Source organism: Pirellulaceae bacterium (genome assembly GCA_019636385.1).
Lineage (GTDB): Bacteria > Planctomycetota > Planctomycetia > Pirellulales > Pirellulaceae > Aureliella.
The window spans coordinates 519042-749727 of the sequence record JAHBXT010000004.1 but is presented as its reverse complement, the minus strand read 5'-3'; the positions used below and the strand labels follow the sequence as shown (position 1 = coordinate 749727).

At 55.1% G+C, this 230686-nt stretch carries 174 protein-coding genes, 2 tRNA genes and 1 CRISPR repeat array (1 of these 177 running past the window's edge); of the genes, 88 read left to right on the top strand and 88 right to left on the bottom strand.

All coding sequences use genetic code 11. The annotated features are described in order from the left end of the window. Positions 1-45 precede the first annotated feature (45 nt). From arsD to KF752_17360, 5 genes are all read left to right on the top strand, one after another. Positions 46-414: an arsenite efflux transporter metallochaperone ArsD gene (gene arsD, locus KF752_17380; GenBank protein MBX3423333.1), complete on the top strand. Its 369-nt coding sequence runs from the start codon at positions 46-48 to the stop codon at positions 412-414. 67 nt (positions 415-481) lie between these two features. Then, the gene (gene arsA / locus KF752_17375; GenBank protein MBX3423332.1) at positions 482-2263 is read left to right on the top strand and encodes an arsenical pump-driving ATPase; all 1782 of its coding nucleotides are present in this window, start codon (positions 482-484) and stop codon (positions 2261-2263) included. 59 nt (positions 2264-2322) lie between these two features. Next, positions 2323-2973: a protein-tyrosine-phosphatase gene (locus tag KF752_17370; protein ID MBX3423331.1), complete on the top strand. Its 651-nt coding sequence runs from the start codon at positions 2323-2325 to the stop codon at positions 2971-2973. Between the two features lie 1430 nt (positions 2974-4403). Further along, a complete protein-coding gene (locus KF752_17365) occupies positions 4404-5168 on the top strand; it encodes a hypothetical protein (GenBank protein ID MBX3423330.1) in 765 nt (254 codons plus the stop codon). 54 nt (positions 5169-5222) lie between these two features. Further along, the gene (locus KF752_17360; protein ID MBX3423329.1) at positions 5223-6632 is read left to right on the top strand and encodes a DUF2252 domain-containing protein; all 1410 of its coding nucleotides are present in this window, start codon (positions 5223-5225) and stop codon (positions 6630-6632) included. Positions 6633-6872: 240 nt separating this feature from the next. Here KF752_17360 and KF752_17355 read toward each other — a convergent pair whose 3' ends face one another. The 8 genes from KF752_17355 to KF752_17320 form a co-directional block, all read right to left on the bottom strand. Further along, entirely contained in the window at positions 6873-7664 is a 792-nt protein-coding gene (locus KF752_17355; protein ID MBX3423328.1) for a hypothetical protein, read from the bottom strand. A gap of 301 nt (positions 7665-7965) precedes the next feature. After that, on the bottom strand, positions 7966-10098 hold the full coding sequence (locus KF752_17350) for an AAA family ATPase (GenBank protein MBX3423327.1): 2133 nt from the start codon (positions 10096-10098) through the stop codon (positions 7966-7968). Positions 10099-10313: 215 nt separating this feature from the next. Continuing rightward, positions 10314-10712 (bottom strand): hypothetical protein, encoded by a 399-nt coding sequence (locus KF752_17345; protein MBX3423326.1) that lies wholly within the window; start codon positions 10710-10712, stop codon positions 10314-10316. Then, on the bottom strand, positions 10712-11323 hold the full coding sequence (locus KF752_17340) for a zinc ribbon domain-containing protein (GenBank protein ID MBX3423325.1): 612 nt from the start codon (positions 11321-11323) through the stop codon (positions 10712-10714). The genes KF752_17345 and KF752_17340 overlap by 1 nt, the downstream gene beginning before the upstream one ends. After that, entirely contained in the window at positions 11296-12273 is a 978-nt protein-coding gene (locus KF752_17335) for a recombinase family protein (protein ID MBX3423324.1), read from the bottom strand. Before KF752_17335 ends, KF752_17340 begins: the two co-directional genes overlap by 28 nt. Beyond that, a complete protein-coding gene (locus KF752_17330) occupies positions 12270-12746 on the bottom strand; it encodes a DUF2924 domain-containing protein (protein MBX3423323.1) in 477 nt (158 codons plus the stop codon). The genes KF752_17335 and KF752_17330 overlap by 4 nt, the downstream gene beginning before the upstream one ends. Further along, a complete protein-coding gene (locus KF752_17325; protein ID MBX3423322.1) occupies positions 12743-13141 on the bottom strand; it encodes a hypothetical protein in 399 nt (132 codons plus the stop codon). Before KF752_17325 ends, KF752_17330 begins: the two co-directional genes overlap by 4 nt. Positions 13142-13565: 424 nt before the next feature. Next, positions 13566-13639: transfer RNA gene (locus KF752_17320), tRNA-Met, on the bottom strand. A 406-nt stretch (positions 13640-14045) separates the two neighbouring features. Between KF752_17320 and KF752_17315 the strand changes: the two genes are divergently transcribed. Further along, positions 14046-18146, top strand: coding sequence for a hypothetical protein (locus KF752_17315; protein ID MBX3423321.1), 4101 nt, complete (start codon positions 14046-14048; stop codon positions 18144-18146). Positions 18147-18155: 9 nt separating this feature from the next. On the opposite strand, the gene KF752_17310 is transcribed toward KF752_17315, so the two are convergent. Beyond that, positions 18156-21860: an SEC-C domain-containing protein gene (locus KF752_17310; protein MBX3423320.1), complete on the bottom strand. Its 3705-nt coding sequence runs from the start codon at positions 21858-21860 to the stop codon at positions 18156-18158. A gap of 439 nt (positions 21861-22299) precedes the next feature. On the opposite strand from KF752_17310, the gene KF752_17305 reads away from it, so the two are divergent. From KF752_17305 to KF752_17295, 3 genes are all read left to right on the top strand, one after another. Then, positions 22300-22905, top strand: coding sequence for a heme-copper oxidase subunit III (locus KF752_17305; protein MBX3423319.1), 606 nt, complete (start codon positions 22300-22302; stop codon positions 22903-22905). A gap of 263 nt (positions 22906-23168) precedes the next feature. Beyond that, complete coding sequence (locus tag KF752_17300; GenBank protein ID MBX3423318.1) at positions 23169-24908, top strand: potassium/proton antiporter; 1740 nt, start codon at positions 23169-23171, stop codon at positions 24906-24908. Between the two features lie 304 nt (positions 24909-25212). Continuing rightward, entirely contained in the window at positions 25213-25536 is a 324-nt protein-coding gene (locus KF752_17295) for a hypothetical protein (GenBank protein MBX3423317.1), read from the top strand. Between the two features lie 61 nt (positions 25537-25597). Here KF752_17295 and KF752_17290 read toward each other — a convergent pair whose 3' ends face one another. Continuing rightward, the gene (locus KF752_17290; GenBank protein ID MBX3423316.1) at positions 25598-26041 is read right to left on the bottom strand and encodes a TM2 domain-containing protein; all 444 of its coding nucleotides are present in this window, start codon (positions 26039-26041) and stop codon (positions 25598-25600) included. A gap of 427 nt (positions 26042-26468) precedes the next feature. On the opposite strand from KF752_17290, the gene KF752_17285 reads away from it, so the two are divergent. Next, a complete protein-coding gene (locus tag KF752_17285) occupies positions 26469-27215 on the top strand; it encodes a DUF480 domain-containing protein (GenBank protein ID MBX3423315.1) in 747 nt (248 codons plus the stop codon). A gap of 133 nt (positions 27216-27348) precedes the next feature. On the opposite strand, the gene KF752_17280 is transcribed toward KF752_17285, so the two are convergent. After that, the gene (locus tag KF752_17280) at positions 27349-28524 is read right to left on the bottom strand and encodes a TIGR03009 domain-containing protein (protein ID MBX3423314.1); all 1176 of its coding nucleotides are present in this window, start codon (positions 28522-28524) and stop codon (positions 27349-27351) included. 392 nt (positions 28525-28916) lie between these two features. Here KF752_17280 and KF752_17275 point away from each other — a divergent pair, with 392 nt between their 5' ends. After that, the gene (locus tag KF752_17275; GenBank protein MBX3423313.1) at positions 28917-35120 is read left to right on the top strand and encodes a hypothetical protein; all 6204 of its coding nucleotides are present in this window, start codon (positions 28917-28919) and stop codon (positions 35118-35120) included. A gap of 110 nt (positions 35121-35230) precedes the next feature. On the opposite strand, the gene KF752_17270 is transcribed toward KF752_17275, so the two are convergent. Both KF752_17270 and KF752_17265 read right to left on the bottom strand, forming a co-directional pair. Further along, positions 35231-37468 carry a hypothetical protein gene (locus KF752_17270; GenBank protein MBX3423312.1) on the bottom strand — a complete coding sequence of 746 codons (2238 nt, stop codon included), beginning with the start codon at positions 37466-37468 and terminating at the stop codon, positions 35231-35233. Then, positions 37461-37622, bottom strand: coding sequence for a hypothetical protein (locus tag KF752_17265; GenBank protein ID MBX3423311.1), 162 nt, complete (start codon positions 37620-37622; stop codon positions 37461-37463). The genes KF752_17270 and KF752_17265 overlap by 8 nt, the downstream gene beginning before the upstream one ends. Before the next feature lie 448 nt (positions 37623-38070). Between KF752_17265 and KF752_17260 the strand changes: the two genes are divergently transcribed. The 3 genes from KF752_17260 to ribD all read left to right on the top strand — a co-directional run bounded on the left by KF752_17260 (position 38071) and on the right by ribD (position 42253). Then, complete coding sequence (locus KF752_17260; protein MBX3423310.1) at positions 38071-38859, top strand: NRDE family protein; 789 nt, start codon at positions 38071-38073, stop codon at positions 38857-38859. A gap of 100 nt (positions 38860-38959) precedes the next feature. Beyond that, a complete protein-coding gene (locus tag KF752_17255) occupies positions 38960-41056 on the top strand; it encodes a hypothetical protein (GenBank protein MBX3423309.1) in 2097 nt (698 codons plus the stop codon). A gap of 72 nt (positions 41057-41128) precedes the next feature. Next, positions 41129-42253: a bifunctional diaminohydroxyphosphoribosylaminopyrimidine deaminase/5-amino-6-(5-phosphoribosylamino)uracil reductase RibD gene (ribD, locus tag KF752_17250; protein MBX3423308.1), complete on the top strand. Its 1125-nt coding sequence runs from the start codon at positions 41129-41131 to the stop codon at positions 42251-42253. A gap of 193 nt (positions 42254-42446) precedes the next feature. Here ribD and KF752_17245 read toward each other — a convergent pair whose 3' ends face one another. Beyond that, the gene (locus tag KF752_17245; protein ID MBX3423307.1) at positions 42447-43268 is read right to left on the bottom strand and encodes a leucine-rich repeat domain-containing protein; all 822 of its coding nucleotides are present in this window, start codon (positions 43266-43268) and stop codon (positions 42447-42449) included. 117 nt (positions 43269-43385) lie between these two features. Between KF752_17245 and KF752_17240 the strand changes: the two genes are divergently transcribed. After that, complete coding sequence (locus tag KF752_17240) at positions 43386-44156, top strand: pyroglutamyl-peptidase I (protein ID MBX3423306.1); 771 nt, start codon at positions 43386-43388, stop codon at positions 44154-44156. A gap of 44 nt (positions 44157-44200) precedes the next feature. Then, positions 44201-45433 carry a PD40 domain-containing protein gene (locus KF752_17235; protein MBX3423305.1) on the top strand — a complete coding sequence of 411 codons (1233 nt, stop codon included), beginning with the start codon at positions 44201-44203 and terminating at the stop codon, positions 45431-45433. Positions 45434-45658: 225 nt separating this feature from the next. Here KF752_17235 and KF752_17230 read toward each other — a convergent pair whose 3' ends face one another. Further along, the gene (locus KF752_17230) at positions 45659-46732 is read right to left on the bottom strand and encodes an exo-alpha-sialidase (GenBank protein ID MBX3423304.1); all 1074 of its coding nucleotides are present in this window, start codon (positions 46730-46732) and stop codon (positions 45659-45661) included. A 319-nt stretch (positions 46733-47051) separates the two neighbouring features. Here KF752_17230 and KF752_17225 point away from each other — a divergent pair, with 319 nt between their 5' ends. The 3 genes from KF752_17225 to cysC all read left to right on the top strand — a co-directional run bounded on the left by KF752_17225 (position 47052) and on the right by cysC (position 49373). Beyond that, complete coding sequence (locus tag KF752_17225) at positions 47052-48020, top strand: metallophosphoesterase (GenBank protein MBX3423303.1); 969 nt, start codon at positions 47052-47054, stop codon at positions 48018-48020. 71 nt (positions 48021-48091) lie between these two features. Then, a complete protein-coding gene (locus KF752_17220) occupies positions 48092-48502 on the top strand; it encodes a hypothetical protein (protein ID MBX3423302.1) in 411 nt (136 codons plus the stop codon). A 199-nt stretch (positions 48503-48701) separates the two neighbouring features. Next, positions 48702-49373: an adenylyl-sulfate kinase gene (cysC, locus tag KF752_17215; protein ID MBX3423301.1), complete on the top strand. Its 672-nt coding sequence runs from the start codon at positions 48702-48704 to the stop codon at positions 49371-49373. Positions 49374-49382: 9 nt separating this feature from the next. On the opposite strand, the gene KF752_17210 is transcribed toward cysC, so the two are convergent. Both KF752_17210 and ispD read right to left on the bottom strand, forming a co-directional pair. Next, complete coding sequence (locus tag KF752_17210) at positions 49383-50663, bottom strand: tyrosine--tRNA ligase (GenBank protein MBX3423300.1); 1281 nt, start codon at positions 50661-50663, stop codon at positions 49383-49385. A gap of 11 nt (positions 50664-50674) precedes the next feature. After that, positions 50675-51385, bottom strand: coding sequence for a 2-C-methyl-D-erythritol 4-phosphate cytidylyltransferase (gene ispD, locus KF752_17205; GenBank protein MBX3423299.1), 711 nt, complete (start codon positions 51383-51385; stop codon positions 50675-50677). A 164-nt stretch (positions 51386-51549) separates the two neighbouring features. Between ispD and KF752_17200 the strand changes: the two genes are divergently transcribed. Then, the gene (locus tag KF752_17200; GenBank protein MBX3423298.1) at positions 51550-53250 is read left to right on the top strand and encodes a hypothetical protein; all 1701 of its coding nucleotides are present in this window, start codon (positions 51550-51552) and stop codon (positions 53248-53250) included. A gap of 321 nt (positions 53251-53571) precedes the next feature. Here KF752_17200 and KF752_17195 read toward each other — a convergent pair whose 3' ends face one another. From KF752_17195 to KF752_17160, 8 genes are all read right to left on the bottom strand, one after another. Beyond that, on the bottom strand, positions 53572-54438 hold the full coding sequence (locus KF752_17195) for an esterase family protein (protein ID MBX3423297.1): 867 nt from the start codon (positions 54436-54438) through the stop codon (positions 53572-53574). A 33-nt stretch (positions 54439-54471) separates the two neighbouring features. Then, positions 54472-54744 carry a MoaD/ThiS family protein gene (locus tag KF752_17190; protein ID MBX3423296.1) on the bottom strand — a complete coding sequence of 91 codons (273 nt, stop codon included), beginning with the start codon at positions 54742-54744 and terminating at the stop codon, positions 54472-54474. Positions 54745-55069: 325 nt separating this feature from the next. Further along, a complete protein-coding gene (locus KF752_17185) occupies positions 55070-55867 on the bottom strand; it encodes a HesA/MoeB/ThiF family protein (GenBank protein ID MBX3423295.1) in 798 nt (265 codons plus the stop codon). Positions 55868-55871: 4 nt separating this feature from the next. After that, the gene (locus KF752_17180) at positions 55872-57323 is read right to left on the bottom strand and encodes a DUF1501 domain-containing protein (protein ID MBX3423294.1); all 1452 of its coding nucleotides are present in this window, start codon (positions 57321-57323) and stop codon (positions 55872-55874) included. Positions 57324-57559: 236 nt separating this feature from the next. Further along, entirely contained in the window at positions 57560-60799 is a 3240-nt protein-coding gene (locus KF752_17175) for a DUF1553 domain-containing protein (GenBank protein ID MBX3423293.1), read from the bottom strand. Between the two features lie 519 nt (positions 60800-61318). Then, complete coding sequence (locus KF752_17170; GenBank protein MBX3423292.1) at positions 61319-61489, bottom strand: hypothetical protein; 171 nt, start codon at positions 61487-61489, stop codon at positions 61319-61321. A gap of 113 nt (positions 61490-61602) precedes the next feature. Beyond that, positions 61603-63786 carry a DUF1080 domain-containing protein gene (locus tag KF752_17165; protein MBX3423291.1) on the bottom strand — a complete coding sequence of 728 codons (2184 nt, stop codon included), beginning with the start codon at positions 63784-63786 and terminating at the stop codon, positions 61603-61605. An 85-nt stretch (positions 63787-63871) separates the two neighbouring features. Continuing rightward, positions 63872-64735, bottom strand: a complete 864-nt coding sequence (locus tag KF752_17160) for a formyltetrahydrofolate deformylase (protein MBX3423290.1) — start codon at positions 64733-64735, stop codon at positions 63872-63874. Between the two features lie 238 nt (positions 64736-64973). On the opposite strand from KF752_17160, the gene KF752_17155 reads away from it, so the two are divergent. The 3 genes from KF752_17155 to KF752_17145 are packed head-to-tail and all read left to right on the top strand — an operon-like array spanning position 64974 to position 72331. Then, entirely contained in the window at positions 64974-65417 is a 444-nt protein-coding gene (locus KF752_17155; protein ID MBX3423289.1) for a YkgJ family cysteine cluster protein, read from the top strand. Positions 65418-65452: 35 nt separating this feature from the next. Next, positions 65453-66778 carry a histidine--tRNA ligase gene (gene hisS, locus KF752_17150; protein ID MBX3423288.1) on the top strand — a complete coding sequence of 442 codons (1326 nt, stop codon included), beginning with the start codon at positions 65453-65455 and terminating at the stop codon, positions 66776-66778. A gap of 24 nt (positions 66779-66802) precedes the next feature. Further along, positions 66803-72331 carry a UvrD-helicase domain-containing protein gene (locus KF752_17145; protein MBX3423287.1) on the top strand — a complete coding sequence of 1843 codons (5529 nt, stop codon included), beginning with the start codon at positions 66803-66805 and terminating at the stop codon, positions 72329-72331. 149 nt (positions 72332-72480) lie between these two features. On the opposite strand, the gene KF752_17140 is transcribed toward KF752_17145, so the two are convergent. Together KF752_17140 and KF752_17135 are read right to left on the bottom strand one after the other, a co-directional pair. Continuing rightward, positions 72481-72921, bottom strand: coding sequence for an acyl-CoA thioesterase (locus tag KF752_17140; GenBank protein ID MBX3423286.1), 441 nt, complete (start codon positions 72919-72921; stop codon positions 72481-72483). A gap of 59 nt (positions 72922-72980) precedes the next feature. Next, a complete protein-coding gene (locus tag KF752_17135; protein ID MBX3423285.1) occupies positions 72981-74369 on the bottom strand; it encodes a hypothetical protein in 1389 nt (462 codons plus the stop codon). Between the two features lie 470 nt (positions 74370-74839). Here KF752_17135 and KF752_17130 point away from each other — a divergent pair, with 470 nt between their 5' ends. Continuing rightward, positions 74840-75142 (top strand): hypothetical protein, encoded by a 303-nt coding sequence (locus tag KF752_17130; GenBank protein MBX3423284.1) that lies wholly within the window; start codon positions 74840-74842, stop codon positions 75140-75142. A gap of 163 nt (positions 75143-75305) precedes the next feature. After that, complete coding sequence (locus KF752_17125; protein MBX3423283.1) at positions 75306-76880, top strand: Ppx/GppA family phosphatase; 1575 nt, start codon at positions 75306-75308, stop codon at positions 76878-76880. Between the two features lie 75 nt (positions 76881-76955). On the opposite strand, the gene KF752_17120 is transcribed toward KF752_17125, so the two are convergent. Further along, positions 76956-77561 carry an HNH endonuclease gene (locus KF752_17120; GenBank protein MBX3423282.1) on the bottom strand — a complete coding sequence of 202 codons (606 nt, stop codon included), beginning with the start codon at positions 77559-77561 and terminating at the stop codon, positions 76956-76958. 167 nt (positions 77562-77728) lie between these two features. On the opposite strand from KF752_17120, the gene KF752_17115 reads away from it, so the two are divergent. Next, entirely contained in the window at positions 77729-79081 is a 1353-nt protein-coding gene (locus KF752_17115; protein ID MBX3423281.1) for a dynamin family protein, read from the top strand. Positions 79082-79280: 199 nt separating this feature from the next. On the opposite strand, the gene KF752_17110 is transcribed toward KF752_17115, so the two are convergent. Both KF752_17110 and KF752_17105 read right to left on the bottom strand, forming a co-directional pair. After that, on the bottom strand, positions 79281-80015 hold the full coding sequence (locus KF752_17110) for a YggS family pyridoxal phosphate-dependent enzyme (GenBank protein MBX3423280.1): 735 nt from the start codon (positions 80013-80015) through the stop codon (positions 79281-79283). Positions 80016-80213: 198 nt separating this feature from the next. Next, positions 80214-80786 (bottom strand): methylated-DNA--[protein]-cysteine S-methyltransferase, encoded by a 573-nt coding sequence (locus KF752_17105; protein MBX3423279.1) that lies wholly within the window; start codon positions 80784-80786, stop codon positions 80214-80216. A gap of 166 nt (positions 80787-80952) precedes the next feature. On the opposite strand from KF752_17105, the gene KF752_17100 reads away from it, so the two are divergent. The 4 genes from KF752_17100 (at position 80953) to KF752_17085 (ending at position 87161) form a co-directional block, all read left to right on the top strand. Further along, complete coding sequence (locus KF752_17100; GenBank protein ID MBX3423278.1) at positions 80953-82284, top strand: PQQ-binding-like beta-propeller repeat protein; 1332 nt, start codon at positions 80953-80955, stop codon at positions 82282-82284. A gap of 214 nt (positions 82285-82498) precedes the next feature. Further along, positions 82499-83887: a hypothetical protein gene (locus KF752_17095; GenBank protein MBX3423277.1), complete on the top strand. Its 1389-nt coding sequence runs from the start codon at positions 82499-82501 to the stop codon at positions 83885-83887. A 72-nt stretch (positions 83888-83959) separates the two neighbouring features. After that, positions 83960-85885 (top strand): uroporphyrinogen decarboxylase, encoded by a 1926-nt coding sequence (gene hemE / locus KF752_17090; protein MBX3423276.1) that lies wholly within the window; start codon positions 83960-83962, stop codon positions 85883-85885. A 190-nt stretch (positions 85886-86075) separates the two neighbouring features. Then, positions 86076-87161 carry an Mrp/NBP35 family ATP-binding protein gene (locus KF752_17085; GenBank protein MBX3423275.1) on the top strand — a complete coding sequence of 362 codons (1086 nt, stop codon included), beginning with the start codon at positions 86076-86078 and terminating at the stop codon, positions 87159-87161. A gap of 353 nt (positions 87162-87514) precedes the next feature. Here the strand turns inward: KF752_17085 and KF752_17080 are convergent, their stop codons facing one another. The 3 genes from KF752_17080 to purD form a co-directional block, all read right to left on the bottom strand. Continuing rightward, positions 87515-87853, bottom strand: coding sequence for a hypothetical protein (locus tag KF752_17080; GenBank protein ID MBX3423274.1), 339 nt, complete (start codon positions 87851-87853; stop codon positions 87515-87517). Positions 87854-88068: 215 nt separating this feature from the next. Next, positions 88069-90147 carry an acetylxylan esterase gene (locus KF752_17075; protein MBX3423273.1) on the bottom strand — a complete coding sequence of 693 codons (2079 nt, stop codon included), beginning with the start codon at positions 90145-90147 and terminating at the stop codon, positions 88069-88071. Between the two features lie 111 nt (positions 90148-90258). After that, the gene (gene purD / locus KF752_17070; protein MBX3423272.1) at positions 90259-91572 is read right to left on the bottom strand and encodes a phosphoribosylamine--glycine ligase; all 1314 of its coding nucleotides are present in this window, start codon (positions 91570-91572) and stop codon (positions 90259-90261) included. A gap of 284 nt (positions 91573-91856) precedes the next feature. Between purD and KF752_17065 the strand changes: the two genes are divergently transcribed. The 3 genes from KF752_17065 to KF752_17055 all read left to right on the top strand — a co-directional run bounded on the left by KF752_17065 (position 91857) and on the right by KF752_17055 (position 94984). After that, positions 91857-92309 carry a DUF1844 domain-containing protein gene (locus KF752_17065; GenBank protein ID MBX3423271.1) on the top strand — a complete coding sequence of 151 codons (453 nt, stop codon included), beginning with the start codon at positions 91857-91859 and terminating at the stop codon, positions 92307-92309. An 18-nt stretch (positions 92310-92327) separates the two neighbouring features. Then, positions 92328-94163 (top strand): TIGR03960 family B12-binding radical SAM protein, encoded by a 1836-nt coding sequence (locus KF752_17060; GenBank protein ID MBX3423270.1) that lies wholly within the window; start codon positions 92328-92330, stop codon positions 94161-94163. 113 nt (positions 94164-94276) lie between these two features. Then, entirely contained in the window at positions 94277-94984 is a 708-nt protein-coding gene (locus KF752_17055) for a hypothetical protein (GenBank protein MBX3423269.1), read from the top strand. 799 nt (positions 94985-95783) lie between these two features. Here KF752_17055 and KF752_17050 read toward each other — a convergent pair. Beyond that, positions 95784-96827 carry a PLP-dependent transferase gene (locus KF752_17050; GenBank protein MBX3423268.1) on the bottom strand — a complete coding sequence of 348 codons (1044 nt, stop codon included), beginning with the start codon at positions 96825-96827 and terminating at the stop codon, positions 95784-95786. A 331-nt stretch (positions 96828-97158) separates the two neighbouring features. Here KF752_17050 and hisD point away from each other — a divergent pair, with 331 nt between their 5' ends. The 3 genes from hisD to hisB are packed head-to-tail and all read left to right on the top strand — an operon-like array spanning position 97159 to position 100295. Further along, positions 97159-98520 carry a histidinol dehydrogenase gene (gene hisD, locus KF752_17045; GenBank protein ID MBX3423267.1) on the top strand — a complete coding sequence of 454 codons (1362 nt, stop codon included), beginning with the start codon at positions 97159-97161 and terminating at the stop codon, positions 98518-98520. Positions 98521-98564: 44 nt separating this feature from the next. Then, on the top strand, positions 98565-99671 hold the full coding sequence (hisC, locus tag KF752_17040; GenBank protein MBX3423266.1) for a histidinol-phosphate transaminase: 1107 nt from the start codon (positions 98565-98567) through the stop codon (positions 99669-99671). Between the two features lie 30 nt (positions 99672-99701). Continuing rightward, positions 99702-100295 carry an imidazoleglycerol-phosphate dehydratase HisB gene (gene hisB / locus KF752_17035; GenBank protein MBX3423265.1) on the top strand — a complete coding sequence of 198 codons (594 nt, stop codon included), beginning with the start codon at positions 99702-99704 and terminating at the stop codon, positions 100293-100295. 73 nt (positions 100296-100368) lie between these two features. Here the strand turns inward: hisB and KF752_17030 are convergent, their stop codons facing one another. Next, positions 100369-101334, bottom strand: a complete 966-nt coding sequence (locus KF752_17030; GenBank protein ID MBX3423264.1) for a hypothetical protein — start codon at positions 101332-101334, stop codon at positions 100369-100371. Between the two features lie 149 nt (positions 101335-101483). Between KF752_17030 and KF752_17025 the strand changes: the two genes are divergently transcribed. Further along, complete coding sequence (locus tag KF752_17025; GenBank protein ID MBX3423263.1) at positions 101484-102185, top strand: ABC transporter ATP-binding protein; 702 nt, start codon at positions 101484-101486, stop codon at positions 102183-102185. A gap of 15 nt (positions 102186-102200) precedes the next feature. Next, a complete protein-coding gene (locus tag KF752_17020; protein ID MBX3423262.1) occupies positions 102201-102530 on the top strand; it encodes a hypothetical protein in 330 nt (109 codons plus the stop codon). Positions 102531-102801: 271 nt separating this feature from the next. Here the strand turns inward: KF752_17020 and modA are convergent, their stop codons facing one another. Further along, positions 102802-104289 carry a molybdate ABC transporter substrate-binding protein gene (gene modA / locus KF752_17015; protein ID MBX3423261.1) on the bottom strand — a complete coding sequence of 496 codons (1488 nt, stop codon included), beginning with the start codon at positions 104287-104289 and terminating at the stop codon, positions 102802-102804. Positions 104290-104500: 211 nt separating this feature from the next. Here modA and KF752_17010 point away from each other — a divergent pair, with 211 nt between their 5' ends. The 4 genes from KF752_17010 (at position 104501) to KF752_16995 (ending at position 107687) form a co-directional block, all read left to right on the top strand. Then, positions 104501-105133: an HAD family phosphatase gene (locus KF752_17010; GenBank protein MBX3423260.1), complete on the top strand. Its 633-nt coding sequence runs from the start codon at positions 104501-104503 to the stop codon at positions 105131-105133. Between the two features lie 99 nt (positions 105134-105232). Beyond that, positions 105233-106255 carry a DUF3500 domain-containing protein gene (locus tag KF752_17005; protein MBX3423259.1) on the top strand — a complete coding sequence of 341 codons (1023 nt, stop codon included), beginning with the start codon at positions 105233-105235 and terminating at the stop codon, positions 106253-106255. A 77-nt stretch (positions 106256-106332) separates the two neighbouring features. Next, positions 106333-106926 (top strand): RNA polymerase sigma factor, encoded by a 594-nt coding sequence (locus KF752_17000; protein MBX3423258.1) that lies wholly within the window; start codon positions 106333-106335, stop codon positions 106924-106926. Further along, positions 106926-107687, top strand: coding sequence for a hypothetical protein (locus KF752_16995; GenBank protein ID MBX3423257.1), 762 nt, complete (start codon positions 106926-106928; stop codon positions 107685-107687). Before KF752_17000 ends, KF752_16995 begins: the two co-directional genes overlap by 1 nt. A gap of 80 nt (positions 107688-107767) precedes the next feature. Here the strand turns inward: KF752_16995 and lysA are convergent, their stop codons facing one another. Next, complete coding sequence (lysA, locus tag KF752_16990; GenBank protein MBX3423256.1) at positions 107768-109030, bottom strand: diaminopimelate decarboxylase; 1263 nt, start codon at positions 109028-109030, stop codon at positions 107768-107770. A 346-nt stretch (positions 109031-109376) separates the two neighbouring features. On the opposite strand from lysA, the gene KF752_16985 reads away from it, so the two are divergent. Beyond that, positions 109377-111578 carry a glycosyltransferase family 39 protein gene (locus tag KF752_16985; GenBank protein MBX3423255.1) on the top strand — a complete coding sequence of 734 codons (2202 nt, stop codon included), beginning with the start codon at positions 109377-109379 and terminating at the stop codon, positions 111576-111578. Positions 111579-111707: 129 nt separating this feature from the next. Here the strand turns inward: KF752_16985 and KF752_16980 are convergent, their stop codons facing one another. Beyond that, positions 111708-112295 (bottom strand): Uma2 family endonuclease, encoded by a 588-nt coding sequence (locus KF752_16980; GenBank protein ID MBX3423254.1) that lies wholly within the window; start codon positions 112293-112295, stop codon positions 111708-111710. 83 nt (positions 112296-112378) lie between these two features. Next, positions 112379-113707 (bottom strand): MFS transporter, encoded by a 1329-nt coding sequence (locus tag KF752_16975; protein ID MBX3423253.1) that lies wholly within the window; start codon positions 113705-113707, stop codon positions 112379-112381. A gap of 174 nt (positions 113708-113881) precedes the next feature. On the opposite strand from KF752_16975, the gene KF752_16970 reads away from it, so the two are divergent. The 3 genes from KF752_16970 to KF752_16960 all read left to right on the top strand — a co-directional run bounded on the left by KF752_16970 (position 113882) and on the right by KF752_16960 (position 117479). Next, positions 113882-115327 carry a sulfatase gene (locus KF752_16970; GenBank protein MBX3423252.1) on the top strand — a complete coding sequence of 482 codons (1446 nt, stop codon included), beginning with the start codon at positions 113882-113884 and terminating at the stop codon, positions 115325-115327. A 179-nt stretch (positions 115328-115506) separates the two neighbouring features. Beyond that, a complete protein-coding gene (locus tag KF752_16965) occupies positions 115507-116766 on the top strand; it encodes a competence/damage-inducible protein A (protein MBX3423251.1) in 1260 nt (419 codons plus the stop codon). Positions 116767-117167: 401 nt separating this feature from the next. Continuing rightward, positions 117168-117479, top strand: a complete 312-nt coding sequence (locus KF752_16960) for an RNA-binding protein (protein ID MBX3423250.1) — start codon at positions 117168-117170, stop codon at positions 117477-117479. Positions 117480-117573: 94 nt separating this feature from the next. On the opposite strand, the gene KF752_16955 is transcribed toward KF752_16960, so the two are convergent. After that, on the bottom strand, positions 117574-118287 hold the full coding sequence (locus KF752_16955) for an HD domain-containing protein (GenBank protein MBX3423249.1): 714 nt from the start codon (positions 118285-118287) through the stop codon (positions 117574-117576). A gap of 290 nt (positions 118288-118577) precedes the next feature. On the opposite strand from KF752_16955, the gene KF752_16950 reads away from it, so the two are divergent. Both KF752_16950 and KF752_16945 read left to right on the top strand, forming a co-directional pair. Continuing rightward, entirely contained in the window at positions 118578-120125 is a 1548-nt protein-coding gene (locus KF752_16950; GenBank protein MBX3423248.1) for a sodium/solute symporter, read from the top strand. Beyond that, positions 120112-120408, top strand: a complete 297-nt coding sequence (locus KF752_16945; GenBank protein MBX3423247.1) for a hypothetical protein — start codon at positions 120112-120114, stop codon at positions 120406-120408. The genes KF752_16950 and KF752_16945 overlap by 14 nt, the downstream gene beginning before the upstream one ends. Positions 120409-120523: 115 nt before the next feature. On the opposite strand, the gene KF752_16940 is transcribed toward KF752_16945, so the two are convergent. The 3 genes from KF752_16940 to KF752_16930 form a co-directional block, all read right to left on the bottom strand. After that, positions 120524-122575 (bottom strand): M3 family metallopeptidase, encoded by a 2052-nt coding sequence (locus tag KF752_16940; GenBank protein ID MBX3423246.1) that lies wholly within the window; start codon positions 122573-122575, stop codon positions 120524-120526. A gap of 347 nt (positions 122576-122922) precedes the next feature. Further along, positions 122923-123252, bottom strand: a complete 330-nt coding sequence (locus KF752_16935) for a hypothetical protein (protein ID MBX3423245.1) — start codon at positions 123250-123252, stop codon at positions 122923-122925. Beyond that, positions 123245-124234: a DUF1559 domain-containing protein gene (locus KF752_16930; protein ID MBX3423244.1), complete on the bottom strand. Its 990-nt coding sequence runs from the start codon at positions 124232-124234 to the stop codon at positions 123245-123247. Before KF752_16930 ends, KF752_16935 begins: the two co-directional genes overlap by 8 nt. Positions 124235-124392: 158 nt before the next feature. Here KF752_16930 and KF752_16925 point away from each other — a divergent pair, with 158 nt between their 5' ends. From KF752_16925 to KF752_16910, 4 genes are all read left to right on the top strand, one after another. Then, entirely contained in the window at positions 124393-124857 is a 465-nt protein-coding gene (locus tag KF752_16925) for a winged helix-turn-helix transcriptional regulator (GenBank protein MBX3423243.1), read from the top strand. 264 nt (positions 124858-125121) lie between these two features. Then, complete coding sequence (locus KF752_16920) at positions 125122-126885, top strand: OPT/YSL family transporter (protein MBX3423242.1); 1764 nt, start codon at positions 125122-125124, stop codon at positions 126883-126885. A gap of 7 nt (positions 126886-126892) precedes the next feature. Further along, positions 126893-127474, top strand: coding sequence for a hypothetical protein (locus tag KF752_16915; protein MBX3423241.1), 582 nt, complete (start codon positions 126893-126895; stop codon positions 127472-127474). Between the two features lie 137 nt (positions 127475-127611). After that, a complete protein-coding gene (locus tag KF752_16910) occupies positions 127612-128385 on the top strand; it encodes a hypothetical protein (protein MBX3423240.1) in 774 nt (257 codons plus the stop codon). Between the two features lie 306 nt (positions 128386-128691). Here the strand turns inward: KF752_16910 and KF752_16905 are convergent, their stop codons facing one another. Continuing rightward, the gene (locus KF752_16905; protein ID MBX3423239.1) at positions 128692-129975 is read right to left on the bottom strand and encodes a PQQ-binding-like beta-propeller repeat protein; all 1284 of its coding nucleotides are present in this window, start codon (positions 129973-129975) and stop codon (positions 128692-128694) included. 791 nt (positions 129976-130766) lie between these two features. Here KF752_16905 and KF752_16900 point away from each other — a divergent pair. From KF752_16900 to KF752_16885, 4 genes are all read left to right on the top strand, one after another. After that, positions 130767-132992 carry a sulfatase-like hydrolase/transferase gene (locus tag KF752_16900; protein MBX3423238.1) on the top strand — a complete coding sequence of 742 codons (2226 nt, stop codon included), beginning with the start codon at positions 130767-130769 and terminating at the stop codon, positions 132990-132992. Positions 132993-133104: 112 nt separating this feature from the next. Then, complete coding sequence (locus tag KF752_16895; protein ID MBX3423237.1) at positions 133105-133806, top strand: MBL fold metallo-hydrolase; 702 nt, start codon at positions 133105-133107, stop codon at positions 133804-133806. A gap of 184 nt (positions 133807-133990) precedes the next feature. Next, entirely contained in the window at positions 133991-134749 is a 759-nt protein-coding gene (locus KF752_16890) for a creatininase family protein (protein ID MBX3423236.1), read from the top strand. Between the two features lies 1 nt (position 134750). After that, on the top strand, positions 134751-136010 hold the full coding sequence (locus tag KF752_16885) for a hypothetical protein (protein MBX3423235.1): 1260 nt from the start codon (positions 134751-134753) through the stop codon (positions 136008-136010). On the opposite strand, the gene KF752_16880 is transcribed toward KF752_16885, so the two are convergent. Then, complete coding sequence (locus KF752_16880; protein MBX3423234.1) at positions 136011-136883, bottom strand: hypothetical protein; 873 nt, start codon at positions 136881-136883, stop codon at positions 136011-136013. Between the two features lie 421 nt (positions 136884-137304). Here KF752_16880 and KF752_16875 point away from each other — a divergent pair, with 421 nt between their 5' ends. Beyond that, complete coding sequence (locus tag KF752_16875; GenBank protein ID MBX3423233.1) at positions 137305-138165, top strand: metallophosphoesterase; 861 nt, start codon at positions 137305-137307, stop codon at positions 138163-138165. Between the two features lie 101 nt (positions 138166-138266). Here the strand turns inward: KF752_16875 and KF752_16870 are convergent, their stop codons facing one another. Further along, positions 138267-139586, bottom strand: a complete 1320-nt coding sequence (locus tag KF752_16870) for a cytochrome P450 (GenBank protein ID MBX3423232.1) — start codon at positions 139584-139586, stop codon at positions 138267-138269. A 267-nt stretch (positions 139587-139853) separates the two neighbouring features. Next, positions 139854-142475, bottom strand: coding sequence for a S9 family peptidase (locus tag KF752_16865; GenBank protein ID MBX3423231.1), 2622 nt, complete (start codon positions 142473-142475; stop codon positions 139854-139856). 516 nt (positions 142476-142991) lie between these two features. Here KF752_16865 and KF752_16860 point away from each other — a divergent pair. The 3 genes from KF752_16860 to KF752_16850 all read left to right on the top strand — a co-directional run bounded on the left by KF752_16860 (position 142992) and on the right by KF752_16850 (position 146374). Beyond that, the gene (locus KF752_16860; GenBank protein ID MBX3423230.1) at positions 142992-143510 is read left to right on the top strand and encodes a MarR family transcriptional regulator; all 519 of its coding nucleotides are present in this window, start codon (positions 142992-142994) and stop codon (positions 143508-143510) included. Positions 143511-143585: 75 nt separating this feature from the next. Further along, a complete protein-coding gene (locus KF752_16855) occupies positions 143586-144905 on the top strand; it encodes a tryptophan 7-halogenase (protein MBX3423229.1) in 1320 nt (439 codons plus the stop codon). A 41-nt stretch (positions 144906-144946) separates the two neighbouring features. Then, on the top strand, positions 144947-146374 hold the full coding sequence (locus KF752_16850) for a cation:proton antiporter (protein ID MBX3423228.1): 1428 nt from the start codon (positions 144947-144949) through the stop codon (positions 146372-146374). A gap of 636 nt (positions 146375-147010) precedes the next feature. Here the strand turns inward: KF752_16850 and KF752_16845 are convergent. The 8 genes from KF752_16845 to KF752_16810 form a co-directional block, all read right to left on the bottom strand. Continuing rightward, positions 147011-148132 (bottom strand): DNA alkylation repair protein, encoded by a 1122-nt coding sequence (locus KF752_16845; protein MBX3423227.1) that lies wholly within the window; start codon positions 148130-148132, stop codon positions 147011-147013. Positions 148133-148217: 85 nt separating this feature from the next. Beyond that, the gene (locus KF752_16840; GenBank protein ID MBX3423226.1) at positions 148218-150023 is read right to left on the bottom strand and encodes a V-type ATP synthase subunit A; all 1806 of its coding nucleotides are present in this window, start codon (positions 150021-150023) and stop codon (positions 148218-148220) included. Beyond that, positions 150010-150675: a DUF2764 family protein gene (locus KF752_16835; protein ID MBX3423225.1), complete on the bottom strand. Its 666-nt coding sequence runs from the start codon at positions 150673-150675 to the stop codon at positions 150010-150012. Before KF752_16835 ends, KF752_16840 begins: the two co-directional genes overlap by 14 nt. A 12-nt stretch (positions 150676-150687) precedes the next feature. Then, a complete protein-coding gene (locus KF752_16830) occupies positions 150688-151356 on the bottom strand; it encodes a hypothetical protein (GenBank protein ID MBX3423224.1) in 669 nt (222 codons plus the stop codon). Positions 151357-151378: 22 nt separating this feature from the next. Continuing rightward, positions 151379-151834 carry an ATP synthase subunit C gene (locus tag KF752_16825; GenBank protein MBX3423223.1) on the bottom strand — a complete coding sequence of 152 codons (456 nt, stop codon included), beginning with the start codon at positions 151832-151834 and terminating at the stop codon, positions 151379-151381. Positions 151835-151837: 3 nt separating this feature from the next. Further along, positions 151838-153688, bottom strand: coding sequence for a V-type ATP synthase subunit I (locus tag KF752_16820; protein ID MBX3423222.1), 1851 nt, complete (start codon positions 153686-153688; stop codon positions 151838-151840). Between the two features lie 24 nt (positions 153689-153712). Continuing rightward, on the bottom strand, positions 153713-154321 hold the full coding sequence (locus tag KF752_16815; protein ID MBX3423221.1) for a V-type ATP synthase subunit D: 609 nt from the start codon (positions 154319-154321) through the stop codon (positions 153713-153715). A gap of 22 nt (positions 154322-154343) precedes the next feature. After that, entirely contained in the window at positions 154344-155675 is a 1332-nt protein-coding gene (locus KF752_16810; GenBank protein ID MBX3423220.1) for a V-type ATP synthase subunit B, read from the bottom strand. A 332-nt stretch (positions 155676-156007) separates the two neighbouring features. Here KF752_16810 and hisA point away from each other — a divergent pair, with 332 nt between their 5' ends. The 4 genes from hisA (at position 156008) to KF752_16790 (ending at position 159964) form a co-directional block, all read left to right on the top strand. Beyond that, a complete protein-coding gene (gene hisA / locus KF752_16805; GenBank protein ID MBX3423219.1) occupies positions 156008-156733 on the top strand; it encodes a 1-(5-phosphoribosyl)-5-[(5-phosphoribosylamino)methylideneamino]imidazole-4-carboxamide isomerase in 726 nt (241 codons plus the stop codon). A gap of 110 nt (positions 156734-156843) precedes the next feature. Further along, complete coding sequence (locus KF752_16800) at positions 156844-157887, top strand: Gfo/Idh/MocA family oxidoreductase (GenBank protein MBX3423218.1); 1044 nt, start codon at positions 156844-156846, stop codon at positions 157885-157887. 50 nt (positions 157888-157937) lie between these two features. After that, positions 157938-158948: a phosphatidylserine decarboxylase family protein gene (locus KF752_16795; GenBank protein MBX3423217.1), complete on the top strand. Its 1011-nt coding sequence runs from the start codon at positions 157938-157940 to the stop codon at positions 158946-158948. 38 nt (positions 158949-158986) lie between these two features. Further along, positions 158987-159964: a CDP-alcohol phosphatidyltransferase family protein gene (locus KF752_16790; GenBank protein MBX3423216.1), complete on the top strand. Its 978-nt coding sequence runs from the start codon at positions 158987-158989 to the stop codon at positions 159962-159964. Positions 159965-160147: 183 nt separating this feature from the next. Here KF752_16790 and KF752_16785 read toward each other — a convergent pair whose 3' ends face one another. The 5 genes from KF752_16785 to cas3 form a co-directional block, all read right to left on the bottom strand. Next, positions 160148-160648, bottom strand: a complete 501-nt coding sequence (locus KF752_16785) for a four helix bundle suffix domain-containing protein (GenBank protein ID MBX3423215.1) — start codon at positions 160646-160648, stop codon at positions 160148-160150. A 185-nt stretch (positions 160649-160833) separates the two neighbouring features. Beyond that, on the bottom strand, positions 160834-162462 hold the full coding sequence (cas5u6u, locus tag KF752_16780; GenBank protein MBX3423214.1) for a type I-U CRISPR-associated protein Cas5/Cas6: 1629 nt from the start codon (positions 162460-162462) through the stop codon (positions 160834-160836). Position 162463: 1 nt separating this feature from the next. Beyond that, positions 162464-163486 carry a type I-U CRISPR-associated protein Cas7 gene (gene cas7u / locus KF752_16775; GenBank protein MBX3423213.1) on the bottom strand — a complete coding sequence of 341 codons (1023 nt, stop codon included), beginning with the start codon at positions 163484-163486 and terminating at the stop codon, positions 162464-162466. Beyond that, on the bottom strand, positions 163479-165911 hold the full coding sequence (gene csx17, locus KF752_16770; GenBank protein MBX3423212.1) for a type I-U CRISPR-associated protein Csx17: 2433 nt from the start codon (positions 165909-165911) through the stop codon (positions 163479-163481). The genes cas7u and csx17 overlap by 8 nt, the downstream gene beginning before the upstream one ends. After that, positions 165908-168580 carry a CRISPR-associated helicase Cas3' gene (gene cas3, locus KF752_16765; GenBank protein ID MBX3423211.1) on the bottom strand — a complete coding sequence of 891 codons (2673 nt, stop codon included), beginning with the start codon at positions 168578-168580 and terminating at the stop codon, positions 165908-165910. The genes csx17 and cas3 overlap by 4 nt, the downstream gene beginning before the upstream one ends. Before the next feature lie 433 nt (positions 168581-169013). Between cas3 and cas2 the strand changes: the two genes are divergently transcribed. From cas2 to KF752_16750, 3 genes are all read left to right on the top strand, one after another. Then, positions 169014-169304, top strand: a complete 291-nt coding sequence (gene cas2, locus KF752_16760; GenBank protein ID MBX3423210.1) for a CRISPR-associated endonuclease Cas2 — start codon at positions 169014-169016, stop codon at positions 169302-169304. A 48-nt stretch (positions 169305-169352) separates the two neighbouring features. Further along, complete coding sequence (cas1, locus tag KF752_16755; protein ID MBX3423209.1) at positions 169353-171170, top strand: CRISPR-associated endonuclease Cas1; 1818 nt, start codon at positions 169353-169355, stop codon at positions 171168-171170. 395 nt (positions 171171-171565) lie between these two features. Next, positions 171566-175284: a CRISPR direct-repeat array (repeat unit 36 nt; unit sequence ATTTCCGTGTCCAATTGGACGCGGCCTCATTGAAGC). A 198-nt stretch (positions 175285-175482) separates the two neighbouring features. Continuing rightward, the gene (locus KF752_16750) at positions 175483-176895 is read left to right on the top strand and encodes an SGNH/GDSL hydrolase family protein (GenBank protein ID MBX3423208.1); all 1413 of its coding nucleotides are present in this window, start codon (positions 175483-175485) and stop codon (positions 176893-176895) included. A 6-nt stretch (positions 176896-176901) separates the two neighbouring features. Here KF752_16750 and fae read toward each other — a convergent pair whose 3' ends face one another. From fae to raiA, 9 genes are all read right to left on the bottom strand, one after another. Continuing rightward, positions 176902-177447, bottom strand: coding sequence for a formaldehyde-activating enzyme (gene fae, locus KF752_16745; GenBank protein ID MBX3423207.1), 546 nt, complete (start codon positions 177445-177447; stop codon positions 176902-176904). A gap of 59 nt (positions 177448-177506) precedes the next feature. Then, complete coding sequence (locus KF752_16740) at positions 177507-178118, bottom strand: DUF1349 domain-containing protein (GenBank protein ID MBX3423206.1); 612 nt, start codon at positions 178116-178118, stop codon at positions 177507-177509. A gap of 96 nt (positions 178119-178214) precedes the next feature. Continuing rightward, complete coding sequence (nadC, locus tag KF752_16735) at positions 178215-179147, bottom strand: carboxylating nicotinate-nucleotide diphosphorylase (protein ID MBX3423205.1); 933 nt, start codon at positions 179145-179147, stop codon at positions 178215-178217. Between the two features lie 23 nt (positions 179148-179170). Continuing rightward, positions 179171-180790, bottom strand: coding sequence for an Rne/Rng family ribonuclease (locus KF752_16730; GenBank protein MBX3423204.1), 1620 nt, complete (start codon positions 180788-180790; stop codon positions 179171-179173). Between the two features lie 130 nt (positions 180791-180920). Further along, entirely contained in the window at positions 180921-181571 is a 651-nt protein-coding gene (locus tag KF752_16725; protein MBX3423203.1) for a TIGR03936 family radical SAM-associated protein, read from the bottom strand. Next, positions 181568-181783: a hypothetical protein gene (locus KF752_16720; GenBank protein MBX3423202.1), complete on the bottom strand. Its 216-nt coding sequence runs from the start codon at positions 181781-181783 to the stop codon at positions 181568-181570. Before KF752_16720 ends, KF752_16725 begins: the two co-directional genes overlap by 4 nt. 154 nt (positions 181784-181937) lie before the next feature. Next, positions 181938-182183 (bottom strand): HPr family phosphocarrier protein, encoded by a 246-nt coding sequence (locus KF752_16715; protein MBX3423201.1) that lies wholly within the window; start codon positions 182181-182183, stop codon positions 181938-181940. A gap of 96 nt (positions 182184-182279) precedes the next feature. Beyond that, on the bottom strand, positions 182280-182753 hold the full coding sequence (locus tag KF752_16710) for a PTS sugar transporter subunit IIA (protein ID MBX3423200.1): 474 nt from the start codon (positions 182751-182753) through the stop codon (positions 182280-182282). Positions 182754-182892: 139 nt separating this feature from the next. After that, the gene (gene raiA / locus KF752_16705; GenBank protein MBX3423199.1) at positions 182893-183231 is read right to left on the bottom strand and encodes a ribosome-associated translation inhibitor RaiA; all 339 of its coding nucleotides are present in this window, start codon (positions 183229-183231) and stop codon (positions 182893-182895) included. Between the two features lie 419 nt (positions 183232-183650). On the opposite strand from raiA, the gene KF752_16700 reads away from it, so the two are divergent. From KF752_16700 to KF752_16690, 3 genes are all read left to right on the top strand, one after another. Then, positions 183651-183962 (top strand): hypothetical protein, encoded by a 312-nt coding sequence (locus KF752_16700; GenBank protein ID MBX3423198.1) that lies wholly within the window; start codon positions 183651-183653, stop codon positions 183960-183962. 64 nt (positions 183963-184026) lie between these two features. After that, positions 184027-185487: a tRNA (N6-isopentenyl adenosine(37)-C2)-methylthiotransferase MiaB gene (gene miaB, locus KF752_16695; protein MBX3423197.1), complete on the top strand. Its 1461-nt coding sequence runs from the start codon at positions 184027-184029 to the stop codon at positions 185485-185487. 61 nt (positions 185488-185548) lie between these two features. Beyond that, on the top strand, positions 185549-186325 hold the full coding sequence (locus KF752_16690; GenBank protein ID MBX3423196.1) for a class I SAM-dependent methyltransferase: 777 nt from the start codon (positions 185549-185551) through the stop codon (positions 186323-186325). Between the two features lie 77 nt (positions 186326-186402). Here KF752_16690 and KF752_16685 read toward each other — a convergent pair whose 3' ends face one another. From KF752_16685 to KF752_16670, 4 genes are all read right to left on the bottom strand, one after another. After that, positions 186403-187287 carry an alpha/beta hydrolase gene (locus KF752_16685; protein MBX3423195.1) on the bottom strand — a complete coding sequence of 295 codons (885 nt, stop codon included), beginning with the start codon at positions 187285-187287 and terminating at the stop codon, positions 186403-186405. A gap of 41 nt (positions 187288-187328) precedes the next feature. Further along, on the bottom strand, positions 187329-188180 hold the full coding sequence (locus KF752_16680) for an alpha/beta hydrolase (GenBank protein ID MBX3423194.1): 852 nt from the start codon (positions 188178-188180) through the stop codon (positions 187329-187331). Positions 188181-188490: 310 nt separating this feature from the next. Next, positions 188491-189147 (bottom strand): BMC domain-containing protein, encoded by a 657-nt coding sequence (locus KF752_16675; protein ID MBX3423193.1) that lies wholly within the window; start codon positions 189145-189147, stop codon positions 188491-188493. A gap of 18 nt (positions 189148-189165) precedes the next feature. Continuing rightward, a complete protein-coding gene (locus tag KF752_16670; GenBank protein ID MBX3423192.1) occupies positions 189166-190269 on the bottom strand; it encodes a Gfo/Idh/MocA family oxidoreductase in 1104 nt (367 codons plus the stop codon). 264 nt (positions 190270-190533) lie between these two features. Between KF752_16670 and KF752_16665 the strand changes: the two genes are divergently transcribed. Together KF752_16665 and KF752_16660 are read left to right on the top strand one after the other, a co-directional pair. After that, on the top strand, positions 190534-191772 hold the full coding sequence (locus KF752_16665) for a hypothetical protein (GenBank protein MBX3423191.1): 1239 nt from the start codon (positions 190534-190536) through the stop codon (positions 191770-191772). Between the two features lie 15 nt (positions 191773-191787). Beyond that, positions 191788-193827: a molybdopterin-dependent oxidoreductase gene (locus KF752_16660; GenBank protein ID MBX3423190.1), complete on the top strand. Its 2040-nt coding sequence runs from the start codon at positions 191788-191790 to the stop codon at positions 193825-193827. A gap of 46 nt (positions 193828-193873) precedes the next feature. Here the strand turns inward: KF752_16660 and KF752_16655 are convergent, their stop codons facing one another. Beyond that, on the bottom strand, positions 193874-197077 hold the full coding sequence (locus KF752_16655) for a PSD1 domain-containing protein (GenBank protein MBX3423189.1): 3204 nt from the start codon (positions 197075-197077) through the stop codon (positions 193874-193876). A 291-nt stretch (positions 197078-197368) separates the two neighbouring features. On the opposite strand from KF752_16655, the gene KF752_16650 reads away from it, so the two are divergent. The 3 genes from KF752_16650 (at position 197369) to trpA (ending at position 201135) form a co-directional block, all read left to right on the top strand. Then, a complete protein-coding gene (locus KF752_16650; protein ID MBX3423188.1) occupies positions 197369-198694 on the top strand; it encodes a class I SAM-dependent rRNA methyltransferase in 1326 nt (441 codons plus the stop codon). 287 nt (positions 198695-198981) lie between these two features. Next, complete coding sequence (trpB, locus tag KF752_16645; protein MBX3423187.1) at positions 198982-200247, top strand: tryptophan synthase subunit beta; 1266 nt, start codon at positions 198982-198984, stop codon at positions 200245-200247. Positions 200248-200325: 78 nt separating this feature from the next. Further along, on the top strand, positions 200326-201135 hold the full coding sequence (gene trpA / locus KF752_16640) for a tryptophan synthase subunit alpha (GenBank protein MBX3423186.1): 810 nt from the start codon (positions 200326-200328) through the stop codon (positions 201133-201135). A gap of 103 nt (positions 201136-201238) precedes the next feature. Here the strand turns inward: trpA and KF752_16635 are convergent, their stop codons facing one another. The 6 genes from KF752_16635 to KF752_16610 form a co-directional block, all read right to left on the bottom strand. Then, entirely contained in the window at positions 201239-201985 is a 747-nt protein-coding gene (locus tag KF752_16635; GenBank protein ID MBX3423185.1) for a lysoplasmalogenase, read from the bottom strand. A 67-nt stretch (positions 201986-202052) separates the two neighbouring features. Next, positions 202053-203369 (bottom strand): hypothetical protein, encoded by a 1317-nt coding sequence (locus tag KF752_16630; GenBank protein MBX3423184.1) that lies wholly within the window; start codon positions 203367-203369, stop codon positions 202053-202055. A 20-nt stretch (positions 203370-203389) separates the two neighbouring features. Next, positions 203390-203887, bottom strand: coding sequence for a hypothetical protein (locus tag KF752_16625; GenBank protein MBX3423183.1), 498 nt, complete (start codon positions 203885-203887; stop codon positions 203390-203392). A 358-nt stretch (positions 203888-204245) separates the two neighbouring features. Then, the gene (locus tag KF752_16620) at positions 204246-205268 is read right to left on the bottom strand and encodes a YihY/virulence factor BrkB family protein (protein MBX3423182.1); all 1023 of its coding nucleotides are present in this window, start codon (positions 205266-205268) and stop codon (positions 204246-204248) included. A gap of 348 nt (positions 205269-205616) precedes the next feature. Beyond that, positions 205617-205934 (bottom strand): TraR/DksA family transcriptional regulator, encoded by a 318-nt coding sequence (locus KF752_16615; GenBank protein MBX3423181.1) that lies wholly within the window; start codon positions 205932-205934, stop codon positions 205617-205619. A 61-nt stretch (positions 205935-205995) separates the two neighbouring features. Then, complete coding sequence (locus KF752_16610) at positions 205996-206679, bottom strand: protein-L-isoaspartate(D-aspartate) O-methyltransferase (GenBank protein MBX3423180.1); 684 nt, start codon at positions 206677-206679, stop codon at positions 205996-205998. 240 nt (positions 206680-206919) lie between these two features. Between KF752_16610 and KF752_16605 the strand changes: the two genes are divergently transcribed. After that, positions 206920-207837, top strand: coding sequence for a CHAD domain-containing protein (locus tag KF752_16605; GenBank protein MBX3423179.1), 918 nt, complete (start codon positions 206920-206922; stop codon positions 207835-207837). Positions 207838-207991: 154 nt separating this feature from the next. Continuing rightward, on the top strand, positions 207992-208390 hold the full coding sequence (pth2, locus tag KF752_16600; GenBank protein ID MBX3423178.1) for an aminoacyl-tRNA hydrolase: 399 nt from the start codon (positions 207992-207994) through the stop codon (positions 208388-208390). A 128-nt stretch (positions 208391-208518) separates the two neighbouring features. On the opposite strand, the gene KF752_16595 is transcribed toward pth2, so the two are convergent. The 3 genes from KF752_16595 to KF752_16585 all read right to left on the bottom strand — a co-directional run bounded on the left by KF752_16595 (position 208519) and on the right by KF752_16585 (position 210961). Further along, positions 208519-208591, bottom strand: a tRNA-His gene (locus KF752_16595). Positions 208592-208825: 234 nt separating this feature from the next. After that, positions 208826-210109, bottom strand: a complete 1284-nt coding sequence (locus KF752_16590; protein ID MBX3423177.1) for a thymidine phosphorylase — start codon at positions 210107-210109, stop codon at positions 208826-208828. 6 nt (positions 210110-210115) lie between these two features. Then, positions 210116-210961: a hypothetical protein gene (locus KF752_16585; GenBank protein MBX3423176.1), complete on the bottom strand. Its 846-nt coding sequence runs from the start codon at positions 210959-210961 to the stop codon at positions 210116-210118. Between the two features lie 238 nt (positions 210962-211199). Here KF752_16585 and rpsO point away from each other — a divergent pair, with 238 nt between their 5' ends. Both rpsO and KF752_16575 read left to right on the top strand, forming a co-directional pair. Next, positions 211200-211469, top strand: coding sequence for a 30S ribosomal protein S15 (gene rpsO, locus KF752_16580; protein ID MBX3423175.1), 270 nt, complete (start codon positions 211200-211202; stop codon positions 211467-211469). Between the two features lie 199 nt (positions 211470-211668). Continuing rightward, positions 211669-213963, top strand: coding sequence for a polyribonucleotide nucleotidyltransferase (locus tag KF752_16575; GenBank protein MBX3423174.1), 2295 nt, complete (start codon positions 211669-211671; stop codon positions 213961-213963). Between the two features lie 91 nt (positions 213964-214054). On the opposite strand, the gene KF752_16570 is transcribed toward KF752_16575, so the two are convergent. Further along, complete coding sequence (locus KF752_16570; GenBank protein MBX3423173.1) at positions 214055-214945, bottom strand: hypothetical protein; 891 nt, start codon at positions 214943-214945, stop codon at positions 214055-214057. A gap of 93 nt (positions 214946-215038) precedes the next feature. Between KF752_16570 and KF752_16565 the strand changes: the two genes are divergently transcribed. Then, the gene (locus tag KF752_16565) at positions 215039-215821 is read left to right on the top strand and encodes a 16S rRNA (uracil(1498)-N(3))-methyltransferase (GenBank protein MBX3423172.1); all 783 of its coding nucleotides are present in this window, start codon (positions 215039-215041) and stop codon (positions 215819-215821) included. A 111-nt stretch (positions 215822-215932) separates the two neighbouring features. On the opposite strand, the gene KF752_16560 is transcribed toward KF752_16565, so the two are convergent. The 3 genes from KF752_16560 to ribA all read right to left on the bottom strand — a co-directional run bounded on the left by KF752_16560 (position 215933) and on the right by ribA (position 219682). Continuing rightward, positions 215933-217033, bottom strand: a complete 1101-nt coding sequence (locus KF752_16560) for an LOG family protein (GenBank protein ID MBX3423171.1) — start codon at positions 217031-217033, stop codon at positions 215933-215935. Between the two features lie 230 nt (positions 217034-217263). Next, positions 217264-218388, bottom strand: coding sequence for a tRNA-dihydrouridine synthase (locus KF752_16555; GenBank protein MBX3423170.1), 1125 nt, complete (start codon positions 218386-218388; stop codon positions 217264-217266). Between the two features lie 73 nt (positions 218389-218461). Next, the gene (gene ribA / locus KF752_16550; GenBank protein ID MBX3423169.1) at positions 218462-219682 is read right to left on the bottom strand and encodes a GTP cyclohydrolase II; all 1221 of its coding nucleotides are present in this window, start codon (positions 219680-219682) and stop codon (positions 218462-218464) included. Positions 219683-219907: 225 nt separating this feature from the next. Here ribA and speA point away from each other — a divergent pair, with 225 nt between their 5' ends. The 5 genes from speA (at position 219908) to truB (ending at position 225850) form a co-directional block, all read left to right on the top strand. Further along, positions 219908-221809, top strand: coding sequence for a biosynthetic arginine decarboxylase (speA, locus tag KF752_16545; GenBank protein ID MBX3423168.1), 1902 nt, complete (start codon positions 219908-219910; stop codon positions 221807-221809). Positions 221810-221989: 180 nt separating this feature from the next. After that, entirely contained in the window at positions 221990-222478 is a 489-nt protein-coding gene (locus KF752_16540) for a hypothetical protein (protein ID MBX3423167.1), read from the top strand. 101 nt (positions 222479-222579) lie between these two features. Continuing rightward, entirely contained in the window at positions 222580-223569 is a 990-nt protein-coding gene (locus tag KF752_16535; protein MBX3423166.1) for an NAD-dependent epimerase/dehydratase family protein, read from the top strand. 185 nt (positions 223570-223754) lie between these two features. Next, positions 223755-224912: an aminofutalosine synthase MqnE gene (gene mqnE, locus KF752_16530; protein ID MBX3423165.1), complete on the top strand. Its 1158-nt coding sequence runs from the start codon at positions 223755-223757 to the stop codon at positions 224910-224912. Beyond that, positions 224909-225850: a tRNA pseudouridine(55) synthase TruB gene (truB, locus tag KF752_16525; protein MBX3423164.1), complete on the top strand. Its 942-nt coding sequence runs from the start codon at positions 224909-224911 to the stop codon at positions 225848-225850. Before mqnE ends, truB begins: the two co-directional genes overlap by 4 nt. 11 nt (positions 225851-225861) lie before the next feature. On the opposite strand, the gene hemG is transcribed toward truB, so the two are convergent. Then, complete coding sequence (hemG, locus tag KF752_16520; GenBank protein MBX3423163.1) at positions 225862-227316, bottom strand: protoporphyrinogen oxidase; 1455 nt, start codon at positions 227314-227316, stop codon at positions 225862-225864. 92 nt (positions 227317-227408) lie between these two features. Between hemG and KF752_16515 the strand changes: the two genes are divergently transcribed. The 3 genes from KF752_16515 to KF752_16505 form a co-directional block, all read left to right on the top strand. Then, a complete protein-coding gene (locus KF752_16515; GenBank protein ID MBX3423162.1) occupies positions 227409-228698 on the top strand; it encodes a fatty acid desaturase in 1290 nt (429 codons plus the stop codon). Between the two features lie 180 nt (positions 228699-228878). Beyond that, positions 228879-230030 (top strand): tRNA lysidine(34) synthetase TilS, encoded by a 1152-nt coding sequence (gene tilS / locus KF752_16510; GenBank protein ID MBX3423161.1) that lies wholly within the window; start codon positions 228879-228881, stop codon positions 230028-230030. A 161-nt stretch (positions 230031-230191) separates the two neighbouring features. Further along, positions 230192-230686, top strand: partial view of a hypothetical protein gene (locus tag KF752_16505; GenBank protein MBX3423160.1) — the start only. 507 nt of this gene lie beyond the right edge of the window; the window shows 495 of its 1002 coding nt (coding positions 1-495); the start codon lies at positions 230192-230194; its stop codon lies beyond the right edge, outside the window.

The following is a 230686-nucleotide window of genomic DNA, read 5'->3' as shown; positions in this document are numbered from 1 at the left end:
GCCATTCCCGTTTTGAATTCTCAACCGATCTCCAAGGAGACAACTATGAAAACTGTACAAATCTATGACAAACCCATGTGCTGCTCGACAGGCGTCTGTGGTCCAGACGTTGATCCCGTGCTGCCAAGATTCGCAGCGGACCTCGACTGGCTAAAGAACCAAGGCCACAGCGTCGAGCGCTACAGCCTCGCACAGCAACCACAAGCCTTTATCGAAAACAAAGCCATTCACCATCTGCTGAGCACTGCGGGAACCGACTGCCTGCCAGTCGTAGTGGTTGAGGGGGAAATCGTCAGCCAAACCGTTTATCCATCGCGCGAAGATCTAGCACGCTTGGTTGCCGGTTCGCCAGCGAAACAACTTCTGCCTGTTAGCAATGCTGGCGGATGTTGTGGGACCAGCGGCTGTTGCTAGAGCCCAACCGCTGTCAAAACGCCGACAGTTCGCCGGCGATGAACGACCAATACAAAGAACAAGAATCATGAAGTTTTTAGAACATCCAACCCGCAACCTATTCTTCACAGGTAAAGGCGGGGTTGGCAAAACATCGGTGGCATGTGCGACCGCAGTAAAGCTCGCCGATGCTGGGAAGAAAGTCTTGCTCGTCTCGACTGACCCCGCGTCCAATCTTGATGAGGTGCTGGGTGTCACACTTGGAAACCACCCAACCGAGATCCCAGCAATAGCGACGCTATTCGCCATGAATCTTGATCCCGAGAAGTCGGCGGCTGAGTATCGCGAACGCATGGTCGGCCCTTACCGCGGCTTGTTGCCCGAAGCGGCTGTAAAGAGTATAGAGGAGCAATTCTCTGGATCGTGCACGCTAGAGATCGCAGCCTTCGATGAGTTCTCTCGCTTGCTTGGTGACCCAACTGCAACCGCTGAGTTCGACCATGTAATCTTCGATACGGCACCAACCGGTCACACCTTGCGCTTGCTCACACTACCATCGGCCTGGGATGGCTTCATGGAGCAGAACACTACAGGGACAAGTTGCTTGGGACCGTTGGCCGGCTTGCAGGCGCAGCAAAAATTGTATCAAGAGTCTGTCAAATCCCTTGGCGATCCGGCAGTAACAACGCTCGTGCTCGTAGCCCGCGCCGAAGCGAGTGCGCTTCGTGAAGCGGCTCGAACAAGTGGTGAGCTGGCTGAACTTGGAGTCCGCAATCAACACCTGGTAGTCAACGGTGTATTCACTGCAATCGACACAAGTGATCCTTACGCCGTCGCTCTGCAGCAGCGCGGCGCCTTGGCACTGGCTGCGACGCCTGCAAGCTTGCAAGCCTTTCCGCAAACCATTGTGCCGCTCAGCCCGGATGGCATTCTTGGAATTGACTCACTTCGTCGCCTCGGCTCGGTTGACTCCGCTTCCTTTGCCAATGCAAAAGTCGAGGTCGTTGAACATGTCGATGGCCTGCCGTTGCTTTCGGAATTGATCGATGGTTTGGTCGCCCAAGGTCATGGTGTCATTCTCGCGATGGGCAAAGGCGGTGTTGGTAAAACAACCGTCGCAGCGGCCGTTGCCGTGGCAATTGCAGAACGGGGATACGAAGTTCATTTGTCCACAACCGATCCTGCGGCACATATCGCAGCCGCGATGAATGATGAGAGCTTGCCGACGCTATGGGTCAGTCGCATCGATCCTGAAGTAGAAACCGCAAAGTATTCTGCTGAAGTCCTGCGTAATGCTGGTGCGAACCTTGATGCTCAGGGCAAGGCACTATTGGAAGAAGATCTTCGATCGCCGTGCACCGAAGAGATCGCTGTCTTTCGGGCCTTTGCCGATGCAGTTTCCGCTGGAACGAACAAGTTTGTAGTGCTCGATACAGCTCCCACTGGTCATACGGTTCTTTTGCTCGATTCGGCACTTGCCTACCACCGCGAGGTCACGCGCCAGTCAAGCGAAATGCCCGAGGCTGTTGAGAACCTGCTACCACGCTTGCGAGATCCAAACTTCACTCGCGTTTTGATCGTCACGCTGCCCGAAGCGACTCCGGTTCATGAAGCCGCTGCCTTGCAGCGTGACTTGCGACGCGCCGAGATCGAGCCCTATGCATGGGTCATCAATCAAGTGCTTAGCCCTTTGCCCATTACTGATCCGCTGATGAAGCAGCGTCAATCGCACGAGCAGAAGTATTTGCGAGAAGTCAAAGAAGTACAGGCCAGCCAAGTAGCGATCATTCCGTGGCAGATCGAGCCTCCGGTTGGTCTGAGTGCCCTCAGCCGACTGACTCAAGAGAACTTGCTTACCTCGAATGCGTAAGCTCTTCGAATTGACATAGAAGTAACATTGAACCTTTCAATCCTGTAGCAATATCAACAATGACTGTTAATCAAGACAACGCACCAGCTAACTCTATTTATCCAGAATTGGCCCGCTATTTGAATGAACGAGTAACGGAATTTGAAGCGATACCCAGCGATCGAAAGGCAGAATTGGCGAAGGTTTCTGACTACGTTCGAGATCGTTTGGCGAAGTCGGAGCCAGCCAAACTTACCTTCATCTGCACACACAATTCTCGACGTAGCCATCTCTCGCAGATCTGGGCACAGGTTGCTGCCGCATTCTACGGCCTGAACGGCGTTGAGACATTTTCAGGTGGCACCGAAGCAACGGCATTTAACCCGCGAGCAGTCGCTGCCATGCAACGATGCGGACTGAAGATCGTTGCCGACGATTCTGCCGCGACCAATCCACGCTATAGCGTCTATACCTCCGACTCTGCGACTCCGCAGGTCTGCTTCTCAAAGGCCTATGGCGATCCGCCGAATCCGAGCAAAGGATACTGTGCGGTGATGACATGTTCACAGGCCGACGATGCCTGTCCGCTTGTGATAGGTTGCGACCTACGCATACCGATCCGATACGAAGATCCGAAGGTTGCTGAAGACACAGAATTCGAAGCCCAACGATACGACGAACGCTCGGCCCAGATCTGTAGCGAAATGCTTTACATGATGTCCCTCGTTTAGAGCAGGCAGAGGACGCCCGGTGTTTGTTTCTCTGCAAGATGGCCGAAGCATGGACTCGGCATTTGAGTGGAGGGCTTGTGACAGCTTACAGCGCTGGCCTTTTACCCAGCGAAGTTCATCCACTGAGGATTCAAGTCATGGAAGAGGTAGGCGTGTCGATGGCCGGAGCACGTTCCAAGAGCATCACAGAGTTTTTTTGGGAAAAGTCGCAATCCGCCACGCGATCATCGTCTGTGCGCATGCCGAGAAGCACTGCCCCTTGCTGGGGCCGTTTTGCGGTGACGTTCTATCGTGGCCGTTTGACGATCCGGCTGCTTGTACCGGCTCCGTTGACGAGAGGCTCGACGAATTGCCGCCGCGTCCGCGACGAGATCTGCTCTCGAATCTCCGTTTGGCTTGCCGGTGATTGACGACCCGCATACTTGCGGCTTTGTTCGCCGGCGATCCTCTCGCTTCCCCGTCGTCCTGCTCCCGATTTGTCGCGCTTCTAACTACCCGCCCGGCAAAGTTCTCACTTTGATACCTCCTAGTGAGGCAGATCAATGCACAGAAAAGGAAGCTTTGTCAGGCAGACATTTCATAACCAGAGTCGTTAACCCAGCGGTTTTCATAACCCAGAGACTCTGAGAGTTTTTGTCTGACATCGGCCCCCACAGAGGGGCCGTTTCGGCGGAATTCGCGCGTCGCTGTGCTGCTTCCGTTCCGGCTGCGCCTCCACTCCAGCAGCACAGCGATCCATTACCTTTCACTCAATCATTACTCTCATAACAACTGGACAGAAATTGGGGGCAGCCGACCACGGCAAAGGCCCCGAGTTCCTAAGCCACAAACCGTTTGCTAACCTGATAACTTTCCATTAACCTTTACCCAGCGAGACCATCGCCAGTTTCAACAACCACCGGGACATCCCCTTGGACGCGGCCAACAAGTCGCGAATCTTCCGGTGCGAGGTTGCATGACATTTGTAGAATCAGGAGCAACGCGATGGGTGGTGAGCATCTCTCAAAATGCGATGCGACATATTCAATCCGGAAAAAAAGCGGAGGTGACTTTCAAGCATTACCCAGGTAAAACATTTTCGGCAACCCTTGAGTCAACCATTGACATTACTCCCGCCGCCCAACTGCAAGCGAGCGGAACGGTGTCCGCTGCCCCTTCTGCGGAAATGCGAGACATGCCGTTCGGCGTTGTGCTTGTGATTGATGATCCGCGACTGGATCCTTCATACCTACCCGGTGGCTCTGAAGGTCTAGCAACGTCTACACTAACAGCGCAACATTCGCTCACATCATACGTCGGGTTGAGATGCGTATGCACAGCTGGTTGAACTATGTTATCTCGTAAGTGCTGGGGCAGTACGCTCTCATTTTTTCGCATCGATTCACGGTTTCCATCAAGTCAAATACTAAATGCACACAGAAATATTGGACGTGATTCCACTTTGGTGTTTTCTGCCGACGCTGCTAGTCGTTTGCGGGTTGGCACTAGACTCGGGTTATCGCTTAGGTCGGTGGCGACATTCGCGCGCGCCTGACGAAAAAGAAGCCCCCGTGGCGGCAATGGTAGCGTCGGTACTGGGCCTACTAGCGTTTATTTTGGCCTTTACCTTCAGTATGGCAGCGTCCCGGTTCGACGCACGCCGTCAGGCGGTTTTGCAGGAAGCCAATGCGATCGGAACAACTTATCTAAGGACTCGTCTCCTGCCCGAACCCGCAGCGGACGAAATTGCGGTGCTCCTTGTCCGTTACACGGAGCTACGAACGTATGAGATGACTCCGGAGAATATCGGCGACTTGCTCGTTGAGTCCGAGCGACTCCACGATGAAATGTGGTCCAAAGCCGTTGAGGCAGCTGGAAAAGATACGGGGTCCATCATGGCAGGATTACTAGTAGAATCGATGAATGAGACGATCGACCTGCATTCGGAACGCGTATTTGTTGGACTGTATAGCCGGATCCCTACGGTCATCTGGTTGATGCTCCTGGGACTCACCGTGCTCGGTATGATTTCAGTTGGTTATCAATCAGGGCTTACCGCAACACGCCGCTCGCCTGAAATGCTTCTTTTTCTTGTGTCGTTTTCTTGTGTTCTGTATCTCATCATCGATCTCGACCGAGCTCATGAGGGGCTCTTGCGAATCAACCAACGAGCTATAGTAGAATTGTACGAAAACATGCAGAGAACAACACGATAAGCGCCTTACCGACATCGCTGTAGTAGTTGTATGCCGTTCACCCGTTAGCTTTTTATGAAAACTAAGACCAAAGAGGACACAACAGGCTCGACAAGCCCAGTCTTTCGTTCGCGCGACGAGCGGATTGCTGCTGGCAAAGCGCTGCGAGAGAATGTTCCACATCGATGTCACGCGGATTGGAATGCATCAACGAAACGCCGCGATCCGATCGAAGTACTCAGGCAATCTAACGAGGATCGTCTGCCGGAGCTGATTCCCATACGTTACGGTCGAATGTTGCCTAGTCCCTTTACATTTCTACGTGGCTCTGCTGGGCTGATGGCGTCAGATCTGGCCGATACGCCAACGACTGGGATTCAGGTACAGGCGTGTGGAGATTGCCACCTACTCAACTTTGGTTTGTTTGCGACCCCTGAGCGAAATCTGATTTTTGATATCAACGATTTCGACGAAACGCTCCCGGCGCCGTGGGAGTGGGATATAAAGCGACTAGCGGTCAGTTTTGCGGTGGCGGCACGCGACATAAAATTCAACGACAAGCGAGCAAAGGCGGCAGCCAGTGAATGTGTCCGCGCATATCGCGAACGTTTGCGGGAGTTCTCAAAGATGAGCCCTCTGGACGTCTGGTATGATCGATTAGATGCACAGACCATCATCGACATGGCCCCTGATTCGAAGATCAGAGAAATTAGGGAAGAACTCATCGCCAAGGCTAAGCTGCGCATCGGTGATTATCTCTATCCACAGATTAGCGAAGAGGTCGCTGGACGCCGACGTCTAATCGACCAACCGCCGGCTCTGTTTCATATCAACAAAGAACTTGATTCGGAGTATGAGACGATCGTGCAGGAGGCACTAGAGGATTACCGGTCGTCGTTACCCCACGAACGCCGTGTACTTTTTGATCGCTACAGCCTTCAAGATATCGTCGTCAAAGCGGTGGGCATTGGAAGCGTGGGCACACGCTGTTTTGTCGGGCTATTTTTCTCTGCGGAAAATCAGCCTCTACTACTACAGTTCAAGCAAGCCTGTCCGTCCGTGCTAGAACCCTATGCGGGTAAGAGCCTATTTGAAAACAACGGTCAACGCGTCGTCGTAGGCCAACGTCTTATTCAGTCCGCAAGCGATATCTTCCTTGGATGGATGAGAACTCGGCGTGGCCGGGATTTCTTCGTGCGTCAATTGAGAGACATGGAAATGTCGGCTCGCATCGAAGAAGGTGCATCAGCGACACAGGCCATGTTGTACGCAGAATTGTGCGGCCGGACTTTGGCGCACGCTCATGCTAAATCAGGAGACGCGGCTTTGATCAGTGGCTACCTCGGTAAATCAGAGAGCTTCGACGAGGCCATCGGGGAGTTTGCCTTAGCGTACGCGGACCAGAATGAGAAAGATCACGCTTCATTGGTGGATGCTGTGAAAGACGGTAGTGTCCAAGCGTTAGTGGAGGACGAATCCGTTTGAAAATAGTTGGCTTCTGCCAAGTTGACAAAAATCGGTCGTTGAAGAAACACAGCATGCGCCGCGACCAAACCGCTAGGGTGGGTCCAGCGCCAATCCAATAGATTTCCATGGATGTCGTCATGGAGCTCCAGAGTTGCTCCCTGTCTTAATCGACGTCTGCCCATGGTTCGAAACAGCTGCGACGGTTCCTTGGACAGTACGCTTCGATTCGAGGGAGCCGAAATCGTATCCCTCCCAGATCTATTCATGCAATCCGTCCGTCGCGTGATCTTTTATTTGCTCGCTGAACAAACGACAGTAGAACCGCCGTTCGCTGACCAGATCAGCACGAATACGCAGTTCACCAGTCTCAAGGTTGTAGACAACCAGGTCGTAGCCAACCGGACGACGGATGTCGGGTCGGCACTTATCGTTGTCCATGACCTCATCGCGTTTGAGTGAGCCTCCGAATCGAATCAGAAATGCCACTTCGTTACCGAACTCGTACATCCAAACCGCCGCGCCACCACCTCGTTGCCGATTGCGGTTGAATTGGTTGGTGCGTTCTTCAATCCTCTTCAGCACTCCTTCAGCCGGCATTTCAAACAACGGCGCTTCGAGTGTGCGATTCATGAAACAATAGAACGACTGAAAACGAAGTACGATGCGTTCGCAGTTTGCGCGACGCAACTGGTCCGGATCGTTCAACCAGATCAGCAGAGCGAGGTCGGCCGGAGTGAGATCGCCTTCAGGCAATTCGATACCGGTCTTAGAAGCAACCAACAAAAGGGCTTCCATTCCCTGGTCGTTGGAAACCTCGCTGATGTGAAACAGTGCCTCGATCATGTCGGCCGGCGTCGAACCATCGTGTGCGTTGAAGATGCCGATCAGTCGCTGCAAGTGAGCGTCTGTGAATTCTGCAGTCTCAGGGATCGAGAATCCTTGGCTGCGTAAGTAGTTGTCGAATCGCAAAAGAAATGTTCGGAAGCGATTAGGTTCGATCGATCGCAGAACTGCGATGTCGTTGAAATGGGGAAGATGAAAACTGGGCATAAAACACCTGATACAAAATGCGGCTCATTGTGTGCGTCCGTGAAGTCAGACCTGCCGCCAGCGATTGCTAGCTATTTTTCCTTTTGGCCCTATATCAGACGGTAGGCAAGTGACACCTTTGGTCAAAAGCCTCCGGAAAATCGGAAAAATCTACGCAATCGAAAAAGAAGTCAACAGATCGGATTTATCGATCGGACTAGCGATCTTGTCCATCATCTAATGCTGAGGCCAGAAGCATGTTCTTTTTTGCTTTGCACGACAAACACCATACCTGTGAGCAATTGTACAGCTATCAGCTAGCTCAACTCGACAGACCGTCATCTTTGAGAGTGTTGCCGTTATCCCTTTCGCTACAGTTATTCGCTTCGGAATCAATGGAACTGATTGTAAATGAAGTGGTCGCTAGTTGCGAATGATCCGGCAATTCAACTGCAGACGCCCCAATCTCGATAGCCGTTTCGCCAAACTCAAATGTTGGCGAGATTGTTATGTTTGTATCCATTGAATTACAGGTTTCTGTTGGTAAGGGCGTTTCGGACTGGACACTTACACCCAATAGATTTATTAAACGTTCAAATAGCATCTTGAAATTAACGAACTCCACCACGTTCAAGTTCTTCACAGTCTCGGCGAACGCAGTTTTCCTGTTTTTCGTAATACGAAATACTGCCGAGTCCGCAACAACAGGATCGCCTTTCATGCCGAATTGATCGAGCACTGAATCAGAATAGTAGTGTTCCATCGCCAAGAAGCAGGAGGAGATAGCAGTAGAAACAAAATTCCTTCGCTCTGTGGGCACAGGCAATAGCAGGGCCTGCACCGGTTGCCTTGTATGCTTCAAGTGAGTCAAGTCTGCGCCATCGCCAAAGTCATCTTTCTTCAAACTATTAAACTGCTCGGAGCCCTCTGTGTCATGGTCGAATAGACCAATAACGTTTCGCTCTACATGTAGGCAACAGGCGTGTAACATCGTCCTCAGCATTTTTGCTCCACCTCTATCGGCAGACGGAGGTCCGAACTCTCCACACGACAAAACGTCAAATGGTAATGGTTGTTCGCCGTAAAGCTTACGCCAAGCAACCTCAAGGTGAGTCACGTCAGTTTTTCCCTCTGTAATCACGACTGGTCTGGTTGCTTGCTGTATACGCTGAAGCACCTGCCGGTCATACGCACTAGTTTGACTAAACGCAGCGAGCGCGTGATTGAACTCACTGAACTCTTCGGTTTCGATTTGCTTGCCAGAAGGCATCTCTCGTACATGGAAGCCATCGTCTCCAAACACGCTTCGCATCCCCATAACAAGCAATGGAGAGTGTGCGGTAAGTATGAACTGAACCTTAGGGAATAACTTGATTAGCTCTGGAAGGACACGGTATTGGAGGTCAACGTGTAGGTGCAAGTCACCCTCATCGAAAATTACGATTCCTCTGATATCAGAAATATCGTCGAAAGGCGCGCCCGCCAAGTCAAAATCGCGGATCACATTGGTAAAGGCGCAAAACAGAGCTGCTTGGCCTGCAGAGAGACCAAGTAAACTGGGTATTGTCTCAGGCTTTCCGGAACGAACGTAATCGATAGAAATAATTCCCAGGTTACGATGCGAAAGTCGGAACTGGACCGCGTCGTTGTCGGCTCCAAGAATGCGGGCGAGTACTTTACTGACAAAGTCAATAATCCTACCGTCTTTGCTGACTGGCTCACTCATCGGCGCTGTGACGAAGCCAACTCCTGGTACAAACGTGACCGGCTTTGGATAATTATGTTCATGCAGCAGTTTGTCGAGAGCCACAGCCTTAATCCATTCCAATGTTGGCTTGAGTAAGGCTCTTGAAAAAATCTTACGAGGTGTTTGTCCCTCGAACTTGGTGGGTTCTGGAAAGTGCAGATCTTGCGCAAGTGATTGTTCGTTTAGCCAGTCAGGTAGTTCGAAGCGGTCTGACGGGAAAAAGAGGACCACGTTTTGTTCGAACATTTTTTGAATAGGCCGCGATAGTGTGCGTTGGATTGGATGAGCAGGCTGGGGAGTCAGTGCGAAGTGATTGAATTGGTCCTCCGGTATATTTTTCCAACTCTCGTCAACAGGGAGTGGGCTTACCTGGACCTCAAATTCCTTCCTTGGGCGATTCAGGGTCCATTCATCAAGCGAGAGGCCTCCTTCGAATTGGAGCTTTGCGTGATACCAGCAAGCACCATTGCGGATGAACTGAGCAGAACGCACTCGGTACACCTTATGAAGCTCTACTTCTGCGTGTTCATAGCCTTGTTGCTTGAAGCCAATTAGTGCGTTGACAATGAATGAAAGAAGCGTGGATTTTCCACTGCCGTTGGGGCCGACCAGAATAAGCGGCTTTGGTAGAACACCGTTGAATGGAAGGTCGAAGCTCAAGTGCTGAATTGGACCAGCATTTTCTATCACAACTTGTTTGAGGTACATCGTGAACTCTTCTGTGATCTTCGTAACCATCATGCCACAATTACTTAACAGGGTAAATCTCGCCAGTAATCCGTCGCTCGATTTTATCAACTAGCAAAGAGTAACAGTAGTTGAGATGGAACCGAACAACACGACTAGGCGGGCAGTCGAATGGCAATCCTGCTTTCGCATTTTGTTCCTAGGGGATTGAATGGTGGAATGATCTGACGAAAAGATTAATGTATCTCGATCAAACAACTAATTGCCATCTCTTTCCAAATTTTTCTCTGCTTGTCCCAATCATCGATCTTGGTAATTTTGCGGAGAGACTTTTCGGAGATCTCTGGCTTGCCTTCAGACAGGCGGGGCAAGAAGAGGAGCGTCTCTTGGATTTCAGGCGCTAGCATCGTCAAGCTGAGGATTTGTGAGATGCGTGGTTGGCTGACGTTGCCGATGGTGGCGAGGTGTTCGAGGTCGCGAACCTTGCCGGTTCGTAGCAGTTCGTCACAGCGAATTGCGAGGGCCATCAAGCGCGTGATCCGTGGCAACCGGCCCGGCAGTTCTGGTTCTTCGCACTGTTGACGTTCCTCCCGCGTGGTGCAGTTGAGGACGAGCTTCTTCTTAACGGTGTTCATTAAGCAGCCTCTTCGTCATTCTGGATTAGTGCAGAGATTGCGGTTGGATGATACGAAATCGATAGGGCTCCCTCGAATCGATCGTATTGAACTCGCGAGACCAGCAACTCCATCAGTTGAACGCGCTCTTTCGGGCGAAGGATAGCCCAGAGTCGATCGAAGTCGCTTACCGCTTCTTCAACGTCACTCCGACCGAAACGACATTGCTTCAAATGCTCGAAGTCTTTTTCAACCTCAGCTATCCGGGCTTGCGTCTTGGCGAGCCGCGTTTTTAGATCTTGGCGTCTCGCGTCGTTGAGATCGCCAGTTTCGCCTTCCGTGGCTATACGTTTTAGTTCGGCTTCATCCCGTGAGCGTTGACTGGTTAGTTGGCGCAATTGCAAGTCGTGCCGCTGTTGATGCTGCTGTAGAAGTTGCTCCGATTGTTCAAAAACGGCTCGTCGCACGCCCTCGTCGTCGACGATGCATTTCAGTGATTCGACGACAGCTGCCTCAATCGCCGGCGCGGGGATCGAACCCGTGCGACACTGGCTGTGCCCACGTTTGATGGCGGTTTGGCAAACATAGTAGCGATAGACTTTGCTTATCTTCTTGGTAGGGCAGTGCACCATGGCGTATCCACAGGTGGGCAATGAAGCAGACCCTTCAGCAACGCATTGTGGCGATTGACTAAACGATTACCGTTACCACGTCCGTGCTCTTTCAATTGAGTTTGCACTCTATCGAATACGCTCCGATCGATGATCGGCTCGTGCTGGCCATCGTAGATCTGGTCCTTGTGCCTGATCTTGCCAGCGTAAATGACGTTGGTTAGCAACGCGTGCAGCGAACACTTGTCGAATGGTCGACCGCCTTTGTAACGGCCTTTGCGAGTCAGCCAGGTCTTGTTGGCCCAGCCAAGCTGATCTAGTTTCTGGACCACCGGTAACAGCGACTGCAGACTTAGGTACGAATCAAAGATTTCTCGCACCATCTCCGCTTCTTGTGCGTTGACGACCAGTTTCGGGCTAGTCGAAGAGCGATCGACGTCGTAGCCGAGCACTTGTTGTCCACCGCACCACAAACCCTTCTGACGCTGAGCGGCGATCTTGTCGCTAATGCGTTCGCTGATGATTTCACGCTCGAACTGTGCGAACGACAGCAGAATATTCAGCGTCAATCGCCCCATCGAATTGGTCGTGTTGAACTGCTGAGTCACAGAGACAAAGGAAACTCCGGAGGCATCGAATGCTTTCATGGTTTGGGCGAAGTCGAATAGCGAGCGACTTAGTCGGTCGACCTTGTAAACAATGACACAGTCGATTTCTCCCGCCTCGATATCCTTCATCAACTCGTTGTAGGCCGGTCGATCTAGGTTGCCACCAGAGAACCCTCCGTCGTCATAGCGCTTGGGCAGGCAGACCCAGCCTTCGGACTTCTGGCTAGCGATGAATGACTCGGCCGCGTCTCGTTGAGCGTCAAGCGAGTTAAATTCGAGGTCCAGCCGCTCCTCGGTGGATTTGCGAGTGTAGATCGCACAACGGATGCGACTTCTATCTTCTTCTTGTTTCTTGCGATTCATTTGGATTGTCCTAGTTTGAAGAAATGGAAACCGTTGCAGTGCGATCCGGTGATGGCACGTGCGACTGCGGTCAGCGACTTGTAGCGTTCGCCCTCGAACTCAAAGCCATCGGTCATGACCATCACGATCAGAAGTTTGCCTTTGTAGTGACGCTCGATCACTTGGCCCGGAGGTGGGATGCGTTGGTCCCAATCTGCCGGAATGGACGCCGGGACTTCTTTCTTGGACTTGCGAGCATTGGGTGGTGTAACCCGAAGCAGCGATTCGCCGGCAATGACCGTGGCTCGCAGAATGGCACGTTCGCTCAAGCCGCCTTCGTCGTCGGCCTGCATCTTCCAAGCAACTCGGCGGTAGACATAGCGCCGGTTCCTCGATCGGCATTTCTCGCCGAACAGCTTTTCGTACTTGGCTGCAAGCTGGCCGATGGATAGCTCGGACAACTCCGCCAGCTTGATTTTCGTATCAGGACTCATCGTCGTCCCCCTTGTCGCGCTGCATCGTTGCGTCGCTTACTGGTGTGGCTGGCTCTTGAGATGCGATCACCTGTTGCTCGACCAGCTTGTTCGCGTGTCGCCAGATCGCTTCGACGATCAAGGCTGCGATCTTTGTTTGTTGCTCCTCGCACATGGTTGTTTGGATTTATCTCTGAGTCTGAACTGGTCTCTTCGAGGCCCGTTGCCTCGTCGTTTTGACCAGTCACAGAGAGCGAGGAAACCGGACTAAACTCAAGCCGTTTGGGTAGAGAGTCCGAGACGATTTCCGAGATTTCTGACGATTGTTCTTTTTCGCGTTTCCATCGCAGCACCGCTCGTCCCAACAGTGCTGCCACCCGCGTTACTTGCTCCACCGGCGAGATCATCTCAGCCATATAACCTCCTGAGGCATGTTTAAGCACATTCAACCTACCGAACCGGACCAAACCGCTTCTCAGGGATATCTATGCAATTTGTCCCGACGACGTCCCACAGAATGATTTTTTGCAGGCCAAAACGGCATTTTTGGGGTGGTCTCTGGAGAGTCTCTCGGCCTGGGAAAATCACATAAGCCGAAGGTCATTTAGACAAGAGAGTCGTGAGATTCGGGGGTACAAGCTGTCGCCGCGGTGGGCGGAGTCGACCGATAGAGAGTCTCTACTTGGAGACCCAGAGATCCACGTCAGATAGGGGCAAAGGGCGTTTGACTTTGTAAAAACCACGCGGAAAAACGAAAAAAGCCGGCGACAGTGGATTACACCATCGCCGGCTTAAATACTTAACCCGGAGGTCAAACAAAGTTTGACAGGGTTGGTAGAGTTGCGGGAGCCGGATTTGAACCGACGACCTCGAGGTTATGAGCCTCGCGAGCTACCGGGCTGCTCCATCCCGCGTGATAAATGTTAGCTTTGGTTCTGCGCTCGTCTAGGCCAAATATGGTCGATCATCCGCCATTTTCACTGGGTTTGGGGGTTTTACGGGCGGCTTCGGGGCCATCGGGTCGCTGGAACTGCAGAGGGTAGGGGACGGAGAAATCCGCCTGTGTCGCAAGTAGCAAGATCTGGCGGACATAGCTACCAAGCAGCCGACGGGGCGCGGGGAGGTGGTTGCTGTGAAGGGCGGGCAGGTCCCTAGACCCTTTGGGCGAATGGCTTTACGATTCTGTAACCATTTGAACCCCAGTGCGGTAGTCAATCCAAGGCTGGGGGGAATGTACGACGCGCAGTCTATGGCTGAATGTTTAGGACGATATGCATCCAGCAACCGAATTGAATCAATTGTCTGCCCAGGGATTTGCACGTGGGGAAGTTTAGAAGCGACACTCAGCGCGGCGAAGATTTGACGCAATTGCTGGGGTACATGAACTTCTCCTCCAGCACCATGGACGCTGCCCTGCTGTCGGCTTGCAACCGAATCTATGCCGATGCGCTGCCCGGTAATCCGTACGCGGGAATGCCAGCCTGGCTGAAGGTTCAGCAGTGGTTGCAGGATGCCTTGGCAACGCTGGCCGAGTCGCAGTCAGCTTTCAACGATCATTCCCAAGCCGCCAGCGTTTTGGAGTTGGTGTGGTTGAGATTGCTGCCAGATTACCTGGATTTCCACCGCGATCTGCTGTTCCACCAAGAGGCCGAAGGCGTTTTCAATGGCTTCTTCATAGGTAAGGCTATCGAGGCGATCGTGCTGCAGGGTAGTCCCTGGGATGAGCAGGAACGGATTATCCAGGGAGCTATTGCGCATCTGAACGATTTCGTAGGCTATCGACCGGTGGCCGTCTTGGAAGGCCGACGTCTGGAGCCGTATGACCACGAGTGGGTCCGGCCCATTCCCTTGTATATCGCCGGTGCTGGCGCGACGGCTGGCCCCTACCACGCGGTGATATCCGAGTGTTTGAGAATTCTTCAAGAGACGCCAGAAGAGATCCTCCGTCAGGCTAGCTTTCAGCTCGGCAATTTGGACGAGCTGGCGCTTGACTCGCGAGCCTATGACTTCGACCATCCGGTGAATCAACGCCCCAACTACCACTTCGGCCAGTGGGATCCGCATTGCATCGACAATGCCGGCAATTACCGGCGATTCGTGATCCAGCAGGTGACGCTGGACGCCCTGTTGGCTCGCACCCTGGACCAGCACATTGGTCCGCCCGACCAATTGCTCTTCGAGGCGGCGTCGGTGTTGGCCGGCACGATCCTGATGGCTTCAGGTATATCCGGATCAGGCCCTGGTGCCTTCCAGTCCACGACCACACTGGCCAGTCTGCTGGGACCAATCGCTCAGTATCGAGATCAATTCTACGAGTGTTTGTTGAGCAAAGTCACGGGCATTCACCGCCAGCGGCTGGAGGAGGAACAGCGCATACGGCGACAACCGTTGGGCGGCGCGCGGCAGCACCTCAATACTTACTTGGCAAAACATCGCGCCAGCCAATTGGAACACGTCCATTTGGCGCGATTGTTTGCGCGCATGGGCAACGCGCTGGCGGCGCGCGAGCAATCCGAATTCGTACAAGTTCCTTCGGCGCGCATCGTATCGCATATCGACTGCCTGATCACCGGCGCTGACCTGAACTTAAAAAATCGGCAGCTAGACGAAGCGGTGGCGGTGCTCCCGGAGATCATGGATTGGATTCACCGGGGCATCGAGTGTGGAGCCATCGTTGATCCCTGGAATATCCTCGGGTTTGCAGGGAATTTTGCGCGTTTTGATGGGCCCGATTCGGCTGTTCACGACCATCGCGTTGAGGATGTCGTGCATCTGATGGAAACGGTGCTCGCGTTGCAGTCGCGGTTGTGGCGTGAGTCGGCAGCCTCGGGGCGCGAGGACTTGTGCCAGCAGGTCGAGTCGCGGCTGCGCAGCACCGTAAAATGGTGGCGGCAGTTTGCGGCCCATGAAGTTGCCGAATTGGAAGCCACCGATCCCCACGACACCTTGCAATCGGCAATCCTGGTGGCCAAGGCGCTGCACCTGTGGCATGCTGGGGGCGCTAGTGCCGGCGACCTGCGCTTCTGGACCCCGCACTTGGAACTGTTCGATTCCCCCAAGGCTTATGCGCTGGTGATTGAATCGTTGCTGGACCGCCAGGACTTTGTGGCTTCCAAAGCGCTGCTCATTCACTGGCTTGGTCAAGCGGATCGCATTGGGCTGCAGAAGGGCGAAGCTTCATTTTCCGAGTTGGCGCGACGCTGGATGCAATGCCTGGAGCGTGCCCTGGACGATCAACAACAGACACAACTCAATTGGAGCGTGGCTCAGAAATTCTTTGACTATTTGGAAGCCAATGCTGAGCAATATTGGAAGCCTCCCAGCTTTGCGTTGGCAGAGGACGTCAAGAAGGCGAGTTCGCTGAGCGCTGACGATCTGAGCGATGAAATAGAAGAGGAGGACGACGATTCGACGGGGTTGTACCAAGCAGCCTACGAAGATGTCGTCTACAACGACTCAACGGACGATGGCATCGATAGCCATGTACCGGAAGAGCAGGGTAGCGATTCAGACACGGCGACCGAGCTGCTGGAAGAATCCAATCGGTTGAGCCGGCATTTAACGTTCCTGTCGGCCGTGGCTCAGATGTGGAAAGGAGCGGCGCTCAGTCGGCACTTGCGGCGTGAGTTGATGGGCCGGTGCGCCGAGCGGGCTTTGCGTCTGCCGGCGATGGAGTCTTGGGCATCTCAAGCGGCAGAGAATCGCCAGGGTCTGCTGAATTTGATGAAGAGCGTGGCCAGCTATCGGATTGGCGACTCCGGCACAACGCCCGACGCCATGACCCGCTACGACCGCACGCGATTGATCAAAGAGTCCTTGTTGGATCAAATCATCTCTACCGCAGTTGAAACGGCCGATGCGCGCCGCTTACTGCTGGCGAATCTACATGGCTGCAGCGACGACAGTCCCAGCGTCGTGGAGCAAATGACCAGTTTGTCCGATGATGATCGGCTGGCCGTGGAGACGATGGGTGGGTTGCTGTACGGTAATCGCGAACGCATTGAGCAGACGTTTTCGCGATTGTTAGTAGCGCTGCGGACCAAGAATTTGTTGTACATACCGCTGGCGCGAGGCGGCGAGCCGGCATCGATCTTCCAAGTGCGCCTGCGGCGCCGCATGTTGTCGCATCTGCTGTCTTGGTTGCCACGACAAGGCTTTTTTTATCAGACCTGTCACTTGATCGAGACGGCGCGTTTCATGGAGCATCATAATCCGATCGGTCCCGGCGCGGTCACCGAGTTTGACGACATGTTCAAACTGGGCTTCGTGTCGGTGATCCGCGCCATCGTCCAAAACTTTTTGAATGGTCGGCCAGCAACAATTACGTCCGCCACGACGCGCAAGCGGAAGTCGTCGTTGGTGGCCGTCAATCTGGACGCACACGACGGTGAGAATTTGGCGGACCTCGAACCCACCAGCGACGCGATGATTGCGGTACTGGAAACAGCTACCGAAGTCCTGTTAACCAGTTGGCTGGCTCACAGCCGCACCTTGCGGTTGAGCGTGTTGGAGACCGTCGATAATGCCCGTAAGTGGGCCAAGTTGGTCGAATTCATCCAAAAGTATGGTGGCCCGATATTCTCCCAAAGTTTCTTGCGCTTGGGCAACGTGCGTGCCATCCTGCACCAGGGAGTGGCTCGCTGGATAGATCAATTGCAACAGGAAAACAACAGTCCTGAGTTTGAAGATTTGTTGAATGATCTGTTCAGTGGCCAGGTGGAGCGTGCCGAAGCAGAAAAACTGTTGAGTGTGGTCTTGGAAGCGATCATCGATCATTACAGCGAATATCGCGACTACAACAGTACTACGACGCAATCGGATCGTGGCGAGATGTTGTATATGTTGTTGGATTTCTTGCGTCTGCGCGTGCGTTACGATCGCGTAAGTTGGAATCTAAAACCCATCTATTGGACGCACGAAGTTTTGGTGCGTGCCGGATGTCATCAAGCCGCTCAGCAGTGGCGGCGGGCGTTGGCCGAACGCATCAGTCGCGAAAGCGAAATCTACATTGAGCAACTGACGGAGTTGCAGGCCAAGTACGCTATGCGCATGCCTACCGTAGCCGATCGACTGCACGAACGATTTACGCGCCCGATGACGGTTGATCGCATGCGAGCCCTGGTGGGCCCGGCCATTCGCCAATATCGCCAGCAAGGCATTGAATCACCGCTGTTTGAGCTGCTGATCGAAGAGTGCAAATTGATGATGGAGCAGCCTACCGGCGTTGGCCTGGATGTGCCGCAATGGCTGTCCGCCTTGGAAGCCGAGGTCGAAGCGGTCCTGGAGGGCGAGCGAGGCTATTCGACGCAACCGCGCTACGACAGCTTGGTCGATTTTCAAACCATCCCCATCCAGCAGATTGGTGAACAGTTATCGGCTGCGGGCAAAGCGATGCAGAACTTTAACTTACCGGCGGAATAATTGCTCGATTTAGCGGCGACCGCAGCAGGTCTTGTACTTCTTGCCGCTGCCGCATGGACAGGGATCGTTGCGACCAACTTTTTGGCCGACGTTGCGAATGGGTTCTGGACGTCGCGTCGTATCTGTTCCGGCGCGATCGGCAGCCGCCAAGTCAGCCAGTTGGCGGCTGTCGGCAGGTGCAGCAGCGATGGGTGACGGGGCTGAGTCATGCCGCGCCACAGTCTCCGGCATGGTGCTGGCAATAAAGTTTTCGTCCAAGCCTTCCATTCGAAAGATCAGGTCGGTCATGCGCTCGCCAATGGCAAACCACATGTCGCCATACATCCGCATGCCCTCGCGCTTGTATTCGACTTTGGGGTCCATCTGCGCGTAACTCTTTAGGCTAATGGCGCTCCGCAAATGGTCCATGGCCAACAAGTGATCTTTCCACGAACTATCGACGATTTGCAGCAGCACCTGCCGCTCCATCCGACGAATCTCGGGATAGAAGCGATCGTCAACAGCTTGCATGACCGCCCGAGTTAGGGCGGCTTCATCCATTTCAGCCAGCTTGTCAGAATCCAGGCGGCAGTTCAGTCGCTGGTCCATCCAAGTTTGGAAGGCTTCGATAGCTCCGTTGTTGCCAGCCGCATACTTGACCGACGTATTGGGCTCGGCGTCGCCAAACAGTTCGCGAACTTGAGCCAGCGCCTCCTCTGTAGTGCCTTCGGCAGCTTGACAGCTTCGCTGACTATAGACCACCAGCCGATCACTCAGTTCATTCAGCGAATTAACCGCAAAGTCCTGTTCGGTAATCGAACGATCAAAGCGCTCTTGAACCCAGGATAGCACGGCAGGACGGTTGATTTCATACGACGTTTCCGACGTTCGCCGACCGAATCGAGTCAAGCCAGCCAGTACCGGATACTGAGACTCTTTCGTGCGATAGGCGGCCTCAGCAGATTTGATCAGTTCATCTGCGATGTCAGCAGGCTCGCGCAACCGCAATTCTTCGATTTCCAGCTCGATACCAAACTTCACTTTCATCCAATTGATCAGCATGCGCAGGCCGTAATCGCCATGCAGCAAACCGGTACCTTCACTGAGGTCGATCGCGGCCAGTCGCTCCTTCACGCGATTGAGCAAATGTTCGTCAATCTCGTCGCGAGGAATCTTTTTGAGGTCATTGAGGCTGTAGTTGGTTCCGTAGCGCGTGTTCAACCATTTGGCCAGCGCCCCCCAGTTCCAATCTTCCTGTGGTTCTTCGCTGGGCAGATTCTCTTCTACAGCGTCCAGGATCTGAGTTTCGGCGGCCCGCTCGGCGGCATCCGTGGCGTACACCGCAGCGGTGCCGGGATCGACGTTGCGAAAGTCGCGCGCGTCCAGTTCACAAGACAGCAACTTGCTGGCCCACTTGGTATACGATTCGGCTCCGAACGTCGGACTGGTGTAAACCCGAACGTAGTGGTCGATCTGCTGTCGGATTTGATTCAGCACTAGGTGGCGGCAACTGACGCCATCCAGGATCTCTTGGCGATACGCGTAGACTCGCTTGCGCTGCTGGTCCATGACTTCGTCGTATTCCAGCAGATTTTTGCGAATCTCGAAGTTGCGCTCTTCTACTTTCTTTTGGGCTGCGGTGATGCGGCGGCTAACGAAGCTGCTCTCGATCGGCTCGCCTTCGCCCATGCCCAGCTTGCTCATCATGTTCCGGACGAAGTCACCAGCAAAGATGCGCATCAAGTCATCTTCAAGCGACAAGTAGAAGCGGCTGCTGCCGGGATCTCCTTGGCGACCGCAGCGTCCGCGCAATTGCAAGTCGATGCGCCGCGACTCGTGCCGTTCGGTGCCGATGACGTACAAACCGCCGATCTTACGCACCTGCTCGCCCGCCGCTTTCATATTTTCGCGCTGTTCGATTTCGTGAACCAGAGCCTCCCACTCATCGCGAGGCACGTCCAGCCGCGTCGGATATTTGTGTTGCAATTGTGCCCAGGCCATCGTTTCCGGATTGCCACCCAAGATGATGTCGGTACCGCGGCCCGCCATGTTAGTGGCGATGGTCACGCCGCCCAGTCGCCCGGCTTGGGCCACAATTTCAGCTTCGCGCCCGTGATGCTTGGCGTTGAGCACTTGATGGGGGATACCGCGCATTTCCAGGAGTCGGCTCAGATGCTCGCTCTTCTCAATCGAAACGGTACCGATCAAAATCGGTCGCCCGCGTGGAATTCGTTCCTCAATCTCACTGTGACCAACTATGGACTCTTCGCGGTTTTTGGTTTTGACAGTCACCTCCGTGTCGGTTTCTTTGACGATGTGTCCGATCAGTTGCTGACCGTTTTTCAGCACCAGCGTGTCGTATTTGGAGGTCCGCTCGACGTCGTCGGCCACCGCATGAAACTTTTCTTTTTCAGTCAGGAAGATCACGTCGGCATGTTCGATTCTTTGCAATTCACGATTGGTGGGAATGGCGATCACGTCCAGCTTGTAAATCTTCCAGAACTCGTTAGCCTCGGTCATGGCGGTACCCGTCATGCCCGCGACCTTCTTGTAGAGCTTGAAGAAATTCTGCAGCGTGATGGTCGCCAGCGTCTGGGTCTCTTCTTTGATCTTGACCTTCTCTTTGGCTTCGACTGCCTGATGCAATCCGTCGCTCCACTGACGCCCCTCCATCAGCCGCCCGGTGAATTCGTCGACGATGATTACCGTTCCATCTTTGACGACGTAGTTGACGTCCAGCTTGTATAGATAGTGCGCCTTGAGTGCATTGTCGATCAGGTGCGGCCACTCCATGTTGCCTGCAGTGTAGAAACTCTCCACACCCGCCAGTCGCTCGGCCGTTCGGACTCCTTCGTCGGTCAGATTGACGTTGTGATCCTTCTCGTTGACGACAAAATGCGTATCCTTGGACAACTGTCGAGCCACTCGATCGGCCTCGGCGTATTTGCCGATATCCATGTGCGCCGGACCAGAAATAATCAGCGGCGTCCGGGCTTCGTCGATTAGGATGTTGTCCACTTCGTCCACAATGGCGTAGCTGAGCGGCCCCTGGACTTGTTGCAAGTGGGAAGGAAAGCGATTGTCACCACGCGCAGCTAAGCGCATGTTATCGCGCAGATAGTCAAAGCCTAATTCGTTGTTGGTGGCATAGGTAATGTCCTTGGCATACGCGGCTTGCCGTTCGTCATTCGACATGCCGCTTTGGATAGCACCGACCGTTAAGCCTAAGCCCATGTATAGCGGGGCCATCCATTCCATGTCACGCCGTGCCAAGTAGTCGTTCACAGTCACTACGTGGCAGCCTTGTCCGGCCAACGCGTTCAGGTAGCTGGGCAGCGTAGCTACCAGCGTCTTGCCTTCGCCAGTGACCATTTCGGCGATCATGCCATGGTGCAGAACGATGCCGCCGACCAATTGCACATCGTAATGGCGCATGTTCAAAAACCGGCGCCCACCTTCGCGACAGACCGCAAAGGCCTCAACCAAAACATCGTCCAGCGTTTGACCATCGCGCAGCCGTTGTTTGAACTGTTCGGTCAATTCACGAAGCTGCCCATCAGTCAGCTTCTTCAGCCCGTCCTCCAGCGCGTTGATGCGCTGAACGATCGACTCAAACCGCTTGACTTGCCGGGCGTTGGACGAACCAAACAGGCTGGTAACGCTTCGTTCGATGCCTTGGAGCGCGCTGGAAAAAAAGGTTCCAGTGCCCTCCCAAAGGCGTTCCAAAAGATCCATAGCCGATGATACTTTGCGAAGTTGAGATATATGATTAACGGAAAACGGCTGCCGTAGTTGTCCCCAGTCATTAAACGTCATTGTACGGCTGATACCGCTAGTGCCGAGTGGCATTATCAGTTCCAGCACACGATGGCAGCCGAGTGCCTAAGTCTTTAGTCTTCCAGAGGATAAATTCCCCATTGCCCCTGACAACCGCCAAGCGTGCCGATAGATTAGGCGATTCCCTGCGGCTGGTCAATCGCGAACCTTTGACTGTAAAATGCCTGCCTCGCGGGACTTAGAGCTGCTTTGGCCAGCCGCTTTCTGTCCGCCGAGACGGCCGGACACTTGGTAGGTTAGCCGGTCTTGAAGTCGCGTATTAGGCCAGTGGCCACAGTAACACGACGGTGGCTACGGCAAATTTTTTACCGCCCGCCCTGATGGTCAGGAATCGCAAATGTCAATCTCAACAGCCCAGGATCGTCGGTCGCTACAAGGCGTCATGTTGTTGTTTGTCTCGCTGGGCGTGTTCTTTTTCAGCAGCTTGATCCTGTACGCCATTTACGTGGTCATGCGAGTTGGCCCCGAAGCTGGCAGCATCCGCCCATTCTATTTGCCGCCAATCTTCGTGCTGACGACCGTGATCCTTGTTGCCATTAGCACGCTGCTGCATCTGGCGGTCCAGGCATCCCGTCAGCAGAAGTTAACCGATTTGGCGCGCTACATCGGCATTTCGTTTGTGTTATCGCTGCTGTTCTTTCTGGTTCAAGGAATCGCCTTGAACTGGATGATCCAGCAGCTCTTACAGCCCGCCGACACGATGTTGAACCTGTACGGTTTTACATTATTCCTAGTGTTGGTTCACGCTGCGCACGTCATTGGTGGAGTAGCCGGAATGATTTTTCTGTTATTTGGACTGGCGCGAGGCGCCTATGATCACGAAAGTCATTTCCCAGTCCGTTTCTGTGCGCTGTATTGGCACTTCTTGGACATCGTCTGGATCATCATGTTAGCCTGCTTCGCGCTGGCTGCGTACGTTTCCAAAGTGCCTGTCCCAACGTGAATGCTTGCCCGCACAGTCTTCGCGAATTTTGCTTGGCTTGTTCGGTGATTATTTTCGCTTCTGGTTGCAAGAGATCACCTGATGGCCCATTCGGTTTTCCATCCAACAGTTGTCTGCTAATCCGCTTCGCGTAGGGTTTGAGCCGAGTATCCGTTCTCAGATTGCTCTGTGTCTGCGATAATCAGCTTGATCGGAGCACGTGAAGGTGCCGTAACAAATAATGCGAAAAGCTAACTACTTCAGTGCACCAGATTGGTGAAGATGTGTTTTTAATTGATACTGTGATTCTCATTGCCGGCGTCTTGTTGCTGCTGGGCATTGCATCCAGCAAGATCTCGGCACGGTTAGGCGTACCTGTTCTGGTATTGTTTCTATTGCTGGGAATGTTGGCCGGTTCGGAAGGTATCGGCGGGCTGGACTTTGAGAATTACCGCCTGGCGCATGCCATTGGTACTTTGGCTTTGGCGATGATCCTCTTTGATGGGGGGCTGGGGACTTCGTTGCCAGCGATCCATTTGGCTTGGAAGCCATCGGTCATTCTGGCAACCTGGGGTGTGTTCGTTACGGCCGTCGTAACCGGGCTAGCTGCCGCCTGGATCTTACAGATTTCACTCTTGGAGGGTCTGCTGTTGGGCAGTATCGTTGGTTCGACAGATGCTTCCGCAGTATTCTCGGTCCTGCGTTCGGGCGGGGTCAGCTTACCCAAGCGAATAGCAGCCGTGCTGGAAGTCGAGAGCGCCTCCAACGACCCCATGGCCATTTTCCTGACCGTTGGCTGCATTGAGATTTTGCTAGGTAACGTAGGCCTTGGTCCGGGATTGTTGGGCTTATTCGTGTTGCAGATGTTGGTCGGAGCCGCATGCGGAGTTCTTGGAGGTTATGCGGCAGGTTGGCTGGTTAACAAGATTGAACTAGGTGCGGCTGGCATGTATCCGGTGCTGGTCACCGCCTTTGGCTTGTTGACATTTGGACTGGCATCCAAGCTTGGAGGAAGTGGCTTTCTGGCAGTTTATTTAGCCGGAGTGATTATCGGTAATCGGCCGCTGGTTTTCCAACGCGGCATCCGCTTATACCATGACGCTATCGCTTGGCTGTCACAGATTGTCATGTTCGTTGTATTGGGCTTGTTGTGCTTTCCGAGTCGCCTGTTGGATGTGGCCGGCAAGGCACTCCTTATTAGTATTGTGCTGATTTTCGTGGCGCGGCCACTTGCCGTACTGATTTCGGCATGGCCATTTCGGTTTTCCCGGAAGGAACTGGCCTTCATTTCATGGGTGGGGCTCAAAGGCGCGGTACCAATTACTCTGGCTACTTTTCCATTGATGTTGGGTACCGCCGAAAAGCCATTGCAAGCAGCCCTGTTGTTTGATGTGGTTTTCTTTATTGTCGTGGTGTCGGCGTTGATTCAGGGATCAACCTTGACCATTGTCGCTCGCTGGCTAGGCCTGGAGCGACCCCGCGAGCCAGAGCCACCATTGACGTTGGAGATTTCCTCACTGCGTCACGTCAACGGCGAAATCGTAGATTATGCGATCGGCGATAATTCGCGCGCGGCCGGGCGCAGAGTAAAGGACTTGGCATTGCCCGAGGGAGCGGTCATCGCACTAATTTCGCGCGGGGAACAGATCGTCCCCCCTCAAGGTAGCACCTATATTCAGTCGGGCGACCACGTAATCCTAGTGCTTCGCCTAGGAATTCAGCCTTTGGTGAACCAAGTCTTCGGTAGCAACTCCGATGTTCGCGGCAAAATTCCCAACACGCTAGAGTTTCCCTTGCGCGCGTCAACGACCGTCAAGGATATACAAGAGCTGTATGCGATTCAGATAGACGCCCCGCCTGAACACACGCTGGCCGAAGTCCTCTGCAATCATCTTGGACGTCGGCCTCCCAATGCAGACAGCGCTGTCCGCTTTGGTCAAGTGAGCTTTCGCATTCTCCGTCAATCCGCTGAAGGCCAGATCGAAATGATAGGCATGTCATTACTTCCACCAGAAGAAAAATAACAATGTGGGCTGCAGCAAGCCAAGTCCTTTGAGGTTTCGATGACTGCGGCCAGAGCATCCCGGACCCATGGCCAGCGTCTCTTGGACGGGCTCACGCTTTGAGACGAGTTCGGGCAACAGCCTCCAGGCCGCCGTATATCCACTCTCTGGCTGCGGAATCAAGTCGATAAAAGCTTGTACAGCATGGTCGCATCGACGACATGCAGCATCCACGAAATCCCTAGGTTCAAAGGGGTGATTGGGCAATCGGCGGCAATTTGCTGGGGACAGTGACGCTGATGGTGATTCCAGCTACATTACAGAGATGGAACGACTGCGAGCTTTACAACTACTGGCTGAATGTACGGGCGATGATATCTGGTCGCTGGAGTACTGCCGCCAAAAACGGATTCCAGATTCATGGATTGAGCGGTTGAGCGATTGTTTTGAGTCGGGGTTCGAGAGAGACTCGCAGACCATCTACGTAGGCGATCACGTTACCAATCAGTACTTAGGTATTCGCGACGTCGATCTGGCAATCGAGCTAGCTCGCGTGCTGGGATTGAACATCGATCGCCTGACAACCGGGGCGCTTTCACGCCGCGCTCTGGTGCTGGCCCTGCAAGAGGCTATCGAGGAGGGGCAGTAGGATATCGAATCGACGCTTTGATTATCCAAGTGAAGTTGAGAGAGTGTGTTCAGCCGCACAATCACGCCAGGTAATATTCCGAATTGGCGCGGTTGACTTGATCGTTGAGCGTAATCCAATCGTAGATAAAGCCGATGCCTAACAAGCCACCGGTCAGTAGCCAGATGATTCCAGTAACCCATTTGCCCAGGTAGAAGCGGTGCAATCCCAGCAGTCCAACCAGAAAGCAGGAGTGCAACAGCCAGGCCACATTGTGGTCAAAGGGACCGGCGACATGCTGACGGCGGGCGGTGCGAGCTAGCATCGGCATGAAGAACAGATCGAGTATCCAGCCTATCAAGAACAGTCCGAACGTAAAACAATAGATGATGCCGGTGATAGGTCGTCCGTAGTAAAAGCGGTGTGCTCCAAAAAAACCCAATAGCCAGAGTATATAACCTACTACCAGGGAATGGCTGGTCTCGGCGGGACGATAGTGAGCGTATTGGTGTTCGTCGTGTTGCATGGCGCTGGCGTACATGGTTAGCGTTCCCGCATTGGCTGGAGGATAGTGTAGTCCCACGCTTTGGCGAATGTAGATACCGGTTATGATTGAGTGCCAACCACGTTCTGGCGAACGTAGCTACAAGTCAAGACCGTAGCTCCGAGTGCAGATGGCTGAACGGCTAGCACTAAATTAGTTTTCGTTGGTAGCTCGGTTTTCTTGGCGTGGTTTAGGCAATTCGTGGTCGTTGAATTGGTATGTTCTGTCTGAGCACGGTGCAGCCACCCTATTCGCCCCATGATTGGCAGAGTATTTTACAGCTGTCCATTGGATACAAGCGGAAGGACTGGGCAGCGGTTGTGTTTCGAAAGCAGGCCAGTCCCCAGTGGCAGATACCCGGTGGCAGATGAGTGTCGTTAGCAACAGTTCGGCGTAAGGAATCAGGATCATGTCCGACTCACACAGCCCCGGCAACCAAGGCTCATCGGCAGGGTCAGGTGATTCGCCTGTCCCTGCACCAAAGGTCGCGCCGTTGTCCGCAATCGAGCGGCGAATTCTGGGAGTGCTGATGGAAAAGGCTCGGACGACGCCGGATGCCTATCCGCTGACGGCTAACAATTTGCTGGTGGGCTGCAATCAGAAAACCAGTCGCTCCCCAGTGATGAATCTGACCGCTGAGGAAATTGAAGACGCGCTGGACGACATGCGACAAAAGCAGTTGGTTACCGAATTGCACAGCGGCGGTCGTGTGCCCAAGTTTCGCCACCACGGATACGACTACATGGGAGTAAAAGGTGCCGAAGTTGCCGTGATGATCGAGTTGCTATTGCGCGGTGAACAGACGATCGGCGAATTGCGGACCCGGGCCAGCCGCATTGAACCCATCGCCGACCTGGATGCCTTGCAGCAGATTTTGGGTGGGTTGATCCAACGTGGTCTAGTCGTCGAATTGACACCGCCCGGCCGTGGACAATTGGTAACCCACAATCTGTATCAGCCCCAAGAAATGCAGTGGCTGTTGGAATCCGTCAGCCGCCAACAGCACACCACAAGTGGAGCGGATGGTGGCGCCATAGGTCGCAGCCGATCCGTCGGTTTGGAGAGTAGCTCGCAACTGGCTAGCCAAGTCGCTGAACTGCGCGCGCTTGTAAGTCAATTGCAGCAGCGTATCGAGGCGCTCGAGCAACGCATGTGAGCAACTTGCATGTGAGCAACTCGCATGAGCTTATCGAGTGACAGATACAAATCTATCGTGTGCACAGTCCCCAGAAGGTGGACCTCTAGCAGGACTACCGTCTGGCGACGGCTGCTACATTCCTGACGGTTGCCTAGCGACTTGCAGCAGGGATGCCGGGCGTCGCCAAGCGATCGGAGTTGGCGGGGTCATTGGTCACGACGGGAGCTTGCTCAGGTGGAATCCAACCTTCGCGAATGACTTGCCAATCTGAGCCGACTTTAGTGTCGATAAAGCTTTGCATAAACAGGTTCTGCTTGATTTTGTCTAGCAAACTGTTGACTTGGCGGCTAGAGAATTCATACAGCTCGCGGTGTCTGGCCTGCGGAGACCAGTTGGGCATAAACAGGATCATGGCTTTCGGCAGATTGTCGCTACGATCTAACACGATTTGTACTCGCGAGTAGTTGCCAGCATCATCGGATCGCTTGGGCCAAGCTTCCACCCATACGTCGCTATTGCCTGGCTGCGCAGGAATCTCACGAATGAAGTACCGAGCCTTGACTTCGTGGGCTTTTACGCCAAACATGAACGGCAGTGGGCTGAGAGGAATGTTGGTGCCGCGCAGTTCGGGAGGCAACTGCGTTTGAATGGCCTTCTTGGCGTTACGGTCCAATTGATGCACCCACTCGCCGTCGCACACCCACCAGTCGCCGTGCGGCAAGCGCGGATTGACTTTATAGTCCGGGGAGCCGTCGGGCTTGGTACCGGCCAAGGCAACGCGCGCATCTTCTTTGAAGCTGCCCATGTCGGGCGACTTGTAACGTATCGAGCCCTCTGCAATTGACTCAGGGTGCGTCTCATGGGAATTCGGGTTGTAAACCCACCGCTTGAACTTGCATTCAAAAGTGTTGATCTTGGCGGTACTTTGTTCCCAGACTTGCAGAATCTGATCCAGGCGATGCTGCTCCTCCTGGCTCAGTTGTGGAAACGGTGGCTCTGCAACGCGAGCTGCCCCCTGTGCCACTGCTGTAGCCGGATCGACGACGCGAAATTGATTGTTCGCGGGCTGTTGCAACTGTTGAGATTGTTGTTGGCCGGCAGAGGGTTGATTAGCAATCAGTTGCCCGGGTGGTTGTTGGACCGGAGCTTGCCGCAGCGTGGGCGATTGTCCGGTCGTAATTTGTCGTCCCGGCTGCTGGGCATTGATGGTTGTGAAGGACAGCGCGGTGATCAGCAGCGCCAGGGCGATTGAACGAAAGCTGGCGAGCGTAGCGACGGGAGTAATCAGTGAAGGTACAATTTCACGTTTGCCAGGTAGCCACAGCATGAGCATCTTCCATGACGCAAGGGTTTTCGGGGTGATCGGCAGAGCCAAAAGAACCGCCTGAAATCTAGCGGGCCGGTGGTTGCCGCGCCCAGACTGTAGCAGAGGCGGTACCGCCTTCCCAAGACCGATTGTGTGGCAATTTAGGCGAATTAGCCCCGTTTCTGCAGCTTAAAACTAGCAATTACCGCCCCAATCCACCAGAAAGTCTCGGGAAACGCTCAGAAAGTCCGGTTTTGGTCACCCTAGCAGTATCTGCAAAGGTATTTAAGAACCTGGGAGTCTAGACAATCTTGGAGGGTTTGGACTGAATCCCTGGTGCCGACGGATTGGCGAATTTATCGAATAATCAATAGCGGGGTGAGGGCATCCCAGCTCACTGAGCGAGGACCATCGTGGACTACATCTGCGGACTAATCGGCTTTATCGCGGTACTGGCTGCGATAGCAGTTGTCGGCCATCTTCTGTGGCTAATGGCCGCCGGTATTCTGCGTTGGCTGGGCGTACCCAGTTCTCAATCAACAACTGGGGAATTAGCTGGGGACACAGCACATTCAATGACCGCACATGGTGGCGAGGGCCAGGGCGGCGAGGGGGACACTGCACAACGCGTCGAGCGGGATTTGAGGGCGGCTGGACGTTTAGTAGCGTACGCTCACTTCCGAGGCTGGCTATCGGATTCACGGGCTCAGACGTTGCAAGAGTTGCTGGAGGATGTTCAGCTTCGGGCAGGAATGCCGCCTGAGGTCGCTGTGCCGCTGTCCGTCGAGCCGGTCCGTGACAGGCCGACGCCCGGACCGCTGTATACCACAGAACCAGTCCGCTCTGACAGCACAGCGTCACTGCCTCCAGTAGAAGAACCGGAACTGGTAGTTGCGTCGATAGAAGCGCCCAGTACTCAACCGTCGCTGATTGCAGCGTCGGCGACCGATGCCAGCCAGCCCAGGTCCATCGGCCAAGAGGTGGGAGCACATCTGCTTCGGTCGTTTATGGAACAGACCAATATCCGCTGGATCGAGCTGATCAGCGCAAGTTTGATTGTGGTCTGCTCGGTTGGCTTGGTGATCAGTCTGTGGAGTACGCTGTCGTCTACCAGTCGGTATTTTCCGTCGCTGGTATTCTTATTAGCGACCGTGGCTGTCCATGGAGCTGGGCAATATACGCTGCGAAAATGGAATCTGCGCAATACATCGCGCGGCATCCTGCATATCGGCTTGATGTTAATTCCTTTGGCTGTGTTAGTCGGCATTTTATTGTCATCCCGAGACAATCTGCCCGTGCAATGGGACATCACAACCTGGATAACCTTAGCCACTGGAGCCATCGTTTATGGAGTTGCCGCCATCACGGCCGGTCGGGCGCTGTTTGGCCGAAGATTCTGGCCTGTCTCGTTGGCTGTGATGGTTGGCTCATCCACATTGATTGCCATTCACGTTCTGGCTTCGGATCAGCAGTTGCAACGACCGCTGTCGGCAGTATGCCTCCTGCCGCTAGTGGCTATCAGCCTTTGGAATGCCTGGATCCTCAGCGTGCCGATCAATCCTGCAATTGGAATCGGCGGTGGCAGATCGAGACGACGGATGGCACAAGTGCTGCAAGTAATCTTCGCCGCCGGTGTACCGTACTATTTCTGGTGGCTTCGGTCGGGTCAAGAAAGCTTTCCTGGCCCCGAAGCACTGTCGACCCTAGGGCTAATACTGGCTGGTTGGGCCAGTTGGGGATGGTCGGAGAGCTTACCGAGATTGGCGAAGCGTTGGAGCGCAGGGGCGAAGCCTTCCGCCGGTTCGTTATACAGTTGGTATATCATCGCCGCCTGGAGTTTGGCCGGCATTTGTTCATTAGCACTGGCGGCAATCATTTGGCACATGTCTACAGACCGTGGGCTGTTCAGCCTGTTCTTGTTGGCAGTTGCCATTTGGTTATGGAGTCATGGACTGCGCAGCCAGCAGATGGTCAGCCTGTTGGTCGGCTCTGTGTCAGGCATCCTGGCCTGCGCGCTGGGATCCGAGCGTTGGGTCGGCGATGTCGCTGCACAACTGAGTCCGTCGCAATGGATTTCCTTACCGCGAATTGCGACGCTCAGTATTGTCAGCCTTTTGTTTGGACTGATCGGTATAGCACTCAAGCGCTGGTCGAGCACCGAGTATAAATTCAGGCGAGCGGCAGATCGTTTGTCGCTGTCAATGATTCTCGGCATGGCGGTCGTCTTGAGTGGAGCCGCTGCGCTGACTGTGGTAGCAAGCTTATTGCCTTGGAGCCAACCAGCCTTCGGCGGCAACTGGGCTCCGCTGTTGCTACTTGGTTATGGCAGCTTGATGATTGTCGCTAGTTTGATTTGCGCTGTGATTGCGCCAACTGATGCCGCCGAAAATGTGGGCCAATCGTCATCTTCTGCGCGGCAGTTGCGTTGGGCGCATTTACTGGTACCCGTCGGGCAATTGATGTTGATCTTGAGCGCCGTACGGTTGTGTCAGAATTCTTCGCTCATGCCGGAATGGATTGAACGACTGCGTCCCGAACATGCCTGGGCGGTCGGTACTGGATTGTTGGCAGTGTTGTGGTCGGGGTTGGCAGCCGGATTGCGAGGATGGAAGGAGCCGGACGGCCCTTCTATGCCGAATGCATCGGGTGGTGCCGAGTCGTTGAACGAGACAGCCTGGCGATTCTGGCAGCATTCCAGTTGGCTGTGCATCGGCGCCGGACTGTTAAGCTTCGCTTCTGGCGCTGCGTATTTCACGCGCGACGATCACTGGTCGTTGGCCAGTAGCCTAGGCTGGATAGTTCCCGCATCGCTGTTAGGCAGCTTTGTCGCTCGCCGTCTGGCAGTATGGCGCGAGCTGACTGTGGCGAGTTTGGTCTGCTGGGCGGGGTTAGTCGTGGCGAAACTCATGGCCAGGCAGTGGTTGGAGCCATTGGGGATCACTGCCGCCATGCTGCTGCATGTGGTAGCTGCTCTGGTCGTGCTAGCCGCGTATGAACTCTACTTGTCAGCCGGAGACAGCAGCACAGATTGGCGTCGTCGCGGACCGTACTGGGCATCCAGTGGTTGGTTGCACATCTTGTGGCCCATCAGTCTGCTGGCTATCGCCGTGCCGCTGCTGATTGATTTTGGACGTCAATGGCTAAGCGAAACGTACGAGCCATTGCAGTCGTTCTATGTCCCACAGATGACGCCACTGCGTTTGAGTGTGGTAGCCACGGGTTGGTTACTGCTAGGTGCAGTCGCATTGTGGCTCCGGCCGATCAGGAACCGGTCCGTGCGCGGCTGGCTGTCGACATGGCCGATTGGAGCTGCGCTGATCGTGGGCAGTCTCATGCCAGCGCCTTATGGCTTAGTCGCGGCGCTGTGGTTGGTTGCGGTGTGGGCGCTGGTGATGGAAGTGCTACCGCTGACCAAGCTACCCGGTGCTGCAGCGCTCCAGCAGGCGGCTTTCAGTGAATGCCTGGTAAAGCTGACAGTGCCCTGGCCGTTGCTGATGCAAGCGGTCTGTTTGTCGTCGTTAGTTATCGGAACAGTCGCTGTATTGGCAATACATCTATTGCATGGGTTGCCAGTGTCGCTTGGGCCGTCGCAAGATAATTTTGGTACTTGGTCTGGCTGGCTAGCCAACGTCGGCAGGTTGTTGATTGTGTTGGGCCCGCTCGTTTCGCTGTTGGCTGTGGGCTGGCTGGTTGCCGCTTGGTTGGTGCGATCACCAAATCTAATTGCAGGTCGAGGTTTGGCCACAGCCGGTGGTATCGCACTTATTTGCGGATTGGCGGGGACCGACCAGCCCATCGCCTTCGAGCTAGTCGCGGCGCAGAGCTTCGCACTAGCACTGGCAATATTGTCGTGGAAGACACTAAGCATGACCACGCTAACCAATTGGATCGCGTTGCGACACTTGGATAAGCAAAGTTCTCCATGGCAGCTACTGTCCAAAGCCAGTCGCGGAGCACGATGGCGCGGATCGGAGCAGGCTGCGTTCAGGCTGACGAACGTGGGCATGGGGATTGTAGCGATGTTGTGCGCGGTGGCTGCTGGGATGGTGATGTACTATCCGCAGCGAGCGCTACCGGAATTGGACCGGATGGGCGGCATGCCGGTAGCAGTAACCGTTTTGGCAACACTGGTGATGATGTGGGTTTTATGGCCGCGACGTAGTGCTTCGCCCGCTGGTCTACTGGCGATATCTTTGGGGCTGATGGCTCCAGTCGCAGCAGCCGGCTACGCCAGTTGGTTGGTGAAAAATCCGACCGGCCAATTTGCTTCGGCAGACGATTTCGAACCCTATCGACTGTTGGCCGTGCTGTGGCTAGCAGCGCTCGTGATCGGCTTGTTGTACAGAATTCGCTGCGCGATGACGGCTCGGCCGTTCACACTAAGCGGTGAGGTTGCCTGGATCGTGCTGGCCACGATTGTTGGAGTGATGTCGCTGGCTGCACTAGACGCTGATTCTATTTGGGCGTCAGCCCAATTGGCCGTGCTGGCGGCAATCATTACGATCAGCAGCGAGGCCAGTCGTCAAGGCTGGCGCGGCCATCTGGCGATGCTCATTGCGATTGCCGCCTGGGTACCATGGATGTCAGGTGGAACATCGACCACCTGGATTCATTATCCATGGCAGGTCTTGTGGGGAGCTACCGGAGTGGGGCTCGTTGCGATCGGTTCACGATTGGGACTAAAGGCGATCGGTCTTACGCAAGAGGCTTCCAAGCAAGAGAAATGGCCGACCGTCGACCACGTTGCCTGCCTGGGAGTTTCCGGCCTATCAATTGTACTCAGCGGCTGTTGGATTCTGTCGCAAGCGGAGGTCGTGGCGAATTGTACCACGGCGACTTGGGTGGTGTTCGGCCTGTTGATTGCGAACTTTTTATTGGCAGTCGCGCGATTGTGGGATCGCGGGCCCAGTCAGCGTGGTATGGGGGTCTACTTGGCGACGATCGCCTTGGTGGTGGTTGCGGTCAACACTGTAGCCGCGCATCAACAGCTGCTGAGATTGCATAGCGAACTGGCTTGGTTGATCGGGCTTTTAGGAGCACTGGCGGCACTGGCGGTTGTGTTGCGAGAGCTGATCTTGCAGCGTGCACCGCTGCAGCAATTGTTGCGACTGAATGAATTGGTAGAGCCTGACAAGCTACATCGGGCCAGCGGCTGGATGAGCAATTGGCACATGCTGGTAGCAGCGGTCTGTTTGGTGCCGAACGCCTGGCTGGTATTGAATATGCCCGACATGGTCACGCGCGTGATGGCCATGGTGGTGCCCATGTTGGGAGCGGCCGCTGTGCTGCCCTTGGCTGGGCAGCCAGATCGAAGTGTCCATCGCTACACCGTGATTTTGATCAGCAGTGTAACGTTGGTTCTGGCATGGTGGTCAGATTTGCCGCCAGCCTGGCCAACGCGGCAGCAACCTGAATCATGGTTGTACCTGCAGCGGGCGATGTTGGCCTGTGTTATTCTGGGCATTGCTTACCCGTTGCTGGCATCGCGGCGAGCTCCAAGCGATTTGTGGAGCAGGCCGCTGTTGGGTACAGGCTGGTGTAGCTTGGGCCTGGCCACAATGTTGGGTTGCAGCATGATCGTAGCCGCAGACTATTGGGCCGAATATACAGTGCAGGCGTCGGTCATTGGGCGGTCGTTGGTCGTGGTGGCTTGGAGTGCGATCTTTGCGAGGTTGCTACAGTTTGCGGCTCGACCGTTGCAACTTGAAAGTCGGGCCAGTGCTCCGGTGCGGTCGGCGGCCGTATACGCTGCCGAGCTGGTTTTAGCGGCAGGCTGTGTTGCGGCTCACAAGCTATTTCCGCACCTGTTCTCGGGTGTGTTGGCCAGTTGGTGGCCAATAGTCATATTCGCAATCGCTTTTGCGAGCGCAGCATTAGGGCACATCTTGCGCAAAATTGAGCAGCCAATTCTGGCTGACCCCATTCACCGCAGTAGTTTGTTATTGCCCTTGATTCCACTGGCTGGCGTCTGGTGGTTTCGTCCACAGCATGCCGGTTGGTTGTGGAACGACTGGGGAAGCTATTGGTTGCTGTTGCTGACCGCCGCTAGTCTATACGGGCTGCATGGTTGGCTGCGCAATTCGCTTTGGTGGCGGGCCACTTCTGTGCTGCTGGCGCTGGCCAGTTTCTGGGCTTACCTGCACAGTCAGCCGGAATTGCGATTCTTTCAACATCCACAGTTTTGGTTGCTGCCACCGACGCTGGCAACGCTGATATTTGTTGAATGGAATCGAGCTAAACTGCAGGAGGCGGCTGTGACCGGAGCCCGTTACGTCTGCATTTTGATCGCTTACTTCAGTAGTACCGCCGAGATTTTCATGCGGGCTTTGGCGGGCAATTTGTGGCAGCCGTTGTGGCTGTTGATCTTGGCCCTGAGCGGCGTCGCAGCCGGGATCGTGCTACGAGTTCGCGCGTTCCTATTCTGCGGAACACTGTTTGTGATGGTGGCGCTGGTGGCTATGGTATGGCAGGCCGCGCAAGCTGTCGATCAAGTTTGGCCCTGGTGGGTGTTTGGCATTGCCACCGGCATTGGGCTGATCGTCATGTTGGGTTACTTTGAAAAAAACCGCCCACGAGTCTTGAAGTACCTAGATGAATTAAAACGGTGGCAGAATTAATGGACGTAGTCTTCCGTAGCTGCGGTCGCCAAATAGCGGACTTGCCCGATGACCGCTCTGCGTCGAGACTGGCGTTCTGGCCAGGAGTCCCGATGCGCGTGTTGTCTGGTCTAGGCTGCCACAGCCTGTTTCGGTTTCGGGCTGATCGTTAGGCAGCCAGCATCTTCCAGCAGGGCATTCCACACGCGATCACTGGTCAATGCATAACGCTCGGCAGCGCGGTGAGTTTCCACAAACTCGCTGTTCATGAGAGCAAGCTGTTCCAGAGCTGGGCGATCCCAGCGGCTTAGGCGAATGGTAGGCTCAAAGGGTGGTGGTACACGCTCTTCCGCATTCTCGCAGGTGGACAATGTCTGGCGCGGAGAGCGCGTGATGCTCAGCCAGATATCCATCAGTTCCGCAAGTAAGTTGATTGATTGGATGCAGGCGATTTCGGTTCGAGAATCCTTGCCTCCGTAGATCGGTAATGCTCGCCCAACCTTGGCAGCAAAGTCGCGCAGCAAGAAGGTCGATAGCTCAAAGCACGATGCATGCATTTGCACCGGGAAAGCTAAAGAACCCACCGTCGGAAGCAGGCCGACTAGCAGCGCGTCCCGAAAATCGCTCACCGGGCGACCGCTGGCCGCAACCCGCCACAGTGTTAACGCGGTCCTCAGAATCGGCAATAGCATGAGCATTACTAAAAAATAGATCGGATTGCCCGACGCGACGCTGGCCGCCGCACCGGCAGCTTTGAGCGGAAGAACAAGCGGGATTAGAAGCTTTAGGCCGACATGTAGACCGAACCCGCGCACATACTCTTCGACAGCTGGATGATGCAGTTGATGGACCAACCGACTCGCTTCAGGTTCGCTGATTCGTTGAGCTTCGCGCCAGGTTTGAATTCGTCTGCCAATGATCAGGCGGCCAAATCCGGCTTGAAAACGCCGATTACAGAGCAGCAGTATGGCACGAGTCCAACGGTCGCGACGAAACCTGCTATCGGTTAGCCAGCGATGGAGCATGGTAGGCGTTGTTCGACTGAGTACCCAATGAGCAGCAAATCTGGTTGTGGTGCTAATCGGCGGTTGGCCAGCCGATAATCGTCCAGATTCCTGCCACCCTTGAGCCTTGTGTTCAGCATAGCGACCAAGCACACAGGTCCGATACGAAACATCGCTGAAGAATCGCCGTACCTGCCGACAATAGGCCCGATGAGCCACACATCGTTGCAAGAAACGTCCGAGGTGCCCAGGGATACAACCAAGCCAATAAACCGGGGACTGAAAGAGTGCTTGGGAAGACTGAATTAATCCAGCTCGGGTGGTCGAATCAATGATGTGTTGCCGCGACCAGGATTCTATCACTCTGTGACTATACGCATCCCGAAATCGCCGAGTTAGCAATCGCCACGGTTTGTGCGCTACCGTGGGTTCACTGGCTTTCCAGTTCGCCGAGCATTGAACTAATTGGTCGATGTCATTTGCTAGTTGGTCAAGCTGATCGGTTTCGAGTCGTTGGTCCAGTTGCTTATAGTTTTGTATGAACCATTGTTTGAGTCGATGAGCATCCAGGTCGTCGAACATCGGCAAACGCCCTAAACGCAGACCGGCGACGAGATACTTGGGGACGAGCATAGCAGGAATACCGGACTCTAAGTCCACTGCAGCGTACCCACGCTCCGTCCGCAACAAGTTGGCGGTGGAGACTAAAGAGCGCGTGCAAACTTGCCAGCCGCTTCCGACAAGGCCACAGTCAATTAGCAACTCTTCAAAACGATTCATCGTCGACAACAGTTGTGGCATGTCGTCGGTTTGGTCCTCGACCGTAGGATGGCCCGTGCGTGACCGTTGACCCAGCCACTGCCGGATCGTTTGTGTCTTGACTGCGGCGGGGATAATGCCACGCCCCTCAGCCAGCTCGCTGGCTAAGACCATAGCTTGAGTTTCACTATCCCAGCGAACATACAGCGGGTAGGCGACTTGAACCTGGGATAGAAAAGCCCGACAAATCGCCCATGCAACGCGGCGGCGATAAAAACAAGCCAGGATGGCGTCGACGTTTTCCTGATAGGCGAAGGGAGCTTGAAAACAGACTCGGTAGACAAATCTGGTCAGCCAATTAGGTCGAAATACCTTCTCGACACAGCGCGCACGGCGACCATCGGCAGTCTGAATTTCAACAAGGTATGCCTGAGCAGCCCGACCACTTCCAAGTCGGCGAACTCGAGCAATCGAAGTCGGCCGTAACCCACCATCCGTCCAAAGAGTCCCCGAACCGCTAGTCGGTGCGGCGCGGCTCATTGTAGTACCACCGAATATCGGATAAGAAGCGAACGTCGAATGCTCGCTCGTCTGTGGGTTATTCATCCACCTCTTCCTTGATTCGCCGACCACTAAAATCCATGTGCATCGCCTGCTGGAGCGATGACCGGCCCTGGAAGGAGGTGTGTCCCGCTGGGTTTCCCTCGCTGGGTTGCCCGTTGTGGGTTTTGAATGCTCCCACGACCATTGGTCTAGTCACGCTGGGTTGTCCCTCTCCCTGGGTTGCCCGTTGGGGGGATTCCATCTATATGCAAGACCGTGTGTGGTAAGCACAAGACGAGTTTCCGTACTTTCTGGCAATTTTAGACTAGGCCAGTACGCCAACGGCGGATTAGCGTTCTCAGGCAGCCTACAAGAGTTGGTTCAGGCAATCGACCAGATGTCCAGCCAATCTCCGAAAGCACCGTCGTTTTACAATGCGAGTTTTGAGTGGTGTGGGGCGATTGGGTAGTTGGGTTGGTTCGCTAAATATCCCTCGTGAGGGCGGTTTGGTGCTGATTTGCTTACTCGATCCCTCCATAAGAGGGTGTTTTGATCGAGGGGGTGGCGATAGATTGAAGGCATCACTTCCCTGTCGGTGTTTTGCCACCGGAAGCGGGAGAAAAATTTACTGATCGCTTACTCGTAGACAAGAAGATCGCATATCGATGTGTTTACTGGCAGTTCTCTACCGTTTAGTCCCAGAGAGCCCCATCCTAGTAGCTGCAAATCGAGAGGAGTATTACGATCGGCCTTCCCAGCCGCCTTCAATTCAGTCCGGTAAACCCCGCGTATTGTGCGGCATGGATCAACGTGCTGGAGGAACGTGGATGGGCGTTAATCAGCATGGGATGTTTGTCGGACTTTGCAACCGCCGCGCTGGTGGGGGGGCCGACAGTGTAGGGGCTCGCAGCCGAGGGCTTATCGCCCGTGAAGTACTTCGCTGTGGATCGGCTCGTGTCGCCATCGACAAGGCTGTCGACGAAATGGTGACTCATCGCTACCAGCCGTTTAATTTGATCGTTTGCGACTACGAAAGTGGATGGGTTGTATACAACGACGGCGAGCGGCACGACGTCATGCCTCTGGAGGATGGGTTGAACATCATTGGCAATTTGGATTTGAATGATCCGATTGACGATCGAGTTCAATTGGCTCACCGGCTTCTGACCCTTCAGAATCTGGATTCGCCTGTCAAATTCTTAGCCGTTGCCAGCAAGGTTTTCGCTCGTTCCCCGACGCCCAGCAGTCGGGCCAGTATGGTCATTCGCGGAGGCGACTACGGGACGATCAGCAGCACGTTGATCGCCCTTAGCCCCAAACCACGCGATGCGATCTTTCAATTTGCTGCTGGGGCTCCAGATCAATCCAAGTATGAGGACTTTTCGCCAATGCTTCGCGATATTCTGAGCCGCGGGCTACGGGAGGCACGTACCAAGGTCAAAGTCACCACTTAGGCGGCTGAGCGTCGATTCACTAACTGCGATACCGGGATAATCGCCTAGAGCGGCTGATTCCGATTTTTTTGCACGGTATCTTTACTCGGAAAGCCCCAGCATGACAACGATCGACCAATACCAGGCATGTGTTTGTGGAAGCGGAAAGAAAATCAAATTCTGCAAGTGCGGTGCTGCAGATCAACTGCCCGAGTTAGAGCGAATCATCCGCTTGATCGACGGTCAGCAGGATTTGGCGGCCGTCGATCGCATTAATAGCTTGTTGACCAAGTTGCCCAATGCCGCCTGGCTGCTGGCCGTCAAGGGTGAATTGGCGCTCAGCATGCAAGAGATGCCGATGTTGGTCGAAACCGCCCAGCGGTTCATCAAATTAAAGCCGGACAATCCGCTGGCGCTAATCTATTGCTCAATGGCGGCCGGCATCCAAGAGGAACCTATTCAGCAGCAGGCGCGCTATCTGCTGGACGGATTGGCTGAAGCTCGTGAAGCCATGCCGCGACCGGCCAGCTATGCCATTCAGATGCTCGTCCAGCGATTGCTGATGTCTGAAGACAGCGCGCTGCTGGGGTTCTGGGGTGAGTTGCAGGAGTTGGTCTCACGCCAGGTCGGTTTACAATCGGTTTCGATGGACCCTTCAATTCACTTGATTTGCAAGAGTCAAAATCGACTGGTGCATACTAAAGAGTTCTCGCAGTGGACCGAGCGACTGGATGAGGTCAACGCGCTGGTATCGATCTTCCGTTACGAGCAGGCCGAAAAAAAACTGAACGCGATTCTGCGGGATTTTCCCAATCAACCCGGCCCGCTGTCTCATTTACTGCGAGCCCAAGTAGCCCAACTGAATCGACCTGGCGCTATCGCTACTGCCAAGAAGCTAGCGGAGCATCCAAGTGTTTCTCTGGACGATCGCTTGTACTTCCGCGTGCTTGCCTGGGAGTTTGAGCGTAAGCCACTGCTGGCTCGAAGTTTTGTGCGTTTCGGTGAGATTCAATCGGAAGATAAAGTCATTGAAGCTCTTATCGACTTAGAAGAGTCCCGGCTGGATGAACTGGATGATTCACGCCACTTCATGGCTGCGATGATTGGCGACGAAGTTCCGGCCCGGCGCGTGTTCCAAATGTTTCAGCCGCGGTCGGACGCGGATGGTGACTTGCGGACGTTTGCCGGAATCGTAGCCGTCTTTGGCAAACAAACCGACAAACCAGCCCGGGCACTATTGCTGGCTGCCGACGTACCGACGCACCGACCGTTGCTGGAAAAGATTGAGTCGCTTCTGCAGATTACTCGTGCCGCAGACCAGCAGCCAGAGTATGCTCACAGCTACGACGAACTACTGGCACGCAACGCTTACATGCATGGGTCGGAGCGCCCCTGGGTTACCCTGGAGGCACGTGGCAGAATGCTCGTCGACGATTTTCTGAACATGCCGCAGCAGGTTTTGGGAGATTTGTCTCCGCTAGAAGCCGCGACCAGGCCAGAGCATCGCGAAAGCTTACAAGCCTTGCTGTTGCATCTGGAAGGTTGCCAAGCGATTCTTGCGCCGTCGTCAGCGATTCAAGAAATTTATCAGCGGTTAGCAATCGAGCGGCCTGCTCGATTGCCGTTGCCTGAAAGCGGCCAACCAATGGTCCTGCCCAGCATTATCGACTTGGTGCGCATCGACTGTGCCGGTGTCTCCGATAACGCCTTGCTAGGCATTACTCAGACGGCCGCCAGCAAGGGAGCGCATCGCTTAGAGCTGGAATTGGCGAAACAAATACTTGCCCGAGACACCCTATCGCAAAATCCCAGTGCCCAACTGATGGCACGAACGTTGATGATGGAGTTTGATCCGGACTTGGAAGCCAAGATCGAACATTCCAAGATTGCTGAGAGCCTGTTGGTTCAAGCCAACAGACCGGTTGGGCAATTGATCTTGCGGCGAATGAATTTGCTGGCCCGCTTAGGACGCGAACAAGCTGCTCAAGAGTGCATGATGGAAGCCGTTCGCAAATACCCCAGAGATCCCGAGCTGGCTGCCTTCTTGGAGCAGATTCAAACACTATCGGCAGCTCGTCGACAGTCGCCCATGGGGCCTGACGATCTAGCTCTGTCAACCGGCGCAGCGCCTGCGGGTCAACAGGCCAGCAGCTTGGTTTTACCCGGGGCGGCACCAGCTCAGCAACAAGAAAGCAAGCTATGGCTGCCTGGTTCTTAACGGAGGCAGTGCAGGGGGCCAGCCGTGACTAGCGGCGCAGCGCAGTCTAGTGATCCGATCGACCAGAGCTGGATGAACCGCGCCCTGGAGCTGGCCAAGCTTGGTCTGGGTTACGTTGAACCCAATCCGCTGGTTGGTTGCGTGCTGGCGCGCGGCGATCAATTGATTGCCGAAGGTTATCACGCTCGCTTTGGAGGACCCCACGCCGAACTAGCCGCTGTAACCAACGCGCGGCAGGCGGGCCGCGAGTCGCTGTTGAAGGGCTGCACCGCCTACGTGACGTTAGAACCCTGTTGCCACCACGGGAAAACTCCTCCCTGTGCTCAACTGCTGTTGGACGTTGGGGTGCAGCGAGTGGTCGTGGCTATGCAGGACCCGTTTGCGGCAGTCAATGGAGGCGGGCTTGCACAATTGCGAGCTGCAGGACTGCACGTCGCAGTTGGTCTTCAGGCGGATGCCGCCCAACAGCTCAACGCGCCCTATCTCAAGCGTATTCAGCAGCGGCGTCCCTGGATCATCGCCAAGTGGGCTATGAGTCTTGATGGTCGCATTGCTACCGCCAGCGGAGACAGCCAGTGGATTTCTGGCCCTGACAGCCGGCAACTGGTCCATCAGTTACGCAGTCGAGTGGATGCAATTTTGGTTGGCAGCGGTACGGTGTTGGCCGACGATCCGCTGCTGACGGCTCGCTTGCCCGAGAGCCAGCAGCCGGCCAGAATAGCTCTGCGCGTAGTGGTTGACTCGCAATTGTCCGTCGCCACCACAAGCCGACTCGTAAGAACCGCTCGCCAATTTCCAACATTGTTCTGGACCGGTCCTCAGGAGACTCGGCACAAAGCACAGGCGCTGCGAGAATTGGGGTGTCAAGTCGAGCACAGCCACGCCGAGGATCCTCAACAACGTTTGAATGAACTATTGGAATTGCTTGGCGATCGTTATTCAGCCACCAACGTATTGGTCGAAGGTGGCGGACAGTTGCTGGGTAGTCTCTTCGACCAACACCAAATCGACCAGTGTGAAGTCTTTATCGCGACCAAATTGATTGGCGGCTCTGGTGCTATATCGCCATTGGCCGGACGGGGTATCGATCAGATATCGCAGGGGCCACACGTCTACGCGGTGCAGCAAGCTTCGGTCGGCATGGACGTTCACGTTTCGTGTCGCCTGGACTGGATCAACAGGCAAGCGGCCGGTTAGCAGCCACCCTGGCCAGACAAAGTATTGCAAATACAGCCGCCAGACGTTGGAACGTAGCTACCTTGGTTAGACGGTGGAAATCCGGGTTGCCCACCATCAGATGATGGCGGCTACCGGTGTCTTCCTATTGGCCGCTCGCTCAACTCCAGGCTGCTACGCGTGGCAGTCGCTGCTACTAGGACGGTAGCCAGGCCTACTCAAAAGAAATTCGCGCTCCCAAAGCCTGCAGCTCGGTGACAGCTTGTGATTTAGGGTCCACGGAATTGCCTTTCAAATACAATCGCCAGAACATTGCAAACTGCCGCAACTCGTCAGCTTTCGCCATTTCTAGCAGAGGTGAGACGTCTTTGATCTGATTGTCTACCAAGACCACCGTCATCAGCCGCTTCAGCGGCTTCATGAACGAAAGATCTTCGATACCACAGTTGGACAAATTCAGAGAGCTGAGCCAGGGCAAATCACCAACTGGCTTCCAGTCGCCAATGCGATTGCCATTCAAGTACAAACTCCAAATTTTTGGCAGGCGACTAAGTACTTGGATATTTTCGAGGCGGTTGTTCGACAGGTATAGCGTCCGAAGGTTCGTCATCTTCTCTAGCGCGGTCAGGTCTTGCACCTGATTGTCTGACAAATCCAGCAGCTGCATTTTTTCTAAATCGCGCAGTGGCTCGATGGACTGGATACGGTTGTTCTTTAGCGACAGGGACTGCAACAGCTTCAAGCCTGCCAGCGGACTGAGATCTGAGATCTCGTTGTTTCCTAGGTCGATTTTTTGCACCGCCACGCAATGTTCCAGCCCCGACAGGTTGGAAATCTTGCGGCCCATGCCTTCGACTTGAGAAATGCGAGCTACATCCTCTTTGGTGATGGGCTCCTGATTGTGCCGTTTGGCAAATACCTGAGCCCGCACCGCAGCCTCCAGACCGGCATCGGGAAATATGGACTGTTCGGCCGCAGCCACGGAAATGCTCAGAATAAATGGTAGCCAAATCAGCAAAGAGATTTGAAGTTTCATTTTCGCTTGTAAAACCGGGTAAAATCTTCCAAGGTAAACGTGAGACCAATATCATAGCTGACGACTCGGCCGATCGCTACGAGCCAGCAGTTTGGGGTACCAACGGGTTCAAAGACGTTGGCAATACCAGTTCAGGCTATAATGGCGTATCGGCAGGCGGCGGCCGGCCTGATTAATCAGCCATTTCCGGGTCCCCAGTTCAGTGAGACAGCCAACGTGCGCGTGCTGCTGACCGCTTTTGAACCCTATGAAAAATGGATCGAAAATTCCAGTTGGCTAACGCTCGTTGAGTTGCTGCGGGGGCGGTTGGACCAAGTCGAACTGGTGACTCGGCGCTATCCTGTCGATTTGCCAGTTGTGCGTGAGCGCCTGTACAACGATCTGCTTCAGGGGTTCGACGCGGTTCTGCACTTGGGGCAGTGCCCCGGCAGTCCAGACATCAGACTGGAAATGTTGGCTGTCAATTTTGCAGGACGAATAGAAAATGAAGGCCAAGAGTTGGGTGTGGTGATCGAAGACGGACCGTTGGCCTATCGCTCGCAACTGCCGCTGGGACAATGGGTCGAACTGCTTCGCCAGCATTCGATTCCAACGTCAATTTCTTACCATGCTGGCACGTTTCTATGCAACGCTACCATGTATCTGAGTCTGCACTATGGTCGAGTGTTAGCCAAATGTCCGCAGGTAGCATTCATCCATTTGCCGTTAACATCACAACAGGTAGCCGCCGAGGGATTATCGATGCCCAGCTTGCCGGTTGAAACGTTGGCTCAAGCGATTCGTATCCTGATTGGGAATCTGGCAGAATCTTCCAACGCCGGACCTGCAGCCAAAGAAGTAGCCGACTTGGTCATGCATCCGCCTGAGAGTTACGAAATTCCCCTTTGATTCAATATCGCAGTCCGTCAACTGTAGGTCAGCTCGCCTCACTCATGAATCAACGAAAGTCAATCTGTCCACAACGCCATCACAGGCTATCTGGCGGCGTCCATCAAATGGTCTTTAGCCTATGTCTTCTGCTAGTAGGAGTCGTCGGCACTACCCAGGCAGACGATGGCGACGCATTACACGATTCCTGGATCGGATATACCGAAGGCAGAAACGACTTGCCTGAAGGTCAATACTTCAATTGGATCACGAACCGCGCTTGTATCGTGCGCGGCGACGGAAGAGATCGACAGGTGCTTGCGCAGGAACTGATTCAGAACCAGCACTCCTGGACGCAGTTTGCGGGCTGGTCGCCCAGTGGCGAACATGCGGTGATCAATAGTGCATGGGAGAGTCCCGAGAACGCGGCTTGGGAACGCGAACATCAGACATTTCGCATGACTGAAGGCTGGCTGATGGACTCGTATCTACTGGAATTGTCGACCGGTCAGATTGCTAACGTCACCGCTGTCGATCGTGTCAGTAATTACAACACGGCTAACTTCACTCCCGATGGCCGACAGATGCTAATGACTTCGCTGATTGGCGGCGTCTCCAAGCTCTTTACTATGGACTTAGATGGTCGTAATAAGCGCGACATCTCTGGCGGTGGAACCGGTTTTATTTATGGCGTCAGTCCATCGCCCGACAGTCGGTTGGTAGCCTACCACGAGAATTATCAAATCTACATCTCCCATGCGGACGGTCGCGAAAAAAGGCACATCGATACCGGCCATCCTTTCAACTTTGCGCCTCAGTGGTCGCCCGATGGTCAGTGGCTGCTGTTTGTCTCCGGCGAGCACTACAACTGTCACCCGCACATCGTCCGCAGCGACGGCAGTGGTCTAACCAAGCTTGCCGATCGCGGCGGCTATCGGGGCGTCGTAGAACCGCTCAAGCATCCCGACTTCCACAGCGCCAGCAGCGATATTCCAATCTGGTCGCGCGACGGCCAGTCAGTCTACTATACTGCTCAAGTCGACCAAAGCATCGAACTGATGCGCGTCACAACAGACGGGCAGTTACAGCAGCTTACGCATTCCGCTCCTGGCGTGCGTCACTACCATCCCAAGCCCTCTCCTGATGGCCGCTGGATCCTTTTCGGTTCCGATCGCAGCAGTGTCATGCAGCTCTACGTTGCCCGGCTCGACGGCACCCAAGTCAGGCCACTTACCGCCGTCTCGCCAGGCACCTGCGCCATGCACGGCCACTGGCATCCAAGGCGCAGCGCCCAGTGAATGGATAGGTCGGGCTCGACGCGTTCTTCCAAGCTCACTGAGGTATTCATCCAGATCCGCATGGAGGACGTCGCCGAGCCACTGATAGTGTGTTCATTGAACGCCTGAAGAGGTCTGTCGCCCCAAGCATGCCTCAAGCATTAGCTACCGGCCGCAGGCCCGTGGTCCGAATAATGGGTCCACTACAAAGTCACATCGTCCCCGGTTCTCGGACCACATCACCTGTCATCGCTTGTACTTCAGAATCGCTTGTTCGTCGAAAGAGATGTGGTCAATTTGTTCGCGATTGCCCGAGGTGTAGACGATGTGAATGCGTCCGTCTTGAGTCTGAATGGCTGAAGGATAGGCGGCGGTGTCGCCGGGCTTATTGACGACGTTGCGGCGATAGGGATAGCTGCGATCGTTGTCGGTGGAAATGGCGACGGTCAGCGGCATGCGGTCGTCGATGTTGGTGTCATTGAATACCAGCAGCAAATGGCCGTTGCGGAGCTTGATAAAATCGGCGGCAGAATTGGGATTCTTGAATTCGGTTGGCTCGCCAGGCGTCCATGTTTTGCCGCCATCGAGTGATTGACTGCGATACAAGAACCGATTCGGATCGGGCTCGAAGTCTCCGCCGGGGCGCAAATACGCGACCAAATAATGGTCGTCGATTTGCACAGGCGAGGCTTGCATGTTACCGGTCTTAGAATAGATGCGATTGGTTTCCGACCAACTCTTGGTGGCAACGTTATAACGCAGGAAGTAGCTGCATGTGTCCGCGGCTGTTTTTTCCGGGTCGTCGCCGGTTTCGTGGTACAACGGCAGCAGATAGTCGCCGTTGTTGAGTAAGATGGGGCGACTGCGAGCCATGCTGCCCTGCTCAAAAGCCAGCACGTCAGAATCGGACCACGAATGCGCGTTGTCGCGGGATACCTTGTATTTGACGCGCGCATGACACCAGGTTGGTCCGTAGTTGACCACATAAAACATCCACACCACGCCATCTGGAGCTTGCCACACCGCTACGTTGCCATCCGAACGTTCCGGCGTGTCAGCAATAACGGCCGGCTGAGTCCACTGATTGCTGCCTTTGGGCAGCCGCATGCCGTAGCAACGAGTGTCCTGTTCGTACTCGCCCGCGCCGCTGTAGTAGGCAATATACAGGTCGCCATTTTGCAATTCTGCCAGCGTGGCCGGATGTTTGTATTTGCCGGGAAACTCCGGTCCGATGACGCGTTCAAACGTAATGTCATCATCGGCTAACAGCGGTGCGTTGCTTACGCAGAGTGTAAATGTAACGATCCAGGCAAGTCGCATGTTGCAGTGCCTTAATGAGAGGGGCAATGGAGGGAGGAGCGTAATTAACAATGTCGGTATCGGTAGCTTCATAATAGTCGATCAAGTTTGCATTGCTTGCTTGAGCCCAACATTATAGCTGTCGCCACGGTGATCAGCTATGATTGAACTTTGGTATGAAACATCATCTGCCACCGCGTGAGCAAGAGGCTCGGAACCGTTCTCTGTTAACATAGCAAGTTGCTATGTGAATTGTCATTTGATAGCGTGTCAGCGAAATGTCGGTGCCAATTGGGCTCATTCGATTTTAGAACAGATTAGGACTGAAAAGAGGCACGCGATGATGCAGCGGCGCGAAGCAGTAAAGAGTCTGGTAGCCGGCGGAGCAACTGGACTTGTCGGATTGAGCGGTCCGGCCGCAGGTGCCGAAAGTGCGCCGGCGCGACAGCGGAGTGTGCGGCTGGTGCATCTGACGGATGTGCATGTTCAGCCCGCTCGGTCGGCACCGCAAGGGTTGGCTCAGGCTATCCGGCATATTCACTGGTTACCCGATCAGCCCGATTTTATACTCAATGGTGGCGACGCGATTGGTGATGCGCTGGAAGTTGGTGCCGATGAAGTTGCCGTTCAGTGGAAGTTATGGAAGGCAGCTTGGAAGGAACATGGAACGCTGCCCGTGCGGAATTGTCTGGGCAATCACGATATATGGGGTTGGAACAAGGCCAAGAGTAAGACTCAGGGCAACGAATCAGGCTGGGGCAAGCAGATCGCACTGGAACAATTGGAGCTGGAACGTGGCTACTACCGGTTCGATCACGGCGGATGGAGATTCCTGATCCTCGATAGCTTGACCTTTGACGAAGAAACGGCGTATCGCGCCGAACTGGATCCGGCGCAGTTTCAGTGGTTGACTGATGAACTGCAAGGCACGCCGCCAGAGATGCCCGTGGCTGTGGCTTCACATGTGCCCATTCTAACCGTTGGTACTGTCGGCTTCAGCCACGAATTGCGCAAGTACCCGCAGGCCACGCGCATGCTGTCGCATCTTGATGCTGCGGAACTACTGATGCTGCTGCGGCGATTTCCCAACGTCAAGCTGTGTCTGAGTGGACATACGCATTTGACCGAGCACGTCATGTTCGGTGGAATTGGCTTCGTCAACAGCGGAGCGGTCAGCGGATTGTGGTGGAAAGGAGATTTTCTGCACACCGACGAAGGTTACCACGTGATTGACTTGTATAGCGACGGTACTTACCAAATTCAGTACGTCAGTTATGGCTGGCAAGCCGATGGTCCAGGTCAGCGGTAATGTCTGTGGGTTCGGTGGCGAAGTCGACCGTTTGAAGCCTATAAATCCTTGCGAGACACAAGTCCAAAGACATGCAACACACAAATCCCAAACATCTTCTGGCTATTGATGCCGCTGGCGCGCTGACGACTTGCGCGATCACGGGGTTGGTTTTGGCACCTGAGCGACTGATGACCGGATTGCCGCCAACGCTGCTGTACTGGCTGGCCGGAATCGCTGGTGGTTTTTTTGTGTTGGGGATGTTCGGTTTGTCATGCGCACCTGACCCAAGAAGGCCGCTCAAGTTGCTAGCGATGCTCAATGGCGGCTATTGCATCACAACCCTTGTGTGTTGCGTCGCGTATTGGAATCAATTAACGATGTGGGGTGGTATCTATTTTGTGCTGGAAGCCATCGTCATCTCGGCGTTAGTGTTTTGGGAATGGCGAGTTGCAGGGATGCCATGGTTGCCTGCAGGGAATCACCATTTCGCCAATGATTGACCGCCTGCGGAGTCTTATGGGAGATTCAAAATTGAAATGCAATTTGCCGTGCAATTCCATAACACACTGCTGATCATTATTTTGGGCCACGATATAATCGTCGCCCGTAAACAATGCGAATGATTGCGGCCCACAGTCTACTTCTTGCACGGTCAGTCGATGACTTGTGCTAGTGCCAATCTGAATTTCAAAGGTCAACATGTCCAGCGCAGATCCCAAGGTTGTTTGGCACCAGCATAGCGTGGATCGTGCCAGTCGCCAGCGATTGGCGGGGCATCGCGGGTGCGTGGTGTGGTTTACTGGACTGAGCGGGTCAGGCAAGAGTACCATTGCCAACCTGGTGGACGGATTGCTGTACCAGCGCGGTGTGCATACCTATGTGTTGGATGGTGATAACATTCGACATGGCCTGTGTGCAGGTGCTAATCTGTTAGAACTCGAGCATGGCAGCGAGTTCGCCCGACGTTTCGGTCTGGGATTTGGCGCAGCGGACCGCGAAGAAAACATTCGCCGAATCGGTGCGGTGGCTCAACTGTTTGTGTCCGCGGCCCTGGTGACGTTGACCGCCTTTGTGAGTCCCTATCGTCGCGATCGGCAGCGCGTGCGCCAGTGGGTCGAGGGCCATGGTCAGGTGGGAGACTTCATCGAGGTCTTTGTGGATACTCCGCTGGAGATCTGTGAAAGTCGCGATCCCAAGGGGCTATATCAACAGGCTCGACAAGGGAAGATTCCACACTTCACAGGCATCAGCGATCCGTATGAGGCTCCTGAGAACCCCGAAATTCATCTGCTGGCCGGTCAACGACCTGCCGCAGAATTGGCGCAGCAAGTGGTTCAGGCTTTGGCAGATCGCGGCGTCATAAGGGCTTAAGCGCCCGATTTAACCTTCAACTCTTAGTACGGCAAACCGTTTCTTGCCGATCCGCAAGACCATGGCGGACTGGCTGGCTAAATCGGCAGAGGTCAGTAGTTTATCCACCGAGTCGATGCGCCGATTGTTGACGTACAGACCACCTTGTTCCAAGCTGCGCCGCGCTTCGCTCTTGCTCTTGCATAACCCAACACGGACGGGAGCATCCAAGATCGAAAAGCCATTGGACAATTCAGCAGGCGTCAACGTCCCGCTGGGCACATCGTAGAAAATCTCCATCAACTGCTGATCGGTCAGGTCCGCTATTTCAGCACCGAACAGATACTCCGAGGCTCGCTGCGCGGATTCCAGGCCTGATTGCCCGTGAATGAACTCGGTTAACCAACTAGCTAGGCGGCGCTGTGCGGCGCGATGTTCAGGCGATTGAGCTAACGATTGCTCCAGCGCGCGATATTCATCACAGTCAATCTCGGTCAAGAATCGCAAGCACAATAGCACATCGGCGTCGGAGACGTTCAACCAGTATTGATAAAAAGCGTATGGGCTGGTCCGCTGAGCGTCTAACCAAATAGCTCCACGCTCGGTCTTGCCCATCTTGCGGCCATCGCTGGTCAGCAGCAGCGGGCAGGTAAGTCCAAACAGAACGCTGCCGTGCATGCGCCGACCCAGGTCGATACCAGCGGTGATATTGCCCCACTGATCACTGCCACCGATTTGCAGCGTGCAGCCCTGATGTTGACTGAGGTAGACAAAATCATAGGCCTGCAGCAGCATGTAGCTGAACTCTGTGTAGCTCAAACCAGCGTCGTCGCGTTCCAATCGGCTCTTGACGCTATCTTTGGCCAACATCACGTTGACAGGAAAATTCTTACCGACATCGCGAAGAAACTGAATGTAGGACCACCCCGACATCCAATCCAAGTTGTTGACCAGAGTTGCCGCCGACGGTCCGGAGAAATCTAGGAATCGCTGCATTTGCTGCTGCATTCCGGCTACGTTTTCAGCCAAGATTTCTGACGATAGCAGCACACGCTCTTCGCTTTTACCGCTGGGATCACCGATCATGCCCGTAGCCCCACCCACGAGCGCGATGGGCCGATGGCCGGCGCGCTGAAAGCGCCGCAACATCATCAACGGCAATAGGCTACCGCAATGCAAGCTGGACGCAGTTGGATCGAAGCCGGCATAGACCGAACGCGACTGACTGAGGTGTTCGTGCAGTAGCGCCTCACCCGTGTTTTGATGGATCAAGCCGCGCCAAGCGAGTTCATCGAGGATGTGGTCCGCCATAGAATGAATTCTTAAAAGGGAAATGCTGTGGGTTGGGGAAGTGCCTTGAGCGCTACTTCGGCAAATTTTAAATCGCCTTTGGTGGTGACTTTGATGTTCAGCGGGCTGCCCTCAACTACGCTTACCGCGTGCCCACACTCTTGGACGATGCTAGCTTCGTCAGTTGCCTGGCTGGGGCTGGGATGTTGTTGGTAGCACTGTTGCAGCAGCTTGGTCTTGAAGCACTGTGGTGTTTGTGCCAGCCATAGACCGTCGCGGGGCACCGTCTGCTGGATGGTTTGTTGCGCCGTAACGCGTTTGAGGGTGCTGTGGCAGGGCGTGGCTAGAATGGCGGCACCGGTGCGCTGGGCCGCTTGGAATACTGAGTCGATGAGCGTCTTGGTCAGGCAGGGCCGCGCGGCATCGTGCACCGCCACCCACTGGCAATCAGCGTTGATCACGGCTAGAGCTTGCCGAACGCTATCGGCACGTTGCTCCCCACCCACCACGGTTTGAATGCCTAACATGGCAGCGTGGCCGGCGAACTTTTCATTGAACAATTCGCGGTCTTCGCCAGAAATGACCAATACCAGTTGCCCGACATCCGCGTGTTTCGCAAACAGTTCAGCCGAATGCATCCACAGTGGCTTGCCCGCCAACGTGACGAAAACCTTCTTTTGAAACGGATCGCCAAACCGGCTACTTCGACCAGCCGCAGCCAGGATCACGGCAAATTTGCTCACAGCACCCTCGGGGAAAATGGAGTAGGCGTTACAACCGGCATGATTGTTACGCGGATACATCAAAGGTCAATCGGCCTCTGCGATACAGACTACGCAGCAGTTTCATAAGCTAATCTTCAAGGTGAGTGCCAAACTCTTGATTTTGCAGGCGTATGAAAGCCTCAATGCGGAACGAAATGAACGAACTGCGCACGACAACTGTAACGCTGGATAGCCACGCTGCGCTCGCCTGCCGCATCATACGTGGACAGTTGGTCCCGCACGACTATCTTCAGTGGTTGGCCAAGCCAAGCCACAATTTCATTCCACAGCCGACACCGCATCCCGAGGTTCTGGAGGCCATAGAAAACCTGATTCGCCCGCTGAAGCTGGAAGCCAGCACGGAAGAGCAACGAAATTGGCACTCAACTAGCCGAAACATTGCCGCCATTTGTCAGTTCATTGCCGCCCGTCGCCGTGTTCAGGAACCGTCTTTCGTGTCACAACTACTGGCGGCCGGTCTGTTGCCGCTGTATCGCTCTCTGGCCACCGGACGATTGCACGAAGGGTTTTCTCAAACACGCCGCCGTCTCAGCGAAACGGTAATCCTTCTCGCGCTCAACGACTGCCTGGACTTGCAAAAATTGCTAGAGCAACAGGTCACGCCGAACGTTTCGCCGCATGAAGTCATAGTCCAGCATTTGAGGTTAAATCTAACCTGCATTGACTACTTGATTGCGACCGCGTTGCCGGGCTATCAGGTCAAGAAAGATCGCTTCCAATACAGCGCTGCGCAATCCCTGCGGAGTTTTCGAGAAACCGACAAGCTGCCTGTCAACTTTCAGACTCCAAATTGGGCGGATCCGCATGTCTTGTGGGCGCTGTCCAACGAATTGATTTCATCAAGTTCACAGTTAATGTTGCCGCGCTGTTGGCTAGATACGCCTGTGCCGTGGAACAAGATCTCGGCGCACTGGCAGACTTTAGAACAACTTCTGGCGACTACTGTTAATGCCAGTCCGGCGGGCCAACTATGGCCACACAGTGAATTGACCGGGTTCCTCAATCGCGATACTCAAACGGCCTCACATCAAGTTGAGTCGGACCGCGCATCCAGCATGACTGCACCTGACACTGCACAATGGGAAAGCCTATCGGCTCTCAGAGAAGCTGAAGAAGTCTTAGCAGAGGAGTTGGCACAAGCTGCATTGACAGGTGAAGAACAGTCCGCTCAACCTATCGCCCCACGATTAGCCAATCACCCGGTGGGCGTCGGCCAAAAAACATTGTCAAAGTCTGGCTCCGCATCGCGTTTGGCGTCTAGTCACGAAAACGCATTCAGCGGTTTACCCAAATTACTGGTCGGACAGGTCAACGGTTTGGACGATCCTGCGTTTGTCACAGTAGTTCGACGTCAGGTGTCGATCTGTCGCAGCGAAAGTCGCTCGGTGTGCCTGGCGTTGATTTTGGTCTTGGCTGACAACGAATCGGAGAACGAATCGTTATTAGAGCCTCAAGCAAATGGCCTCAGTCGCTGGCAACAAAAACTTGCACACTGGCTGTCTGAACAGCCAGATGTTCAACAGCCGCTAGCATTTTTGACCGGCACTAGCCAACTCGCGTTGATCGCGCTGGATTCGGACCGCAATCAAATGACTCAAGTCTTGCGGCAAGGGTTGATCCAAGTGCTGGCCGGTGCCAAGAAGGTAGCAGCCAATGACCTAAGCCACGTGCCGATTCCAGCTCGCTTTCACATTGGCATCGCATCGGCATCTACTCCAGGCCCCAATTTTGATCCCCAACAGCTCATTAACTCTGCCGATCGCTGCCTCGGAGTCGCCCAGCGGCTGGGGAAAGCGTCGATCAAGAGCATTGAAGTGTTCTAGTTTAGGACCGCTTCGTTGGTGTGCACGCCCTTAGGCTTTGCGAAAGGGGGTAGATGCTCCAATTAACTCTGGCCCAACAGCGTGCAAATCGTCCAAGGTGGGACCGTGGCGGGTTTCGCTGCTTTTTTATGGTTCGGCAATAGCCAGAGCCTACCTCATCATATCCAAAAATTGCACGCAGAAGAGGAATAGCCTTGAGGATGCAGCGTTGGTGAGATTCAACAATGCTCTCGCGCCACGAATGTACTAACTCTCTCTGGCCCTGCTGTTCCGATCCTACCAATTGCGTCAACGCATTTCGCTTTTCAAACGTTCGCAGAGTCACTCGGCAGCTGGTGGCTCAGCGGTGCGCCACAGCCAGCGTAATGAATCTGGCAAAATAGCGCCGCCATGCCGACCGTTGTGACGGCCCTCACCGAAAACAAATTGGTAATCGTACTTCTTGAACGCGAGCGCTTTGGCCATCTGTTGATTGCTCAGCGGCCAGTTGCCATGCACGTTGTCTAGGTCGTGGCTGCCATCCTGCAAAAATATGCGAATCGGCTTGTTTTCGCTCTTGCGTATCAGGCTGGGATAGTTGTGGCCACCGCGAATATCGACGAAGCTGCCGATATGGCTAAGTACCTTGCGAAAGGCATCGGGTCGCTCCCAGGCCACGGTCCAGGCACAGATGCCGCCAGAACTCATGCCCGCAATGGCCCGCTGGTCGGGATCGTCCGTCAACCGAAAATGTTTGCTGACTTCAGGCAATATCTCCTCCAATAGAAAACGCGCGTACTGATCCGACAGAGTGTCGTATTCAAAACTGCGGTTCGAAGGTGTTGGCACCCAGCCACGTTGGGCAGGCAGTTCGCCGCTATGACCTGGATCGATGAATATGCCAATGGTCACCGGCATGTCGCCGGCGTGAATCAAATTGTCCATCACGATCGTAGACTTAAAATCGCCATGCGGATTAACGTAGGCATGGCCATCTTGAAATACCATCACGGCAGCCGGCTTTTGCTCGTCATATTGCGCCGGAACATAGACGCAATAGCGGCGCTTGGTTCCCGCGAAGATCTGGCTCTGCCATTCATACTCCAGAATCTTGCCCTGCGGCACGTCCGGCTTGACTAGCGAATCGGGGTGCTCCGGATAGCGTTCGATTTGCGACCAGCAGTTGCTGCTGAACACAATAGTGAGCACTGCGAGTAAATAAACGAAACTTCTCACGGCAATTTAACCTCCAGCCAGCGCGGGCACGATCAACACAACTTGTCGCTGGCCAACCGCTGTGTTCAATTGATCCCGGTCGCGAATGTTGTGACCGTCGACGAAGATGTTCACAAAGGCATGCACATGCCGCGAGTCATCCCACAGACTGCCGCTCAAATCAGGAAACTGTTCTGTCAACCGTGCGAGCGCTTCACCGACTGTCTGTCCGTCAACTTCGACGATAGCTTGGTCATTCGCCTTGGGACGCATCATGGCTGGAATATGGATTTGTGGCATGGCGGTGGATTATAGCCGGGTTGTTAACCCGCTGGGTTCGTGCTGTGAAATTGGTAACATTTCAGCGGCCTGAAGTAGCGTGTGTGGAGTCGACATGCGCAAAAGGTGTGTTGCGCAAGTCGGCTGGCAGGCAGTTCATGTACGGCCAAGTATCGCAAACGTTTTGCCGACGGAACACACCCTTTTTGGCTTAGCGAAGCGATTCTTGTGATCGTACTCGAAACGCATCGGTCGCGTAGGAGTGCGAGTACCGCCAAGGGCCGAGTACGAGTACGAAAAGCCAAGTCATGGGAGATGCTCCGAAACTTTGGATCATTGGTTAGGATTAGGCCTGTACCGAATGACAAATCGGACAATCCGCTCTTCGCGCAAGCTGGAGTTGGTGAAACGACATGGTTCGCAAGTCGTAGCGTAACATTTTAGCCAACAGCGGCGTTCCCAGTTCGCAGGCTAATTTGATGACCTCCATAGCCGCCAAGCAGGCGACTGAGCCAGCTACCGCGCCGAATACTGGAAACTGTCGAGTCCAGGTGGGTGGTGCTGTCGGATAGATGCATTGCAGGCAGGGGGTTATCCCAGGGACGATGGTGGTGAGCTGTGCTTCCAATTCGTACATGGCGCATTCGACCAACGGCTTGCGCTGCTTCACGGCAGCGGCGTTCATAGCGAATCGTTCGGGGAACAACGGTGCACAGTCGACGACGATATCGGCCTGGTTGAGCAACTCTTCAGCATTTCCAGCATCAACATTTTCACCAACGGCTACGATCTCCAGGCGCGGATTCAACTCCAACAAGCGCCGTCGCACCGATTCGATGCGCGGCCGGCCCAGCCAATCATGCGTCATCAATAACTGGCGATTCAGATCGCTGGGCTGCAAGTTCCCGGCGTGCGCCAAAACCAATTTGCCGACACCGGCTGCCGCCAACTGATAGGCCACGGTACCTCCGACTCCACCCAGTCGCGAGATCATCACCGATGTGCCCTTGAGTCGCCGCTGGCCGGACTGGCCAACACCGGGTACCCACATTTGCCACTCGTAGACCGCGCGCTCCTGGTCGGTCAATTCGGGTAGCGGCCCGCCAGTATCGGCTGCAGGCGTCGGTTGAGGTTCTGCAGTCACCGAATCACGCAATCAATTCTGGAATGACTTTGGCAGGCAATACGCCGGTCAGCCGCTGATCCAGGCCTTGAAACTTGTAGGTGAAGCGCTCATGGTCAAAGCCCAGCAAGTGCAACAGCGTACAGTGGAAGTCGCGGATATGGATCGGATCGCGGACGATGTTGTACGAAAAATCGTCGGTCTCGCCGTAAATCGCACCGCCTTTAGCACCACCACCGGCCATCCACATCGAAAAGCAGCGCGGATGATGATCGCGGCCATAGTTGTCGTTAGACAATTGCCCTTGCGAATAGATCGTGCGCCCAAATTCACCGCCCCAGATGACCAACGTATCATCCAACATGCCGCGCTGCCGCAAATCTTCCAGCAGAGCGTAGCAGGGTTGGTCGACGTCCTTGCACTGATCGGGCATGCGACCGTTGACGTTGCCGTGATGGTCCCAATTATTGTGATAGACCTGTATAAACCGCACACCGCGTTCGGCCAGGCGCCGGGCCATCAGCACGGTATTGGCAAAGCTACCGGGCTTGCGTGCAGCTTCGCCATACAAATCAAAAGTATGCTGCGGCTCTTGGTTCAGATCGATCAGCTCCGGCACGCTGGCTTGCATTCGAAACGCCATTTCATACTGCTGAATGCGAGTATGCGTTTGTGGATCCCCCAATTGTTGATAGGTGACTTGATTGAGCGCGTTCAAGTTGTCGATAGTCTGTTTGCGAATCGCAGCCGGAACTCCTGGCGGATTGTTGATGTACAAGATGGGATCGCCTTTGCTGCGGAAGGAAACTCCCGCATGTTGACCGGGTAGATATCCGCTGCTCCACAGTCGCGACGAAATCGCTTGTTCCTGCTCGCGATTGCTGGGCACCGCCACCAACACCACAAACGTTGGCAAGTCTTCATTCATGCTGCCCAGACCATACGATGCCCACGATCCCAAGCACGGTCGCCCGGGCACTTGATTGCCAGTTTGCATGGCGGCGATGGCCGGTTCGTGATTAATGGCTTCAGTATGCAAGCTGCGCATCCAGCAGATTTCATCGGCCTTCTTGGCCAGGTTCGGCAGCAATTGGGTGTTCATCCACATGCCACACTCGCCAGCCTGCGTGAAGGTATATTTGCTGGGTGCAATGGGAAATCGAGCTTGCCCGCTGGTCATGGTAGTCAATCTTTGGCCTTGGCGAATGCTGTCCGGCAAGTCCTTGTCGTACCACTCTTTCATCACCGGCTTGTAATCCAGCAGGTCGATCTGCGAAGGACCACCCACCATGTGCAGATAGATAATACGCTTGGCCTTGGGGGCAAAGTGTGGTCCTTGAGCCTTCGCCGAGCTGGCTTGCGCGAGATCTGCCGGTGTTCCAAATAGATGAGCCAGCGCCGCCGCGCCAGCTACACTGGCTCCCCGCGCCAGAATCTGTCGCCGCTGAAGCAGTCGCGCTTCTTCCAGTGGATGCATGAGTTATCTCCCGGTGGATTGTCTGTCAAGTGAATTGTTCAGGTGAATTATTCATAGCGCAGCACCGTAACTTGGTTGCGCAACGGCTAATGTCGCATTCCATTCATACTGCTGGCGGGTCGTCGCCAGCCGAATTAATCTGCCCCGAAGTTCCATGGCGGCTATTCAAATGTTGTGGACAGCAACGCGCCGTGTATCACGGCATGCTTGTTCCACCCTACAAATCCTCACACGACTTATTTGTTTAACGTTTCGTCCAAATTGAGCATTTGATTGCAGACCATCGTCCAAGCTGCCAACTGCCCAGGGTCGGCCGAGGAATCGACGGGATATTCTCCGACCGCAATCAATTGTCGAGCGTCATCGACGTTGGCTTGAAAGTGAGCTAGCAATTGATCTTTACCAGCCAGCACGATCGACTGTTCGCCGGACGAGAGCGGTCGGCACAGCGTCTGTTGGGCAATCAGTTCGAGGGCTCGATTGTCATCTAACGTCTGATCGCCGGTCGTTGCCTGGGCTAGCACGCGGCTCGCCAACACGCGTGCCGCCTCGACAAACTGAATGTCGTTGAGTGTCACCAGTGCTTGAAGAGGCGTGTTGGTGCGCTCACGCCGTACGCTGCATACCTCGCGCGAAGGAGCGTTGAAAATTTCCAAGTTTGGCGGTGGCGCCATTCGCTTCCAGAAGGTGTATAGACTACGTCGGTACAGGTCTGGTCCTTGGCTAGGCTGATATTCGCGCGTGTCACCTCCCGGCAATCCGACTACATCCCAGATACCTTCCGGCTGGTAGGGTTTGACCGGTGGACCAAACATTTGGGCAGTCAACAAGCCACTGGATGCCAAGGCATAGTCGCGAATCATTTCGGCGTCCATTCGAAAACGTGGACCTCGCGACAGCCATACATTCTCCGGATCGCGCTCGAGCTTGTCCGGCGAAACGATGGCCGCCTGGCGATAGGTGGCGCTGCTGAACATCTGCTTGAACAGTCGCTTTACGTCCCAGCCATTGGTCTGAAAATCAACTGCCAACCAGTCCAGCAATTCCGGATGGCTGGGCATCGCGCCGCTGACACCAAAATCTTCAGGCGTTGGCACAATGCCCCGGCCAAAGAGTTGTTGCCAGAAGCGATTGACCGTTACTCGGGCTGTCAGAGGATGATTGGGCGCTACCAGCCATTGCGCTAGCCCCAGTCGATTGCGGGGAGCGTCCGCCGGCAAAGGAGGTAATGCGGCCGGCGTACTGGCCATGACCTCTTGTCCCACCTTGTCATATTCGCCGCGCGTCAAGATGTTTGCCATCGGCTGTGAATTCATCTTTTCTTCTTGCACATGAGTTACCGGGCTACGGTTCTCGATGGCAGTGCGTTCGCTCTCCAGAGCCTTCAGCGCCTGATCGAGCTGTGGATACTGGCTATCGAGGTTGCTCAAATAATATTGCATCAGCGCCGTATGCTGCGCGCCGGTCCCGCTGGTGGCAGCCAGCTTCAGCAGTGCGGCCAGCGGCACGGCCGAAGTCAGCTTGCGGATCTCAGATCGCAATAACTGGCGATCATAAATGCGTACGTCTTGAATGGCTGTGCCTTCGAGAGCTTGATTCTGACTGCGCTGACCAATACGCAGTGGCGTCGAGGTGCGGACCGTTGAATCAGGCTTCAGGCTGTTGGTCGCTGCGCTCGCCGGTTGCCGTTTGCCATCGATGTAAACTTTGATGCTCTCGGGACGCGCAGAACCGTCATAGGTCACCAGCACATGCTGCCAGGTACCGGCCTTGAGCACTGGATTACGCGTGACGACTTTCAACGCCGCCTCAGGCCAACGGTCGATGATGTGCATGCCCACCTGACCGTTTTCAACCCACACGTCCCAGCCACGATGCTCCGCAGCCTGATCCATGCGCGCCAGAATGCTACCGGTGCCTTTGTCGGAATTGGGCTTGATCCAGGCGCTCACACTGAAACCCTGACTATGCTCAAAATCGCCTGACTCGCCGACTTCGAAATTACCGCCCAGCTTCAGCACAGGTGCAGGTCCGAACTTGCCGTCCTGAATCCAAGTGACCGGACCGGTAGCCTTGAGTGGTTGATTGCCGACAAGATTCAGCGTCTGATCGCCAGTGCCTTCCAACAGCGGAGCATGCACAATCAGACCTTCTTCAACTTCATCTTGACCAAAGTTGTCTACCGAAACGCTCTTGCGCCACTGTTCAAATTCCGGCAATATCGCCTGCTTATGAGCTTCAAACGCTTGTCGTGCGGCAGCGATCTCGGCATCAATGGCCGCCCAACGTGGCGCGTCCTCCATCGACGGAACGCGAATCACCGGCCCCTTGCCATCGCGGACGTTGCCATCGAAGGCCCCCTGCGTCGTATTGCGGAAGAACGCCGCCATCGAATAGTAGTCTTGCATCGAAACCGGGTCGAACTTGTGATCGTGACACTGGCAGCAATTGGTGGTCAGTCCCAGGTAGACCCAGCCCAGCGTCTGCACACGATCGGCGGCGTAATTGGCCAGATTCTCTTCAGCGATGGTGCCGCCTTCGTTGGTGGTAATATTGCAACGCTGGAATCCGGTGGCGATCAATTGGTCTCGCGAAGGATTGGGCAGCAGATCGCCGGCCAGTTGCTCGATGGTAAATTGGTCGAAAGGCTGATTGGCATTGAAGGCACGAATAACCCAGTCGCGATAGGGCCACATCTCGCGGTAATTATCGAAGTGTAGCCCGTGGGTGTCGCCGTAGCGCGCCGCGTCCAACCAGTATCGCGCTTGATGCTCGCCCCAACTAGGCGATTCCAACAATTGATCCACCCAGCGGTTCCAGGCCGGCTCACCCTCGCTGTCGTACTCCTGCACAAACTGCTGGACCAGCGCCGGAGGCGGTGGCAGCCCGGTAACGTCCAGGTGCAGTCGCCGAAACAGCGCCAGCGCATCGGCCTGCGGTGCCGGCTCAAGTCCCAGTGATTCCAACTTGCTGAGCACAAAACGATCCAACGGATGTTTGACCCAAGCCGACCAGCGTACTTCGGGCAACGCTGCCTGTTGTGGGGGAATAAACGACCAATGCGCCTCGTACTGGGCACCCTGCTGAACCCAGCGCTTGAGTATCTCGATTTCCTCGGCCTTGAGCGGCTTCTTCATGGCCGGCGGCGGCATCAGAGCGTCGGGATCGTCAGCAATAATCCGCGCGATCAACTGGCTGGCCTCCAAGTCGCCAGGCTGGATCGCCTGCATCTCGATCGCCGCCTCGCGCTGATCCAAGCGCAGACCAGCTTGTCGTGCCGCGCTATCGACGCCGTGACACGAAAAGCATTTGTCCGCCAGGATGGGGCGGACGTCGCGATTGTACGACAACTGCTCCTGGGCCAGGCATGGCCGCCCCGTAGCTACCAGAAACAATCCCAGCACCGTCGCTACAGAGCAGAGCATAACAACCGGGTGATTCAGACGCGGGCCAAGTGTTTTCAGGTAGGTAACCATGGGCAATGCACAAGCTAGTTAGCAAAGGAGGGTGATTCAGGCGGGCGGTCAGCCACCCCGGCCAAAACGAAGCGGGAGGCCACCGGAACTCTCGTGAGTCCACCCTAATTTTAACCTCGCCAACCCCCCAATACAAAGCCCGCCCGCCGGAACTACCGCAATTGGTACTCCTGCTGGGCCGGTTTGCCACACTTGGTTAGCCAAAAAACGGAACCAACTGCGTCTCTTGGCTCACTGGGCATCATTGCTCAGGCTATCTTCACATTTCTTCAACTACATTCTTGGGCGGTCTCGACACAAGACAAATGGAATTGCGATGCCCAAGAATGCAAGACTGGATAGATTTGGAACGTTCGATGTGATGTTGAGCACAAAGGGGTCTCCGGCAACCCAGGCGCGACCGGTCAATGACAGGACACCATCCCTGGCAGGAACGCCAGCCAGACCACCTGCGCTATTAAGCGACACGAATATCGGTCCAGGACCGGCAAATGTCGCTGAGTAACTGAAAGAACCCAGCTACAGGGTTGGGCCAAACAGAGTGGTCCCTAAAATAACAAGCCTCCAGTCATAGTTGGTCACCGCATCAAACTGAGCCAGCGAGGTCAACCCGAGTGTACTGCCGGTCAGCAGCAACAAAATACCTGGATTAGGCGAAGGAAATAGTCTCGCGGAAAAATAACTGAGCATCTTAAGCGATCGTTCGGTAGCAAAAGGTAGCACGATGCACCGTGCAAGCCGACGGCATTCAAATCCCGCAGTCTTGTACTGCGGTTCGTTCGGTTTCTGGCTAACAGTGACTCTCAGGGTGCGGGCGGAAACTGGAAGCTGCTAACTTGCTGGCCGGTTACGTCGTGGTGCCGTAATGTGAGCTCAGGTGCATGGGTGCTCTCCGAGTAGCTCAGTGTGCCGCTGAGAAATCCGCCTTGCACGCGCAAGAAACGGTGTTCGGGGCGTACATCGCCCTCCTGCCAGCCCAATTGATGCCGCTGGCTACCAGGGCCACAGCCGAATTCCCACAGACCTGTCTGAGGATCAACCGAGGCGTATTGCCAATGGCGGTCTCCACAAAAGACGATTACGTTGCCGGTCTCAGCAAACGCCTGACGAAGTTGTTGACCTTCATAGGTAAATGTCTGATTGGCGTGGTTGTCATTTTTGTTTTCACGGTCCGGGCCTACGATGGGTGTAGGGCTGAAGACCAGTTTGTATCTGGCCGATGAACTGCGCAGCGACTCTAATAGCCATGCCTTTTGTTCGGCTCCCAGTATGGTTTTCTCGGGACCATCGGCCAGGGTGTTGGGGCTGCGGTAGTCTCGGCCCTCAAGCAGCCAGATCTGCAGGTCCGGCCCCCAGCAAATCGTCGCGTAGCGTGGCTGACGCGCGGGAAACTGTTCCAGATTGAATAGCTCTACGCCCTGCTCAAAAGTCACCGCACCGTAATGCTGGCCGGCCCAGCAATCGTTCTTCAGCGTATCGTGGTCGTCTTTCATGAAATAGGCGGTGTGTCGATTGTAAAACTGGCGATTATTAGGTAGAGCAAACAGCCGCGCCCACTTGAAGCGCATCAAGTCGATGGTCCAAGCCCAGGGATCGGGCATGTCGTAGTATTCGATGTCGCCAGCGTGGACGACAAAATTGGGTTCCAGTCGCGTCATGGCCGGATAGATTTTGTGCCCCAGATCGCCGTCGTCTCGCCGAACGTAGTCGTGGCAGGTGGTCATGCAAAACGTCACGGGGCGCGGCTGAGTCGGACTCGGAGCGGTTTGAAATCGGCCGCGCAGAACCGCCGTCAGCGTCGACTGGCCCACGGGGCGAGCTTCGATGATCGCCGCATAACTTGTCCCCGGAAATAGTCGGTCGAGCTGCCATTGGTGAGTGAAATCATGCTGGGCAACCGTCTCGACCCAATCGGTCGTCCTGGCAGCGCCGCGAGCCGCCTCGGGGAAGTATGTCAATCGCACTTCACCGGCAGCACCCGGGCAGGCCCCGTGCATCTGGTCGAGTGTAGCACCTTCGGGCAACTGAACGTGCAGCAGTTTGTCTGCATCTTGAGATGCCGAAAGTTGAGACTGCTGATCGCGACTGATGGGTACAAACTGCCCGCCGTCGCCCAGCATTTCACTGCGGGCCGTAGTCCGCGTCCACAAGACGATCGAGGTTTGATCGGCCCAACCGTTCCGCAGCCCGTTGCCTAGTTGCGGCGATAATTTTTCAGGCTGAGATTGCTGGTCAGGCGGTGGCAATTCAATTAATTCAAAGCCGCGATAAGCCGCTTGGCCACCATGATCGGTCAGCAGGATACGATCGCCGGGTTGTGGCTGCCCAAAGTTGCTGAGACCATCGAACTTGCTGCGAGCCATGGCCGCATACCACTCGACGCTGTCGGTTTGAATGCTGGCCACTAAGCTGCCGTTGAGATAATGCTCCAGGCGACTGCCATGCGAGACGATGCGAGATTGATTCCATTGACCCGCTGGAAGGAGCGGTTTTTCAAGCGCAGGTGCGACCAGGTCGTAGATCGAAGCCGTAGAACCGATGTGCGGCTTGGCCAAGGGGATGCGTTCGTCGATCATCTGGTATTCGATTCCCAGCCAGCGGTCGTCGAACGATCGCACGCGGTACTTCAAACCGTTGTTAGCACCGGGTTCAATCATCCACTGAAAGCTCAACTCGAAATGCACCGGCACTGCAGGGCTGAGCAGGCTACCTCGACCACCGCGCGGGTTGTGCAGTCGAATCTCGCCCTGGCTGAATTGCCAACTTTCCTCGACCGGGCGTCCGTCGACGGTCTCCCAAAAGCTGGGCTCGTACCATCTAAGTTCCTGGGGGGCGTCGATGGCGTGGGCGGCATCAGCAGCTGCAGGCTGAGCCAAGGCAGACACGCACGGCAAGAGAGCCAGGAAAGTCGCCACGCCAATACAACGCAACCTGCAAGCTATTGTGTGATGACTGGCGGCTAGAAGTTGGGATCGGCGAAAAGTCATTGACGAGCACCTCTCGGACAATCTAGAAGCGGTTGGGGTAGCGATGGTCAGCTTGCTTAGTTTGAGCTAGCTTGCCAAGTTAATTTTACCGGCCCGAGGATGCGATGACGCGGTGGAAATGTAGCTTGACTTCTAAATCGACTACGCGGCGAACTCCTTCCAGTAAACACGTTGGCTCATTGACCTCTTGGCCAATGCGTACGATTTCCTCGATGGTTGTGCCAGGATCAACGTTGAACGTCGACTGGTAGATCGTCTGATTACCGGCGTCCAATTCGGGTACGATAAAGTGGCAGGTGGCACCGTACACCAACATGCGATTGGCAAAGGCATCGTGATAGGGCTTAAAGCCAGGAAAGCTGGGCAGCAGTCCGTGATGCAAGTTGATGATCCTGCCGCCGGCGAATTTCCAACAGGTGTCCGGTGGCAAGATGCGCATGTACCGCGCCAGGATGATATAGTCCACTTCATATCGATCCAGTAGCTGCACCATTGCCGCTTCATCGGCGGTGCCATCGGCTTTACCAATATTGTGCCAGGGCACACCAAACTCTTCGGCCAGCGTAGCGCATTTCTGTCGATTGCCAATCATCACGGTGGCCTGGGCATTGAGTCTTCCATCTTGAATGGCTTGCAAGATGGCCCGTGGAGTGCTCTCCTGATAGGTCGTGCACAACGCCAGCTTAGCCTTGCGGCCGTCGGGTGGCGTGGGCGTCCAGACGCGCACCGACAGCCCCTTGCGCTGGCCAATTTCCAACACGTTTGCGCGAATGTTGCTCCAGTGTCGAGCTTCCATTTTCAAGCGGCACATCATGGCGAACACGGCGGCCTCGTCGTGATCGTACATCTGAATCTCCGCAATGCTAGCGCCCTGCCGAGTCACCTCGTGAATAATCGGATCGGCCAGGCCAACATTGTCTGGACCAACCGCCGTGACGACGATTTCCATCAATTTTCCTCGCTAACACAGCGGGCTGCAAAAAAAATCTGCGATACCTTGTTAAGCGCCGTAGTATAGCGGATTGCTTTTTTGCAGGATAGAATATGAGCACAGCAGCAGTGAATCGTGACCCGAGGAGTCTTTGCTGATAATGTCGCATCAAAGATGCGTGAAGGCGAGGGACCAATCGAATTGGTCGTTGAAGTAACAGACTTCAGAATTCTTTAGTACACTCAGGAATGGCAAGATGATGCAACCGGTTCGCATACTTCGCGAGAATTTGCCCAAGGGCGATTGTTTGTGCAATTACTGCCCGGCCAAATGCTGCAAGTATTTTGCGCTGCCCATCGACAAGCCAGAATCGCTCAAGGATTTCGATTTCATGCGCTGGTTTTTGCTGCACGAAAGAGCATCGGTGTTCGTCGAAGACGAGACCTGGTATCTGCTAGTGCACACCACCTGCAAGCACTTGCAGAGCGACAATCGCTGTGGCATCTACGAAACGCGTCCGGAGATTTGCCGCGAGTATTCGACCGACAATTGCGAATACGACGAGGATAGTACCTACGAAAAATATTTTGAAACCGCCGAGCAGGTTGCCGAATACGTGGAGGCGACCATTGGCCAGGACGAATTTGGTTGTGTCCGCACACCCGAGCCACCGCTGCTGCCCGTCTTGGCTAGTGTTTGACGCTTCTACTCATCGACCCATCTGCTGTGAATCCCTTGATAGAACCACGTACGCTTAAAGGCTTCCGCGACTACCTGCCCGAGACGATGATGCCGCGCGAAGCCATTATGGAGACCGCGCGCCGTGTATATCGTCGCTACGGCTTCAGCCCCATTGATACTCCGGCGCTGGAACATCTGGAAATTCTGACTGGCAAGGGCAGCGAAGAAACCGATCGGCAACTGTACCATTTTCGCGATCACGGCGATCGGCCCGTCGGTTTGCGGTTCGATTTGACAGTGCCGCTGGCGCGATTTGCCGCACAGCATATTTCACAGCTAGGAATGCCCTTCAAACGCTATCACATCGCACCGGTGTGGCGCGGCGAGAATACCCAGGCTGGTCGGTATCGCGAATTCGTGCAGTGCGATTTCGATACCATCGGTACCCAGTCGGTCGTGGCGGATATCGAAACGGCGTTAGTCATCCACGAATTGCTGTTGGAAATCGGCATCCAGGATTTTCAACTGCGCATCAACAATCGTCAGGTGCTGAGCGGCCTATTGGAAAAATTAGGCCTGGCCGACAAGTCAGTACCGGTACTGCGCGCGCTGGACAAGCTGGACAAGATTGGTCCAGATGCGGTGCTGGCCGAGATGCTGCGCACCGATGGAATCACGCGGTCGGCGGCCGGGCAGGTGCTACAATTAGCAGATGTCCATGGCCAGACCGATGACATCTTGAATCAAATACAGACGCTGGTCCAAGGTAACGCGCTGGGCGAGCAAGGTGTTGAACGTTTGCGTCAAATCTGTCTGGCGCTCAAACAATCGGGATTGCCCGAATCGCGTTATCGGTTGGATGTTTCCATCGCCCGCGGTTTGGATTATTACACGGGCGTCATTTTCGAGACGACGCTGTTGCAACTACCAAGCATCGGCAGCATCTGCTCTGGAGGCCGGTACGATAATCTGGCCGGGCTGTTCACCAAACAACACTTGCCTGGCATCGGCGCGTCGCTGGGACTGGATCGACTGTTGGCGGCCATGGAGACGCTGGGCATGATCGCTCCGGTGCGCACACCGGCTCCGGTGCTGATCGTCTATTTTGATCGCGAGCGTTTGGCGGACTACTTCGAGTTAGCTCGCACGGTGCGGGCCGCCGGTATCGGTGGGGAGTTGTACCCTGAGCCCAAGAAGATTGGCGTGCAGCTCAAGTACGCCGATGCGCGTGGCTTTCAAGTGGCTCTAGTGGCCGGCAGTCAGGAACTGGAGGCTGGCACCTGTCAGGTAAAAAATTTAGCTGACAAGACATCCACGGAAGTCGCCTGGCGCAGCAATCCGCAGCAGCTTGTTAGCGCGCTCAACGGTATCATCAAATAGTTCTCCAGCAGATTCGATTCGCACATGATGGGGACGCTTGACCAGCGACCTGAAGGAACCATGGATCGGCGCACTTGGATTGGTTGGGGTCAGCCGGTCTTGCCCGACATCGTCTCGCGACTGCACAGCCAGTTTGCAGCGGGTAATCAATGGGATATGCGCGATGTGCTGCTGGTCTTGCCAGGTGGATTGGCGGTCAGGCGGTTAGGGGAGCTATTAGCGCTGCGTGCTCAGGAGGCGGCGTGTGTGCTCAAGCCTCCCGAAATCGTTACAGTCGGTGGCTTGCCCGAGCGGCTATACGATGCCAAGCTGCCACTGGCCAGTGACTGGATACAACTTCTGAGCTGGGTCGCGGCTGCACAACAGGCGACGATCGCTGACTTGCGGTTGTTGATGCAGCATCCGCCACAGCCCGGGGCAACCCAGCAATGGCTGGAGCTGGCCAAGATATTGTCCAACCTGCATCGCGAGCTGGCGAGCGACTTATTAGATTTTACCGCCGTAGCCAAGGCTCTCGGAAGGAATCACATCGAAACACCGCGCTGGCAGGCGCTCGCCAGAATTCAGCGGTTGTATCTGGACGAACTGCATCGACTACAGCTCTGGGATATTCACACCGCGCGACAGCGTGCCTTGACCGCTTCCGAGGCGAAAGCCAGTCGCCAGATCATTGTGGTCGGCTGCATGGATTTGAATCGCGTTCAACGCGGCTTCTTAAGCGCGGTGTCGGATCAAGTGCAGGTCTGGGTGGCTGCACCACCCGCACGGTCAAGCGGTTTCGATCCGCTGGGCTGTCTGGAGGCCGATTACTGGCAGAGTCAGCCTGTTGATTTGCCGCCGGATTGCCTGTTGGTTGGCAACACGCCCAGCGATCAGGCAGAGTTGGTAGCTGCAACGCTGGCCCAGTGGGGCGACAGTCTAAACGTGCGCGACGTAACGCTCGGCGTGCCGGATGGCGAGCTGATTGCTGAGCTGCGACATCGACTGGCTGACAGCGGCATGGTCGCGCGGTTTGGTCCTGGCGAACCATTGGTTCGCAGCCAGCCAGCCGTGTTGTTGGCTCTGATTAGCCGATATATGGATCAACGCGACTACAGCTCGCTGGCCGCGCTAGTTCGACATCCAGCCGTGGATCGCATGTTATCGGCGGCCAGTCAGTCACTGCCGGATAACTGGCTCTGCCAGCTAGACCAGTACTATCGCGAAGCACTGCCGGTCAAGCTGGATGGATTTGTCAACCAGAAAGCCCAATCGTTCGACACGTATCGCGCGGTAATAGATGCTGTCACTGAGTGGCTCAAGCCGCTCGAAAAACGTTTACAGTCGATTGCAGATTGGGTTGAACCGATCCGGCAGGTGTTGGTCACTGCGTATCAACCTGCCGCCAACGCACTTCAGTTCGATGGCGCTGGTAGCCAGCGTCGCCAGACGCTGGACAGCAACCACTCCGGACCCCGGAGTTTGGAACAGGGGGATGCTACTCAGTGCGCCCACCGTCGTGACGACGGCAGCTACGAAGAGTACAGCAGCTTCGCATTGATCGATGCAGCTAATCAAATTGGCGATGCTCTGGCCGCTTTGCACGGCATTCCCGAATCGCTGCAGCCGAAGTTGAGTATTACGGAGATGATCGAATTGCTGCTGCGCAGCATGGACGATCAACTGGTAGCCGAGCCTCCGGATCCGAATGCCGTCCAGATGCTGGGCTGGTTGGAATTGGCCTGGGACGATGCGCCGGCGCTGATCATTACCGGGTTGCACGATGGCGTGGTGCCGGAATGCGTCAATGCGGATGCCTTCCTGCCCAATCAATTGCGACGACAACTGGGAATGCTGGACAATGCGCGCCGGCTGGCACGCGACGTTTATTGTCTCAACGTCATGTTAGCGGCGCGGCGGCAGGTGAAGATCGTGGTGGGCAAGACCGATGCCGCTGGCGATCCCATGGTACCCAGTCGGCTGTTGTTGGCCTGCGATCTAGTTGACTTGCCGGCCCGCGTGCTGCATTTGGTGCACGAGGCCAATGCGGATGTGCTGCCAGAGGCACATCGAAACAGCCAGCCAACGACGGGCACCAGTCGACTTGCCATTCCGCGTCCCGAAAATGTCGAACCCCCAACACAGATCACCGTCACAGCCTTTCGCGATTATTTGCGCTGTCCCTATCGGTTTTACCTGAGACATATCCTGCGGTTGCGCGATCAGAGCGATGCCGATGTCGAACTAGATGCCTCGATGTTCGGCAATCTGGTTCACGCAGTTCTGGATCAACTGGCTGGCAGCAGCGTGGCGACCAGTTCGGATGCGGACGAGGTCGCTGAATTTCTCAAATCGCAGCTGGACAGAATCGCCGCTGAACAATTTGGTCCCGGTCCACCAGCGGCTGTGCTGATTCAAATCGAACAGGCCGAGATGCGCTTGCGGGCTTTCGCAACACAACAAGCTGCACGGGCTGCTGCGGGTTGGGAAATTCGCTTCACCGAGCAAGGCTCGACGCTCGAGCACGGGGTGAAGGTGGGTTGCCATGGCGAGTTGTTGCTGATTGGGCGCATCGACCGCATCGACTATCATGCTGACACCAATCAGTGGGCGATTTGGGATTATAAGACTAGCGAAACGGCCAAGAAACCGGAAAGCGTTCATTACAACCGCAGTCAAGGTTGGTTAGATCTGCAATTGCCGCTGTATATTCCCATCGCCAAAGCGCTGGGTGTGACGGGAATGCCATCAGTGGGCTACATCAATTTGCCCAAGCGTTTGGAGGATGTCGGCTTTTGTGCGGCCCAGTTCAGCCCCGAACTGTTGAATGAAGCTTGGGAGGTTGCCAATCAAGTCGCGACCAGTGTAGCGAATTGTCAATTCTGGCCCGAGCAGATTCGACCTGTAGCATACGATGATTATGCCCGCATCTGTCAAATCAACGCCCAGCAAGTCAACTCCCCGCCACCAAAGCGAAAGCTGTTTCGCTTTGAAGGCTATGGCAAACTGGCGGTAGAGGCGGACGTGGTCAAGCAGGCGCGACAGCGATTGAATCAGCCTGCGAGCCGCAAGTCGATTCAATTGCCGCCGCTGATGATTCGCGCTTCGGCGGGTACCGGTAAGACGTTTCAGTTAACCAATCGCTTGTTGCAGATTCTATTGTCCGGTCAGGATGTCGATCCCATCTTGGCTGCCACGTTTACTCGCAAGGCGGCGGGCGAGATCATGAGTCGCGTCTTGCAACGGTTGGCTTTGAGCTGTATTGATGCCGACCAGCGGCGGGAGCTGGCTGCAAACGTGCCCCAGGTCGATACATCAGCAGCCGCGTGCTTGGCAACGCTACGGCGAGTCACCGCCAGCATTCATCGACTGCGCATCGGGACACTGGACAGCTTCTTTGCTCAGTTGGCCAAAACGCTGACGCTGGACATGGGTTTGCCCGTAGGCTGGAGTACGCTGGACCCCAGCCAAGAGCCACAGATGCAGATGCAGGCGATCACTGACATGCTGGGCAGCAATGATCGGCGGACGTTGCTGGAGCTGGTGCGGATGTTGTTCAAGGGCGAATCTAATCGCAGACTGTCGGATGATATTCGCCTGACGGTGGAAAATGGATTGGAATTCTTTCGTTGCACTTCCGAGCAGGCTTGGGACCAACTGCCGTTGCCGGCTGTCACCAGCGAAGTGGCGTTTGAGTCGGCGCTGATGACCGTCGAATCCTGCCGCATGAGCGACAAGCGAATCAACAACGAATTGAACAAGCTGCACTTGATGGCACGTAGCGGTGATTGGGGCAAGCTGATTGGACATACGCTGTTCAAAGCTATTCGAGAGGCGGTGCCAAAATACTTTAACAAGGAGTTGCCTGCTGATTTGAGCGTGGCGTTGGAGGTGATTCTGGATCGAGCCGCTGCGGAAGCCTTGCCAATCTACCGCCGTCAGACACTGGCCACGTACAGTGTCCTGCAGGCTTACGATCAGTCATATCAACAACTAGTCCAGCGCACTCGTTCTATAACCTTTGCTGATGTGACGCATTTTCTGTCCCGCTGGTTGCGCGACGGCGCGCCCCTCCAGGCTGGAGAACTAGGCATGAAGCGACTGGAATTTCGATTGGACTGCAGCGTTCAGCATCTGTTGTTGGATGAGTTTCAGGATACATCATTGGAACAGTGGGACGTGTTGCGCCCGTTGGCCAAGCCCCTGGGTGCTGGTGCGGGGCCTGAGTTGGCGGGGCCAGATCAGTCACCAGGCGATCGATCCTTCTTTTGTGTCGGCGATAGCAAACAAGCGATCTACAGTTGGCGCGGCGGAGTCGCAGAGATTTTTGATAACGTGGTGCAAACCGTCAGCGGATTGGAAAGCCGCGATCTCCAAACCAGCTATCGCAGCAGTCCGCAGGTGATGCAGGCTGTCAACGAAGTGTTCCAGCATCTTGATCGGCACACGAACTATGCGCACTGTGAGCAGACGGCCACCTTGTGGAGTCAACAGTTTCCCGCGCACCAGACGGCTCGGCAGTCACTGGACGGTTATGTCAGTTTAGAGAACGGACCGCAGCTCGACGGCGATGCGGCTGATGCATTGACCAAAGAAGATCGCCGACGGATTTTTCTAGAGCACGCAGCTGATCGTATTGCACAGCTAGCCACACAGTCTGCGGCCAGTATCGGCGTGTTGTTTAGGACCAACGATGATGTGGCAACCATGATGGGGCTGCTGCGGGAGCGGCATGTGTCGGCCAGTCAAGATGGCGGCAATCCGCTCAATGACTCGGTGGCCGTTGAGTTGATACTGTCGCTGGTGCATCTGGCCGATCATCCGGGCGACGGCACCTGCTACTTTCATATTCGTCATTCGCCCTTAATGGAATCGTTGCGAAATTGCCTGCCCACTACTGCTGGAGTCAATCCGATTGATGTGGCGCGCTGGTTCCGAGACATGGTGTCGCTGCGCGGCTTGGGGCGGGCCATCGAGTGGGCTGCCAGGAGCCTGTGGGGGCAGCTATCGTGGTGGGACGGGCAGCGTGTCGAGCAGTTGATACGGGCAGCCCACGCCCATCAGGCAGTTGGAAGTAGGCTGCGAGATTTTGAAAGTGCGGTCCAACGACAGCGAGTCGCGTTGCCCAGCGAGTCGCAGGTCAAGGTGATGACGATCCACAAAAGCAAGGGCTTGGAGTTTGATGCGGTCTTCCTGCCTGCGTTGGATGTCTCGCTGACCGGATCGCCACCGCTGTTGGTCGCCCGCCGCCCCGATCCGTGTCAGTCGCCCGATGGCGTGCTGCGCTACATGAGCGCAGATTTACAGGCCCTGCTGCCGCAGAATTGGCAACGGGCTTTCGATGCCAATAAGTCGTCAATGGTGTATGAGATGCTGTGCGTGTTGTATGTAGCCATGACCCGAGCCAGACGTGGTTTATACATGATCGCTTTTCCAGCCGGCAAAATGGCCCGGCAAGATTTCAGTTCGCTACTGCATTCCACACTGGCCGCCGGTCGCCAAGACATAACCCAGCCGTTGGCACAGCTCTATTGCTTGGGCGATGCCGGGTGGTACCGAAGCCTGCCCAAGTGACTTGTAGTATGTGACCAGCAGGACCGGTGAAAACTGGCGGTACAAAACAAACGATGCGGACAGCGACAAACGTCGCCGACACCCAACTTAGTTCGGCCCCGCGCCGGCACACCATTTGCCTGTTGCCTGCACGGCCACGAAGCGCCAAATTACGCGGTCGTAGGCGGCGTGCGTTCGAAGGTCGTGATCGACTGCACCAGGCTCTCAGGCCAGGGTGTTGGTCTGTTATTGGCCACCAAGACGTTGACATACACCAATTGGCCGCTGGTGGTTTGCAGGCTACCCTTCCAGATACCCAAGGTGAAGATCAGCGATGTTCGGCCAAGCTTGCTGACCCGACAGCCGACATCGACTTCGTCATCAAAGCTCAGGGCGGCATGGAATTCGGCGGTAGCCTTTACGGCAAAAATGTCTTGGCCAAAACGATCGACGTAGCCGTGGGGGTAGGAGACGCCGATGGTGCGCCAATATTCGGTGACCGCCACGTCGAAGTATAGAAAGTAGTTTCCGTTGAAGACAACATCTTGGCGATCCACCTCGGCCCAGCGGACGCGCAGCCGATGGAAAAAACAGAATTCGTCGCGCTGCAAGGTGATGCTTCTTTCCAGGCACTTGCCGTTGGATGGTTGGAGGTCTAAGTCAGCCGCCGTCAGATCGTGGCCGATCGCGGAGCCTTAACGACATTGGTGGCTATGCGATCATCCAGGTTGGGCCGAAAGACAGTCAGCAGTGTGAAGGGCAGAAACCAAGCCATGTACAACCCGCCACCGTAGCCATGCCAAAACTGTGCCGCCAACATGATCACCGCCGTGCCGCTCATCAGCGTAGCCAGATTCTTGCGAGATGGCCAGATTGCAAATGATCCACTCAGCAAAATAAAGCCCACCAGAACCGGCAAGCGGTAGTCGGCAGGCACGTTGCCCGGTGCCCAAATTCCTTCTAAGCCATCCATCCGCGGCAACCATGTGCCAAACATACGGCTGAGGTGGACTTGGAACTCTTGCCAGCCATCCAGCAGCAACAATCCCACCAGCAGCAGTAGCGCACTGCACAGACCTGACATCCAGCGACCCAGCCCGCGCTTCCAGTAGAAACTGATCCACAGCGGTAGCAAGAACAGCGGGTAATACACCAGTCCAGCCGCCAATCCCATCAGACCACCAGCCAGCAAGGGCTGGCGATAGGCCAGGAGAGCCAGGGTCATCATGGCCGCCGGAATGACATGCTCCAAGTTGCCGGTCATCTGCGCCGTGTAAGGTAACAAGAGATACATCACCGCGCAGCCGATGCCGGTTTTCACATTGTCGAAATGCCAATAGCCGATACCCACGATGCTGAGCACGATGGCCAGATTCGAGAGTACGGCCAGGACGCGGGCCAAGTTGGGCAGCCAGCGCGACCTGTCGTCGGTATCGGACACGGTCGGCACCACCGGCTTGTATTCCAGTCCGGGAGTCGTGGGCAATTGCGGCAGCTTGTTCAGGAAAGCATAGCCAGGCCCCAGCTGCGGTCCGCGCACCTCTTGCTCGTGAGGCGTACTGGTTACCACGATCGACATCAAGAATAAAAACAGGCTGACCCCAATGAAACTCAGGCCACCGATCGACAAATTGGGGACCAATAACGGGCGGCGAACCAGCGCCGGGTCGACTAACATGCGGATCGTTAATAGACCGCATGCCGCCAGCAGCATCACAAATCCGTAGAACTGCAGACTGCTTGCATTCCACACGATGGAAGCTGGTTCCGTTGGTGGGTAGGCTTCGACCGCCGCGACATCGGGTTGCGAGAGTGGGACGGTAGTCGCTGTTTGCAGAGTTACCATCTTGCGGTAGGTGTTTGGTTGGGCTTTTCGCACCGTCGTCCCGGCCAACTGCTGACTAGAGACTTGCGGCACTTCGTCGAGGGCCATCTTGCGACCTTCGTAGACCATCAATAAACCGGGCGACAATAGTAGCAACAACAACACGTCCAGGTTTCGAACGCTGAAGAAACGTTGAAACACGAAATAGAGGCTTAGTAGCAGGAACGAGGACAAGAAAATCCACGTAGCTGGCTCTGGCGGTTGATAGAAATACAGTAGTCGGTTCATTAACCGGCTAGAATAGACTTCGTAGCCGCCAATGCAAGATCGACTTGGACTCGGAGCATCCAATACTCCCAATAAGGTTGATTTTCTTCCCTTTAGTCGCTCCAAGTAAGCGGTGGCTGTTGTGCGGCTTTTACCGATTGTCGCGTTGGGGCGCCTGGCGGACGCCAGTTCCGGGCGGGATTTGGCTGTCTCCGTAGCTGTCACTACTGGAAATGCAGGCATTGTGCCGATGACAGAATCGACCTAGGTCTAGCGTTTCAGGGCTCCTAGAATGCCTGCGAAACGGTACTCTACGCATCCCGTCGGAAGGCGCTTGAGACAGAGACTTTAGGTACAGGCAAAAAAGGACTTTTGGCCAGCCCCCGACGGACTTGCCGCAAACCCGAGCTGCACGGCTTGGAAAGGATTCCCACACAATGTCGCGCAGATTACTGAACAGCCCCCGAAACGTGCCAAAGTGGATCATCAGCCTGTGGATGGTCGTAGTCTTGCTCAGTACGGGCTGTGCCAACAGGCCTCGAGCCTGGGGATTTCCAGGAGGTCAAGGGACCATCGACCGCCAAAAATCGCGGGCCGTAATTCACGATCCGTTTCCACTAAACGACATTGCGCCCGAGGTCGAAGGCGGTCGTCCGCGCGAGTTTTTCTGGCCCCAGCCGGAAGCTATCCGCGAAACGAATGTGCCTCTACAATATCGCAATATGCCCCCGAATTACTGATCAGTCGCAGCGGCTGCAGCAACCAGTCTACCGCAGCCATCTTTGCTGGCTTTTCAAGTGTCCTATACTCTGTATCTCGGCCATGACTACAATTGGAGCTGCTGTCCAAATCAACTGCGGTACCTGAATTCTCTGAGGCCGCTGGGATAACTCGATTGTATTTATGTCTACTGCACCCATTCGCATGGCCAAGGAGTCTGTCTGTCGCCCGGTGGCGGTGGTGGATATTGGTGCGACCAGTATTCGAATGGCGATTGCTGAGATTGACGAGCAAGGCCAGGTCAATACGCTGGAAAATCTGTCTCAGGCGGTGACGCTGGGTAAAGATACGTTTACCAAGGGGCTGATAACCAAAACCTCGATCGAGGACAGCGTTCGCGTGTTGCGCAGTTACAGCCGATTGATGCGCGAATACGGAATTGTGCGCGCCGATCAAATGCGAGTAGTGGCTACCAGCGCAGTTCGCGAAGCCAATAATCGACTCGCCTTCTTGGATCGTGTCTACGTCGCTACGGGCTTGGAAGTTGAGCCGCTGGATGAAGCTGAAGTCAATCGAATGGCGTACATGGGCATTCAACCGCAATTGCAAGCCGATCCTCAATTAGCGTCTTGTCCGGTATTGATGGTGGAGTTTGGCGGAGGTAGCACGGAAGTTCTGGTGGTTCACGCCGGCGACGTCCTGTTTTCGCATACTTATCGGCTGGGTTCATTGCGTTTGCTGGAAATGATGGAGCAGGTGGATGCGACTCCCGGCAAGCGTCGGCAAATCTTGGAAACGCAAATCCAGCGCCAGGTCGCACACATCCGTGAAGACGTCCAGCTCGACACGTCTCTACAAATGGTAGCCATGGGCGGCGATGTGCGTTTTGCCGCCAATCATTTATTGGATCAATGGGACGTACAAGTCTTGGCCTATTTGCCGGTCAAGCGGTTGAAAGAATTTACCCATCGCTTGACTCAACTGAGCGACGATGAAATCGCGCAACGTTACGGCATCAGCTATCAAGATGCCGAAACGGTGGTGCCGGCATTGTTGTGCTATGTTCTGTTGGCACGCTGTTTGGGACAGGAGGTGATTGCCGTATCAGATACCAACCTGCGCGACGGATTGTTGCAGAGCATGGCCATCGGCGATTCGTGGACAGAAGACTATCGTCGCCAAGCCATTCGATCGGCCAGTTCATTGAGTGAACTGTACGGCATCGACGAAAAGCACTCACGGCATGTAGCTCAATTGTCGGCCAAGATATTTGCCGATCTACAAAACGAACATCAGCTTGAACCGCGAATGAGTTTGATCTTGTATTTGGCGGCTATGTTGTACGACGTTGGTTCGTATATCAATTCGCGCAGTGCCCATAAGCATTCGATGTATATCATCCGCAACAGCGAGCTGTTCGGCTTGAGCCGCAAAGATGTACTGCTGATTTCATTGGTAGCCCGCTACCATCGTCGCAGTAGCCCGCAGCCGCAACACGAAGGCTACTCAACGCTGGATCGCCGCGAGCGCGTGGCCATTTCCAAGTTATCAGCCATCTTAAGGTTGGCAATCGCCCTGGACGATTCTCGCAGTCAACGCATCAATGATATTCGCTGTCGAATCGTAGGCAAGCAACTAGTGATTACCGCTGTGGGAGTCGAGGATGTAGCGTTGGAGCAAATGGCTTTCCGTGAACGTGGCGGCTTGTTCGAGGAAGTCTTTGGTGTGCAGTGCCAACTTCGCGCCGCCCGAGCCTGATAGTATCTCGCAATGTTTCTAACAGCCACCGTGCGCTAGCCGCGGTCCTCCTCCGCTGGTATCAGCCCGTTGGTATCAGCCGGTTTGCACAAAACTCCGCCAACTGGCGTAGCGCGGATCGTCCAAAGGCAAGACCATCGCTGGATTGCTCTTCGGTTGACCGGGCTGCTTCAATAGTTTCATGCCCGCCTGCTCCGGAGTGCGGCCACCCTTGCGCGAATTGCAACCAGTACAACTACACACGATGTTGTCCCACGAGGTCTTGCCTCCCAGGGATCGCGGGACGACATGGTCCAAACTCAACTGGCTGGTGGGCTGCGACTGACCGCAGTACTGGCAACGGTGATCGTCACGTGCAAACAAATTCTTGCGGTTAAAGCGGACGATGGTCTTGGGCAGTTTGTCGTAGCGGGTCAGGCGGATTATGCGTGGGACTTGAATTTCGAAATTTACCGCGCGAATGTATTCTTCTCCGTCTTGCTTATCCATGGATAACAATTGGCTCAGTTCGCACCAGCCCTCGAAGTCGTAGTTGCTGTACTGGCCGCCATCGATAGAAATCACTTCGGCGACTTCACGATACAGCAGTGTCATGGCGCGGCGTACATCGACTACGCGAATCGCCAAGTAGTACCGGTTCAGTACCAAAACGCTCGAATTCAGAACATTGCGCTGTTCCATCCGCTCCGCTCCTGTGGAAGTGATGAAATTGTATTATAGCTTGTGTCTACCGGCCAATATCTGTCAATCTGGGTACCGGCGGTCCAATTTTTTGATTAGCTAGCGGATCATCGATCAGCCAAATTAAGATTACAATGCCGCTTTTGACCCCAGTTAGGCAACACACCATGCTCCCAAAGTCTTCCACGGCTTCGTCGGATCACGCCATCGAACAATTGCGCGATCAACTCTTGCGGCCGATCGCCGATCGTTTTGGATTCCCGCTGAGCAAGCGAACGGGCGCGACGTCCAGCATTCCCACCGTGTTGTGCTTGGGCAATCATTCGTCGGGTAAGTCCAGCTTTATTAATCACTGGCTGGGGCGCGCCGTGCAGAACACCGGCGTGGCTCCCACCGATGATGGATTTACCGTGTTGCTTTACGGGCCGTCCGAAACCGATTTGGACGGGCGAGCTGCTGTGGTTGATCCACAATTGCCGCTGCGCGACTTTGAGCAATTCGGCAAAGAATTTTTGGATCGACTGAAGATCAAGCAGCGACCTTTGGAGCCACTGAGAGACTTGTGTTTGATCGACAGCCCGGGATTGATTGATCACGCAGGTAACCCCAATGACTTGTCGCGTGGCTACGATTTTCAAGCCGTGGTTCGCGAGTTCGCAGCGCAGGCCGATCTCATTGTCTTCTTCTTTGACCCTGAGAAGCCAGGTACGACCGGCGAGAGTTTACGAATCTTTACGGAAGCCCTGTCGGATGTGATGTACAAGTTATTGATTGTTTTCAACAAGGTAGACACTTTTGCAGATGTGCGCGATTTTGCGCGGACTTATGGGGCACTGTGTTGGAATCTTTCGCGAGTGGTACGCACCAAGGATATGCCACATATCTACTGCACGTTTGTCGAAGAGTTAGCCGGAGCGCGGCAACGTCAAATCGACTTGACAGATTTTTCCAAGTCGACGCAGGAACTCAAGTCGGAAGTTGCCCGCGTCGGCGACCGACGTCGCAGCAACGTGATTGGTGCACTGTTGGATGCGACTCGCTGCCTCCGCTTGCACGGAGCGGTTAGTCACAAGATTGGAGTTCGGTTGATGGCCATCAAGTTGTTGATCGTCTGGGCTTCGCTGTTGGCGATTGGTGTCGGGATTTGGTTGCTGTGGTACCACCGATCTCAGACTACCCTAGCTGCCACGGGGGTTGTCGCTATTGTCTCGGGGGCAGTGTTAGTGACCACGTCGCGCTGGTTTCTCAGGAAGCTCTTACAGCGCCAAGTCGATCGGTTGGATGCAACCTTCCATGAGATTTTTCATCAAGAGCTGTTGACGCAGTCGGACAATCGGTTTTTGAATGGTCTGTGGGAATCGGTCAAACCACGCACCAAGAGGTTCTTGCTGGAGGTAGGACCACGCGGCATTCCGTGTTCACCGCTGTGGCCGCGACGGTTTCGCAGGCTGCAACGCGCATCCGAACACGATATCCCACAGATGCTCAGACAGGTATCGCATGGGCAGGGTGACGCGTGACCAGTGTCTGTTCGTCAGCGCAGGTTGACCGATTCAGCCAGGGCCTGCCACAATCAACACAGCCACGGTTTCGTAGCAACTGAGCCCAGTAGAGTCGGTCAATCAACGATGCTCTTCACAACCGGCCTGCGGTGAGAATCTGCGCGGCACATGATTCTGGTGTCAATGGCGGAGTTCGAGCGGATCCTAGGCGCGGAACTCACAGCACGCCTGCCCACAACAGCGTGCCCAATCGAACGCAAGTCGATCCTTCGATAATAGCTTCACGAAAGTCCTCGCTCATGCCCATCGATAGTTGGCTCCATGATCCACACACCTGATATTCTGCGGCCAAGCGTCGCTGAAGCTCCCTGGCTGCGGCGAACTCGCGACGCACATCGGCAACGTCCGCATTCAGACTCGACATGGCCATGAGCCCACACACCGACACATTCTCTAGTCCGCTCAATCCCTGCAGTACTTCAGGTAATTGCTCCGTCGTCATGCCAGTTTTGGTCGAGTCCTGAGTTAAATTTACATCCAGCAAGATAGGCATAACTCGGCCTAGCCTAGCAGCCTCTCGATTGATTTCAATCGCCAGTTTCAAACTGTCCACCGACTGAATCATGTCCACCAGAGGCAGAGTTCGACGAACCTTGTTGGTTTGCAAGTGACCAATCATATGCCACTTAGGCTGCCCGAGGCCGTTGTGGGCTTGAGTGTCGAACCATTCATGTTTCTGCCACAAAGTCTGAGGCCGGTTTTCGCCGACAGTCGAACAGCCAGCGCGAACCAGTTGGGCCGTCAACTCGGGCCCCACATATTTGGCAACGCCGACGATGGTCACCTCCCCTGGATCACGACCTGCTGCGATGCAGGCTTCGGCAACCATGTCGCGGGCGCGCTGCCAATTGCTGTCGATCAGGACTTGCGTCTCGGGTGTGGGACTGGCCACTAAGACCTCTAATAACAAATGGGCGGGTGGGATCAGTCCTGTGCACCGATCAAAAGCTCGATATCGGGTGAGTCACTCATGGGATGGTAGATCGCGTGCGAAGTATCTGACCTGAAGGATTACCATAGCCTGCGCGAATACCATAGAACTTACCAATCGATTTCGCCAGCCGCCGTGGACGCGTTGCTCTAGCGTGGGCTACCCCACAGGGTGTGAGCCCAACAACTGCTCATGATCCAACAGCCAACGCTTGGTTGACACTCCACCCACACCGGAGTAGCCGGTCAGTTGCCCGCTAGCTCCGACGACGCGATGGCAGGGAATCAATAGCGGCCAACGATTGCGGGACATCGCGCGACCTACCGCCCGTGCCGCCAGTGGACTGCCCACGTTGGCCGCCAACTGACCGTAGGTGCATACGCTGCTTGAAGGAATTGCGTAGCAGGCTAGCAGCACTTGCCGCTCAAACTCGCCCGTGCCACGCCAGTCCAGCAGTTCAATGTTCCACTCGAATCGGCCCACTGCAAAGTACCGTCCGCACGCCCTGCTCAGAGCCCGCGCCCACCGTCGCACTTGTGGATTAGCGGCGTCTCTGGTCGACATTTCGTCGCCAACGGGCAGGCTGGAGTTCTTGGTGCGCACAAACTGGAAACTGTACAGCCCACGACTGGTCCAGGTAGCGGACATTGGTGCGAGTGGAGTCTCTATGACCTGCTGGTAAATGAAATCTAATTCGGCCAAAGTTTGCCGAGCGCATGTAGTGGCGATCATTGGGTTGCTCCTTGTTTCTTGGCCTTCAGTGGCGTTGAAGGTTATCAGCGCCACAAGCGTAGTCAATTGAGCTATAATCATGTCCCGTTTATTGTAACACGAAACGAGTGGTTCGATCGTCGACACGTCCGCCTGTTCAGATGGGAGTTTTATCGTGAATTTCTGCATGGTCAGCCGATGGGCTGGTTTCCGATCAAGTGTCCTGCTGGTTGCATTGAGTTTGCTCGACGCAACTGCTTCGCTGCGCGCCGAGAATTGGCCTCAGTGGCGTGGCTTACAACACAACGGAATTTCGACAGAAAAGTCGATTGCCACCAACTGGAGCGACACATCGAACGTGCTTTGGAAGACGCCCATGCCAGGGCAGGGCGGGGCCACACCGATCGTCTGGAATGATCGCATCTTTGTCACCAGCGCCGCAAGAAGCGATTTGGTGCTGATCTGCTGTAATACTGCTGACGGTGCCATCCTGTGGCAGAAAAAAGTTACGAGTGGCAATCAAGACGCGCGGGCCGGTGAGGGCAATTCAGCATCACCGTCACCTGCCACCGATGGCCAGCATGTGTGGGTGCTGTTCGGAACCGGCATGTTGGCCTGTTACGATTTCGACGGCAACCAGAAATGGCAACTGGATGTCAACGAACGGTTCGGCAAGCTGGATATTCAGTTTGGACTGACCAGCACACCTGTGTTGGATGGCGATGGTCTGTATCTGCAGTTGCTCCATGGGCCGATGGTGCACAACAACAATAAGCGAACCGGCAAAGTCATCAAGCTGGACAAGCTAACCGGAAAGACCATCTGGGAGCATGAGCGCCTGACGGAGGCTGTGTTTGAGTGCAAGCACTCATACGCTTCTCCCATGCTGTACGACGATGGACAGCAGCGCATGTTGATTGTGCATGGAGCCGACTGCACAACAGGCCATGCACTCGATGACGGTCGTCAACTGTGGCGATTGGGCGGACTGAATGGACCTTCTGAGCTAAACCGCCGTGCGTTTGACGTTACCTTTCGCTTTGTGGCCACTCCAGCCCAGGCCGGCGGTCGTTTGATCATTCCCACCGCCAAGGAAGGACCAACTGTGGCGTTGGACCTGAGTGGCCAACCGCGCGGTGAATTGACCGATCTGCCACAGCACATTGCTTGGACCGTCCCGCAAACACCGGATGTCTCCATCCCACTAATCGTCGATGGTTTGGTGTATCTGTTACACAAGGATGGCAAGCTGCAATGTATCGACCTGGCCAACGGCCAGCAGGTTTACTTTGAACGTACCCACACCGTCCAGCATCGCACCAGCCCCATCTATGCCGATGGTCATATCTATTTCTGCGGCAAAGACGGCGTCTGCACCGTCGTAAAAGCAGGCAGAAAGTTTGAAATTGTCGCCAGCAATCCGATGGGCGGACAACCCATTACGGCGTCGCCAGTGGTGTCCAGCGGACGCCTGTACATTCGCACCTACGAGGCGCTATACGCGATTGCCCCAAAATAGAGCAATTGTCCTCGGGTACTCAGCAAAACCTGGATGTGTTGGAGAGTCGTAACGAATTGAAGGCATTGGCTGAGTCTCGCGAGGCCAGAAAACGGGCTCTCCAGCCCAGACAGGACTGCTGAATTGTCAGGCGGCTGGATACAATGGAGAGATTCGTTCGATGCCCTGACTCTGCGGGGTTAGGCAGTTCATTCACCCTGAAGCCCGAGTGCACATGCCCTTTCGTCCGCACATTTTCGAAGCGTTCAAGACGCCACCTGCGATGGTGCGCACCCTGTCGGCCGGTGCTCGTTGGCCTCTAGCTGCTTGGGCGGGTGCCTGGGGCCTTGCAGTACTAGCGGCTCTACCTGGCAATGCTCAAGAGGCCGCCCCAGAAGCCATTTTGCGCACGAGCCCCGCAGCCCTTGCAACTTCAGACGCGACTACCCAACGGCTGGTCGACCAGCAGCATGTGCAGCGTCTGATGGAATCCTTGGGTGATACCAGTTTCGAGGTTCGAGAGCGCGCCGCCTCAGAGCTACTGCGGAAGGGATCGGTGGCCCTGGCGGTTCTCCAGCGATTGCCGCTGAGTGAAATGAGCTTGTTATCGAAAGAGGCTCGCCAGCGTACGCTATCCATTCGAAGCGAGCTGGAGAAGCATCAGTTTGTTACGGCAGCGCACGCCTTTCTGCTGGATGTCGACGATCAAGTCGATCACGGCCTACCCGCTTGGAAGGTCTACCGAGATGTCGTGGGAAGTTCGCCGACCAGCAAGTTATTGTATTTGGAGATGCTCAAGACGCAGTATCAGTTGGCTCAGCAAGTCGACTTGGTCTATCGTACGGTTTCCGAAGACGGTGATGCGACGTCTCCACGACGGGAGCTGGTTCAGCAGATGACGGCTCAGGCCGAACAGCTAATACCACGCATGTATCGCGGAGCTGGGGTCAGCATTGGGGACAGCGCTGCGCTCATGTTGGGACTGTCGATGCTGGAGCACACTGCACCGGTTGAGGTCAGCCAGTTGATCCACTCGACCGCGCAACTTAATTTTTTTGGATATCTCGTTCGCCCGGGTTATCGTCTGTGCTTGCAGCGTTTGTTGGCCTGCTGGATTCCACGGGCCCACGATGCTTTGGCACCGGAAGTCATGCGCATCGCGTTTGAACAGGATATTCACAATGTACTGCCCATCGCCCGGCGGCATCTGTCCAATCGGTACGACAAGATGACTCGCGAGCGAGCTATGCTGTGTCTGGCCAAGTTTGGAGAGCGCAGCGATGTGCCTGCACTGTTGGCATTAATTGAAGATGCGACGGTGGTCTACGAATTTGACGAAATTCGCGGCGACATTACAAAATCATCAGACCCACCGCCTGGCTTGGCTCAGGAGCCTGCGGTTCAAACGGGCAAGCAGGTTATCCGCATCAACGATATTGCGGCTGCAACGGCCATGATTCTGCTACAGCAGAATCCACAGCAGCTATTCCCAGCTTTCTCCAAGGACGCCTTCTTCATTCGCTCACTAGCACCATTGGCCGTTGAATCGACTGCGATAGAGGATCGCGATCGCGCTATACAAGCCTGGGCGGCCTCGCTGGATATTTCAGCCGCCGAGAGCTGATGCGACGTGTCCTAGCCGATACGCGAGCGGAATTTTTTGACGGATCTAGACGCTGACTTTCTTGTTGAACTCATGAGCGAAAGTACTTCTAATTTTGCGGGCTTGGCAGTGGCGGCCTTGGAGAGTCGGCGTTGTGAGGATATGCAACGCCTGATCGCCAAGTTCGGCGGTCGGCCCTTTGTCAGCCCGTCGATGCGCGAAGTGCCCATTGAGGAAAATCGCGCTACCATCGACTTTGCCTACCGTCTGATGACCGGTGAAATAAGCACCGTCATCTTTTTGACTGGCGTTGGATTCAAGCAGTTCCTGTGTGCTGTCGAGCGCGCGGTGGATTTAAGCCGGCTCGTAGCGGCCCTCAATGATATGACCACGGTAGCTCGGGGCCCCAAACCGGCTGCCGCGATGCGCGAAGTCGGCTTGAAGCCTACCATCCAAGTACCAGAACCCAATACGTGGCGCGAACTGCTGCAAGCGATTGACCAGCACATCAATGTCGCCAATCAAACGGTGGGCGTTCAAGAATATGGCAAAACCAACACCAGCCTGTATGCGGGCTTGGAGGCTCGCGGGGCTCAAGTGGTTCCCTTGCGCGTCTACCGTTGGGAGCTGCCGGAGGATACTGCACCGCTGGAAGAAAATATTCGAGCTATGGTTGATGGCCAGCGTGACGTGCTGCTGCTGACGAGCGCTCATCAAGTAGTCAATCTATTGCAGCTCAGCGCGAGGCTGGGGCTGGAAGACCCGCTGCGCGTTGCCCTGCGGAAGATGATTGTGGCATCCATCGGTCCGACCACCAGCGAGATGCTGCAACATTGCGACTTGCCAGTCGACTTGGAACCGTCGCATCCCAAGATGGGACATTTGGTCCAGGAGAGCGCGGCCCGAGTACACCACTTGCTCAGCGGGCGCATCGCGCAGGCTCAAGTGCTCCAGCGCACCGGCCGCCCCCCCAATGATTCTCAGGCTGCCTGGTACGACAGCCCCTTTATGCGAGCCTGCCGGCGCGAGTCGTCCAACGTAACTCCCGTGTGGCTGATGCGACAAGCAGGCCGGTATATGCCGGAGTATCGCACAGTTCGTTCCAAGATGAGCTTTCTAGAGCTGTGCAAAGACCCTGGACTGTGCGCCGAAGTGATGGTTACGGCAGTTGAGCGTTTAGGCGTGGACGCAGCGATCATTTTTTCTGACCTGCTGCCGATCATCGAACCGATGGGAATGCAGCTGGAATTTGCTGCTGGTGACGGTCCAGTGATCCACAATCCGCTACGAACCAGCCAAGATGTGGATCGCGTTCGCGAACTGGAGTCGATGCAGGAATTAGATTTTGTGATGCAGACGGTGCAGCTGACTCGCCGCGCCATCGCTCCGCACATTCCGGTAATTGGCTTTGCAGGTGCTCCGTTTACGCTAGCCAGCTACATGATCGAAGGCGGCAGCAGTCGGAACTATGCCCATACCAAGACGCTGATGTATAGCGATAACAGCGCTTGGGATACTTTGATGACCAAAGTTGCCCGCAGCGTCAGCCGTTATTTGAACGCACAAATTGCCGCTGGTGCTCAGTGTGTTCAACTGTTCGATTCCTGGGTAGGCTGCCTGTCGGTGCAGGATTATCAGCAGTACGTCTATCCGTACGTCAAACAGATTATCGACTCGTTGGTCCCCGATGTGCCCGTCATCAACTTTGGAACGGGCAATCCAGCCTTGTTGCCGCTGATGCGTGGCGACGGGCGCACCGTTGTAGGCATCGACTGGCGAATACCATTGGACGATGCCTGGAACACGGTGGGACACGACCGGGCCGTGCAAGGCAATATGGACCCGGTCGGTCTGTTGGCTCAACCCAATATCATGAAAGGTATGGTAGCCGATGTGCTGCAACGCGCGGGTGGGCGAGCCGGACATATTTTTAACCTAGGACACGGCATCCTGCCACAAACCGATGTCAATCAGGCTATTGCACTGGTCGATCTAGTGCATCAGTTGAGCCAAAAATAAGGCAAATGCTTAACATGTTCACGCAATTTGTAGAATGGAACACGTGGGGCCAGTGCACAGTAGTACTCGAATCCAATGGTTCTCGTTGAAGGCAAGTACGTATCGGCGAAAAAGGCATGGCCCCACGCCGGCCCACCTCAGCCGTGAACGGTTGCCAAATAATCATCCCTCCAAAACATAGATAGTGACGATGACCACCGGCGATTTACCCTCTCCCAATTCAGAATCTGTCCGCCAAGTGTTGGCTCAAGTGCGCGATCCCGAGACCGGTCGCGCACTGGGCAAGACCGATCAAATTGGCACAGTTACTGTCGCTGACGGGCAGATCGACTGCCAAGTTCGACTGACCACGCATAGTTGGCCCATTCGCGACGAATTTGTCGATCAAGCGCGCGAACGGTTGACCGTTGCCTTTCCCGGCATCCGCAACATCAATGTTCAATTGGCCGTACATGATCGTCCCCCGGTGGCTCAGGGGCAAATAGGCTTACAAGTCAAAAGCGTGATTGCCGTCGGGTCGGGCAAAGGTGGCGTGGGAAAGAGCACGGTAGCCACCGCTGTTGCCCTCAGCCTGATGCACGCTGGCGCTCGCGTGGGACTGATGGATGCTGACGTGTACGGTCCCAGCGTCCCGCACTTGCTGGGTCTGTCTGGTCGTCCAGAAGTCATTAACAACAAGATCCAACCCATCTACTACGGCGAGATGCCTGTGATGTCCATGGGCTTCTTGGTTGACCCTGATCAGGCGGTCATCTGGCGCGGTCCCATGTTGCATGGTTCGATTACTCAGTTTCTGCGCGACACCTACTGGGGGCCGTTGGACTACCTGATCATCGACATGCCGCCGGGCACAGGTGATATTGCGCTGACGCTCTCGCAACTGTTGCCGCTGACCGGAGCCGTTGTCGTCTGCACACCGCAGCAGGTTGCACTGCTGGACGCGGTGAAAGCGATCGCCATGTTTCGCAAAGTCAAAATACCGTTGCTGGGCATGGTCGAAAACATGAGTGGTTTTATCTGTCCCGACTGCGGCAAGCGCTACGATATCTTCGGGCACGGCGGCGCGCGAGAAAAGGCCGAGCAACAGCAACTACCTTTCTTAGGTGAAGTCCCCTTGAACATGCAGATGCGCGAAAAATCCGACGTCGGCTCGATCGCCGATGCCCTGCACGATCCCATCTGCTCCGCAGCCTTTGATCGCATCATCCGCGCCCTAGTCCGACAGGTCAACACCCGCGCCGCTGCCACCCCCGGCCCCAGTCTGCCCGTGCTCTAGCGCCTTCTTCCGAATCAGCAGCATTGGCCATGCTGGCAGCAAGAATCAAGTCAGCCTAACAAGCCAAATCAACTGCAAAGGTCAAATCAACCGAACTGGCCAAGCCGACCGCCAAGAGCAAGGCTCGATCCACAAAGCCTGTTGCATCCAAGCAAAAACGGATGCCGTCCAAACGCGCGCCAGCCAAAGCCGTTCGATGAGTTTGGATAACCGCGTGCCCAGCGGGCCTCGCAGCACGGTTTACTTGCAGAATTGAGCTGGCAAAAAGATGTGCGGAAAAAATAGTTCCCTGTCTTCATCTTTCACCGCACATGTTTTTGCCGGCCTGTGCAGTGAGCAATCTAACACCGCGGTCAACTCAGCTCGTGAATGTCGTCGTCGCTGTCTGAAGGGCGGGTGGTGGATTTTAGCAGCCGGATGGTCCACTGGCCTTGGTGGCCGCTGATGTCCCAGCGTCCGCTGAGTGTGCCTTCGCCGTCGTAGGTGCCGACGTACAGCACGCTATGCCGGTGCTGGTATTGCTTGATGAGTTCCACGCCGCCATCAGGCCGCAGCTTGCCGGCCAGTGTAAAGGCAGCGATCAGGTCACGGCCTTGACCGATAATGGATGGTCCGCGAAAGTCCAGTTGCAATTCGTGCATGGGCTGCCTGCCATAGCCATGCTGCTGCCACCAGCCACTACACTGAATCATCAATCTGGCTCCAAGGGCGACTCAAACGGGAATTATTGACCGACAAGTATATGCCGTCGCTCAGCCGAGCGGTCAACACGAATATTTCAAGAGCTATCGTCAGCTGACGGTGGAGCCCCATTTTGCCAATAGCCAGCGCCACAGTATTGCCAATACGCCGCGCCTTAGTAAAACTTCGGTGGGGCATAGCATGCAGGACAGTTTGGCAAGCTATCCTACTGAGGTGTAACAAGCCGCGCGCCGAGGTGGGCTTCCAGGTCGGGTAGATCGTACTCTTGCAGAGCGCCGTGGACTACGCCGGAAACTTGGTTTTCCAGCAGCGGTGCGCGCGACAGCTCGGACCACGATTTCAAGCCGTCTCGAATCTCCAGATTGCCGATTAATTCAGGCTGGACTACGGCGGCATGCAGGGCAGGGATGGTCAGTTCACCGCTGGCGATGATGTCCACAGGCTGTCCGCCGGTGTGCCCGGACAGCCAGCGGGCGGCTACCAAGCAGTCTTCGCAGCGCTGACCGACCAATGATTGCCCAAGCAGATAAGCGATCATGGCATTGCCGGCGCTTGTGCCAAACCGCTGGCTGTACCAGTGTTTGCCACCCGGCGTGGTTTCTCCCACTCCGCGCACATCCAGCGCCAAAACGGTTCTGCCCTGAGCTACTAACTGGGCAACTTGTCCGTCAGGCTCCAACGCACTGGCAAAACCGCTGTGCAAGAACAGACCCACAGGATGCAGCGACTGGTCGGCATCGTCAGCCGGAGTTCGGCTGGCTTTCAGGGGGCGAGCCACAACGCCGGGTAGCTCGATGCCGTCGTGAGTCTGCAAGATCAGCGGCCTGAGCTCAGCGTGGGAGGATAGCGGCAAGTCACGGAAGCGGTCGATGGTCGCCTGTGCGCACCAGCGCACGTCGGGCTGAGGGATCAGGTCCAACCGGCGAATACCGGCTCGCTGACGTGCAGCATCGATTAACGCTTCGGTCGATAGCGGCTGCTGAGTGCGCAACGCAGCCAGTCGCTGGCACTCGTCGCGCATGTGATCCAGTACGCTACGAGCGTCAGCGATCTGCAGTACTTGTCCGGCGGGCGTGACCTGCATCTCTTCGGCTGTTAGCGGCTGGACCTGCGGGTCTTCGATTTCGCCGAGGCGACCGGCCAGATGTTGCAGCATAAACTGCACACTGGTTCGACGCAGTTGGGGATGCCAACCGTGCTCAGCTTCTACTTCCACCAGTTCCACGTGGCGACCGTGGCCCAGGCGTTCGTACAGACGTTTGGCCTGTCGATAACTGCTCCATGTGCCACCGATGTCAAAAAAATCTCGCGTAGCGCAGGCAATCAGCGTGGGTTGGGGCGCGCGGAGCATCATGTAGTCGGCATGATCCAGACCAATTGCGATCTGTCCAAAGATATTTTGTTCCGCATCTTGCGGGCCGATCGTTTCCAGTAGACGCTCCACCGCAGTCAAATAACAACTGGGCGCGGCAGCTCGCACGCGCGGATCTAAAGCCATTAAATAGCTAACTTGAGTACCACCGCCACTATTGCCCATGGCACCGATGCGTTCAGGCAGTATGTCCTGGCGGCTTTGCAAATAGTCGATCGAGCGCATGGCATCGTGGATCATCCAGCGCGCGGTATTCCAACCCAGTGGAATAGCCGCTGTACCCACCACCGTGTGCTCGACAGTGGGTGACAGTGATTTGCCAGAACTGTCTGGTAACTGAAGCCTTTCGCCCTGGCCGATCGGATCGACGATCAACGCGGCCAAACCGTTGAGCGCTGCCAAGGCGGCACCGCGCTGGTATCCGTCCTGTAGTTTTCCGTCTGCCGAATGGCCGCACAAAATCACGACGGCCGGCCAGGGCGGTGCAAATCGCTGGCTATCGGGCAAAAACAACGCGGCGGTTACGTAGAACTGAGGTTGGCTCTGAAACAGCAACTTTTCAACGCGATAGCCTGATCGCCAGACTGTGCCAGTAATCACCGGTTCAAGAGGCGTCATCGCTGGCAAGCCACCAATTCGTAGTATGAATTCCGCGCGCAGTCGCTGCTGATATTCTTCGATCTGTTGGGGCGTGACACGTTTTTCGAAGTCGTCGCTCCAGCGCCGGAAATGTTCTGCGGTTTGGGCGAGTAGCCCCTGACGGACTTGCTGATCGGGCCGGATGTTGCTGGCCGAGTCGGTTTTTAGAAGGCCATGGGCAGATGTCGAAGGTTGAGATTGGGCAGAGCTGGGTTCACAGCTTGCCAACAACCAAGTAGCCAACAGCAAGCTTGAAAAATGCGAGACTCTCATGCTTCTAGCAACCTGCGGATAAGATGTTCCCAGATGACTGTGTTGGCTGGCGCTTGGTTTGCTTTGGAGCCGACTGCACATTCTGACCGATGAGGTTACGGCGACAGTGACCTAGGGCTCATGCGCGGCCTGCAAAAAGTCGGTCGCCTTGTCGCTGATGTCTTTGCGACACCACGATCCGTTCCAGCGCACTTTTTGCACAGCGGTGTAGGCGTTGAGCTTGGCCAGCGCGATCGAATCTCCAAGGGCGGTGACGCCTAACACGCGACCACCAGCCGTGACGACCTGGCCGTCGACCATTTTCGTGCCTGCGTGGAATACTTTGATGTCGGACATTTCATCGGCAGCATCGATGCCCGAGATGACTTGACCGGTAGCATAGTCACCGGGATATCCTTGGCTGGCCATGACGACACAGATGGCGGGCCTGGGGTCCCACTCGGGCATGTCGATTTGATCCAGATTCCCATCCACGACGGCTTCCAGAATATCCATGATGTCGCTTCTAAGTCGCATCAGTAGCGGCTGACATTCGGGATCACCGAAGCGGCAGTTGTATTCCAAAACCTTCGTGCCTGTGGGAGTCAGCATCAGACCGGCATACAGCACACCACGGAACGGACGGCGATTGCGCTTCATGGCGTGGACGGTTGGTACCAACACGTTTTCTTCGATCCAGGCCAGCAAGGAATCGTCGACCATCGGCGTGGGGCAATAGGCTCCCATGCCGCCGGTGTTTGGTCCAGTGTCGCCATCGAAGGCGGGCTTGTGGTCTTGCGCGGCCGGCAATGGCAGAATGGTCTTACCATCGGTGATGGCTAAGATGCTGGCCTCTTGTCCTTCCAAACGATCCTCGATAATCATCTGCGCGCCAGCCGCACCGAACTCTTTGTTGCGTCCGATGCGGTCGATGGCATCCAGCGCATCTTTGCGGCGTTTGCAGACAATTACTCCTTTGCCGGAGGCCAGTCCGTCGGCTTTGACGACGACCGGACAGCGATCTCGCTCGCCCGGATAGCGTCCCTTGATGTACCGCATGGCATCGTCGGGTTCGCGGAAGACTTGAAATTCTGCCGTAGGTATATCCGCCAGCCGCAGCAGATTCTTACAGAAGACTTTACTGCTTTCCAATTGAGCCGCGGCTCGGGTTGGCCCGAACACACGCAGCTTTTCCGACTCGAAGGCATCTACAACGCCCATTGCCAGTGGTGCTTCGGGGCCAACCACGGTCAGGTCGATCTGTTCACGCTTGGCCAGCGCGACCAGACCGGGAATGTCCGTAGCGGCTACGTCCACGTTCACGGCATCGCGGGCCGTCCCGGCATTACCGGGTGCCACCAGGACCGTCTTTACTCGCGGACTTTGCCCGATCTTCCAAGCCAGCGCGTGTTCGCGGCCTCCGTTGCCGATGACTAATACTTTCATGGTTAACTACTCAGTCCAATTTTCGAAGGCGATGTAAATCGTGACTCTACACGGTGGCTCCACATCGGCGTTAAACGGTAGGTTCGCCAGCCGGCCAAATCCCAGCGGGCACGTTGGCGATCGAATTGACACCAATATCAGAATTGTAAATGAAAACTGCGGAATCGTAAGCCGCACAATCATAGCCAGTTCCTTGAACATGACTTACAATTGACCGTTCCGTAGTCCAAATCAACTCAAGTCAAGCGATTGACAACTCTCAAGGCCCAATTCGGATTGCTGCCATGAGCCAGCCACATCCCGACGACGAATCCCGCTTACACATCGACGAGGACTGGAAGAACCAAGTCCAACGCGAAAAGGAGCAGGCCAAACGACAACAGCAGCCGAATGATCCGGCCGCCGAGCAAGCTGCGGCGGAGCCTGAGCCGTCGGTGGGTGACTCAACGGGCAAATCAACCGCGAGTCCGCGCCGCGGATTGGAGCCACCGCCACCGGCGTCTTTCGAATTCCTGATCAGCGGGATGGCCACGCAGGCATTGGCGGCCATGGGGCAAATACCCGATGACGCCGGCCACGACATGCCGCAGAATTTGGATTACGCGCGACATTACATCGACTTGTTGGGTGTGATCGAGACGAAGACCAGTGGCAACCTGACGGCTCACGAACAGAAGTTCCTACAACAGACCTTGCATCAATTGCGCATGCTGTTTGTTGCCTGCAAAAACCCTTAATACGTTGGACCGGACAACATGCTCAACGACCAATTGAAACGTTCCCTGGAGAATCGAATTCTGACCAAGGTGCGTATGCCCGGTCAGTACGTGGGCGGCGAGCGGAATATTGTTGTCAAAGATCATCGCCAGGTCGATGGCAAGTTGTGTCTGTGCTTTCCAGATGCCTACACGATCGGCATGAGCCATCACGGACTGCAAGTGCTGTATTCGCTGATGAATGCCCGTCCCGATTGGGCTGCCGAGCGCTGCTTTACGCCCTGGCCCGATATGGAACAGCAACTGCGCGACAATGGACTACCGCTGTACTCGCTGGAGACGTTTACTCCGCTTTGTCAGTTTGATGTAGTCGGATTTTCGCTACAGTACGAAATCTCGTCGCCCAACGTGCTGACTATGTTGGATTTGGGCGGCATTCCTATCAAGGCAGACCAGCGTACGATGGCCGATCCGCTGATTGTGGCTGGTGGACCGTGCGTACAGAATCCAGAGCCAATGGCTGATTTTATCGACTGTTTTGTGACCGGTGATGGCGAGCCGTCGCTGCCCGAAATCTGCGACCTGTGGCTACAACTGCGCCAAGCAGCGCGCGAGAATGGTGGCTGGTTGTCGGGCCAAGCGGGCCGGCAGCAGCGCGAGGCGGCTTTGGCCGAATTGGCCCGGCGACTGGCATATTGCTATGTTCCTCGGTTCTACGAGCCCGAGTATCGCGGCGGGCGCATGGCGGCGCTCAATCGTCTGCGCAGCGACGTACCAGCTACCATATCCCCCAGCGTGATTCGCGACCTGGAGTCAATCCCACTGCCCACGTCGCCGATCGTGCCCTACGTGGAGTGTGTTCACGATCGTATCGCTATTGAGATCATGCGTGGCTGTCCGCATCTGTGCCGGTTTTGCCAAAGTACGGTTATCAAACGGCCGTTGCGAACCCGCAGCGTAGAGACCATCGTGAATGCCGCTATAGAGAGCTACCGCAATACTGGCTTCAACGAAATCAGCATTCTTTCGCTATCCAGCAGCGATTACCCGCACTTTGAACAGCTGGTCCGCAGACTGAAGGAGATTTTTAATCCGCTGGGCGTGAACGTCTCGGTGCCCAGCCTACGGGTCAACGAGCAGTTGCGGACCATCGCCGACTTGGTAGGCAATGGTCGGCGGGCGGGATTGACCTTGGCTCCTGAAGTAGCTCGCGACGACATGCGCGAACAAATTCGCAAGAAGATCAAGAATGACGATCTGTACGAAGGCTGCCGCACGGCGTTCAAGAATAACTACGAATCGGTCAAGCTGTATTTCATGTGCGGCTTGCCAGGTGAACGACCCGTGGACTTGGAAGGCATTATTGAAATGGCCGAAACCATCGCGCGCATCGGCCGCGAGATCAAAGGTCGATTCCCGAAAGTAACCGCCAGCGTGTCAAATTTCGTCCCCAAAGCGCATACGCCGTATCAGTGGAACGGCATGCAGCGCCGCGAGTATTTTCAGTGGGCTCATAAATATTTGTGGCAGCAGCGAAACATTAAAGCGGTCAACATTAAGTGTCATTCGGTCGAAACCAGTCTGTTGGAGGGCGTGATCAGTCGTGGCGATCGTCGCACGGGGCGGGCCATCGAGCTTGCTTGGCAACGCGGCGCGCGCATGGATGGCTGGCAAGAGATGTTGGATGCCAAACGCTGGTGGCAAGCCCTGGCCGATAGTGAAATTGATGTCGAGCAGCAACTACATCAACCCTATGAACTGAAGGACAAGCTGCCCTGGGATCACTTGAACGTCAAGTCGGGCCGCGAGTACTTGGAGAAAGAACAGGAACGATCGGTAGTGCAACTGCAAGCCATGGCAGAGCCGGCATTGTAGTTGGATAACGTCACCTAGTTGGCAGCCATCCAGCGCTCGCGCCCAATGTTTTGACTAGCTGCCGTGCGCTAGCACCCGGTATTCCCTGATTGGAGGTTGAACGAAAACCGATTGTGGCTGAGTGGACCTTTCTATTGAACTACCTGCCCTACGTGGCCACACTGGCGATTCTAGTGACCATCTTTGTAGTAGCCTGGTTTGGCAATCGATCCAATCTGAAACGCCAGCAGCAATTCACTCAGGCCGCAACCGATTTGGGTCTTAGCTACTTCGAAGCGCTGTCACTCGATCAGGTCGACAGCTTGTCCACATTTAAGTTGATGAATTACGGTTCTAGCCGCCTCTCATCGAATGTCATTCGCGCGGACACCGAGCAACTCAGTTTGACGCTCTTCGATTACCATTACACATCAGGGTCGGGCAAGAACAGGAGGACTGTCCGACAAACTGTGGCCTGGGTGGCCAGCCCCACACTGAAGCTGCCCGAGTTTCGGCTGTCGCCCGAAGGTCTGCTAGATCGCTTGGGAGATTTACTGTTTAAGAGCGACATCGACTTTCAGGATGATCCCGAGTTTTCCAAGCGATTCTTGCTGACCGGACCAGATCAACCCGCCATTGGGCAGTTCTTCGATGCCTCACGCCGCCGGGTGCTCTTGAATATCAATCTGCCAACTATCGAAGCACGCCCCGGAGCGTTCATCTTCTATCGTCCTGGTCAGCAAGTTGGACCGCAAGACCTCAAGAAGTTAATGAGCGAAGCCTATTGCTTGTACCAAGCCTTCGGCCCCAGTCATGCTGGCGAAGGAACACAAGTCCGATAAAGGTTGCTAACCCAGTTGGCGGCTTGTTCAGATTCCAGCTACCCAAAATGCTCACCCACAGGTAGGAGGCCATACCAAGGAAGGGGCTGCGGTGGCTTTTGCCGGTCATGAGAGGAGCTCACCGGGCTTTCAGCTGGGGCAATCTTTCGTCTGCAATTGTATTCGCCCAGTTTTACACGAAACAACGCGGACTGCCTTAACCAAAGTTCCCCGTCCTTAATTTGGACCGGGCCCCCCCGAATTGGTTTTTCCGCCAGCACATATTGGACAAATCTGCATTCGACCACCATTGCAACTTGGGCATGGTACTACATTAGGAATGTTCGCCGTAATGGGTCGACCCGTAGCAGCGTTAAATTCTGTAACGATAGTTTTGAACCCACTTGTAACGGTGCCTGTTCCAACGCAGTTTGGGCATTGCACCCTGCCTGTTCCTCGGCAAGAGATGCACCACTGATCACGCAAGATATGTAGGTCGATTAAGTTGTCGTCGTTGTAGAATTGATTGTATAGAGGGTTGTCCAATTCGGTGTCTGCGCGTTTCCCCCAGACGAAGATTGGGACAGTTGATCCCTGGATATCTCGGATGTCTCTTTCGCGGCCATCGGCAAAGGACAGGCTCGCAGTTTTGACATTCTTGTCGAACCAAGCTCGCAAACTTTGGGCCGTGAAAGCGATCCCATCTTTTCCTGTTACCGTTGTACAAGCCATTCCGATGGAGTCAACGTTATTAATGGGCTCCGAGTGTTGTGGCTCGAATGTTTTACAATCGTTTCACCACATGCTCCCTCTAAACTGTTTATTTGTTTGCCAGTGAAACAACTTGTCGCAGCGTCTCGCTGGCTTGATGTATTTGCTGTTCGGTAACATCCAGATGCGTGACAAATCGAATGTGTTGTGGGCCAACCTGGGAGACCCCGATGCCGTGTTGCTTGAGGGCGGCGGCTAGGGTGGTGGCGGTGCCAAGCTGTGGAGCGATCTTGACGATGACGATGTTGGTTTGCGGCTGAGGGTCTAACTGCACGCCATCGATGTTGCGGATAGCATCGGCAAGTATCTGCGCGTGACGATGATCTTCGACTATGCGCTGGCGATTGTGTTCTAACGCGTACAGTGCGGCTGCGGCGATGACACCTACTTGTCTCATGCCACCTCCAAACAGCCGACGGGCTCGACGCGCTTGCCGGATGAATGCTTGTGAACCGGCCAGCGCCGAACCGATGGGCGCTCCTAGACCTTTGGAAAAGCAGATGCTGACAGAATCGAACGACTTGGACCAGACATGGGCGTCAATGCCCGTGGCAGCCACGGCGTTGAATAGTCGCGCGCCATCCAGGTGCGTGGCCAGCCCATGGTCCTGAGCCCAGCGGCAGATGGCCTGCACGTTGTCCAACGGCAGCACGGCACCTCCACCTCGATTGTGCGTGTTTTCTAATGTAACCAGCGTCGTGCGTACCAGATTGTCGGCCGGTGGTCGTATGAGATCGGCGAGCTGTTCTGGTTGCATCAAGCCGTGAATGCCAGGTATGGTTCGAGCTACGACGCCGCTGAGCTGCGCAAAGGCAGCCTGCTCGTAGTTATAAATGTGACAGTTGGCTTCGCACAGAAACTCATCGCCGCGACCACAATGCAGCCGGACGGCAATCTGATTGCTCATCGATCCGCTGGGCATAAACAGCGCGGCTTCTTTGCCCAATAGTTCGGCCACCCGTTGTTGCAAGGCGTCCACCGTAGGGTCGCCGCCAAGCGCATCGTCGTCCACAATGGCACTGGCCATCGCCTGGCGCATCGCAGCACACGGCTTAGTGACGGTATCGCTTCGCAGATCAACGGCTAGGTTCATGATGGTTCGTCTTTCGCGATAGAATCATTTGCCAAAAGTCTAGAAAAGCACCTAGGTGGGCGGCAATTGAAAGTCTACCGGAGCCACCGTTGCTAGTCGCTGGTCCTGCTCGGCATCCGCCGGCTGGCAGTAGCCGCTCTATTTCTGACACGCGCCTTAAGGTTCTAGATTCAAGCAATTTTGCTCGACAGGGCTAGTCGATTATGGCAGCCTCAGTTACCGTGAAAACCCCTGAATGAAAATGCAGGCTTTCGTAGCCCGCCGCGTTTGTGGATAGGTTCCTCGCTGACTCAGCGAATGGGGATTGTTAGGCTCTGATTTTGATGTGCGAATGACAAAACTGGAAATACAAACGATTGATGCCACGACGGTTGAGGCTACTGCGGAGCTGCAGGCGCTGCGCGATCAGTTGAGTCCCTCGGGCAACGTGGTGAGTCCGAAAGGCCGAGCGCTGACCGAGCGCGTATTTGGCCAGCCGCTGGTGCCTAGCCAAGTGGTCGAACGAATTTGCGCTGACGTTCGCCAGCGTGGCCAGGCGGCGCTGCGACATTACTGCTTGCAGCTCGACAATGCCGAATTGCCAGCCGGTGGACTGCGTTTGGAGCAGGCTCGCTTGGAACAGGCACATCGATCGGCTACCCCAGAGTTTCTGAAGTGCATTCGCCGAATCCGCGACAATATTCAATCATTTCAGCAAGCTATTCTACACACGACAGTTACCAGCCAGCCGAGCGCGGGCATCCGCCTGGATCAGCGCTATCAGCCGCTCAGACGCATTGGCGTTTGCGTGCCCGGCGGTGCTGCCGCCTATCCGTCGACGGTACTGATGACCGTGGTGCCGGCACTGGCTGCGGGCGTACAGGAGCTTGCGGTAGTTGCACCGCCGACGCCGTTTGGTGCCTACAACGCCGATGTGCTGGCGACCTGTCACGAGCTTGGAGTCAGCGAGGTCTATCCAATCGGCGGTGCTCAGGCGGTGGCGGCCCTGGCTTATGGTGTGGAGGGGTTACCCGCCGTTGATAAAATTGTTGGTCCTGGCAATCTGTTTGTGGCGCTGGCCAAAAAGCACGTGTTCGGGCATGTCGATATCGACTCGATCGCCGGTCCCAGCGAAGTCGTGGTGATTGCCGACCAGACCACCGATCCGGCGTATGTGGCGGCAGATATCTTGGCGCAAGCAGAGCATTCGCCGGGGGCCAGTCTGTTGATTACTTGGCACGCTGATTTGATCGGGCAGGTGCGACAAGAACTTGAGCGGCAACTGGTCTCGCTCAGCCGCAGCTGGCTGACGCTGGACAGCCTGAATGCCTTCGGAGCCCTGGTACGCGTTCGCGATGCCGATCAGGCGGTCGAGCTGACCAATTGGATCGCTCCGGAACATTTGCACATCGCCTGCCAGCAGCCGCGCAAGTTAAGTGAGCGGATTCGAAATGCGGGAGCAATATTTCTCGGACCGTTCAGTCCGGTTTCGCTGGGCGACTATGCGGCCGGTCCGTCGCATGTGCTGCCTACTGGCGGAACAGCGCGGTGGGCGGCAGGGTTGTCCAGCAATTCATTCTTACGCAGTAGCAGTGTGATTGAGTATTCTCGCGAGGCCTTAGCGAACATTGCCGATGAAATAGCGGTCCTTGCCGATAAGGAGGGTCTGACAGCCCACCGCGAAAGCGTCGCCATTCGCTTGCGGTCAAGTTGACGTTTCCCAGTTTCAAGCCAGCTCTTACTAACCAGCGCAGCCACATGCACCAGCCAGATTTGGACTCGCTTTTCCGCACCGCCGTCCGGCAGATGCAGGAGTATATTCCCGGCGAACAACCACAGGGCGGCAAGTTCATCAAGCTGAACACCAACGAGAATCCTTATCCAGCTTCGCCGAAGGTCACTCAGGCCATCGTGCAGACGGCTCAGGCTGGCCTGGAGCGATATCCCGATCCGCTGGGCACGGGCTTTCGGCTGCGAGCCGCAGAAGTCCTGGGCGTTGAGCCCGATTGGATACTGTGCGGCAACGGCAGCGACGATATTTTGACAATTCTCACGCGGGCCTTTGTAGGTGAAGGGCAACGGCTGCGATTGCCTTATCCCAGTTACATCCTGTATCGTACGCTGGCACAGCTTCAGGGTGCCGCCTGGGAAGAGGTGCAATTTCAGTCCGATTTTCAACTGGGCGATGACTTTTCGGCGTCGACGCCGGACCTAAAACTGGTCTGTCTGCCCAATCCCAACAGCCCCAGCGGCACGGTGCTTGACCCTCAGGCCATTGGCCGGATTGCTGACCGGCTGCCCTGTCCCCTGCTGGTTGATGAGGCTTATGCGGATTTTGCGGAGCAGCACTGTATTGAACTGGTGAAACAAAACCCCCGAGTAATGGTGTCGCGGACGCTAAGCAAGTCGTATGCTTTAGCGGGCTTACGATTCGGGTTTCTTGTGGCCCAGCCGCCAGTCATCGCGATGCTACGCAAAGTGAAAGACAGTTACAACTGCGACGCTTTGAGCTTGGCGGGGGCGATTGCCGCCATCGACGACCAGGCATGGCTGAGTGAAAATCGCGCCAAAGTCATCGCCACCCGGCAGCGGATGACGGTGGCTCTACGCCAGTTGGGTTTTATTGTGCCGGATAGTCATGCCAATTTCGTGTGGTGCACGCTGCCCAAACGACCCCTTCAGCCGTTGTACGAATCATTGAAGCGCAACAAGGTATTGGTGCGATACATGAACTATGCCGGTTGGGGTGAGGGCTTGCGAATCAGCGTCGGCACTGATTCACAGATCAACGTGTGCCTGAGCCTGTTGGCGGAAGCTCTGCAGGCTGCCGACAACGCATCGCACCGAACCACAGGCGCTCCTTGAAATCGAGTATAACCGTAGGCGATAGCAAATATGAGCAACCAGCGCTCGGCGAACATTGAGCGAAAAACAGCAGAGACCAGCATTCAGTTGGCACTCACCATCGACGGTTCCGGCGTCGGCGACATTCAGTCGGGCGTAGGATTTTTGGATCACATGCTGACGCTGTTTGCCAAGCACGGTCAGTTCGATTTGACGGTTTGCTGCCAGGGAGACACGGTTGTCGATGCGCACCACACCACCGAAGATATTGGCATCTGCTTGGGCCAAGCCTTTTCCAAAGCGCTCGGCGACAAACGCGGCATCACGCGGTATGGCCACATCGTTTTGCCGATGGAAGAATCATTAGTCACTGTGGCCGTTGACTTGAGCGGACGCAATTACGTAGTCTTTCAAGCGCCCATGACCAGTCCTAAGATTGGCGAATTTGATAGCGAACTGGTGGAAGACTTTTGGTACGCGTTCGCCAGCAACGCTCAGTGCAACTATCATGTCTTGCTGCACTATGGTCGCAACAGTCATCACATTGCCGAAGCAATCTTCAAAGCTTCCGCCCGAGCTCTGCGAATTGCCTGTCAAGCCGACCCGCGTCAAAAAGATATTCCCAGCACCAAAGGCGTGCTGTAAGGTGAGCGGCCGAATTGTAGCTACCGTCGCCAGAGGGTGGTCGGGCTTGCATACCACGTGCTGGCCAGGGTAGCTACGGGGCTGGCGACGCCAGCAACGATTTCATGAGTGCTCGAAGCGCTTGGGCGTCATAGTGACTCAGGCTGGCTAGCTCAAGCAGTTCTTCCGACCAGTTCAGGTTGCGTCCGGGGGGCAGGTGTTCCAGAGCAAAGGCGCGCTTGCCAGGGATGCCTAAGGTAAACTGCGTTTGATCGACGTGAATGCTGCGATCTTCTATCTGGCTGCTATCGATCCAGCGTGGCGGGAAGCTGGAATCAGGTATCACTTTGTCGCCTTGGCTGCGCAGCAACCAAACCACCGTCGCCAAATGGCCGGTGCGTCGATCGATCCAGATGACATGACGAGAAACGCAATCCACGTGCTGTCCATCGTGGAAGAGGATGGTTGGTACATCAAACATCAGCAGCGATGCGGTGCGCGCGACGGTGCGAATTTCATCAAGTTGCCGCAGGTTTTGGCTGAGAAATTGCCGGTCAATAAACGACAAACTGGCTCCATGCGCTTCATAGTCATCCGATCGTATGACGGTCAGCTGTGTGCCCAGGGCCAGGCTGTAGCCGACACCCACTTCGGCCAGTCGGAAGCGGACTTTCGGAGGCGCTGCTGCAGATGCTGGCGCGGTGTCGGGGCTTGCGACAGTCTGTGTGTCAACCGTTGCCAGAATTGTCAAATGGAACTTGGAAACGGTCTGGCGAATGAATTCAGGCAAGGCGCTGGTATCACCACTGGCGATTCGGGGCTTCGCCACCAGCACGCGCCGATTCCAGCGCGCTAGATGACGTCCATCTGCTGTTCCGCTCGGAACGACCGTCCCCGGCGAGATGAGCGTAACCTGAGGATGTAGCGTGGTACTGGTGGTACCTTCGGTTTGAGCGCCCACCGCCCCCGCCCATGTCGTCGCGTAGACTAGCCAAGCGGTTAGAATCGCGGTTCGGATCATGCGGCTACCTGCTTCCAGAGCAAGGGGATTATCATTCACTCAGGTTGTTTCCGCAGACGATTTCGAGTACACCAGGAAGCAACTGACCATACATTAGTCCACTGGCCGTCCACCGCACAGCTTTGGTGATAGCATTGTTTGGTGCTAGCATTGGCGCACACCGCCTGTGCTGAATTGTAGGAAAGCGAATGTCTCTAGCAAGCCGACCGACCGAGCCGCTCTTGCAATTGGCGGGTGTCCAAAAACACTATGCAGATGGCGACGTGCATGCGTTGCGCAGCATCGACTTGTCGATCCAGGCTGGTCAATTCATCACCATTGTGGGGCCTAGTGGTTGCGGTAAATCGACCTTGTTACACATCTTGGGAGCGCTGGACAGGCCAACACAGGGGCGAGTTTTATTTCGCGGCCAAGACATGTATAGCCGCAATTTGAACCAACTAAGATCGCAGGAAATTGGCTTCGTATTTCAATCGTTTTACTTGCTGCCCAATTTGACGGCGCTGGAGAATGTGCAATTGCCGATGTTCGGCCGTTCCGTGTCGGCGACGCAGCGGATCGAGCAGGCTCGAAAACTACTTGAGCTGGTCGGACTTGAGCAACGCTTGGATCACCTGCCCAATCAACTGTCGATTGGGCAGAGACAGCGGGTGGCCATTGCCCGAGCCATGGTCAATCAGCCGTCGCTGCTACTGGCTGATGAGCCAACGGGTAGTTTGGATAGCAATAGCGGCCGCGAGGTCATAGAACTACTCATGGAATTGAACCGGCAGCATGGCACGACGCTGGTGATTGTGACGCATGATCCTGACATCGCTGGTCAGGGAGGCAGAATGATTCGCATGCTGGATGGCACCATCGTCCAAGACGCGCTGGCAGCTTCGGTCTAGCAGGAAACAAGGCCCATGAATAATGTGCGACTGTTTGGGCTGGTACTGATTGTCACCACGCTACTGTTGGCGCTAGCTGCTGTAGCCACACAGACCGCAGAAATTCGCTTCGAGCGTCATAGTGCGGGCGCTTTAAAGCAAATTGCTTCAAAAAACTCAGACATGCAGACGGGTCGGCCAGTCGGGGATGTCGAGCCCACTGCGCCCAGTCAGTTTATTAGCGTCCCGGTGATTGTTCCCTTAGGCGCAGCCGGCATGTTGGGGTTGTTGTTCTGGTTCACGCCTGCAACAGCTACAGCAAAGTCGATAGGTGGCAGGCCGCGGCGCTCACGCCGTCGGCGATGAATGGCAGTTGGTGATGGAGTCAACGAGTTAGCCAGTCGGGCTCGGCAAGGGTGCTTCAAATCCCATGCTCTGCCGAACATGGCGCCAATTCGTGGCACCCAAACCGTTCCTGCCAAATGCCGTTGCCGTTGGTGGGCCAGCGCCGGCCCAAACCTTTGGAGTAGAAGCGAGTTTTGTCACCAGCCACAGGCGTTAGGTCTTACAGAACAGTTCATACGGGCCTCGCTTGTTTCCCCCAACGAATCGCGTGAGCGAATACGTCTTGCCGAAATTATTTCAACTGCCAGCGGAAGCCCTCCGATTCAAAATCGGTCTGACTTTGTTGCGATGTGATGGCTTGAAATAGTCGACTGGCCGTGTGAGGGAATCGAGAATCTTTGTAAACGGCCCAAGGCTGCGAGGCGACAGAGCAGGGCAACCCTTGAATCTGGACGGCGTCTAGAATATCACCTGCGCCGGCTGCGTTACTGAGATAGACGACAGCAGCATCCAGCGAACCGGCACGCATTTGATTGACCAACATGTCTCCGGCGGGCACTTCAACCGTCACATTCTTCATCACTTCCTGCTGGATGCCACCCTCACGAAAGGTGTTTTGAGTAATCCAGCCCATGGCACACTGCTTTTCATGGCCGATACCAACTCGCAACCCAGGACGGGTCAAATCGCGCAGCGATCCAATTTTTTGTGGGTTGCCTTTGGGCACTACAATCACCAACTCATTCTGGGAAACTTCGACGGGCTCGGGAAAAAGATCGGTCACCTGATTCATGAACTCTACATCGCACGCGAAATAGGCGTCTGGTACCTGGCCGGCTTTCATTTGACCGACCAGGATTCCACAGCCGTTGTAGACTGTCGAGACCTGGACGCCTTCGCGCTCCTGAAACCGCTCGATGGCATCGGCGATAGCCGGTCGCAGCATCGAGCCGGCATACAACGATAATTCAGGCTGGTCGGCCCATTGGTCGCCAGGCTGGACCTGATAACCATACTTGGCAAAATGCTCCAACCCCCGGTCTTTAGCGGCTAGATAGCGCGCGAAATGCAGTGCAGCTCTTGGGCTGGATGACTGTTGGAGCACGGCGACATCAATCTGGCTTGTGGCTTGGGCCAGTTCGGGAATGAAGACCGCTCGCAGTTCCGGGTAGTTGGCCAGCACGACATCGTAGACGATGCCAACGTCTGCCGCGTTCAATTGTACATCGGTGGCTACGTCCACTACTGTGCCGCGATAGCCGGTTGTTGCCTCGTGCAACTGTTGCCACAACCCTTGTTCGGCCAGTGCTTGTTGTGTGACTTTGCCGATAGCTGTGGCATCTGGATCGGCCTGAACGATTCTTAATTGGCCACTCAGCAGGTCGTTCAACGAAGTGATGGATTTAGGATTGTCGCGCGGTACAACCAAAACAGCCTGCATGGTGGCGATGGGAATTCGTTCGGCGATCATATCTTTCTGAGCGGCCAGCTCTAAGTAACTGTCGTCACTCGGCAAATAAAGATCGGCTTTGCCACCCACTTCCAACCGACTGAGCAGCGTTTGAGAAGGTCCAAACTCGATCTGAATTGGTCGTCCGCATTCCTCTTGGTATCGCTGGATAATCTCTTGCACGGCAACTCGATTTGCGGCTGCACAGTACAGCACAAGAGGTCGCGACGCCGCCGAGTCAACGCGCGGTCGATCGCGCCAGCTCAGCCCAACAATGCCGGCTCCAGCCAGCAACAACGAAGCTAGCAGTATCCAGGCAGGATTCTTCATTCACTCGCCCCTAGTGCGATTGTACTATTGATGTAATGCTGCTTGGCGGCCACTTCGGTCACCGCTGCAATGAACATCCTATTTCACATTGGCCGTGGCGAGAAGTATCATGACAGGTGGTTTTGCCAATTTGCATGGGCGCACGGACAAACAAATCAGCGGTTGATGGTAGAACCCAGAGCCATCAATTCACAGAAAAACAGACGCAACGATGGCCAGTTATCGATCGACGACAAACAAATTCCTGTACTTTGACTTGGGCAACGTCTTGGTGACATTCGACCCGCACATTGCAGCTCGCAGGTTGGCCGAAGCGGCCGATTGCAGTCTCCAACATGTCCTACAAACCGTATTTTCGTGCGACTTGCAGCAGCGCTACGAGACTGGCCTAGTCAGCGATGAGCAATATGCTGAAGAAATCAGTTCGATGTTAGGTACGCAGCTGTCAACTCAATCCGTGATGCATGCCATATGCGCCATCTTCCAACCTAACCAACCGATTCTGCAGGTGTTACAGCAGGTTCAGCGCATGGGTATACCCATGGGAATCTTGTCCAACACGTGCGACGCACATTGGCAGTGGCTAATGCAGCAGGACTGGCCGATGTTGCATGGCTGGTTCGAGCATCGCGTGTTGAGCTATCAAGTCGGCAGCATGAAGCCGAATCGGCGAATCTACGAAGTCTGTGAGGAGGTATGTGGCTTGCAAGGGTCGCAAATATTCTTCACCGACGACCTGGAAAAAAATATCGCCGCCGCCGCCCAACGCGGCTGGACGACCTGCCAATTTCGTTCGACAGATGAACTTACGCGTTCCCTGCAGGCTTGGCTTGAGGCGGACTGAGTCCCCAGTTTCACTCCGCCTTATTTGATTTTTCCAAGCACGGTGCTTCACCTAAGCTTATAATCGTAGCATTGACCAAAGTAGCTTTTTCAAAGGAGTATAGCCGTGTCGCTCGCGAACCAACGTTTGATTGAGGAATCCGGTCGTCGTCAATTCTTGCAGCAGTCGCTGGGCCTGGCAGCTTCAGCCGTTGTCTTGCCACAGTTGTCCGCGCAAGCAACGGAACCTCAGCAAGCCGAGACGCTGGTAAAGGTCTTGTACGACACATTAACCGAGCCCCAGCGTCAGCAGATATGTTATGCCTGGGACCATGTTGATCCCAAGCGTGGATTGTTGAGAACGCGAGTTTCCAACAATTGGATGATTAATGACGCCATGATTCACGGCGATTTCTACACGGCGGAACAGCGCGATCTGATTCGTAAGATTTTCGAGAACATCGTTAGCCCCGAGTGGATATCCAAATTCGACCAGCAGATGGAGGACGATTGCGGTGGCTTCGGCCGCGAGCAGGCGATTGGCATTTTTGGAACGCCGCAGGCAGGGCCATTTCAATTCGTCATCACCGGTCGGCACATGACACTGCGCTGCGACGGTAACACAGCAGAAAGTGTGGCCTTCGGCGGTCCGATTTTCTACGGGCATGATCCAGGGGCGTTTGACGAAGGGAAAGATCACGCTGGCAATGTATTCTGGCAGCAGGCCGTGCAGGTCAACCAAATCTATCAGATGCTCGATGGCAAACAGCGTCGAGCAGCCGAAGTTGCCACCACCCCCAGAGAACAGGCGGTTGCCTTTCGAGGAAAGGCCGGCGGATTTACCGGTATTCCCGTTACCGACTTGTCCAGCGATCAGCAGCAAGAATTAAGACGCTCGCTGACGTCGCTGTTAGACCCCTTTCGACAGACGGACCGACAGGAGGCACTGCAATGCTTGCAAGCCCAAGGAGGGCTAGAAGGCTGCTTCCTATCCTTCTACACCGATCACGATATCGGCCAAGATCGCGTGTGGGATAACTGGCGGCTGGAAGGCCCTAGTTTCGTTTGGCATTTCCGTGGTGCACCGCATGTGCATGTGTGGGTGAATATCGCCGACAGTCCCAAAATTGAGCTCAATGCTTAGGCAATCAATCCTTGATTTTCCCCAGTGCGACGGGAATATTTCATGGATCTGACTGCTCCTAGTACATAGGACTCCCGATGGCAGATTCCCAACCGACCAGCCAGCCGCAACAGCCGGGGCTGGCCCAGTGTTTGCTGGATGAGCATTACGACCGGGTGTACCGCTATGCCTACCATCTGTCGGGTGCTCAGCACTCTGCCGAAGACATTGCGCAAGAGGTCTTTTTGCGGGCGGTCAAGTCCGCGCATCAGCTTCGTCAGCCGGAGGCGGCTGTTGGTTGGCTGTTGGCCATAACACGCAATGAATTCGCCCGCTGGTGCCGTGGGCAGTCAGCAGTGGTTCAGGAGCCAATTGAGCGTGAGGCTCCGGCCAGCGATTCAGTGGGTGTACTGGAGGATTACGAATGGATTCATCTAGCGATGCAGCAGTTGTCGGTGGAGTTTCGGACGGTGGTCTTGATGTTTTACTTTGAGCACAAAAGTTACACCGAGATCGCTACCGAGTTATCTCTGCCCATTGGTACGGTGATGAGCCGTCTCAGTCGCGGCCGCAGTCATCTGAAGCAAGCGCTGCTCACGCTGGCTGAGCCGAAGACGACGCCCAGCGTAATGCGGACTGACGAACCGAAGGATGCCGGAGAGCGTCCGCTAGTTATGAGCACGGAGCCGTGATGATGAATCCTCTTGAACAGTTGGACTTGGATGCCGACGATCGGCAGATCATAGGATTGCTGAACGCTTTTCCTGTTCCTGCGTCAGCTCGCCAGCGTGCCCATCAGCGGCTATCGCAGTTGCTGGACATCGACCAGCCTGATGTGACCTGCGGCCAGACGCTCGATGATGCTGTCAGGCGAGCGGTCCATCCCGTTTCATCGCCGGATGAATCTGGGGTTCAGCCCGCTACGACGACAGTCCAAAATGCTGCTGAAGGGCAATCTGCACAGCGTCGCCTGTGGCTGGGACTGGCTGCAGTGGCAGCCAGCTTGTTGTTGGGCTGGGTTACGATCCGAGCTTGGCAGCCTGTGCCGCGCTCCCAGTTAGTTGCCATCTGTGCCGAGCAGTTATCGCTATCCGATTCGTGGGACACGCTCAATTCCAGCGTCTCGCAATCAGACACGGGTGAGCTTGACCACATTCTCAGTCGCTTTCTCAATGCTTCATTGACCGAGGCCATTCAATTCCGCGCCATGCACAAAACCAAATTGTCTGCGAGCGGCAGACTGTGGAAGGTGCTGCTGTCTACTGGACGCGAGCTGTACATTTTTCAGCTCTCCGAACCTCGGCCCGTGGAAGGAGTCGTTGACCGGTTGCAACTCGTGGCCGATCGCAGTTCAGGCTGGTCCACTGCGGCAATCGTCCACGCCGGCCAGTTATTTGTATTCATGTCCAAAGACGATCTCCGCCAGACTCTGCGATTGGCTCCGTTGGCGTAGTCTTAGTAATGGATACTTGATTTGCTTGGGGTAGCTGACTGGAGAATATGCTGGCGGTTCGTCGTCGAGCCTGCTAGCTATCATTGCGTTGGCGGCACGCTTTCCAGTTCCAGCAGTTCCTTGAGGCTCTCGCGGCGGCGGATTAGTTTGGACTGGCCGTTTTCGATCATGACTTCGCAGGCACGGAAGCGACTGTTGTAGTTGCTGGACATGGCAAAGCCGTAGGCTCCGGCGACTTCCAGTATCAACCAGTCGCCTACTTGGGCCGCTGGCAACGTGCGACGGCTGACGAATCCCCCTTCTTCCTGCGTAAAAATGTCGCCTGATTCGCACAATGGACCACCGACAACAACATCTACTTGGGTGTGGCTGGCGCGCGAGTTGCGATGACAGACGGAGATGGGGTGATAGGCACCGTACAGGATGGGCCGGGCTAAATCATTGAAGCCCGCATCGACCATGTAAAACAGGTTTTCGCCCATCGTCTTGATAGCGCAGATTTCTGTGATCAGATAACCCGACTCCGCCACCAAGTATCGACCGGGTTCAATTTCCAGATGCAGGGCATGTCCTAGCCGATTCCCAATGCGCTCGCGCGTGGCGTTCCACAACTGGTAGTATTGGTTCAGGTCCACGTAGGATTGCCCGGCTCGGTAGGGGACAGGCAACCCTCCGCCGGTACTGATGGTGGTCACCGTGCGACCGACCTGCTCGCAGGCCTGTTCCATGGCCCCGCATACCTGCGACAAATGTTCGAAATCGGTGCCGCTGCCGATATGCATGTGCATTCCGGTGACGACTAAGCCATGTCGATCGGCGCGCAGCAAGCAATCGTCGATATGCTGGTGCCAGATGCCGTGCTTGGACTGTGGCCCGCCGGTGTTGGTTTTTTGGCTATGACCATGTCCAAAGCCGGGATTGATGCGCAGTGTAATGTTACGCCCCGGAGCGCGCTGGCCCAGTTGGTCGATCATATCCGGCGATCCGATATTCACCGGTACGTTGTGCTCGACAACCAGTTGCAACGCATCGCGGTCGAAGACATCGGCGGTGTAGTTGATTTGATCGGGCCGGTAGCCGGCTTGAAGGGCTCGACCAATCTCCCCGGCGCTGACCGCGTCTACTAATACGCCGGCTCGCCGCAGCCGGTCAAGAATCGCGATGTTGCTGCACGCTTTTTGCGCATAACGAATACTGTCGAAGGCCCGCAGGTCCTCCACGCGTTCCATGATCACCGGCAGGTCGTAAACGTAACTGGGGGTTCCAAAGCGCTGTGCCAAGTCGGCTATGGCGATACCGCCTATTTCGTGGCGGAGAGTTGAAAACTGGGAGAGAACGGGCATGTTGTTCCTAGCACATGAGTCGCAAAAATCTAAACGCATTTCAGGTCGATCCGGCTCTATGGAATCGACGGGGGCTAGTATTATAGTGTGCTCGTCGATCCCGGCGAGGTTACCCGGATATTTGGACGCTTCTTGATGATCGCCAGCTTCACTAAGATATCAACGGTCTGGAAGTCTTCTCCTTTCGTACTCAGCCTTTGGCGGTACTCGTACTAAAAAACCCGACGAGCAACGAGGAGTATTGAAAACCGAAAAGATTCTCCGAGTCGATTTCTCTTCAGACTAAACAACGCATTGTATGGTACGTCGGACCGCAAATAGTAGTAAACCTCGACTGGTCACCAGAGTGCGGAACACTCAGGCAGCCGCGCCCCACTCGCTGCCGACTACTCCGGCTTCTGAGCCTGGTAACTGGTACGATCCGTTCGTTTGTGCCGCCGCCGCGCTGATCGCGCTGGTACCGTTTTTGACCAAGGCGGTTCATCTGGACGACACGGTGTTTATCTACGTTGCCAAACAGATTAGCCAGCATCCCGCCGATCCCTTTGGACTGGTGATTAACTGGTACGGCCATCAGATGCCGCTGCATGAAGTCCAGCAGAACGGGCCATTGGCCAGTTATTATATGGCGCTGGCGGCAGCCATCGTCGGCTGGAGTGAAGTTGCCCTACACTCGGCGTTCTTGTTACCGGCCATGGCTGCTGCGGTGGGGATGTACTATTTGGCGCGGCGATTCTGTAGTCAGCCCCTGTTGGCCACGCTGATCATGGTCTTTAGTCCCGTGTTTGTGGTCTCAGGTACCACGCTGATGTGCGACGTGATCATGCTGTCGCTGTGGATTTGGGCGGTGGTTTTGTGGATTTGGGGCGCCGATCGGCACAGCCATGGCTGGGCGATCCTGAGCGCTGTATTGATCGGTGCGGGCATCGTTACCAAGTATTATGCGGCGGCGGTCGTTCCGTTGTTGTTGGCCTATTCAGTGCTGCGCTGGTCAGATGTGCGCTGGCGAGTGGCTTACTTGCTGATTCCAATAGCCATCGTCTTGGCCTACGACGCCTACATGTCCTCGTTGTACGGGCATTCTCTGTTGCGCGGTGCTGGGGATCATGCGCTATTGGCTGGTGGTGTGCAAAATAGCGTTCCTTATCGGATCGCCGTTGGGCTAACATTTACCGGAGGGTGTCTAGCAGCGATATTGTTTTATGCACCCTTGCTGTGTTCATGGCGGTCGTTTGCGATAGTCTGCGGTCTATGCTTGTTGGTTGCACTACTGTTACCAATCGCTTTGGATTTGAACACGACCTATTGGGCGTCGCTAACGTCCGCTCAGTCATTGCTGTTCATTGTTCAGTTTGCTCTATTTTTGATCGGCGGAGCCGGTGCACTTGTGTTGGCTGGGCGTGATGTATTGAGCCGTCGCGATGCTGACGCTTGGCTATTGGGACTGTGGGTGGCGGGAACTTTTGTGTTCTGTTCACTGCTTAATTGGACCGTCAATGGTCGATCGCTGCTGCCGATGGCTCCACCAATCAGCCTGTTAATCGTCAGGGCATTGCCAGCGTTGCCGGGCGCGATTGCCAGAATCCACAGCCCGACCCGCTTTGTTCCGCTGGTATTCGCTGCCGTGCTGGCCATGTGTGTTGCTTGGGCTGATACCTGGTGGGCCAATTCAGCTCGATCAGCAGCCCAGGCGATGGAAACGGATCAGCGGTTTGGTCAGCGCAAGCAGCATCTGTATTACACCGGACACTGGGGTTTTCAATATTACATGGATGCTCTCGGGTTTAAGTCGCTCAACCGACTGGACAGCACATTGCAACTGGACGACGCTTTGGTGTTGCCTGAGAACAATACCAACGTGCCCAGGCAACTTTTGGTGGATGCTGCGCAAGTGGAAGAGCTGTTCGTGTCGGTACATCCACTGGTTTCTTCGATGCGACCAGGGTTCGGTGCCGGCTTCTACACTAGCCAGGCGGGGCCTCTGCCTTTCTCAATAGGCTGGTTTCCGGCCGAACGTTATTGGATCATGACCGTTACGACCGACGATGTGATTCGAATGAAACTGGAAGAACGGAAGAGAACCAGTGAGCAACAGCCAGATTCCGCCGAGGCGCGACATCAATTGGCGGTGGCTATGGTTGAAGTGGGACGCATCCCAGAAGCCATCGAGGCTTTTGAAGTTGCTGTGCAATTAGAGGCTAACAACGTGGTGGTACTGAACGATTTCGCTTGGGTGCTGGCCACGCGGCCAACTGGCGATGCATGGCACAGTCAACGCGCATTAATGCTGGCACAGCAGGCGCATGAATTGACGGGAGGACGATTCGCTGAGTATCTTGACACATTGGCTGTCGCCTTGGCAGCGAATCAGCGCTATGACGAGGCTGTAGCTACTGCCAAGAAAGCCTTGGAGTTACTCAAAGATGACCCGCGTAAGGAACTGATCCAACAAATCGATGCTCGACGGCGACTCTACCAGCAACGACGACCTTATCGCGAAGCTTATCCTGAGCCAGATACTTCACCGAGTCTATCAGGCGACCTGTAGTTGGACATTTTCAGTAGCCACTTTCGCCAGATGCTGGTCTGGCACGCTAGCCAGCGACTGGTGACGGTTGCTACATTTGTTTGCGGCCCGGCTAAACACTCCCCAACCCGCTCGCATTATTTCCGAGTGCTAGCGCATGATAGCGTCGGGGTCAAACGTCACGCCGCGATAGATTTCGCTTAGGGCCAGCGACAGATCGAGCGACTGGAATCGAATGTGTTCTTCCAAACGGCACGCCTCGCGCAACAGCCAAGCACCGGCGGCCTGACGAACTAGCGTCTCTACGGCAGAACTCTTCTGAGAAACCAGTACAAATTCTTGGAGGCTGAGAATGCGGCGGTAATGAGTTGCCTTGGTGCCGCGATCGTACGACTCGCTAGCATCCGACAGAACTTCGACCAGCAAGATAGGATTGGTCACCGTCTGGCTAACATCGTTGTCGTACTGCAACGGCCCGCAGACAACAGACACATCTGGATAAGTGTACAAGCCCGTCTCTTCGACCTTGACACGCAGGTCGCTGTTAAAAACCCGACACGGTCGATCTTTGAGCGCATTGCCCAGCTCGCGCACGATGTTAGCAGCTATCAGACCGTGATTGGCGGAACCGCCAGCCATGGCGAATATCTCGCCGCGATAGTATTCGCTCTTTATCTCGGACGCTCGTTCGTGAGCCTCATACTCGGCCAGCGTAACGCCTTTGAGTACCGTAGACATGGATCACCTCATTTTGTTTTGTCTTGGCCGTTCATACAAATCGCGTGAACGGTTACGCATCACATTGGCCGTACAGAACTCAATTATCGCTGCCTTCGGGCCACCAAGCAAGCAACCAGAACCATCAACAATGCCAGGCAGGCCAGTAAAGCGCTGGTTCCAAGCGCGGCAGAACTGCTCCATGTGTCCCAAATCAAGCCGACCAGCAGGCTGGCTAGCAGACCACAAGTCCCCAATGTCGCCTGAAAGATACCCAGTGCACGGCCGCGCGCCAGCACAGGTGCTTGATCGGCGATCAGTGCTTTGCCGACCCCTTCGGTCAGCGCCATGTAGACGCCGTACAGTGCCATGAGCGGCCAGACATACTGTACCTGCGTATCATTCAACAGTGCCATTCCCGCGTAGGCGACCACGTAGATGCTCCAGCCGAGTCCGATGACACGCCAGCGCCCAGCACCGTCGCTCCACACTCCCGCCGGATAGGAAACGATGGTATACGACACGTTGAATGTGGCATAAGCCATAACGACTTGCCACGGCGACATTCCCAACTGGCTGGCGCGCAGCAATAGAAATGCATCGCTACTATTGGCCAAACCAAACAGTGCCAGGCAACCCAGCACGATCCAGTATTGTTTGGGCAGGCCGAATAAACTTTGTTCCGCTACAAGAGGCCGTGCCTCGCAAGTTTGAAAAGTCGCCGCGCCGTGGCGATCGTTTGAATCATTGGCAGGTTTAGGATCAAGTTCAGGCTGCGGGTCTTCAATCCACCAGGTCAACAACAACGACCCCAGACCCAGCACAGCCCCCACACCGATAATCATCCGGAAGACCCAAGGTTGAATGTGTTGCGCAGGGTTAGAATCGGTCGCCGCCACATTTGTCGCCGGACTGCCGGCCAGCCACCACAACAGCACCGCTGACAGCAAGACCCCCAGCAGCGCACCGGCAGTATCAAACGCACGGTGCAATCCGAAAGCCCGACCGCGCTGCGCAGCGTCCACTAAATCGGCAATCAAAGCATCGCGTGGCGCGCTCCGCAATCCTTTGCCGAAGCGGTCCAGCCATCGACCACCAACAGCCACCGGCCAAGTGACAGCCACCGCAATCAGCAACTTGCCCAACACTGGCAGACCATAGCCCCAGCGCATCCACACAGCACGATGCTTTCTGACATCGCTGCGTGCTCCTGACCAGATTGACATCCACGCTACCAGTAAGACCGCAGCGCCCTCCATCAGGCCGAGCTGGGTATGTGAGGCACCCAGCACCACCACCATGTATAGAGGCAGCAGCGGAAAAATCATTTCACCCGAGATGTCGGCCAGAAACGATATCCAACTCACCACCCACAACGATCGTGGCAATCGTCGCTGGTCGTCTAGAGATTGGTGGGGTGGCTGGTGGTTCATTGTTGGCAGACTTCGTGCACATGAAACCGATCAATTGCCGTGGTTGAAGAATTTTATCTCAGTCACAGCATGGCCCGAAGGCGGCTGGCGTGTTACAGTAAATCACTAAGTTCGATAGTGTGTGTGGATTGTTGGCGCAACGTTTGTTTGACCTTAATTTAGACTGGCCCCATCATGACCATGATCCTCAACAATGCTCGCTTGAGTTACTGGCCCCAGGGCTGGTTAGCAGCCATCGCGTGTTGTGCGCTGTGGACCACGCAGAGCACCTGGGCCGATGTACAGTCTAACACTCGGCCAGCAGCTACCAACATCATCTTTATCATGGCTGATGATTTAGGGTATACCGATTTGGGCTGCTTTGGCAGCCGGTACTACGAGACGCCCAATATCGATCGTCTGGCTGACCAAGGAATGAAGCTACTGAATCACCATCACTGCCAAAATTGTACACCCACGCGGGCGGCGCTTATGAGCGGTCAGTATCCGGCTCGCACCGGCGTTTATACTGTTGGCAACATCGACCGCTTTAACTGGCGCAGCCGGCCGTTGCGGCCTGTCGATAATCTGACGGAACTGCCGTTGGATCGAGACACAATCGCCGCACAGCTCAAGCGCGCTGGTTATGCCACGGGGATGTTTGGTAAATGGCATATTGGCGATAAGGGGGCTTATCATCCCAGCCAGCGCGGCTTCGACGAGGCCATCGTTAGCGCTGGACAGCATTTCAACTTTCGGACCAATCCCCGGGTCACCTATCCGTCCGGGCAGTACTTGGCAGATTTCCTGACCGATCGAGCGGTGGACTTCATCACTCGGCATCAGGATCAGCCGTTCTTCTTGTATTTACCACACTTTGGTGTGCATTCCCCCCACGAGGCCAAGCCGGAAACAGTTCAGCGGTTTGCCGGCAAGCCGTCAGACGGCGGGCATAACAATTCAACTTACGCAGCCATGATCTATTCTGTTGATGAGAGCGTAGGGCGAATCATGCACACCCTTGACCAATTGAATTTGTCCGATAAGACGCTGCTGATTTTTACCAGCGACAACGGCGGCGTCGGTGGTTATGTGCGCGAAGGCATTAAAGAATCGGGAGACGTGACTGACAACCATCCACTCAGGAGCGGCAAAGGCAGCTTGTATGAAGGGGGAACTCGAGTTCCATTGATTGTCCGCTGGCCCGGCGTGACGGTACCGGGGTCGGCATGTAATGAACCGACCATTCACGTGGACATGTTTCCCACATTGCTGGAAGTCTCTGGTGCACCCAGGCCGCAACAATCCTTGGACGGAGAGAGTCTCGCGGCGCTGCTGCGAAATCCGCATGCCAAGCTGGCGCGCGAGGCGATCTATCAGCATTTTCCGGGCTACTTGGGGGCGGGAAAGAACTCGTGGCGCACTACGCCAGTTAGCCTGATCCAAAGCGGACGCTGGAAGCTGCTGGAGTTCCTGGAGGATCGTCGCTTGGAACTGTACGATCTCGAACAGGACATAGGCGAGTCGCACAATTTGGCCAAGGAGCAGTCAGAGATTACCAGCGATCTACATGCGCGACTGGTACAGTGGCGACAATCTATGAACGCGTCCATGCCGACAGCGAATATATCAGCCAATTAGCTGCCAAGTCGGCTAAGCCAGGTATTATCTTGATCGCCACGACTCGCCAGTTCCCAGTGGCGTAGCGACTGCGAGGCTTTTTCGAGCCGGCGTGGTCATGACCGTAGGCACCCTGTAGTAACTGGCTAACATTATACGCGCCACTTTCCAGTTTGCCTCCGACGGATACGGTTGCCCTCATGATCACCGCTGAAATTATCGCCATTGGCTCCGAACTGCTGACACCCACGAGAATTGACACCAACAGTCTGTGGCTAACCGAGCGACTGAACGAAATCGGCATCGAAGTTCGGCTCAAAACAATCGTGGGTGACGACGTACCGTCTCTGCAAGCCAGCATCGCTCAAGCCATCGCCAGGTCCCAGGTGGTCATCACTACCGGTGGTCTGGGGCCAACGGAAGATGATTTGACTCGACAGTGCGCGGCGGCAGCCCTGGGACGAGAGCTAGTCTATCACCAGGAGTTGCTGGAAGCGATTCGCCAGCGATTTGTTCACCTGGGATATGACATGCCCGAAAAGAATCGCGTGCAGGCGCTGGTTATCGAACAAGCTGAAGTGCTGATCAATGCTAACGGAACGGCACCAGGTCAATGGATCCGTACCGGCCAGTGCGACCTATTCATTCTGCCCGGACCGCCCAAGGAGATGCAGCCCATGTTCGAGGCGCAAGTGTTACCACGACTGAGACAACGCGCTGGCCAGGTCAGTGTGCGTCGCAAGGTGTTGCGAGTATCGGGTATGGGCGAGTCCTTTCTGGACGAGCTGATTGCACCAATCTACACGCAGTATCAAAACCCGAAGACGGCCACGCTGTTCAATAAAACCGAAGTGGAGGTGCAATTGACGGCGCAGGGACCTACCCAGACCGAAGCCGACCGGCTGAACGACGAACTGGCCACGCGAATTGCCGACAAGCTGGGCATCGCCCTTTTTGCCCTGAACGGCGAAACGATGGAAGAGGTAGTGGGTAAGTTGTTGAGCGATGCGGGCAAGACGGTAGCGGTGGCCGAAAGCTGTACCGGCGGCCTGGTAGCTCAGCGATTGACCGATATTCCGGGATCATCGGCCTACTTTATTCAGGCCGTGGTCGCCTATCACAATGCCGTTAAGACTCGGTTACTGGGAGTACCCGGCGAACTAATTGAAGCTCAGGGGGCCGTATCGGCCGAGGTGGCCGAAGCGATGGCCTGTGGCCTCCGCGAGCGAGCTGGCACGGATTTCGCAATCTCTACCACCGGCGTGGCCGGACCGGGTGGAGGAAGTCCGGAGAAGCCGGTGGGAACGGTATTTGTTGGTTATAGCGATGCTCGACAAACCAAATCACTGCGGCTGCGGCTGCCGGGTGATCGGAACTTGATCCGCTGGCGTGCCTCTCAGGCTGCGCTGGATTATTTGCGGCGGCAATTACTTAAAATTGGAGCTAAAGACCTAAGTTGACTAGGCCGCCCAACTGGACCAAATTTGGTAATTCCGAGCAAATGACAGCGCAAGTTATCTGGACTGGCGAACGACGTTGCTGTAAACTTCCACTGACGCACGGGCTAAGCAGATGTTGAATTAGTTCGGATGGCGTTCAGGTAGATTCGCTGAGGATGTTTGCTAAAAGCGGTTTCGTTCAAGTAGTTATGACGATTGAGTTGGATTTCCTTCTGGGCTGAGCTTGTATAGTTCCTCTGATTTCGGATCCTGTTCGGTTGTTCTAGTGCCTACGGCTGGAACGTGATGCTTCTCACTCACCAAAACTGAGTGTGATTGTTGCTCAAGCTCTTCTGTACGATCTCCTGTTTGTGCCTGATGCAGTTTCAGGCAATTTCGTTTCACTACGAGGAGATTTTGGTATGAACATTTATGTGGGTAATCTGAGCTTTCAGGCAACTGAAGCCGATTTGGAATCTGCGTTTGCCGAGTACGGACAAGTCAAGTCTGTAAGCATCGTCAAGGATCGCGAGACAGGGCGTTCGCGAGGCTTCGCGTTTGTCGAAATGCGAGATGCCAAAGAAGGTCGTGATGCCATTGAAGGCGTTAACCTTAGAAATATCGCTGGCCGATCAGTCACCGTCAATGAAGCTCGTCCGCGTGAAGATCGTCGCGGCGGAGGCGGCGGCGGTGGCGGAGGCGGCGGAGGCGGTGGTGGCCGCGGTCGCTGGTAGGTACCTCAGCCCGCAATATCGGTCGGACTGGCGCTAAGTCTGTTCAAGCTAAAACCCGGTTGTTCAAGCAACCGGGTTTTTCTGTAGGGTGCTGTCATTGACCCCCTGCCTGGCCTGACTGGTTTGGCAAAGTCGCATTGCGCAGGGCCCATTCAAGCTGCTGTGGATCGGCAGCGATTTCTGATGCTAGCTGACGCAAGAATTCGATCATGAAGGCCGATCGTCGGCCAGCCAATTGACGCCCAGTCGCCGTGTGCATAGTGCTGGGCAAGCGAAACAACTTGACGAAGAAGTGATCGATCGAATAAACATCATCGGCAGCCGCTCGATTGACCGGAAACGGTGATTGCGGATCATACAACTGTTGCCGCAAGGCTCCTCCGGTCATCAAGCAGCGGGCGATGCCAATTGCACCTAGGGCTTCCAGACGGTCGGCATCTTGTACGATTTGCGCTTCTAACGTCTCGCACGTTATTCCTGCCGAAAAGCTGTGAGCCTGGATGCAGTGAGCGATAGCATCGATCAAATTCGTCGGATAGTTGATCGACCGCAAATACTGGCCAGCACGCTCGGCAGCCAATCGCGAAGCTTGTCCTCGTAGCGACGAATTCTTAGCGACAATCACACAATCGTGTAGCCAGGCGGCAGGAAGAACGACCGACAATATGGCACCTTCCTGTACAGCAATCATCCGAGCGTTGACGACCACGCGTCGCACATGGTCCAAGCCGTGCGCGGCATCAGCACCAGTCATTTGCTGCTGAACCCAGTCTGCGATTTGCGCTTCCCAAACTTCATTCCATGTCATGACGGCACGTTTCCTAGTTGAGCGAATAACAACATTCTGTTGCGTTTGATTGGCCAGGGGATTAGCGCAGCGTAGGCAGGATTGTCAAGCCTGTCGGTGCCAGTCACAATAACCCGACTCCGACAGGCCCAGGGTCAGGCGGTAACGACCAAGAGTCGAACGGTAACGAACTGAGGCGAGCGGCCAAGCAAGAATACACCACTAGCCAGCGTCGCCAGACGGCGAAACGCCAGTTCACGGAACGTCTGGCGCTGGTCGCTACCCATACGCCGCTGGCCTACGAGGTAATCATGCAGCTTTCCATTATCGATCTACTGTTTGTCGGCACCTATTTGATTAGCGTTGCCGCGCTGGGTGTGTGGGTCGGTCGAGGAGCGAAGTCGGGATTGGATTTGTTTCTGGGCGGACGTTCGTTGCCGTGGTGGGCTGTCGGTACGTCGTTGGTCGTATCCGACATCGGTGCCAAGGATATGATGGGCCTAGCCGACGACGGATATCGCTTTGGGCTGGTAATGACCAACTTCGATTTGATCGGCTGTATCTTTCCAGTCTTGATTGCTGCGTTCGTGTTCATGCCGCTGCTGTGGATGGCAGGTGTGTATACGATTCCTGAATACCTCGGATTGCGCTACAACCAAGCAGTGCGGCTGTGCTTTGCCATCGTCTGGGCGCTGTTCATGATCGGTACGTTGGGTGTCATCTTTGTCAGCGCGGGCACCATGTTTGAGAGTCTACTGGGCATGCCCTTTATGGGTGCAGTTTTGCTCACGGCGTTGTTGGTGGGCCTGTATACCTGCATCGGTGGTTTGAAGGCCGTTGTGTATACCGATTTTGTGTCCTGCATTGTGCTGATCATTGGCGCCATCATGATCTGCGCGATTGGGCTGGGTGAAGTTGGCGGTTGGAGCGGACTGCGCGAGCGTGTCGCCCAGTTGCCCGACACACAGCACCATTTTCAGTTACTGCGTCCGGCCGACGACAAGGACTATCCTTGGCCGGCAGTCCTGTTAGGGTTGGGCTTTGTGCTTGGTCCGGCGTACTGGATCGGCAATCAAGCTATTGTGCAGCGCACGTTCGGCACACGCAGCCAGGCCGAGGCCCGCGCATCGTATCTGCTGTGCGCGGCTATCAAAATCGTGTTTCCATTCCTGCTGGTCGTTCCCGGTTTGATCGGGTTAGCCCTGCTCAGCGATCGGCTCGGTCCTCCGGGTAGTGACCAATGGCAGTCAGGAATCGTTTTGCCAGAACTCGTCAAACTTCTACCAACTGGCGTGCTGGGTATCGTGTTAGGCGCATTTTTCGCTGGCATCATGTCGAATTTAGATTCGTATGTAAATTCGGCCTCCACGCTGTGCGTGACCGACATCTATCGGCCATTGATTCGGCCCAATTCAGGCGATCGCGAGACGCTGTGGGTGGGGCGCATACTGGTAGTTGCCTTTCTGACGTTGGGCGTATTGAGTTCCAGCGTCATCCGCCAGCAGTTCAATTCGGTGTTTGAAGCCTTTCAAACCTTCTTGAGTTTCTTTCAAGGTCCGCTGCTGGCGCTACTGTTGTTGGGAATGCTTTCCAGTCGCGTAACGCAGTGGGGTGGCCTGGCCGGCATGTTGCTGGGCGTGTCATCATCTGTGACGTTGTGGTACAACGGACTGTTGTTTCTATGGGTTGCCTGGTGGTCGTTTGTGATCGCAATTGCAGTCACCATGGTCGTCAGTTTGATGACTAAACCGTACGATCGACAGCGACTGCGAGGGCTTGTGTGTTGGCTGCCGCACTTGCCTGAGTCAAACGCCGAACTGCGGGCAAACAGAGAGGCTGAAGAAGATGAGCGGCGGTGAGCTAATCTGGGTCACAGTTATCAGCCGACTGATTGCGCAGTGGACTGCCAGTCAGGCCTTGCTTGGCTGGACCGATATCCAAATTGGTCAATTGGCGTTTGCCAGCGTCTTTGGCGTGCTGGCGGCCTGGTTGTGGTGGATGCCCAATTCATGGTTGGTGGGAGAGCGCCAATCAGGCGACTTGAGCGACGCAGCTTCGTCACCGGCCTCGATTGCCGTCGCGCGATACACCGCCATCATCATCGCCATCATGTTGATGTTGTTGTATCTATTGTGGAGCTAAGGCGCGCCTCAACTTGGTAGCTACCGTCGCCAGACGGTGGAATCATCGATGCCCGATCTCTAACCAGTACGCCGTTTGTCTTAGCTCCACAGCAGTTGCTATTGCATTGCCTCAGCTAATTTGCAGGAACCTTCAGTCCACGGCGAATCAATAGTCCATCCACTTGCGGATCGCGGCCCACAAAATCGCGGTACAGTTGATCTGGCTCGCGACTGCCGCCGCGCGACAGAACCGTATCTCGAAACTTCTGACCACTGGTGGCTGTAAGTCCGCCCTGGCTTTGCACAACCGCAAAGCTATCAGCGGCCAGAATCTCACTCCACAGATAAGCGTAGTAACTGGCCGAATATCCTCCGGGCCAGATGTGAGCGAAGTAGGCGCTCTTGTATCGCGGTGGCACCATGGGCAAGTCGACGCCCAACTCAGATAATGACTTCGCTTCAAAAGCTTCAACATCACTGGGAACCTGCTCGGCACGCAGGGAGTGCCAGCGCAAATCCAACAGCGCTGCCGCCAAGTACTCCAAAGTGTTAAAGCCTTGATTGAATTTGCCGGCGGCCAAGACCTGCTTGAGCAATTCAGCCGGCATGACAGCACCGGTCTGGTAGTGGCGGGCGTAATTAGCCAAGACCTCAGGATGAATCGCCCAGTCCTCCTGGAACGTTGAAGGAAATTCTACAAAGTCGCGTGGAACCGAGGTACCTGCCAGCGTCGGGTAACGCACATCAGAAAACAGTCCATGCACACCGTGGCCTAGTTCATGAAACATGGTCGTTGCATGATCGAAGCTGATCAACGCCGGGCTGCCATCTACCGGTTTGGGTATGTTCATTACGTTAACGATAACCGGCTTCTGATTTAGCAGTTTGGATTGTTCAACGAAGCTGCTCATCCAGGCGCCGCCGCGTTTGCTGGGCCGCGCAAAGTAGTCCGCGTAAAACAGGCCAATTTGACTACCGTCAGCATCCATCACATCAAACACGCGAACGTCGGGATGGTATACCGGTAAATCGTGTCGTTCCTCGAAACGCACGCCAAACAAGCGGTTCATGGTGTAAAACACGCCATTTTTGAGAACGCTGTCCAGCTCCAAATACTGTTTGACTTCCGATTCATCAAAGCCAAAGCGGCTCTGGCGAACTTTTTCTGCGTAGTATTCCCAGTCCCAGGGTTGAATTTGATCGGAAATGCCGTCGGCCAGCATGGCAGCTTGAATATCCGCCGCCTCCTGATGCACACGGGCCACGACATCCGGTACCAGGTCTAGCAACATCTTCTGAGCGGCAGCTGGTGTTTTGGCCATCTGCGTTTCCAACGCGTAGTGCGCATGGCTGTCATAACCTAAGATCGCCGCCTTTTCGGCGCGAAGCTTAGCCAGCTGCATGACCAGTTCACGATTATCAATGCCACCATGCTCGCCAATCGCTCGGAAGGCGGAAGCTTGCCAGACACGCTGTCGGATGCTGCGATCTTTGAGCTGAATCAGTACTGGCTGTCGCGTGGTGTTGGTAATGCTCAGCAGATACTTTCCCGTGTGACCTTTTTCTGCGGCGGCCTTGGCAGCCGCAGCGATTTCAGCATCACTCAGTCCATCCAAGTGTTGAAGTTCATCAACCAGCACGGCTCGTTCGCCGGTCACGGCTAGCAAATTATTCTGAAATTCGGTGCTGGCCGAGGACAGTACTTCATTGATTTGACGTATACGGGCCTGTTGTTGAGAATCCAATTTGGCACCCGCCCGCACAAACGAACGGTGCGTTTCTTTAAGCAGTTGCTGCTGCTCCTCGTCTAAATTCAACTTGTCCCGTTGCTGGTACAATTGATCGACGCGCTGGAACAGTTTTCCATTCAAGTAGATATTGTCCCGGTGTGCCGCTAGCCGCGGTGCCACAGCAATTTGAATTTTTTGTATCTCTGGCGTGGAGTCAGACGAAGACAGGTTGAAGAACACCCGTTGCGTCCGCCGCAGAATTTCACCGCTTCGTTCAAGCGGTTCGATGGTGTTAGCAAAGGTGGGCGGCTGCTGGTTCTCTGCGATGTTTTGCACTTGGTCAAGCTGCTCTGTCATGCCAGCTTCAAAAGCCGGCAGAAAGTGTTCGCTCTTGATGGTGGTAAAATCGGGAGCCTCAAAAGGCAGTTGACTGGCTTCAAAAAATGGATTTTTCATGTTCGATGGATGGGATGCAGGTTCGTCAGGTGGATTGGATCGGGCCGGTGGTGTTACACCGACTACAGCCAGCAATACAAGGCTGAACAACACGCGTTGGCAGTAAACTAAGCGCACCGGCGGAGCCTTGGTAGCCCACAAACTTCTGGCGCTGATTGTCCGGCCGGTTGCAAGCACGAATGGGCTCGATCTCAGGCGCCAGGTTTTTCCCGTATAATTGAGCAGAGGCATAATTCCGATCCTGGTAAATGCAGAGTTATCACGTTAGTCGATTCTGATGATCCATGCCGACATTGTAGCCGAGGTGGACGATTGCGGGGGACAACCTCGCCCAACAGTTGGTGTGGCTAGCGCACTTGGTCGTTGGCAAAGTCGAGCGCCTGTTTCTCGGCTGATTCCCATTGACCGTTCCTGGCTAATTCAAGAATTCTGCGGAACGCCTGTTGCTCCACATCGCTCAACTTGTTGACCGCGATCAGCTCATCCAGTTCTGTCTGACAGATAGCTATGCGCTTCTCGTTTCGAGTATTGCAGGCGGTGTAGACTTGGCTAATCAGGGACAGGGCTTCTGGACTCTGAACCAACGGCTGTCGACCACAACCGATCAGGCATAAACTGACTGTCAAGCAAGTCACCAGCCCCATGAGAGCCTTTTGCCGGAGTTGTCTACTAGTCATACGAAACAACCTCTCCTCCTGCGATCGTATTGAGTGCCGCCCACGTATCCAAATTGATGCTGGTTGCAATATGTCGTACGCTGCCGTCACCCAATAGAACATGGCCTCCCCCGGCGCTCCACGGCGAGTACATTTGGCAAACGTGGCAAGTCGGAAAAGAGGGGGGGTGAATAGTGTTCGGTTCGGCAATACTCGGACCGGTATGTGCCAACACATAGGTAGCTGCCGCATCGCATTGGGTGAAGGGGTGACGTTGGGGATCGATGGGGCATGAAACACTGCCTGGCACAACTGCCACCCAAGTCTTGTCACTGATCGTAGTATGCTCGCCAATGAAGACAGTATTTGTCAGTCCGTCGGTGACTTCGGCCAAAGCCACTCGAGAATTGCGATAGAACGGACCATTGGCAACCTTCCGCCAATCAGGCAGCGGCGGCTGATGCCCCCAGGGCTCGTCGTTGCCAACGTTGGCCACATAATGCGAGCGGGCGAGCTGTGCCAGTTCGGTGCCGGACGCATTGCGGACAATCGTATCACCATCGAAGTTCGGTGCCCCCGGATTCAGAAACATTGGCAATCGCACCTTGGCCAGTTGAGCATTCACTGTATGCCAGGCTGGCTGTCGAAAATCGAACTGATTACTTAATTGCACCTGTTCCAGATAGGGTAAAATCAGAGCACCCCACGCCCAACCTGGCGACGCATCAAGGGTCATAGCAAAGGTGTCGTTCGAGCCTGGCACGGACTGATAGCCCGCCGGGAGTACCTTCAGGGCCGTTTCATGGTTCAGAATCGCTATTCCGATTTGCTTGAGATTGTTCTGATTTTGACTGCGCCGGGCGGCCTCACGCGCTGCTTGGACGGCAGGCAACAATAGTCCAATTAACAGGCCTATGATCGCGATTACTACCAACAATTCGACCAGCGTGAATCCACTCATGGCTGATCGTGCAACTGTGTATCGGTTTTCTCTGTAGCGCATTGGTTACTCCCGCTTACGCCCCCAATGTTAGCTTAGGCTAACATTTGCGTCAAGTCGTCATCGGACATCGGGCGACTAGACATCGGATTGCTGTTCATCAATAATCCACACACTGATGGACATTGATTCCTTCTCTCACGTCCTAGTTGAGACCAGCCGTGGCAGCCAGTAAACGTCGCAATCGTCCCGCTCAAAGTGCCGACGATGCTAGTCCAGCCCCAGCGCACCCCAAGATTCGGTCGGATCATAGCATTGAAGTCGCGGAAGATTACGCGGAAGCAATTTACGAGACAATCCAGCAAACGGGGCGGTGCCGCGCAGTGGATTTGGCACGACGTTTTTCAGTCAGTGCCGTGACAGTCAATCGGACGGTGGGGCGTTTAGTGCGCGATGGCCTAGTGCTGACCGAGCCCTACGGGCCGCTGGAACTGACAACGTCCGGACGAAAGCTGGCCGCCGCCGCACAGCACCGCCACGCCATGATGTATGGCCTGTTAATCGCCATCGGTGTCGATCAGGAAACGGCAACTATCGACAGCGAAGGCATGGAACACCATGCCAGCCCCAAAACCTTGCAAGCCATTCAGCGGTTCTTGAAGAATTTGAGGGACGGGAAAGTTTGATTCGGGAGCTGCGACTGGGTTTCTAGGAATCTCAGACTCCCGCGTTCAGTGTCCACTCCGGCCGGCTGCCCAGGCGAGCTGCCCACAGGAGTATACCAGTAACTATGTGTAGCCAGACGGCGAAAATCCAACTCGGACGCTGTCTGAGGCAGTCGCTGCTAGCCGGTCATGTGCCTAATGAACTTGTGGGGTCATTCGCCCCAGCAGCGATACGGCAATATACAATCTTGGCCATCCTGACGTGAGCTAAGCAAGAGGCAGAGTATGAAAGCTGGACCGCGAATACAACCCATTTCCGGTACCTATCCGGAATTTACCTGGACAGCCATCGTCGTAGGCTGGAGCATCGGTGCGGTGCTGACGATTTCCGTGGCCTACGCTTCGCTGATGCTGGGGTTTTCGATCGAGGGATCCGAGCTGGCGGCCATTTTGGGTTGGGGAGTTCTTCGCGGCGCGCTGCGACGTACCAGTATCGTTGAAAATAACATCAATCAGACGTTGGCATCGTCAGTCAATGGAGCTTCGGCAGGCATTATGTTCAGCCTGCCCGCGCTGTTAATTCTCAGTAAGCAGGAGCAATTCACCGATTTAGCCAACTTCAATCAGCCACTGATCATCTTGGCAGCCATCTTAGGTTGTGTTGTCGGTCTCGGCTTTGTGATTCCACTACGTAAACAAATGATCGACTTTGATCGACTGCCCTATCCTGGTGGCATCGCAGTGGCCACGATTCTCAAGAGTCCGGGTGCTGGCGTTCGCAAGGCTCAGTGGCTGTTGGGCGGTGTTGCGCTGGCGGTAGTCTGCCAACTGAGCGTGCTGATTGCCACCGGCAGCGAACATTTCGATTGGCATGCCGGTGAGAAGTTGGGGTTGCCGGCGATGCTGAACATTACCTTCTATGTCTCGATCATGACCATCGGGGTCGGATATCTATCGGGCAAGGGCGGTTTCTGGTTTGGTGCCGGTGGATTCCTGTGCTACTTTGTGCTGTCACCGTTGCTGTCCGCATTTGCCCAGCCCGAAGTTGCCAAGTTGGCATCCGAGCCGGATTCGATTCGCGTGGCTCTGTACCGTCCCACTGGCATAGGCATGTTGATTGGAGCTGCTCTGGGTGGCATGATCGGGGCACTGCCGATGATTTTAGCGGCCGTGGCCGCATTGAAGTCATCGTCGCAGCGCATTGGAGGCGAAGTTGCACGCCAGGACGAACTGCCACTCGGGCTGCTCGTCGCAGCCATCGTCGTGTGTAGTCTTTTCTTGGTGGGATTGTCCTGGTTCGTCGGCGATGGCCAATTGTCAGTGGCGCGATCCGCACTGCTGGCGCTGCTGGGAGTAGGTTGGATTTGCGTGGCGACGATTATTGTGGCTGAATGCGTCGGTCGGACGAATTGGTCGCCGCTGTCGGGTATGACACTGATTGCGATTACACTGCTGATTTTCGCTATGAAGGCCAGCACGGATGACTTGACGACGATTCGAGTCGCCATGGTGATCGGCGTCGCCATCTGTTTGGCCATTGCGCAGGCGTCCGACATCATGTTGGACCTCAAAAGCGGCTACTTGATCGGTGCCATTCCCCGCCGTCAGCAAATCGCGCAGTTAATGGGAGTATGGCTGGGACCGATCCTGGTCGTGTGGTTGATGATGCTGCTCCACACGACCAGCAAAGACGGCGGTATGGGCTCTCCATCACTGCCTGCGCCGCAAGCTACGGCGCTAGCCACCACGATTCAGTCTATATTGAGCGGCGATGCTCCCGTGTTTCGCTACACCGCAGGTGCTGGATTGGGATTGTTGTTGGCGCTCAGCGGACTGGGCGGTATCGGGGTGCTGGTTGGATTGGGGTTCTACATGCCTTTCGGAATTGTGCTGACATACACGTTGGGGAATATTCTGCGGATACTCAGCGATCGCTTTCTAGGTAAGCAAATAGGGTTCGCGATTGGCGTGCCGCTAGCCGCGGGTCTCATCGTCGGTGAAGCACTGGTGGGCGTCGGCTCGGCGATGTGGCAAATTTTCAGTCGTTAGTATTTCAATGGATTTTTCCAGCAAGTCGAGCTATCCCATGCACTATCTCGTGATTGGTCAAGCGCTATTGTGGATCGGATTCTTGATAGCCGCTCTCACGACGGTCTTTCGATTGGAAGTTGCGGATGATCCATGGAGTACGATTCATTGGCCTGCCTACATCGTCAGTCTGACCGTGGGTGCGATCGGAGTTGTGGCACTCCGGCTGCGCAGGGCTCAGCAACAACGGCATGTCACCGCTCACAATTCTGGACTGGAGGCGGCCATCTCCCAACTGCAGTTGTGCGCCGATCAGCTCGATGGCTTGTTGACAAGTCAGATAGAAAACTTGAGTTGCGAGCAAGTGTTGGAATTGATCGACCAGCAAATTACGCCGCTGCTGGACGATTTCGCAGACCGCCGAATGGCGATCCGAAATGTCCTCGGCAACACGGTTTACTCGGCGGTGATGACTGAATTTGCCAGCGGTCAGCGGTATACCAATCGCGCCTGGTCGGCTGCCGCCGATGGTTACGTGGATGAAGTCCACAAATGCGTCCATCACGCTAGCCAATTCCTGCGGGCTGCGGTGCGGTGTGTCAAGCAGTAGGAAATTCGCCGATTAGGCCATCGCGATAAGTTCCTAAATTCTTCACGAAAACGCCTGTAATCAGCCGGTCATTCTGGTAAAATCTTGGGAAATTGCTGTTACATCTTCGTCACCTTAAAAATGAAAAGGGCTCATCTATGAAACTGACTTCGCTATTGGCGCTGCTGCTGGTTGGCATGGCTGTAACCAACGCCGCCGCACAGGGAACATCCAAGAAGATTGACCCATCCGGCACTTGGCGCTTTGAATACGACTTACAGGGTCAGATCGTTGAAGACTCGCTGCGATTGCAACTTGGCAAAGAGGGTGCACTGACCGGTACCTATAAGGGACGCTCAGATGAGCCGGTAGAAATTGCAGGCGGCAAAATCGACGGCGAACAAATTGTGGTCGATATGGAAATCGAAGTTCAGGGTCTAGCAATCAAAGTCAAATTCGACGGTAAGATCAAAGATGACAGTATCGACGGAGTGGTTATCGCTACGACCCCCGAAGGTGATATGGAATTCGATTGGGTGGCCAAGCGCAGCGTGCAAGCAGAAGATGTGGTCGGCTTGTGGGAGCTGGAAATCGATGCCGGTGATACTGTGTTGGAGCCAACCGTAGAAATCAAGCTGGATGGCACTGAGCTGAAGGGCCTCTACAAAGACGCCGACACGGGATTGGAGTCGGAACTCAAGGAAGTTAAGATCGAAGACAACGTTCTGAAATTCAGCATCAGCGGTGAATTCCAAGGCAACGAAATCAAGGCCGCATTCTCCGGTCGTCCTTACGGCAGCAAGTTAAGCGGATCGGTTGAGTATGACTTGAGTGGTCAGACTGGCGAAATCGGCTTCGAAGGCCAGCTGACAACCCCCAAGAAGGCCGCTGAGCCTGCTCCGGCTGCACAACCAGCTGAACCTGCCAAGTAGCCAGGTAATCACATTACAGATATGCAGCGTGGGACTGGGCGAGCCAGAGCGCAACATCCGGCAAAGCCACACCAGTGTACAGACACTGGTGTGGAATTTGTGATGCGTTAAGCTCGGCTTGCGGCAGCCCTGTATTCTCGCCAACAGAGTTTGGCGTAATCGGTTAACGTGCTGCTCATCTACCTGCAGACCACCATGCCTGCAGACCACCATGCCTGCAGACCACCAATAGCGAGATGCCTGGCGGCTTCCGTTTCGCGCCAGGCAGTTTGACGGCTGTTGGTGGTCTGGATGATTTGGGCCTGCTTACTTTTCCGCCACGTAAAACAGGTGGTTCTCACCGCGGAGCAACAGTCCGTTGCCTAGCGGTACTGGCGAACCGATAATCGACTGGCCCATGTTGTTTTGCTCCAGCAAGCGAAACGCATTGTCTTTGATTTCACCAACGAACACCACGCCATCTTCGCGCGGTGCGTACAGCCTGTGGCCGGCTAGCAAGGGCGAAGCATAAAACTTGTTTCGGTGCTTGGGTAGTTGCTGCTTCCATACGGTCTTGCCAGTGGATGGGCTTAAACATTCAACCTCACCTTGATCGCCGACAACGATAATCTGTTGATTGCCAACCAGTGGCGTAGGCACAAACGTTCCCACATCGTTTCGACTCCAAGCATGATTGGTAGCTGTCACATTACCGTTGCCAGACAGCGACACACCAAACAATAGAGGCAAGCCACGGTCGTTGCGCCCGTAAGCAATCACCACATGCCCGTCGGCGACCACTGGCGAGGCAATGGCCGGCCATAGCTTGTGGCCTTCAGGATTGAAATTGCCACAGGACCACAACAATCTCCCATCGGCGGCGGCATGGATGGTGATGTGTTCGGCACCCCAAGTGAGCAACGCTTCTTGGCCAGCGTGCTGCAATACCAATGGTGTTGTGTAACACTGATCACATTCGACCGGCGTCTTGTAATTGCGCTCCTGCTTCCACACCAAGCGGCCATCGGCCTTATCGAACGCTGCGATCCATGAGTCGCCATCGTGCATCCGCACTAAGACGACGTATCGCTCGGTTAGTACCGGCGAACTCCCATAGTCCCAGAACATGTTTTCTTTGCCGTACTGGTCCACAATGTTCTGTTGCCATCTCAGACTGCCGTTCATCTCAACGGCGGCCAGCGTTCCGCTTTTGAAGTAGGCGAACACGGCGGCACCGTCGCTGACCGGCGAACAATTGCTGCCCGATCCATTGCGATGTTTGCCTGGATCTTCCGGGCCAAACCGCTGATGCCATTGCTGGTTGCCGTGAATGTCAAAACACAACAGGCCATCGTGGCCATCCATCGGTGCCGTTACCATGATGTGCTGGTTGACAACGATGGGTGTCGAGCAGCCTTTGCCAGGTAGTTCGGCGCGCCACGTATAGCTGTCAGCGTTGAACTGAGTAGGAAAATTGCCCTGCAGGATGCTGCCCTGAGCGTTGGGGCCACGCCAATTAAGCCAATCCGTCGGCTGGCCGGCAACAGCTAACGGGCACAGTAGACACGCGGTCGCCACAGAAGCAGCCAAGGATCGAATAACCAGCCACATGATCGACGTCACTCCTCATTCTGAAGTCTTGTAAGCATTTGCTTGTCTCATTCGTTCAATGCTTGCTGAGCCTGATCGAATTTGGGGTCCAGCCGTAAGCACTGCTGGTAGACCTGACGAGCTTCGTCCAGACGATCCATCTGCACTAGTGCTGCGCTGTTCGCCACCAAACGTTGGCGGCAGTATACAGCGTTTCGCTTTCCGGTGCAGCGGCGATGAATTCATCCAACAAGTCAATGGCTGGCGGCCAATCGAATTGATTCTCCGCTCGTATCCGCGCCTGGTTATACAATGCTCGATAATACGTACTCCGCTGGCAGCCACTAACTGCGTGCTGGGTTCGAGCGCAAGCCAATATCTCCAGCCGATCGCCAAGGGGCTAGGATGAGAATAGTTACCCGAAACATTCTCTCCACGGCTGCCTCGTCTCGGAAATCCCACAATCTTCAGTAAGTAAACTCAGCAAACCGTCATCATAGTTTCCAAGGTTGTCGTTACAACCCGCCGATTGCAGCGGCCTGCCAAGAATTTGGGCTACCACCAAGGCACCAAGACACGAAGGCAAGGCGGTCGCGAATAGGCGTTCTGGCAATCCAAGGCGATCGGCGGTTGATCTCTGTAGAATTCTTTGTGTCTTCGAGTCTTAGTGGTAAATATCCGAGTCGGTTGTTGAACTGCGACATTGGCTGAGCTACATTGGGCCCAAGATTGCCGCTGGTTCAGCTTGAGTCGCATTCGATTCGATCGGCATTCTTGGTGTTGGTCACATGAGCTCGACAACTGGTGAAGTCATGAACTCAGTACGCTTTTTTCCGCGAATCCCCCGGGGTCAACGTCGAGCTGTACGAATAGGTTGCGTTTGTGTCTGGCTGTTTTATGTCTGGGCGGGTGCAAGCCTTCAAGCGGCCGATCGGCAGCCCAATATTTTGTTCATCTTTTCGGACGACCATGCCACACGAGCGATATCGGCTTATGGTTCATCACTGAATCAGACACCGAACCTAGATCGGCTAGCCACAGAGGGTGTCTTGTTTCGTCGAGCCTTCTGCGCGAACTCACTGTGCGGCCCGTCACGCGCTTGTATCTTGACCGGTAAGCACAGCCACGCAAACGGGTTCTTGCGCAACGGAAACCGATTCGACGCTTCGCAAGTCACTTTGCCCAAGCTGCTACACCAGGCCGGCTATCAAACGGCTGTAATCGGCAAATGGCACCTGGAGACTGATCCTACCGGCTTTGATTACTGGGAAGTACTGCCCGGTCAAGGGCACTATTACAACCCTGATTTTTTGCAAATGGATGGCAGCAAGCGTCGTTTTGAAGGTTACTGTACGGACATCATTACTGACAAGTCGATCGAGTGGCTCAAGGCTCGCGATCCCAATAAGCCGTTTTTGCTGATGTGCCAACATAAAGCACCACATCGCAATTGGGCGCCGCATCCTCGGCATTTCGATTTGTATCGTGATGTTCCCGAACCCAGCACGCTGCACGACGATTACTCGGGCAGATCCAAGCTGCTGGCAGAAAACGAGATGACGATCAAGCATCACTTTCATTGGAGCCATGACATGAAGTTTCATGGCCCACCCCAATTCTCGCAGCATTTCGTGGCCGGTATGGAGAATGGCGAATATCGACGGATGAATCCACAGCAACGAGAGTTGTGGGACGCGCACTACGAACCGGAGAACAAGGCGTTCCTGGAGCGCTTGAGCACTGGCCAATTGACCGACGCCCAGGTGCTGTCCTGGAAATATCAACGCTATATTCAAGACTACTTGCGCTGTATTCAAGCTGTAGACGAAAGCGTCGGTCGTCTGCTGGAATATTTGGAGCAGTCGGGACAAGCCGAGAATACACTGGTGGTATACTCTTCGGATCAAGGATTCTACTTGGGTGAACATGGCTGGTATGACAAGCGCTGGATGTTTGAACAATCGCTGGAAATGCCGCTAATGATGCGCTGGCCGGGCAAGATTCATCCGGGAGTGGCAAGCACCGCTCTGGTTCAAAACATTGACTTCGCTCCCACCTTTCTGTCATTAGCCGGCTGTGCGATACCTGACGACATGCAGGGTGTCAGTTTTGCGCCAATATTGGAGAATGCAGGCCGGGCGCCATCGGGCTGGCGCGATGCTATCTACTACGCCTACTATGAAAACGACGCTGTTCACAATGTGCCCATTCATGATGGTGTGCGTAGCGACCGTTACAAATTGATGTACTTCCCGCGCACGTCTGAGTGGAACTTGTTTGATCTACAGCTGGATCCTGACGAAATGCGTAGCCTCCATGCCGACCCTGCCTACGCGGACATCTTAATCGGCATGAAGAGACGCTATCATGATCTGCGACAACTGTACGACGTAAATTCGGCTGCGATTCCTGCTAGTCGCGGCGACGAAGGCTGGTGGAAGCAACGCACAGAGCAACTCAGTCACAACGCGCAGTCCGAAGATGTTCGGTTGATATTCATCGGCGATTCGATCACGCAGGGCTGGGAGAGCGAAGGTCGCGATACCTGGCAAGAGTTTTATCAGCCGCGCCGAGCTGTTAATTTGGGAGTTAGCGGCGATCGTACCGAGCATGTCTTGTGGCGACTCACGCACGGCAACCTCGGAAAGATGAAACCCAAAGTCGCCGTGTTGATGATCGGTACAAACAACACTGGGCATGTGATGCAAGATCCTGGCCAAGTTGCCCAAGGGGTTCGCGCAATTCTTCACACTTTGGCCCAGCAGCGACCAGACACCAAAGTCGTCTTGCTGGGTGTGTTCCCGCGTGGTGGAGGACCGTGGGATCTGGCGCGTTTGAACAACGTAGCGATCAACCAGTATTTACAGCGAATGCACGATGGTCAGCGAGTTTACTATCGAGATCTCAGTTCAGCGTTTCTTCAGCCCGACGGAACAATTAGCAGTCAGATCATGCCCGATTTGTTGCATTTGAGTCCAGCCGCCTATCGAGTGTGGGCTGAGGCGCTGGAGCCGACTCTCAAAGAATTGGGTCTGTAGGCCCCTACCCAGCGCTCTGTTGACTAGCGTACACTACAGGCACTTCCGGCCAGCGCGGATTCTCGTGTGGCGCGACCCATCTTGTAACTCGTTGAACAACTGACTTGCTGCCGTGCTGAATATCTATACCATCCCGGTCACGCCCTTTGCGCAGAACGCCAGAGTCCTGCATGACCCCGATACCAACTGGGTGACCATTGTCGATCCAGGTGGTGAAATCGAGCGGATCATGGCGCAGGTGCGCCAGCTCGAGCCCCAACAACTGAATGTACTTTTGACACATGCTCACATCGATCACGCCGGTGGAGCTGCTTATTGTCTACAACTCGCCCGACAAGAATTTTCGCTACCTGTGCCGTTGTATGCGCATCGAGAGTCAATATTGCGCGGCAGCATTCGGGCGCAGGCGCACATGTTCGGGCTGACGGGGCGCGAGTACCAGGACGTTCCCGACCCCGATGTGACTTTGGATGATGGCGATGTCTTTGCCGTAGGTGGCTATAGCGCCAACGTTCTGTTTACTCCGGGGCACGCACCCGATCATCTGTCGCTGTATTTTGATGTCCAGCAAGTTCAGTTGCATGAGTCGGGTCGCAGTCAGTATGCGTCCGCGCCGGTGGTTATCGCCGGTGACGCGTTATTTGCCGGTAGTATTGGCCGAACCGATCTGCCCGGCGGATCGCTACCGCTTCTGATCAAAAGCATTACTGAAAAGCTATTCACATTGCCCGACGATACGTTGGTGTTATCTGGTCACGGTCCACAGACGACCATTGGTGAGGAGCGTCGCTATAATCCCTTCTTGAAAGGCTAGTGTAGAGCAAGTGTCCCCAAGTGCTCAGCTCCCCACGTTTTGCTAAGGAATTTCGCAGCATCCCTATTGCTCACCAGCGTTTTTCCACAATCCTTCTACAATGACTCAATACTCTATCATCAAGATTGGATGAAGCACGAATTGTCGGCAAGACGCCGAACCAGCGATCTGAAAGCAGGTACCGATGTTGCTACAAGAGATGGCTTGGCCCGCTGTGGCCAGTTTGTCCAAGGACACGCCGCTGGTGATTCCAATTGCTGCCATGGAGCAGCATGGACATCATCTGCCGCTGTTCACCGACAGCATGTTGTTGGGCGAGATCGTGCGCCGAACAGAGCAAGCCATGCGTGACCAAGTCGTCATTGCACCGCTGATGTGGCTGGGCAATTCGCATCATCACCTGGATTTTCCAGGAACGATTTCCAGCCCTCCTCGCGCCTATTTGGACATGCTGGTCGGGCTATTGGATAATGCTGTACAGCACGGATTTCGCCGCATCTTGATGCTCAACGGCCACGGTGGCAACGACATTCCCGGCAAGCAGGCGACATTTGAGTTGCGTCAACAGTACCGGCAGCGACGAGACTTACTCCTGTTGTTCAGTACCTACTGGTCCTTGGCTGACGAGCAGGAGATGAGCCAGCAGAAACTCGTTCAGTCCGAGATGGGCCACGCCTGCGAGTGGGAAACCTCAATGATGCTGTGCATCGCACCGCAATTGGTCGGCAATTATGCGGCGGCGGAGACCATCGAGCCGGGCAATCCATTTCGACCAGCCACGCGAGCTTGGACTACCACAGAACGCTCACAACCTGGTCACATCGGCTGGCCACGCGCCGCCAATGCCGATAAGGGCGAATTCTTGTTGAGCAACTTTGCTCGAGGCGTTCAACATATGCTCCGGCGGATGATTCAGTGGGATGGTTCTAGTTGGGAGGGATGATATGAAGTTACTCAATCGTAGACGATTCGTGCACGGAATCGCTGCCGCAGGCGCTCTCTCTGCACTTACCGCCCATGCTGCTGGTCCGCGCAAGAAGATAGCATTCTTAGGTACCACAGTATTTACACACTCACACGCGCAGCACTTTCTGGATCGCTTTGCGGCTGGATACATGATGGGCGGACACTGGCGTGATCCGGCTGCCGAGCTGGCGGCGGTGTATATCGATCAATTTAGTGACAGGGATATCGGCCGCCAACGACTGGAAAAATACGGACTCACGCAGTATTCTTCGATTGCCGAAGCCTTGACCTTGGGCGGCTCGAAGCTGGCCGTCGATGGCGTGTTGATTATCGGCGAGCACGGCGACTACCCGCGCAACGAGAAAGGTCAAACTCGATATCCGCGTTACGCGTGGTTCAAAGAGATGGTACGTGTCTTTGAAGACAGCGGCCGCAGCGTGCCGGTGTTCAACGACAAGCACTTGTCTACCGAGTGGGACGAGTGTGTGGAGATGGTGGAAGATTCGCGCAGACTGGGATTCCCCTTTTATGCGGGTTCGTCGTTGCCAGTGACCTGGCGCTTGCCTTCGATCGACATGCCCTTTGATGTGCCACTACGGGAAAGCGTTTGCGTAGCCTACGGTGGCGTAGACAGCTATGATTTTCACGCGCTGGAGACGGCTCAGTGCATGTCCGAACGCCGTCGCGGTGGCGAGGTCGGTATCAGCTCGGTGCATGCAGTTCGCGGAGAGCAGTTGTGGGACTTGCTGTCGCAGCGCGATGTGACTCAGCAATTGTTCTTGTCAGCTCTCAGTCGCAGCCACAATTTGCCGGTGGAGACAGGATATCCCACGGAGCGCTTAAGTTTCCAATGGGCCAAACGGTCGTTGCCAGATACTATTGGTTATTTCATCGAGCATCGCGACGGATTCCATACCGCCATCTTTATGACGGGAATTCGCGATTTTAACTACGCAGGCATGCGTGCTGACAACGGCCAGATCATCGGCTGCCAAATGATGTTGCCGATGCCCGGGCAAAGCTCGACGACCGCCGACTTCTTCAACCCGTTGTCTTATCACGTTGAGCAGATGATCGTGCACGGCAAAACCATCTATCCCGTCGAGCGGACTCTGCTGACTTCGGGAATGGTGATTGGCGGAGTCGATTCGCTGCACGCCGGCCAAGTTCCGATCGCGACACCGCAAATGCAAGTTGTTTACCAGGGGCCACCGGAGTCGATGTACTGGCAGAGCTGATCAGTCCAGTTTTTTGTCCTTGACCTGAACCGTGCCGATGGTCTCACGGACCAAGTCTAACAATGTCTGATATTCGAGCTGTTTGGCTTCGTACTGAATTCGCAATGCCTGAACATCACCGATTTGCTGCTCGGTCTTAGTTAAGTCTGCATGAATTTTCTGAAGCTCGCGAGCGGGTCCGCGCTGCTTGATGAGAGATTCAATGTGAGCCATCACAACCTCGCGCCGCGCTTCAAGGCTTTTAATGCGCAGTGCGGCGGCGGTGGATGGCGACTGAGGCTTGGCCACGGTGTCGGATTGACTAGCAGACGAACCGCCGCTGGTTGAGGGACTACTGGCTGGCTTGACGGGCTTAGTGCTCGTAGCGGCCGGCGGTGGAGAAGGTACTGTTTCTTGTTTGGACGATTCCAGGATAGCGCGTTCCGACGCCAAGTCCCAGTCGATTCGCTGCAGTTCTTGCAGGCAATCCTTCTCCAGCACCTGCAGGGTCTCCAGGTTGGTCAGTACAGGACCGAATTGCTGATCGTAGGTCGTTTGTCGTTCAGAGTAGTTTTGCGAGCGCTGCTTGAATTGATCACCTAGCGACTCTTCCTGCACGGCAAAACGCGCCGCAATTCGCTGGCGAATGGTTAGCTCAAACCGCAGGTCTTCTTCCAAGTATTTGACGCGGCGTATCTGCTCCTGTACTTTCGGATGCCCCAAACCCATTTCCGACAGCAGGCCTCTGAGTATGCGTAGTTGCAACTGAATATCCTGGGCGCGCGATTCGGCCAGCTGTCCGCGTCCCGCTGAGTCCTGACCTTGAGCCGGCGTGACCACCCACCCAAGCAGCACCACGGCCAACAACGCAACCGCCAATTCCAAATTCTTCATCTTGCACCTCGTCATTCTGTCCTGGGGTTAGTCGATTCCCTGGGCTAGCTGCTGTCAGTTGAATTCGCGTGGGACTAACGTTGGCCGGCCGTCGCCAAGCTTATATCATACGCTGTTTTGAACCATTCCAAGTGGATTGCCCCTAGTTTTCCCAAGGCAACGCAGTTCGCCGAACCGGTAGCCACCGACATATTCGCGAATTGGTACGGTTCCATTGGCTCGATGTCTCTGCGACAACCAATGACAACTACAAGCACCAGCCGAAGCGCTCGTTACAATCAGTAGAATGCTCGCAATACTGGCTGCGCCACCAAGAAAGTTTGAATTAGTATGGTTTGATACCTCGGTAAGCTCTGATCTTCGAACCGTCTAAACGCCGATCAAGGCTGGACAAACTAGCAGTTCTGATAGACTCTCACGCATGAATCAAAGTGCAACAGGCAAGGCGCTCTCGCGCCGCAAATGGCTTAAGGTAGCGGGCGGCTGCACGCTGGGCGGTGTGGGTATTGGCGCCTGGACCGTGATGCTCGAGCCGCACTGGCTGACTGTTCAACACTATCGGCTGCCACTGGTTAGCCTCCCCAGCCACTGGCATGGAAAGCGACTGGTTCAAATATCCGACCTGCACGTTGGTCGCGTGTCCATCGACTATCTGCAAGGAGCGATGCAACAGGTCAACGAATTGGAGCCGGATGTTTTAGTTATTACCGGTGACTTCGTGGATTATCACGCAGAGCTAAGCGGTGACCTGCAGCGGGTATTGAAACAGTTGAAGCCTGCAAAAATCGCTACGCTGGGGTGCTTAGGCAATCACGATTTTGGTCGTCGTTGGTCGGAGCAGGCCGTTGCCGATTTTGTAACCGAAACTGCGAAGCAACGGGAAATTCAAGTTTTGCGGAATCAGTGGTTGGATTTGGATGGGCTACATTTCTTGGGTTTTGAGGACTATTGGTCGCCAAATTCCCAGCCGCAGCCGCTGTTGCAGCAAGCGCGACCCGATCTGCCGACCATCTGTCTGTGCCATAATCCGGACACCTGTGATATTCACGACTGGAGCGGGCTGCAGGGCATAGTGCTAGCTGGGCACACGCATGGAGGACAATGCAAGCCGCCGTTTTTGCCGCCACCGATCTTGCCGGTATTTAATCGTCGTTACACATCTGGTTTTTTTGAGTTGGCTCCCAATCGGCAATTGTTCATTACGCGTGGCTTAGGATACACCCATCAAATGCGCTTCAACTGCCGTCCCGAGATTTCGGTATTTACGCTGCAAGCGGTGTAAGGTGCTCGTCTTCGTTGCTGCCATCGCCAGCCTGTGGACCGGCGTCAATTCCCACTCTCTGGCGAGAGCAACCGCATTCGGCCAGTTCACTCATGTGAAACTCACAGAGCCGAAATCCGCATTGGCACGTTACTTCCCGGCCCCATCGTTACGTTTCTGCGTACCGGCTGAACGGGAGCGGTTTCGACAAGCTCAAAGCGGAAGTGTTTGAGCAGACTGCCTAACACCATGGCCATTTCGTAGCTTGCAAAGGCGGCGCCCACACAGCGGCGATGTCCACCGCCAAAAGGCATATAGGTAAAAGGTGAGTACGAGCGGTCAATAAACCGTTGGGGTCGAAATTGATCGGGCTGTTCAAACACGTCGGGATTGTAATGAGCCAGCACGGTGGCCGGAGCGACGGCGTAACCGGCAGGCACGCAAAACTGGCCCAGCTCCATCGGCTGTCGCAACTTGCGCAACGTCTCAGTAATAATCGGATGAACGCGTAGCGTCTCCTGGATACAGGCTTTCAAATACGGTGCTGTCACGAGCTGCGTTGGCTCTTCACCCGTCTGCCGCAACTCCTGCTGTAATTGATTCAGCACTTCTGGGTGGTGATGCACATGGTACATGGCCCACGTCAGTGACAAGGCGGTAGTCTCGTGACCGGCGAATATGAAGGTCATCAGCTCATCGCGTATGTGCTGTTGGCTCATCGGCTGACCGTCTTCATAGGTCGCACTGCACAGCAACGACAGTATGTCGTCGTGAGATTGCGCCTCAGCGGTACGACGACTGGCAATGATATTGTCGATGTGTTGGTACAACTCATCTCTTGCACTGCAAAAGCGGTCCCAGGGGCTGAGTCCGAAGAACGACCGGTGAGTTCGCCGAGAAAAAAACAACAACGGATGCATGGACTCAACTACTCGTCGAGACGCTTGCACTAGACGCTGAAGATCATGGCCACTGGTTCCGCCGATGATGTTCTGCACGATAACGCCAAACGAGATATTGGTCATTAGCGGTAGTATCTCAACACGTCCCGTTCTACAGGCAGCTTCAGCCTGCTCAACCGCTTGCTGGCACATGTTGGTCCCGTAGGCTCGCATGCGATCGCCATGAAACATCGGCATCAACAATCGCCGTTCGCGCCGATGGGGACTGCCTGCCATGGCAAAAATCGAGCCGGTTCCCAACAGCGGTACGGTCGTTTGCTCAGCGAATCGGTCGTAGATATCGGGGTCTTGACCGTATATTTCCCGAATCAATTCTTCGCGACCAGTGACCACCACCGGGCCATTGAGTGCATGAAACAAGAAGGGATCGCCATACTGGTCTCGCCATGCTTCCAGCAACTTGCGTGGCTGACGAACAAACCTCAAGGTCGGCAGCCATCGACCGCTGGGACCGGGTGGTAGATTGAGATTTTGGTTCATGGCTGTGTTCCTTGCATTAGCCCGTGTATTGCTTCCATTTCACTGGCCGATCCTAGATGCTCCGGTCCATTTCACCTGGTTTGATTTCTATGGAAACTTGCCAGCTTTGCCAGAGGTAGTCGTTCGTCATAATCATCCCATGATGTGCTTGGCGGGCCATCGTCAGCCGAACCAATCGCGATGGGCCGTGAATTGCCGCCTACCGCCATGTGTGACAATAGCTTCTCCCTCGCACTGGCACCCGGTGGTGCCGCTCTACGAAACGCATTACGGCAACAACTGCTTGCTCAGCACGGCGTTGCCCATGGCAGGTAGCACCTGCTCGCTGCGCTGTGTGGCCTGGGTTTGGGGATCGAGCCACAACGTGATGCGTTGCGCGGGATTGGGCAGGGAGCTGAGGATCACTTTCAGCAATGGTCGTTGGCCGACTTTTTCAAGCCCATGAACTTTCAGCCGATAAGGCTCGATCTTGGGTCCGCTCAGGTCGACAACGTTGGCTACCAATTCGTAGTCTTCCGTTAGCGGCAGGCTCTGGACGATGGCTTCCAGACCCGGACCGTCACACAGCAGCGCGCCGGTGTATTCCAACGCGTAAGGCTTGTCGTCGATATGCACTTGGACCTTGCCCGGACTGTATTCTGCTTTTACCGTCGTGGGAGGCTGCTTGTACAGTCGGCTGATCGGTGCCAGTTGATCGGAATAGGTACCGGTCGATTCCAGTGTGCCGAACGGACCTGTGATCGTCTCGGTAATGATCCATTGGCCCTTTTCGCTGGCGACCGAGCTGTGTGCCTTCATCGGAATCTCTTGGCCTTGCACGGCCAGCTTGACATCCCAATTGCTGGAACCGGCTTTCAGCGCGACATTCAGCTTGGGCATCTGCGGATCGACCATCACATCGTCAGGGTTGACGTACGTGACTTGGCTGATGTCCACGCGCAGTTCTTGCAATCGCTTGGCGACATCGTCGGGCATGACTGCGTCGTAACGTCCGCCCAATTTTTCGGCCAGAAATCGTTCAGCTTCAGCATACATGGCCATGCGATTGACGGGTTTGGCAAATCCGTGACCTTCGTCTTCGGCCAACAGGTAGCTGACATCATGTCCACGATCGCGCAGGGCGATGACAATCTGGTCGGATTCGGCTTGTTTGACGCGCGGATCATTGGCACCTTGGATGATCAGCAGCGGCCTACGAATTTTTTCGGCGCTGAACAGCGGGCTAGCCTGGCGAATCAGCTTCTTGCCTTCGTCGGTATTCGGGTCCCCCACCATGCCATACAGGAACGCGCGGCCCGATTCCCAGTAGGCTGGGATAGAATCCAGCAGGGTCGCGATATTGCTAGGGCCAACAATGTCTACGCCGCAGGCATACAGATCGGGGGTGAAGGCCAATCCGGCCAGCGTCGCATAGCCGCCGTAGCTGCCGCCCATGATGGCCACGCGAGCCGGATCGGCGATGCCTTGGGCGATTAAATACTTGACGCCCCAGGTAATGTCATCCTGCATCAGCTTGCCCCACTGCAGGTCGCCCGCGTTTAAAAATTTCTTGCCGTAGCCCCCACTGGCACGGAAATTGGGTTGCAACACAGCGTAACCGCGATTGGCCAGGAACTGAGCTTCTGGATTGTAGCCCCAACTGTCGCGAGGACCTTTGGGTCCACCATGGACCAGCACTACCACCGGCAACTGCTTGGGCTGGACGCCGACCGGTAGCGTCAGGTACCCCGGAATTTCCAAACCATCGCTGCTTGCGTAACGCACTGGCGTCATGGCGGCCAGATGCTGTTCGACCTCTTTCAGTTCGGGGCGCGGCGTGTACTGATGAGTCAACTGGCGCGAGCGCGTGTCATACAGCCAGGCTTCGGCAGCGTATTTGTCTCCGTGGATAGCGATCAAAATTCGGCTGTAGTCGTTGGTCGCACTTTGGAGCGTGATCTCGCGCCCGGGGAACTGTTCCTGTAGGAATTTGTAATTCTCCTCCCACTGCTTGTTCTTCCAGTAGATACGAGTCTTATCGTCGGTGTAGGAGGTGGACAGAATCTCCCGCGTGTTGCGATCCAGTCGCAGTTCCCCAAAATCGACTCGCCCCAGCGGATCGCTCTCCAGCAGCGTCAACTCTTTGGTCTTGGGGTTCATCAAAAACAGCGTGGATAGGTCCAGTTCGCCTTTGTTGGTCTCCAGATACAGATTCTGGTTGGTTGGGTCCCAACCAACCACGGCAGCACTTTCGGTAACCAGCGTCTCATAGATCGGCACCAGTTGGTCGTCATCTTTCCGCAGAAGTGTCGTGTTGCCCTTCTCATCCGTGCGGCTCACCAGTCGCAGATTGTCATCCCAATCGAACTCGTAGCCGGTGATGCGATCCTGGTTCTCGTACACCAGTGTTTGCTGGCCGGTTGAAATCTCCAGTCGATACAGATCGTGCCAGGCCTTATCGCGGTGGTTCAACCCGACCCACATCAGATCGGGATTGCGTTGGCTGATGTGCACGATCTGTGCCGTTACCTCTTCCAGCGGTGTCAGATTCCGCGATTCGGGTACGCTCTGACCAGTGGCGACTGTAGCTGCCGGATCGACAGCATACAAATTCATATTCTCGTCGCCATCTTTGTCTTTGACGTACAAAATGTAACGACCGTCCTCGGTCCAGGCGTAGCCGTACAGAGGTCGTTTGCTGTCGGTCAGCGGTCGAGCTGCCTCGAAGGGTTCTTCCAGCCCTTTTACCCAGACATTCATGATGCCGTTGTAGGCTTTCATAAACGACAAGAACCGACCATCGGGGCTCAGTTGTCCGCCAGAGATTTGCGGGTTCCCGAAAAACAACTGTCGATCCAGCAGGGGAGTCTGCTCCAGGGCGATTGCTGATTGCGAATTGGCAGTGACCATTGTGAATAACGCGAGACCGATAGTAGTGAATTTGAAGTTCATGAAAGCACGCGACGGTTAAGAGTGTCCCTTTAAGTCTATAGCCATGCCATGTCGCTACGCTCGCCGAAGCGTGGACTGTATTATGCATCCACCGGGCAAGTTCACGCGGAGCTAGGCTCGCCAGAGCGTGGACTTCATGGTTAATCGACCTGGCTGGCGGCTGCATTGTAACCGATCCACATCGTCCATGTCACAAGGTCTCGCTGCGGTCAGCCTACCAGTGGCTCACACGCCATGCCAGCATTTGCATGCCGCCCGTGGATTTTTGCCAGATGTCATAGGATGACATTAGCGTGAGCACTGTTTCACGCCGCCAGTCAATTTCCATCTCCGAGTAGCTTTCCGGTGTACCCAGCAGCTATCCAGCAATCCAACCAATGGCGCACTGCCGCTGACGCTGAAAAGTCAAATACTTGTCTGGACAACAGTTGTTTGACTGGGTAAAATCACGATCCATGCTGCTCCTCACATGCCATGTTCCAGTCGCGGGAGTTGAAATTGACGCAGGCCAGCAAGTCGAAGACGACTCGCAAAGCACCAAAGTTTGATTCGCTCGAGCAGGAAGTGTTCCTCAACCTGTGGCGAACATTTGAGTGCCTGAAGTCGCACGAAACAGAATTGTTCGAGCAATTTGGACTGACCAGCCAGCAATACAATTTGCTGAGATTACTGCGAGCTGTCCGGCCAAACATGCTGCAGACGCTCTCTCTGGCAGAACGATTGGTTTCGCGGGCACCGGATATTACTCGTATGCTCGACAAACTCGAGGATCGGGGTTTGATCGTGCGCGATCGGCCGCTAGAGAATCGCCGCGTAGTGCAGGTTGGTATTACCGACAGTGGTTCAATTCTGCTGGATCAAATTGCTCAACCGCTGCACGACTGCCACGTGCGTCAATTGGGGCACCTCTCGGCAGCTAAACTCAAGCAGTTGATTCAATTGCTGCGCGCTGTACGTCAGCCTCATGAAGATCAGTCCAGCAGTTGGCGATGAATTTCAGGCTACGCATTTTTTATTGAACAATTTTTGTTGAACAATCATTCCTGACTCGCCCACTGAGGAGGCCATATGCAGATTACAGATTCCGCAATCGACGTTGTCGTTATCGGTGGCGGTCCGGCCGGAGCAACTGCTGCGACGTTGATCGCACAACAGGGATTTCGAGTGCAGTTATTCGAGCGTGACAAGTTCCCCAGGTTTCATATCGGCGAATCGTTGATCCCGGAGACTTACTGGGTACTCAAGCGGCTCAATATGCTACCCAAGTTGCAGAACAGCCGCTTCGTCAAAAAGTACTCAGTGCAATTTGTGAATTCTACCGGCAAGACTTCCGCTCCGTTCTACTTCTGGGACAACAAGCCTCACGAATGTTCGCAAACCTGGCAGGTTGTCCGCAGCGAATTCGATCAGCTGATGCTCGACAACGCTCGTGAACACGGAGTGGCCGCACATGAGCAAGTGCGAGTGCTGGATGTGCTGTTCGAACAAGATCGAGCCGTGGGGGTGAAGATTCGGCTGCATGATGGCACAGTGCAGCAGGTGCCCTGCCGCGTAGTCGTGGACGCCAGTGGGCAAAGCGGATTGTTGCAGAACAAATTCAAGCTTCGCGTGTGGGATCCGGTACTTAATAAGGGCGCGATCTGGACTTATTTCCAAGGTGCCTATCGAGATTCGGGCAAGGATGAAGGGGCCACCGTGGTCATTCAAACACCCAACAAACTAGGTTGGTTCTGGAACATTCCACTGCATGACGATCGACTGAGCTTAGGCGTGGTGGCCCCCTTTGACTATTTGTTCAAAGGACGCGGCAGTCATGAACAAACGTTTAACGAAGAGGTCCAGAAATGCCCAGCGGTGCAGGAACGACTCAAGTCCGCCACTCGCCTCACGGGCTACTTTGCTACCAAGGACTATTCGTATCGCGCTACCCGATGGTCAGGAGACGGTTGGGTGACGATCGGTGACGCCTTTGGCTTCCTAGATCCACTCTACTCGTCTGGTGTCATGCTGGCGCTAAAATCGGGCGAGATGGCCGCCGATGCCATCTGCGAAGGGCTTAAAACGGGCGACACATCACAGGCTCAGCTCGGCAAGTGGGGTCCGCTGCTCAATCAGGGCATCGACCGCATGCGACGCTTGGTATGCGAATATTATGACGGATTCAACTTTGGCAATTTTGTGAAAAATTTTCCGGAGCTGCGCGGAAAGATCACCGACTTGCTGATCGGCGATCTGTTTACCGACAAAGTGGATGTTGTCTGGCAACCGATGGAGTCATTGTACGCTGCTGGCAAACAAGCTCCGGTCGGATGGCAGGCCGGCACGCCTTGCGAACAAACGCTCGACAAGGCCAACGAGCTTTATCTTCCCGAGGGCCAGATGCCCTAGTCTTCCCGACGGAAATCGTGACTGGAGTTCGTTCGACGCCCATGCAAGAGCAAGTTCGCCGTCCTGCTGATCACAGCAGATTTCACCATGTGCTCGGCTATCTACTGATGGTCGGAGTCGGAATGGGAATCTTTGTGGTAATTCGATCCATCGGCGAAGCCTTGGCTGTACAGAGTACAACCACCACCCTCCAAAACACAGACACAGTGGCAGCCCCACCGACCGCACATGTCCTGCCGCATGTGCTTGGGGCCTTACTGGCAGTCATTGTTCTGGGACGGACGTTCGGATGGATGTTGGTCAAAATTGGTCAACCGCCGGTCATCGGCGAGATGTTAGCGGGTATCGCACTCGGCCCTTCGGTTCTTGGCAAGCTTTCGCACGAAGCTATGCAGTTCATCATGCCGGCCTCCATTGAGCCGATGCTGGGAATCATCGCTCAGTTGGGAGTGATACTCTATATGTTCCTGGTTGGATTGGAACTCAATCCAGGTGCCTTTAAGTCCAAGGCATATTCGACCATCGCCATTTCACACGCTAGTATTCTTGTCCCTTTTCTACTTGGTTCAGGTCTGGCATTGCAACTTTACGAACCTTTAGCACCAGCCGGAGTTTCGTTCACTAGCTTCGCACTGTTTGTGGGTGTCGCAATGGCGATCACGGCGTTCCCAGTCTTAGCACGCATTTTGTCAGATCGCAGGATGGAGAAATCCGATTTAGGAGTCATTGCCATCAGTTGCGCCGCAGCGGCTGACGTGAGTGCCTGGTGTCTGTTGGCACTGGTTACCGGAATCTCCCAGTCTGACCTGTCTGGGGCGATTCGAACCTCACTACTCGCGATTAGCTATATTGGTTTGGTCTTAGTGCTTGCCCAAAGATTTGGTGGACGGATCGCGTCCATCGCCAGCCGCGGGGCGAGCACCAAGACCACAGTTTGGATCTTGATCTCGGTACTAGTTTCAACACTTATCACCGAGTCGATCGGCATCCATGCCATTTTTGGCGCGTTTCTGGTGGGTGCCGTAATTCCTCACGATAGCGTGATTTCCAGTGAATATCGCGCCAAACTACACGATTTTGTGACCATCTTATTACTACCTGCTTTCTTTGCAGTAACCGGCATGCGAACAGAAATCGGGCTCCTGAGCAATGCGGCCGACTGGCTGACCTGTGGAGTGATTATCATTGTCGCGACGCTTGGTAAATTTGGTGGAACCGTGTGTGCTGCCAAGTACTACGGGCTAGACTGGTGGAGCGCCGCATCGCTGGGCGCTCTGATGAATACACGCGGTTTGATGGAGCTTGTCGTTCTGAGCGTTGGGCTGGATTTGGGAATCATTTCGCAGTCGCTTTTTACCATGATGGTGATCATGGCTCTAGTAACAACCGTTACCACAGTACCCGCAATGCGCATTATCGAATGGCTACAAGCGCGTCGGCCTGGGAATCCAGACATGGTGGCAACTTGATCCGATTTGCTTTCAAGTGCTCCAATACCCCAGCTCGACCATCAAGGGCCCGCGCAGCAAACATGTCTGCTCCGCCAATGTGTAGATTTGTAAGCGACACAGAAGTCAGAGATTCGCTGGCTACTGATCCGGCAAGTCTCTGCCCCTGCGGCGTGCTCGGCAATTTTTGCATTTGATCATGGAAATCAGCAGCAGTACCATACCCGTAGGGATGGCCACGATCCACAGGGTTCCACACGAAAACAAAGACACGACAAAAACCCCCAAGCCGATTGCTTGGAAGTTCTCGCGATGACGTTTGCAAGTTTGGCATTCTTCTTTAGCCATCGGCTCTGCGGCTAAATTTGAATCGCTCATAAATTGTCCCGCTGTTGGAATTTTTAGCCACCTGCGGTGGAACGCTCATTGTCTATCTGATTTCTGATTCGACACAGCCGAATTGGCCTTGCAGGCAATCAGACAAAACGCCGCATGTGCTCTTAGCCGTAGTCGCCAATCGCTTGCCTGAGTTCCTCCTGGCGGTTTATCATCACCAATGGTCATTGAAACTCAATACGGCATCAGGTGAGATTATTGCCCCGTGGCAAGTTGTGATTGGATTCGATCTAGAATTTTGAATCCATGCATCGAACTTGATTACTGTACGCTGAACTGGACCGCCTGACTGGGTTGGCCGTTGACTTGAATCGTTAGTTTGTACAGGCCGGGATAGAGACGAAAAGTAGTCGCCTTGGCCAGCAATTTGTGACGCTTGATAACCGTCAGTGATTCACCGGTGCGCAGCGTCAACTTGGCGGCTTTAAATACCTTGGTGGTTCGCTTGCCGTTGGCTTTTGGAAAGTCGATTGAATAATCCACCACAAGTGACTCTGGCCGTCGCGCCGTGAGTTTGACAGAAAACTCCAGCGTCTGTCCAGGAAGGAGTATTGATTGTTTCAGACGGATGTGGCTGACGTCAACTTTCGGCTGGGGGTTGTAACCCAACAGTTTGAGTGAACCGGGGTGACCGCGCTTGATTAGTGTTCGCAGCGCGTGCCGCATCATCCACGACAATTCAGCTTGATCTTGCTTGGCCAGCGACCGCCAATGTGCCAGCGTTTCCACGACCAATTCGGGGTGCGTCTTGGCAATGTCGTTCAGGTGATTAGCCACGCTACGCGTCACATAGCGCGTCCGGTCAGCATGAAGTTTGTTCAGCAGCGGCAGGGTCGCTTCGACCGGCAACCCAATTTTGCCGGACCAGGGCAACGAAGGCCGAGTAGACTCGCTAACCAATCTGCGAACGTGATAGTTGCCATCATCTGTCCAGCGCTTCAGTTCTAGCAATGTTTCGTCCGGAAACTGGCGTAGAAAGGAGCGCATAGCATCTTCCATCGAAAACCTTTTGGTGATGTGCTTGAGGGTCTCCAGCGACAGCATGAAATGTTGGGCCTCTAATCCGTTGCGAACAACGAATTCGCCCAGCGGTGCCAATATAAAATCCCCAAAGTCATCATCCGTCTGGTGCTCATCCAGCGGAGGTGGCAAGGCGGCAACGATCATGGCTGCAGCCCGGCGGAAGTTCGTGGGCAAGCATGATTCTAGATTCTCTGCGATCAGCACGATGCGCTGTTTCAGTTCCCGCTCAGGCAACTGACGCATGACGCCACCAACGAACCGCCGGTAAGGAAACGCAGAATCGGCCGAACAAAACAAGCCCGCCAGGTACTCGACCTTCGAACGATTAAACAGATGGTCTTTCAAACTAAAGCCAGACATCAACCCACCATCAGTATCGGAAGTACGTATAACTGTCAGCACCACTGATGCTAACGGTCAAATCTTCTCCGGATATTGGTTAGCGTCACGCCGGCTGTAGGCCGCCGACGTAGGTGCGTTCGAGTTCTTCAATTTGGCTGTGGTATTTGCGATAATCGGCGGAGTCGCTGGCCGAATAGTTCAGGTTTTTGAAGAGGCCAGTGAGCTTGGTGAAGAAGTCCAATACCTGCGGCTTGTCGCGGAATTGGTAGTGCCGATCTATCAATCGCTTGCACAGCAAAAACATCTCTTTTTGCCGCGCGGGCGAAACGGTAACGTCGACTTTGTCAAATGCGTCCTGCTGCAAGAAGACCATGTCCAGGAACAGGGCTTTTTGATAGGTCACGTAGTCTTCGGTGGTAATGCCCTCCTCGCCGGTGACTTGCATCATCTGCAAAATGTCGTTGCCCTCGCGGAGCAGATTGTGCAGTTGCGTTACGGACTCAGTCCAATTTGGGTCGATATGTTTGTCGAAGTGAGACTGCAATTGCTCGCGATAACGTGACCAAGAAATCAACGGGTCGATAGCGGGATAAAAGCGCTTGTAGGCCCGATCATAGGATAGTCCTAAAAAGCATTTGACGGTGGCCAGCGTCGATTGTGTGACGGGTTCCTCGAAATTTCCGCCAGCCGGGGACACGCTGCCAATCAGTGTCAGGCTGCCGGTCGAGCCATCGGGCATCTGCAGCACACCGGCCCGTTCGTAAACACTCTTGATGCTTGAATCCAGGTACGCCGGAAATGCCTCTTCGCCGGGAATTTCTTCCAGGCGTCCGGATGTTTCGCGCATCGCCTGTGCCCAGCGCGACGTCGAATCGGCCAACAGCAAAACATCTAATCCCATTTGACGATAGTACTCGCCGATGGCGATCCCAGTGTAAATCGAGGCTTCGCGGGCAGCGACGGGCATGGACGACGTATTGCAGATCACGATGGTCCGATCCATCAGTTTGCCGCCGGTACGCGGATCGTCCATAATGCCGAATTCGTGAATGGTCTCCACCACTTCCCCCGCCCGCTCGCCGCAAGCTACCACCACTACTACATCCACCGTTGAATAGCGAGCCAACAACCCCTGTGTGACGGTCTTGCCCGCGCCAAAGGGACCGGGAATGCAGGCGGTACCACCACGGGCGATCGGGAAAAAGGTGTCGATGATCCGCATAGTGGTTGTCAACGGCTGGTTGGGAAACAGTCGCTTGGCGGTGCGATCCTTGAGCATCGTTGCCGGCACAGCGCGGCGGACCGGCCAGGTCTGCACCATGGTCCAAGAGTGTTCGCGGCCAGCAGCATCGCGGGCGATCACCACCTGCTGCTCGACCGTCATCGGTCCGGAAGCGACCTCCAAAATCTCGACCGATCCCACCAGGTCAAAGGGAGCCATGATCTTGTGAGTAATATTCAGTTCCTGCACGGAGCCCAAGACTTGTCCGGCGCGAACTCGATCACCGGCCTTGACCGTCGGTTTGAAATCCCAGCGTCTCTCGCGGTCCAGCGGATAGACATCCTGGCCGCGTCTAAGAAAGAATCCATCGCGCTGGGCCAATGTAGTCAGCGGATTCTGCAGTCCGTCAAAAATCACGCCCAACATGCCTGGTCCCAAGTTGACCGACAGTAGTTGACCGGTCAATTCAACCTGATCTCCGCAGCGCACGCCGTGGGTTTCTTCAAAAACCTGCAAGTCGGCGATGCGGCCGTAGATCCGCAGCACTTCGGACTTCAGCCGCTCCTGGCCTACAATCACATAGGCCACTTCATTTTTCATAATTGGCCCACCATCGGTTTCAATGGTCACAATGTTGCCATTGACGCCGATAACGTTGGCGCGCGTGCTGGTATTATTGGAAGAGATGAGCGTACTCACCGAGAGTCTCCGTTAGCATAGATGTAAAGCGTTCTTGGCCAGCCTGTGCATCGCTGCTAGTCCACCGATCGATGATTTCCCATCGAGCAAGGTACAGCAACACGGCCTCGAACGAAAATGTGTAATTCTGGCTCATGCGAGTCCAAATGCGATAGTTGGTCTCGAACAATAGTCGCTGAGCGCCCATTGCATCGCCGGCTTCAAGCAGCGCATCAAAGCGTCCGATCCAGTCAAAGCGGCCCTGCAACTGGAATTCGGGATGATGGAAATTGCGGCGTATGTGTTCAAGGGAAGCCCCCACGCCCAGAGGGGCGGGCAATCCGGCGCGACGGTGGCGCAATGCGGCTACCAACGTGCGAATGTCCATGCGAATATCGAGCATCCGTCGCAAGGTTGGATTGGAGATCGCGTCCATGATCTGCGCAAACCGGGCGGCAAACTCTTCGTCGGTACAGTCCAGCGACTGTTGATCCCAGACGACGAAGTCGACCCACTGCTGAACGACAGCGGCATCATCTTCGGCCAGCATCTTTAGTCGCTCCCACAATCGAGCGCGCGAGATCGGTGCCCGCTCCACATCAAAGTAGGGCGGCAGTGGCGGCAAGCTGGCAATCAGCGTGTAGTAGGCTCGGCTGGACACGATCGAGTGACCTTAATTGAGCAATTCACGATAGCGCGGCACCAGATACTGCATCAGCAGCGTGGTGATGGTTTCATCCGTCAAATCCAGCTGTACGTCGTCATTGGCGATTTGAATGCGTACGCCGGGACTGGGGTCAGACGAAACGTCAAAACTCAATCCTTCGCGGAGCACATCTGCGGAAAGTCCCAGAACAAACTCGGCCAGCGAACCTGGCTTGGGCTTGGCTACTTCAGCCGACAGTTCTGCGGCCGACACGTTGGCCGGAGACAACAATAAATTGACTTGCTTGCCAGCTTCGGGACGCGACTTAGCGGCGATTTCCAGGATGACCTTTTCCAGCAGTTGCTTATCGGTCAGTTTGTGTTTGACTAGCCGCTTGATGCGATCGCGAAACTCGTCGTTGCAGGCTTCGCGCAGACGCAATATGACGTCGCGACTAGCCAGTTTCAGTGCCTGTTGGCCACTGGTGACGATTGAATCGGCTTCGGCGCGGGCTTTGGCCAGAATGCTCTCGGCCTCCGCCTTGGCCTGATCCAGCAGCTCCATCGACTGGACGCGCGCCTCGGACAACAGGCGTTCAGCTTCGGTTTGTCCAGAAGCCACGCCCTCGTCACGCAGGCGGTTGATCAGCTCTTGAACACCGCTGGCTTGCAGGTTGCTCTTGGTGGTGGTTGCCATGACTTAATTCAGCTCCTCAAAATTATTCGGTAGCGCCGGGAATGCCACCGGCGAGCACTAGGGCAAAGATAAAAGCGAACACGGCAAAGCCTTCGACGATGGCCGCAGGAGCCACCGACAGACCGAAGATTTCTGGCTTATGTTTGGAAACGTTGATGGCTGATGAACAGCACGATCCTTGAAACATCGCGCTGAACATCAGGGCCATTCCACACAGCACGCCAATGCCGAACAGACCAGCTCCGTTTTCAGCGGTGACCTGGCGTTGCAAAGAAAACATGACCACGATGCCGTAAATCATCTGCGAGGAAGGCAGCGCCGACAGGCCCACCAATCGACCATACCCGCCTTCGACATCCAGCATTGCCCCGCAGGCCGCCTGTCCGGCTCGCGCACAGCCTATAATGCTGCCCACTGCGCCCAGCGCTGTGGGAGCGAACATTCCAATCCAACCTAGCAATACCAGTAACTGATCCATGAATTAACCTACCTTCTTGTTAAATGGCTTGAACGGATAGCCCTCTTCCGTCAGGCTCCAATTGAAAAACTCGATACAGTTCAAGCGCAGCCCATGGACTACGCCGCTCATAATTCCCAACACGATGTTCACTGCATGTCCAATAATCAAAATCAATCCGGCCAACAAGATACCCAGCCCAGGCATGTTTTTTACGCCGATGGCCAAGTCGTTAAACGTCACCGCCAACTGCGCGCTGGCCAGGCCCAGCGCAAACAGTCGCAAATAGCTCAGGGTGTCGCCGAACGCCTGTGAAATCTTGGTCAACCCCATAAACCCATCCAGCACGCGCCACAGCCAATCGGCCGGGCGGGCAGAGAAAAACGGCCGCGAGCTACTAAACAAAAACACCAATCCCATACCGCCAATCAGTCCGTACATTCCGAGTTGCTTGACTAGCGGCTGAAAGCTCTCCGGAGTGCGGCCCAGGAGTTGTCCGGTCCATATCGCGCCGGGATTGTCAGGTTGACTGAAGACTCCCATACAATAACCACCGATCAGCGCCACCGCCCAACCCAGGGGGCACAGCGCCTGTGACGTTCCTACTCCTCGGATGAAGGTAATGATGTTTGCTAATCCCAGGTGAGCGATGCCGATGCCCAAAGCGATCAACATCATGGCTGTCTTGTTTCCGGCCAGTGGCTGTCCGTCTAGCTTCAGTTGAAACCGCTCCAATGCAGCGGGAGTCGCCCCGAAATAACTGCCCGCCGCGACACCATAGACAATGGAAGCAACCACCAAAGACAGCAGCAATAGCCGGGTGTGGCGCAGTTGTTTCGTGCCACTCAGGCGTGGCCAGACAAATGCCAAACCCAGCGCCAAAATGGCTCCATAAGCCGCATCCGACATGATCATGGCAAAGAACAAGGTGAACGACCCGTACATGATCCACGTAGGATCCCAGGCTTGGTATGCAGGAGTCATGTAGAAGGTCACCGCACCTTCGGCACCAGCGACGACCGCCGGATTCTTCAGCAGTGTCGGCGGTTGTTCGTCGGGACCGGGCGCGGCTTCCGTGAGCGCCAGATGGTTGCGACGAGCGTAATCGCGCAGGGCCTCCAAAGCCGTTTGAGGTGCCCAACCTTGCAACGCGAAAACGTGATCGTCCTGAGCCACACGCAGCACGGCCTCGGCGTGGGCAATTTGGTTATCGGTCGCGGCCAAGTCGCGTTGCAGCAAGCTTAAACTGCGCGTCAGTGCAGCTCGGTCCCATTGCAGCTTCTCCAACTCCTCGTCGACTGCGGCCAGACGCTCGCGCAGTTCCGACAGCGGTCGCGAATCCAGCGAAACGCGGCTCAAGGGCAGCGACGGTTCGCTCGGACTGACCACCACCACGTATATGAATTGCTGATCTTCACTAATGCGTTGCCAAGGCAGATTTAGACTGTCCAATACATTCAACTGGCGACGCGGGAGGGCATAGAACCACAGTCGCAGATCGTGTGTTTGGCTTAAGTCCGGCAAGCGGAATTCGCCCCACGGCTCGACCAACTCGATGGCCCGTAACAACTGCTCGCGCTCGTCGTCCAGAGCATCGCGACGTTGTTGATTCTCCAGCGCATCGCGGGCTACGGCCAGACAATTCTGATGGTGTGGATATTCGGTGAGTTGATTGGAATTCTGAATCGCGCAGCTTTGCAGATAGCCAATCGCTTCATGAACCTGTTGACGTTCGGCGCTATCCAAGGGCTTGCCGCCGTGGCCCGGCAAGTCGATCAAATGCAGACACCCCATCTGTTGTAAGCCATCTAGCACGCTGTCGCGCTGGCTAGACATGCCATACAGGGTAACCTTTTTTAATTTGACGATGGCCATTGGGCGAGTTCTCGGGAATTCTACTTAGTGCTGCTTTTCCAGGCTCTTCTTCTTGGCGATCTTCGAACGAACCACGGCGGCGCGCTCTTGGTCGGATAGGAAGATGACGACTTTACGAATGTTCTGCTGGGCCTTGGGGATCAGTACTTTTTCAAATAGGTTGACACGTTGCGTAATTTTGCGAGCCGCATAGTCCAGTCGCTTGATGCGTTCTGAGCGAACCTGACGCAGCACATTCAGCTCGGCCATACGCCGCAAATTTTCGATCAACATGTCGACCCAAAACGGCATGACCATTCGAGAATACTCGGCAGCGTCGAAACCAACTTCGCGGGCAACAGGCAACTGCGTACCAACCAGATTCTCGCTGCCCAAATCGACCGAACGCACGCGAATCAGGCTGGCTAGATTGCGTGTGCGAACGGTCGAACTACCCAAGAGCGGATAGAACTCCGCGACCTTGGCCTCCAATTCATGGTAGGCACTGTTGGTCTGTTCCAATTCGGCGCGGGCTACTTTCAGCGCAGCCAACAACTGCTGCCGCTTGAGGTCCAGCGACGGTAGAAACTTCTTGTAGGTTTTCAGTTGGTCACGCTGTTGTTTTAGCGTGGTTTTGTTGAGCGCCAGGGCCATGGCAGGAGATTCACCTTCGGGGTCAGTTTGCTGCCGCTAGCTTCTTGGGGAAATACTTGTCGATCAACTGATCCTTCATCAACAGTTCAGGTGGATCGAAACATTCAGCCATTGTCTGCCAGCACAAGTCTAGCGCGTCGTTCAGCGGCAGGGCCACCGAGATGTCCATAAATCGTGATTTGAACAGCTCGCCAAACTTCAGCAACTTGTGATCCAGCGGCGACAGATCAAACGCCATTTGCTGCTTTTTCTCGGCGTCCTTGGCACCCGAGTAGAAACGAATCATGGTGTTCATGACTTGCGAGTGATCTTCGCGCGTAACCGAGCCGATGACTTGTTGCTTCAATCGCGATAACGAGCCGAACGGGTCGATCACGCCTCCATGCAAGTAAAACTGGCCTTCCGTGATATAGCCGGTATTGTCGGGCACAGGATGGGTGACATCGTTGCCGGGCATGGTCGTTACCGTGATGATCGTGACCGATCCAGCGCCTTTGTAATCGCAGGCGCGCTCATAGCGGATAGCCAACTGGCTATAAAGATCGCCCATGTAGCCACGGTTCGATGGCACACGCTCCATCGCCACGCCAATTTCCTTGAGCGCGTCGGCATAGGCGGTCATGTCGGTCATCAGTACCAACACTCGCCGATTCTGTTCGACTGCGAATCGCTCGGCAACCTTCAGCGCCAGGTCCGGCGCCAGCAAGCGTTCAACGATGGGGTCGGACGCTTGATTGACGAACATGACCGTCTTGGCAAACGCACCTTCGTTTTCAAAGGTGTTACGGAAGAAGTGGTAGTCGTCGAAAATCAAACCCAGCCCGCAAAAGACGATGATCTCGGCGTCGGCTTGAATTGCGATCCGCGCCAACAGCTTGTTGTAGGGCTCGCCAGCGATCGAAAAGATCGGAATCTTCTGGCTTTCGACCAGGCAGTTGAAGACATCGATCATCGGAACTTTGGTCTCGATGAATTTCTTAGGCACTATTCGCAGAGTTGGATTGACCGACGGGCCGCCGACTTCGACCTTGGGCTCGTCTTCTAGCCTGGGACCACCATCGATCACGCGCCCCACGCCGTCGAATATCCGCCCCATAATATTGTCTGAAAGTGGAACTTCGACCGATCGGCCCAGAAAGGTTACTTTGGACTCGCTGGAAAGTCCCTTGCCGCCAGTAAAGACTTGCAACGACACCTCTTCCTTTTGCAGCTCGACAACTTGTGCCAACGACTGCTGGCCGTCGCGATTTTCCACCATCGCCAGATCGCCGAGCCCGACATCGGAGGCTCGAACCGTCAGAATGTCCCCGACAATGGAGACCACGCGCGTGTAGCGCAAGAGTTGGTTTATCATTTTGAAACGACAGACAACCGTAAAATTCGCCGAATTTGGGCCGGTGCGACCCTGTGAGGTCCGCTAGTTTATTGGAAACAGGCCAGAATCAAAGGCCATTTGGACAACCGTCTCTAAAATGGTTGGGCCGCAGTGCCTGGGCCCGCTGCCGTGAAAGTGACTTAAATCCTGCAAAAGGAACCGTGCGTAAGGCATTCGTTTGCAAAGTCCACAGAAGTTGATTTGGATTTGGAGGTCGGTGCCCGAGAGTCTACAATAACCGCCGCTCACAAAATGACACTATTGTGATTTGTCTCAGCAAAAACCGCTAGTTTTCACCGCAGTCCAGACCCATGCAAATTTGGCCAGCCATCGACCTGTTGGGCGGCAAGTGCGTCCGCTTGCAACAAGGCGACTACAATCGCGAAACGGTGTTTGCCGATGATCCGACCATTATGGCTCGACGGTGGCAGGCGGCTGGAAGTCGCTACCTGCACTTGGTCGACCTGGACGGTGCCCGCGACGGCAGCCTGGTGAACAGTCAGGTCATTCACGACATTGTGACTCAAACCGGTCTGATCTGTCAGGTCGGCGGTGGAGTCCGCGATGAAGCGGCCATTGTTCGCCTGCTGGACTTGGGGGTTCGGCGAGTCATCGTCGGTACGCGTGCGCTGCGCGAGCCGCACTGGTTTGCCGAGATGGCAGACAAGTACCCTGAGCAACTCGTGTTGGGAATCGATGCCCGCCAGGGGCTAGTGGCCACTGACGGCTGGTTGGAGACATCGACTGTCTCCGCGGTTGATTTGGCGCGCGATATCGCTGGCATGACCCAGCAGATAGCCGCCATCGTCTATACCGATATCGCTCGCGACGGCATGTTGTTGGGACCGAATTTTCAGCAACTGCAAATCATGCAACAGGCGACTAGCATCCCCGTGGTGTGCTCGGGCGGCGTTAGTTCGCTGGAAGATATCTCACGGCTGGTCCAGATGCAAACACACGCGGCCATCGTGGGGCGAGCCATCTACGACGGACATCTGGAATTGACGGCTGTCCTGGAATTGTGTCCGCAGGCCTAGTGTGTCCAGGCGTAGATGATCAGCAGCCCACTGGACGGTAGTTGGCTGAAAGCCACTCATAAAACAATTCATGTTTTACATCGGTTCACTTTTGGGGAATTGTTTCCACAATGTTGAAATCAGCCATTGTCGGTGTCGGCTTTATGGGATGGATGCACTACTTGGCCTACCAGCGAAGTAGCGGTGCCCGGTTGGCTGCCTTCTGTTCACGGGATGCCAAAAAACGCAGTGGTGATTGGAGTGGCATCCGAGGCAATTTTGGCCCACCCGGCCAACAGATTGATGTTTCGCAGTTGAAGGTGTATCAGACGCTGGACGAAATTCTGCGCGATCCAGATATCGATGTCGTCGATATCTGTTTACCTCCCAGTCTGCATGTCACCGCCGCATGCCGCGCGCTAGAGGCAGGTAAACATGTGTTCTGCGAAAAGCCACTGGGCTTGAACACGCATCAGTGCGATCAGATTCTCGCGACAGCGCACAAGTATGGGCGCCACGTGCTGGTTGCTCAAGTTTTGCCGTACATGGGCCAGTTTCAGTATGCCTATCAGGCGGTTCAGCAAGGCACCTATGGTCGTCCACTGCGCGCCCACTTGAAGCGCGTCATCTCACCGCCGGATTGGATTCCCGATTTTTATAATCCCGACACTGTCGGTGGGCCGCTGATCGACTTGCATGTTCACGACGCACACTTTATCTGTCTGCTGTTTGGCATGCCGCGCCGCGTGGTCTGCTCGGCGACTATGCATAATGGGCTGGTCAAATTCTGTCATACACTGATGGAGTTCGACGAACCGGGAGTGTTTGTGGCTACATCGTGTGGAGTGACCGATCAACAAGCGCGCCCGTTCTGCCATGGATTTGAATTGCATTGCCAACAAGCGGTAATGCAGTTTGAACTGTCTGTGCAGCCACACGGCGTTGAAGTCCTGCCGCTATCGGTGTTGCATCAGGACGGCACGGCGGTACATCCAGAACTACCCGGTGGCGATGATGTCTCAGGCTTTTGCGCTGAAATCGAAGACATGGCTGCATCTATCAAATCGGGCCAGATCCAGCCGCGACTGAGCGTCCAGCATGCTCGCGATGCCATTCATATTTGCCAGTGCCTGCAACAGTCCGCGCAGTCGGGTCAATGGGTTCACTGCCAGTAGCAGTCGGCAACCGCCAGTCACACTTCCGCATTACACCAGTCATTAAAATCATGTCGCCTCACGATCAACTCGCCCCGTCACTAGCGTCAAACCAGCGCTACCAATCTCGTCCGGCTTGGCCGATGGATCCGCAGATCACAGATATTCAGCCCGGCGGCGGCATCATCATCCATTGGGAGCAGCGGTGGGGTAGGTTGCGTCGATGGTGGCTCACCAACTTTCGCGCTGACTACGTTCGTCGAATGGCTCACAGCCGTCAGGGACAATACAACGTCTGTCCGCATCCAGTGCTCGATCCGCGCGATACCAAGTTCTACCGCAATCAAGGTGGTTATTACTGGAAGCCGGAAGATGATCCTTTTGCCTGGCGCGATCGACTGCCTTTCGCCCGCGATGGTCTGGCAGAGTTGTTGGTTTTGGGTGGCGGATTTTCGTCGCTGACCTTGTTAAGCCTGTTGTGGTCAGTCAATGCGACTGGTGGTTGGGCACTGTTGGCTTGGCTCGTAACATTAACTTCGGCGGCGATTGCCGGGCTGATTGTCTGGTTTTTCCGCAATCCCAATCGCCAAATTCCCCAGGCTCCCCATCTCGTTGTCGCCCCCGCCGACGGAACGATCTCCGACGTCGAGCGTTTAGACTATGATGAGTACATTGGTGGGCCGGCGGTCAAAGTCGGCATCTTCCTGTCGATTTTCAATGTGCATATCAATCGTGCACCTGTGGCTTGCCGCGTGGTGGGATTGAAATACCAGCCCGGCAAATACCTTAACGCTCTCCGCCCAGAATCGGCGCGCGAGAATGAACAAGTGGCACTGATGTTGGAGTCGCGGGATGGTTGTCGCCCCATGATTGTTCGGCAAATTACGGGAGCCATTGCTCGGCGCATCGTGTGCTGGGTTAAGCCCGATGACCGGCTGGAAGCTGGTCAACAATTCGGCATGATTAAACTGGGTTCGCGGACAGAACTGCTTGTGCCCGACGAGCCTGGGTTGGAGTTGAGAGTTCAAAAGGGGGACAAGATCAAGGCGGGCTCGACGGTGCTATTGAGTTTTTCACAATGACCGTGGCTAGGCGGTCTTGTTAGCGATAAGTTGATTGCATGAACGAATTTGAACTAGAAACCAAGAAGCAACGCCGCCGGCGCATTCTGTTTGGACCGCGTCCTCGACAGCAAGTTTATGCCGTGGTGCCCACACTGTTGACCTTGGGCAACGCGGTGTGCGGATTCGGTGCCATTACGTTTGCTGCCATGGTGGGACCAGAAGATATCAGCGGCGAATTGCTGGCCAGTACCGCCGGCGTCACGCGATCGGCTGGTGAACTGCTGTTTGTATCTGCCGGGTTGATTTTCATGGCCATGGTGTTCGACGCCCTGGATGGTAGCGTAGCGCGCTTGACCAAGCAGACCAGCGATTTTGGGGCTCATTTAGACAGCCTCTGCGACGTGGTGAGCTTTGGCGTCGCCCCCGCCTTCTTGATGCTCAGGTTAATGCATCCCGATCATCGGTTGATCGACAGTATCGCTCGACTGCCGATTGAGTATCCGCCACGACTGTTATGGTCGATCGCCGTGATGTTTATGACTTGTGCGATCCTGCGACTAGCCCGATTCAACAACGAAACCGACGAGACCGACTCACACGCTTATTTTAAGGGACTGCCCTCGCCGGCCGCCGCTGGAGTAATCGCTGCCTTTCCGATCGGGCTTCAAGGTTTGAAACACTTGACCGGTCCTGTTGTAATCACCGGACCAGCGGCCCTGGCCGGCACAAAGCAGGCATCCAGCAACTTTTTGTCACACTTGGCGGTGCTATTGCCCCTCATTACGGTGTGTGTGGCCATCCTGATGATCTCGCGGATTCGCTATCCGCACATCATCAATCAATTCTTGCGCGGGCGTGGCAATCGAGCCAAGCTGTTAAAAATCTTATTGGCACTATTGCTGGTTTTTGTCTTCCGCGAGATGGCCTTGCCCGTGGTGTTCTGCTACTACGCCTTTGCCGCGCCAATCCGCATCGGTTGGCTGAAAGTCTGGACAAAATTGCGTCCACAGCCGCCGGAGTCTGCGGCTGGCTGATGCCGTTTGTCGCACGGCTCATACCGGAGATGTTCCCTTGTATTGTGGATAACCGGTGCAGCCCCAAAACTGACCGCCCGCGTTGCGACCACTTTTGGCGGTACGCAACGACATCAGCCCACCACAAACCGGACAGGGGGGCGGTTGTTGCGGTTGAGCCCCATCGGTAGCCCCCCTTGGTTTTCACTGCGGCGATTGCATCAGGCCCGACCGCAATTCGGCCGGTTTTTGCAATCGCGCCGTTGCTAATTGTTCACTGTAACCTCTTTCGCCAATGAACTGTTGTTCCAACGCGTCGATTTGCTGGTCCAATAAATAATTGGCCTGGTGGATCAAGCAAATCACGGCATTGGCCCGAACCGTCGGATCTGCGTTGTCTAACCACTGGGAGTACAGCGACCATCTTTGTGGATCTGTTAGGTCGGTCAGGTCCGACTGATCGGACCGATCTTTCTTCCGCTGCGACGCCACGCTGCGTACGGCGGTGGCTTCGGGGCTGCTGGCTTCCCGCTGCTGCAAGCGCCGATGCCGCAGGTAATCCTCATAATCCAGCAGCAATTCCTCCAAGCTGGACCGGGCGACGTTAATCAATCGTAATTCGGTCTGCGACGACGTCGCGCTGGCCCGACTTCCTTCGGAGATGTTCTGGCGACCCGACCGTGCCGCCTGAACCATTTGGTCCACGTCCGCGTTTTGCGGTCATCCAGAAATTTTTCGCAGAACCACACCGTCGCATCGTAGATGATCGTTGTCGTTTGAAACACGCCAATTTCCGATAACCACCGCTTTTGCGAATCCGTGCCAGGCTTGTGCTCTCCGGTTTTGACAGATCAGTCTCACCCGTCTGATCTAGATACGTCTGATCCGACTCATTCGACCGATCCTTCCGATCCAAATCCGCCAGCCGCAAACAAACCCAACCCAAAATGGCTGGCGTAACCAAGTGCGATAGGACGCATAGGTACAACCGGTTCACTAAATCGAATCTGCAACGGGTATCCGACATCCGTGGGTGGCGGATTTCCGATGCGACAGCGTACAAAATGGCGCAGGGGCAGCGTATTGCTGTCCCATGGTAACACTTCGATATGCGCGGCCTCAGGTAGACCTCGTGATTGTAGTTCCGCATTCACCTGACCCGGCAAGGAATTCTTTCCCTGCTTTTTCTGAAATCGCGGAGGCACAAACGGGGTCAAACTCACCCAGGTCGTCGATCCACCAGGCGGCCCGAGGATATTCGTAATCTGGTCTAGCAGCGGTTCGGGAATCAATCGCATTGAATCCAGGTCGCCGCATCCAACCAGCGCCAGTTGCATGTCGCCGACACCGCCCTTCGTCCAGGTACGTCGCATGGATCGAATTGCCTGCTGAGCCAGATCGCCCAGCCCCACGGGCGCATGAATAACGACATGATCCAGATGGCCGTCGCAGTCCAGATCAACCGGAAGAATATGGGCATGTGAATGAGTCCCAGACAGAGGCTGGCCCAGTTTATCTTTGCCCGTAAGCTCTGGGCAATCAACCTTAGACCCTTTGCCTACCAAGCCAACCAGCGCCCGGTGCAATAGTTCCGCCTGCGGTAAAGTGCGAGCCACCGCCGGCAGCGCCGACTTATTGCCGCTGGGACTGGTGATCGCCAGTAACATGGTCGTCACTGGTCGGACTGCTGGGGTCTTCATTCGATAGGGTACTCCGACTTCCAGAGCATCGGATCGTCGCCAGTAGACGACCTTTTGCGAACCGGGAGGTTGGCTCCATCGCTGCTGCTTCCACCAGGCCGTATCTTTTTGCAGGCATTCGAGAATATCCAGTGGATAAGGTTGTACAGTTTTTGCTCGATCCTTTAACAACTTTTCGGTTGGCTTTTTCTTGCCTGCCGGTAGCGGAAACTCACGCAGCAAATTCTCCACGATCGGTTCACGCCAGGCGGTATAGTCGTTGTTTGGGAGGGGCGCAATGGTCGTAATCTGTTCCCAGCCGCGCCCACGCTGCTGCCCGTGCTCGTGCGGAACGGCGGTGAATTGGATCGAATCAATGAAGTTGTCGTCCAGGACCTCGGCTTCGATCCAGCTTTCGCTCCGCCCCAGGTAACCCAGGCAGTCCACAAGTTTCCCGAACAGCGAGCGTTCGTCTTCGGTCAATGAGCAATCCCAGTGAATCACCAGGTCGTCATCGCCGATATTCGCCCACGTGTCGAAAACAAGAGTAGTCTTTTCTCGTCCTTTATCCAGCGTGCCAACCGGCATGTAATGGCGGCTATGCGCTGCACTGGCGGAGGGCAGGCGATAGCTGGGCAAGACATCAGCCAATTTGCAGATCAGTGATCTGCCTGCCTCTGGAATTTCTCGCCAATGTTGAGTTGCAAATCCGCAGGCGACTAGAGCCCGCAGCAGTCGCCAGGGACTGGGGGGCCATTCGATTTGTCCTTCATTGACATGATGCCCCCAGGGAGTCGCATGGTAGCGACCTGCGGGAAAACTAACTTTGATCGCAGGCATCTTATTCTCCATCCTCTTCAGCATCGGCAGCTTCATCATTTTCTGGTGAGTCGCCAGCAGAATCCTTGTCTTTGGCCTTCTTCAAGTCATCTTCGAAATTGACGGTGGTATGAACCATCGCGTTGCCACATTTCTTGATCGCCGCTGCAACTGCGGTTTCCAATTCCGTCAGCGTTGGCAGAACAAAGCCAGCAGGTCGATTGGCGACGATCTGCTCACGATTGACTGGCTCCAGATCACAGGCTGTACGTAGGCGCAGATCGCCGTCGAGCAGCTTGCGAATTCGGTACAGAGCCAACGCAATCAGCAACACTTCGGCATCTTCGTTCAGACCGAAGCCGCGAATTTGAGCCAGGTCCAAATTGATATGGCAGACAATTTTGTCGGCCACAAATTCATCACGTGAAAACGGCACATTGCCGAATCCGCTTTTTGTATCACCTGATGGGTTCACATGATCATTCTTCACGCCACCGGATGCCGCAACTCGCACTCCGTAGGCTTCAATGAATGCGGATAGAGCCCGGGCGATTCGCAACCGACCACCCGCCAACTCTTTCTTTGCGAGGAATACTCCATGAATCAGACTGCCGATGTCGTACTTGAGCAAGACTTCTGCCAGAAGACGGCGATCAATTGGCCCTTCGTCTAATCCACCAAGGTCAGATTTGAGTTGTTCGATAAACGTCTTGTCCTTTCCTTCGAGCAAATAGGGGCTATTGATGCGATGCGACTCGAGCATGGAGTCTGTCAGAAACTTTCCTTGCCTGTTCACTGTGACATGGCTAATCCCCCGCAAACACGCAACAGGCTGGTTGACGCCGGTGTCCCAGCACACACCTTCCAGTCGATTGGCCATACTCTGTGCGCTCTCCACGAGCACATTCTGCCCATCGCGTGTTTGATAGGTTGCCGTGCCCAGGCTGGGAAAGCCCGTTGGCTGAAACCGATCTCCCTGAACGGGCTTAAGTTCCACCGATAACAACAGACGATTGACAGATTTGAGACTGCTGAACTCAGACATAGGATTTCTCTTTCTGACTAGGATCAAGTGTATGCAGACACGTCGAAACAGCTCGACGGTCCAACGGAAAAACAAGAGCGGCTGCCCACAGTCGAGCGGTCGCGGCATCGGTGAACCCAGCTTGCAGCGGTGGTCGAATACCCGCCGAACGCAGACGCTGGATGGCGATTTGAGTTGCCGAACATCCATCACCTGATACCAGACGATTGACCATGCTGGGCTCAACCGGGATCTTCTGGCCTGAAGGTAGTGGCATTGGCAGGCAAGCCATACGGATCGCCAGCCATGCTTCCGGAATTGCGACGAAGCCAGGTTGTGGCACGATCGGCAATTGTTTGAAATCAAACTTGTCCCATTTGATGGCCATCAGGGCTCGTGCCAATTCCAGCGTCTGTTGCAGATCCACATGACCGCAGAGCAACAGTGCCAAATCGGAGAGTCTGGCCGCACAGCCAAAGGCAGACACCAGCGGCAGGCGGCGTTCTCCTTTGGCGGCCGCCTCGATCAATCGACGTTGAACAATTGCCGCACAATCAGCGATCGGATCACGTCCGGAAACAACCACACGCGGATCGTTCACCAATCGACTGTCCGAGGTGTTGAATTGTCGTGCTCCTCGCTGCAACGGGAGAAAGTGATGTCGAACGGGATCAATCGCTCGTGAGCCTTTGGAGTAGCCTGCGGCTGCGCTTCCGAGTGCGACCGCCAGACGGACCTCGGGCGAGTGATCAAAACCAATCACATTGATCCACTGCGGATTCAATGGTGGGATTGGTCCCACATCAATGGCGGTTCCGCTGGCCTGCATCATTTCGATGGATACCGCTGCTCGCAAAACCTGCTGCCAGCGTTCGGAGGAAGTGTCATGAGTAAGTGCCGCGATGACAGAATCGGCCAGCAATCGCTCGCCGTCTGCAAGTCGGGCTGGAGCGTGTTTGTCGCGAGACCGACGTTCCAGTCGCCCCATCCAGGAGGCGATATTGTCGATCAAATGACTGTGCGGATGCTGCCGCACAGATATCCTACCCAGCGGAACCGCCAGGGTTGATTGCCCGTTTCTTTCCAGGTAACCAAATCGCACGAACGAATCAACGCCGCGAGCTACTCCCAAGCGACTGATGGCTCGCACCGCCTCCACAGGTCGGTTGGCAGTTTGTCGCCCAAGTTGCAATCGCCCGTCACCCAACAGTCCGGCAACTTCCGGTAACGTGGAGGGACGATTCCAGATCGGCATCCATTGTTCGCCCCGCTGCGACTTTTCCTTGCCGGGTGAATTGAAACCAGCCGCATGGGCGCGGATCGCAAACGGCGCACTCGCGCGACTGGCTGCATCGGGGTCAAGTCGTCTAGTTGACCGGGAACTAAACAGTATCGATCCTTCCATCATCAACACGAAATCCCATGCATTGACAAGGCTATCACCCGTAGTGCCGGTTGAAGAATTAGGTCCCCCTGCATTTCCGGGCTGAAACTGACCGATCGCATTTGGTTCCAACTGATTTGCGGGTGACAACCACAATGAGTTGAAAAGTAGCTTGTCGGCCTTTGGGCGAAATTGTCCTTCAAGGGATTCGGGATCAAACAGACTACAAAAAATCTGCATCAGGTTATTGGTGAAATCCAGGTTTCCGTCGTTCCCACCAGTTCCCAAAAGCGAAGGCCATCGCGGTGTTCCGTCTTCATCTAGAACAACGGCCGCTGATATCCAACTCGCATGTCGCCCTCTCCAAGACTTACGGCAATCCGGAATCAGTGTGGCTTTCAGCTTTTTAAACTTTCTATCAGCCGCAGCAAGCAGTCGCTTGTATGCCGCACTAGCCTTGAGCTGCTCCGCCTCTGTTTTCGTGGCGGGACGCTCAGCACGCGCGACGATTCCACGAAGCGTATTCAGTTCGTTTTCTACATCGCTCCTCTCACTTTCTGATAATTCGGGTTTTGATTGTAAGCCTCGGATTACATCCAGCGTTTGCCGATAAGTATCACTTTCAGCCAATATGTTGCGTTGTTCCTCCGTTTGAAATGATTTGTTTGTCTTCGTGCGTGCTTTGATTGCACGAATGACACTATCTGCCAAGGCAACAGAATCAAGCAATTTTCTTGCGTCAGCAATCCCCATACGATACTCCGAAAAACGAGGGGCTGAGGACTGCTCGATCGGTGATAACCCCGGGTCATTCGCTTTAAAGAATCCGGATCCTTTGTTCCAGGGAGAGATAATCGGCGTTGGCCGATAGTCATTCAGAAAAAATAATTCCAATTCTTTCCGCGAAAGCCTTGTCAGCAAGCAAAAACATTCGTCCTGCCACCAGCCTCTGGCTTCAGCGTCGGCTTGTTCGGCGACCAGCCGCAAGATTCCCAGAGCCTTGAGGTAGTTGGCCAGTGGAGCTGGTGAGCAGCCTGTTAATTTGTGCAGATGATGACTCATTGAACCGTCTCCATTTTTAATGCGGGGTCAGGCGTGGATAATCGCGAGGCGCGAACATCGGCGGCGCGGAAAACGGCTTCTAGCCATGCAAGTGTCGTGGGCCCATACCGTTCAACCAAACTCAGGCTTCGCTCACGCCAACTGGCACCTGTGCGCGGTGATAGTCCCATACGGGCAGGCTCCAGCGTGAGTTTTAATTCTGGAATTGCCATCCCCAAACCATCAACCTCGATGCTCGCTAACAGATCATTTTCCCGTACGCCCTGGATTGGCAAACCTTGACCATCATGATCGCGGTAATCCTGATCTTTTGGTGTAGCAAAGAGTCCGCCACGAACCTTGCCATGATGCGATGCAATCAGGTAAATCAACAAATCGAACTGTTCCGCCGAAGCGTCGAGCACAGCCTGGATGGCAGGTGCATCCGTTTCATCGGTTGCGTTGAAATTCGGCAACGTTCCCAACGTTTCAAAAACGCCTTGCCACTGTCCGAGCAATGCCGGATGTTGCGGACGGAAACGTTCCAGGATTGCAAACAACGCCAATGCGCTCGCCAATTCATGCCGGAACCCTGGTCGAGAATCCTCGAAGGTTACAGATTCAGATTCTTCACACGTGACCTGAAACTTCGCGGGCGGTTTAACCCAGGCGGCTTGCGGGCCTTTGGCTAAATCCAGCCGTTCCGGTCGATCACTGTGCTGTAGCAATCCTTGAAACGCCGGATGGGCCTTGCCAAGATCGTGCCAGGTAGCCGTCATTCTCAAAACATGCACAAGCTCATCGGAAAGCTCAAGCACTTTAGCAATTTCTGTGACGGTTTCCGCGACTTCACGACTATGGCAGGCAATCGTTTTCCAGTGATCGGTTACGCTAAGCGCCTCACTGCTTTGCTGCGCGTCTGCATCGATTGCCGGATTGCTGAGTGGAACCGGTGGGGCAACGGTAGGAACCGTGGTTTTCGATTCTGGCGAAAACCCTGTTCTCAGGTCGTATCCGCCACATTTTGAATCGACACAGATGACTCGCCCCGGCAAGAGGTTCTCGCGACGCGGGACCACCCAATTTCCATCGATCCAGTCCCAAATCCAGGCCCGCATTTTTGGCTTTAGTTTCGGACTTCGCTTCGTCTGGGTTTCCTTGCCGCATAACCAATCTCGTGCCAGCAGGAATGGCACACTGCACAATTCCCGCCGATCCGGTTGAGAGACTGATGACGGCAGAGCATCCGGTGCGACATCCTGCCAAAACACTTGCAAATCGCGTTCGTCGCCACTACGAATAAACCGGCTGATGTCCAGGTCGGCACCTGTGAGGTCGGGGGTTGTGTCAAACAGTTCATCGAATTCCGAACGCAGCAAAAGATGCGCCGGCGAATACGGATACAATTTCGCCAAAGATTCCGGTGTCAGTCCCTGCTCAAGTTCCTCAATCGCCTTCACGCTGACATTGTCTAATCCCTGGACTGTATTCCAGGCGGCCTCCAGTTCGTCGGCCGAATACGGCAAGGCCAGTTTTTCATCGTGCCCTCGATCCACGACGATCACCGTCCCCGTGCCGCCGTAACGTGCACAACGCCCAAACCGTTGCACCAAACTGGACCACGGTGCCAATTCAGTCACCAGGCAGGTGGCCGAGATATCAACTCCCGCTTCCACGACCTGAGTCGCCACAATGATCCGATCGACTCCCTGTTGGCAGGCGTCTTTGGTGAGAAATCGCTCTCGCCAATTCTCCCGTTCGGCAGGTCTAAACCGGCTGTGAACCAGTTCTAATCCTTCGGTTCTTCCGCTTTTGGCAAGAGCATCATAGATCTCAATCGCCCGATCAACGGTATTGCAGACTACTAAAGTGATCCGACCAAAACCTTCGTCAGAGGCCTGCTGATGCGCTGTCAGGATGCAGTCTGCAAACTCCGCCGACTTCTTAATATCTATGATCTGCGTCGAGCAGGATTTCCTGATTTCCCATAATTCACCACTGCGATCCGCTGGTGGTATAGAACAAATATCTTTGGACCAGACTGAGTGAAACGACTCGGTGTCCACACTTCGCAACCATTCTGGTTGCAGTGTCGCACTCATCCACCACGTTATACAAGGTCGCAGCGTCTTTTGGCCATCCGCATCGCGAAATGCCTGAATCTGAGCCGATGTGGCCAATCCTACATCCATCAACTGAACTTCATCCATCACCCACAACGCGTCGTGGTTGAGCAAACCAAAGTCAATCGGCCAACGTGCTCTGGATGCAGCATAACCGCGGTTTAACGCCCGCGAGAGTAGCATGTCCTGAGTGCCAACGATAATTGCTGGGCGTTCAGGAAAATGGTGCCAATCTTCCGCAGCAACACCACCCATCAACATGTTTACCGAGACGGCTGTTCTCAATCCGGCCTTTTCTATTATTCCGCGCGCTTCGTCGTATGTTTGCTCCACCAACGTCCGCATCGGCAAACACCAAACGAGTCGGCGCGGCCAAGTTGAATCGCTGCGAACCAGGCGGTTATATGCCCAAGCTGATAAAACCCCCAGCGTCTTTCCCATCCCAGTGGGGATGCGGATTAGTTGGTTTCTGCATTCCGGACGAATTGCCAATTCCGCTTGCCACCGCCAGGGAGCGGGCGTCTTGGTTGTACTGATGAACCACTGAGAAAATGGTTGTTTACTCATGACATAGGGCTCGCGCTAATTAAGTTGACAATTTTCGTTGACGAACATTTATGGCACATCAGGCTAACACGGTTCGTGACACCTTTGGTCACACTATCAAGTTGAAAATCAGAATCTTTTGAAAATCATGCAATGGCAACTCGGACGGCCATGTTTCACAGCATTCTTCTGATGCGGCCTCATTGAAGCACAGCTTTATTGCGAAGAAGTCCCTCACCAGTCTTGAAAAACCTGTTTAATTCTGGACGAACCAAGCTGCTGTTCTACAGGTGTTTCTTGCCTGACTGGCAGCCGGTAAGTATTGTGGATCACACGTGCTGACGAAATTGTACCGAGTGTGCCCTCAGCTGGCACTTCTGTTTCTTGCCAGCACGGGGCGACGCTACTGCAGGACGCAGGACTTCGAGTTCCTCACTTCAGCCTGGGGGTAACGATGCGCTCTTCCTTTCTGGTGTGCTACGACATCTGCGACGACAAGCGCCTGCGGCAAGTCTTCAAGACTCTACGCGGCTGGGGTGACCATCTGCAGTATTCGGTGTTTGAATGCCAACTGACGCCGGCCGATCTGATCACGCTGCGCGGACAACTAAAAGCCATCATCCACCAAGACGAAGATCAGGTGCTATTTATCAACCTCGGCCCCAGCGAGGGGCGTGGCGATCGCGTTATCGAGGCGCTGGGACAACCCTACTGCCGAATGGATAGTCCGTGCTTGATTGTGTGATCTCTTGTAGCGGTAACTGTGCCGAGGGACTCAACGAGGTGTGTCATCATGATTCGGATATCCGACATCCAATCTGCAGACGAATTGCTGCCGGCGCGAATGCTCAATGAGTTCGTCTATTGCCCAAGACTGTTCTACCTGGAGCATGTGGATGGTTTGTTCGCCCACAATAGCGATACCTTGGAAGGCGCGGCTCGTCACAGCCGCGTGGACGCCAAGTCGGATGCTCTGCCCACCGCCCAGGAGGCGGTGCAGTGTGAGTCCATTCACGCGCGCAGCGTAACTCTATCCAGCGAGCAGTATGGGCTGATTGCGAAACTGGATTTGATCGAAGCCGAGGGCGATTTGGCCACGCCGGTGGACTACAAGCGTGGTGCGCCAAAGTCGCTGGACGATGGCAGTCTAGGTGCCTGGGATCCGGATCGCATCCAATTGTGCGTGCAGGCGCTGGTGCTGCGCGAAAACGGATATCGGTGTGACGAGGGGATTCTGTTTTACTGGGCGACTCGCCAACGTGTCAGAATCACAATTGATGATGCTCTGGTGGCCGAAACATTGGCGATTGTAGCCGCAGCGCGGCGACTTATGGATGCTCGGCAGATTCCCGCTCCACTGGTGAACAGCCCCAAATGCCCGCGCTGTTCGCTGGTGTCGATTTGCTTGCCAGACGAAACGTCACACTGTCGCGCGTATGTCGCCTGCGAGCAATCCGAACAGACGCAGCCTGGCGGACGCTGGGTGCAGCCGTTGCTGTTCGATGTTGGCTATCCAGCCGCGAACTCTGAGTCCATCGAGTCCGCGCCGGTCAGGCAATTAATCACGAGTCGCGATGAGCGACGGCCGCTATACTTGAATACTCAAGGCAATCACGTTGGCATTTCGGCGCAAGTCTTGAAGATCAAGGAAAAAGACAAGCTGATCCAGGAGGTGCGTCTGAACGACCTGTGTCAGGTCAACATCTTCGGTAACATTCAACTGACAACGCAGGCGATCGGCGCGCTGATGACAGCCGACATCCCTGTCGTCTACTTCAGCTATGGCGGCTGGTTCCATGGTATGACGCAATCGGTCGGATTGAAAAACATCCTGTGGCGCCGTGAGCAGTTTCGGCAGGCCGATAGCAACCGATTCTGCTTGCAGTTAGCCAAACAACTAGTCAAAGGCAAAATTCGTAATCAGCGCACGCTACTGATGCGCAATCATGTCGAACCGCCAGAGCAGGCCCTACAATTCTTGAAGGCATTGACCATCGAAGTTCGTCGCGCCGAATCGTTAGCGGAGCTGCTGGGTGTTGAAGGATTGGCGGCCAGAGTCTACTTCGAGCACTTCAACGGAATGATCAAGGTTGGCAGCGACGACGATCGGCCTCGCCAGCAAAATGGAAAGCATGAATTTCGATTTGACTTCGAGCGCCGCAATCGACGTCCGCCTCGCGATCCGATCAACGCCTTGCTGTCACTGGGATACAGTCTGTTGGCTAAAGACTTGACGATAGCTGCCACATCGGTTGGATTGGATCCGTTCTTAGGATTCTATCATCAGCCGCGATTTGGCAGGCCCGCCTTGGCGCTCGATCTGATGGAACCGTTCCGGCCGCTGATAGTCGATTCAGCGGTGTTGAGCGCCATCAATCAGCGGATGGTGACGATTAGTGACTTTGTGGTAGTCGGAGACGCAGTGGCTCTGACGGCCAATGGACGCAAGGGATTTTTTCGCGCCTATGAACAGCGGATGGATCAACTGGTCACCCATCCTTTGTTTGGTTATCGCGTCAGTTATCGTCGGCTTTTGGAAGTACAAACGCGTCTGTTGGCTCGCCAATTAATGGGCGAAATACTAGAATACCCAGTATTCGAAACACGCTAGCCGACGATTCAGCAGAGTCGTGCTGGCGGCTGCTTTCGCTAGAACGCGGGGTGCCAATCGACCCATGCTCGCCTGAGTATGCAGGCCTGGTATCCCTGACGCTCGTGTGGATGACTTGGCCGAGCGACAAAACGCGTCCGGCCATGGGTCGAGAAGTGTACTGATGAACTTCGCAAACTGGTGCGAGCGGTCAGGTGATGAGCAAAAGCCGTGGGGTGCTCGCAAAGGCCACTCAGGAGCTTAGAAACTGCCAAAATTATCAGGAAAGGCGCAGATTGTTGAGCAAGAATTCGATAGGTACCTCAACGGCTTATCGCGAGACGATGCCATTGATCTTCCGGGTGCTCGCAATGCAGGTCACAACCCGTTACGCTAGAATGGTTTGCGAAGGCGACATTTCCGTGTCCAATTGGACGCGGCCTCATTGAAGCGGGCCTTCAACGACCGTGAACGACCCTGGAGCACCCCATTTCCGTGTCCAATTGGACGCGGCCTCATTGAAGCAACAATCTGGTTGAACGCTCGCCGACCCTCTCAATTATTTCCGTGTCCAATTGGACGCGGCCTCATTGAAGCCGTGAATTTTCTCGAAAATTTTCCTGGCGCCTGTGACATTTCCGTGTCCAATTGGACGCGGCCTCATTGAAGCTCCGCGTCGCACGTTATTTCCATGCCGCTGCTGTCTAATTTCCGTGTCCAATTGGACGCGGCCTCATTGAAGCCACGCACCACCCCACGGCCGACGTCGGCCTATGCCCATTTCCGTGTCCAATTGGACGCGGCCTCATTGAAGCGAGTAGGTGGATTGTGTGGTGATCTGTACTTGGCAGATTTCCGTGTCCAATTGGACGCGGCCTCATTGAAGCACAATGCAGAGAATCATGTCAAAGCAATCGCAGAAGATTTCCGTGTCCAATTGGACGCGGCCTCATTGAAGCTCGTGCTCATACGATTTCCTTAGCGGGCGAACAAAGGATATTTCCGTGTCCAATTGGACGCGGCCTCATTGAAGCCGGCAGGTGCTGCGACGCCGATTTTCCAGGTGCAGCATTTCCGTGTCCAATTGGACGCGGCCTCATTGAAGCAAAACCCGCTGGCTTCGGTGGCCACCTCCACCAGATTTCCGTGTCCAATTGGACGCGGCCTCATTGAAGCGCATCCGCAGCGTTGGACCGGGGACGCCTATCAGGTATTTCCGTGTCCAATTGGACGCGGCCTCATTGAAGCACATCTGCCTCTACTTTCAAGAAAAAAAGTCCTGCCATTTCCGTGTCCAATTGGACGCGGCCTCATTGAAGCGACGACCCCGTCGTCGCCGACCAAACGGTTCCGGCATTTCCGTGTCCAATTGGACGCGGCCTCATTGAAGCTTAAGAAAATGCTCAAAAGATAGCCTATACCCCTGGATTTCCGTGTCCAATTGGACGCGGCCTCATTGAAGCAGGGCCAGCGGCTCGCTAGGTACACGCAGACCACCGAATTTCCGTGTCCAATTGGACGCGGCCTCATTGAAGCGTCGACGCGGATGGTGGATTTCGCGATCGCTTACTATTTCCGTGTCCAATTGGACGCGGCCTCATTGAAGCTAGACACGGTCGTCATTCCCGAAGACGTTGATCCGCCATTTCCGTGTCCAATTGGACGCGGCCTCATTGAAGCGATGACGGGAAGCGTGTCTTCTTTGCAGTGAATGTTATCATTTCCGTGTCCAATTGGACGCGGCCTCATTGAAGCATCAGCTCCATCCGATCCACCGCAACTCCATCACCAAATTTCCGTGTCCAATTGGACGCGGCCTCATTGAAGCATCTGGGTGCGTGCCCGGTTCGCACGTCCGACGCGGGATTTCCGTGTCCAATTGGACGCGGCCTCATTGAAGCCGTTCATGCCAACCCCTATTTCCGGTCCCCATAAGGATTTCCGTGTCCAATTGGACGCGGCCTCATTGAAGCGATCGACGACTGGTCGGCTGGCTACAGCTCTATCGATTTCCGTGTCCAATTGGACGCGGCCTCATTGAAGCGGATATCGAGGGAACCGGCATGAGTGAGGACGAATTATTTCCGTGTCCAATTGGACGCGGCCTCATTGAAGCATGTCCCGCTGCGGCTCCAGGACAAATCTGCGGAGAATTTCCGTGTCCAATTGGACGCGGCCTCATTGAAGCCTGGAGTTGCTCTTTGGAAATGCGGGCGGCGGCCATAATTTCCGTGTCCAATTGGACGCGGCCTCATTGAAGCAGATCAAAGTCCAGAGGCATGGACGCAATGGAGTCAGATTTCCGTGTCCAATTGGACGCGGCCTCATTGAAGCACTTGCGCGATCACCAGTCCACCTCCTTGATTATTATTTCCGTGTCCAATTGGACGCGGCCTCATTGAAGCTCCATAACAGCCACCCCAAACGCCTACAGAGAAATTATTTCCGTGTCCAATTGGACGCGGCCTCATTGAAGCTGCCTTTTGGCGTTTGAGCAGCTGGCGGGACGTACTATTTCCGTGTCCAATTGGACGCGGCCTCATTGAAGCCCTGACGTTGCCTGACAGTCGCGCAATATCACGCTCCATTTCCGTGTCCAATTGGACGCGGCCTCATTGAAGCCAATCATGGATTGGGTATACCGACGCGCACCCCCGATTTCCGTGTCCAATTGGACGCGGCCTCATTGAAGCGCGAATGTCGGGGCTCGGAAACCTCGCCCGCACAATATTTCCGTGTCCAATTGGACGCGGCCTCATTGAAGCGTGCATCTCTTTTGACGCTGCATTCGTGAGACGCTTGATTTCCGTGTCCAATTGGACGCGGCCTCATTGAAGCCAGGGGCTGAGTAGTCGGCGGTATATGCCTATGCTGAATTTCCGTGTCCAATTGGACGCGGCCTCATTGAAGCGACTCATCTGCTAGATTGCCTCGAACCGCCTCAGCATTTCCGTGTCCAATTGGACGCGGCCTCATTGAAGCGTAAATTGCCCAAGTCTTTTGCCATGCAGCCCAAAACATTTCCGTGTCCAATTGGACGCGGCCTCATTGAAGCATTGCTACAGAAATGCCTGATTGATGTCGAAAGTTGATTTCCGTGTCCAATTGGACGCGGCCTCATTGAAGCTCGCCGTTCCAATGTATTCACCTTTTCTAAAAGACCATTTCCGTGTCCAATTGGACGCGGCCTCATTGAAGCGCCGACGTGCAGCCTTTGAATCAGGGCGTCGCGCTATTTCCGTGTCCAATTGGACGCGGCCTCATTGAAGCGTATCGCACCGCTTTCAGTTCGTATGTTCCAGGTTCATTTCCGTGTCCAATTGGACGCGGCCTCATTGAAGCGGCGGAGTTGATGGCATACCGCGTTGCTCCGCTCCTATTTCCGTGTCCAATTGGACGCGGCCTCATTGAAGCTGTGGATGTCGCGCGCGTTAGATTGCAAGCGTTGCCGATTTCCGTGTCCAATTGGACGCGGCCTCATTGAAGCACATCGGAGTCTAGCCTGAAATTCACCTGCCCGACGATTTCCGTGTCCAATTGGACGCGGCCTCATTGAAGCCGGCTGACCAGCAGTCGCACGGAATGGATCTGACATATTTCCGTGTCCAATTGGACGCGGCCTCATTGAAGCTAGATGTTGGCACGGCGTATCGGCCTGAGTATTACGCAATTTCCGTGTCCAATTGGACGCGGCCTCATTGAAGCCCTATGGGGGGCGGGCTGAGATCTGGAAAAGGGACCCATTTCCGTGTCCAATTGGACGCGGCCTCATTGAAGCGATTCATCGGCTAATGGATGCTATTTTGATTCGCGATTTCCGTGTCCAATTGGACGCGGCCTCATTGAAGCAAAAAGCCAAAATGCGGAATTAGTGCGCCATCATACATTTCCGTGTCCAATTGGACGCGGCCTCATTGAAGCCCGCAGCTTTATGCCGTGAGCCGGAAGCGTGAGTGAATTTCCGTGTCCAATTGGACGCGGCCTCATTGAAGCTGGTCAGCGTGGCACCGGCAAACATGACAGACCCGATTTCCGTGTCCAATTGGACGCGGCCTCATTGAAGCGTACAACTGGCACATCCTGCACAGTTTTTGCAGTTATTTCCGTGTCCAATTGGACGCGGCACCGCTGAAGCCGATTGATTCGAGTCCACGCGGCAAGCGTCAGCGCCGCAAATCCAACCATCCAATGAAAAAAGTTGGCGAATGTAATTGCTAAATCAAACTCTACCTATCACGTGCAGTCAATCTTGTGTCACGACAGTCCCGTCAGGGACAACATATTGGTAGAACGATTCACAATCGTTACTATAGAGAACGAAAGGTCTGCAAACATGATGACTGACGAAAAATTTGTGGTGGTGTCGCGCTTTGCCTCCGACGCGGAAGCAGAAATTGCTCGCGGTTGGCTGGCGGAGCGGGGTATTGTGACGCTGATTGAAGGAGCCAATGCGGCAACGATGTTGTCGTACTTCGGCAGCGGTGTCACAGCGGTGAAGCTGTTGGTTCCGGCTGGAGCGGTTGAGGCTGCGGAGCAGGCGCTACAAGAGTTTCATGCTGCTAGCAGCCATGGTCAACCCTGGTACTGTGCCCAGTGTTGTGAGAATAATGAGTCTGCCTTCGATATCTGCTGGAAATGCATGAGACCGCGTGAAGAGGTTGGTAGCTCGATATCGCCGTTTTCCGGCCAGTCCGTGGCCGATTTTGGCCAACCGCTGGATTGCTCCGCGTCGGTGAATCAATACCATCCACCGACCGAGCCGTCAGCCGATCTTCAGACCGCAGAGGCTGCTTTAGTCGAGCAGGTAGAAGGCGATATCAATCGAGCCTGGAGGAGCGCAGTGCTAGGAATTGCTATTCCGTTTTTATTGAGCTTGTATTCGATGAATCTATTGATGTCGTCCTACTATAGATCTGTCCGCGTGTCCGCTAGCGGTCGCCAGAAGCGTCGGTTGGCTTGGGCATTCAATTTTTTGACCATCGCCGGTTGGGCAGCACATCTGAGCTACTCCATGGTCTGGCTGGGCGTAGTGAGTTGTGTCGGTCTGTGGATCGGGTTGGCTAGCGCTGGGCAGGCACAGCCAGCCGACCAGCGTGACAGTGTACAGCAGCAGAATCCCGCGTATCGGCAAATTGAAGATCAACCGGGCCTGCCACGCGTGCTGTTGATTGGTGATTCGATTTCCATCGGCTATACGCTGGATGTCCGCCACCTGCTGCAAGGCCAAGCCAATGTGCATCGGCCGCCCACCAACTGTGGGCCAACAACCAACGGATTGAAGAATATCGAGCGGTGGTTGGCTATCGGAGGAACGGACAAGAAGTGGGACGTGATTCATTTCAATTGGGGGCTGCACGATCTCAAGTTTATGGGACCAAACGGAGAGAATCTGATTGATCCTGACTCGCCCGGCAGCAAGCGGCAGGTATCGCCGGAGATGTATGAACAGAATCTGCGGCGGTTGGTTGAGCGGTTGAAGGCAACGGGTGCCAACTTGATTTGGTGCAATACGACGCCCATCCCCAAGGGTGCCAAAGGTCGTCGGCCGGGCGATGAAGTCGCGTACAATGAAATTGCCGCCCGCGTCATGACTGAGCACGGAGTTGAAGTGCATGACTTGTACGAGTTTGCTCGCCAACGCCTAGGCCAAATCCAGAAGCCCCGAGATGTGCATTTTACAGACGCGGGTTCGCGAGCATTGGCTGAGCAGGTGGTCGAGATTATTTCGCTGCGGTTGCCACAGTAGCCGTAGCTACGCTTTGGGTTCCCAGCTTTCTTCCCACATGCAGTGTTTGATGGTGTGGCGGTTGCGGATCAATTCGTCGATGGAGGGTTCATCGTTCAGGGCACGCTGCAGCGCCAGTTTGATGGCTTGGTAGTTGTTCTGATACAGATCGGCCTTGTCCAGAGACTCTTGTTTGGCACAGCCTGGATCGATCCACAACAGGGCGATAATGCACAGGTCGTTGACTTGGTCGCGCGGAATGATGCCTTCGATCACGGCGTCAATAATGCCGTCGGCCACACCGGCTTGTACGACGCCACCGAATAGCTCGATATTGGCGGCATCCTTGAGGGTGACCTTAGGCACCATCATGGTGGCGGGACGCACCATTTGATTGATGTCGCGCACCGCAAACATGGCGGTGTGTCCCTTGCTCTGTGCCATCATGGTGGCAAAGGCGGTACCGACCGGACCATCAACGGCACCTATCACAATTTCGGGCATCGCGGCGGTGACATCTTTTCCTTCACTAAAGACGGTGGCTTCGCCGGCTTTGAAAATGATTTTTGACATGTTTTAGTCCATCGGGTGAGGTGGAAATATTGATGAAAGTTGCGTTAGTGATTGCAAAACTACAGCGGATCGAAGCGCAAGTGATCAAAGTCAACTTGGAATCCAGCCGCTTGGGGGCTACAAGCGTACAGGCCACACCGCACACTCTGGCCGCTACGTCGTTCCAGCAGGGCGGCGACACGCAGTTGTTGCCAGTCTCGGCCATTCTGCGAGCAATGAGCCATCACGTCTTGTCCGGTCAACCGCAGCTGGAACCACAGCTCGCTGATGGAACGATCGATGGGTTGCGTCGACCAGTCGGAGTAGCCGGAGTTGGTTACCACGGCACCTAGCTGGTTTGCGATGTCCGGTTCAAATTCTACTGAGGTCTTGATCCAACAGCTCGGTGAAATCCAGATCATCAATCCCGCTTGATCGTACTGATGTTGTGGCTGCAGGTACAGGCGCGTTTGCAGTTGAAAATCGCCGTTAGCTTCCAAATGCAGCAGGTGTCCATTGTCGGCACGAAAGCCATAGTGAGTCCGCTGCCAAAAATCGGTTGCAGCATCCGTCCAAACGCGCAGCTTTGAGACGGATGAATCCAATTGCCAGCGCGCCGGTGGCGACTGCCAGCACAACCGCGAGTCGAGCTGGTCGCAGGAGAATTGTTCATGTAGTGGCTGGTCTGTCATACGGCTGGCCGACAAACAAGAGTGAGCGGAAGACAGGTGCAAATCAGCCTTGATGAAGCAATTCTGACTAGGCCGTCAGTAGTGATGCACATTGTCCTAATCCACCAGCCAATCCAAACCTAGATCGAGATTGAACGCCGAATGTGTCAGTGCTCCTGCGCTGATGCGGTCGACACCTGTCTCAGCAATCTCTCGCAACGTTTCCAGGCGAACGCCGCCTGAGGCTTCGAGCTGAACAGCCGGATTGGTCCGATTGCGCATGGCGACGGCCTCGGCGAGTTGTGGCGGCGACATGTTGTCCAGCAATACAATGTCGGGGTCGGCCATTAGAGCATCGGCCAATTGCTGAAGCGAGTCAACTTCGACTTCGACAATCATATCCGGGGGTGCGCCGGGTTGCGACTTCAAAAATTGGCGTGCATGGTGAACCGCTTGGGCTGGCCCCAGGGCCTGGCCGGTGGCCCGCCAGTGGCAGGCTAGATGGTTATCTTTAATGAGGATCGCGTCATACAGCCCGCCGCGATGATTGTGACCGCCGCCGCAGCGAACCGCGTATTTTTCCAGCCGTCGCCAGCCGGGCGTGGTCTTGCGCGTATCGTACAGTCGTGCCGGCAGATCGCTGATGAGTTGTACGTGACGGTGTGTCCAGGTAGCGATGCCGCACAGGCGACCCAGAAAATTCAGAACTGTGCGCTCGCAGGTCAATACGTCGCGGGCATCGCCGCGCAGGACGGCTAACTGCTGCCCAGCCGTAAACGGTTGGCCGTCGCGCACCAGCATTTCAGCCGTGATCGAGCAGTTCATGGTTTCCAAGATCGAATCTACCAGATCCAATCCGGCCCCCATTCCGGGCATGCGCGCCACGACGGCTGCAGTGGCCGGCAGGCCTTCGGGCACGACGGCCACGGTGGTCATGTCGAAACCGCGTGACAAGTCTTCGCGCATCGCCAGCAGAATCAACTGTGCCAAGTCGTCCAGCAAATGATCGTCGATAGCTTGCTGTGGAAAATCGCGCTGAGGCTGTGACATGGGCCGAACCGACGGAATGCGTATCAGGCTTCGTGCAGGAAGTTAAGCGGAATCAAATTGCCTTCGCCGTCGCGGCAATCGCATTCAAAATGCTCGGGGAACAGTGATTCGCTACCCAAAATCTGTACATTCACACCACTGGACTCTTCCAGTTGCATGACATCGCGTCGTTTGCGGTTGTTCAAATAGGCCGCCACTTTGTCGTTGACGCGAATTGTAATGCGCGTGGCGCGCGGCTGCTGGCAAGCCATCATCAATACGCGAACAACTTCGATAGCCATGCTCTCGCTAGTTTTGACCACGCCGCGACCTTGGCAGCAGGGACAATCCTCGTAGATCGCGCGTTTCAAACTTGGACGAATTCGCTGACGCGTCATTTCGACCAAGCCAAACGGGCTGGTGCGAAGAATTCGGGTGCGAGCGCGATCACGCTGCATGGCATCGCGCAACGCGCGTTCAACCTTGCGACGATGCGTCTCGCGTTTCATGTCGATAAAGTCGTTGACAATCACACCGCCCAGGTCGCGTAATCGCAATTGCCGAGCAATTTCTTTAGCGGCGGACATATTGAGCTGAAAGGCGGAATCTTCTGCCGAACCATCGGTGCGAAACGAACCACTGTTGACGTCGATGGCCACTAGGGCTTCGGTGGGGTCGATCACGATGGAGCCGCCACCCTTGAGCGGCACGACGCGTCGTTGAATATTGGCCAGTTCGCGCTCCAGATCGTATTTGTGAAACAGCGGCTCGCGGCTGTCATAAAACTTCAGGCGTCCGACATGTTTGGGCATGACGTATTGCAGGAATTCACGAGCCCGTTCGTAGGCGGATTGTTCGTCGATCTGAATAGTATCGATGTCCTCGGAAAAGATATCGCGAATGGTGCGAATGATCATGTCGCTTTCTTCGTAGATATCGCACGGGCCAGGCGTGTTTTTGACGCGCTTGACCAGCACCTTCCACAAGCGCAGCAGGTAAGCCATGTCGCGTGACAATTCGCGGCGCGTCCGATCAACGCCGGCAGTGCGAACAATAAAACCTACGCCCTTGGGCGGATTGAGTTCCAACAGCAATTGCCGCAGAGTACGACGTTGTTTTTCATCTTCGATCTTGCGGCTGACGCCCACGCGGCCTAAGGCGGGCATCAACACCAGATAGCGTCCGGGAATGCTGATGTAAGTGGACAGCGTTGGTCCCTTGGAGCCGATACCTTCTTTGATGACCTGCACTAGCACTTCGTCGCCACGTCGAAAAATCTCTTGAATGGGCGGCTTGAAACGCGGCCGCGAACTGTGCCGCCGCTTGGTATTGCGAGGCGGGGCATCATCGTCGTCCACGTCGGCAGCGCCTGGGACATGGCCGTCCATGATTTCCTTGATTTCCTCGGGATCGTAACCGGCTTGGCGAAAGTATTGGGGTTCGACATCACTGATGTGCAGAAAGCCGTTGCGGCCCACGCCAAAATCGACGAAGGCGGCTTGGATACTGGGTTCCAGGTTAACGATTTTGCCTTTGTAGATGTTGCCAGCAAAGTTGTTTTGGCTGGCGCGCTCGGTGTACAGTTCTTCCAGCACGCCATTTTCCATAATCGCGATGCGACATTCTTCCGGCTGTGATACGTTGACTAACATTTCTTTACGCATGTACTGAATTCCTTGCTTTCAAACGGGAGGGGGCGTTGACCCCGGTCCCTTGTGTGGTTGAGCCACAATCTCTATGTGGTGGCGGTGTTAGACAAATATTCCTAGGTACATTGTTTGCTCACTCGATTGTTCATGCAGGCGCTGTGACTGCATCAGTGGCCAAGTGGACCTGAGTGCGTTGCAGTCCACCGTCGGTATGCAATCTTTCTTCCAAGCCCAACAGACGCAGCAATTCGCCAGGTCGCAGGCTGGTGCCTTGCTGGGCGACCGGCAGTGAGAAGGTCAATTCACTGCCCGTGATTTGGATCGAAAAGTAGGGGTCGCCTGGACAACACGAAATGGTCTCGCCGTCGCGGTCTACTGTAAGAGTCGTCTGCTCTCGCAAGCGCTCGATACGCTGCGCAGTCGACTGTACCAGTTCGCTTGGCAGCGACAGTCGATAACTGCTGCCGAGCATCCGCGCCTTGGCGGATGTGGCCTGCAGCGACAGGAGCTGCATGCCCTCGGGCAATTGCGCGGCGATTCGCTGCTGAATATCCGCCAGATCAGTGGCGTCCGTCAGCTCAAGTTCGACCACTTCATCCAGGGCTTCGACGCCCAGGGCCAGCGCGGAGGGAAAGCTGATTTTGGGTTTGGGGTGAAACCCTTGACTGAAGGCCAAGTTCAAATTCGCTCGACGCAACAGACGCTCCCACACCCGCGCCAAATCACGGTGGCTGATCCACCGCATTTGACCGCACTTGGTAAAGCGAATGCGCAGTCGAGTGGCAGTGGCCGTCATAGAATCACCCCGACAGCTCGTAGCGCCCGAACTTGGGCCAGAAAGCGGAAGTCTGCCAGGCCAGCTTGATCTGGCGGCGTGAGGTGAATTACTAAGTAGCGATCTGAGGAATGAATCTCGGGGACAGTGATACGGCGGACTTCCGGGCTCTGTATCACAACCTGTCGGATGGCATCTCCTGGCGAGACCGCAAGGCCTGGCGGTTGCAACATGCTGATCGGTCATTGACGTCAGCCACGAAGCATTGCAGAGCAAGGACTATCGTGAGCTGTGCCGTCATAGTGTGGTGTTTTCTAGTTAATGGTTAACCAGCCTGGCGAGTGAGTTCGAGCCGATGGCTGGTGCTGTGGGTAGTGCTAGGCGCGCCTAGCCGGTTTGGCTTGAGGCGACCGAAGAGTCATCGAAGCCGTTTTCAAATAATTCTGACAGAGTATCCACGGCCTGTTGAGCGTCGGCTCCAGCGGCCCGCAAAAAAAGTTGGCAGCCTTGTTGAGCACCCAACGTTAAGATGTCTAGGATACTACGGCAGTTAACCGCTTGGCCATCTTTTTCGATCTCGATCAAGCATTCAAATTGAGCCGCCGTGCGCGCAAGCATATCGGCCGGGCGCATATGCAATCCCAAGGGATTATTGACGGTCACCAACTTCTGAATTCGGATCGTCAAGGTCAGTTGCCAACGAGTAAGAGTGTGGTTGGAGTCAGCGACTTAGACAAACTGATTGTTGTCAGCCTCTTCAAGAAGCTGGACAATGTCTTCGGCGCTCTTGCTTTGCTTCAGAAATCGACAGAACGTTTCATCGCGCAGTTGACAAGAGATGTTCTCCAGAGCCCGCAGATGATCTCCCGGTCGGTCTGGTGGTGACACAAGTAAAAAGAAGAGTTGAACTTTCTCGCCGTCCAAGCTATCGAAGCCTACGCCACCGGAGCTAACGCCCACGGTGCCAACCAGCTTGGCAACCCCCTGGTGCTTGGTGTGAGGCACGGCAATACCTCGACCAATACCTGTGCTCCCCAGATCTTCGCGTTTCATGATCGCTTTGATGATCTCGTCGCGATCAGCTTCGGCAATGTTGCCAGCTTTGACCAGCGAATCGACCAACTCTGCAATCACTGACGGCTTATCCGTAGATGACAGCTCGGCACAGATCGACTGAGTGCTTATAAAATCCGAAAACTTCATTGAATCAACCTTTCGTAATAGCTCGCGCTGGAAGAGGCATTCGTAATGCTGGCGACTGCGGCCTTTCGTATGGCGATTTTCGCTTAGCCACGCTTGGCGGCTAGCAGATTCGATCGCCGTGAACACGCGACCGGAGACGTCAATCAGCCTCGTCCTTTGGAGGAATGTGTTTGGGGCTAACGCCTTTGTGGTCTGTCAGCTTTTCTTTGTATTTGCGTAGTTGCTGTTCGACTTTCTGAATCGCCGCGTCCAACGCCCCAATCACCGTAGTGGCCTTGGCCGAGGCGACGAAATCCTGAGCGTGTTCAGCGGAAACGTTCAATTCCACATGCGGCTCGTCTCGATGCTGCAGATCGACGATAACTTGAATGGCGTTGATACGGTCGAAAAGCCGTCGAATTTTCTCGGATTTTTCACGTATCAAATCCAAATCGCGATCCGATACGGATCCGTGACGAGCAGAGATATTGACTTGCACTTACCCAAACTCCGATGTCCTGTCGTGGAATGACGCGCCGAAAAACGGCGAAAAACTATAAAACAGTGGCAACTTGGCCCAAAACAATCCGTTGAGCCACCAGCAAAACATACTACGGACAACCTAACCCACAAGCCCCCATATAAAGGGGTATGAGACAATTGTACCGTACTGCACGGAGAGCGATGAATTGAGCCGTACAATGTCCCCAATTTCACGCAGCTTCCAGTGGAATATCATGCCCCTTTAGCCGCTTTTAGGGTTCCCGAATAGGTTGTTCTGGCGCAAAAGAGCCGGAGCTAGCCGCCTTTTATGCCAACAGACAATACGTCCTGCCTTCAAGCCAATCAAATCGCTATCCCTTGAAATGAACGATTTTGATAGACTCCGCCGCAAGTGGCAATCTCTGGAGAACCGGTATGTCAATCGAAACGATCTTGCTGATCATCGCAGGCGGGCTGTCGGCTTTGGTGCTGGTTTCGTTGATGCGGCGCCGCCAAGCAGAGCTGACGGCCATGCTGCGAGAATACGTCGATTCGCAATTGGTTTGGGCTCGAAAGCGGGCTCGGGCCGCCCGGTTGGCACGTTCGGCTGCGAACGACAAGATTGGCGAAGTAGACCTATCGATAATCAGCAGTATGCTGATGGGGGATCAGCAGGATTCTGACCAGGTCACCAGCGGCACTCCGCCCCCGGCCGATACACTCAGTAACGCCCCGACAGGCTCTTGAATTCTGCACTCAGAGCAATTTTAAGATTACCTAGCGGTGATTGGCCGGTTAAACTACTGGTTCTATGGAAAGCTCAACCGCTACTGCTTGCAAACGACTGTACATCGAAACCGTTGGCTGTCAGATGAACGTTCTGGACAGCGAAATGGTGGTCGCCAGCCTGCGCCGTCAGGGATACCAATTGGCGCGAAACGCCAGCGAGGCCGACACCATATTGTTCAACACTTGTAGCGTTCGTGAACACGCCGAGGAAAAGGTCTATAGCCAATTAGCGCATCTTAAACGGATGAAACTGGAGCATCCTGAGAAGATGATTGGTGTCATGGGCTGCATGGCTCAGAAAGACCAAAAGCTCGTGTTCGACAGGGCGCCTTATGTAGATTTGGTGGTCGGACCAGGGCAGTTGCATCGTATCGCCGAGCTGCTCAAGAACGTCGAAGCGGGACAGGGACCACAATTGGCCGTCAGTTTGGGGCGGACCGACGGTTCTACTGAGGATATACGCCGCAGTCACGAGTCGTTTGATCCGCTACGCGATCCCAGCATGCGTCCGACAGCGTATCAAGCCTATCTGCGAATTCAAATTGGCTGTGACAAGTTTTGTACCTATTGCATTGTGCCGATGACGCGCGGTCCAGAGCAGGGCCGACCGCCTGCGCAAATCATCAGTGAGGCGCGAACGCTGGCGGAGCAGGGATGCAAAGAGATCGTACTATTGGGACAGACTGTTAACAGCTACCGCTATCGCAACGGCGACCACGAAACGCGGTTGGCAGATTTGCTACAGCAGATTCATGAAATCGATGGCATTGAGCGCATCAAGTTCGTCACCAATTATCCCAAAGATATGACGCAGCATCTGCTGGAGACGGTTCGCGACCTGCCGAAGTGCTCGCCCTACTTGCATGTGCCGGCTCAAAGTGGCTCCGATACGATGCTCAAGCGGATGAAGCGCGGCTACACGGTGGCGGACTACGATGAAATGTTCGCCCGTATTCGTACGGTGCTGCCCGATGCGGCAGTGTCTAGCGATTTTATCGTAGGATTTTGCGGTGAAACAGACGAGGATTTTCAACAGACCGTTGAGCTGATGCAGCGCTGCCGATTTAAGAATAGCTTTATTTTTCAATACTCAGTGCGACCTGGCACGAAGGCGGCGCAAAATCTGCCCGATGATGTCCCGGAACTCGTCAAGCAGCAGCGCAATAACGAATTGTTAGCCTTGCAGAATGCCATTAGCCAGGAAGATAACCTCAGATTTCTCGGTCAGCGCGTTGAAGTGTTGGTCGAAGGTCCCAGCAAGTATTCGATCAAGCGCGGCGAATCTGGGCCGATGCGACAAATGACCGGACGTACTCATTGCGATCGCATTGTGGTCTGGGATGGCCACGTGCGGCAGGCGGGCCAGTTACTGTCGGTATTGATTCATGACGCCAGTAGCCACACGCTGTTTGGCGCCGTCGAAACTGTTGAAGCTATCGGTAGCCGCTCAACCAATATTGTCATGCCAGTGCTGCCGAGTTGACGCGTTGTGTAGAAGATCTCTGTTTGGGCCTGCGGCCAATCGGGATCTTCCAAGACGCTGCATGCTCATGAATCTGTGTCATCTACAGTCAGCGCGCAAAAGCAAAATGGCCAGCCAACAGTCGAGATTCAGAACTGGGTTCCTGGTGTGCGTGATCTGTTGGATCAGCCATGCGCTGGTCGCCCAGGACACTAGCCTACGTCCGGGCATCAATGATTCCTTTGTTGATCCAAATGTCAGCGATTTTGTAAGTCGCTTCGAAGTCGAGAGCCGCGAGGTTTATGCACTTCGCAAGGAAATAGTGGCGGCTTGTAAGATTCAGCCAGGGCAGACGGTGGCTGATATTGGCGCCGGGACGGGTTTGTTTACTCGTTTATTGGCGGATGCCACCGGAACGATGGGGCACGTCATTGCGGTAGATATTGCCAAGAATTTTCTGGAACATATCCAATCGGTCAGCCGTCAATTGGAACTACGCAATGTTGACATCCTGCTGTGTACCGCAGATTCTACTGAGCTGCCCGCTGATTCTGTCGATGTGGCGTTCATCTGCGACACCTACCATCACTTTGAATTTCCGATTAAGACGATGAGGTCACTTTACCAAGCCATGAAGCCAGGGGGTCGAGTGATTGTCATCGACTTTCGGCGTGAGGAAGGCAAGAGCACGCAGTGGGTGCTCAATCATGTCCGTGCTGGACAAGAAGTAGTCGAAGCTGAAATCGCCGAGTGCGGATTCAAGAAAGTTCACGAAGTCCAGGGCTTGCTTCACGAGAACTATATTGTGATTTTTCAGAAGCCATGGTCGCCGTCGGCCGACACCACGGAGCAGCGCTAAGCCGCGACGACTCAGGCCAGTACGTCGAGACAAGGTGGACGTCCGGCGCTTGAGTATTCTCAGTTCACTGTAGATGTTTAGGGGTGCAGGTGTTGATCAAACCACTGTACCATGCCTTGAAAGATGAGTTTGCGGCTTTCAGGGTCGAAGCCGTGTCCGGCACCTTCGATGGTCATCAGCTCATGTTTGACTTGATTCTTCTCCAGCGCGGCTGCAATGTCTTGACTCTGCGAAATCGGTACCAGATCGTCTTGGTCGCCATGAATTAGCAACGTCGCAGCATCATCGCTGGTAACATGCCGTAGCGGAGAAACGTCGCCAACCAGGTCGCGTTTGAACTTAAGCGCCGGGAAGCGTCTGACGAGGTCTTCCGAATCCAGAGCCAGTTCCAGATCAGTTGGTGGACATACAGCCACAACGGCAGCGACTCGAGGTTGTTGTTCCGCGTGACCCACATGATTGGATTGAGTGCCAAGAATCAACGACAGATGGCCGCCCGCACTAAAACCGAATACGCCCAGCCGCGATTTGTCCACACTGTAGTCGTCAGCGTTCTTATGTATGTGCTTGAGAGCCTGTTTGACGTCGTTCGCAACTTCGGGAACAACATACTTGGGGCTGCTGCCGTGACGTACCGCAAAGACGGTGTAACCCTGTTGCAGCAGCGGTGCCAACATGGTGCTTCCCAGTTGTTGCGGTGGAACCCAAGTGGAAACCCAGCCACCGCTGACCATGAACAACAACCCCAGTCCCTTGGCGTTTTCTTTAGGCGTAAAGACGTCGTACGTCAGCGCCATACCATCCTTGTGGCCATATACCACATCCGGACGAACGTCGAAGCTCGCAGCGCGAAGTTGCCTGCAATTAGCGGGCGTTGTCAAGCTCATCGCAAGCAGTGCGACGGCGGGGACACAGTGGCTGATGAGTCGCTGCATAATGATGCCTCCGAGAAAGACGTCCATGAGACGTTGCAAAAATTAACAAGGAAGACGGTAAGGGGGAACTACTTGAGATGTTCGCCAAACCACTGGATCATCCCGTCGATCATGCGTTTGTTGCCTTCGGCGTCGAAGCCGTGCGCGGCACCTTCGATGGTGATGAGCTGGTGTTTGACGTTCGATTTTTCAAATTCAGCCACAATCTGATGACTATGGGAGATAGGAACTAATTCATCTTTGTCGCCGTGAACCAGCAGCGTGGGAGCGTCGTCGCTGGTGACATGTTTGGCTGGTGATACATCGGCAGCTTGCTGGATGTCGAATTTCAGCGCCGGAAATCGCTCGCGAAGCGAATGTGAATCAACGTAAGGCGTTAGATCAGTAGGTGGAAAGACTGCGACTACGGCGGCCACTCGTGGAGCAGATTCGGCATCACCCTGGTCGTTGGTTTGGGTCCCGAGAATCAGCGATAAATGGCCACCAGCGCTGAATCCAAAAACGCCCAGGCGCGATTTGTCGACGCCGTAATCACCCGCGCGCTCCGAGATGTGTTTGAGTGCTGATTTGACATCGACCACAATTTCAGGGACGACATATTTGGGGCTGCTGCCATGTCGAACCGCGAAGACTGTGTAGCCTTGATCCAATAGCGGGGCGAGATAGGTCTTGGCCAGCTGTTCGGGTGGTGCCCAAATAGAAAACCAGCCACCGCTGACCATAAACAACAGACCGACCCCGTTGGCATTTTGTTTGGGAGTCAAGACATCGTAGGTCAAGGCCAGGCCGTCTTTGTGGCCATAGACAACGTCGGGACGGATATCGACTTCGGCCGTCTGTCCCAGAAGAATGTTGGCAGGCAAAACCAGAAGCGATGAAATCAGCGCGACCGTGAAACTGCGGAGAATGGTGGCAGGCATGGTTGAAATTTCCCGAGTAAGGATCATCGATTTTGGTGGAGTATCGAACTTAGGATGCAAATCGAGTAGAGATTGAAGAACTTGCGAGTTGTGAAGTGCAATTGCTGGGTAAGCGCGATGGGGGGTGGTTGAAATCGGAAAGAGAATTGCACGTTCGCAGGCGACCAGTCCAAATCGCACATTTGCGATGCTAGATCTGAAATCTTTGATCTCAAATTGGAAGTCTAAGGTCTCAACTCTTTGCAACTCAGCGACTATTCATCCAATCCTCACACGACTTCCAATCCCAACATTACTTCCCGCGGCGGCTCTACTTCACCGCTGCTGGCAGCAGCGCCAATACCGATTGGCTGGGCCGCGCGATGACATGTGCCGCGATCAGTTTTCCTAGCCCGTCTACCTTGGGCCGCGCTGCGTCGATGGCTGCTCGTACCGCCGCCACATCACCCCGCAACACTATGGTCACATAACCTCCGCCTAACTTCTCTTTGCCAACGACTTCAACTTGGGCAGCTTTACACGCGGTATCGACCGCTTCAAACACCGCTGTAAATCCTTGGGTCTCGATAAAACCCAATGCTTGAATGGAATCAGAACTCACCGTAGGGTCCTCGGGGGTAAGAGGTAGTTTGACGACATATTGTTGAATTAACGGGTTGTACTCGACCGGACTATCGATGCCGAGCGCCGCTTCTGGACTCAATCGAGCGGTCATCGTACTTACTGGCTTGCCTTGCAGCTGTGCGGCGATCGCGTGACCGACATCAATCGCCGTTCGAACAGAATCTGCCGAGCCGTAGATTTTGATGCAGGTTCCAAAGAAATCGTTGAGTTCGACCTGCCAGACTCTGATCTGGGCGGCCTTTTCCATGGCGTCCAAAGCTACCATCGCCGGAGTCCAACCGGTGGTCTCTAAGACTCCGAAGGCCGACGATTGAAGTACATCTGCTGGAGGTGCGCTGGTCATGAAGTGCAGTCGTAGGGGTTAGGGTTGGTCCACTATTCTAGCCACAATTTCTTCAGCCGCAGCCAGATGTTGCTCGAAAACTTCGCTTAAAGTGACTGGCTGGACACCACGCTGTTTCGATACCTGAGCCGCCTGCATAAAGGTCATCATCTCCAGCGTTTCTTGGTTGCTGACAGGGTGCGGCCCACCACTGAAGAATCGGGCGATCTCTTCGACCAGTGGTCCGTAGCCTTCGTATTTGGCGTCTAGTTCGATCGATTTTTGGCCAAAGACAGCCAAACCATAACCGCTGGCACCGCTGCGTATGCCCCGAAACGATCCAATTCGCCCCCCCTCCCATGTCCCCACGACAACATCGGTGCTGGGAGTACTGACCCGCACGAGCTGCTGGCAGCCTGTTCCCATGGCCGTGTACAGTGTTTCGACTCCGTGAATGCCGTACCAAAATAGATCTTCATGCGTGGCGTCCAGCGCACAAGGGCCCCACGCATCCGCGCCGTGAATAGCACCTTGGTATGCTGCCCCACGATAGCGAATGATGCTGGGACTGAAACGTAATGAAGAGCTGCTGAACCAGCGAGACTGATAGTGCTTGGCTAATCGGTCGATGGCAAGAGCGTCGGTCAAATTGGCTGCGAGCGGCTTGTCGATAAACATCGGCTTGCCAGCTCGAAATACGGGTATGGCTTGTTCCAGGTGCTTTCGTCCGTCCACGCTCTCCAGCAGTACGGCATCGACTTTGGTCAGCAGTTGTTCGATCGAATCGACGATCTGGATGCCCATCTTCCGCAGATCATCGGTAAAGCCGACAACTCGATCGCGGCTGGACGGTAGATCGGGGCTACCGCCAGGATAGGCGGCCACTACCCGCATGGTTGCCAGCGGGCTAGCGACATCCGAATTCTGGTTGATAAGCTTGGCAAAGGCCGGTGCGTGCGATGTATCCAATCCGATCATGCCGACGCGCATCGGCTCGTCGGCGCTGATTGCTCCACTAGGGAATGTTGATAGCAAATACCAACAGAAGATCAGCTGCATTGCAGTTCGAACAGCCGCCACCGGCCCGAGAGGCGTCAGTTGAGTAGTGCGTAGGATGCGTATCAGAACTGAAGTTAATTGCATACCGGTGAACCTTTCCATACGGAGAATGGTCGAAATCAGTGTTCTGTAGAACAATTCTAGCTAAATTTCTGCGTCTATTGGGCCATGATGGCCCAACCGGTATTGCCAAAACACCTCGTCAAACAGCAAGATAACGCAAACTAGGCTGTGAATAGTCGAATTGGCTCGACCGAAAATCGTAAGGCGAACTCACCGTCTGGCGACGGCAGCTACAATTGCCGATGCCGATTGAGAGGAACGAAGTGCACAGCGGAAGTGAACAACATGGCTGATTCCATCCTGGGTTCTGTAATCGAGCATTTGTCGCACGATGATGATGCAGTGCGCAATATAGCGCTCAATTGGCTGTGTGAAGGCTACATGGATGATACCAGCATTAGCCAAGTGGTATTTGACCAGTGGAGCCAACGATCGCCGGAAATCGCGTTTACTCAGTTTCCGATGCTCAGCTTTTTCCCGATTCCCTCGTCAACCATCGGCCACGCCTGTCTTCAGGTGGCAGACTTAGTAGGGCAGGAACGAGAGTTAACCAGCATCACCACGCGCTCCGCCGGCAAGCTGCTGGAGCAGGTCGTCAAGATGCCGATAACCGAGCTGGCTGAGCATGAGCAGCAGATCGTGCAGACTGCCCAGTCGCACAAAATATTCTTCCGTATCGACATCCAAGGGCTCAGGCAGCGCGTCGGCCTATTAGATAAATCTGCGGATCAATTGGCAGGAGTACTGGATCAAGCTGTTGCCGAGTTGGCTGAGAATCCAGAATCGGCAACCGCATTGCAGCAAGGATTGGCCGCCCTGGAGGTGCTGCGACATCTGCACCCTGGCTATTTAGATCTATCGGCCGTGTTGTCCTGTGGGCCTGGAGTGTCAACTGCAGATTCCGCCAGTTTTCAGATGGTGTTGATAAGTCTGGCACAGTTCGCCGGCAACCAAGATTCCAGCGAACAAGGCTTGGAGTCCAAACTAGCAGTGCATCTGCAGGATTCGCGGGAGAGCGTGCTCAGTCTGGTCCTAGAGGCGCTGGTGCGGTGTGGTTCGGGCGCAGCAGCGCAAGCGCTGCTGGAACAATTCCCGCAATCCACAGAGAACAATCGGCGCTGGATCGCTCGCGGACTGCAGCGTATGCGCGTGGCGGGGCTGGCTCCCATGGTCCAGCAGTTGCGCGCGTCGATATCGGATCCTGGATTGTGGGCTATGTTGCTCGTCGCGGAAATGCAACAACTAGACCCCCGCAGTGGCCAGAGCATTGTCGCAGCGCTTGATGAAATCGAAACCGCTTCACAGGTCATGATCGATGCTGGCTTGTTGTACACCTTTGTCTGTGCACCGTGGCAACCAACGCTTCGGCCCACGCAAGTCGAGCAGAGTTATCGCGATTTTTTGATGCGCGTGCAGGCGAATTTGACTCGCATGACAGCCCATGACGGTCACGACAAACGCGCCCTGCGCAAACATCAGAACAAGCAGATCGACCAATTATTTAAAAAGCGGCGCAAGATTTAGCTCCGCGAGTGCTCTATGAATTCTGTGCCAACGCTGGAAATTGTTTCACGTCGCAGCGTATGTCCCCTGGATTGTCCGGATACTTGCAGTTTGACGATTGACCTGCAGGGCGATCGCGTGGTGGGCCTGCGCGGCGACCCGCAGCATCCGATGACGCAAGGATTTGCTTGCGTCAAGATGGCCAAGTATCCCGAGCGACAGCATCATCCCGAGCGCCTGCTGTATCCACAACGCCGCGTTGGCCCAAAAGGTAGCGGTCAATTCCAAACCATTGGGTGGGACGAGGCGCTCGATACGATCGCTGCTCGAACGCAACACGCGCGCCAGCGATACGGCGACTCAAGCATCTTGCCGTTTCACTACGCCGGTACCATGGGGTTGATCGAGCGCGATCATCCGCTGGCTTTCTTTCGAGCTCTGGGAGCTAGCGAGCTGGATCAAACAATTTGTGCGTCGACGGCCAGCACAGCCTGGGAAATCAATTATGGCCCCGGCAAAATCTCAGTTCCCCAAGAGTCGATCGCTCAGTCGCGATTGATAGTTCTGTGGGGAATCAACGTGCTGCGCTCGGGCAGTCACTTGGTACCGTGGCTTAAGGCAGCTCGTCAGACGCATGGCGCGCGGATAATTCATATCGATCCCTACCACAATGAAACCAGCCGCTTTGCCGATCAGCACATTTCGATCAACGTTGGTACTGATGCGGCGTTGGCGCTGGCGGTCGGTCGCGAGATTTTCCAGCTAGGTTTACAGGATACCAACTATCTGCAGCAATATGCTGCCGGGCTGGATGCGTATCGGCAGGCGTGCGACGCCTGGACGTTGGATCGTGCCGAGTCGGTGTGCGGAGTGCCAGGCGAGCAGATTCAACAGTTGGCGCAGGCCATTGGTGGCACGCGACAGACCTTTATCAAAGTGGGCTATGGCATGAGCCGCAACGAAGGTGGCGGCAATTCAGTACGGGCAGTCAGTCTACTACCGGCGCTCACGGGAGCTTGGCAGCACGTCGGCGGCGGTGCCAGTTTGTCGTACAGTGGCGGCTTTCAACTAAATCAAACTCGCTACAGCGGATTGCATCTCCGTCAACCCGATCGCCCGCGCGTCAATCAAAATCACTTGGGAACTGTTTTGGCGGAACGAACCGCCAATGGCGATCCCCGCATCGCCGCTCTGTTCGTATTTAACTCCAATCCAGCCGCTGTAGTACCCGACTCACGCAGCGTCCGCGCTGGGCTGGCGCGCGAAGATCTGTTTACGGTAGTCTTGGAGTTATTTCCCACCGACACGGCCGATTATGCGGACATCTTACTGCCCGCAACCATGTTTACCGAGCATCCCGATCTGTATTGCGCCTACGGACATTATTACCTGCAGTGGGCAGACCCCATCCTGACTCCGCCAGGCCAGTGTCGGCCCAACAGTTGGGTCTTCCAGCAATTGGCCCAGCGATTGGGTTTAGCCGATCCAGTGTTTGCGATGAGCACAGCCGAGCTGGCCGCAGATTTGCTCGCCAGCGATCACCCCTTTTTGCATGGCGTGACGTTTCAGCAACTGCAACGTGAGGGCAGTGCGCGTTTGAACATTCCTGGCGACTTTCGCCCGTATGCCCATGGCAGTCATCATGAGGATAAGAAAATTCGCTTTGGGCCGGCTCCCCAACAGCTTGATTTCGTCGAGCAACCCAATCGCCAGTTTCCACTGCGAATGATTTCGCCACCGGGAGCCTACATCGTCAACACCTCGATGGGCAATATTCCGTCGCTATTGCGCGCTGCTGGCGGTGAGCCTAGTGTATTGATTCATCCCGATGATGCGCTGGCAGCCAATGTTCAAGATGGCCAGACGGTTCGGATTGTTAGCCAACATGGTCAAATCCAGCGTCGCCTGCAGGTTACCACCGACGCGCGTCGGGGCGTAGCCATTGCCGTCGGTCAGTGGTGGCCTAAGCTCGCACCGGACCGCAAGAGTCTGAATGACCTCACCAGTCAGCGGCTGACCGACCTAGCTGGCGGATCTACCTTTGGAAACTGCGTTGTCCGAGTCGAAAGACTTTGATCGAGCAGACATCCGCATGTACTTCCAAAAGCTTTTAGGTGGTAGCTCACGGGACGAAGCAGAATGCTTTTGAGTTCAATAACACGTGCGCTAGTTCTTGCCAGCCATGCTCGCCCGATCGCTCGACGAACTGGACTGCCTGCGAAATCTGATCAGTGTCAGCCAGGCACGTGAAGGCGGTTTCTAACATGCGGCGAGCGCGCTGCTGCGGATCGGTGATGGGCTGAGTTGCATCAGCCCAACGTTGGCTAAGGTGCACAATCAGCGGATCATTCAATAGACTGAGAGCTTGGGCTGGTACGTTGGAGATATTGCGCCGGCCGACCGTAGTGCTGGGCATCGGTTGATCAAAAGCTGCCAAGAAAGGATTCAGGAAATTGCGGCGGACCTCCAAATACAAACTGCGACGGTGGTCCCCATCCAGCGGTCCACTGCGAGCTGGCCGACCACGACCGGTCATCTGCTCGGTCAAATACACTGGCACACTGGCTCCTCCCAAACTGAGATCCAGACAGTCAGCAGTAAACAGCGCAGCGTCGCGCAGGTTCTCGGCAGTTAGTCGTCGCACCGACCGATGACTCCACAGAGCCGCATCGGGATCCAGCAGTTGATGTCGCTGGGCTGGAGTGCTGCCAAGTTGATAGGTTTGACTGGTCACAATCTGACGAATCAGCCACTTGATCGACCAATCGTGCTGCACAAATTGATCGGCCAACCAGTCCAACAATTCAGGGTGGGTGGGCCGATTCCCCAGAACTCCCAGGTTATCTGGAGACGCAATCAATCCGCGACCCAGCAGGTGATGCCATACGCGATTGACAATGACGCGCGATACCAGCGGATGCTTGGGGTCGGTCAATGATTGTGCTAGCTCCCAACGACCTGATGAATCATGAGCCGGCTCAGTCCAGGAGACCAACGACGTAAAGCATCCGCGTGGAACGACCTGACCGGTGCGATGTGGATCACCGCGCAGCTCAATTGGCACAGATTGTGGCGTGCCCTCACTGGCAACGGTTAATCGAGTCGGTTGCGGGGTCTGGCTGTCCAATTCTTGTAGTTTTTTGGCAAATGTGGATAACTGCTCGGCCTCCGTCGGATCCAGCAATCGCTCCGGCAGAGTACTGAACATAGCGCGCACCGCAGCCAATGAACCAGGGTTACCAGTCGCAGGATTCGAAATGACTTCAGCCAGGGCGGCCTGTAGTTGCTCGACAATCAGATTTGAGAAAGCGTCAGGGTTGGCCACTTGTTGCGTTAGAATTTGCAGCGCCCACGGATGTGGTTCGGGTGGTGGTGCCTGGGGAGCGCAGCGCACTTGCTGAATTTCAAACCATGCGCCTGCGTCATTTTCTAACGACAAGTACGCGGAATGGCCAAGGTATTTCTTGAGGTCGCCCGCGTGTATCACCCAACCACCGTCGATGGATTGATCAATGGGTTTGCGTAGATCGCTAAACAACAATCCGTGGAACTCGCCCATAAAATAGTTGTCAACCAGCGTCACCGATTGAGTCGACTTGCCACGCATTTTGATGCAGACGCAAGGCGTCGTGACCTGGAAATCGGGCGAGCGCAACGTTAGGTACTGTCTGCGTCCCCACAGTTGGCTACTGAGGACATCTGGCCGTACCGGCATTGGCAAGTGGCCTACGAACCAATCCACCCGTGGCCGCTCGGACCGCCAGTCGTTCGGCTCCACTGCTTCTAAGGTCCAACCAGAGGGTAGCCCGTCGCGGAAGTCGGCTAACAAGTAACTGTTGGCTTCCCACTGCGTGTACTGTTGATGGAGCTGCCGTAGTTGTTGGCTCAATTCTAGTGCGCGAGCTGCAAAATCCTGTCCGGGATCCCCGTCGCCGGCTGATGACTGCACCAGCAATCGTAGCGGATAGAGTGGCGATTGAATGGGTAGCGACTGATTCAGCTCGTCGCTTGACAATGATTTCCAGTGCGCAATCGCAGTGGTCAACCATTGACTAATGTTTGCCGGTGTCACCGCTTGCCAAGCTGAGTGAGCCGCAGCATCGGCTGGCAACATCAATTCACGCATCCGCCGTCGCTGGAGAGATATCTGCTGGGTGGGATCGGTGATGGCGTATTGTCGGCGTGTGCTGCGCGCGATTCCAACTAACCCGTAGTAATCGGCCGTGCTGATCGCGTCGAACTTGTGGTCGTGGCAGCGGGCGCAGGCCACGGTCATCCCCAAAAAAGCCTTTGATAACACATCGACCTGATTCTCAATGCGCGTAGCCCAATCGCTCTTGATGTCCACGGGAGCATGTACAGAATCGCCCAGCCACCACCAACCGGTAGCGGCCAAACTCTGATTGATGCCCGATAGCCGATGGAGGCGCGGACTGCTTAGTCGATCACCGGCCAAGTGTTCGACGATCATTTGACGGTAGGGGATGTCGTCATTGAATCCATCCACAACGCAGTCCCGGTATTGCCAGGCGTGGTGCAGTGGATAATCAAACTCGTGCCCTAACGTCTCTGCATATCGCATCAGGTCCAGCCAATGCCTGCCCCACTGCACACCGAACTGCGGCGAGGCAAGCAATTGATCGATCAACTGTTCGTAAGCCAACTGTCGGTCGCCACTGGACAGTGCTTGCTGGTAAGTCCGTGCCAATTCCAGGCTGGGTGGCAGACCGGTCAAATCAACCGCGAGCCTTCGCAGTATTTGCGAGTCGCTGGCGGGTCCCACGGGATCAAGTTCCAATTCGCGTAGTCCACGCCAAATAAATGCGTCGATAGGATTGAGCGGCCAGGTCTGTCCACCCGTATGCGGTGGAGAGCCAGACTGCAGCGGTCGCCATGCCCAGTGGTTGGCGGCGCGAGTTGCAATCCAATTGTCGCTTTTGTCATTCGGCAAGGCCTGTTGTGGCCAGAAGGCACCAGATCGAATCCACTGTTCCAGAATTACGACGTTTCGTGGGCTAAGTGGCTTTTCGGGCGGCATCTCCAGCGACTGTCGGCGGACCGCATCCAGCAACAAGCTGCCATCGGGGTTGGCAAGATCGATTGCTGGTCCACTATCGCCGCCGGCAAGCAACTCATCGCGGCTGTCCATGCTCAGACCACCCTTGACTTTGCCGACGGATCGACTGTGGCAGCCGGTGCAATTCTCCAGCAGCAACGGCCGTACATGGCGTTCAAAATGTTCTGCCCTAGTAGTGTCCTCTGGGGCGGTCGGTTGGTTGGCCTGGTCTTGTGCAATTGCCCCGATACACAGTCTTAGCCACAACATGGAGCACGCCAACAGGCTCAGTAGCTGGCATCTGGCGACAGCGCTAACTCGAAGATCTAGGGTACGGTGGAACATACAGTTCAGTTTAGTCGAGGCTCCAGGAGTTTGCAGCCAGGCAACGGCAGGGACATTTCAGTTCGACTGGGGCTATTTGGCGATTAGAATGATCGACGAAGTTTGATTGCCACCTCCAGGCTCTGGGGAGCGCAGCCACCGTCGCGTAGACGGTGGGCTAAGGCGGTCGCATGGTCCACGCTCTGGCGAGCGTTGCTACAAATTGATTGCGTATTTATGTCTCAGCGTCGCACGTTCCATCATCGCCGCCCGCGACCCGGCGGCTCGCCAGACGGTCGCTCGTCGCCAGCTCGATTACCAGATCGGTTGCCAGTGGAATGTCCAGACGAAGGAACGTTGCCGACCGCCATTGTCACGCGACAAACAACCCACCCTACCGTTTATCGCAAGCGGATTGTGCAGTGGATCGGCTCGCCCCCACAGCCGGGAGGCTGGGTGCGTGTAGGGCATTTAGATACGGAGTCCGGAGCTCCCGAGCTATTTGCGTACGGGGTGTACAACCCCAAGTCCGAAGTGGCGCTGCGCCTGATCAGCTGGCACCAAACGGCACCCAATCAAGCGTTTTGGGATGGGCTGTTGGATCGTGCGGTATCACTTCGCACCCAGACATTGCAACTGGATCGGACAACCGACTGTTATCGCGTCATCCATGCCGAGGCGGATGGAGTACCTGGCTTGGTGGTAGATCGTTACGGTGACTGTCTGAGCGCCGAAGTTTTTAGCGCAGCGCTGGCTCCGCGAGCGATCGAAATCGTGCAGCGAATCGCCGCGCGATTGGGTACGGTGCATTGGCGAATTAGCCCCAGCCCCCATTTACTCAGTCAGGAAGGATTTCAATGGCTCCAGCGCTCGAGCCCCGAATTGCCCTCACAGGTTGTCGTGACGGAAAATGGGGTGCGTTATCGAGTCGATTTTCAAAGCGGACACAAGACTGGCTTCTTTTGCGATCAGCGCGACAATCGACTGCGGCTATCCGAACTGTGCCGTGACCGTAGTGTGCTGGATGTGTGCTGCTACACGGGCGGATTCTCCGTGATGGCGGCTGCACGGGGTGGTGCTCGCGAAGTGACCGGAATTGACTTGGACGCAGCGCCGCTGGAGATCGCTCGACGCAATGCGGCCCTAAATCAAGCAAAAGTAAAATTTACACAAGCCGATGCGTTTGCCTTCATGCGAGACATGCTGCGTGGCGGGCGCCAGTTTGACGTGGTGGTGTTGGATCCCCCTAAGCTGATTCGCAACCGCAGCGAATTGGAAGAAGGTACCCGCAAACATTTTGATCTCAATCGGCTGGCCATGCAGCTTGTAACTCCCGGCGGGCTGATGTTGACCTGTTCCTGCGCTGGATTATTGGCCGATGAACAGTTTGTGCGGTTGGTACGGGCGGCTGCGCGGGCGGCCGGCAAACCCTCGGAGTTCAACCCGTCCGCTCAGCCACGCAACATGCAGATCTTGGCTCATGTGAGCGCGTCGGCCTGTCACCCGGTATCGGCCAATTGTCCTGAAACCGAGTATCTTAAGAGTCTATGGCTCAGGCTCTAGGGACAAAAGGTTGCTCGCCGAGTCTTGACCGACTGCCTGGGGCGGTCCACAATCGTCAATTCCAGATGACCATTGGACCAATTGCCTTCGTAGTGGGCCGTCGCCAGCCATAAAGGGTGTGTTAGCAGTACCTCGGCTGCTTTCCAGACACGTTGGGCAAACCCCCTTGTTTAGTTCGACCTCGCTAGTCGCACTCCATGGATTTGTGAATAATCAGGTGTCGAGCTTTGTATAGACCGTCCCACTTCGTCCCCATGACGACTGATCACTAGAAATACGTAGCCACAATGTCCCCATCTTCGTCGGCCTCTTCCAAACCTTCTGCAACGCCAGTGACCGGTTCATCGGATTCTGGACTGCTGACTCAAGTGCCCGACAGTCGTGGTCGGTTCGGCCAGTTTGGTGGTCGATTTGTACCTGAAACGCTGACGCGAGCTTTGGATGAGCTAGTCGTCGAGTATGCTGCGGCGCGGCGCGATCCTAAGTTTCAGTCCGACTTGGATTATTTGTTAAAGAATTTCGTGGGGCGGCCCTCGCCACTGTATCATGCGCGACGGTTGAGCCAACTGGCGGGTGGGGCTCAAATTTGGTTTAAACGCGAGGATTTGAATCACACCGGAGCCCACAAGATCAACAATGCGCTGGGGCAAGCCCTGTTAGCTCAACGGATGGGCAAAACGCGCGTGATTGCTGAAACCGGTGCCGGACAACATGGCGTGGCCACGGCCACCGCTTGCGCTCATTTTGGACTCAATTGCGTAGTGTACATGGGTGCCGAAGATGTTCGTCGTCAGAAGCCGAATGTCTTTAGCATGAATTTGATGGGTGCCGAGGTTCGACCAGTAACCAGCGGTTCACAAACGCTCCGCGATGCCGTCAATGAAGCCCTGCGAGACTGGATGGCTTCGGTCGAGACAACGCACTATATCATTGGCTCGGTCATTGGTCCGCATCCGTTTCCGATGATCGTTCGCGACTTTCAATCGGTGATCGGGCGTGAAGCTCGTGCACAGTGTTTAGAAGTCTTGCAGCGACTGCCTGATGCCATTGTGGCCTGTGTTGGCGGCGGTTCCAATGCCGCAGGCATGTTCTACCCGTTCATTCAAGACACCCAGGTGCGATTGATCGGAGTGGAGGCTGGCGGACGATCATCCGAGGCAGGTCAGCACGCCTCGCCGCTGACATACGGCAGTCCAGGCGTCCTGCACGGTACGCTCAGCTACGTCATGCAAGACGAAGACGGCCAAACATCGCCCGTGCATAGCGTGTCGGCGGGACTGGATTATCCCGGCGTTGGTCCAGAGCACAGTTTTTGGAAAGATGCTGGTCGAGTGGAATACACGATGTGTCGTGACAATCAAGCACTGCAAACATTCGACACGGTTGCTCGGCGCGAGGGAATCTTGCCTGCCCTGGAATCTTCTCATGCGATCGCAAAAGCTCTGGAACTGGCCAGCAGCCTGCCCGCCGATCAGATTGTGTTGGTTTGTCTGAGTGGCCGTGGCGAAAAGGATGCAGCAGAGATTGCTCGACTGACCGGACGCGAATACTAAAGCCCGCGCCCGCTCTGGTAGTCGTCGACAAGGTATCGCTCATAAACGAACTGAATTTTACTCTGGTTTGGAACGCACATGTCCGCAGTTGATGATTGTTTTGCTCGCTTGCGAAGTCAAGGCAAAAAGGCGTTTCTGCCTTTTGTCACGGCAGGCGATCCATCGCTGGCCGTCACGGCGCAGCTCCTGCAGGTGCTACAAGAGGCCGGCTGCGCGCTGGCAGAACTGGGAATTCCCTACAGTGATCCAATCGCCGACGGCCCAGTAATTCAAGATTCCTATGCTCGCGCATTGAACTCTGGAATCAAACTGCGCGAGATCATGCAGATGGTCAGTCAGGCAAAGTCGCATCTGACCATGCCGCTAGTATCCATGATCAGCTATTCGATCATCCAGCGTATTGGTGCAGATAAATTTTTGGACGACTCACTGGCCGCCGGGTTGGCCGGTTCAATTGTTCCGGATTTATTGGTCGAGGAGGCCGATGATCTACGCCAGCGGTGTCGCGCTCGCGACTACAGCCTGATTCATCTAGTGACTCCTACCACACCGCCAGACCGGATGTTGCGGATTGCGGAAAGCTCCAGCGGATTTATCTACTTTGTATCAGTCACTGGGATTACTGGCGTACGTACTGAGTTGCCTGCGGACGTGGTGGATCGAGTGGCTTGGTTGCGCGAGCGAACTGAACTGCCGATCTGCATTGGATTTGGAATCAGCCGTCCCGAACATGTGCGGCTGTTGGCTCCAGTGGCCGATGGGCTGATTGTTGGTTCTGCTATCGTACGAGCACTTGCTGAGCATAGCGACATTCAGCAAGGTCTGGCGGCTGTCCGAACACTTGTTCAACAATTGATCGCAGCGCTAGCCGAGTATACGGACTTGTAGGAAGCATTGAGCTGGCGGTCGCGATCATCGAGGGTCGATTGACCGATCACAGTGACTGGCAGGGATTCCACGCCGTTCATCTGAGCTACGAGTGCGGCCAAGGCTATTTCCGCCACCGATCCACCAGCCATGTGGAGACGACGATCAGCATTTGGCCGGGACCATAAGTCAACCATACCGCTTCGCTGCGATATGGAAACGATCCGCGAAACAGCCCGACCGCTAGGATCAAATCGCTGATCAAAAACAACGCTGCGCCCAGTGCCAGCGGCCATAGTGGAGGTTGATGGCAGGCGGCTGCCGTCGCCAGACCAGCCGTTCCCGCCAGCAGCAGCGTGTAGCCCAGAGCAGGCCACATCAACGGGCTGTCCTGGGGAGCCTGGTAGACCACCACGTACCAGCCGGCCAATGCAAACAATTGCCAAAAAAGCACGCTTCCCACCAGGGCCTTGGGGCGTAACGGCATGTGCCTGTTCAAGAGCATCAGCAGCCCGCTCATATACACAATGTGACCTATTCCAAAGGCAATGATGGCCCCCAGCGTAGGATCCTTCAGTGGCACAAACTTCAATTGATTGGCATTAAAAAAATCACCAATCGTGCCCAGAAACATTCCAATCGCTATCAACAGCGCATATCGCTGATTGGATGGCGATACTTGTTTCCAGGCGACCACGCCCATGGTTACCAGGACGATCGACGAGCCCAATCTTCCAACAGTTCCCAGCGTCGCACCCTGCGGGTCCGCCAGCGTTCGAGCGGCCACCAAGCCGCCACCCAACAGCACAGCCCACAAGCCGAGCCAAGCTAGTGGTATCCGATCATTTGAAGTCGTGTGAGTACTGGTCAATTTCGAGTTCCTTTACGTAATACTTCAAAACCGATCTTGCCGGCCAACGCGAGAGACCATGCACCAATCACTTGTCCGTCAACGCAATTCGAAAGAAAAACACGCGAGACTTGCGATCGGTAAGTTCCTCCGGAGCCTGTTGATCGGTGAACGATCCAATGATCGCTCCATCGCTAGTCGTGCAGCGAAAGCCGCCGATCGAATATAAGCCATAGCTCTGGTGGCTAACCGCGTAGTCGTTCCACGAGTCGCCACTGTCTTGGCTAACCAGGCACGCCAATCGTCCCGCGTTGTTTCCAACCACATACAGTCGCTGGGAATGGTGCCGATCTGCGACAAGATAGCCGTCCAAACCTTTCAGACTCAGCTCTTGGCCGCGTACCTCGGGTTGCATGTCCCGTTGTCTGGCTCCCGTATGGGCATCATACCGCATGTAATGCTGACGCTGCGGATTGGTCTGTGCCAAATACAGGCCGTGCCAGTGATCTTTGGTGGCCAGACTACTCGCCAGCCAAGTATGCGCTGTAAATTCATCATCCAGACTGATTCTACTGGTGGGTCCCGTGTCGTCGGCCACGATCGGCAACGTCAAATTCGTCGATGTTGACTGCCCGTCCACAGGCCAACTGGCAAACGTAGTACCACCGTCATCTGAAAAGGCATGGTGAATGTCCCAGTACAGATATTGCCCATGCTTCTGAGTTGTCCAAGCCAAATGCAATCTGCCGTCGGGGCTGAGCGATAGTAAGGGATACTGCAAGATAGCGTTCGGTCCAGGAGCCAGTAGGGTGCGCGAGTCGATCAATTGACCATTCAACTTCAGGCGATGGAACGTGTTATTGTGCGAAAAGAAATACAGTTGCTGGCGAGGCACATCGATAGCGGCCGCGTACTTGCCGGCAGCTCCCGTGGGTATCCGAGTGGTGATCCGCGACGACGCCACTCGCGGCGCACCCGCCGGCCAACGGTCCAAATACGCGTCTTGGCTGATAAAGTCGACGCGAAACAGATACAAATTGCCTTCATCGTCTAGTTCGATGACCGGCGGATTAGTGGCAGCCGACTCTTCGCACAAAATCGCGAAAGTAGCGCCACCGTCGGTGCTGTAGGATAACCGCCAGGACTGGTCGGTGTATTCCGGATTGCGAGTTCGCAGATGAGTCATATACATCACGCCGTTGTGCTCGACCACCTTTTGATTGTGGCTTTGGAAGGTTGCGTAGTGCATCACCGGTTCATCAACCAGCGTGACGTGGATGCTGGCAGGAAGCCTTCCGTCTGGTTCCGCCGCGCTGGCGGGGACTAGCGGTAGCAGAAACACAGCACCCATGGCCGCGAGTGCCTGTGTAATAGCAACAGCTTTGCCCGCCGATTGAGTGGTCATAAGGTCGTTCCGAATGTTGATCAAGGTGCCGCAGTGGCAACCTTTGGAAATTGTAACTGATCACCTTCGAACTCTTTGATGGCTCGAGCCCCTGAAGGTATCTGCGCATACACCGTCAGTTTGTTCAGCGGCTGGCTTTCTGGGGGATAAAATTGATTGCCACGCGTGTGAAAGAACTTCAAGGGGATCACCACTTCGTGGCTGGGTCTCAAAGTCTGTCCATGGTAATAGTGAAATTGGTCGTTGATTACCAAGTTGATGTTTTCCCACGGTTCTTCAGTCGCATTGGTCAGGATGACGCTGGGCAGCAGTCGAGATTGCGAACCGTCGTTTGAAATCCATGTCCGCGGGCCGATTTCCAAGCGCGCATCCAATACTGGTCCCAGACCAACCGGCAGGGAAAAATAGAGCACGACCACGAACAGAAACGGCACCACGGTCAACAAAATCAGCCCCGCCGTCAGCTGTTTAGCGCTGAGGGTGTTCGGCAATTTTGGGGAAGAGTCTGTGGTATGCATGGCAAATACGACTGTAACCGTTGGCGGGTTTTGTAGCCTGGAACAAGTGGGGCCAGTGCAGATTAGGACGCTAACTCCACAGACTTTCGATCAAGGCAAGCACATGAAGGCAAAAATTACCTGCCCCGCGCCGGCTCACCGTAGACGTGAACGGTTAAGAATACTGTAATTCCACCAATCCGATAATCACAGCGGGCTATTCTCCAAGGCGACGTTCGACCGGGAGAATAGCATGGGGCGTGTCGATAATGTATTGGGGCGAGCGACACAAACGTAGCAACCGTCGCTGGACGGTGGATACCGAGCAAGACCAGCGTCTGGCGAAGGCGGCTTCGATAAACCGGCAACCGCTGCTTGCCTAGGCGGCCAGTCGCCGAGTGGGGATCTGCCGCGTATCCTCAAGCAGTTCAGAATCCTTGGGGGGCTCATTCTGATCGTCGGTTGTTTGTACCAGATGATCAACTTTATGATCATGGCGTCGAGATAATACGTAGACGTACTCGGCACCGAAAAGCAGCAGTGCAACTCCCCAATAGAACCACAATAACAAGCCGATAAATGAGCCGATAGCGCCGTAGGCCGTTGTGTAGCGATTGCCAACAACGATCGCGCTTAGCACTTGTCGGCCAACTTCCCAGACCACCGCCACCAACAGTCCGGCTCGTATGGCAACGCGCGTCTGCACAGGTCGTTTGGGCAACCATCGGTAAACAGCCGCGAATGCCAATGCGTTCAGACTGATCGTTACAATAGAATCCGTCGACGAAAGCAGCACTGCGGCCAGGCGATGATGATGGCTCAACCAGCGACTCAGCCCCGCAATAGCCATATTGGTCAAGAAGACTGAAAAGATCGTGCCTCCAACGGCTGCCAGTAAAAAGAAAGCTGACAGCCGCCGACGCAACAGGCGCGCGGCGGTGCGCAGCCAACTCAACTTTGGAGGTGGGGGCAACCGCCAAATCTTGTCAAAAGCGCGCTCGAATTGATAGAACACGCCGATCGCCGCCAGCAATGTTGATAGCACGCCGATGGGGCCGTTGGCATGAGACTGTTGTTGGAATTCATCCAGCACATCGCGAACCTTGGCTTCTAGCGAAGGCGAGCAATGCTCGGCGGCAACGGCCAGTATCTGTTGGTGCGCGTCGTTGCCCAATTTAGAATAACGCATGGCTAACCCTAGTCCGCCGGTCAGCAACAGCATCATGGGGAATAGCGAAAGAGCCATATAGTACGACACGGCGGCTGACAGCGAGAACACATCATCACGCTGCCAGCGCTTTAGCGCTAACCAAACCGTTCCTCCAGTGGCCGCCACATAGGTGCTCAACCCGCGCGAAAGCCCGACGACAGATAATGCATCAACTTCATCTCGGCTGGCCAACTGCGACTAACCTTTGCGTCAAGTTATCACAAATGCAATGCTCGATTCGATCCGCTTCCCATTGCCGCCAATTCTTTCAAATGCTGGCCAGCAAAGCCAGCTCATTTGTGTGCTTTTAGCTTGCATTGGCTAACGGTCTGTCGCGCATGTACGAGGTACCGTCTGACCACTTTTCAAGCCTCAGGCCCAGAGGATGAGTGGATAAGCACATTTGCTTCAGCGGGGGAGAACCTTCGACGGCTCACCAGATGTGTATTAGCAATACGCCCAGAAGCCCACCTGCAAAAAAACCTCGGCCTGAAACACCGAGCAGCAGATTACTGAGTAGTTCACTCAGACCATCCATTTTCAACTTGCGCAAGACACGCAGGTGCTGGCAAACGGCAGGGCGTCGAGCCTGGCTTTAGGTATTTCGCTTCCGCAGCCAACACACGTTCCGTAGGTACCACTGTCTATGCGGTGCAGTGCCAAACGAATCTCGTGAATGTCCTTCTCGGTCAATTCTCCCAGGCCAGTCAGGACTTCGTCGTTGCTATGCAGCGCTGCATTTTCTTCCCAGTCGGCGACGCCGGGATCGCTCAGCCGACTGTCAATCCGCTGAACGCGAAGCTCCAATTCCTGCAGTTTGGCTTGTAATTGAGCTTTGAGTTTATCATGACTAGACATTTGGCATTCCTCACTGGAGCGATGGTTCAGCAATAACAAACACCATAATATCAACCGCGTTTCAATCCCGCCGTTGAGCTTCGCCGGTCATGGGAACGAAGCGTACGCCAGCCACCTGTCGCTCGCGTAATTCACCGTCAGCCAGCCGTTCCACCAGCCTTAAATCCTGGCTGGCCCCACCAATGGGAATAACCATCTTTCCCCCAGGTGCCAACTGATCCAGCAAGGGCTGTGGAATTTCGGTAGGCGCGGCAGCCACGATGATAATATCAAACGGGGCTTGTTCAGGCCAGCCACGGTAGCCGTCGGCATAGCGCACCGTGACGTTGTCGTACCCCAATTGGACTAGCCGTTGGGCTGCCTGATCCGCTAAGGCAGGCACGATCTCGATGCCGTACACCTGGTCGACCAATTCGGCTAACACAGCCGCTTGATAACCACTGCCGGTGCCGATTTCCAGAGCGCGATGCTGGGGTTGCGGTTGGACCAATTCGGTCATCAGCCCTACTATGTACGGTTGCGAGATCGTCTGCTCGAAACCAATTGGCAACGGTCGATCCTCGTAAGCCGCATCGACCAACTCCGCCGGGACAAATAAATGTCGCGGCACTGTTCGCATGGATTGCAGCACTTGTTGGTTGCTGATGCCGCGCTGCCGTAATTGATAGCGGACCATCGCCTCGCGCCGCCGCGCAAAGTGGCGAGCATCATCGGCGGCTTGGTCGCCTTCCAATTTCAGCCGCATGGTGCTGTTCTCCGAAGTCGTTTTGTCGGGCAGGGGTTGGTTGACATCTCGATTGCAACTGGGGGTCAATGACACCAGGGCAACTAACGACAGGCACTGCCACCAACCATGATAACGGCGGCGAGGCATATATTTCATCCACAGGGCAGGTTGGCAAATTGTCGGTACCCTAATTAAACTGGCGAAAGCAGGTGCCCTGAGCAGGTTAGCCTTCCGAGTGATTACAGGCGAGCCACAAAAATGTCAGATCATGAAGCTTTAGTTGACGATGCCGCTGGTGCGGTTACTTTGCGGATGGCTGTCGGGCAGCTTGAAACACGACTGGCTGCCTTCATGAGGTGTTTCGCCGCCGCAATCGAATCGGACTGCCGCGACGAAGAGGTAGTGCACCAGTTGCGCGTCTGTGCGCGAAAATCGTCCGCTGCCATCGCCATATTCTCGACCCTGCTGCCGCGAAAACATGTCAAGTGGATTCGCAGGCAATTGCAACGCGTTCGCCGAGCTGCCGGCGTGACACGCGATTTGGATGTGCTGATCAAACGTTATCGGGAATTGGCTGACCACGGCGGAAAATCTAAACAGCGCGCTCGGCGGTTTCTCCTCAGGCTACGAAGGCGACGAACTGCACACAGTTCTTTGTTCAAATTGTACGCTCGCTTGATTGACTCCGGCAAATTTGTACGACACCAGCAAGCCATGTTAGCCGTTTTGGATAGCCAGGCCTGCCCTGAATGGGATCAACCGTTTCGGCCCTGGTCTAAGCAGCGCATAACGCCGATCCTTGCCGAATTTGACAATGCTGGCAGCTCGCCGCTGGTAGATATTGCCGAAGTGCATGCGTTTCGTCTGAGAACTAAGCGGCTGCGCTACTCGCTAGAAGTGTTGGCCGATGCGCTTCCCGATTCGGATTGGAACTCAATCAAGCCGGTCATGTCCCAGTTGCAGTCCATCCAGGGTGAAATCAACGACCTGGCCGTCGCGCGCCAATGGTTAAAGTCGATCGCCAAGTCGGCCACAGGTAAGCAGCGACGCTTTCTGCATAAACAGCGACGGCTCGCGCGACGGCAACTCCAATCGGCATTGCAACGGCTGCACACAACATGGACACCCCAAGCGGCGGCAGACCTGAAGTCACAGATCGATTGCATCACGGGATGAGACTTTTGGATGCCAAAGTCAAAGCGATCGGAGCGTAGAAACGACTCGTACGGCGAGCCTACAACGTGTTTGTGAGGTCCAACATTCGCGAACTGACCTTGCGATGTGCGGCTGCTGTTCACTGGTGAACATCTGACCTTGGGAGAACTGGACATTGGATGAATCGCAAGCTAGCAGCATCAAGCAGGTGATCGTCATGCGGCATGACCTGAAGATGCGCCGAGGAAAGCAGATTGCCCAAGGCGCGCACGCTTCTATGTCGTTTCTCGTGCAGCGGCTGCAGAGCTTGGGTACCATCTGCCTGGATGATTTCCCGCACCACGAGCGAGCTTGGCTCATGGGCTCATCTGCAAAAGTATGTTGTCGCTGCGATAGCGAACAAGATTTGATGGCCATCCATGACAGGGCGATTGAACTGGGGCTGGCGGTCCACCTAATCACCGACAGTGGCAAAACCGAATTTCATGGCCAGCCGACTCGAACATGCCTGGCCATCGGGCCCGACTTCGCCCAGAAAATTGATCAAGTAACAGGTCACCTAGAATTGCTGTAGTCGGCAGCCGCACCAGTCGGCGGGGTGAGCCTGTCGGATTAGGCTGGGCCACCTGAAGGCTACCGCGTCGCAGGCAGTTCCTACGCGATTGAGACGTGTTCCAAATTGCTGCAAAGAACAAGAAGCAGGGTGAGTGATGGGGATCGAACCCACGACAACTGGAGCCACAATCCAGCGCTCTACCAACTGAGCTACACCCACCGTGTTTCCTGATGTATTTGAAAACCAATAGCAACTTGCTTGGCGCATCTGCGCTCTGGCGAGCGCAGCTACATCGACCCGACCACGCTTTGGTGATCGTAACTACCTGACGACACTAATCTAAACGGCTCGGTCGATGCCGTCAATGGTTGAGTTTCAGGTAGCTACCGTCGCCAGAGGGTGGTGAACTGCAAGCAATCGTTGGCCAATGTACTCGTGCGGAGCTTAGCAATTTCATCCCGTGGCAACAATCAAACTGGGGGCGGGGTAAGGGTGCGGAGCTAGGGACAGCGCGGAGCGAAATTGGCTAATGAGCGGTTGAGTTTCTGCTGCCGGTGCATCACAAAACAGATGTCCAATCTCCTGGCCACGCTCAATAGAGTCACCGATGCGGACAAGCATTTGCAAACCCACGCTGGGGTCGATTGGATCGCCCTGCTGTTGCCGCCCGCCCCCCATGGCGATCACAGCATTGCCAAGTACCCGACCGTTGACGGCGCACAGCCAACCTTTGTCAAGCGACGTGATCACGTGCTTTTGGGCTAGCGGCAAATGATCGGAAAATACTCCGCCTTGAGCTTCGATCAACTGTTGAAATCGGGCTAGCGCCCGACCATCCTTCAGCGCCTTGGTCAACACCGATTGTGCAGCGTCCAGTGACGGTGATGTGCCGGTTGCCACTAGCAACTCCGCAGCCAGCAGGACGGTCAACTCAACGACGTCGGTGGGGCCAGCACCGCAGAGCACATCATAGGCTTCGTTCACTTCGCAGGCGTTGCCCACCATTTGGCCTAGCGGCTGGTTCATGTCAGTCACCAGCGAGGATGTTTTGACGCCCATTCGGCGACCAGTGTGCACCAAGCTGGCCTCCAATCGACGAGCGTCCTCCAAGGTAGTCATAAATGCGCCGGAACCCCATTTGACATCCAACACCAGCGCGTCCAACGATCCGGCAAGTTTTTTGCTCATGATACTGCCGGTGATCAAAGGTATTGATGGCACTGTGCCGGTTACATCGCGCAGCGCGTACAGGCGGCGATCGGCCGGGGCAACATCGCTGGTCGTGCCTGTAATGACACAGCCGATTCGATTTAGTTGTTCATTGATTTGCTGGCTCGTTAGATCGCATCTAAAGCCAGGATAGGCCTCAAGCTTATCCAGCGTACCGCCTGTAATTCCCAGGCCGCGACCGCTGAGCATGGGAACATCCAGATCAAAGCAGGCCAGCAACGGCGCCAGGATCAATGAGGTCTTGTCCCCCAAACCACCGGTGGAATGTTTGTCGACGCGCGGACGATTGCTGCAGCGTGCCAGCCGATTGCCGCTATTGAGCATGGCCTCGGTCAGCACCGCTGTTTCTTGATCACTCATGCCGCGACACAGCACCGCCATCAACCATGCCGACACCTGGTAGTCGGGTATCGATGCGGTGGTGACCCCTTGAATCAGGAATTGGATTTCGGCAGCCGACAATTCTTGACCATCGCGCTTCTTTTCAATAATTTCTTTGACCAGCATCGGTTGTTACTCCTGGCTCAAGACCATGCGATCCAGTCCGGTCATGGCGGTACACCAGGACGTCTGATGATCATTGACGGTTTCCCACCATACTAGCAATACTTCAGCCAACGAATTTTCGCTGATGCCGGCCGTGGGTAGCTTCCACTGGGCGATAGCTCGCTGGAGCCAAATCGCCGATAGCTGACCAATGCCCAGTTGTTCGGCAGCATGTAGCGTGGGCGGCAGCATGGACAGGGCGGCGATCATGGGTAAGCGATGTGCGTTGATGTGATCGCTGTATGGTGGTCGCTCCAGTCCCAGTTGGCTTAGCAGCCAGGCCAGACGAAGGGTTTCGGTCAGTTGCGGATCGGCGTTGGTTAGCACAGCTTCTATGTGACAGCGATTCGTGTTGAGGTGGGCCAAGCCATATCCGCCGACGATGGGCTGGACCAACAGTACCTCGGCGCGCTCTTCCAGGACTTGGGGGCCAACCACCGGCTGGATCTGGCTTAACAGCCCCGGCCCATACGCTTCCCATTGTTCTTGCAGAGGGCGCACCCTGAACTTGATCGTTGTCCCAAAATCCGGATGCTCATTGGCGAAGGCTCGTTCAGCACCGATCAGGCAAGCGGCCAGCCTGGTCGCTTGGCCCGTCGTCCGTTCATGAGGCGAAAGGCAGCGCATGATCAGCCGCTGCGATAAATCGTGCCAATTGGAGCAATCCGGAGCAAGCTGAAACAACCACTGCCAATAGCGATCCTCGGCAACTGCCAGGCACCGGGCCATATCCCCTAATAGCAGGGATTGCTGGTGATTGTCGTTGCCCAGGATTTTGCAGTCGTTTGGCAGCCGCCGGGCGCAATAGGCCATGTGCAAAGCAGATAGGCGGGCACTAGAGTTCCATTGGATTTCCATGGGTTGCCGATGAGGATCGAACTTTCGGGGGCGGGGACTAGGAATGGCTGCCAAGCCAAATTACAAAATTGGAGGAGGTTCAGAAAATAGAGGTTGCGAGATTCGAGGATTCCGTTACCATCTTCGGCTTGTCTAACCAAAGATACACAGAAAGTAAGTCTAGTAACAGCAGAAGCTAACAATCCCCCCCGCGATGACCACTAGTAAAGCACTCAACCAGCAAGCGATTTCCGCTTTCAAAAAGTCCGACAGCGATACCGGTTCATCTGCCGTGCAGATCGCCATTTTGACTCAGCGGATCAATCACGTCACCGAGCACATGCGTACCAATAAGAAGGATTACGCCAGTCGGCGCGGATTGCTGACGATGGTCAGTCGACGTCGTGGGTTGCTGGATTATGTTCGGCGGCACGATCCGCAGCAGTACCTCGACTTGCTGGCTCGATTGGGCATTCGCAAGTAGCCTAACCGGCGCGATATTCAGCGCTGGCAGTGGATTGTCAGCGTTGGCTTGACCTGCGATTGCACTTCCAAAGGCACGTTCGCCGGAGGTATCCGGGTGACGGCGCAAGCCTTTCTGTTCTAAGGTTATTCGAGTGTGTTGCCGTCCCCAATGGGCGGCTGCAAGTCGTTGCAACCATCTAGTATCAGGAAATGAAGCAGTGAAAGTCAGAGTTGAAAAGCAAATCGGCAGCCAAGTATTGTCGATGGAAACCGGACAATTGGCCAAGCAGGCGGCGGCCAGCGTGTTGGTGCAGTATGGAGATACAGTGGTTCTGACAGCCGTGGCCAGTGGGCCGGCGCGACCTGGAACCGATTTTTTTCCGCTGACTTGCGATTATCGCGAGCGAATGGCGGCGGCGGGCAAATTCCCCGGGGGATTTATCAAGCGCGAGGGCCGGCCGACCACCAAGGAAATTCTTACCAGCCGTCTGATGGATCGTCCGATTCGTCCTCTGTTTCCCAAGGGATATAACGACGAAGTTCAAATTCAAGCCACGGTGCTCAGCAGTGATCTGCAGAACGACGCAGACGTGCTGGCCATGAACGGAGCCAGTGCGGCGCTGGCGCTCAGCAGCCTACCGTTTCAAGGTCCATTGGCTTCGGTTCGCGTCGGTCGCATCGACGGTCAATTGATCGCCTTTCCGTCGGCTTCTCAACTGGAAGAGAGCGAGCTGGACTTGATTATCTCGGCCAGCGACAAGTCGATACTGATGATCGAAGGTTTCGCGCAAGAGCTTCCCGAACACGATATGGCCGAGGCTATCATGTTTGCTCATGGTGTGGCTCGCGAGGTGATCGCCTTGATGCAAGAGCTAGCCGATCGAGTGCGACCTGAAAAGAAGCCGTTCACGCCAGCGCCTGACAACGGCGTGTTGGAACGGCTGAAGAGTAGTTACTCCGATCGCTATCGCACGGCCAAGCAAACTGACGGCAAACTGGCTCGCGCAGAAGCGGTTGCTCAAGTCAAGCAGCAGGCTCTGGCCGAGTTGATTCCTGATCCCAAAGCCGAAGGCGCCATCTGTGTCAATGCGTTCAACACGGCTTGGCATGAATTAGAAGAGTATGTCATTCGCGATTTGATTTTGTCAGGTACTCGGCCCGATGGTCGCGACTCGATCAGTTTGCGACATATCGAATGCGAAACCGATGTGCTGCCACGAACCCATGGTTCCGCTATTTTCCAGCGCGGTGAAACGCAGGCCCTGATTACTGTAACGCTGGGAACCAGTCGTGACGAACAACGCGTGGATGGACTGGTGGAAGAGTACACCAAGAAATTCATGCTAGATTACAACTTTCCGTCTTATTCGGTCGGCGAGTGCCGGCCGATTCGTGGTCCTGGGCGTCGCGAGATCGGTCACGGGGCGTTGGCCGAGCGATCGGTTGCACCGGTAATTCCCGATGCTGAAGATTTTCCATATACAATCCGGATCATCAGCGACATTCTGGAGTCCAATGGATCATCGTCGATGGCCAGCGTTTGCGGGGCTACGCTGGGTCTGATGGCTGCCGGTGTACCACTAACCAATCCAGTGGCCGGCATTAGCATCGGTTTGGTCAAAGAGCAAAGTCGCTGGGTGTTGCTGACCGACATCATTGGCGATGAAGACCATTTTGGCGACATGGATTTTAAAGTCGCTGGAACTCCCGAAGGCATCACCGGCATTCAATTGGATTTGAAGATCGACGGTATCAGCGAAGAAATCGTCCGCGCTACGCTGAAGCAGGCGCGTGAGGCGCGAATGGAAATCTTGCGCAAAATGTTGACGGCGATTCCTCGACCGCGAACCGACACTAGTCGCTACGCTCCTCGATTGCTCCGCACGAAGATCGACTCCGATAAGATCGGCTTGTTGATCGGGCCTGGCGGCAAGAACATTCGTGCCATTCAAGAAGACACCGGTGCAACCATCGATGTAGAAGATGATGGAACCGTCGTTGTTGCCGCTGCCGACTACGAAAGCGCCAAGGCGGCGATGACGCGAGTCGAAGCTTGTACGGCGACCGCCCAGATCGGCAAGATTTACGATGGTACCGTTAGCAGCGTGCGCGACTTTGGTGCATTCGTTGAGATTCTGCCAGGTCGCGATGGACTAGTGCACATCAGTGAGCTTTCCAGCGGCTATGTCTCCAGTGTTGACGACATTTGCCAAGTCGGCGATCCGATGAAAGTCATTGTCATCGACATTGATGAGCAAGATCGCGTCAAGCTCAGCCGTCGTAGAGCGCTCGAAGAATTGGGCTTGCCCGACGAACTGGCCGGTAGCGCTGAGCCAAGTGATGGCGAACCCCGCGGCGAGCGTCCTGATCGCGGAGGTGATCGAGAGCGCAGTGATCGCGGAGGTGATCGCGGTCGCGACCGAGGCGATCGTTTCGGTGGCGGAGGTGGTGGCCGCCGCGGCGGCGGCGGAGGAGGAGACCGAGGCGGACGCGGACGCGGTGCGCGGCGCTAAAGCAGGCAGTGTCTAGCCGTAGCCACCGTCACCAGACGGTGGGTAGCCTACGGGCAATTCCTCCACGCTTGGGCGAGCGTAGCGACTGACGCTACGCCGCAGCAAACGACTTGGGCAGTTCACAGGCAACTTGTTCGACGCACTGGCCGTCGATAAAGCTGCTTTGCGAGACAGCTCCAGCCACCAGTGCCAAATCGGCTAATTGAATGATGCGGCGGGCAATCCCGCCGCTCAGTTGTTGAATACGCTGCACGGCCGATTCTGTGAAAATGGGTTCGCCACGCCCCAGCCGTCGAGTACTCCAGATCAAGAATTCCGCAGTCTGCGAGAAATCCCACGGCGGCAGCTCAACTTGCAATTCAACCCGTTCGTACAGCGACCGACTGACAGCACTGGCCAATTGCGTTTCTACAGCGAAGACCACGGTCAGCGGAAAAGCCATCGACAGCAGGCGGCACAGGTCGGATTCGGCCGCCGCCGAGCCGCTCTCGGTGTCGTCGATCAGCAGAACGGTTTGCACGCCTTCGCGTTGTGCCGATCGGAAATAGTCACACAACCGAGTCCAAGCGGTTGCCGAGCTGGTTAGGGTGGCATCACCGGTAAGCCAGGTCACCAAACGCGATATCAATTCCCCGCTGTGCAATCCCATCATTGAGTAACGTTGCATCTGCACATTGGGAACATCCAGGCTGAAGGTAGGCTGCAGATGGCAATGTCGCAGAATCGATGATTTGCCCACGCCGCCTGGGCCAAGTAATGAGCCTACACTGCGGCGATTGCTAATTAGAAATTCGATCCGCGCCAGAGCTTCCTCGACGGTCGCGCCTCGAAACAGAGGCTGGTTATATTCATGTGAAAACGGAGGAGCGTTGAAACGCCAATATCGCCAATATGTCACGCCAGCTTCCTTGCATGTCGAGCCAACAGCCAACAACACTACCCAGTGGAAGTCTTGTTCTAGTCCTTCACATCGTCTGTGCATCGGAAGCCACGCGTCAAAAACTTGAGTACAATCGGCACAATGTGTTGTCAGCCAGATGCTAGCAATGCTAAATGCCTGTTCCCTGCGAGACCTATGAGCCGTTGCCGATTCTACGTTCCCGAATTGCCGCAATGTGGTAATGTGCTGCTGAGTGCCGAGGATTCTCGACATGCTGCAACAGTTCTGCGTTTGCGCCCCGGCGACCATGTAGAACTGTTCGATGGCCAGGGCTTGGTGGCCCAGGCGAGCATTGTGCATAGCAGCAAATCGTCGGTATCGGTTGAAATTGCGACGACGATGACTGAGGCAATTGAGCACTCGGGCGGATTGGACTTACTCGTTTCGCTGCCCAAAGGCGATCGTCAAAAAGCCTTGATCGACATGCTGGTTCAATTAGATGTGCGGAGTTTAATTCCGCTGGAATGTCAGCGCTCGGTTGCGCAGCCCACATCGCAGGTCATCGAGCGATTGAGGCGAGCAGTGATCGAGGCCAGCAAGCAATGTTGCCGAAATTACTTGATGAAAGTCCAGCCAGCTGTCAGCCTGACGGCACTGTTAGCCTCACCACAGGCAACAGTAGCGGCTAGCGCACCTTCGCCGTGTCGATGGTTTGCACATCCTTACGGTGTAAGTCAACCTTTGGTGGACATGCTAGATGGATTTAGGGAGCAGAAAGCCCCTGGAACAGCGCAGGTGATCGTGGGTCCGGAAGGGGGATTGAGTAATGAGGAATGCTCCGCACTGCGCGCTGTCGGCTGGCAGCAGATCAATCTAGGGCGGAGAATTCTGCGAATTGAAACGGCGGCTATAAAAATTGCCGCTGTCTGGGCAGCCTGGAATGGGGCCACGAGTGACCCATCAAGGCTTGGCCAATAGGGTTGCGGCTAGGCCGGCCCATCATTGCTGCGGATGGCATTCGGCAAGCATGGGTAGGTAGCTTGTGACTGCGCCGACCACGCTCTGGGGAGCGAAGCTACAAGAGCATCGCTATGCGGTGGCTTCCGCTTGGCAAGTTGGACAGGTGTCATTGACGCGATCAATCAGCTGTCGCAAGCGTCCCAGGTTCTTGCGATTAAAATGCATTTTCAAGCGTGGCAGGTGCGCGAGGTCCGGTTCATTGCGCTCGGCTGGCAGCGCCGCTACCTGTTCGATTTTTCCACGAGTTAAGATAGAGCTAAAGTCGGTATTCAACGCGTCCAAGTCTTCAGGAGTGAGTGGCTGAGTGATGCGCAGCACGAGTTGGTCGTCGACATAGCGCATGCTATGGTAAACCCGATAAAACCGTAGCGTTTCGGCGGCGGCCTGCTGAGCGCTATCCGTGATCGTGTAGAGTGCGGTATCCTCTGGGCTAATCATGCCGTCTGCCAGCAGCGTTTGGGTTACGAACTGGCCGAAGTGTTGCCAGAAATCTCCACCGGGCGCATCCAGTAGTACCACGGGCAGCATAGTCTGCTTGCCGGTCTGCAAGAGGGTCAATACTTCTGCGGTCTCGTCCAGTGTTCCAAAGCCGCCCGGCAACGACGTTACGGCACTGCACTCTTTGACGAACATCAACTTGCGGGTGAAAAAGTATTTCATGGTCACCAGCTTGTGATCACCGTCGATGACCGGATTGGAACTTTGTTCAAAGGGCAGATGGATGTTCAGACCCATCGACAGATCGATGCCAGCTCCCTTGTGACCGGCTTCCATGATTCCGTGGCCGGCACCGGTAATGGTCATCCAGCCGTGAGCAGCCATAGTCTGGGAATATGCCACCGCCTGTTGATAGGTTGGATGATCTTCGGCAGTTCGCGCTGATCCGAATACGGTTACCTTGCGTCGTCGCCGATAGGGTTGAAATACGCGGAAGGCATCGCGCAGTTCGCTTAGCGTCCGCAGAAGTATCTTCAAATCGCCGCGCGTTGTACCTTCATCCTCCAGTCGATCGATAGTCTGTCGCAGTTGAGCATACAAATCGCTGCGGCGAGTTACCGTGCCCGCGCCGTCAGCCGGCTCGTCAGCCGGTTGTGGTCGCTCCTTGACGTCTTCGCCGACTGCGTCGGGGAATTGCTCTAAAGGTTGATGGTCGCTAGAAAAATCGGACATCTGGAAAAACTCGAAAATGCTGCCGAAGGAAAGTCTTGATACCGGCCACAAGGTTGCCAGTGGTTACATGAGGTTCAACCCAGCTCCTGGTCGCTCGATTGAGGATGATCACTGCCAGTCCCCCTCCGACGAAAATCGCTCCTGCAATGGGTCTCGAGGGACTAACAATGTAACGGAAGCAGCCACCGCTCGCAGCCCGACTTAAATATGCCGATCAGAGATTCTCCAATCTACAGCTCGGTGTCGCGAGGAAACTCGCGATCGACCACTTGGTAAAACTGATCGGGCGTAGTGATGTGCGCAACTTGGCTGCGAAAATTGCGTGCACCGGGTTTACCCTGAGCATAGCAGCAGGCGTATTTGCGCATCAACTGAGTGCCTTTGGCAGGCCCGAAGCGCGCAACTACCAAATCAAAGTGTCGCAACATGCACAGGCGCTGCTCGTCCAGCGGTGGATCAGGCGGGATGGGTAGTCCGCGCAGTGCGGCAGTAGCTTGAGCAAATAGCCAGGGGCGTCCTAAGGCGGCGCGCGCGATCATCACACCATCGACTTGATAATGCTGGAAAGCATGGACCACTTTGTCCGCGCTGTCCAAATCGCCGTTGCCGATCAAGGGAATCCGCGCAAGATGCTTTTTGAGTGAGGCGATTTGCTCCCAGTCGGCGCTGCCAGAAAAGTATTCCTCCGCTGTGCGTCCATGTACTGTTAGGGCAGCCGCGCCCGCGTCTTCGATAACGCCTGCAATTTCGGACGGGTTGGCACACTTGCGCGTACAGCCCAATCGAATCTTGGCGGTTACCGGAGTTGGCGCACAGGCTTCGACCAGCCGGATAATGATTTGGCGCATCCGATCCGGATAACGCAACAGGTAAGACCCGGAATGGGCGCGTTGCGTGACTTGTTTCACCGGACAGCCAAAATTGATGTCCACCACGCTGACCTGATAATCTTCGACCAAGCGACGGCCAACGCGAGCCATGACTTCAGGATCGTTGTCCCAAATCTGAACGGCCAACGGTCGCGGTTCATCGCGGACGCCCCACAGCCGGTCGGGATGCTCGGTCTGATGCTGATCCAGCCAATCAAACCCGCGTGCGTTGACCATCTCCGTGGCCTGTAAGCCCACGCCGCCATATTCGCGAACCACTTGGCGATAGGCATAGTTGGTAAAGCCTGCCATAGGTGCTTGTAAAATGGGAGGATCGACCACCAGCGAACCGATGCGCAAGGGGGCAACTGGCAGCGGCTGTCCAGCAGTCGCAGCGCTAACAGCGTCGCCCGTCGCCACCGAACGGACTAGGGAATGCGATCCGTGATTGGCTGGTCGAATCGTAAGCGTTGATCGATGAACCATACGGGGAGAAGTGCAATCAAAGGTGGGTGGGGGGAAGGGACGCATGAGGAAGTAAAACGCGCGGCAACATTGGCTAATGCGCCTGCGTCGGCAAGTGGTGCCCCAGCTTTTCGCGTTTGGTTTGAAGATAGGTAGCGTTATGCGGATTAGGTTCGCAGACGATGGGAACTTGATCGATGACTTTTAGATCAAAACCGCGCAAGTTGAACGCTTCGGTTTTCTTAGGATTATTGGTCAGCAGGCGGATTTCCTTGAGTCCCAAATCCTTCAGAATCTGAATACCGATTCCATAGTCGCGCATGTCTGCCTTGTAGCCCAGGGCATGATTGGCCTCGACCGTGTCCAAGCCTTGTTCTTGAAGCGCATAGGCCTGAATTTTGCGTGCCAGACCAATACCGCGACCCTCCTGCGGTAGATAGACCAGCACACCGCGTCCTTCTGTGGCAATCATCTGAAGCGCCTGCTGCAATTGATCGCCACAGTCGCAGCGCAGCGATTGCAGCAGGTCTCCCGTAAAACAACTGCTGTGCATGCGTACCAAGGGTGGTTGCTGGCCAGGCGTCGTCAGATCCCCCATCACGATCGCGATCGGTTCCTGGGATTCAAATTGCACGTCGTAGACCATAACTTCAAAATTGCCCAGCCGCGTTGGCAGTTGAGCGTGAGCGCTACGCGAGACCAGTTTTTCACTGATGCGACGGTGAGCGATCAGTTGTTCGATGGTGATAATTTCCAACTTGTGTCGTCGAGCCAAGTCGAGCAGTGCGTCGCGAGTCGCGCGATCGCCAGAGCTATCCAGAATTTCAGTCAGCACTCCAGCCGGTGCCAACCCGGCCATACGCGGCAGATCGACGGCAGCTTCGGTGTGTCCGGCGCGCCGCAGCACGCCGCCTTCGCGAGCCAGCAGCGGATAGACGTGACCTGGCCGCACAAAATCGTCGGGTTTGGAATTTCCATTGGCGATTAGCCGAATAGTTTCAGCGCGCTCCTGCGCGGTAATGCCCGTTTTGCAACCAGCGTGATCGATGGGGGTCATAAAGGCGGTTTGTAGTGGAGCATTGTTGCTGTCGACAACCGGTCTGAGCTGCAAGCGATCACAGGCAGTGGGCAGAATGGGACAGCACAGCTGTCCGCGGCCGCTGAGCATAAAGTTAATCGTCTCGGTGGTCACTAATTCGGCGGCGCAAATAAAGTCGCCTTCGTTTTCGCGATCCTCCGCATCCAAAACAATAATGACCTCGCCGCGACGAATTGCATCCACAGCCGCCTGGATGGTGCTGAAATCTTGAGACATAGTTTATGCATACCTTCTGTTTTGCGAATCGAAGTAGTCAGCTCCAACGGCCAGTTGCTCACCCGCCATTATAAACCAGCCTTGGTCCGGCAAGAGACCAGATTCGCGTTAGTGGCATCAAAGTCAGAGTTGCACATGGTGCAGGTGGCTCGTCGAAGTTGGCCCATCGCAGTAGAATTCGCAGCTTTACCCCTCACGTTTCGCAGTCATTTAGGCCTAATGCCAATGAACGAAGAACGATTACAGCATGTTCAGCTCGCCTACGGAGTGGAGAATTGGGCGGCAGGGTATTTCGATATCCATCCGCGCGGCAATCTATTGGTGCGACCAGCAGCCGGTGACGCACGGTTCGCGGATTTGAAGGAAATTGTGGATTATCTGGTGTCGCGACACCGTATCCAATTGCCACTGCTACTGCGATTTCCGCAGATACTGACCAGTCAGCTTCGCGCGCTAACGCAAGCCTACCAAAATGCCATTCAGGAATTCGGCTACAGGCGACAGCATTTTCCACTGTTTCCCATGAAGGTGAATCCGCGCCGCGAGGTGGTAGAAGAGTTTTTGCGCGAGGCCGGGCGTTGCAATGTCGGTTTGGAATGTGGCAGCAAAGCCGAACTGTACGCTGCCATCGCCCAAGAACAGACGCCAGAATCGCTGCTGCTGTGTAACGGCTTCAAGGACGAAACGTTCTTGAGGATGGCGCTGTTAGCAGTCCAAGCCGGCAAACGTGTGGTCATCGTCATTGAAAAGCTAAACGAAATGCGGATGCTACTCAAGCTGACGCAAGAGTTGGGTGTGGCACCTCAAATCGGCCTCAGAGCCAAGCTCTACTCGCGAGGTTCTGGCAAATGGGCATCCTCTGGTGGCGATTCAGCCAAATTCGGATTGACGACCTCTGAAATCTTGGATTGTCTCAAAATGTTGCGCCAGGCAAAGTTGGACGGCCAGCTCAAGCTGCTCCATTTCCACATCGGCTCGCAAATCACCGATATCAAGCGCGTCAAGCATGCCATGAGAGAAGCAGCGCGCGTATACTGCAAGCTGCGACAAATCGACTGCCAAATTGAATTGGTGGATATCGGCGGTGGATTAGGCGTCGACTACGATGGATCGCAAACGCGGTTTGATTCCAGCGTGAACTACACGGTACAGGAATTCGCGAACGATGTGGTGTATGCCTTCAAGTCCATCTGTGAAGAGGAGAACGTACCTGAACCGCATTTAGCTACGGAAGCCGGGCGATTCATGACCGCCTACCACTGCGTATTGATCACCTGTATTCGCGACGAAATCGAGACGTTTGCCGACGATCAGCCCGAAGTTACCATCGACGCCGATGATCCGTTGGTGATTACCGAACTCAAAGATCTGTGCGATTCCATCAATACCAAGAACTATGCCGAGTATTACCACGACGCTCTGCAGTTGAAAGACGAATTGCAGATCCAGTTCAACCTGGGGTTGGTTAGCTTGGAAGATCGAGCCAAAGGGGACGTCCTGTTTTGGGAGATTTGCCATCGCGCGTTGCGCGAGGCTGAAGAAGATAGTTTTTCAGACGAAGAATTTGAGCAACTCAAGAGTAGCCTAGCACAGAAGTATCTGTGCAATTTCTCGCTGTTTCGTTCAGCTCCCGATAGCTGGGCAATTCGACAATTATTTCCCATCGTGCCCATTCATCGGCTGGACGAAAAGCTGACTGATTACGCAACATTGGTCGACGTGACTTGCGACAGCGACGGAAAGATCGATCGCTTCGTGGATTTGAAAGATGTCAATCAGACACTGGAGTTACACGATTGGAAGCCGGATCAGCCATACTATCTGGGCATTTTCTTGGTAGGGGCTTATCAGGAGGTCATGGGCAATCATCACAATCTGTTTGGCAATCCCAACGAAGCGCAGGTTGCCATCGACAACGACGGCCGATTTCATGTGACGCGCATCGTGCCGGGCAGCACCATCAACGACATGATCCGTTTTGCACACTATGATGCAGACCAATTGGCCGAGTGCTATCAGCGTCAATTGATAGCACAAATGCAATCTGGCAAGCTATCAGCGGAGCAAGTCGAGCGGTTGTTAAAACAGTACAAGGCTGCGGCCGGCCACAGCACATATCTGGACTAGTAATTCGTGCGGCTTGGGGCTTGACCACCGCCTGGAGACGGTCGCGACAAACATAGATAGACCGTTGGGCTAGGCAGGTCCGGCGCGACATGTGGTTCCGGAATTCCGTGAGTTATCTGTTCTGGTCACATCAACTTTGCCGATAACACAGCGGACGACTTATTCGGCAAGGAGGATGATATGAGCGTGGTAGGACGAATGATTGCGGTTGGCTTGCTGGCACTTGGAATGACTGCATTGGCACAACAGCCAACATTGACCACGCGTGAGCCAGCAGATTTGAGTATCGCCATGCGCGCCAAGTTGGGTGCCTCGCAGCGGTTGGTAGAAGGATTAACAGCCGGCAATTTTGATTTGATTCGTAAAGGTGCCGAAGAGCTTAAAAATATTTGCGAGTCCCAGGTTTGGAGGCCTCGTGAAGATCAGGTTTACTCGCACTACCGCGGCGAACTGCATCGCGCAGCAATCAAATTGGCCGAATTGGCCGAGCAGCAGAACTTGGATGGCGCCGCATACACCTACATGCATACGCTCACGACATGCATCAATTGCCATCAATACTCGAGAGACGTGCTTCGCGTGGCCGCCGTACAGCGCAATGCAGCAGTGATTTCGATTCCAGTAACCGAAGCTCCGACCGACGTTTATCGTCGCGCGCTGGTACGCTAGCGCTGGTTCACGCTGGCAGTCCTAATTGCTAGAATCACTGAACCAACACGACGCTTGATGTTCGCAGCGTGGGGCGTAGGGTCTCTTGGAAGTGATGTACGGTGGTGATCTTTGTTACCGGTGCAACGGGCCTGCTGGGGAACAGTATCGTCCGCCAACTGTTATCGCAGGGCTACGCAGTGCGCGCGCTGTGCCGTCAGGAGACTACGCGACGCGGCCTGGAGGGGCTGGATGTGCAGATCGTTGACGGCGATCTAAGAGATAGTCAGCAATTAGCCCGTGGAATTAAGGGATGCCAGGCAGCCATTCATAGCGCAGCCATGATTCACATAGGTTGGTCGCGACTAGCCCAATCGCGACAGGTGAATGTCGAAGGCACGCGACGAATCGTAGAAGCTTGCGTGGCTCAGGATGTCAAACTGTTGCACATCTCCACGGTCGATACTTTGCCAGCGGCGATCAGTTTAGAGCAGCCAATCGATGAAACCGCTACAGGGGGCGTTCCCAAAGTACCTTGTAATTACGTGGTTAGCAAGCGCGAGGCCGAAGATGTCGTGCGCTGTGCAATTAGCGAGCAGGGGCTTCGAGCTTGCATCCTTCATCCAGGGTTCATGTTGGGGCCATACGATTGGAAGCCGTCCAGCGGTCGATTGCTGCTCAGCGTCGCCAAGGCTCCCGTCGCCCTAGCCACGGCTGGCGGATGCAGCTTGTGCGACGCACGCGATGTGGCCGCCGGGATAGTCCAAGCCATCGATCGTGCCGCCGATGGTCAACACTATATTCTGGCCGGCGAAAACCTGACCTATCGCGATTTATGGGCGCGCATTCTCCAAATCGCTGGCAGGCCCAGGCGCGTGTATTGGCCGTATCGGGCCATGACAGTTGCAGGTTGGATGTGTGATGCCCTGTATCGATGCCTGCCGTTGCGGGAAGGTGACATTAACGGTGCTTCGATCGCAATGGGCCAGCTGAATCACTATTACAGCTCCGCCAAGGCTCAGCAAGAACTCGGTTACAATTGTCGCCCATCGCAGCAGACGTTGGAGGACGCTTGGCGCTGGTTGAATCAGCACCACGGACGCAGTACATAAAAGTTGTGGGAGTTTGTAGTGGCCGTCGCTAGCGGACGGGCGGACATGCATTCCACCCTCTGGCGACGCTGGCTACGGGTGCTCATGGTTTGCGACAACTTACAGTCTCTTAAGGCTATAAACCAGCCGCATCCGGGGTATACTATCAGCTTAGTTCATTGCCATTTTTGTGTGCGGATGTGGTTATGGTTGCGAATAATTCTTCGATAAGACAGCGCTGGCAAGTTATCCAGCACAAGGTTGAGGCTCGGCAGCGGTTGACGTTTGAAGATGGGTTGACGTTGTACGACCCAGCGGTGCCATTGTCAGAACTTGCCGAACTGGCCAATGCGGTTCGCCAGCGAATGCATGGCAACGTGGCTTACTATAACATCAACACGCATTTGAATCCGACGAACGTTTGCATCTATCGCTGCCGATTCTGCGCCTTTCGGAGCGACCTGCGCGATCCCAAGGGCTACGTGATGGGCCCCGAGCAAATTCGGCAGCGCGGGCAGGAAGCCTATGACAATGGGTGCACCGAGATGCATATCGTAGGTGGCTTGCATCACAAGATGGGGTACGACTGGTATCGAGGCATTCTAGAACTATTGCACAACGAATTCCCCTCGATTCACCTCAAGGCCTGGACACCCGTTGAGGTGGGCTGGTTCGAGTTCTTAACCAAGCGTAGCGTCCGCGACATTCTGGATGACCTCCGTCAGGCCGGGCTGGGTAGTCTTCCGGGAGGTGGCGCCGAGATTTTTCATTCTGAAGTTCGCGATCAGTTGTGCGAACACAAAGCCAATGCCCACAAATGGTTTGAGGTGCATCGCACGGCGCATCAGCTGGGTTTGCGATCCAATTGCACCATGCTGTATGGCCACATCGAGCAGGCGCATCACCGCGTCGATCATTTGCTGCGGTTACGCGAGCTGCAAGATCAGACCGGCGGCTTTCAGACCTTCATTCCGCTGGCATTCCACCCTGACAATACGCAATTGACGGATGTCAAGAAGCCGTCGGCTCTGGTCGATCTGCGCAATATCGCTGTAGCGCGTCTGATGTTAGACAACATTCCTCACATCAAAGCGTATTGGATCATGCTGGGTATCGAAACGGCGCAGATTGCCCTGCATTATGGTGCCGACGATATCGACGGTACCGTCCGTCACGAATTGATCTATCACGATGCTGGTGCGACTACGCCGGAGATGTTGTCGGTCGAACGGATTCAGGAATTGATTCGTGAAACCGGACGGGAACCGGTGGAGCGCGATACGTTGTACCATGCAGTGCATCGCGATCCAGCCGATTTTCGTCAATGGAGCACCGGTAAGGCGCTGGAGCTGGTTGGCAATTGAGTGGTGCAGGAGCGCTGTTCGGAGTGTTGGCCATTGACAAGCCAGCCGGACTTACCAGCCGTGATGTCGTCAATCGTATTCAGAAACTGACAGATCCAGTGAAGGTCGGGCATACCGGGACACTTGATCCCTTAGCCACCGGCGTACTGCTGGTCGCCGTTGGACCCGCGACGCGTCTGGTCGAGTTCGCGCATCTACAGCGCAAGTGTTACGAGGCTGATTTTGTGCTGGGTCAATCAAGCCCGACATTGGACGTGGAGGGCCGGGTTACATCTTTGCCTGACACTCCTGCGGTTGATTTGCCAGACTGGAGTCGGGCCATGCAAGGCTGGATTGGTGCGATTGTGCAAACGCCTCCCCGGCATTCCGCCGTTCATGTTCAGGGACAGCGAGCCTACGATCTGGCCAGACGGGGAATCGCATTTGATGTGCCAAGTCGGGTCGTGCAGGTCTATAGTCTTGAAGTCATTGGTTTCCACTATCCGTTAGTAACGATGGCGATTCAATGCAGTACAGGTACCTTCGTGCGCTCGTTGGGTTCCGACATCGCTCGATCGCTGCATTCTGACGCGGTCATGTCGCGCTTGGTCCGTACGAGAATCGGATCGACAACTGTTGATGGCTGTGAGGCGCTTGAGCAACTGACTGATCGCCAGGCGATCCAGCGACATCTACGATCACCACTGGTGCTGTTGGAGCGATTGCCGAGAGTCGTCTTGGACGATGAACAGTGTCGCCAGATTCGTAACGGCATTGCGTTGAATAGACTACAAGCCGCCTCAGTCATGCCCCCAATCCTCGAAACAGGTCAAGGTGTGGCCACGACCGATGAGGATTTAGCCAAGCTGCCGATAGCTGCCGTGGATGTCTCTGGGCACTTGGTGGCCGTGTTGCAGCGAGCATCGGATGTGCTGCGTTCGTGTCGCGTATTTCATTGACCGCAGAGGCATCAATTTAATTGCAGCGCGCCCAACAACTCGTTGGCAGCCTGTTGGGCGCTGCGAACGCATTGCGGAATGCCAACCCCTTGGTAGGCCGCTCCGCACAGCCGTAGGGTGGGGAGAGCGGCGAGTTGCTGATGAATTTGTTCAAGTCGCGCCAGATGCCCAACGTTGTACTGTGGCATGGCGTGAGGCCAACGAATGACGGCTTGCCAACGGGCTTGAGTCCCTCGCCAGCCGAGTATCTCGCGTAGTTCAGTCGTGGCCATGCTCAACAATTCTCGATCGGTCTGGGCCATTATTTCGGGGCGCAGGGCTCCGCCCAGAAAGACGCGCAGCAACATTTGATCGTCGGGGACTCGGCCGGGGTACTTGTTGCTGGAGTAGCTAATGGCCAACGCTGTGCGGTGTTGGTTACTGGGAATGACCAGCCCAAATCCATCGACGCGCGCGGCAATGTCAGCCCGGTTCACAACCATCGCCACCACGGCACTGGAAGCATATGGAATTCCGCCAACTAATTCCGCCGCAACGGGGGCTACTGTATGCAGTAGCCGGGCAGTCACGCTGGCAGGCGTTGCCAAAATCACACCGTCAAAAATCAGGCTCTGGCCATCGCTGGTTTTCAACTGCCAGCCACTAGCGCCCGTTGAGCTGGTTAAGGAAGGTGAAGTCACAGTGGTCAGTTCTGTGACAGGGCAATTCAGACGAACGCAATTCTCGGGTAGGTGTCGAGCCAGACCTTCGATCCAGGCGCTCATGCCCTCGCGCGGTGCCATGAATTGGTCGTAGCGCGCGCCTGAGGCACGACGAGCTGCTGCCGTCGAGTCTGCGCGCTTAGCCCGCAAATATCCGCGAATCAGTCCACCGCTGCTGCGCTCCATTTCCCAGAATTGAGGCATGGTGGCAGCCATACTGAGCGACTGTGGGTCGGCAGTGAAAATACCGCTGATGATCGGTTCCACCAAACAGTCAAAAGCTTCTTTGCCCAACCGTCGCGAGGCAAACGATTGCAGCGATTCGTCATCGAATTGACCAGACATGTTGGCCGGTCTAGGCGGTATCCAGTATTCGCTGAGCAGTCGCAGCTTGCCGTGCCAGGAAAGAATCGGCGTCGAAAGTATGGACCATATTCGCGTAGGTTGCATCAGGCTGAAGCCGGCCGGTATCGGGTAAACGCTTCCATTCTTATAGATGAAAGCTTGGCGCCCATCGGCGTTGGGGTGAATCAGCGACGGCAGCAGGCCATATCGCTCCGACAGTTCACGGGCATCGGGAATCAGCGTCGCAAAATTGTCGGCGCTACGCTCGATAAGGTAGTCGCCGTCGCAGACACTTTCCAAGACTCCACCCAGGCGACCAGCAGATTCATACAGCCGCATTTCAACGTGTGGCTGTTCCGCCAGGTGTAGAGCTGCGGCCAGCCCAGATATGCCTCCACCGATGACCGCTACTTTGAACATGAATCAGTCTTTTCGCCAGTTATTTGACGCAGAATCCCAGATTTTTCTGGCTGTACAGTAAACAAAACGGACTACTTACTATTTTCGTTCTCGTGACGCTCAAAAAACTCACTTCGGCCAGACTTTTTTGTGAAGTCATGCTGTGGATTGCCGAATTATGGTTTTTGCATTTAGCCTTCATTCTACAGGCAAGTTTGAGGAATTGTCGGGATATCTGGGTTGCGTCAATTGTCAGTACAAAGTCGTCGGTGGGGATGATGGGGAGCACAACCGAACAGTTTTCGATTCGAGAAGCGCGTGGACTAATCAAAGATTTAGCTACGCCCAAGCCCTGGATTTATTGGGTCGATTTTCTGGCCAGCATCTTGGCTGGCCACGTTGCATTTGGATTGCTGGCCCGGTTACATACTTGGGATGTGGCTTGGCTACAATCTGCTGTCTCCCTCTGGGTGGCTCGCAGTGCCTTGTTCACGATTACTGCGATTTGCTACATGCGGGCCATCATGTTTACGCATGAGTTGGTTCACTTGCCTACACAAGGCTTCGCCGCCTTCCGCATTGCTTGGAATCTGCTATGTGGCATACCATTGCTGGTGCCATCATTCTTGTACTATCCACATGTCGAACACCACCGGCGCAAGCACTATGGTACCGAAAAGGATGGCGAGTACATCGAACTGAGTCATCGACATCCGTCAAATATTCTACTGTTCATCGCAGCCGCGGCAGTTGTGCCCGCCGCTGCCTTTGTCCGATTCACACTCATGACGCCGCTGGCTTGGTTCGTTCCGGGTTTCCGACGCTGGATGGAGCAACATGCAAGTAGCATGATTATCGATATATTCTACTTGCGCGGCGACTTTGGTGTGCAGTCACGCAAGATCATGCGCTTGCAAGAGTTCGCCTGCTGGGCTTGGTGTCTGGGGCTGATCGCTGCCTGGGCCAGCGGTATCATGGTTAGCACAACACCGGTGTTCGGATACTTGTTAGCTGTGACGCTGGTACTGATGAACAATATTCGCACTCTGGGGGCGCACCGTTGGACTGGAGATGGGCACGAGCTGAGTTTCGAACAGCAACTGCTGGATAGCCTCAATTATCCGCACCGCGCGTGGATTACTGAGTTGTGGGGGCCGATTGGAACTCGTTATCACGCGCTGCATCACCTCTTCCCGAGTCTTCCTTACCATAATTTGGGCAGTGCGCATCGCCGCTTGATGGCAGGGCTACCCGCTGACTCGATCTACCGGCAAACTGAGCGGGTGTCTTTGTTTGCTGAGATTGCTGCTTTGTGGCGGCGAGCTAGCCTGGAATCTTCCGCAGGGCGCCACGCGCAATTTGATGTCGGAATTCGTTCAGCCCAGGACCGGCGGGCCGCCTAAGCTGGGGCCGTTCGGGTATCATAGCCGCAGATGCGCGTAGCACCGTGGCCAGACCATCAAAAGTGGCTGCCTTCGCCAGAGGGCGGAAGAGGAGTCAGCGGTTTAGTCACGCTCTGGCGAGCGTGGCTATGTGCGCGCCTTGCACTTGGTCCGATATCGTTCTGCGCAAGTAGTTAGCCGATGACACAGCCCGCCGACCTGGTCGCAAAACTGCTCGGCACCTGGCCTGCCCATCGGTGGCGCGATAAGCGTTTGCTGGTGGCTGTTAGTGGCGGCGCTGACAGCGTGGCGTTGTTGCGAGCCATCGTCGAATTGACCGATAATCGCAATCTCATCCAAGTAGCTCACTTTAATCATGGTTGGCGTGGTGCTGACAGCGACGCCGACCAACAATTCGTGGGCCAGTTGAGTCAATCGTTAGGTGTGGAGTTTGTTACGGCTAGCGCCGCGAACACTGTTCAATCAGCCGAGCGACCTGGTCGCTCCGAGGAGTCGGCTCGGCGCCAACGCTATCGGTTCTTGATTCACGGCGCCTATCAGTGGGGAGCGCGGTATGTGTTGGCCGCACATACCGCTTCGGATCGCATTGAGACCATGTTGCACAATCTGTGTCGCGGCACGGGATTGGCCGGAGTCAGCACTCCACGGCTTACTCGACCGTTGGCAGACGAACTGCTGTTGGTCAGGCCTCTGATTCATTGTTATCGCGAACAGATTGAGGAGTATTTGCAGCGGCTAGGGCAATCCTACCGGCAAGACACCACCAATACCGATGAAAAGTATCGGCGCAATTTTCTGCGACAGACTATCATGCCGTTGTTGCGCACAGCTTACGGTCCGCATGTCGATAAGCGATTGTACGCCTTCTCTCAAATTGCCGAGCAGTCATTGGTCGTGCAGCAACAATTGGCCCAGCAATACTGGCAGCAAGCGCAGCACTTATCGCAAGCGGCTATCAGTGCAGGACGGCTACCACCAGATCGACGGAATGGAATTTGTTTGCCCTCGGCAAAACTGTTGCCTGTGGCCTGGCCGATTCTTCTACAGGTTTTACAGAATCAATGGCAACAGAGACAGTGGCCACAGCAATCACTGCGCCGCAGCCACTGGGAACTCATCCGTCACTCTTGGGAAGAGTTGTCATTGGCACCAGAATCAAAAGGTACAGAGACACCAGACCCTCAGATGCAGGCAGACGATCGGCCGAAGGCACTAGATCGACCTGGTCGCTACGCTCGTCAGTGCGAGGAGGTACACAAATCCGCCATGCAAATGTTGCCAGGAGAAGTCAAGCTGCATACCATGGGTGACTGGTTGATTTTGAATCGCTAAGCAGGTTATAAACCTTGTCCACGGGAACTGCTGCAAGTATCCCACAGTCTTCTGGGCGGTTTGACCAATATTGTTACGGCGCAGACGAATATCATCATTTGAGGCCCCGTGGTTTGATTACCGCCGCTAGAATGCTTGCCATTGCTGAGGAAATAGTTGCCATGAGAAAGTCTAGTTCGTTGCTACTGCTGATTCTACTCAGTAGCCGTTTTGCTTCAGCTCAGGAACAGGCTCAACCAGCGGTTCAGCCGCCTGACAAGCCGGCAAAAGCTGCCCAGCAGATGTCGAAAACCAGCGACTTCATGCGGCTGTCACAGTCAGAGGCCGGCGAGCCAAAGTCGTTGGATACGGCTGTAGCCGTGTACTCGGATGCAGCCAATGGCGTACAAGTCGACCTGATAGCAGCTGTTCATATCGCAGACGCAGCTTATTACCAACAACTCAACCAACTATTTGATCAATACGATGTCCTGCTGTACGAATTGGTAGCGCCTGAGGGCACCGTGGTTGCGCCTGGAGGTGGAGGGCGATCGGCCAACCCCATTTCGATGATGCAAGACGGGATGAAGAATTTCCTGCGATTACAGTCGCAGCTTGAGAAAATCGACTATAACAAGCCGCATTTTGTGCGCGCTGATATGACGCCTGAGCAGATG

Excerpts from the sequence above, each read along its gene's own strand:
- KF752_17325 (MBX3423322.1), bottom strand. The coding sequence starts at position 13,141 with ATGGCTGAGATGATCTCGCCGGTGGAGCAAGTAACGCGGGTGGCAGCA.
- nadC (MBX3423205.1), bottom strand. The coding sequence starts at position 179,147 with ATGTCACAGCCTCAGCGCGATTTTCCACAGCAAGCTATCGACGATCAT.
- KF752_17155 (MBX3423289.1), top strand. The coding sequence starts at position 64,974 with ATGATGCAACCGGTTCGCATACTTCGCGAGAATTTGCCCAAGGGCGAT.
- KF752_16885 (MBX3423235.1), top strand. The coding sequence starts at position 134,751 with ATGAAGTTACTCAATCGTAGACGATTCGTGCACGGAATCGCTGCCGCA.
- lysA (MBX3423256.1), bottom strand. The coding sequence starts at position 109,030 with ATGCCCGTTCTCTCCCAGTTTTCAACTCTCCGCCACGAAATAGGCGGT.
- modA (MBX3423261.1), bottom strand. The coding sequence starts at position 104,289 with ATGAAGAATCCTGCCTGGATACTGCTAGCTTCGTTGTTGCTGGCTGGA.
- hemE (MBX3423276.1), top strand. The coding sequence starts at position 83,960 with ATGAGCGAAAGTACTTCTAATTTTGCGGGCTTGGCAGTGGCGGCCTTG.
- KF752_16980 (MBX3423254.1), bottom strand. The coding sequence starts at position 112,295 with ATGTCTACGGTACTCAAAGGCGTTACGCTGGCCGAGTATGAGGCTCAC.
- mqnE (MBX3423165.1), top strand. The coding sequence starts at position 223,755 with ATGGTTGCGAATAATTCTTCGATAAGACAGCGCTGGCAAGTTATCCAG.
- KF752_17245 (MBX3423307.1), bottom strand. The coding sequence starts at position 43,268 with ATGAAACTTCAAATCTCTTTGCTGATTTGGCTACCATTTATTCTGAGC.
- KF752_16750 (MBX3423208.1), top strand. The coding sequence starts at position 175,483 with ATGATGACTGACGAAAAATTTGTGGTGGTGTCGCGCTTTGCCTCCGAC.
- KF752_16605 (MBX3423179.1), top strand. The coding sequence starts at position 206,920 with ATGTCAGATCATGAAGCTTTAGTTGACGATGCCGCTGGTGCGGTTACT.
- KF752_16655 (MBX3423189.1), bottom strand. The coding sequence starts at position 197,077 with ATGTTGTGGCTAAGACTGTGTATCGGGGCAATTGCACAAGACCAGGCC.
- miaB (MBX3423197.1), top strand. The coding sequence starts at position 184,027 with ATGGAAAGCTCAACCGCTACTGCTTGCAAACGACTGTACATCGAAACC.
- KF752_17180 (MBX3423294.1), bottom strand. The coding sequence starts at position 57,323 with ATGCATCCACTGGAAGAAGCGCGACTGCTTCAGCGGCGACAGATTCTG.
- KF752_16955 (MBX3423249.1), bottom strand. The coding sequence starts at position 118,287 with ATGACATGGAATGAAGTTTGGGAAGCGCAAATCGCAGACTGGGTTCAG.
- cas3 (MBX3423211.1), bottom strand. The coding sequence starts at position 168,580 with ATGAGTAAACAACCATTTTCTCAGTGGTTCATCAGTACAACCAAGACG.
- KF752_16630 (MBX3423184.1), bottom strand. The coding sequence starts at position 203,369 with ATGACCACTCAATCGGCGGGCAAAGCTGTTGCTATTACACAGGCACTC.
- KF752_16615 (MBX3423181.1), bottom strand. The coding sequence starts at position 205,934 with ATGTCTAGTCATGATAAACTCAAAGCTCAATTACAAGCCAAACTGCAG.
- KF752_17170 (MBX3423292.1), bottom strand. The coding sequence starts at position 61,489 with ATGCTCAGTTATTTTTCCGCGAGACTATTTCCTTCGCCTAATCCAGGT.
- KF752_16670 (MBX3423192.1), bottom strand. The coding sequence starts at position 190,269 with ATGCAATTAACTTCAGTTCTGATACGCATCCTACGCACTACTCAACTG.
- KF752_16710 (MBX3423200.1), bottom strand. The coding sequence starts at position 182,753 with ATGAAGTTTTCGGATTTTATAAGCACTCAGTCGATCTGTGCCGAGCTG.
- KF752_17025 (MBX3423263.1), top strand. The coding sequence starts at position 101,484 with ATGTCTCTAGCAAGCCGACCGACCGAGCCGCTCTTGCAATTGGCGGGT.
- KF752_17290 (MBX3423316.1), bottom strand. The coding sequence starts at position 26,041 with ATGCAACACGACGAACACCAATACGCTCACTATCGTCCCGCCGAGACC.
- KF752_17255 (MBX3423309.1), top strand. The coding sequence starts at position 38,960 with ATGACAACGATCGACCAATACCAGGCATGTGTTTGTGGAAGCGGAAAG.
- ribA (MBX3423169.1), bottom strand. The coding sequence starts at position 219,682 with ATGTCTCAAGATTTCAGCACCATCCAGGCGGCTGTGGATGCAATTCGT.
- KF752_16730 (MBX3423204.1), bottom strand. The coding sequence starts at position 180,790 with ATGCGTAAAGAAATGTTAGTCAACGTATCACAGCCGGAAGAATGTCGC.
- rpsO (MBX3423175.1), top strand. The coding sequence starts at position 211,200 with ATGACCACTAGTAAAGCACTCAACCAGCAAGCGATTTCCGCTTTCAAA.
- KF752_16830 (MBX3423224.1), bottom strand. The coding sequence starts at position 151,356 with ATGGCAACCACCACCAAGAGCAACCTGCAAGCCAGCGGTGTTCAAGAG.
- KF752_16720 (MBX3423202.1), bottom strand. The coding sequence starts at position 181,783 with ATGTTGCAACCGCCAGGCCTTGCGGTCTCGCCAGGAGATGCCATCCGA.
- KF752_16665 (MBX3423191.1), top strand. The coding sequence starts at position 190,534 with ATGGCTGATTCCATCCTGGGTTCTGTAATCGAGCATTTGTCGCACGAT.
- KF752_16680 (MBX3423194.1), bottom strand. The coding sequence starts at position 188,180 with ATGCCTGCCACCATTCTCCGCAGTTTCACGGTCGCGCTGATTTCATCG.
- KF752_17080 (MBX3423274.1), bottom strand. The coding sequence starts at position 87,853 with ATGATTCAGTGTAGTGGCTGGTGGCAGCAGCATGGCTATGGCAGGCAG.
- cas5u6u (MBX3423214.1), bottom strand. The coding sequence starts at position 162,462 with ATGCCTGCGATCAAAGTTAGTTTTCCCGCAGGTCGCTACCATGCGACT.
- KF752_16660 (MBX3423190.1), top strand. The coding sequence starts at position 191,788 with ATGAATTCTGTGCCAACGCTGGAAATTGTTTCACGTCGCAGCGTATGT.
- KF752_16875 (MBX3423233.1), top strand. The coding sequence starts at position 137,305 with ATGAATCAAAGTGCAACAGGCAAGGCGCTCTCGCGCCGCAAATGGCTT.
- KF752_16690 (MBX3423196.1), top strand. The coding sequence starts at position 185,549 with ATGCTCATGAATCTGTGTCATCTACAGTCAGCGCGCAAAAGCAAAATG.
- KF752_16820 (MBX3423222.1), bottom strand. The coding sequence starts at position 153,688 with ATGGCCATCGTCAAATTAAAAAAGGTTACCCTGTATGGCATGTCTAGC.
- KF752_16855 (MBX3423229.1), top strand. The coding sequence starts at position 143,586 with ATGCAGATTACAGATTCCGCAATCGACGTTGTCGTTATCGGTGGCGGT.
- KF752_16970 (MBX3423252.1), top strand. The coding sequence starts at position 113,882 with ATGACCATGATCCTCAACAATGCTCGCTTGAGTTACTGGCCCCAGGGC.
- KF752_16930 (MBX3423244.1), bottom strand. The coding sequence starts at position 124,234 with ATGCGCTACAGAGAAAACCGATACACAGTTGCACGATCAGCCATGAGT.
- KF752_17280 (MBX3423314.1), bottom strand. The coding sequence starts at position 28,524 with ATGCTGTGGCTACCTGGCAAACGTGAAATTGTACCTTCACTGATTACT.
- KF752_16555 (MBX3423170.1), bottom strand. The coding sequence starts at position 218,388 with ATGGTTCATCGATCAACGCTTACGATTCGACCAGCCAATCACGGATCG.
- KF752_17350 (MBX3423327.1), bottom strand. The coding sequence starts at position 10,098 with ATGTACCTCAAACAAGTTGTGATAGAAAATGCTGGTCCAATTCAGCAC.
- KF752_17370 (MBX3423331.1), top strand. The coding sequence starts at position 2,323 with ATGACTGTTAATCAAGACAACGCACCAGCTAACTCTATTTATCCAGAA.
- KF752_16890 (MBX3423236.1), top strand. The coding sequence starts at position 133,991 with ATGTTGCTACAAGAGATGGCTTGGCCCGCTGTGGCCAGTTTGTCCAAG.
- KF752_16560 (MBX3423171.1), bottom strand. The coding sequence starts at position 217,033 with ATGTCCGATTTTTCTAGCGACCATCAACCTTTAGAGCAATTCCCCGAC.
- KF752_17220 (MBX3423302.1), top strand. The coding sequence starts at position 48,092 with ATGCAACACACAAATCCCAAACATCTTCTGGCTATTGATGCCGCTGGC.
- KF752_17200 (MBX3423298.1), top strand. The coding sequence starts at position 51,550 with ATGCGGAACGAAATGAACGAACTGCGCACGACAACTGTAACGCTGGAT.
- KF752_17065 (MBX3423271.1), top strand. The coding sequence starts at position 91,857 with ATGAGCCAGCCACATCCCGACGACGAATCCCGCTTACACATCGACGAG.
- KF752_17060 (MBX3423270.1), top strand. The coding sequence starts at position 92,328 with ATGCTCAACGACCAATTGAAACGTTCCCTGGAGAATCGAATTCTGACC.
- KF752_16915 (MBX3423241.1), top strand. The coding sequence starts at position 126,893 with ATGGATTTTTCCAGCAAGTCGAGCTATCCCATGCACTATCTCGTGATT.
- KF752_17145 (MBX3423287.1), top strand. The coding sequence starts at position 66,803 with ATGATGGGGACGCTTGACCAGCGACCTGAAGGAACCATGGATCGGCGC.
- hisC (MBX3423266.1), top strand. The coding sequence starts at position 98,565 with ATGCACCAGCCAGATTTGGACTCGCTTTTCCGCACCGCCGTCCGGCAG.
- hisD (MBX3423267.1), top strand. The coding sequence starts at position 97,159 with ATGACAAAACTGGAAATACAAACGATTGATGCCACGACGGTTGAGGCT.
- KF752_17225 (MBX3423303.1), top strand. The coding sequence starts at position 47,052 with ATGATGCAGCGGCGCGAAGCAGTAAAGAGTCTGGTAGCCGGCGGAGCA.
- KF752_16565 (MBX3423172.1), top strand. The coding sequence starts at position 215,039 with ATGAGCCGTTGCCGATTCTACGTTCCCGAATTGCCGCAATGTGGTAAT.
- KF752_16570 (MBX3423173.1), bottom strand. The coding sequence starts at position 214,945 with ATGCACAGACGATGTGAAGGACTAGAACAAGACTTCCACTGGGTAGTG.
- speA (MBX3423168.1), top strand. The coding sequence starts at position 219,908 with ATGAACGAAGAACGATTACAGCATGTTCAGCTCGCCTACGGAGTGGAG.
- KF752_16850 (MBX3423228.1), top strand. The coding sequence starts at position 144,947 with ATGCAAGAGCAAGTTCGCCGTCCTGCTGATCACAGCAGATTTCACCAT.
- KF752_16700 (MBX3423198.1), top strand. The coding sequence starts at position 183,651 with ATGTCAATCGAAACGATCTTGCTGATCATCGCAGGCGGGCTGTCGGCT.
- KF752_17160 (MBX3423290.1), bottom strand. The coding sequence starts at position 64,735 with ATGGAAATCGTCGTCACGGCGGTTGGTCCAGACAATGTTGGCCTGGCC.
- KF752_17105 (MBX3423279.1), bottom strand. The coding sequence starts at position 80,786 with ATGATCGCCACTACATGCGCTCGGCAAACTTTGGCCGAATTAGATTTC.
- KF752_16910 (MBX3423240.1), top strand. The coding sequence starts at position 127,612 with ATGAAACTGACTTCGCTATTGGCGCTGCTGCTGGTTGGCATGGCTGTA.
- purD (MBX3423272.1), bottom strand. The coding sequence starts at position 91,572 with ATGAAAGTATTAGTCATCGGCAACGGAGGCCGCGAACACGCGCTGGCT.
- KF752_17305 (MBX3423319.1), top strand. The coding sequence starts at position 22,300 with ATGTCAATCTCAACAGCCCAGGATCGTCGGTCGCTACAAGGCGTCATG.
- KF752_17285 (MBX3423315.1), top strand. The coding sequence starts at position 26,469 with ATGTCCGACTCACACAGCCCCGGCAACCAAGGCTCATCGGCAGGGTCA.
- KF752_17075 (MBX3423273.1), bottom strand. The coding sequence starts at position 90,147 with ATGAGAGTCTCGCATTTTTCAAGCTTGCTGTTGGCTACTTGGTTGTTG.
- KF752_16810 (MBX3423220.1), bottom strand. The coding sequence starts at position 155,675 with ATGATAAACCAACTCTTGCGCTACACGCGCGTGGTCTCCATTGTCGGG.
- arsA (MBX3423332.1), top strand. The coding sequence starts at position 482 with ATGAAGTTTTTAGAACATCCAACCCGCAACCTATTCTTCACAGGTAAA.
- tilS (MBX3423161.1), top strand. The coding sequence starts at position 228,879 with ATGACACAGCCCGCCGACCTGGTCGCAAAACTGCTCGGCACCTGGCCT.
- hemG (MBX3423163.1), bottom strand. The coding sequence starts at position 227,316 with ATGTTCAAAGTAGCGGTCATCGGTGGAGGCATATCTGGGCTGGCCGCA.
- KF752_16685 (MBX3423195.1), bottom strand. The coding sequence starts at position 187,287 with ATGGACGTCTTTCTCGGAGGCATCATTATGCAGCGACTCATCAGCCAC.
- KF752_17235 (MBX3423305.1), top strand. The coding sequence starts at position 44,201 with ATGAATCAACGAAAGTCAATCTGTCCACAACGCCATCACAGGCTATCT.
- KF752_17020 (MBX3423262.1), top strand. The coding sequence starts at position 102,201 with ATGAATAATGTGCGACTGTTTGGGCTGGTACTGATTGTCACCACGCTA.
- cas7u (MBX3423213.1), bottom strand. The coding sequence starts at position 163,486 with ATGTCTGAGTTCAGCAGTCTCAAATCTGTCAATCGTCTGTTGTTATCG.
- KF752_17340 (MBX3423325.1), bottom strand. The coding sequence starts at position 11,323 with ATGGTGCACTGCCCTACCAAGAAGATAAGCAAAGTCTATCGCTACTAT.
- KF752_17115 (MBX3423281.1), top strand. The coding sequence starts at position 77,729 with ATGCTCCCAAAGTCTTCCACGGCTTCGTCGGATCACGCCATCGAACAA.
- KF752_17270 (MBX3423312.1), bottom strand. The coding sequence starts at position 37,468 with ATGAATAACCCACAGACGAGCGAGCATTCGACGTTCGCTTCTTATCCG.
- KF752_16950 (MBX3423248.1), top strand. The coding sequence starts at position 118,578 with ATGCAGCTTTCCATTATCGATCTACTGTTTGTCGGCACCTATTTGATT.
- KF752_16960 (MBX3423250.1), top strand. The coding sequence starts at position 117,168 with ATGAACATTTATGTGGGTAATCTGAGCTTTCAGGCAACTGAAGCCGAT.
- KF752_17230 (MBX3423304.1), bottom strand. The coding sequence starts at position 46,732 with ATGCGACTTGCCTGGATCGTTACATTTACACTCTGCGTAAGCAACGCA.
- ribD (MBX3423308.1), top strand. The coding sequence starts at position 41,129 with ATGAACCGCGCCCTGGAGCTGGCCAAGCTTGGTCTGGGTTACGTTGAA.
- KF752_17095 (MBX3423277.1), top strand. The coding sequence starts at position 82,499 with ATGCCCTTTCGTCCGCACATTTTCGAAGCGTTCAAGACGCCACCTGCG.
- KF752_16860 (MBX3423230.1), top strand. The coding sequence starts at position 142,992 with ATGTTCCAGTCGCGGGAGTTGAAATTGACGCAGGCCAGCAAGTCGAAG.
- trpB (MBX3423187.1), top strand. The coding sequence starts at position 198,982 with ATGTCCCCATCTTCGTCGGCCTCTTCCAAACCTTCTGCAACGCCAGTG.
- KF752_17175 (MBX3423293.1), bottom strand. The coding sequence starts at position 60,799 with ATGGTTACCTACCTGAAAACACTTGGCCCGCGTCTGAATCACCCGGTT.
- KF752_17355 (MBX3423328.1), bottom strand. The coding sequence starts at position 7,664 with ATGCCCAGTTTTCATCTTCCCCATTTCAACGACATCGCAGTTCTGCGA.
- KF752_16975 (MBX3423253.1), bottom strand. The coding sequence starts at position 113,707 with ATGAACCACCAGCCACCCCACCAATCTCTAGACGACCAGCGACGATTG.
- KF752_16675 (MBX3423193.1), bottom strand. The coding sequence starts at position 189,147 with ATGACCAGCGCACCTCCAGCAGATGTACTTCAATCGTCGGCCTTCGGA.
- KF752_16865 (MBX3423231.1), bottom strand. The coding sequence starts at position 142,475 with ATGGTCACTGCCAATTCGCAATCAGCAATCGCCCTGGAGCAGACTCCC.
- KF752_17360 (MBX3423329.1), top strand. The coding sequence starts at position 5,223 with ATGAAAACTAAGACCAAAGAGGACACAACAGGCTCGACAAGCCCAGTC.
- hisA (MBX3423219.1), top strand. The coding sequence starts at position 156,008 with ATGCAAATTTGGCCAGCCATCGACCTGTTGGGCGGCAAGTGCGTCCGC.
- cysC (MBX3423301.1), top strand. The coding sequence starts at position 48,702 with ATGTCCAGCGCAGATCCCAAGGTTGTTTGGCACCAGCATAGCGTGGAT.
- KF752_16900 (MBX3423238.1), top strand. The coding sequence starts at position 130,767 with ATGAACTCAGTACGCTTTTTTCCGCGAATCCCCCGGGGTCAACGTCGA.
- KF752_17120 (MBX3423282.1), bottom strand. The coding sequence starts at position 77,561 with ATGGAACAGCGCAATGTTCTGAATTCGAGCGTTTTGGTACTGAACCGG.
- cas2 (MBX3423210.1), top strand. The coding sequence starts at position 169,014 with ATGCGCTCTTCCTTTCTGGTGTGCTACGACATCTGCGACGACAAGCGC.
- KF752_16945 (MBX3423247.1), top strand. The coding sequence starts at position 120,112 with ATGAGCGGCGGTGAGCTAATCTGGGTCACAGTTATCAGCCGACTGATT.
- fae (MBX3423207.1), bottom strand. The coding sequence starts at position 177,447 with ATGTCAAAAATCATTTTCAAAGCCGGCGAAGCCACCGTCTTTAGTGAA.
- KF752_16825 (MBX3423223.1), bottom strand. The coding sequence starts at position 151,834 with ATGGATCAGTTACTGGTATTGCTAGGTTGGATTGGAATGTTCGCTCCC.
- KF752_16940 (MBX3423246.1), bottom strand. The coding sequence starts at position 122,575 with ATGAAAAATCCATTTTTTGAAGCCAGTCAACTGCCTTTTGAGGCTCCC.
- KF752_17085 (MBX3423275.1), top strand. The coding sequence starts at position 86,076 with ATGACCACCGGCGATTTACCCTCTCCCAATTCAGAATCTGTCCGCCAA.
- KF752_16610 (MBX3423180.1), bottom strand. The coding sequence starts at position 206,679 with ATGCGGCTGAAATTGGAAGGCGACCAAGCCGCCGATGATGCTCGCCAC.
- KF752_16795 (MBX3423217.1), top strand. The coding sequence starts at position 157,938 with ATGTCGCCTCACGATCAACTCGCCCCGTCACTAGCGTCAAACCAGCGC.
- KF752_16650 (MBX3423188.1), top strand. The coding sequence starts at position 197,369 with ATGTCTCAGCGTCGCACGTTCCATCATCGCCGCCCGCGACCCGGCGGC.
- KF752_17345 (MBX3423326.1), bottom strand. The coding sequence starts at position 10,712 with ATGAACACCGTTAAGAAGAAGCTCGTCCTCAACTGCACCACGCGGGAG.
- KF752_16905 (MBX3423239.1), bottom strand. The coding sequence starts at position 129,975 with ATGTGGCTGGTTATTCGATCCTTGGCTGCTTCTGTGGCGACCGCGTGT.
- KF752_17050 (MBX3423268.1), bottom strand. The coding sequence starts at position 96,827 with ATGAACCTAGCCGTTGATCTGCGAAGCGATACCGTCACTAAGCCGTGT.
- cas1 (MBX3423209.1), top strand. The coding sequence starts at position 169,353 with ATGATTCGGATATCCGACATCCAATCTGCAGACGAATTGCTGCCGGCG.
- KF752_16870 (MBX3423232.1), bottom strand. The coding sequence starts at position 139,586 with ATGAACCAAAATCTCAATCTACCACCCGGTCCCAGCGGTCGATGGCTG.
- KF752_17010 (MBX3423260.1), top strand. The coding sequence starts at position 104,501 with ATGGCCAGTTATCGATCGACGACAAACAAATTCCTGTACTTTGACTTG.
- KF752_16790 (MBX3423216.1), top strand. The coding sequence starts at position 158,987 with ATGAACGAATTTGAACTAGAAACCAAGAAGCAACGCCGCCGGCGCATT.
- KF752_17335 (MBX3423324.1), bottom strand. The coding sequence starts at position 12,273 with ATGAATCGCAAGAAACAAGAAGAAGATAGAAGTCGCATCCGTTGTGCG.
- KF752_16800 (MBX3423218.1), top strand. The coding sequence starts at position 156,844 with ATGTTGAAATCAGCCATTGTCGGTGTCGGCTTTATGGGATGGATGCAC.
- KF752_16585 (MBX3423176.1), bottom strand. The coding sequence starts at position 210,961 with ATGGCCTATTGCGCCCGGCGGCTGCCAAACGACTGCAAAATCCTGGGC.
- KF752_16725 (MBX3423203.1), bottom strand. The coding sequence starts at position 181,571 with ATGACGGCCACTGCCACTCGACTGCGCATTCGCTTTACCAAGTGCGGT.
- KF752_16815 (MBX3423221.1), bottom strand. The coding sequence starts at position 154,321 with ATGGCCCTGGCGCTCAACAAAACCACGCTAAAACAACAGCGTGACCAA.
- KF752_16995 (MBX3423257.1), top strand. The coding sequence starts at position 106,926 with ATGATGAATCCTCTTGAACAGTTGGACTTGGATGCCGACGATCGGCAG.
- KF752_16625 (MBX3423183.1), bottom strand. The coding sequence starts at position 203,887 with ATGCATACCACAGACTCTTCCCCAAAATTGCCGAACACCCTCAGCGCT.
- hisB (MBX3423265.1), top strand. The coding sequence starts at position 99,702 with ATGAGCAACCAGCGCTCGGCGAACATTGAGCGAAAAACAGCAGAGACC.
- KF752_17330 (MBX3423323.1), bottom strand. The coding sequence starts at position 12,746 with ATGAGTCCTGATACGAAAATCAAGCTGGCGGAGTTGTCCGAGCTATCC.
- trpA (MBX3423186.1), top strand. The coding sequence starts at position 200,326 with ATGTCCGCAGTTGATGATTGTTTTGCTCGCTTGCGAAGTCAAGGCAAA.
- KF752_16935 (MBX3423245.1), bottom strand. The coding sequence starts at position 123,252 with ATGACTAGTAGACAACTCCGGCAAAAGGCTCTCATGGGGCTGGTGACT.
- KF752_17260 (MBX3423310.1), top strand. The coding sequence starts at position 38,071 with ATGTGTTTACTGGCAGTTCTCTACCGTTTAGTCCCAGAGAGCCCCATC.
- KF752_16965 (MBX3423251.1), top strand. The coding sequence starts at position 115,507 with ATGATCACCGCTGAAATTATCGCCATTGGCTCCGAACTGCTGACACCC.
- KF752_16715 (MBX3423201.1), bottom strand. The coding sequence starts at position 182,183 with ATGCGCCCGGCCGATATGCTTGCGCGCACGGCGGCTCAATTTGAATGC.
- KF752_17310 (MBX3423320.1), bottom strand. The coding sequence starts at position 21,860 with ATGGATCTTTTGGAACGCCTTTGGGAGGGCACTGGAACCTTTTTTTCC.
- KF752_17125 (MBX3423283.1), top strand. The coding sequence starts at position 75,306 with ATGTCTACTGCACCCATTCGCATGGCCAAGGAGTCTGTCTGTCGCCCG.
- KF752_16740 (MBX3423206.1), bottom strand. The coding sequence starts at position 178,118 with ATGACAGACCAGCCACTACATGAACAATTCTCCTGCGACCAGCTCGAC.
- KF752_17210 (MBX3423300.1), bottom strand. The coding sequence starts at position 50,663 with ATGGCGGACCACATCCTCGATGAACTCGCTTGGCGCGGCTTGATCCAT.
- KF752_17165 (MBX3423291.1), bottom strand. The coding sequence starts at position 63,786 with ATGACTTTTCGCCGATCCCAACTTCTAGCCGCCAGTCATCACACAATA.
- KF752_17130 (MBX3423284.1), top strand. The coding sequence starts at position 74,840 with ATGTCGCGCAGATTACTGAACAGCCCCCGAAACGTGCCAAAGTGGATC.
- csx17 (MBX3423212.1), bottom strand. The coding sequence starts at position 165,911 with ATGAGTCATCATCTGCACAAATTAACAGGCTGCTCACCAGCTCCACTG.
- KF752_17100 (MBX3423278.1), top strand. The coding sequence starts at position 80,953 with ATGGTCAGCCGATGGGCTGGTTTCCGATCAAGTGTCCTGCTGGTTGCA.
- KF752_16920 (MBX3423242.1), top strand. The coding sequence starts at position 125,122 with ATGAAAGCTGGACCGCGAATACAACCCATTTCCGGTACCTATCCGGAA.
- KF752_17000 (MBX3423258.1), top strand. The coding sequence starts at position 106,333 with ATGGCAGATTCCCAACCGACCAGCCAGCCGCAACAGCCGGGGCTGGCC.
- KF752_16880 (MBX3423234.1), bottom strand. The coding sequence starts at position 136,883 with ATGAAGAATTTGGAATTGGCGGTTGCGTTGTTGGCCGTGGTGCTGCTT.
- KF752_17190 (MBX3423296.1), bottom strand. The coding sequence starts at position 54,744 with ATGCCACAAATCCATATTCCAGCCATGATGCGTCCCAAGGCGAATGAC.
- KF752_16845 (MBX3423227.1), bottom strand. The coding sequence starts at position 148,132 with ATGTCTGGCTTTAGTTTGAAAGACCATCTGTTTAATCGTTCGAAGGTC.
- KF752_17295 (MBX3423317.1), top strand. The coding sequence starts at position 25,213 with ATGGAACGACTGCGAGCTTTACAACTACTGGCTGAATGTACGGGCGAT.
- KF752_16590 (MBX3423177.1), bottom strand. The coding sequence starts at position 210,109 with ATGCTGGTCAAAGAAATTATTGAAAAGAAGCGCGATGGTCAAGAATTG.
- KF752_16540 (MBX3423167.1), top strand. The coding sequence starts at position 221,990 with ATGAGCGTGGTAGGACGAATGATTGCGGTTGGCTTGCTGGCACTTGGA.
- arsD (MBX3423333.1), top strand. The coding sequence starts at position 46 with ATGAAAACTGTACAAATCTATGACAAACCCATGTGCTGCTCGACAGGC.